This is a genomic window from Halalkalibacterium halodurans, from assembly GCF_005671335.1.
Lineage (GTDB): Bacteria > Bacillota > Bacilli > Bacillales > Bacillaceae_D > Halalkalibacterium > Halalkalibacterium halodurans.
Window position 1 is genome coordinate 2,710,564 of sequence record NZ_CP040441.1, and the last position, 230,686, is coordinate 2,941,249.

General features: G+C 43.5%; 231 protein-coding genes, 2 tRNA genes, 7 pseudogenes and 1 riboswitch (1 of these 241 cut by a window edge). Of the genes and pseudogenes, 67 read left to right on the top strand and 173 right to left on the bottom strand.

The features are described from left to right. Nucleotides 1-173: 173 nt before the first annotated feature. On the top strand, nt 174-1,424 hold the full coding sequence (locus FED51_RS13085) for a nucleotidyltransferase (protein ID WP_010898736.1): 1,251 nt from the start codon (nt 174-176) through the stop codon (nt 1,422-1,424). 103 nt (nt 1,425-1,527) lie between these two features. Here FED51_RS13085 and FED51_RS13090 read toward each other — a convergent pair whose 3' ends face one another. Together FED51_RS13090 and FED51_RS13095 are read right to left on the bottom strand one after the other, a co-directional pair. After that, nucleotides 1,528-2,577 (bottom strand): SepM family pheromone-processing serine protease, encoded by a 1,050-nt coding sequence (locus FED51_RS13090; protein ID WP_010898737.1) that lies wholly within the window; start codon nt 2,575-2,577, stop codon nt 1,528-1,530. Further along, nucleotides 2,555-3,382: a patatin-like phospholipase family protein gene (locus tag FED51_RS13095; RefSeq protein WP_010898738.1), complete on the bottom strand. Its 828-nt coding sequence runs from the start codon at nt 3,380-3,382 to the stop codon at nt 2,555-2,557. The genes FED51_RS13090 and FED51_RS13095 overlap by 23 nt, the downstream gene beginning before the upstream one ends. Nucleotides 3,383-3,498: 116 nt before the next feature. On the opposite strand from FED51_RS13095, the gene ylbJ reads away from it, so the two are divergent. Further along, nucleotides 3,499-4,734: a sporulation integral membrane protein YlbJ gene (gene ylbJ, locus FED51_RS13100; protein WP_053430893.1), complete on the top strand. Its 1,236-nt coding sequence runs from the start codon at nt 3,499-3,501 to the stop codon at nt 4,732-4,734. A gap of 68 nt (nt 4,735-4,802) precedes the next feature. Here ylbJ and coaD read toward each other — a convergent pair whose 3' ends face one another. Together coaD and rsmD are read right to left on the bottom strand one after the other, a co-directional pair. Continuing rightward, complete coding sequence (coaD, locus tag FED51_RS13105; RefSeq protein ID WP_010898740.1) at nt 4,803-5,300, bottom strand: pantetheine-phosphate adenylyltransferase; 498 nt, start codon at nt 5,298-5,300, stop codon at nt 4,803-4,805. Next, entirely contained in the window at nt 5,297-5,866 is a 570-nt protein-coding gene (rsmD, locus tag FED51_RS13110; RefSeq protein WP_053430892.1) for a 16S rRNA (guanine(966)-N(2))-methyltransferase RsmD, read from the bottom strand. The genes coaD and rsmD overlap by 4 nt, the downstream gene beginning before the upstream one ends. A 385-nt stretch (nt 5,867-6,251) precedes the next feature. Between rsmD and FED51_RS13115 the strand changes: the two genes are divergently transcribed. Then, nucleotides 6,252-6,641, top strand: coding sequence for a DUF7147 family protein (locus FED51_RS13115; protein ID WP_010898742.1), 390 nt, complete (start codon nt 6,252-6,254; stop codon nt 6,639-6,641). A gap of 106 nt (nt 6,642-6,747) precedes the next feature. Here FED51_RS13115 and FED51_RS13120 read toward each other — a convergent pair whose 3' ends face one another. The 3 genes and pseudogenes from FED51_RS13120 to FED51_RS13130 form a co-directional block, all read right to left on the bottom strand. Beyond that, nucleotides 6,748-7,977 carry an MFS transporter gene (locus FED51_RS13120; protein WP_010898743.1) on the bottom strand — a complete coding sequence of 410 codons (1,230 nt, stop codon included), beginning with the start codon at nt 7,975-7,977 and terminating at the stop codon, nt 6,748-6,750. A 118-nt stretch (nt 7,978-8,095) separates the two neighbouring features. After that, nucleotides 8,096-8,422 (bottom strand): annotated as a pseudogene (locus FED51_RS13125) (cytochrome C biogenesis protein). Nucleotides 8,423-8,553: 131 nt separating this feature from the next. Further along, a complete protein-coding gene (locus tag FED51_RS13130) occupies nt 8,554-8,832 on the bottom strand; it encodes a YlbG family protein (RefSeq protein ID WP_053430891.1) in 279 nt (92 codons plus the stop codon). Nucleotides 8,833-8,967: 135 nt separating this feature from the next. Between FED51_RS13130 and FED51_RS13135 the strand changes: the two genes are divergently transcribed. Then, on the top strand, nt 8,968-9,282 hold the full coding sequence (locus FED51_RS13135; protein WP_053430890.1) for a hypothetical protein: 315 nt from the start codon (nt 8,968-8,970) through the stop codon (nt 9,280-9,282). Nucleotides 9,283-9,336: 54 nt separating this feature from the next. Here FED51_RS13135 and FED51_RS13140 read toward each other — a convergent pair whose 3' ends face one another. Continuing rightward, on the bottom strand, nt 9,337-9,780 hold the full coding sequence (locus FED51_RS13140) for a YlbF/YmcA family competence regulator (protein ID WP_053430889.1): 444 nt from the start codon (nt 9,778-9,780) through the stop codon (nt 9,337-9,339). 65 nt (nt 9,781-9,845) lie between these two features. Continuing rightward, nucleotides 9,846-10,814: a UV DNA damage repair endonuclease UvsE gene (uvsE, locus tag FED51_RS13145; RefSeq protein ID WP_053430888.1), complete on the bottom strand. Its 969-nt coding sequence runs from the start codon at nt 10,812-10,814 to the stop codon at nt 9,846-9,848. A gap of 99 nt (nt 10,815-10,913) precedes the next feature. On the opposite strand from uvsE, the gene FED51_RS13150 reads away from it, so the two are divergent. Beyond that, complete coding sequence (locus tag FED51_RS13150; RefSeq protein ID WP_053430887.1) at nt 10,914-11,687, top strand: ATP-grasp domain-containing protein; 774 nt, start codon at nt 10,914-10,916, stop codon at nt 11,685-11,687. Here the strand turns inward: FED51_RS13150 and FED51_RS13155 are convergent. The 3 genes from FED51_RS13155 to FED51_RS13165 all read right to left on the bottom strand — a co-directional run bounded on the left by FED51_RS13155 (nt 11,659) and on the right by FED51_RS13165 (nt 12,849). Continuing rightward, nucleotides 11,659-12,084, bottom strand: a complete 426-nt coding sequence (locus FED51_RS13155; protein WP_233443833.1) for a DUF2846 domain-containing protein — start codon at nt 12,082-12,084, stop codon at nt 11,659-11,661. The genes FED51_RS13150 and FED51_RS13155 overlap by 29 nt on opposite strands. 90 nt (nt 12,085-12,174) lie before the next feature. Next, nucleotides 12,175-12,408 carry a YlbE-like family protein gene (locus tag FED51_RS13160; RefSeq protein ID WP_053430885.1) on the bottom strand — a complete coding sequence of 78 codons (234 nt, stop codon included), beginning with the start codon at nt 12,406-12,408 and terminating at the stop codon, nt 12,175-12,177. A gap of 21 nt (nt 12,409-12,429) precedes the next feature. Next, the gene (locus FED51_RS13165) at nt 12,430-12,849 is read right to left on the bottom strand and encodes a YlbD family protein (RefSeq protein WP_053430884.1); all 420 of its coding nucleotides are present in this window, start codon (nt 12,847-12,849) and stop codon (nt 12,430-12,432) included. Between the two features lie 149 nt (nt 12,850-12,998). On the opposite strand from FED51_RS13165, the gene FED51_RS13170 reads away from it, so the two are divergent. Beyond that, nucleotides 12,999-13,505: a PaaI family thioesterase gene (locus FED51_RS13170; protein ID WP_053430883.1), complete on the top strand. Its 507-nt coding sequence runs from the start codon at nt 12,999-13,001 to the stop codon at nt 13,503-13,505. A gap of 37 nt (nt 13,506-13,542) precedes the next feature. Here FED51_RS13170 and FED51_RS13175 read toward each other — a convergent pair whose 3' ends face one another. From FED51_RS13175 to FED51_RS13185, 3 genes are all read right to left on the bottom strand, one after another. Next, on the bottom strand, nt 13,543-14,835 hold the full coding sequence (locus FED51_RS13175) for a homocysteine synthase (protein WP_053430882.1): 1,293 nt from the start codon (nt 14,833-14,835) through the stop codon (nt 13,543-13,545). A gap of 146 nt (nt 14,836-14,981) precedes the next feature. Further along, nucleotides 14,982-16,073: a CAP domain-containing protein gene (locus FED51_RS13180; RefSeq protein ID WP_053430881.1), complete on the bottom strand. Its 1,092-nt coding sequence runs from the start codon at nt 16,071-16,073 to the stop codon at nt 14,982-14,984. Nucleotides 16,074-16,257: 184 nt separating this feature from the next. Beyond that, nucleotides 16,258-16,686, bottom strand: a complete 429-nt coding sequence (locus FED51_RS13185; RefSeq protein ID WP_053430880.1) for a CBS domain-containing protein — start codon at nt 16,684-16,686, stop codon at nt 16,258-16,260. 174 nt (nt 16,687-16,860) lie between these two features. Between FED51_RS13185 and FED51_RS13190 the strand changes: the two genes are divergently transcribed. The 3 genes from FED51_RS13190 (at nt 16,861) to FED51_RS13200 (ending at nt 19,050) form a co-directional block, all read left to right on the top strand. Beyond that, on the top strand, nt 16,861-17,211 hold the full coding sequence (locus FED51_RS13190; RefSeq protein WP_010898757.1) for a YugN family protein: 351 nt from the start codon (nt 16,861-16,863) through the stop codon (nt 17,209-17,211). A 336-nt stretch (nt 17,212-17,547) separates the two neighbouring features. After that, nucleotides 17,548-18,606, top strand: a complete 1,059-nt coding sequence (ytvI, locus tag FED51_RS13195; protein WP_053430879.1) for a sporulation integral membrane protein YtvI — start codon at nt 17,548-17,550, stop codon at nt 18,604-18,606. A 147-nt stretch (nt 18,607-18,753) separates the two neighbouring features. Then, nucleotides 18,754-19,050, top strand: coding sequence for a GNAT family N-acetyltransferase (locus FED51_RS13200; RefSeq protein ID WP_083445503.1), 297 nt, complete (start codon nt 18,754-18,756; stop codon nt 19,048-19,050). A gap of 73 nt (nt 19,051-19,123) precedes the next feature. On the opposite strand, the gene FED51_RS13205 is transcribed toward FED51_RS13200, so the two are convergent. The 6 genes from FED51_RS13205 to cyoE all read right to left on the bottom strand — a co-directional run bounded on the left by FED51_RS13205 (nt 19,124) and on the right by cyoE (nt 24,810). Next, on the bottom strand, nt 19,124-19,681 hold the full coding sequence (locus FED51_RS13205; RefSeq protein ID WP_053430878.1) for a DUF420 domain-containing protein: 558 nt from the start codon (nt 19,679-19,681) through the stop codon (nt 19,124-19,126). Nucleotides 19,682-19,881: 200 nt separating this feature from the next. After that, nucleotides 19,882-20,226: a cytochrome o ubiquinol oxidase subunit IV gene (locus tag FED51_RS13210; RefSeq protein WP_010898763.1), complete on the bottom strand. Its 345-nt coding sequence runs from the start codon at nt 20,224-20,226 to the stop codon at nt 19,882-19,884. 12 nt (nt 20,227-20,238) lie between these two features. After that, nucleotides 20,239-20,859 (bottom strand): cytochrome (ubi)quinol oxidase subunit III, encoded by a 621-nt coding sequence (locus FED51_RS13215; RefSeq protein ID WP_010898764.1) that lies wholly within the window; start codon nt 20,857-20,859, stop codon nt 20,239-20,241. Nucleotide 20,860: 1 nt separating this feature from the next. After that, nucleotides 20,861-22,723 (bottom strand): cytochrome c oxidase subunit I, encoded by a 1,863-nt coding sequence (gene ctaD / locus FED51_RS13220; RefSeq protein ID WP_010898765.1) that lies wholly within the window; start codon nt 22,721-22,723, stop codon nt 20,861-20,863. Between the two features lie 25 nt (nt 22,724-22,748). Then, complete coding sequence (coxB, locus tag FED51_RS13225) at nt 22,749-23,795, bottom strand: cytochrome c oxidase subunit II (protein ID WP_010898766.1); 1,047 nt, start codon at nt 23,793-23,795, stop codon at nt 22,749-22,751. Between the two features lie 76 nt (nt 23,796-23,871). Further along, the gene (cyoE, locus tag FED51_RS13230; protein WP_053430877.1) at nt 23,872-24,810 is read right to left on the bottom strand and encodes a heme o synthase; all 939 of its coding nucleotides are present in this window, start codon (nt 24,808-24,810) and stop codon (nt 23,872-23,874) included. Between the two features lie 274 nt (nt 24,811-25,084). On the opposite strand from cyoE, the gene FED51_RS13235 reads away from it, so the two are divergent. Further along, complete coding sequence (locus FED51_RS13235; protein WP_053430876.1) at nt 25,085-25,981, top strand: COX15/CtaA family protein; 897 nt, start codon at nt 25,085-25,087, stop codon at nt 25,979-25,981. 315 nt (nt 25,982-26,296) lie between these two features. Here FED51_RS13235 and FED51_RS13240 read toward each other — a convergent pair whose 3' ends face one another. The 10 genes from FED51_RS13240 to glsA form a co-directional block, all read right to left on the bottom strand. After that, a complete protein-coding gene (locus tag FED51_RS13240; RefSeq protein ID WP_053431953.1) occupies nt 26,297-28,075 on the bottom strand; it encodes an IucA/IucC family protein in 1,779 nt (592 codons plus the stop codon). 13 nt (nt 28,076-28,088) lie between these two features. Then, nucleotides 28,089-29,294, bottom strand: a complete 1,206-nt coding sequence (locus tag FED51_RS13245) for an MFS transporter (protein WP_053430875.1) — start codon at nt 29,292-29,294, stop codon at nt 28,089-28,091. A gap of 9 nt (nt 29,295-29,303) precedes the next feature. Continuing rightward, on the bottom strand, nt 29,304-30,596 hold the full coding sequence (locus FED51_RS13250) for a lysine N(6)-hydroxylase/L-ornithine N(5)-oxygenase family protein (RefSeq protein WP_053430874.1): 1,293 nt from the start codon (nt 30,594-30,596) through the stop codon (nt 29,304-29,306). Next, entirely contained in the window at nt 30,575-31,168 is a 594-nt protein-coding gene (locus FED51_RS13255; RefSeq protein WP_010898772.1) for a GNAT family N-acetyltransferase, read from the bottom strand. Before FED51_RS13255 ends, FED51_RS13250 begins: the two co-directional genes overlap by 22 nt. Beyond that, complete coding sequence (locus FED51_RS13260; RefSeq protein WP_053430873.1) at nt 31,158-32,954, bottom strand: IucA/IucC family protein; 1,797 nt, start codon at nt 32,952-32,954, stop codon at nt 31,158-31,160. The genes FED51_RS13255 and FED51_RS13260 overlap by 11 nt, the downstream gene beginning before the upstream one ends. Further along, entirely contained in the window at nt 32,932-34,458 is a 1,527-nt protein-coding gene (locus FED51_RS13265) for a pyridoxal phosphate-dependent decarboxylase family protein (RefSeq protein ID WP_053430872.1), read from the bottom strand. Before FED51_RS13265 ends, FED51_RS13260 begins: the two co-directional genes overlap by 23 nt. 6 nt (nt 34,459-34,464) lie before the next feature. Further along, entirely contained in the window at nt 34,465-35,829 is a 1,365-nt protein-coding gene (locus FED51_RS13270) for an aspartate aminotransferase family protein (protein WP_053430871.1), read from the bottom strand. A gap of 521 nt (nt 35,830-36,350) precedes the next feature. Then, complete coding sequence (gene pyc / locus FED51_RS13275) at nt 36,351-39,803, bottom strand: pyruvate carboxylase (RefSeq protein WP_053430870.1); 3,453 nt, start codon at nt 39,801-39,803, stop codon at nt 36,351-36,353. A 363-nt stretch (nt 39,804-40,166) separates the two neighbouring features. Beyond that, the gene (locus tag FED51_RS13280) at nt 40,167-40,448 is read right to left on the bottom strand and encodes an Fpa/YlaN family protein (RefSeq protein WP_010898777.1); all 282 of its coding nucleotides are present in this window, start codon (nt 40,446-40,448) and stop codon (nt 40,167-40,169) included. 103 nt (nt 40,449-40,551) lie between these two features. Beyond that, a complete protein-coding gene (gene glsA, locus FED51_RS13285; protein ID WP_053430869.1) occupies nt 40,552-41,478 on the bottom strand; it encodes a glutaminase A in 927 nt (308 codons plus the stop codon). Between the two features lie 145 nt (nt 41,479-41,623). Between glsA and FED51_RS13290 the strand changes: the two genes are divergently transcribed. After that, on the top strand, nt 41,624-42,133 hold the full coding sequence (locus FED51_RS13290; RefSeq protein ID WP_053430868.1) for a hypothetical protein: 510 nt from the start codon (nt 41,624-41,626) through the stop codon (nt 42,131-42,133). Nucleotides 42,134-42,212: 79 nt separating this feature from the next. Here the strand turns inward: FED51_RS13290 and FED51_RS13295 are convergent, their stop codons facing one another. Further along, nucleotides 42,213-43,541: a PhoH family protein gene (locus FED51_RS13295; protein WP_175414329.1), complete on the bottom strand. Its 1,329-nt coding sequence runs from the start codon at nt 43,539-43,541 to the stop codon at nt 42,213-42,215. Nucleotides 43,542-43,700: 159 nt separating this feature from the next. Then, on the bottom strand, nt 43,701-44,156 hold the full coding sequence (locus FED51_RS13300) for a pyridoxamine 5'-phosphate oxidase family protein (RefSeq protein WP_010898781.1): 456 nt from the start codon (nt 44,154-44,156) through the stop codon (nt 43,701-43,703). Nucleotides 44,157-44,299: 143 nt separating this feature from the next. Between FED51_RS13300 and FED51_RS13305 the strand changes: the two genes are divergently transcribed. After that, nucleotides 44,300-44,476, top strand: a complete 177-nt coding sequence (locus FED51_RS13305) for a YlaI family protein (RefSeq protein ID WP_083445615.1) — start codon at nt 44,300-44,302, stop codon at nt 44,474-44,476. A gap of 85 nt (nt 44,477-44,561) precedes the next feature. On the opposite strand, the gene FED51_RS13310 is transcribed toward FED51_RS13305, so the two are convergent. Then, entirely contained in the window at nt 44,562-44,903 is a 342-nt protein-coding gene (locus FED51_RS13310) for a YlaH-like family protein (protein WP_053430866.1), read from the bottom strand. Nucleotides 44,904-44,924: 21 nt separating this feature from the next. Continuing rightward, nucleotides 44,925-46,769, bottom strand: coding sequence for a translational GTPase TypA (gene typA, locus FED51_RS13315; RefSeq protein WP_010898783.1), 1,845 nt, complete (start codon nt 46,767-46,769; stop codon nt 44,925-44,927). 185 nt (nt 46,770-46,954) lie between these two features. On the opposite strand from typA, the gene FED51_RS13320 reads away from it, so the two are divergent. Beyond that, nucleotides 46,955-47,140, top strand: a complete 186-nt coding sequence (locus tag FED51_RS13320) for a DUF5325 family protein (RefSeq protein ID WP_010898784.1) — start codon at nt 46,955-46,957, stop codon at nt 47,138-47,140. Nucleotides 47,141-47,448: 308 nt separating this feature from the next. After that, the gene (locus FED51_RS13325) at nt 47,449-49,017 is read left to right on the top strand and encodes an IS1182 family transposase (protein ID WP_138090578.1); all 1,569 of its coding nucleotides are present in this window, start codon (nt 47,449-47,451) and stop codon (nt 49,015-49,017) included. A gap of 111 nt (nt 49,018-49,128) precedes the next feature. On the opposite strand, the gene FED51_RS13330 is transcribed toward FED51_RS13325, so the two are convergent. The 3 genes from FED51_RS13330 to FED51_RS13340 form a co-directional block, all read right to left on the bottom strand. Next, complete coding sequence (locus FED51_RS13330; RefSeq protein ID WP_010898785.1) at nt 49,129-50,028, bottom strand: NAD(P)-dependent oxidoreductase; 900 nt, start codon at nt 50,026-50,028, stop codon at nt 49,129-49,131. 2 nt (nt 50,029-50,030) lie between these two features. Further along, entirely contained in the window at nt 50,031-50,834 is an 804-nt protein-coding gene (locus FED51_RS13335; protein ID WP_134229130.1) for an inositol monophosphatase family protein, read from the bottom strand. A 242-nt stretch (nt 50,835-51,076) separates the two neighbouring features. Beyond that, nucleotides 51,077-51,265, bottom strand: coding sequence for a hypothetical protein (locus tag FED51_RS13340; protein WP_010898787.1), 189 nt, complete (start codon nt 51,263-51,265; stop codon nt 51,077-51,079). Nucleotides 51,266-51,546: 281 nt separating this feature from the next. Between FED51_RS13340 and FED51_RS13345 the strand changes: the two genes are divergently transcribed. Beyond that, complete coding sequence (locus tag FED51_RS13345; protein ID WP_053430863.1) at nt 51,547-52,188, top strand: YktB family protein; 642 nt, start codon at nt 51,547-51,549, stop codon at nt 52,186-52,188. Nucleotides 52,189-52,218: 30 nt separating this feature from the next. Here the strand turns inward: FED51_RS13345 and FED51_RS13350 are convergent, their stop codons facing one another. Next, nucleotides 52,219-52,485, bottom strand: a complete 267-nt coding sequence (locus FED51_RS13350) for a UPF0223 family protein (protein ID WP_010898789.1) — start codon at nt 52,483-52,485, stop codon at nt 52,219-52,221. 18 nt (nt 52,486-52,503) lie between these two features. Beyond that, the gene (locus FED51_RS13355) at nt 52,504-53,502 is read right to left on the bottom strand and encodes an NAD(P)H-dependent flavin oxidoreductase (protein WP_053431952.1); all 999 of its coding nucleotides are present in this window, start codon (nt 53,500-53,502) and stop codon (nt 52,504-52,506) included. Nucleotides 53,503-53,631: 129 nt separating this feature from the next. Between FED51_RS13355 and FED51_RS13360 the strand changes: the two genes are divergently transcribed. Beyond that, nucleotides 53,632-55,107, top strand: a complete 1,476-nt coding sequence (locus FED51_RS13360; RefSeq protein ID WP_010898791.1) for an aminotransferase class I/II-fold pyridoxal phosphate-dependent enzyme — start codon at nt 53,632-53,634, stop codon at nt 55,105-55,107. A gap of 50 nt (nt 55,108-55,157) precedes the next feature. On the opposite strand, the gene FED51_RS13365 is transcribed toward FED51_RS13360, so the two are convergent. The 3 genes from FED51_RS13365 to FED51_RS13375 form a co-directional block, all read right to left on the bottom strand. Further along, on the bottom strand, nt 55,158-55,283 hold the full coding sequence (locus FED51_RS13365) for a GapA-binding peptide SR1P (RefSeq protein WP_083445502.1): 126 nt from the start codon (nt 55,281-55,283) through the stop codon (nt 55,158-55,160). A gap of 159 nt (nt 55,284-55,442) precedes the next feature. Continuing rightward, nucleotides 55,443-55,886 carry a hypothetical protein gene (locus FED51_RS13370; RefSeq protein WP_053430862.1) on the bottom strand — a complete coding sequence of 148 codons (444 nt, stop codon included), beginning with the start codon at nt 55,884-55,886 and terminating at the stop codon, nt 55,443-55,445. Between the two features lie 375 nt (nt 55,887-56,261). Further along, entirely contained in the window at nt 56,262-57,350 is a 1,089-nt protein-coding gene (locus tag FED51_RS13375; protein ID WP_053430861.1) for a M23 family metallopeptidase, read from the bottom strand. A gap of 265 nt (nt 57,351-57,615) precedes the next feature. Here FED51_RS13375 and FED51_RS13380 point away from each other — a divergent pair, with 265 nt between their 5' ends. From FED51_RS13380 to FED51_RS13410, 7 genes are all read left to right on the top strand, one after another. Then, entirely contained in the window at nt 57,616-58,662 is a 1,047-nt protein-coding gene (locus tag FED51_RS13380; protein WP_233422054.1) for an FUSC family protein, read from the top strand. A 44-nt stretch (nt 58,663-58,706) separates the two neighbouring features. Further along, on the top strand, nt 58,707-60,221 hold the full coding sequence (locus tag FED51_RS13385; protein WP_053430860.1) for a BCCT family transporter: 1,515 nt from the start codon (nt 58,707-58,709) through the stop codon (nt 60,219-60,221). A gap of 351 nt (nt 60,222-60,572) precedes the next feature. Further along, a complete protein-coding gene (locus FED51_RS13390) occupies nt 60,573-61,028 on the top strand; it encodes a thioredoxin domain-containing protein (protein WP_041820680.1) in 456 nt (151 codons plus the stop codon). Nucleotides 61,029-61,196: 168 nt separating this feature from the next. Then, nucleotides 61,197-61,568, top strand: coding sequence for a GntR family transcriptional regulator (locus FED51_RS13395; protein WP_010898797.1), 372 nt, complete (start codon nt 61,197-61,199; stop codon nt 61,566-61,568). A gap of 11 nt (nt 61,569-61,579) precedes the next feature. Continuing rightward, the gene (locus FED51_RS13400) at nt 61,580-62,269 is read left to right on the top strand and encodes an ABC transporter ATP-binding protein (RefSeq protein WP_010898798.1); all 690 of its coding nucleotides are present in this window, start codon (nt 61,580-61,582) and stop codon (nt 62,267-62,269) included. After that, entirely contained in the window at nt 62,266-63,090 is an 825-nt protein-coding gene (locus FED51_RS13405) for a hypothetical protein (protein ID WP_010898799.1), read from the top strand. Before FED51_RS13400 ends, FED51_RS13405 begins: the two co-directional genes overlap by 4 nt. An 11-nt stretch (nt 63,091-63,101) precedes the next feature. Beyond that, nucleotides 63,102-64,262, top strand: coding sequence for a hypothetical protein (locus tag FED51_RS13410; RefSeq protein ID WP_138090582.1), 1,161 nt, complete (start codon nt 63,102-63,104; stop codon nt 64,260-64,262). 54 nt (nt 64,263-64,316) lie between these two features. Here the strand turns inward: FED51_RS13410 and lpdA (FED51_RS13415) are convergent, their stop codons facing one another. From lpdA (FED51_RS13415) to FED51_RS13435, 5 genes are all read right to left on the bottom strand, one after another. Continuing rightward, nucleotides 64,317-65,726 carry a dihydrolipoyl dehydrogenase gene (gene lpdA, locus FED51_RS13415; protein WP_053430858.1) on the bottom strand — a complete coding sequence of 470 codons (1,410 nt, stop codon included), beginning with the start codon at nt 65,724-65,726 and terminating at the stop codon, nt 64,317-64,319. 3 nt (nt 65,727-65,729) lie between these two features. Continuing rightward, nucleotides 65,730-67,010 (bottom strand): dihydrolipoamide acetyltransferase family protein, encoded by a 1,281-nt coding sequence (locus FED51_RS13420; protein WP_010898802.1) that lies wholly within the window; start codon nt 67,008-67,010, stop codon nt 65,730-65,732. A gap of 87 nt (nt 67,011-67,097) precedes the next feature. Next, nucleotides 67,098-68,075, bottom strand: a complete 978-nt coding sequence (locus FED51_RS13425) for an alpha-ketoacid dehydrogenase subunit beta (protein ID WP_010898803.1) — start codon at nt 68,073-68,075, stop codon at nt 67,098-67,100. A gap of 3 nt (nt 68,076-68,078) precedes the next feature. Beyond that, nucleotides 68,079-69,164, bottom strand: a complete 1,086-nt coding sequence (pdhA, locus tag FED51_RS13430) for a pyruvate dehydrogenase (acetyl-transferring) E1 component subunit alpha (protein WP_010898804.1) — start codon at nt 69,162-69,164, stop codon at nt 68,079-68,081. 391 nt (nt 69,165-69,555) lie between these two features. Then, the gene (locus FED51_RS13435) at nt 69,556-70,212 is read right to left on the bottom strand and encodes a YkyA family protein (protein WP_175414330.1); all 657 of its coding nucleotides are present in this window, start codon (nt 70,210-70,212) and stop codon (nt 69,556-69,558) included. 338 nt (nt 70,213-70,550) lie between these two features. On the opposite strand from FED51_RS13435, the pseudogene FED51_RS21755 reads away from it, so the two are divergent. Next, nucleotides 70,551-70,637 (top strand): annotated as a pseudogene (locus FED51_RS21755) (YjcZ family sporulation protein); the annotation flags it as partial. A 114-nt stretch (nt 70,638-70,751) separates the two neighbouring features. Next, a complete protein-coding gene (def, locus tag FED51_RS13445) occupies nt 70,752-71,300 on the top strand; it encodes a peptide deformylase (protein WP_010898807.1) in 549 nt (182 codons plus the stop codon). Nucleotides 71,301-71,365: 65 nt separating this feature from the next. On the opposite strand, the gene FED51_RS13450 is transcribed toward def, so the two are convergent. Next, on the bottom strand, nt 71,366-72,139 hold the full coding sequence (locus FED51_RS13450; RefSeq protein ID WP_134229145.1) for a Cof-type HAD-IIB family hydrolase: 774 nt from the start codon (nt 72,137-72,139) through the stop codon (nt 71,366-71,368). A 416-nt stretch (nt 72,140-72,555) separates the two neighbouring features. Between FED51_RS13450 and FED51_RS13455 the strand changes: the two genes are divergently transcribed. Beyond that, on the top strand, nt 72,556-72,765 hold the full coding sequence (locus FED51_RS13455; protein ID WP_053430855.1) for a DNA-dependent RNA polymerase subunit epsilon: 210 nt from the start codon (nt 72,556-72,558) through the stop codon (nt 72,763-72,765). Between the two features lie 6 nt (nt 72,766-72,771). Continuing rightward, nucleotides 72,772-74,439 (top strand): ribonuclease J1, encoded by a 1,668-nt coding sequence (gene rnjA / locus FED51_RS13460; RefSeq protein WP_010898811.1) that lies wholly within the window; start codon nt 72,772-72,774, stop codon nt 74,437-74,439. 114 nt (nt 74,440-74,553) lie between these two features. Here the strand turns inward: rnjA and FED51_RS13465 are convergent, their stop codons facing one another. From FED51_RS13465 to FED51_RS13475, 3 genes are all read right to left on the bottom strand, one after another. Then, nucleotides 74,554-75,216 (bottom strand): potassium channel family protein, encoded by a 663-nt coding sequence (locus tag FED51_RS13465; protein WP_138090586.1) that lies wholly within the window; start codon nt 75,214-75,216, stop codon nt 74,554-74,556. A gap of 208 nt (nt 75,217-75,424) precedes the next feature. Beyond that, nucleotides 75,425-75,874 carry a TlpA disulfide reductase family protein gene (locus FED51_RS13470; RefSeq protein ID WP_010898813.1) on the bottom strand — a complete coding sequence of 150 codons (450 nt, stop codon included), beginning with the start codon at nt 75,872-75,874 and terminating at the stop codon, nt 75,425-75,427. A 91-nt stretch (nt 75,875-75,965) separates the two neighbouring features. Continuing rightward, nucleotides 75,966-76,517, bottom strand: a complete 552-nt coding sequence (locus tag FED51_RS13475; RefSeq protein WP_010898814.1) for a peroxiredoxin — start codon at nt 76,515-76,517, stop codon at nt 75,966-75,968. 302 nt (nt 76,518-76,819) lie between these two features. Between FED51_RS13475 and FED51_RS13480 the strand changes: the two genes are divergently transcribed. Both FED51_RS13480 and FED51_RS13485 read left to right on the top strand, forming a co-directional pair. Next, on the top strand, nt 76,820-77,650 hold the full coding sequence (locus tag FED51_RS13480) for a mechanosensitive ion channel family protein (RefSeq protein ID WP_053430853.1): 831 nt from the start codon (nt 76,820-76,822) through the stop codon (nt 77,648-77,650). A gap of 123 nt (nt 77,651-77,773) precedes the next feature. Further along, entirely contained in the window at nt 77,774-78,016 is a 243-nt protein-coding gene (locus FED51_RS13485; RefSeq protein WP_053430852.1) for a hypothetical protein, read from the top strand. 90 nt (nt 78,017-78,106) lie between these two features. Here the strand turns inward: FED51_RS13485 and FED51_RS13490 are convergent, their stop codons facing one another. The 8 genes from FED51_RS13490 to gnd all read right to left on the bottom strand — a co-directional run bounded on the left by FED51_RS13490 (nt 78,107) and on the right by gnd (nt 85,794). Further along, on the bottom strand, nt 78,107-78,355 hold the full coding sequence (locus FED51_RS13490; protein ID WP_010898816.1) for a YkuS family protein: 249 nt from the start codon (nt 78,353-78,355) through the stop codon (nt 78,107-78,109). Nucleotides 78,356-78,437: 82 nt separating this feature from the next. Continuing rightward, nucleotides 78,438-79,553: an N-acetyldiaminopimelate deacetylase gene (locus tag FED51_RS13495; protein ID WP_053430851.1), complete on the bottom strand. Its 1,116-nt coding sequence runs from the start codon at nt 79,551-79,553 to the stop codon at nt 78,438-78,440. Between the two features lie 110 nt (nt 79,554-79,663). Continuing rightward, nucleotides 79,664-80,386 carry a 2,3,4,5-tetrahydropyridine-2,6-dicarboxylate N-acetyltransferase gene (gene dapD, locus FED51_RS13500; RefSeq protein ID WP_053430850.1) on the bottom strand — a complete coding sequence of 241 codons (723 nt, stop codon included), beginning with the start codon at nt 80,384-80,386 and terminating at the stop codon, nt 79,664-79,666. 156 nt (nt 80,387-80,542) lie between these two features. Continuing rightward, the gene (locus FED51_RS13505) at nt 80,543-81,439 is read right to left on the bottom strand and encodes an AEC family transporter (RefSeq protein WP_053430849.1); all 897 of its coding nucleotides are present in this window, start codon (nt 81,437-81,439) and stop codon (nt 80,543-80,545) included. 119 nt (nt 81,440-81,558) lie between these two features. Continuing rightward, a complete protein-coding gene (locus tag FED51_RS13510) occupies nt 81,559-82,839 on the bottom strand; it encodes a TRAP transporter large permease (protein WP_138090588.1) in 1,281 nt (426 codons plus the stop codon). Nucleotides 82,840-82,854: 15 nt separating this feature from the next. Beyond that, nucleotides 82,855-83,406 (bottom strand): TRAP transporter small permease, encoded by a 552-nt coding sequence (locus FED51_RS13515; protein WP_053430848.1) that lies wholly within the window; start codon nt 83,404-83,406, stop codon nt 82,855-82,857. 378 nt (nt 83,407-83,784) lie between these two features. Beyond that, on the bottom strand, nt 83,785-84,831 hold the full coding sequence (locus tag FED51_RS13520; RefSeq protein WP_053430847.1) for a TRAP transporter substrate-binding protein: 1,047 nt from the start codon (nt 84,829-84,831) through the stop codon (nt 83,785-83,787). Nucleotides 84,832-84,897: 66 nt separating this feature from the next. Then, nucleotides 84,898-85,794: a phosphogluconate dehydrogenase (NAD(+)-dependent, decarboxylating) gene (gnd, locus tag FED51_RS13525; RefSeq protein WP_010898823.1), complete on the bottom strand. Its 897-nt coding sequence runs from the start codon at nt 85,792-85,794 to the stop codon at nt 84,898-84,900. 180 nt (nt 85,795-85,974) lie between these two features. Between gnd and FED51_RS13530 the strand changes: the two genes are divergently transcribed. Beyond that, the gene (locus FED51_RS13530) at nt 85,975-86,829 is read left to right on the top strand and encodes a MurR/RpiR family transcriptional regulator (protein ID WP_053430846.1); all 855 of its coding nucleotides are present in this window, start codon (nt 85,975-85,977) and stop codon (nt 86,827-86,829) included. A 17-nt stretch (nt 86,830-86,846) separates the two neighbouring features. Next, nucleotides 86,847-88,349, top strand: coding sequence for a gluconokinase (locus tag FED51_RS13535; RefSeq protein WP_053430845.1), 1,503 nt, complete (start codon nt 86,847-86,849; stop codon nt 88,347-88,349). A gap of 84 nt (nt 88,350-88,433) precedes the next feature. Here the strand turns inward: FED51_RS13535 and aceA are convergent, their stop codons facing one another. Then, nucleotides 88,434-89,717: an isocitrate lyase gene (gene aceA / locus FED51_RS13540; RefSeq protein WP_053430844.1), complete on the bottom strand. Its 1,284-nt coding sequence runs from the start codon at nt 89,715-89,717 to the stop codon at nt 88,434-88,436. A gap of 203 nt (nt 89,718-89,920) precedes the next feature. Next, nucleotides 89,921-90,027, top strand: a riboswitch (TPP riboswitch). A 99-nt stretch (nt 90,028-90,126) separates the two neighbouring features. Between aceA and FED51_RS13545 the strand changes: the two genes are divergently transcribed. The 5 genes from FED51_RS13545 (at nt 90,127) to FED51_RS13565 (ending at nt 94,774) form a co-directional block, all read left to right on the top strand. After that, nucleotides 90,127-91,410 carry an acetylornithine deacetylase gene (locus FED51_RS13545; RefSeq protein ID WP_053430843.1) on the top strand — a complete coding sequence of 428 codons (1,284 nt, stop codon included), beginning with the start codon at nt 90,127-90,129 and terminating at the stop codon, nt 91,408-91,410. 209 nt (nt 91,411-91,619) lie between these two features. Then, nucleotides 91,620-92,294 carry a thiaminase II gene (gene tenA, locus FED51_RS13550; protein WP_053430842.1) on the top strand — a complete coding sequence of 225 codons (675 nt, stop codon included), beginning with the start codon at nt 91,620-91,622 and terminating at the stop codon, nt 92,292-92,294. Further along, complete coding sequence (locus FED51_RS13555) at nt 92,287-93,036, top strand: ATP-binding cassette domain-containing protein (RefSeq protein ID WP_053430841.1); 750 nt, start codon at nt 92,287-92,289, stop codon at nt 93,034-93,036. The genes tenA and FED51_RS13555 overlap by 8 nt, the downstream gene beginning before the upstream one ends. Then, entirely contained in the window at nt 93,033-93,785 is a 753-nt protein-coding gene (locus FED51_RS13560) for an ABC transporter permease (RefSeq protein WP_053430840.1), read from the top strand. Before FED51_RS13555 ends, FED51_RS13560 begins: the two co-directional genes overlap by 4 nt. Then, a complete protein-coding gene (locus FED51_RS13565) occupies nt 93,782-94,774 on the top strand; it encodes an ABC transporter substrate-binding protein (RefSeq protein ID WP_138090590.1) in 993 nt (330 codons plus the stop codon). The genes FED51_RS13560 and FED51_RS13565 overlap by 4 nt, the downstream gene beginning before the upstream one ends. A gap of 65 nt (nt 94,775-94,839) precedes the next feature. On the opposite strand, the gene FED51_RS13570 is transcribed toward FED51_RS13565, so the two are convergent. After that, on the bottom strand, nt 94,840-95,955 hold the full coding sequence (locus tag FED51_RS13570) for a mechanosensitive ion channel family protein (protein ID WP_138090592.1): 1,116 nt from the start codon (nt 95,953-95,955) through the stop codon (nt 94,840-94,842). A gap of 295 nt (nt 95,956-96,250) precedes the next feature. Beyond that, a complete protein-coding gene (locus tag FED51_RS13575; protein WP_010898833.1) occupies nt 96,251-96,583 on the bottom strand; it encodes a YtxH domain-containing protein in 333 nt (110 codons plus the stop codon). Nucleotides 96,584-96,728: 145 nt separating this feature from the next. On the opposite strand from FED51_RS13575, the gene FED51_RS13580 reads away from it, so the two are divergent. After that, nucleotides 96,729-97,184, top strand: a complete 456-nt coding sequence (locus FED51_RS13580) for a hypothetical protein (RefSeq protein WP_010898834.1) — start codon at nt 96,729-96,731, stop codon at nt 97,182-97,184. Between the two features lie 49 nt (nt 97,185-97,233). On the opposite strand, the gene FED51_RS13585 is transcribed toward FED51_RS13580, so the two are convergent. Together FED51_RS13585 and FED51_RS13590 are read right to left on the bottom strand one after the other, a co-directional pair. Continuing rightward, nucleotides 97,234-98,278 (bottom strand): IS630 family transposase gene (locus tag FED51_RS13585; RefSeq protein WP_138090594.1). Its coding sequence is split into 2 segments (ribosomal slippage): nt 97,234-97,779 and nt 97,781-98,278, totalling 1,044 coding nucleotides; the frame shifts between segments, so codons are not numbered across the junction. 115 nt (nt 98,279-98,393) lie between these two features. Further along, nucleotides 98,394-98,552: a YozQ family protein gene (locus FED51_RS13590; protein WP_010898835.1), complete on the bottom strand. Its 159-nt coding sequence runs from the start codon at nt 98,550-98,552 to the stop codon at nt 98,394-98,396. 376 nt (nt 98,553-98,928) lie between these two features. On the opposite strand from FED51_RS13590, the gene FED51_RS13595 reads away from it, so the two are divergent. From FED51_RS13595 to FED51_RS13605, 3 genes are all read left to right on the top strand, one after another. Continuing rightward, nucleotides 98,929-99,471 carry a phosphatase PAP2 family protein gene (locus FED51_RS13595; protein ID WP_138090596.1) on the top strand — a complete coding sequence of 181 codons (543 nt, stop codon included), beginning with the start codon at nt 98,929-98,931 and terminating at the stop codon, nt 99,469-99,471. Nucleotides 99,472-99,497: 26 nt separating this feature from the next. Next, nucleotides 99,498-100,646 (top strand): glycosyltransferase family 4 protein, encoded by a 1,149-nt coding sequence (locus tag FED51_RS13600; protein ID WP_338035664.1) that lies wholly within the window; start codon nt 99,498-99,500, stop codon nt 100,644-100,646. A 240-nt stretch (nt 100,647-100,886) separates the two neighbouring features. Continuing rightward, complete coding sequence (locus FED51_RS13605; protein ID WP_138090598.1) at nt 100,887-102,104, top strand: ISL3-like element IS651 family transposase; 1,218 nt, start codon at nt 100,887-100,889, stop codon at nt 102,102-102,104. 282 nt (nt 102,105-102,386) lie between these two features. On the opposite strand, the gene FED51_RS13610 is transcribed toward FED51_RS13605, so the two are convergent. Together FED51_RS13610 and FED51_RS13615 are read right to left on the bottom strand one after the other, a co-directional pair. After that, a complete protein-coding gene (locus FED51_RS13610) occupies nt 102,387-103,226 on the bottom strand; it encodes a 1,4-dihydroxy-6-naphtoate synthase (RefSeq protein ID WP_138090600.1) in 840 nt (279 codons plus the stop codon). Further along, on the bottom strand, nt 103,223-103,876 hold the full coding sequence (locus FED51_RS13615) for a futalosine hydrolase (RefSeq protein WP_233443834.1): 654 nt from the start codon (nt 103,874-103,876) through the stop codon (nt 103,223-103,225). Before FED51_RS13615 ends, FED51_RS13610 begins: the two co-directional genes overlap by 4 nt. 212 nt (nt 103,877-104,088) lie before the next feature. Between FED51_RS13615 and yjcZ the strand changes: the two genes are divergently transcribed. Then, entirely contained in the window at nt 104,089-104,232 is a 144-nt protein-coding gene (gene yjcZ / locus FED51_RS13620; RefSeq protein ID WP_010898840.1) for a sporulation protein YjcZ, read from the top strand. A 71-nt stretch (nt 104,233-104,303) separates the two neighbouring features. On the opposite strand, the gene FED51_RS13625 is transcribed toward yjcZ, so the two are convergent. Continuing rightward, a complete protein-coding gene (locus tag FED51_RS13625) occupies nt 104,304-105,104 on the bottom strand; it encodes an HAD family hydrolase (RefSeq protein WP_010898841.1) in 801 nt (266 codons plus the stop codon). Between the two features lie 272 nt (nt 105,105-105,376). On the opposite strand from FED51_RS13625, the gene FED51_RS13630 reads away from it, so the two are divergent. Further along, a complete protein-coding gene (locus FED51_RS13630; protein WP_053430833.1) occupies nt 105,377-105,760 on the top strand; it encodes a DoxX family membrane protein in 384 nt (127 codons plus the stop codon). A 3-nt stretch (nt 105,761-105,763) separates the two neighbouring features. On the opposite strand, the gene FED51_RS13635 is transcribed toward FED51_RS13630, so the two are convergent. Beyond that, a complete protein-coding gene (locus FED51_RS13635) occupies nt 105,764-107,020 on the bottom strand; it encodes an MFS transporter (RefSeq protein ID WP_053430832.1) in 1,257 nt (418 codons plus the stop codon). 294 nt (nt 107,021-107,314) lie between these two features. On the opposite strand from FED51_RS13635, the gene pdxR reads away from it, so the two are divergent. Beyond that, on the top strand, nt 107,315-108,703 hold the full coding sequence (gene pdxR, locus FED51_RS13640) for a MocR-like pyridoxine biosynthesis transcription factor PdxR (protein WP_010898844.1): 1,389 nt from the start codon (nt 107,315-107,317) through the stop codon (nt 108,701-108,703). Between the two features lie 348 nt (nt 108,704-109,051). Here pdxR and htpX read toward each other — a convergent pair whose 3' ends face one another. Continuing rightward, entirely contained in the window at nt 109,052-109,966 is a 915-nt protein-coding gene (htpX, locus tag FED51_RS13645; RefSeq protein ID WP_053430831.1) for a protease HtpX, read from the bottom strand. 270 nt (nt 109,967-110,236) lie between these two features. Between htpX and FED51_RS13650 the strand changes: the two genes are divergently transcribed. After that, entirely contained in the window at nt 110,237-111,226 is a 990-nt protein-coding gene (locus FED51_RS13650) for a Gfo/Idh/MocA family protein (protein WP_138090602.1), read from the top strand. Between the two features lie 33 nt (nt 111,227-111,259). On the opposite strand, the gene FED51_RS13655 is transcribed toward FED51_RS13650, so the two are convergent. The 8 genes from FED51_RS13655 to FED51_RS13685 form a co-directional block, all read right to left on the bottom strand. Further along, complete coding sequence (locus FED51_RS13655) at nt 111,260-111,562, bottom strand: hypothetical protein (RefSeq protein WP_138090604.1); 303 nt, start codon at nt 111,560-111,562, stop codon at nt 111,260-111,262. A 32-nt stretch (nt 111,563-111,594) separates the two neighbouring features. Continuing rightward, nucleotides 111,595-112,119: a hypothetical protein gene (locus tag FED51_RS13660; RefSeq protein ID WP_053430829.1), complete on the bottom strand. Its 525-nt coding sequence runs from the start codon at nt 112,117-112,119 to the stop codon at nt 111,595-111,597. Between the two features lie 138 nt (nt 112,120-112,257). Beyond that, a complete protein-coding gene (locus FED51_RS13665; protein ID WP_053431951.1) occupies nt 112,258-113,775 on the bottom strand; it encodes a sodium/proline symporter in 1,518 nt (505 codons plus the stop codon). Nucleotides 113,776-113,780: 5 nt separating this feature from the next. Continuing rightward, on the bottom strand, nt 113,781-113,951 hold the full coding sequence (locus tag FED51_RS21150; protein ID WP_166740032.1) for a hypothetical protein: 171 nt from the start codon (nt 113,949-113,951) through the stop codon (nt 113,781-113,783). Between the two features lie 206 nt (nt 113,952-114,157). Further along, nucleotides 114,158-115,834, bottom strand: a complete 1,677-nt coding sequence (locus FED51_RS13670) for an ABC1 kinase family protein (protein ID WP_053430828.1) — start codon at nt 115,832-115,834, stop codon at nt 114,158-114,160. A 157-nt stretch (nt 115,835-115,991) separates the two neighbouring features. After that, complete coding sequence (locus tag FED51_RS13675; protein ID WP_053430827.1) at nt 115,992-116,294, bottom strand: phasin family protein; 303 nt, start codon at nt 116,292-116,294, stop codon at nt 115,992-115,994. A 227-nt stretch (nt 116,295-116,521) separates the two neighbouring features. Next, nucleotides 116,522-116,956, bottom strand: a complete 435-nt coding sequence (locus FED51_RS13680; RefSeq protein ID WP_053430826.1) for a CBS domain-containing protein — start codon at nt 116,954-116,956, stop codon at nt 116,522-116,524. A gap of 237 nt (nt 116,957-117,193) precedes the next feature. Continuing rightward, the gene (locus FED51_RS13685; protein WP_083445497.1) at nt 117,194-117,910 is read right to left on the bottom strand and encodes a LysR family transcriptional regulator substrate-binding protein; all 717 of its coding nucleotides are present in this window, start codon (nt 117,908-117,910) and stop codon (nt 117,194-117,196) included. A 481-nt stretch (nt 117,911-118,391) separates the two neighbouring features. Here FED51_RS13685 and FED51_RS13690 point away from each other — a divergent pair, with 481 nt between their 5' ends. Next, nucleotides 118,392-119,804 carry an alanine/glycine:cation symporter family protein gene (locus tag FED51_RS13690; RefSeq protein WP_134229160.1) on the top strand — a complete coding sequence of 471 codons (1,413 nt, stop codon included), beginning with the start codon at nt 118,392-118,394 and terminating at the stop codon, nt 119,802-119,804. Between the two features lie 330 nt (nt 119,805-120,134). Here FED51_RS13690 and FED51_RS13695 read toward each other — a convergent pair whose 3' ends face one another. After that, nucleotides 120,135-121,073 (bottom strand): response regulator, encoded by a 939-nt coding sequence (locus FED51_RS13695; RefSeq protein WP_053430824.1) that lies wholly within the window; start codon nt 121,071-121,073, stop codon nt 120,135-120,137. Nucleotides 121,074-121,078: 5 nt separating this feature from the next. Beyond that, the gene (locus FED51_RS13700; protein WP_175414353.1) at nt 121,079-122,344 is read right to left on the bottom strand and encodes a sensor histidine kinase; all 1,266 of its coding nucleotides are present in this window, start codon (nt 122,342-122,344) and stop codon (nt 121,079-121,081) included. Between the two features lie 306 nt (nt 122,345-122,650). On the opposite strand from FED51_RS13700, the gene FED51_RS13705 reads away from it, so the two are divergent. The 6 genes from FED51_RS13705 (at nt 122,651) to FED51_RS13730 (ending at nt 128,175) form a co-directional block, all read left to right on the top strand. Then, complete coding sequence (locus tag FED51_RS13705; RefSeq protein ID WP_138090608.1) at nt 122,651-123,625, top strand: glutaminase; 975 nt, start codon at nt 122,651-122,653, stop codon at nt 123,623-123,625. A gap of 30 nt (nt 123,626-123,655) precedes the next feature. Then, nucleotides 123,656-124,948: a Glu/Leu/Phe/Val family dehydrogenase gene (locus FED51_RS13710; RefSeq protein WP_175414331.1), complete on the top strand. Its 1,293-nt coding sequence runs from the start codon at nt 123,656-123,658 to the stop codon at nt 124,946-124,948. Nucleotides 124,949-125,220: 272 nt separating this feature from the next. Beyond that, nucleotides 125,221-126,003: an alpha/beta fold hydrolase gene (locus FED51_RS13715; RefSeq protein WP_053430821.1), complete on the top strand. Its 783-nt coding sequence runs from the start codon at nt 125,221-125,223 to the stop codon at nt 126,001-126,003. Between the two features lie 160 nt (nt 126,004-126,163). Then, nucleotides 126,164-127,051: a cupin domain-containing protein gene (locus tag FED51_RS13720; protein WP_138090610.1), complete on the top strand. Its 888-nt coding sequence runs from the start codon at nt 126,164-126,166 to the stop codon at nt 127,049-127,051. Nucleotides 127,052-127,157: 106 nt separating this feature from the next. Further along, nucleotides 127,158-127,547 (top strand): hypothetical protein, encoded by a 390-nt coding sequence (locus tag FED51_RS13725; RefSeq protein ID WP_053430819.1) that lies wholly within the window; start codon nt 127,158-127,160, stop codon nt 127,545-127,547. A gap of 55 nt (nt 127,548-127,602) precedes the next feature. After that, the gene (locus FED51_RS13730) at nt 127,603-128,175 is read left to right on the top strand and encodes a DUF7010 family protein (RefSeq protein ID WP_053430818.1); all 573 of its coding nucleotides are present in this window, start codon (nt 127,603-127,605) and stop codon (nt 128,173-128,175) included. A gap of 306 nt (nt 128,176-128,481) precedes the next feature. Here the strand turns inward: FED51_RS13730 and lacZ are convergent, their stop codons facing one another. The 10 genes and pseudogenes from lacZ to FED51_RS13775 form a co-directional block, all read right to left on the bottom strand. Further along, entirely contained in the window at nt 128,482-131,526 is a 3,045-nt protein-coding gene (lacZ, locus tag FED51_RS13735; protein ID WP_138090612.1) for a beta-galactosidase, LacZ type, read from the bottom strand. 55 nt (nt 131,527-131,581) lie between these two features. Beyond that, nucleotides 131,582-132,400: a carbohydrate ABC transporter permease gene (locus tag FED51_RS13740; protein ID WP_010898872.1), complete on the bottom strand. Its 819-nt coding sequence runs from the start codon at nt 132,398-132,400 to the stop codon at nt 131,582-131,584. After that, a complete protein-coding gene (locus FED51_RS13745) occupies nt 132,397-133,269 on the bottom strand; it encodes a carbohydrate ABC transporter permease (RefSeq protein WP_010898873.1) in 873 nt (290 codons plus the stop codon). The genes FED51_RS13740 and FED51_RS13745 overlap by 4 nt, the downstream gene beginning before the upstream one ends. A gap of 125 nt (nt 133,270-133,394) precedes the next feature. Then, nucleotides 133,395-134,672 (bottom strand): ABC transporter substrate-binding protein, encoded by a 1,278-nt coding sequence (locus tag FED51_RS13750; protein WP_138090614.1) that lies wholly within the window; start codon nt 134,670-134,672, stop codon nt 133,395-133,397. A gap of 137 nt (nt 134,673-134,809) precedes the next feature. Beyond that, nucleotides 134,810-136,603, bottom strand: a complete 1,794-nt coding sequence (locus tag FED51_RS13755; protein ID WP_053430815.1) for a cache domain-containing sensor histidine kinase — start codon at nt 136,601-136,603, stop codon at nt 134,810-134,812. Then, nucleotides 136,587-138,128, bottom strand: coding sequence for a response regulator transcription factor (locus FED51_RS13760; protein ID WP_053430814.1), 1,542 nt, complete (start codon nt 138,126-138,128; stop codon nt 136,587-136,589). Before FED51_RS13760 ends, FED51_RS13755 begins: the two co-directional genes overlap by 17 nt. Nucleotides 138,129-138,346: 218 nt before the next feature. After that, nucleotides 138,347-138,478, bottom strand: a pseudogene (locus FED51_RS21400) (gfo/Idh/MocA family oxidoreductase); the annotation flags it as partial. Beyond that, nucleotides 138,450-139,745, bottom strand: coding sequence for a (Fe-S)-binding protein (locus tag FED51_RS13765; protein WP_420810281.1), 1,296 nt, complete (start codon nt 139,743-139,745; stop codon nt 138,450-138,452). The pseudogene FED51_RS21400 and the gene FED51_RS13765, both read right to left, overlap by 29 nt. 47 nt (nt 139,746-139,792) lie before the next feature. Next, nucleotides 139,793-141,205, bottom strand: a complete 1,413-nt coding sequence (gene glcD, locus FED51_RS13770; RefSeq protein ID WP_138090618.1) for a glycolate oxidase subunit GlcD — start codon at nt 141,203-141,205, stop codon at nt 139,793-139,795. A gap of 104 nt (nt 141,206-141,309) precedes the next feature. Then, the gene (locus FED51_RS13775; protein ID WP_053430811.1) at nt 141,310-142,425 is read right to left on the bottom strand and encodes a CdaR family transcriptional regulator; all 1,116 of its coding nucleotides are present in this window, start codon (nt 142,423-142,425) and stop codon (nt 141,310-141,312) included. Nucleotides 142,426-142,478: 53 nt separating this feature from the next. Here FED51_RS13775 and FED51_RS13780 point away from each other — a divergent pair. Then, nucleotides 142,479-142,719, top strand: a pseudogene (locus tag FED51_RS13780) (IS1595 family transposase); the annotation flags it as partial. Between the two features lie 102 nt (nt 142,720-142,821). Here the strand turns inward: FED51_RS13780 and FED51_RS13785 are convergent. Together FED51_RS13785 and FED51_RS13790 are read right to left on the bottom strand one after the other, a co-directional pair. Next, nucleotides 142,822-143,391, bottom strand: coding sequence for a tetratricopeptide repeat protein (locus FED51_RS13785; RefSeq protein WP_233443835.1), 570 nt, complete (start codon nt 143,389-143,391; stop codon nt 142,822-142,824). Between the two features lie 77 nt (nt 143,392-143,468). After that, nucleotides 143,469-143,951, bottom strand: a complete 483-nt coding sequence (locus tag FED51_RS13790) for an SMI1/KNR4 family protein (protein ID WP_053430809.1) — start codon at nt 143,949-143,951, stop codon at nt 143,469-143,471. A 106-nt stretch (nt 143,952-144,057) separates the two neighbouring features. Here FED51_RS13790 and FED51_RS13795 point away from each other — a divergent pair, with 106 nt between their 5' ends. Next, nucleotides 144,058-144,333, top strand: coding sequence for a phosphotransferase (locus FED51_RS13795; protein ID WP_053430808.1), 276 nt, complete (start codon nt 144,058-144,060; stop codon nt 144,331-144,333). Nucleotides 144,334-144,470: 137 nt separating this feature from the next. Here FED51_RS13795 and FED51_RS13800 read toward each other — a convergent pair whose 3' ends face one another. Then, entirely contained in the window at nt 144,471-144,659 is a 189-nt protein-coding gene (locus FED51_RS13800; protein ID WP_138090620.1) for a DUF4017 family protein, read from the bottom strand. A gap of 208 nt (nt 144,660-144,867) precedes the next feature. Beyond that, nucleotides 144,868-144,940 (bottom strand) — tRNA-Val (locus FED51_RS13805). 328 nt (nt 144,941-145,268) lie between these two features. Here FED51_RS13805 and pruA point away from each other — a divergent pair. Beyond that, nucleotides 145,269-146,816 carry an L-glutamate gamma-semialdehyde dehydrogenase gene (gene pruA, locus FED51_RS13810; protein ID WP_138090622.1) on the top strand — a complete coding sequence of 516 codons (1,548 nt, stop codon included), beginning with the start codon at nt 145,269-145,271 and terminating at the stop codon, nt 146,814-146,816. A gap of 76 nt (nt 146,817-146,892) precedes the next feature. On the opposite strand, the gene FED51_RS13815 is transcribed toward pruA, so the two are convergent. After that, complete coding sequence (locus tag FED51_RS13815; RefSeq protein WP_161598565.1) at nt 146,893-147,279, bottom strand: PH domain-containing protein; 387 nt, start codon at nt 147,277-147,279, stop codon at nt 146,893-146,895. 48 nt (nt 147,280-147,327) lie between these two features. Then, entirely contained in the window at nt 147,328-148,908 is a 1,581-nt protein-coding gene (locus tag FED51_RS13820) for a sigma-54 interaction domain-containing protein (RefSeq protein WP_010898887.1), read from the bottom strand. Nucleotides 148,909-149,137: 229 nt separating this feature from the next. Here FED51_RS13820 and FED51_RS13825 point away from each other — a divergent pair, with 229 nt between their 5' ends. The 3 genes from FED51_RS13825 (at nt 149,138) to FED51_RS13835 (ending at nt 152,349) form a co-directional block, all read left to right on the top strand. Then, nucleotides 149,138-150,058 carry a proline dehydrogenase family protein gene (locus FED51_RS13825; protein WP_053430757.1) on the top strand — a complete coding sequence of 307 codons (921 nt, stop codon included), beginning with the start codon at nt 149,138-149,140 and terminating at the stop codon, nt 150,056-150,058. Between the two features lie 227 nt (nt 150,059-150,285). After that, on the top strand, nt 150,286-151,515 hold the full coding sequence (locus tag FED51_RS13830; RefSeq protein WP_138090624.1) for a DNA polymerase IV: 1,230 nt from the start codon (nt 150,286-150,288) through the stop codon (nt 151,513-151,515). 483 nt (nt 151,516-151,998) lie between these two features. After that, nucleotides 151,999-152,349 carry a YolD-like family protein gene (locus tag FED51_RS13835; RefSeq protein WP_041820704.1) on the top strand — a complete coding sequence of 117 codons (351 nt, stop codon included), beginning with the start codon at nt 151,999-152,001 and terminating at the stop codon, nt 152,347-152,349. 249 nt (nt 152,350-152,598) lie between these two features. Here the strand turns inward: FED51_RS13835 and FED51_RS21405 are convergent. From FED51_RS21405 to FED51_RS13850, 3 genes and pseudogenes are all read right to left on the bottom strand, one after another. Beyond that, nucleotides 152,599-152,835, bottom strand: a pseudogene (locus FED51_RS21405) (HIT family protein); the annotation flags it as partial. A 137-nt stretch (nt 152,836-152,972) separates the two neighbouring features. Continuing rightward, entirely contained in the window at nt 152,973-153,299 is a 327-nt protein-coding gene (locus FED51_RS13845; RefSeq protein ID WP_010898892.1) for a YnfA family protein, read from the bottom strand. 67 nt (nt 153,300-153,366) lie between these two features. After that, on the bottom strand, nt 153,367-153,909 hold the full coding sequence (locus tag FED51_RS13850; protein WP_053430756.1) for a DUF3221 domain-containing protein: 543 nt from the start codon (nt 153,907-153,909) through the stop codon (nt 153,367-153,369). Nucleotides 153,910-154,049: 140 nt separating this feature from the next. Between FED51_RS13850 and FED51_RS13855 the strand changes: the two genes are divergently transcribed. Together FED51_RS13855 and FED51_RS13860 are read left to right on the top strand one after the other, a co-directional pair. Beyond that, nucleotides 154,050-154,622, top strand: a complete 573-nt coding sequence (locus tag FED51_RS13855) for an LOG family protein (RefSeq protein ID WP_010898894.1) — start codon at nt 154,050-154,052, stop codon at nt 154,620-154,622. Nucleotides 154,623-154,706: 84 nt separating this feature from the next. Continuing rightward, complete coding sequence (locus FED51_RS13860; protein WP_053430755.1) at nt 154,707-155,615, top strand: DMT family transporter; 909 nt, start codon at nt 154,707-154,709, stop codon at nt 155,613-155,615. A 69-nt stretch (nt 155,616-155,684) separates the two neighbouring features. On the opposite strand, the gene FED51_RS13865 is transcribed toward FED51_RS13860, so the two are convergent. From FED51_RS13865 to FED51_RS13940, 16 genes are all read right to left on the bottom strand, one after another. Continuing rightward, a complete protein-coding gene (locus FED51_RS13865) occupies nt 155,685-156,281 on the bottom strand; it encodes an NAD(P)H-dependent oxidoreductase (protein ID WP_053430754.1) in 597 nt (198 codons plus the stop codon). A gap of 176 nt (nt 156,282-156,457) precedes the next feature. Beyond that, the gene (locus FED51_RS13870; RefSeq protein ID WP_010898897.1) at nt 156,458-157,675 is read right to left on the bottom strand and encodes an MFS transporter; all 1,218 of its coding nucleotides are present in this window, start codon (nt 157,673-157,675) and stop codon (nt 156,458-156,460) included. A 136-nt stretch (nt 157,676-157,811) separates the two neighbouring features. Next, on the bottom strand, nt 157,812-158,858 hold the full coding sequence (locus FED51_RS13875) for a TRAP transporter substrate-binding protein (RefSeq protein ID WP_138090626.1): 1,047 nt from the start codon (nt 158,856-158,858) through the stop codon (nt 157,812-157,814). A gap of 11 nt (nt 158,859-158,869) precedes the next feature. Then, on the bottom strand, nt 158,870-159,562 hold the full coding sequence (locus tag FED51_RS13880) for a response regulator (RefSeq protein WP_083445487.1): 693 nt from the start codon (nt 159,560-159,562) through the stop codon (nt 158,870-158,872). A gap of 2 nt (nt 159,563-159,564) precedes the next feature. Next, nucleotides 159,565-161,163, bottom strand: a complete 1,599-nt coding sequence (locus FED51_RS13885) for an ATP-binding protein (protein WP_138090629.1) — start codon at nt 161,161-161,163, stop codon at nt 159,565-159,567. A gap of 300 nt (nt 161,164-161,463) precedes the next feature. Further along, nucleotides 161,464-162,003 carry a site-specific integrase gene (locus FED51_RS13890; RefSeq protein ID WP_053430751.1) on the bottom strand — a complete coding sequence of 180 codons (540 nt, stop codon included), beginning with the start codon at nt 162,001-162,003 and terminating at the stop codon, nt 161,464-161,466. A 735-nt stretch (nt 162,004-162,738) separates the two neighbouring features. Then, the gene (locus FED51_RS13895) at nt 162,739-165,633 is read right to left on the bottom strand and encodes a phage tail tape measure protein (RefSeq protein WP_053430749.1); all 2,895 of its coding nucleotides are present in this window, start codon (nt 165,631-165,633) and stop codon (nt 162,739-162,741) included. A 264-nt stretch (nt 165,634-165,897) separates the two neighbouring features. After that, nucleotides 165,898-166,602: a hypothetical protein gene (locus FED51_RS13900; protein ID WP_053430747.1), complete on the bottom strand. Its 705-nt coding sequence runs from the start codon at nt 166,600-166,602 to the stop codon at nt 165,898-165,900. Between the two features lie 251 nt (nt 166,603-166,853). Next, entirely contained in the window at nt 166,854-167,237 is a 384-nt protein-coding gene (locus tag FED51_RS13905; RefSeq protein WP_053430746.1) for a hypothetical protein, read from the bottom strand. Between the two features lie 602 nt (nt 167,238-167,839). Next, nucleotides 167,840-168,256 (bottom strand): immunity 70 family protein, encoded by a 417-nt coding sequence (locus FED51_RS13910; RefSeq protein WP_053430744.1) that lies wholly within the window; start codon nt 168,254-168,256, stop codon nt 167,840-167,842. Nucleotides 168,257-168,267: 11 nt separating this feature from the next. Further along, on the bottom strand, nt 168,268-169,725 hold the full coding sequence (locus FED51_RS21410; RefSeq protein WP_233443837.1) for a T7SS effector LXG polymorphic toxin: 1,458 nt from the start codon (nt 169,723-169,725) through the stop codon (nt 168,268-168,270). A gap of 88 nt (nt 169,726-169,813) precedes the next feature. After that, nucleotides 169,814-170,053: a helix-turn-helix domain-containing protein gene (locus FED51_RS21760; protein WP_053430742.1), complete on the bottom strand. Its 240-nt coding sequence runs from the start codon at nt 170,051-170,053 to the stop codon at nt 169,814-169,816. 67 nt (nt 170,054-170,120) lie between these two features. Beyond that, the gene (locus FED51_RS13925) at nt 170,121-171,326 is read right to left on the bottom strand and encodes a hypothetical protein (RefSeq protein WP_053430741.1); all 1,206 of its coding nucleotides are present in this window, start codon (nt 171,324-171,326) and stop codon (nt 170,121-170,123) included. Between the two features lie 636 nt (nt 171,327-171,962). After that, a complete protein-coding gene (locus FED51_RS13930) occupies nt 171,963-172,547 on the bottom strand; it encodes a DUF3102 domain-containing protein (RefSeq protein WP_083445486.1) in 585 nt (194 codons plus the stop codon). A gap of 571 nt (nt 172,548-173,118) precedes the next feature. Then, nucleotides 173,119-173,472: a hypothetical protein gene (locus FED51_RS13935; protein ID WP_053430739.1), complete on the bottom strand. Its 354-nt coding sequence runs from the start codon at nt 173,470-173,472 to the stop codon at nt 173,119-173,121. Then, nucleotides 173,457-173,681 carry a hypothetical protein gene (locus tag FED51_RS13940; RefSeq protein ID WP_053430738.1) on the bottom strand — a complete coding sequence of 75 codons (225 nt, stop codon included), beginning with the start codon at nt 173,679-173,681 and terminating at the stop codon, nt 173,457-173,459. Before FED51_RS13940 ends, FED51_RS13935 begins: the two co-directional genes overlap by 16 nt. 129 nt (nt 173,682-173,810) lie before the next feature. Between FED51_RS13940 and FED51_RS13945 the strand changes: the two genes are divergently transcribed. Next, a complete protein-coding gene (locus FED51_RS13945; protein ID WP_053430737.1) occupies nt 173,811-174,041 on the top strand; it encodes a helix-turn-helix domain-containing protein in 231 nt (76 codons plus the stop codon). A gap of 75 nt (nt 174,042-174,116) precedes the next feature. Here the strand turns inward: FED51_RS13945 and FED51_RS13950 are convergent, their stop codons facing one another. The 5 genes from FED51_RS13950 to FED51_RS13970 all read right to left on the bottom strand — a co-directional run bounded on the left by FED51_RS13950 (nt 174,117) and on the right by FED51_RS13970 (nt 177,305). After that, nucleotides 174,117-174,698, bottom strand: a complete 582-nt coding sequence (locus tag FED51_RS13950; protein WP_053430736.1) for a hypothetical protein — start codon at nt 174,696-174,698, stop codon at nt 174,117-174,119. Nucleotides 174,699-174,791: 93 nt separating this feature from the next. Beyond that, nucleotides 174,792-175,574 (bottom strand): helix-turn-helix domain-containing protein, encoded by a 783-nt coding sequence (locus FED51_RS13955; protein ID WP_053430735.1) that lies wholly within the window; start codon nt 175,572-175,574, stop codon nt 174,792-174,794. 149 nt (nt 175,575-175,723) lie between these two features. After that, nucleotides 175,724-176,686, bottom strand: coding sequence for a tyrosine-type recombinase/integrase (locus tag FED51_RS13960; protein WP_053430734.1), 963 nt, complete (start codon nt 176,684-176,686; stop codon nt 175,724-175,726). Between the two features lie 114 nt (nt 176,687-176,800). After that, nucleotides 176,801-176,875, bottom strand: a tRNA-Arg gene (locus tag FED51_RS13965). Nucleotides 176,876-176,942: 67 nt separating this feature from the next. Beyond that, a complete protein-coding gene (locus tag FED51_RS13970; RefSeq protein WP_053430733.1) occupies nt 176,943-177,305 on the bottom strand; it encodes a hypothetical protein in 363 nt (120 codons plus the stop codon). A gap of 190 nt (nt 177,306-177,495) precedes the next feature. On the opposite strand from FED51_RS13970, the gene FED51_RS13975 reads away from it, so the two are divergent. Next, complete coding sequence (locus tag FED51_RS13975; protein ID WP_083445485.1) at nt 177,496-179,100, top strand: glutathione ABC transporter substrate-binding protein; 1,605 nt, start codon at nt 177,496-177,498, stop codon at nt 179,098-179,100. Nucleotides 179,101-179,164: 64 nt separating this feature from the next. On the opposite strand, the gene FED51_RS13980 is transcribed toward FED51_RS13975, so the two are convergent. The 3 genes from FED51_RS13980 to xylA all read right to left on the bottom strand — a co-directional run bounded on the left by FED51_RS13980 (nt 179,165) and on the right by xylA (nt 183,218). After that, nucleotides 179,165-180,211 (bottom strand): aldose epimerase family protein, encoded by a 1,047-nt coding sequence (locus FED51_RS13980; protein ID WP_053430731.1) that lies wholly within the window; start codon nt 180,209-180,211, stop codon nt 179,165-179,167. A gap of 150 nt (nt 180,212-180,361) precedes the next feature. Continuing rightward, nucleotides 180,362-181,858, bottom strand: a complete 1,497-nt coding sequence (gene xylB, locus FED51_RS13985; protein WP_053430730.1) for a xylulokinase — start codon at nt 181,856-181,858, stop codon at nt 180,362-180,364. Between the two features lie 37 nt (nt 181,859-181,895). After that, complete coding sequence (gene xylA / locus FED51_RS13990) at nt 181,896-183,218, bottom strand: xylose isomerase (protein WP_053430729.1); 1,323 nt, start codon at nt 183,216-183,218, stop codon at nt 181,896-181,898. Between the two features lie 228 nt (nt 183,219-183,446). Between xylA and FED51_RS13995 the strand changes: the two genes are divergently transcribed. Continuing rightward, nucleotides 183,447-184,607 (top strand): ROK family transcriptional regulator, encoded by a 1,161-nt coding sequence (locus tag FED51_RS13995; protein ID WP_053430728.1) that lies wholly within the window; start codon nt 183,447-183,449, stop codon nt 184,605-184,607. A gap of 54 nt (nt 184,608-184,661) precedes the next feature. Here FED51_RS13995 and FED51_RS14000 read toward each other — a convergent pair whose 3' ends face one another. From FED51_RS14000 to FED51_RS14035, 8 genes are all read right to left on the bottom strand, one after another. Then, nucleotides 184,662-185,087 (bottom strand): BrxA/BrxB family bacilliredoxin, encoded by a 426-nt coding sequence (locus FED51_RS14000; RefSeq protein ID WP_053430727.1) that lies wholly within the window; start codon nt 185,085-185,087, stop codon nt 184,662-184,664. A gap of 143 nt (nt 185,088-185,230) precedes the next feature. Continuing rightward, nucleotides 185,231-186,331 (bottom strand): metal ABC transporter solute-binding protein, Zn/Mn family, encoded by a 1,101-nt coding sequence (locus tag FED51_RS14005; protein WP_138090631.1) that lies wholly within the window; start codon nt 186,329-186,331, stop codon nt 185,231-185,233. A gap of 268 nt (nt 186,332-186,599) precedes the next feature. After that, nucleotides 186,600-187,880 (bottom strand): dihydrolipoamide acetyltransferase family protein, encoded by a 1,281-nt coding sequence (locus FED51_RS14010; RefSeq protein ID WP_010898909.1) that lies wholly within the window; start codon nt 187,878-187,880, stop codon nt 186,600-186,602. Between the two features lie 19 nt (nt 187,881-187,899). Then, nucleotides 187,900-188,883: an alpha-ketoacid dehydrogenase subunit beta gene (locus tag FED51_RS14015; RefSeq protein ID WP_010898910.1), complete on the bottom strand. Its 984-nt coding sequence runs from the start codon at nt 188,881-188,883 to the stop codon at nt 187,900-187,902. 16 nt (nt 188,884-188,899) lie between these two features. After that, on the bottom strand, nt 188,900-189,892 hold the full coding sequence (locus FED51_RS14020) for a thiamine pyrophosphate-dependent dehydrogenase E1 component subunit alpha (RefSeq protein WP_010898911.1): 993 nt from the start codon (nt 189,890-189,892) through the stop codon (nt 188,900-188,902). Nucleotides 189,893-189,912: 20 nt separating this feature from the next. Beyond that, entirely contained in the window at nt 189,913-191,337 is a 1,425-nt protein-coding gene (gene lpdA / locus FED51_RS14025) for a dihydrolipoyl dehydrogenase (protein ID WP_053430725.1), read from the bottom strand. Between the two features lie 49 nt (nt 191,338-191,386). Beyond that, on the bottom strand, nt 191,387-192,481 hold the full coding sequence (bcd, locus tag FED51_RS14030) for a branched-chain amino acid dehydrogenase (protein ID WP_053430724.1): 1,095 nt from the start codon (nt 192,479-192,481) through the stop codon (nt 191,387-191,389). A 237-nt stretch (nt 192,482-192,718) separates the two neighbouring features. Beyond that, a complete protein-coding gene (locus FED51_RS14035) occupies nt 192,719-194,764 on the bottom strand; it encodes a sigma-54-dependent Fis family transcriptional regulator (RefSeq protein ID WP_010898914.1) in 2,046 nt (681 codons plus the stop codon). Nucleotides 194,765-194,935: 171 nt separating this feature from the next. On the opposite strand from FED51_RS14035, the gene FED51_RS14040 reads away from it, so the two are divergent. After that, nucleotides 194,936-195,193 carry a DUF2627 domain-containing protein gene (locus FED51_RS14040; RefSeq protein ID WP_010898915.1) on the top strand — a complete coding sequence of 86 codons (258 nt, stop codon included), beginning with the start codon at nt 194,936-194,938 and terminating at the stop codon, nt 195,191-195,193. Nucleotides 195,194-195,211: 18 nt separating this feature from the next. On the opposite strand, the gene FED51_RS14045 is transcribed toward FED51_RS14040, so the two are convergent. The 13 genes from FED51_RS14045 to FED51_RS21160 all read right to left on the bottom strand — a co-directional run bounded on the left by FED51_RS14045 (nt 195,212) and on the right by FED51_RS21160 (nt 207,392). After that, nucleotides 195,212-196,009, bottom strand: coding sequence for a hypothetical protein (locus FED51_RS14045; protein WP_053430723.1), 798 nt, complete (start codon nt 196,007-196,009; stop codon nt 195,212-195,214). Beyond that, the gene (locus FED51_RS14050; protein ID WP_053430722.1) at nt 196,006-196,674 is read right to left on the bottom strand and encodes a glycosyltransferase family 2 protein; all 669 of its coding nucleotides are present in this window, start codon (nt 196,672-196,674) and stop codon (nt 196,006-196,008) included. Before FED51_RS14050 ends, FED51_RS14045 begins: the two co-directional genes overlap by 4 nt. Next, nucleotides 196,667-197,125, bottom strand: coding sequence for a hypothetical protein (locus tag FED51_RS14055; RefSeq protein WP_010898918.1), 459 nt, complete (start codon nt 197,123-197,125; stop codon nt 196,667-196,669). Before FED51_RS14055 ends, FED51_RS14050 begins: the two co-directional genes overlap by 8 nt. Next, nucleotides 197,122-198,261, bottom strand: coding sequence for a putative cytokinetic ring protein SteA (steA, locus tag FED51_RS14060; protein WP_053430721.1), 1,140 nt, complete (start codon nt 198,259-198,261; stop codon nt 197,122-197,124). The genes FED51_RS14055 and steA overlap by 4 nt, the downstream gene beginning before the upstream one ends. 210 nt (nt 198,262-198,471) lie before the next feature. After that, nucleotides 198,472-198,669: a hypothetical protein gene (locus FED51_RS14065; protein ID WP_053430720.1), complete on the bottom strand. Its 198-nt coding sequence runs from the start codon at nt 198,667-198,669 to the stop codon at nt 198,472-198,474. 143 nt (nt 198,670-198,812) lie between these two features. Beyond that, nucleotides 198,813-199,616, bottom strand: coding sequence for a sporulation transcription factor Spo0A (gene spo0A, locus FED51_RS14070; protein WP_010898921.1), 804 nt, complete (start codon nt 199,614-199,616; stop codon nt 198,813-198,815). Between the two features lie 267 nt (nt 199,617-199,883). Further along, nucleotides 199,884-201,197 carry a SpoIVB peptidase gene (gene spoIVB, locus FED51_RS14075; protein ID WP_134229573.1) on the bottom strand — a complete coding sequence of 438 codons (1,314 nt, stop codon included), beginning with the start codon at nt 201,195-201,197 and terminating at the stop codon, nt 199,884-199,886. A 127-nt stretch (nt 201,198-201,324) separates the two neighbouring features. Next, on the bottom strand, nt 201,325-203,022 hold the full coding sequence (gene recN / locus FED51_RS14080; protein WP_053430718.1) for a DNA repair protein RecN: 1,698 nt from the start codon (nt 203,020-203,022) through the stop codon (nt 201,325-201,327). 30 nt (nt 203,023-203,052) lie between these two features. Next, entirely contained in the window at nt 203,053-203,502 is a 450-nt protein-coding gene (ahrC, locus tag FED51_RS14085; RefSeq protein ID WP_010898925.1) for a transcriptional regulator AhrC/ArgR, read from the bottom strand. Nucleotides 203,503-203,701: 199 nt separating this feature from the next. Further along, nucleotides 203,702-204,520 carry a TlyA family RNA methyltransferase gene (locus FED51_RS14090; RefSeq protein WP_010898926.1) on the bottom strand — a complete coding sequence of 273 codons (819 nt, stop codon included), beginning with the start codon at nt 204,518-204,520 and terminating at the stop codon, nt 203,702-203,704. 7 nt (nt 204,521-204,527) lie between these two features. Next, entirely contained in the window at nt 204,528-206,417 is a 1,890-nt protein-coding gene (gene dxs, locus FED51_RS14095; RefSeq protein WP_010898927.1) for a 1-deoxy-D-xylulose-5-phosphate synthase, read from the bottom strand. A 9-nt stretch (nt 206,418-206,426) separates the two neighbouring features. Continuing rightward, the gene (locus FED51_RS14100; RefSeq protein WP_010898928.1) at nt 206,427-207,029 is read right to left on the bottom strand and encodes a CNNM metal transporter family protein; all 603 of its coding nucleotides are present in this window, start codon (nt 207,027-207,029) and stop codon (nt 206,427-206,429) included. A gap of 201 nt (nt 207,030-207,230) precedes the next feature. Then, entirely contained in the window at nt 207,231-207,392 is a 162-nt protein-coding gene (locus tag FED51_RS21160) for a hypothetical protein (RefSeq protein WP_153231708.1), read from the bottom strand. 146 nt (nt 207,393-207,538) lie between these two features. Here FED51_RS21160 and FED51_RS21580 point away from each other — a divergent pair, with 146 nt between their 5' ends. Next, the gene (locus tag FED51_RS21580) at nt 207,539-207,673 is read left to right on the top strand and encodes a hypothetical protein (RefSeq protein WP_276324543.1); all 135 of its coding nucleotides are present in this window, start codon (nt 207,539-207,541) and stop codon (nt 207,671-207,673) included. Between the two features lie 91 nt (nt 207,674-207,764). Here the strand turns inward: FED51_RS21580 and FED51_RS14105 are convergent, their stop codons facing one another. The 22 genes from FED51_RS14105 to FED51_RS14210 all read right to left on the bottom strand — a co-directional run bounded on the left by FED51_RS14105 (nt 207,765) and on the right by FED51_RS14210 (nt 223,777). After that, nucleotides 207,765-208,649 carry a polyprenyl synthetase family protein gene (locus tag FED51_RS14105; protein ID WP_010898929.1) on the bottom strand — a complete coding sequence of 295 codons (885 nt, stop codon included), beginning with the start codon at nt 208,647-208,649 and terminating at the stop codon, nt 207,765-207,767. Continuing rightward, a complete protein-coding gene (gene xseB, locus FED51_RS14110) occupies nt 208,646-208,888 on the bottom strand; it encodes an exodeoxyribonuclease VII small subunit (RefSeq protein WP_010898930.1) in 243 nt (80 codons plus the stop codon). The genes FED51_RS14105 and xseB overlap by 4 nt, the downstream gene beginning before the upstream one ends. After that, nucleotides 208,875-210,251 carry an exodeoxyribonuclease VII large subunit gene (xseA, locus tag FED51_RS14115; protein ID WP_053430717.1) on the bottom strand — a complete coding sequence of 459 codons (1,377 nt, stop codon included), beginning with the start codon at nt 210,249-210,251 and terminating at the stop codon, nt 208,875-208,877. The genes xseB and xseA overlap by 14 nt, the downstream gene beginning before the upstream one ends. Nucleotides 210,252-210,263: 12 nt before the next feature. After that, nucleotides 210,264-211,103, bottom strand: a complete 840-nt coding sequence (gene folD / locus FED51_RS14120) for a bifunctional methylenetetrahydrofolate dehydrogenase/methenyltetrahydrofolate cyclohydrolase FolD (protein WP_053430716.1) — start codon at nt 211,101-211,103, stop codon at nt 210,264-210,266. 21 nt (nt 211,104-211,124) lie between these two features. Then, complete coding sequence (gene nusB / locus FED51_RS14125) at nt 211,125-211,529, bottom strand: transcription antitermination factor NusB (RefSeq protein WP_010898933.1); 405 nt, start codon at nt 211,527-211,529, stop codon at nt 211,125-211,127. A 234-nt stretch (nt 211,530-211,763) separates the two neighbouring features. Beyond that, a complete protein-coding gene (locus FED51_RS14130; RefSeq protein ID WP_010898934.1) occupies nt 211,764-212,162 on the bottom strand; it encodes an Asp23/Gls24 family envelope stress response protein in 399 nt (132 codons plus the stop codon). 29 nt (nt 212,163-212,191) lie between these two features. Next, the gene (gene accC, locus FED51_RS14135) at nt 212,192-213,550 is read right to left on the bottom strand and encodes an acetyl-CoA carboxylase biotin carboxylase subunit (RefSeq protein ID WP_010898935.1); all 1,359 of its coding nucleotides are present in this window, start codon (nt 213,548-213,550) and stop codon (nt 212,192-212,194) included. Between the two features lie 12 nt (nt 213,551-213,562). Beyond that, nucleotides 213,563-214,072, bottom strand: a complete 510-nt coding sequence (gene accB / locus FED51_RS14140; protein ID WP_010898936.1) for an acetyl-CoA carboxylase biotin carboxyl carrier protein — start codon at nt 214,070-214,072, stop codon at nt 213,563-213,565. Nucleotides 214,073-214,196: 124 nt separating this feature from the next. Continuing rightward, complete coding sequence (locus FED51_RS14145; RefSeq protein WP_010898937.1) at nt 214,197-214,550, bottom strand: hypothetical protein; 354 nt, start codon at nt 214,548-214,550, stop codon at nt 214,197-214,199. A 490-nt stretch (nt 214,551-215,040) separates the two neighbouring features. Continuing rightward, the gene (locus tag FED51_RS14150; RefSeq protein ID WP_010898938.1) at nt 215,041-215,676 is read right to left on the bottom strand and encodes a SpoIIIAH-like family protein; all 636 of its coding nucleotides are present in this window, start codon (nt 215,674-215,676) and stop codon (nt 215,041-215,043) included. A 2-nt stretch (nt 215,677-215,678) separates the two neighbouring features. Then, the gene (spoIIIAG, locus tag FED51_RS14155) at nt 215,679-216,344 is read right to left on the bottom strand and encodes a stage III sporulation protein AG (protein ID WP_053430715.1); all 666 of its coding nucleotides are present in this window, start codon (nt 216,342-216,344) and stop codon (nt 215,679-215,681) included. Continuing rightward, the gene (gene spoIIIAF / locus FED51_RS14160; protein ID WP_010898940.1) at nt 216,334-216,984 is read right to left on the bottom strand and encodes a stage III sporulation protein AF; all 651 of its coding nucleotides are present in this window, start codon (nt 216,982-216,984) and stop codon (nt 216,334-216,336) included. The genes spoIIIAG and spoIIIAF overlap by 11 nt, the downstream gene beginning before the upstream one ends. 27 nt (nt 216,985-217,011) lie before the next feature. Further along, nucleotides 217,012-218,205 (bottom strand): stage III sporulation protein AE, encoded by a 1,194-nt coding sequence (gene spoIIIAE / locus FED51_RS14165; protein ID WP_010898941.1) that lies wholly within the window; start codon nt 218,203-218,205, stop codon nt 217,012-217,014. A 13-nt stretch (nt 218,206-218,218) separates the two neighbouring features. Further along, entirely contained in the window at nt 218,219-218,611 is a 393-nt protein-coding gene (gene spoIIIAD, locus FED51_RS14170) for a stage III sporulation protein AD (RefSeq protein WP_041820716.1), read from the bottom strand. Between the two features lie 20 nt (nt 218,612-218,631). Then, the gene (gene spoIIIAC / locus FED51_RS14175) at nt 218,632-218,838 is read right to left on the bottom strand and encodes a stage III sporulation protein AC (RefSeq protein WP_010898943.1); all 207 of its coding nucleotides are present in this window, start codon (nt 218,836-218,838) and stop codon (nt 218,632-218,634) included. Nucleotides 218,839-218,872: 34 nt separating this feature from the next. Then, complete coding sequence (gene spoIIIAB / locus FED51_RS14180) at nt 218,873-219,385, bottom strand: stage III sporulation protein SpoIIIAB (protein ID WP_010898944.1); 513 nt, start codon at nt 219,383-219,385, stop codon at nt 218,873-218,875. Beyond that, on the bottom strand, nt 219,382-220,311 hold the full coding sequence (spoIIIAA, locus tag FED51_RS14185; protein WP_010898945.1) for a stage III sporulation protein AA: 930 nt from the start codon (nt 220,309-220,311) through the stop codon (nt 219,382-219,384). The genes spoIIIAB and spoIIIAA overlap by 4 nt, the downstream gene beginning before the upstream one ends. Nucleotides 220,312-220,325: 14 nt before the next feature. Then, a complete protein-coding gene (locus FED51_RS14190) occupies nt 220,326-220,607 on the bottom strand; it encodes a YqhV family protein (RefSeq protein WP_010898946.1) in 282 nt (93 codons plus the stop codon). 386 nt (nt 220,608-220,993) lie between these two features. Continuing rightward, complete coding sequence (gene efp, locus FED51_RS14195; RefSeq protein WP_010898947.1) at nt 220,994-221,551, bottom strand: elongation factor P; 558 nt, start codon at nt 221,549-221,551, stop codon at nt 220,994-220,996. A gap of 148 nt (nt 221,552-221,699) precedes the next feature. After that, complete coding sequence (locus FED51_RS14200; RefSeq protein ID WP_010898948.1) at nt 221,700-222,767, bottom strand: M24 family metallopeptidase; 1,068 nt, start codon at nt 222,765-222,767, stop codon at nt 221,700-221,702. Further along, nucleotides 222,764-223,201 (bottom strand): type II 3-dehydroquinate dehydratase, encoded by a 438-nt coding sequence (gene aroQ, locus FED51_RS14205; RefSeq protein WP_138090633.1) that lies wholly within the window; start codon nt 223,199-223,201, stop codon nt 222,764-222,766. The genes FED51_RS14200 and aroQ overlap by 4 nt, the downstream gene beginning before the upstream one ends. 96 nt (nt 223,202-223,297) lie before the next feature. Further along, on the bottom strand, nt 223,298-223,777 hold the full coding sequence (locus tag FED51_RS14210) for a YqhR family membrane protein (RefSeq protein WP_053430714.1): 480 nt from the start codon (nt 223,775-223,777) through the stop codon (nt 223,298-223,300). 205 nt (nt 223,778-223,982) lie between these two features. Here FED51_RS14210 and FED51_RS14215 point away from each other — a divergent pair, with 205 nt between their 5' ends. Together FED51_RS14215 and FED51_RS14220 are read left to right on the top strand one after the other, a co-directional pair. Further along, entirely contained in the window at nt 223,983-224,960 is a 978-nt protein-coding gene (locus tag FED51_RS14215) for a DUF1385 domain-containing protein (RefSeq protein ID WP_010898951.1), read from the top strand. 27 nt (nt 224,961-224,987) lie between these two features. Continuing rightward, on the top strand, nt 224,988-225,398 hold the full coding sequence (locus FED51_RS14220; RefSeq protein WP_010898952.1) for an SA1362 family protein: 411 nt from the start codon (nt 224,988-224,990) through the stop codon (nt 225,396-225,398). A 42-nt stretch (nt 225,399-225,440) separates the two neighbouring features. Here the strand turns inward: FED51_RS14220 and FED51_RS14225 are convergent, their stop codons facing one another. Then, nucleotides 225,441-226,331: a patatin-like phospholipase family protein gene (locus tag FED51_RS14225; protein WP_010898953.1), complete on the bottom strand. Its 891-nt coding sequence runs from the start codon at nt 226,329-226,331 to the stop codon at nt 225,441-225,443. A gap of 304 nt (nt 226,332-226,635) precedes the next feature. Between FED51_RS14225 and FED51_RS14230 the strand changes: the two genes are divergently transcribed. After that, nucleotides 226,636-227,601: an alpha/beta hydrolase gene (locus FED51_RS14230; RefSeq protein ID WP_053430713.1), complete on the top strand. Its 966-nt coding sequence runs from the start codon at nt 226,636-226,638 to the stop codon at nt 227,599-227,601. 53 nt (nt 227,602-227,654) lie between these two features. Here FED51_RS14230 and mntR read toward each other — a convergent pair whose 3' ends face one another. The 6 genes and pseudogenes from mntR to FED51_RS14260 form a co-directional block, all read right to left on the bottom strand. Next, nucleotides 227,655-228,074 carry a transcriptional regulator MntR gene (gene mntR / locus FED51_RS14235; protein WP_010898955.1) on the bottom strand — a complete coding sequence of 140 codons (420 nt, stop codon included), beginning with the start codon at nt 228,072-228,074 and terminating at the stop codon, nt 227,655-227,657. A gap of 123 nt (nt 228,075-228,197) precedes the next feature. Then, nucleotides 228,198-229,223, bottom strand: coding sequence for a spore photoproduct lyase (gene splB, locus FED51_RS14240; RefSeq protein ID WP_041821700.1), 1,026 nt, complete (start codon nt 229,221-229,223; stop codon nt 228,198-228,200). Nucleotides 229,224-229,354: 131 nt separating this feature from the next. Next, a pseudogene (locus FED51_RS14245) lies at nt 229,355-229,510 on the bottom strand (IS30 family transposase); the annotation flags it as partial. Between the two features lie 320 nt (nt 229,511-229,830). After that, nucleotides 229,831-230,424, bottom strand: a complete 594-nt coding sequence (locus FED51_RS14250) for a hypothetical protein (RefSeq protein WP_138090635.1) — start codon at nt 230,422-230,424, stop codon at nt 229,831-229,833. Between the two features lie 19 nt (nt 230,425-230,443). Continuing rightward, a pseudogene (locus tag FED51_RS21585) lies at nt 230,444-230,551 on the bottom strand (TnsA endonuclease N-terminal domain-containing protein); the annotation flags it as partial. 89 nt (nt 230,552-230,640) lie between these two features. Then, nucleotides 230,641-230,686, bottom strand: the 3' portion of a protein-coding gene (locus FED51_RS14260; protein WP_053430710.1) for a vitamin B12-dependent ribonucleotide reductase. 2,513 nt of this gene lie beyond the right edge of the window; only the last 46 of its 2,559 coding nucleotides appear in the window; the start codon falls outside the window, past its right edge — the gene reads right to left on this strand; it ends in the stop codon at nt 230,641-230,643.

Consider the following 230,686-nt stretch of genomic DNA (forward strand, 5'->3'; position numbering starts at 1 on the left):
GTAATTATAGTCTTACCTATTTTGTTTGTCAACCTTTTTTCTTTACACTGACTTGTCTATAATGAAAAAGACATCATTGGACAAACGTGATAATTGAAAGTCATTGTAGCACTTTCCTCCCACTGTCGTAAAGGGGGATGCACCAAAATAAAATTGTCAAAAAGGAGGCGCCTATGAAAGCCGTCGGTGTCGTTGTCGAATACAACCCATTTCATAACGGTCATTTGCATCATTTGACGGAAGCCCGCAAACAGGCAAAGGCCGATGTTGTCATTGCGGTTATGAGCGGATATTTTTTACAGCGCGGAGAACCTGCTATTTTGCCGAAATGGGAACGCACCTCCCTTGCGCTACAAGGTGGTGCTGATCTTGTCGTGGAGCTCCCATATGCCTTTTCCACACAAAAGGCCGAATGGTTTGCCACAGGTGCTGTTTCCATTTTAGCGGCGCTTGAGGCAGACGCTCTTTGCTTCGGCAGTGAAGAAGGAACGATCGAACCGTTTCACCGACTCTACCACTTTATGGCCAAGCATCGCTTGGCATGGGATCGAATGATCAAAGAAGAGCTAGATAAAGGAATGAGCTATCCAACTGCCACAAGCCTAGCGTTCAAGCGACTTGAAGGATCTGCTGAACATTTGGATTTAAGCCGACCAAACAACATTCTTGGCTTCCATTATGTGAAAGCGATCTACGACTTACATACTTCCATTAAAGCCATGACCATCCCAAGAATCAAAGCAGGCTACCATGACGATTCACTTAACGAAAGCTCCATCGCTAGTGCAACGAGCATTCGAAAATCGCTTAAAACAAAAGAGGGATGGCAGATGGTTGATCGAGTGGTCCCTTCGTATACGACAGAGATGCTGAAATCGTTTGAAAAAGAAACAACCTTCCTCCCATCCTGGGAGCGACTATTTCCTTTGTTAAAGTATCGGTTGCTCACCGCCACACCTGAACAGCTACATGCTATTTATGAAGGAGAAGAAGGCCTTGAATACCGAGCGCTTAAAACGATTGTCTCGGCTACTTCTTTTCACGACTGGATGACAAAGATGAAAACAAAACGTTACACGTGGACAAGAATCCAGCGGTATGCTACCCACCTTTTTACAAATACAACAAAAGAAGAGATTCACTCGGTTTTACCTCGAGGGACAGAGTCTCTCCCGTACATTCGTTTGCTCGGCATGACGTCTCGTGGGCAAATGTATTTAAACGGGAAAAAAAAGCAGCTGACGACCCCCGTCATTACACGACCTGCAAAAGTTGACGACAGGATGATGAACCTAGATTTGCGCGCGGCATTTAGTTATTATGCCTCGTTTCCACCAAGCTTACAACAAAAACGTCTAAAAGAGGAGTTCCATCGCACGCCGATTCGAATCGATCACAAGCCTGAACCAAAAAAAGAAGCGTAGTCGATCCCTTCAGAAATCTCATCATCTCAACTCGATTGTCAAAGGAAAGAAACCATCCCGAATCCTAACATACGGTGGGATGGTTTTGACTGTTTCCTACGAATTAAACGCGCGGTTCTAAGCTTTGCAAAAACTGAAGCGCTTCCTCAAACGTGTCAATCGGAATGATTTTCATCTCGGTTCCAATATCTTCAGCAGCTTCTAAGGCTTCTTTGTAATTTGATTGTTCTGCGCCATGTTCATTTGGGGCTAGAAAATAATCCGCTCCCGCCTTATGGGCCGCGACGATTTTTTGTTTCACACCGCCAATCCGGCCTACCTCACCTTCTTCATTGATCGAGCCAGTCCCAGCAATGTGATACCCCTTTGTTAAATCCTCTTCCTGTAATTGATTGTATATTTCCAGTGAGAACATGAGCCCGGCAGAAGGACCGCCAATTTCACTAGAATCAATGGTCACTTCTGGATCGAAAATGACATCTCGATCGGTTACAGGATAACTGATTCCTACTCCTACTCGTCCGTCTTCTACTTGCAAGTGCTCAGGGAAAGGTTCAAAGGTGAGGATCACATCGAACGGCTCTCCCTCTTCTCGTTTGACCGTTAGCTTCACCGTCTCCCCTTCCGTTCTTCCTTGGAGTTTTTCGAGAAGTTCATCTGCTTCTAAGACAGGCTCGTCATCAACCGCAATAATATGATCTCCAGCTTTTAGCTTTTCTGCTGCTGGCATCCCGTCAATCACTTGTGTCACAAGGACCCCGTGATATGTATAGTCAACCGGCCGGTTTGCATGTTCATAGGCAACGATTTTCGCCGTTACTTTCGAATGATCCATCAACATCAACTGACGATGGTGATATTCTTCGTCTGTTTCTCCCTCATGGCGAATTTGCTCTTCTGGATACAACTCCCGATACTCACTGAACTGAGCCCAAAAATAAAAAATAGGGTTCGCCTTACCCATTCGCACTGTTGTCAACATAAAGGTGCCATCTTCCTCATGTCCCCCTTCAACATTAATCACTTCGCTGAGCACTTTTCCTTCTCCAGGTTCTGAATAATAATAAGGCAGTTGAAAGAAGTGAATAAAGGCAAGGATCGCAATGAGGATGATCCACCGTTTTTGAAATTTACGCTTTTTCGTCTGTCTCATAATGGGTCTCCTTCCACGTAGCGATTGCATCTTTAATTTCTGGAATTTTCGCTATCGCCGCTCGTTCCCCTAGCAGAATTAAATCGTTTACCGCTTCAAAGTCGATCGAACTCGATAACGAGCGATAGCGATCATTCATCGGCCTAATCATAACAGTGCAATCAATTTCTTGGACGCGAACGAGCTCCTTCGACATCATATCCATCGTTTGCAAAATGACATCGTAAACGGAACGAATCTCTAGCTCCTCGCGAAAAATGGTCAAATCTACTGCAATCGTTAGATCGGCCCCCATCTCCTTGACGACAGAGACAGGTACACGGTCAATAACGCCGCCGTCAATGAGCAGTCGGTCGTTTATGTTTTTCGGAACAAAAATACCGGGAATCGCAATGCTTGCCCGCACAGCTTCTGCAACGTCCCCTTCTTGCAAAATAACCCGCTCGCCTTTAAGCAAATCAGCCGCTACAATTCGCACAGGTGGGTCTAACTCTTCCACTCGCTTCTTTTTTGCAAGGACACGGATAAGCTCCTCCACGCGATGGCCAGCGATAAACCCCATTTTCGGGACCGTAAAATCCAAATAATATTTTCGTTTAAACAGATTGGCAAAACGAATCAGATGTTCCGTTGGATGACCGGCTCCGTACAAAGAGGCCACAAGGGCTCCCATACTACTACCGGCGAGATAGTCTATCGGTATCTTTTCCTGTTCTAATACTTTCAACACACCGATATGTGCATACCCACGAGCTCCACCTGACCCTAAAGCCAATCCAATTTTTGGTCGATGGACTTTTCCCACATTATCAGCTCCTCTTCTGCCAAGGAATCGCATTACGTTCTTCATTGATATGGTCTAAATGAAGCTTGTATACGTATATTTAAGTGAGAATCTTTTTGCTGTCCAAGGAGGATGTTATGACTGAAATCGCCAAAATTCGAACGTTTCTCATCGCTGTCATGATTACTTGCTTAGCAGCCTCCTTAATGATTTTTCCAAAAGAAGCACTCGAAGCCTCAACCAGAGGGCTTACCATGTGGTGGGATGTCGTCTTTCCATCCCTGCTTCCTTTTTTTATTGTGTCCGAGCTGTTGATCGGCTTCGGTGTCGTTAGTTTACTCGGAACCTTTCTTGAGCCACTCATGCGCCCGATCTTTCGCGTTCCTGGTGTAGGAGGCTTTGTCTGGGCCATGGGACTTGCATCTGGATATCCCGCCGGCGCAAAGCTAACGGCAAGGATGCGACAGGAAAAGAAATTGACGAAGATTGAAGCGGAGCGTCTCGTCTCGTTCACCAACTCTTCCAACCCGTTATTTATTTTTGGTGCAATCGCCGTCGGTTTTTTTCAAAATGCAGCCCTCGGTCTTCTGCTGGCCCTCTCCCATTATCTTGGCAATATTTGCGTCGGCATTCTCATGCGTTTTCATGGATCAGAGGAGGAGCGTTTTCTTCGGCAACAGCGTAAACCACAAGACCGGTCACTTAACCATGCAATGTCTATTATTTACGAAGAGCGTAAAAAAGACGGGCGCCCGCTCGGAAAACTTCTTGGAGATGCTGTTCAGTCATCCGTCCGTACGCTGTTAATGGTGGGGGGCTTTATCATTTTGTTTTCTGTGCTGAACCGAATCCTCACGTTGATCGGTTTTACCGACTTTCTGGCGGTGCTATTCTCTATTATACTTTCTTTTTTTCAACTGCCCAACGAATTAAGCATCCCGCTTATTTCTGGCTTGTTTGAAATCACACTCGGCGCCCAGCTTGCGAGCCAAGTAACCGAAGCCACTTTGTTTCAACAAGTGGTTGTGACAAGCTTCTTTTTAGCTTTTTGCGGTTTTTCTGTTCAAGCCCAAGTCGCGAGCATTTTAGCAGAAACCGACATCCGGTTTAAACCGTTTTTTGTCGCTCGCATTTTTCACGGCTTTTTTGCAGCGATTATTTCTGTCATCCTATGGCCGTATGTGTATACTGAAAATTCTTCCGGAGGTAACATTTCTAGTGTCATCCCTGCTTTTTTATCAAATGGTTCATCTGGCCTTGGTACAACGTTGTGGCATTGGCTCCATATGTATGGATCGCTGTTTACCCTCATCATGCTTATCATTTTTATATTTCTTATGGCTAAGAGAGGACTTGAGCGAGCCGAGCCTTAACGAAAGGATTAAGGAAGGTTCGAAAAAATCGCCCACCTCGATGAAAAGGGTGGGCGTCACTCACAAACCTACTTGTTCCGAGGGCTCGAAGAAAATTTCGCTTTCAGTGCCTCCGCAACAACCGGTGGAACGATATCCGACACGTCTGCTTCATATTTTGCTACTTCTTTTACGATACTCGAGCTTAAATAGGAGTATTGATTGCTCGTCATCATAAAAAACGTTTCTACATCAGGCCCTAGCTTTTTATTAATGGATGCGGCTTGCATTTCATATTCAAAATCGGATACGGCTCGAAGTCCACGGATGATCGCCTTTGCTTGTTTTTGTTTTACATAGTCGATCAATAAGCCATTAAATGAATCAATCGTAACATTTGGAATATGTTCCGTCGCCTTTTTTAATAGTTCAAGTCGCTCCTCCACCGAAAAGAGAGGCACTTTGTTTCGATTATGTAATACAGCGACAATGACCTCGTCAAACACATTGGCGCCCCGTTGAATAATATCAAGGTGACCTAATGTGACTGGATCAAAGCTCCCAGGGCATACCGCAATCGATGTCATTCCAGATTCCCACCTTTCTCATACTTATATATTGTAATCATTGTGTCACCATAGGTTTCTTCTTTATGCTTGACCGCATACTCAATTTGATCAGGTAGCATCGTATCCCGGTCATGCTCACAGACGACCACTCCGCCCTCTTCTAAAAGCCCATGGTTTGCAAGAATCGCCAGATCATTTTTGATCGTCTGCTTCGCATAAGGTGGATCTAAAAATACATAGGTAAAGACAATGCCCCGCTTCGTTAGTACTTGCAGCGCACGCTTTGCATCATTGCGGTAAACTTCTGCACGACCTTCTAAACCACAGTGGGAAAGATTCTGTTTGATCGTTTCAATCGCTCGTTTTTGCTGGTCGACAAAAATCATTCGTTCGACTCCGCGACTTAACGCTTCTATCCCTAGTCCCCCGCTACCACCATATAAATCAAGCCCAATCCCACCATCGAAGAAAGGTCCGATCATATTAAAAATGGCTTCTTTTACTTTATCTGTCGTAGGCCTCGTTTTATGCCCAGGCACGGCTTTCAACGTCAATCCTTTTTGCTCACCTGCGATCACTCTCATATGAATAGCTCCTTTATATTCTGTTGCTTAAAAGGCTTATTTAAATGTGTTCGCGCCTTTCTCATCCTACCATAATTTTGCGAAGCTTGTCAGATAATCCAATAAGAAAAAAACAAGAAAAAATGCGTATATCTTCATGGCGAATGGTCATACTAGGACTAGCAGCATTCGATGAATGTTGCACAACCGCGGAGAAGGCTTACGTTTCCCCATAAGTTCTTCCTCCGGTTTCTCCTCTCCCATAGCCTCGTACATACAGAACGTATGATCACGGGCACCCCGTAAGATCAATTTCTTACGGGGATTTTTTTATTGCCACAACTCGACACATACTACGGGACGTGTTACATTTTTAGAGGATGAGAATAGAAAGGGGAAACGTTACATGATTCAACGGTTTATCGAGTTAGGAACGGGCTATTCAGACATATATGAACTACTTGAATTAGCGAAAACAAATGCACATCGCATTCATCGAGTGATTCGTTTCGATACTTCGATTGCTCAACGCCGTGTTGTGTCATTTGGGGTTGTTTTAGATCCAATAGCCGACAGTAAATTCATGCCGATTTACTTTTGCCGTGAAGGAATCCCCCACCCGGAGGAGATTTCCAATAAACGTTGTGAGCTTGTGAATGAATGCCTGAAAGCACTTGATCTAGAGCTCCATATCCTAGAGGTGAAGCCCTCTACTGACTTTCACGAACAAGATCTTTACTACCAATATTTAATTGGCGTGTTGCGAATGAATCGTTTTATCCCCCCACTTTCCTAGTGTACCCTTACTAAATTGAAAATTTAATCTCATATTCGATAAACGGTTAGCTCATCACAAAGTCTACCTAAATTCATATTTTGGAGTACAAAAAGTCGCCTCCTCATCATGAGGAAGCGATTTTTCGTTCGTTTTGTTCATAGCGGAACTGCTTATCAGAAGCAGGCATGACCTTTCCTTTTACGATCCATACCGTCAAGAGTAGTGTGAAAGCCGAAATGAGAAAAAGCCCGCGGATTCCAACAGTGGCCACGACTGCCCCTCCAACCGTCGGTCCTACCATATTCCCTAAATAAAGAGCGCTAGTAGAAAATCCATATGTTCGGCTTTCCATTCCTTTCGGGGCATGCATTCGGACAAGGGCATTCGCAGCCGGCAGTAAACCACCGAGCGACAAGCCAACAAAAAAGCGAAGAACAATCAATTGCCACAATTGTTGAACAAAGGCTTGCGGGATCATAAAGATCACTGTGCCGAGTAAACAGAAAAATAGGACATGGTGCGCCCCTGCCTTATCGCTTAATTTTCCTAATTGCATGGAAGAAAGCATGTTCGCAAACCCTGTGGCTGAAATGGCTAGTCCGGCAAACAGAGCGACATTCACACCAGAAACCAACTCTTCAACAAACAGCGAGATGAGGGGATTAACCCCCATAACAGCAAACTGAATTAAAAACACGACGACATAGAGGGAGAAAATCGGCCGTATCGCCGTAATTTTCTTAAACTCACCCCATGTGTTCGTTTTTTCTTCTTTCGGGTTTGGGGTAAACTGTTCATTGACGAACAGTAAAACAACGAGCGCGGCAATGAAAATGCACAGGCCTGTAAGAAAGAAAATCATCCGATACCCGAAAGCCTGAGCCATAATCCCTCCAATGAGCGGTCCACAAATCCCACCTGAGACAGCGCCCGCTTGAAGAAACCCTAGGGCATACCCAGCCTTTTCCTTCGGCGTGTTTGTGGCAACAAGTCCAATGGAAGCTGGAATAAAGCCGCTAATGACCCCGTTTAATAAACGAAGACAAAGGAGAGAAAGGGGACCTTGAGCAAACCCCGTTAACCCGATAATCAGCGCCATCCCGAAGCCTGACCGTAAAATCATCATTTTCCGTCCATAACGATCAGCAAGCCTGCTCCAAAGGGGGGAAAATAAAAAAGCTGTTAAAAAGTTCGCAGCAAAAATGATCCCCGCCCACAGGCTGACCTCACTCGGATCGGTCACGCCAAGCTCTTGTAAATAAAGAGGTAAAAACGGGATGATCATCGTCATTGCACTTACAACTAAAAATTGACAAACAACTAAAATATATAGGTTACGCTTCCACCCTTTCATATGATCACGTCCTTACTACCTCTTATATTATATATTTCGAAAAACGAAATATTCAAGAGATACGCTTTGTGAAAGAGTGGATCCGTTCTGTCTGGAACAATTAATGCTTTCGAACTTTTTATTCGTTCAATAAAGGGATTACGTTTATAATAGGTTCTTCGTATGGGTGAATGCTATGAATTAAACTTTTTACTTCATTTATCTTACTGTAAGAGCATCTAAATTCCATTTTACATTCAGTGCCAAATGAAATTTTCCCCCTTTCTCCTTGAAAAGGATTAGCTTTTTAAATAGGTCTCCAATACCCTTTTACAGAAGCAAAAGAAACGACATGGTCATAGTCACCAACAGTTAGAATACCTAAGTGATTTAGTTCATCTCTTAAGTTTTCGATATATTCCTCAGGTATTAGCACTTCAATTTTTACAAACGTAAAAAAGGTCATCGGACTCCCTCCCTTTTCTACTGGATGGTGATTGAACTAAAAAATGCACCACATGATGTGATGCATTTTTGTAAAAGTTATTCTGGATGAAGGAAAATCACCGACTGTAAAGGTCATTTTCTCGCAATCCTTTATAAACCCATCTTATAATCGTACTCTTTCGCTTTATCAGGCTTTGCATTTTGAAACTCTGTTTGCACATAAGGGCGCATGGAAAGCTGAACGTCTTTTACAAAATGAAATGATTGAAGCTTCTTCATCGTCGTTTGGACAGCTTCTTCGTTGCAATATAAAACGACATATCTCATTTTTTTCGAAACATAGTGGACGTACCCGAAACGTCTAAGTTGTCGTGCAAATTTTAATGATGTGAGGTAGACAGCCATGCCTTGGCGATTGCTAGTAAGCATGTAGTTAGATCCCCTTTTCTTAATGCTTGCTTCCATTAGTCTATCAGAAACAATCCGTCCCTTCAATCATACAACAATGCTGAATGTTTTTGTATAATGAATGTAAAACTTCTTGCTGTAAAGGATGGACCTTCCATGGACTTAGACCTTGTCTGGACTGACTTTCTTCGCGAACTTCGAAGTCAGGATAAAATTGAAAACCTTTCGAGTCGCACATACAGTGGCTTTCCCTTTCTTTATGTAAAGACACCGCTTTTACGAAATCAGCTAGAGCATTTGTTAAAGGAAGCGGCCGGACTAGTGATGAAAGGAAAACAATTACACGCTGATCTTGTATATGTTCGTACCTTTGCTCAAACCTACGTCTATCGTGTCCGTTTCTATGTTCCATTACGGAAAATGTTTTGTTGTGGTAATGGATGCATCGACTGCATTCGTTTTAGCACTTAATCGCCTTTAAACGTAAAAACACACTGCTTCAGCATGAAACAGCGTGTCCAATCATTAGGCACTACAGCTGCACCCACCACCGGAACCACAACCGCCACCGCAGCCAATTGAATCAAAAAATGGATTCCCTGTTGGCACTTTGATTGATGGGGACACCGCGCGAGCAATCATGACTGACAGCTCATTTAAAAGCGACTCCAATTCCGCTTCTGCTTCTTTAAATGCTACGACGGACGGATGTAAATCTAACGTTCGTTTTAGCATGCGAATCTCACGCGACACACGGTCATAGTCAGGATGGTATTTTCCGAAACGCTGTACCTCTTCGTGCATGTCTTTCATTTTATTAAATTCAGCAATCAGCTGTTGAGCTTCTTTATTTTGTTGCAATGCTCGTTTTGCCTCGATATAGTGATGAAAAGGTTCAGAGTCCTTAATCATAGCGCCAAGCTGATCTGCCTGTTCGATCAACAAGGACGTATCGATGGATGTGAGCATACCATCATCCCCTTTCCCCTTCATTATAACATGGACAAAGCTCTCGCTCTACTGATCGGCAAAACCTATGGGTTAAACTCGACCGCGCTCTTTGATACGACCGTTATTTCATCATATTCTGCTAAATCTTTCATCAATTGAAAGAGGGCCAAATCTTTCTTTTTCGCCTCAATCATGACGTGAAGATGATCGACCGCATCAGCTCCAATTTCATGCAAAAAGGCGATGAATCGATCAGCATTGATGTAATCATGGTGCCTAGGATCATCCTCACCTGATAATGGACTCGATAGATGAATTTTTACGGGGAGCGGACTATCCTCCCATGTGGCGACGATTCGTTGCCATGTCTCCTGTAATGATTTGCTCCGATGCAAAACGTCATGGTGATGGATATCTAAAACAACAGGAATGGCGAGCTTTTCACCTAGATAGAGCACATCATCAATTGTATAGCTTTTATCATCATTTTCTAGCATGATCATAGATAATAACGCCTTTGGGATACTAGCGGTATTTTCGATAAACTGTTCCAGTCCTGCCTCTACCCCTTTTTTCTTTCCCCCCACATGTAGGACGCAGCGATGTCTCGGGTCGATCCCCATCCCTTTTAGTAACTTATAATGGTATAGGAGGGTTTGCAACGATCGCCTTGTGATCTCCTTTGCCTCACTATTGAGCACAACAAAATGATCAGGGTGAAAGTCAATCCGCATCTGGTGCTCGGTGGCAAATTCTCCTACGGCTTGAAGCTCTTCCGCAATGGCTAACTCGTACTTCCATCCTTCTGTTAAAGGGTGATTCACGAGTGGTACAAGCTTTGAAGAAAGGCGGAAAAATGAAATCTGGTAGGCAAGGTTGTGTTTGAGCAACCTAAGGCAATTGTGCAAGTTCGTTTTGGCAATCCGTTCGAGTTTTCGCAAACCTGCCTCGTGATCTTCGATTTTTTCAAACTGAGCAGCTGTCAGCGTTTTTGATGGTGAGGCATTGGCAAGTTCCATACTCATGGCGACATAGCCGAATTGAATGCGCATTCGACCTTCTCCTTCCAATTGACATTTTAAAGTAGGACATCTATAATTTTTTCCGACTTAACTGAATATAGCTTGTCTATCAAGAAAGGGGATAGCTCCTTGAAGTTTGTCACATTTAATCCATTTCGCACGATCGGAATGGCCAACATTCAATATGTAAAGCCTGAACACATGTTTCAGGAAAGGGAAAAAATCATCGCAGCCGACGTTTGTTTGTTCCCTGAAAATTGGCAAGTGAACGCACTCGTATACGGAATGAAGAAGCCTATTTTCCCAAGCATTCAATCCATACAAATGGGCCATAACAAAATAGAAGTTACTCGAGCACTGTGGAGTGTCTGTCCTGAACATGTCCCTTTCACGCTCATCTTAGGACGAAACCCAGAAAACATTGAAAAGGTGCTAAGTACCTTCACGTTTCCTTTTGTGGCAAAAGAATATCGAAGCTCAATGGGTCGAGGCGTTTTTCTCATTCAATCGGCCGAGGAGTTTTATGAATATGCGGAGCAAAACCCTTACTTTTACGTTCAAGAATACTTACCGATCGAACGCGACCTCCGTATTTGTGTCATCGGTGATGATGTGGTAGCCGCTTACTGGCGCCAAAGTGATCATCAATTTAAAAACAATGTGGCTCAAGGTGGGGAGATTTTTTTTAATGACGTGCCAGAGGAAGCGATCACCCTCGTCAAAAAGGTAGCGGCAGACCTAGGAATTGATCATGCAGGATTTGACATTGCCCTAGTCAACGATCACTTTTATTTTCTCGAGTTTAATACATTATTTGGAAATCAAGGCTTGCACATGCTCGATGTCCCAATCGTGAAACGAATCGAAGCGTACGTTAAGAAGCGTTATCATCAGGAATCGTAAACGTGATCGTTTCCTCAAGTCCGTAGGGCGCTTGGTCATTTTGTAAGACTTCAACCGTTAATTCATGCTTCCCGGGGTTCAGTCCCCGGACAACGAATCCTTTATGAAAAAGAGCACCGACAAATTCTCCATCCACATAGACTCGTAAATGCCCTTCGCCCTCGTGGTGAGGGGTGCCTACGTGTTCCTGCGATAGTTTAAACCCATCCAACATGCATTCCACATACACCTCGTCCCCCTTCACTTCATAGCGTACTTCCAATTCATATTCCTCTTGTCCTGATGTGACAGAGATAACGCCAAGACTCTGCATCGGTTCAATTGATATGGTGCTTGTCCCATCAGCTATTCCAGAAAAGGATAAGTATCCAACAAGAAAGAAAAGTAAAACACGCATCCAAATCACTCCCGAAAAATTCCTTTGATTGCCTATAGTATTAGTCTGATTGCGAGAATTATGTATAACGGGCGACGGAAAGGCCTTGAGCTACCCCCTTGTCGCCCGAAGCATTTCGATTAACATCATGATCATACCTAGGTTTTTCTGAACGCGATCAACACGTTGGCCAAAGGTTCGACCAAAAAAGTAGTTAGCTTCTTTTTGTAATTCGGCTAGCTGTTGGGGATCTCTGCTTAATCGCCGATACCAAATCGGATGCTGGCGGCAAAAACGTTTTAACTCAGGGTTTGTTTCCATAACGTGTATTACTTCACGTCTCATACGACACTCTCCTTCATACCGTTAATCCCGGCGAAACGAAAAAGGATGGTCCTGATCTGACGCCCTACCTTGCCCTCCTGGCTGCTGGAACGATTGGATCAGTTTTTGTACATTGCCAATGACTTCGCTAAATTGCGCAAGATGCCCTTGCAATTCATTCATATTGATGTTTTTCACAAGTTGAAGCAGCTGTCCGGTGGATTCTTGTTTTTCACCTGCCTTTTCAGCTGGCTGCTCTTCAACCTCTGAATCGGCAGCAACCTCCTCTTGCTTCTTATACGCCTTCCACTTCTCATGATCTTCTCCGAGAATCATCCACTCCTCATACACTTCTTGTAGCGGCCTGTTTGATTGTTTTATTTCTCGGATAAGCAATGGATGCTCCTGAACAAACTTTTTGAACTCCGCGACACTTGGATGGAGACGAGATTCTTTACTCATAAGACATCTACCTTTCCTTTCCAACCCTCTTATTTATAGAATAGGGAAATGCCTAGTCCAATGTGCGCCCAATTCTCGTTGGTCTGTCCATCAATCCTTGGTAAAATAAAGAGGAAAAATGATCAATAAGGAAAAAATGAGGCGATTTTATGGACAAACGACTGCAGCAAGATCGAATCGAGGACAAAATGGAGCGTTTTTTGTCCACCGCGAATGAAGAGGAAAAGGACGTTTTATCGTCTATCGTTGATGGGCTTCTCGCCAAGCAAGAAAGGCGGTACGCGACATACCTTGCAAGCCTTACGCAGATAGAAAGTCAAGAGCGAGAAGATGGTCGATTTGAAGTGAGGTTACCTATCGGACCGCTCGTAAACAACCCGCTAAATATGGTTCATGGGGGAATCACAGCGACATTATTAGATACGGCGATGGGACAAATGGTCAACAGGCAACTTCCAGACGGCCAATCGGCTGTTACGAGTGAGTTAAACATTCATTACGTGAAACCAGGGATGGGCACCTATTTACGAGCTGTTGCATCGATCGTTCACCAAGGAAAACAGCGAATCGTCGTAGAGGGAAAAGTATACACCGACCAGGGGGAAACCGTCGCCATGGGTACAGGATCTTTTTTTGTTCTGCGGAGCCGTGGATGAGTTATAACGCAAAAAAAAGCGGGATTTCCCGCTTTTTTTACGCTTGACTCGCCTCAATCGCCTGTTCGAGATCGGTGATAATATCATGAATCGATTCGGTTCCTACCGAAAGTCTGATCATCCCAGGTGTCACTCCTGCGTCTCGCTGTTCTGCTTCCGAGAGCTGTTGGTGGGTCGTGCTTGCAGGATGGATGATCAACGATTTTGAATCACCTACGTTGGCAAGGTGGGAGAATAGCTGGACCGAATGAATGAGTTTCTTTCCTGCTTCAACGCCGCCCTTTACCTCGAACGTTAAGATAGCCCCTTGGCCTTTAGGCAAGTATTTTTTCGCTAATGGGTAGGATGGATGGGATGGCAGTCCAGAGTAGCTCACCGATTCGACCGCTTGATGTTGCTCAAGGAACTCTGCTACTTTGTAGGCATTTTCACTATGTCTCTCCATCCGTAAATGCAACGTTTCCAACCCTTGTAACAGTAAAAACGAGTTAAATGGCGATATGGCTGCCCCCATGTCACGCAATAGCTGAACACGCGCTTTAATAATATAAGCAATTGGACCGACCGCATCTGTATATACAACACCGTGGTAACTCGGATCAGGTGTTGTTAGCCCTGGATATCGATCCGTTTTCGCCCAATCAAACGTCCCTCCATCGACAATGATCCCTCCTATCGACGTCCCATGACCGCCGATAAATTTTGTTGCTGAATGCACAACAATGTCTGCGCCGTGCTTTATCGGTTGAAGCAAATATGGGCTTGGAAACGTGTTATCGACAATGAGGGGAAGGTGATGATCGTGTGCAACTTTCGCCACCGCTTCAATATCTAACACGTCTCCCTTAGGGTTTCCAATCGACTCAGCGAAAATGGCTTTCGTCTTTTCAGTAATCGCTGCTTTGAAGTTTTCTGGTTCCGATGGATCAACGAAACGGACGTTTACCCCTAGCTTTGGCAACGTAATCGAAAATAAATTATACGTTCCGCCGTAAAGGCTACTAGCGGACACGATTTCATCTCCAGCCTCCGCAATATTTAAAATCGAATACGTAATGGCCGCCTGCCCTGAGGCCGTCGCTAAAGCTGCCGCTCCTCCCTCTAACGCAGCCACACGTTTTTCAAACACATCTGTCGTTGGGTTCATCAATCGGGTATAGATATTGCCAAATTCACTTAGTGAAAATAAATTCGCCGCATGGTCTGTATCTTTAAATCCGTAGGACGTCGTTTGATACAATGGGACGGCTCGCGACAACGTTGTCGGATCGATCTCCTGTCCTGAATGAACGGCCTTTGTTTCTAACTGCCATTGGTTTTCATGATTCATCAAATTTTCCCCCAAACTGTTAAGATATGCCTCCATCGTAGTCATACAATTCTGACTTGTCAAGAAATCTAACGAACATTATTGACTAAAATCGTCAAAAAGGAAACTCGCCGATCGGCAAGTTTCCTTTTCATGTACTTCTTTTTTTAATGGCGCAAATGTTCATCCCATGGGACTAAAAAATTTTGTGTATAGTATTTTTCAAACACACCGACACCTAGATGGGTAAATTCATCACTTAATAAAGGAACACGGTGTCCTTCACTATTGAGCCATCCCTCTACTGCAGCTGCTCCGTCTACATAATGAGCAGCAATGTTTTCTCCTAACATCCGAAAGAGAATACTTTCGTCCTCAAACCGGTCTCTTAGCTCTCCAGTTGTCGGTGAAGTATGGGAAAAGTACTCATTTTCCGCCATATCACGGCTATGCATGTACGCAACATTCGCAGCAGCCTCATCCCATTCATAGGCTGGTAAATCATGACGATGGCGAATGACATTTGTAATATCAAAGATTTGCTGGGCGTTCCCTTGTTCGATTCTTTCTTGAATCTCTGGTGAGGGCACTTCATACTCTGGGAGCTCGCCGCGATAAATAATTGAATATGGCCGTTCAAGCAAGAGCGTTTCACCATCTAAAAATCGAATACTCGATAATGTATCTTCAAACGTATCGAAATAGAGCACCGCATATCCATTACTATATTCGACCAATGGTCTCATCTTGACATCAGAATCGGATAACTCAAACTGATAAGATTGGCCATTCGCTTCAAAGTTCACGCGGTTTTCAAATGTGAACTGATGGCCTAAATCATCATATGATGCTCCTAACTCCAATTTCTCCAACCCTAAATCAGAGCCCGTTAAAAGCAAGGTGACGACAGCTTCATCCTCCACACCCACTTGCATATATTGACCTTCTTGCATAGGATAAATCCACCAATCATACCCGTATGCCGAAGGGTCTCTTCGCGTTGGCTCTCCAACGAGGTCAACTAACTCTTCACTGGTCATCCCGAGATAAATTCCATCAATCGTTCCTTCAGGCACAAGCATCGGTTCTTCTTCCTCTACTTCATCTGCCTCTCCATCCCATGCAATCGTCTCTTGCGCTTCTGTTTCTTCTTTTGTCTTTTCTTCCAATACTTCGTCTTGTTCCGTGTAAATCATCGCTTCTATATAATAAATAGTCCCTGCTAGTACGATAAATAAAAGAAAGACTAGTTTTTTCATTTTAGTTCCCCCTCTCCCTTTACATTTTCTTGATGTGACTCTCTTTTCCTTTGTAATAGCTTGCCACATTTTTACCCATTCTGTCGATGAAGAACACTTGCCAATCGGCGAGTCCCACCGTTTGATCCCATATAAGATAAAAAAAGCACCTGAACAGTTCAGATGCTTTTATAACAACGTTTTCTTAATGATAGACGTTTGACGGCTCCGAAATTTCAGAAAGGGCAATTCCTGCCTGATGATCAGAAGAATCGCGAACAGCCAAATCACCGAGAGAACAAATGCCGACAAGACGATTGTTTTCAACGACTGGAAGACGGCGAATTTGCTTTGTCGCCATTAGTTTGGCCGCTTCTTGAACAGTCATATCTGGAGTCGCTGTCACGAGGTGCTCACTCATTACCTCTTTGACCGGTGTGGAATTTGGTTTTTTCTTCGCAACACTTCGGATCACAATGTCACGATCCGTAACCATTCCTAAAAGTTGCTCTTCTTCACAAATGGGAACCGCCCCTACGTTATCTCGCTCCATTTTTACCGCAACTTCGAAAATATTGTCATCAGGTGAACAGTAATCAACATCTGTCGTCATGACATCGCGAATATGTTCCATACGATTTCCTCCTTTTGATTGGTTCAATGTTACTGTTTGCACAACGATTGTTTTTCATACATACTTTTTCCTTTGTCCATAAAACATTCATGAATCATCCGTTGCATCTTAAGCGTATTCATACTATCATTAGATGAGGAAATCTGGTCATGTTGTTAAAAAGGAGGACTTTACGTGAAATTTGAACAGTTTCAGTTTGAAGGACGCGAAGTACGATTTGAAAGCTTGCGTCATGCTGCTGAATCAGCGGGCTTTATACATGCTGGTCAATGGGATTATGAACGAGTGACATTTGATTTAAAAATTGTCCATCAAGAGGACATTTATTATCTTCGTGTCCCAGCCTATGCGATCAAAGGAGACATCCCTCATGATGATTGCGTTGTACGAATGCTCACCCCGATTCTCGGCAAACATTATTACCCTCACGGTGTAGAATACGATGGCGAGGACTTTCCTGAACCAATCGTCAATCGCTGTACAAAAAAGCTCGAACAAATCAAAGCGAATCTTGACAGTGAATAGGAACGATACATAGTCCTGTCTAAACGTAAAGAGACGTGTCATCCTCAGGGATGCTCGTCTTTTTTCAATCATCTTCATTTTCGTTGGGATCTCTTTCATCTCCTAGTTCTTTTACCCATGTTATAGTGCATAGGTTCTAGAAATAACGATCTTTAATGGGGGCCATTTCGGACTTTAAATACGGTAACAGGCAATCTACGTTCCACCGCTCACCCCTCACATGAATCGTCTGACAATCCCTTAAGATTCAATGAAAAACGAATCGTCCTACTGTTCAATCAACGTGTCCCATACTATAATAAAAGGTAGTTGTTTTTTTCAGAGAGGAGCTTGAAATTGTCTGCCATCTTTACGAAACGTAATGTGCTTATCGCGTTAACCATTCTCATCCTAGTGATTGCTGCCTACTTCATTTTACCTGTTTCTCTTCCACTTGTTGCAGCATTAATCACAGCTATGATTCTCTCACCTGCAGTTCATTATCTTCATGTGAAGACGAAGCTCAAACGAAATTTCTCTGTCATGGTCGTGTTCACGCTCTTCGTCTGCCTCATTGGTTTATGTGGCTATTATGTTGTCACAACAGTTATTACGCAAGGGGTTACGATTGTTGAAAATATTCCCCAATATATTAATGATATTAACAGAGCTTGGCTCCTGTTTCAGCGAGATTTGGAACACCGGTATGAAGATTTACCACCAGAATTTGTTTATGAAATTAACCTACAAGTGACCGATACGTTAAACAAACTGCGGCAAGACTTATCAGACCGTGATTGGATCGGTGATATCACATCGCTCGTTACAAGTGTCCCAGGCTATCTAGTCACCATTATCGTCTATTTAATCGCGTTATTTTTGTTTATGTTGGAACTGCCACGACTAAAAGAAAAAGTCTATTCCTACCTTTCTGAAAAAACACAGGATAAAGTGTCGTTTATGTCCTCACGTCTATCCTATGTGGTTTCAGGGTTTATCAAGGCGCAGTTTCTCGTGAGTATTATCATTTTTGTCGTTTCGTTAGTCGGCCTGCTTCTTATCGTTCCTGAATATGCACTACTCATGGCATTCGTCATCTGGATCATCGATTTTATTCCGATTATCGGTTCGATTGCGATTTTAGGTCCGTGGGCCTTGTTTCAGCTAATCGCCGGAAATGTCGCAGTCGGAACACAACTTCTTATCTTAGCAGCGATTCTTTTAATCATCCGCCGTACAGTCGAGCCTAAAGTGATGGGGCAGCATATTGGTTTGTCACCCCTTGCGACGCTTATTGCCATGTACATCGGTCTCATGCTGTTTGGCGTTGTCGGTTTTATTGTCGGTCCATTAATTGTCATTGCCTTTCAATCAGCCAAAGAAGCTGGCATCATTAAGTTGAATTTTAAATTATAAGGAGGAAGAATTGGGGATGATTCGCCCTGCCACATTAGAGGATACAGAAAGCCTCATACCCTTAATGAAAGACTTAGGCTATCCGACAAAAAGAGAGCATCTGTATAAGCGACTAGAGAAGCTCCTTTCCCATCGTGATTATCATTTATGGCTCTATGTGAGAAAAGATTCATCTCCTATCGGGTTTTTCGGCTTCATCCATCAGCTCGCCTTCGAAAAAATGAATCATACGTTCGAATCGCAGCCTTGGCGGTCAATGCCAGTGAGCGAGGAAAAGGGAATGGTTCTAAACTTCTTCAAGCGGTAGAAGATTGGGCGATCAAGCATGACATTAGCACCATCGTCCTGAATAGCGGAAATCGCCAGGAACGTCAAATAGCCAATCGGTTTTATGAAGCTGCGGGCTTCGTCCCGAAAGCAACGGGCTTTTATAAGCAGCTTTAATGACTTAAGCGCCGCCCATTACGGAACGGCGCTTATTATCGTATCGTTCTTTTCAGATTCAAAACCTCTTGTTCTAATAGTAAGGAGAGATCATCAAATAAACTAATACACCTGTTAAACTTACGTATAGCCATAAAGGCATGGTCCAGCGGACGATTTTCCGATGTCGCTCATGCTCTTGGTTCCATGCTCGCGCCACGGCAGTTAACGCCAATGGGACAATCAAAGCGGCAAGGACGATGTGCGTAAACAAAATGAAGTAATAAATCCCCGCCATGATTCCTTCCCCACCATATGGGGTGGAAGGAGAAAGGTAATGATAGGTCACATACGTGATTAAAAATAGCGATGTTGTAATAAACGCACTGTAAATGAACCGTTTATGAACAACAGCATTTCCTTTCTTAATGGCAATTAATGCAGCTAGTAAAAAAAGAAACGTAAAACTATTAAAGATAGCATTCATCATTGGTAAAATATGCACATTAAATGCATCGAAATCTTCCACTCCTGGCAGTCCAGCCAATACGGCGACAAGTCCGTTGATCACGATCGTTAAAATAATAATCATCGGCCGGTAATTTCGCTTTTTCACTGGTGCCTCGGACAGAACTTGTCCACTTTGCTTCATGGAGCTTTCCTCCTTTGCTCTCTCGTCATTCTCCACCGTTCATTATACTACAAATGAAGGAATAGAGCTTAGCTGACCGTTTACAATCTAATGAACGAAAAACGGATCTCTCCCCTTTTTTCCTGCTGGTGGGAAACTCCACTGTTTCATAATTAAATACAACCATCCCTTGCAGAGCAAGAGATGGTTGAAACAACAAATTACCATTTCGTTACGCCTAATAAGAGCATGAGCGCAGCAATTGTTGGCACCGTAACAAAAATGCCGGTAATCATAAAGACGTTAGCCCAGCCATGATCTTTATCCTTCATGTGCATGAAGAATAACAATTGCAACGTGAATTGAATCAAAGCTAATAACAAGACGAACGGAATTGCAAATGTTCTTGGAACGACATCAGCGGCAACTGTTAGAAACGCAATGATCGTTAGGAAGATCATTAACGCAAAAACAATGAACTGTCTACGGATTTCCTTGCTCGCTTGACGTTTCTCTTGTTGTGTCATTGCACTTTTCTCAAATGGTTGACTTAGATTATCTGCCATATGATCAACCTCCTAGCCTAGTACTCCCATGAGATAGACGACCGTAAAGATGAATACCCAGACGACGTCGATGAAATGCCAGTACAAGCTTGCTACGTAAAATTTCGGTGCATTGGTTAGTGTAATGCCGGAACGGTTATAACGGATCAACAACGTGATGATCCACGAAAGACCGAACGCAACGTGGGCTCCGTGCAAACCTACAAGAGAGTAGAAAGAAGATGCAAATGCACTTGTAGAGAAGCCAAGCTCATAATGGTGCACATACTCATAGAATTCATAAATCTCAAAGCCAAGGAATCCAAGGCCAAGTAATACTGTAATCCACATCCATAGTTTCATGGCACCGAATTTATTTTTCTTCATGGCAGCCATCGCAATAACACTTGTCAAACTACTTGTTAAAAGTAGCATCGTCATAATGAAGACAAGAGGTAGTGCAAAGATATCCTGTGGTAATGGGCCATCCGCTGTTCCGCTACGAAGACCTAAATAGGTTCCGAAAAACGTGGCAAAAAGGATTGTCTCCCCACCGAGGAAGAACCAAAAGCCGAGAAACTTATTTTTTCCTTCAAGGGTTGCTCGCTCCGGATGAGAAGGTAGTCCTTTGGATGTATCAACATGTCCAGCCATCTTAGTCTACCTCCTTTTTAATGTCTTCAACAGGAATGTAGTAGCCGTGATCTTCTTTCACTGAACGTGCAAGCATACTACCAAACGTAATGATGAAACCACCGATACAGACAATCCACGGATTAATAATCGGGTTTTCCATTTCAAGCATGATCAAACCAAAAGCAGCAAAGAACAATCCGACAGAGATGAGTAACGGTAAAATTGAACCGTTCGGCATATGGATCGGTTGGATTGGTTCTGCTGGCTTCATCTTTCCATCCCCATGCACCTTCTCATAGAACCAAGGATCGAGAGAACGGACTTGCGGTGTTTGGGCAAAGTTGTACTCAGGTACAGGTGTTGGCGTTGCCCACTCAAGGGTACGAGCATCCCATGGATCGGCTACCGTTACACGCTCTCCTTTATACGCAGAGTAGATGACATTAATGACAAGAATAATCACCCCTGCTGCCATTAAGAACGTTCCGAGCGTACTCACAAAGTTAAATTCATTTAAGCCTTGTCCGTCAAGGTATGTGTATACCCGGCGCGGCATTCCCATGAGTCCGAGTAAATGTTGAACGAAGAACGTCAAATGGAATCCGATGTAGAAAAGCCAGAAAAAGATTTTTCCTAAAGTTTCGTTCAGCTTGTGGCCAAACATTTTCGGATACCAATAGAACAGTCCTGCAAATAGGGACAATACGATACCACCGACAATAATGTAGTGGAAGTGGGCCACGACGAAATACGTATCGTGGTACAAATGGTCAACAGGCGCCATCGCAAGCATAACCCCAGTAACCCCACCAAGAACGAACGTTGGGACAAAGGAAGATGCAAACAGCATCGCTGTATTAAACGTAATCTTACCGCCCCACATCGTAAATAACCAGTTAAAGATTTTAATACCTGTCGGAACAGCAATCGTCATCGTTGCAATCGCAAAGATTGAGTTTGCTACCGGACCTAATCCAACCGTAAACATATGGTGGGCCCATACCATAAACCCGAGGAATGCGATAATCATTGTAGCAAAGACCATCGCTGTGTAACCGAACAAACGTTTACGAGAGAATGCCGGAATAACCTCAGAAATAATTCCGAATGCTGGTAATACGAGAATGTATACTTCAGGGTGACCAAAAATCCAGAAAATATGCTGCCACAGTATGACGTTACCGCCCATCTCTGGGATGAAAAACTGTCCATCAAAAAGACGGTCTAACATTAGTAACGCAAGCCCAGCGGCAAGTGGTGTAAACGCGAATAAAATAAGCGTTGACGTAATGAACGACGTCCATACGAATAAAGGCAAGCGCATCATCGTCATACCAGGTGCACGCATGTTGACGATCGTTACCAAAAAGTTAATCGCTGAAATAAGTGTTCCAATCCCGCTCACCTGTAAGCCAAGGACATAGAAGTCTAAGCCAAGTCCAGCATAATCACGACTGGAGAGAGGAACATACGCGGTCCACCCTGCATCAGGTGCTCCGCCAAAAAACCAACTCAAGCTTAAAAGCAGTCCGCCTGAGAAGAAAATCCAAAACCCGAGGGCGTTAACGAACGGAAACGCCACATCACGAGCTCCAATTTGGAGTGGAATGACAAAGTTCATAAACGCAAACAATAACGGTGTGGCCGCTAAAAAGAGCATGATCGTTCCATGCATCGTAATGAATTCGTTAAAGGTTTGACCGCTAATAAAATTCATTTGTGGATACATGAGCTGAATCCGCATAAATAGCGCCATAATCCCAGCTTTAACGAAGAATAGCGCGCCAGCGATCAAATACATGATGCCTAGCTTTTTATGGTCAACGGTTGTTAGCCAATCCCATAATACGCTTTTTTCTTTCTTTTGCGTAGCCGTAGCCAATTAGGTCTACCTCCTTTAGTCCGGTTTACTCATCAAGCTCTCGAACAGATAGTGATCGCAAGTATGCGATTAAAGCTTCCATTTCTTCATCAGTGACATCCGGGAATTCAGGCATGTCATTTCCTTGCTTTAATGCCTTCGGATTACGAATCCATTCCTCTAGATTTTCGTCGTTGTTTTCAAGGAAATTGGCTATCGTTGTTCGATCTCCAAAGTTCGTTAGAGTTGGACCAGCTGCTGTTCCTGACCCGCCAACGGCGTGACAGCCGATACATCCTAGTCCGTCTGCTCCGAATAGCTCATAACCTTGCTGAACAAGGATATCGTCTGTATCCGGCTCTGCATCCGCTTCCATCATTCCCTCTACCCACGCATCGTAGTCATCTCGTTCAAGGGCGATCACTTTAAAATCCATCAATGCGTGAGACGCTCCACAGAGCTCGGCACATTTCCCTTTATAAACGCCTGGTTCTGAAGCTTCCAGCCATAGATGATTTGTAATGCCTGGAATGGTATCGACCTTACCACCTAGAGCCGGTACCCAGAAGGAGTGCATCACATCGGAAGCATGCAATTCGAAAATGACTTTCTCACCGACAGGTATGTACACATCGTTACCTGCAGTAAATCCATCTTCATAATCAAATTGCCACCAGAATTGGTGTCCTGTAACCGTAATCGTCACCGTTTCTTCCTCAACTTCCGGATCTGGTTCTACATCCGCAAGCATGAACGTACCTGTAATCGTCGGTACGGCCAAAATCGTTAATAAAATAATCGGAATTACGGTCCAAGTAATCTCCAAAGCTGTGTTTCCATGCACTTGCTTCGGAAGTTCATCATCCCCTGGTTTGCGACGAAACCTAGCTAAGATGATAAAAAAGATTGCAAAGACAACAATGCTGACAAACGCCATCACATAAAGTGATAGAAGCATGTTATCAAATAGCCATTCTGCCTGCGGTCCTTGTGGATCGAGCGCAGTCAGGTTTGTTTCTCCCATACACCCTGCTAAAAACAGGACCACGAGTGATAAAGGAAGAAAGCGCAACGCTGTTTTCCAAAGTTTCATCTAACCATCAAACCTCACTTTCTCCTTGTAGCTAAGCACTACAATTGTGAAATTTTATATTATAGCCGTCATCCATTTATAAATGGACAACGACCATAAGAACAAAAAGAATCGTTAAATAATTTAACGAATACACGAACATGAGACGTGCCCATTTCACGTCATCCTTCATCTTAAATCCAGCGATACCGAGTGCTAACCAGCCAACCCCTAAGATGGCAGCAACCGTAGTATAAATGATGCCGAATGGATAGAGCATCAATGAAACGATGGTCAGTGCCACGACGTAGATCACCATTTGTCGCTTTGTCATCTCAAAGCCAGCAACAACAGGTAACATCGGGATTCCTGCTCTTCGATATTCCTCCACACGTTTCATGGCAAGCGCTAAAAAATGAGGTGGCTGCCAAAAAAACATAATGAAAAACATCAACCATGCATAGGAATGCAAGCTCCCATCTATGGCTGACCAACCAATTAATGGAGGCACTGCTCCAGAAATACTACCGACAATGGTGTTGAACGTCGTTGTTCGCTTCGTCCACATGGAATAGAGCACAACATAAACGAACAAACCGATGAATCCGATCACAGCAGCGACAGGCGTCGTTAACAGCAAGAAAAAGATCCCAGCTGCCGATTGCACAAATCCCGTCCATAAAATGTGCTGTCCGCTAAACCGTCCTGTTACAGACGGACGATCCTTCGTTCGTTCCATTAAATGATCGATGTCCCGATCAATGTAATTGTTTAACGTACAACCACCAGCCATCACTAGGGCTGCCCCGACCATTGTCCATACGATCGTCAAGAAATAGTCAGATAAGCTGACACCAATGTATGTTGCAGCCAGAAACAATCCAGCAAAGGTTGTGATAAGATTCGATGTCACAATCCCCGTTTTAGCCAATGTCAAATAATCTTTCCAAGACTTTTGCTGCACTACCGTCGATGATGCATTCGCTTCAGCTTCTATTACATCCGCAGCCTCAATGGCCGTATCCGGCTTATTCATCAAACTTTCACCCCCTTTTAACCGTCACCCCAACAAACGAAAAAAGCCAAAACAAGCAGGCGAACTTTTTCCACCTTATTATGACACAAACACATTATATCTCAAAATCTATCTCGTTTCATCAAAATCCTAAGGTTCACAGGATCTTCACATTTAGAAACCTCCATTATTTGTTCACTGTTACGAAATTGACTTTTTTTCTTCTACTCCATAAGATCGTTATAGAGTCATTTACTGTTTTTTCTCTATTTTAACTTTTAGAAAGGTGAGATCCATGCATAGATCATTGAAGATTTTTGGCACGCTCACGTCGATTGGGATGGTGATTGTCCTAATGCAAGGAGCGCTCGTCACAAAGACAGAGTCCGGTGAAGGCTGTGGCGCCACTTGGCCACTCTGTTTTGGTGAAGTGATTCCTACCAATCCTGCAATCGAAACGATTATTGAATATAGTCATCGAATTGTCTCAGGCCTTTTAGGAGCGATGGTCATCATTCTCGCCATTTGGGCATGGCGCAAACTTTCACACATCCGTGAAACGAAAGTCATGGCAATCTTAGCGGTCTTATTTATTATTTTCCAAGGCTTATTAGGGGCCGGAGCCGTCGTTTTCGGACAGTCCCACGCGATTCTAGCGCTTCACTTTGGGATATCTGCCATTTCACTTGCTACCGTTGTCTTACTCACAACCTTAGCGTTCGAGGACGGAAAACCAAATCCACCAGCTCCGATTGTCAAAAAAGGGTACAAAGGCTACATTCTCGCTGTGTTTGCCTATTGTTACGCTGTCATTTACACCGGTGCCTATGTAAAGCATACACAAGCAACGCTTGCCTGCGGGGATTTCCCACTTTGTAACGGACAATGGATTCCCATGCTATCAGGTCCGGTCGGAGCCCATTTCTTCCATCGCGTGGCAGGAACACTTCTTCTCATTTTGCTCGTGGTTGCGCTCATCTGGACATTACGAAAATACAGCCATTATCGCTCGCTCGTCTGGACCCATATTCTCTGTGTCATTCTTGTCCTTACCCAATACGCTACAGGCATCTCGATCGTGCTTACAGGGAACGAGCTCTTCGTCGCCATGATGCACGCTCTCATTGTTTCTATTCTTTTTACAACCCTTTGTTACATCGTCATGATTTTATCAAGGAACAAAGCGGTTTAACCTATTGCGAGAAAAAGTGGCAGCTGCTTAACTGCCACTTTTTATTATGGGAGTTCTACTAGGTCTTTAAACATGCACAGCGTGCTTAACATACTGAAAAGACGAGATGCTCCTCATGACACCCCGCCTTCCCTTAATCTATTTACGTAAGTACACTTTTATCCCAATTAACTAGCGCTAAGACTTCTACTTCAAGACTTTGAGGCAACAAGAAGACGAGGTAAGCGTGAATGAACACAGACTGCATTCGCCACATCGTGTGGGCTTAGGCTAACATTCAACGAGAGGATGAAAGCCTCCACTGAATGAAGCTTCTTATTGTTTGATTGTTGTTGTCACTTGATGAAGCGCATTGGTCACCGTTCCGTGCTCACTCGCATGTGGGCGATCCCCATCATCCTCATATCCGTAATCAAACATCCGATTTCGGTTCAACGTTAGCTTCGTGAATTCCGGTCTCAACAAGTCAAACAACTCAAACCGCTCAGCTAATTGAGGAAATCTCTGTTGATAGGTGAGAATCGTCTCCCGAACAATCTTCCAAAAATCATACTCTGAAAAACCCAACTTGTCTTCTAAAATGTTACTTAAATAGCGGAAGTGACAAATAAACAAGCCGGTCAGAATAAATTGTGTTAATCCTTCGGGCGGCTCGCTCCGCAGCACTTTCTTTAACTCGGGGGAGAGTGCCTGTAACTCCTGAATCGGCTGATCACTAATATTCACATCATCGACAAAATCTTTCATGATGATTCTCTCTGGCTGATAATCTTTCAACACTAAAACGGTATTTTGACCATGAGGAGAAAAGACCGTACCATACTGATATAAATAATGAAGCAATGGATTTAAAATGGCCGACGATAACTTTTTCACCCACTGCTCGACGGTAAGCTCAGATTTTTCAATGTACGTTTGGACGAGTGATGTCCCTTCACTGTCTTCATGGAGCAAGGCAGCTAAAGTAATCGGCTGTTCACCATCTTCCAATTCTTGATAAATACTTTCTCGCCAAATGACACCGAGCATTTCTAAGTATTGATAGGGAGCTCCTTTTAGCTTTGTAAACGTTCGATGATCGACATTCATTGTAGCTACTTCCCCTAGTAAACCGAGACGGCATTCGTCCTTCAAAAAATTATCCTGTTCGTGAATTCCTTTCATAAATGCCGTTACCTCAGGCGCAATCACGGTTCGTTCACTCGGCAATCCCCGGTATACAAGAGTGTTCAAAATGCTCATCGGTAGCTTCACATGATATTTTTTCTTATTAGATACATTCACAAACGTGCGAATCGATTGTTGTGGAAGGTATTGATCATCCCCTTCTCCTAGAGGGATGATCTCTTTTCCCGCTATTTCCGCAGCAAATAGAGAGACGATCACATGATCCCATTGCCACAAGTGAATCGGCAAGAAATAATAATTTGAAGGTTCAACGCCCGCCCGCTCAAGCTCGTTGACAAATTGGGCCCGCGTCTTTTCATTCAATTCTCCTGTGATGACATTATCATAGGAGAGCCCTTCAATGGAGTGAAATGAGCTGATTTGCCGATGCACGGCAATCCAAGATAATTTCACTTTCTTTTGCTGTTCTGGCGCATAGCTAACATAATCATCGTAGCTAAAGCCTATTCGTCCTTTGTTATAGGTGATCCAAGGATGACCGGTCATTTCTCCTTCAAGCTCTGCGTAATCCAATGACGCCAGCTCCCCAGCCCGCTTTGATTTTTCTCGTAAATGAGTGTCAGCGACCAACGTATGTAAATATTCTTTAACTAAATGCCCGGCTGTTGAGCTTGTCATTTGTCCCTCTTGTTGGATGCTTACTAGCAATAACAGCGATTTAGGAATGTCAATCTCACTAGCTGAAACAACTTCAATACGATCAGCTACCACCATATAACTATCAAATAATCGTTTCTTTGCTTCAAATCGGTAAACCGTCCCCTGTTTATCTGTCCATTCATACGTATGAATATCTCCCGATTGATATACCAATGTCGGGGAAATGATGTTTTCATACATAAATTCTTGCAACATTTTCGCGAGCAGCTTTTGATCTACTATTTCCCAATGGTTATTCGTTAACATATGGATTGGTGTGTTACATATTGTCACGCTGTTCCACTCCCTTTTTCAGATGATAAATTTCCGCTTTATTGAATTGAACCGCTAACAGGGCCACGCATAATGCCGAGCTGAACAACAGCATACCGCTTAGAATAAATGGCCCTGCGATTCCTTGACGTTCCACCATTAAAACGGCTGCCATTGGCGCGAAAAGTAAGGCGATATTTTGCACCGACGTGACAAGGCTAAACGACAAGGGAGAGGACCTCCCAATTCTCGTTTGAAAAAAAAGAAGGTCGATCGCCGCGAGGCTAATAAAGAAACAGATACCGTAAAGGATGCGTATGACGGTAAACCACCCGATGCTTTCAACGACCACTTGCAGAAGGAGGAGAATACCCGTAACCGCTGTGAGGCAAAGAAGGCTCATATGAAGACGGGCCTTAAGTGATTCCTTCGGTAAAAAAGGCTGAAGGCCAATCGCCACGAGACTTGGCATCACATAAAGCACACTCATTACTTGTTTCGACGTGTCATAGCTATATTCAACAAAAATGGTGAAGTAGGGGCGAATCATATGGTGGCCAGTATAAAACAGAAAGACGAGCAAGGAATATAGGGCAAAACCCAATTTCCACACACTTTCCTTTCCTCCCATTTCCGTTCGTTCACTTGGAAACTCAGCACCTTTTGTTGAAAAGATGAACCAGCAAATGACGATCAGGATGAGATCCACCAGGCCGAACAAGTAATAGACATGTAACGGGAACGGTTGGGTGATGATATAGCTTCCAGCAATGCCCGACACGATGACACTCCCATGAAACATAAACAAATAGCGAGTTGTCGCCGATATTTTTCCCGCTCCTTGTTTGCTAGCTGCAACGACCATCGGATAAAGGACATACATGCTACTTTGAAACACGAGCAAAGCAAGGGAAATCGTCAAAAACTGTTGAAAGCTAGCACTTGTCGGTAAAAGCATCTTGCCTACCGCCATACCTGATAAACCTACAACAACGAACGTCCGGATGGACCAACGTTTTGCTAATAATGCCCACAGCGGCGTTAATAAAATGACGACGAGACGACAACAGCTAATGAATAAGCTCGTTGCTTGCACCCCGTCCACTTGAAAAAAATGAGAAAACAACTGGGGATAAAAGGGCGATAGCAACATTTCTGATATGAAGGTTAATAGTAGACAGCTATAGATGAACCCTTTTTCCTGCTTGGTCATACCGTTCCTCTATAGGCCAAACTGCTGAAATACGTTGTAAGCTGGCGTCCGATATCGTTCTTCCCCGATCAGCTGATTTACAATCGCTGCATTTCGCTGCGCCCCGAGCCCCAAGTCAGGGGCACCGACACCGTGAGTATGGAGCTCCCCATTTTGGACGAAAAGATGGTGCTCCCCTTCCTTTTGCTGTTTGACTCGATAATGTTCTTCAACTACTAATTGGCCCTCCTCATCCCATATTAGTTGGTCTCTGATGCCGTCTAAACAACTTGGAATCGCTGGACGATAACCAGTCGCCAAAATCACGACCTCACTTTTCACCTGCTTCTCCTTGTCTTGTTCCGTTTGATGTAACAATAGGTCAAAGGCACCGCCCGCTGCTTCCAGCGATACAAGCTCAGTCAATGCCTGCAAATGAACCTTCGGCTTCACGCCTCCGACTGTTCGTTCATACAACAGATCATAAATATCGGCAATCGTTTGAAAGCTAATTCCTTTGTAAAGTAAGTCTTGTTTTTGTAAAACCGCTTTTTTCTTCTCTTTCGGTAACTGATAAAAATAGCGCGTATAGTCTGGTGAAAAATGCTCTAACCCGAGCTTGGAATATTCCATCGGATAAAAGCCTTTAGAGCGTGTGAACCATGACAACTCGTATCCTTGTTCTTGCTGACCCTTCAAGAGGTCATAAAAAATCTCAGCTGCGCTCTGCCCCGAACCAATTACTGTGACGGAGCCGGCATTAAGTACTTCTTCTTTTCTATTTAAATAGTCGCCAGAATGAAAGATTCGCTCACCTAAAATCGGACGAAAATCAGCCGGAACGTACGGTTTCGTTCCAACGCCAAGTACGATATGATTCGCCTCATATGTTGATCGCCTGTTTTGTTCACGCTCAAACACGGTCACAACATAGCGCCCATTTGCTGACTGCTCAATATTTTCCACTTCGGCCCCAAATTGGAGAGTAGGAAGCTGTCCGGCTACCCATTGGCAATAATGATTGTACTCCGTCCGTGGGATATGGAATTTTTCATAAAAATAGAAATGATACAAACGTCTGTGCTCATGTAGATAATTTAAATAAGTATATGGGCTCGTCGGATCTACCATAGTCACTAAATCAGCTAGAAACGGAACTTGTAATGTGGTTCCTTCTAAAAGCATACCTGGATGCCAGTCAAACTGAGATTTTAGATCGAAAAACAGGGACTTACATTTTGTCTGATCGAGTAAGGCTGCCAATCCTAAATTAAAAGGACCAATTCCGACCCCAATCACATCTAAAACTTGTTCATTTTCCAATCGGACCACCTCTTCTCAAATACATTCTGTTCACATTTCATAAGCAGCCCTATTTTGTCAGGAAGCTCTACTTCTTTTACAGGCTGAAAACCACATTTTTTAAAGACATGAATCATTTTTTTATTTCTTCGGTCAGGCTCGGCCACAATTGTGTTCGTATCAGGCTCTTGAAACTTTTGCTGCATAATGGCAAGCAGCAGCGGATAGATCAGGCCTTGTCCTAGATATTCCTGCGGCCCTATGAGCAAATGGATCCCTTGATCGTGTTCTTCAAATGGATAGTAATTGGCAATGATGTCTTCTTTTACCCAATACGACTCCCAATAGCTCATTGGGACACCATTTATTGCCCCAACCATTAATGTTTGGTGGTCATCGTTAAGAAACGTTTGTAAGTGCTTTTTATAGTCGACCAGAGGTATATTTAGCTTCCAGTATGGAATGACGTGTTCTTCGTGCATCCAGCTATGGAGCATGTCCACATCGTCCATGGTCACATGACGAAAGGAAAGCTTCTTATTGACTACATGATCGAACACTTCAAACGGTGCAAGCTTATCGTTACATTTCATGAAGCTCACCGGCCTTAACAACGAGTGGATTCGGCACAGGAACATATACCGATTGGGTAGCCAAAGATCCTTCTAACTCATCCATATCGTGAATTCTTGTGAGCAAATTGGCTTTGCACGGGAGCATTTCTTCGTGCAATAATGAATTCACGAGATTCGTCGGGTCTCCAAACTGCTGGCGTAAGAGGGTAAGCTCCTCTCTCAAGATATGAAGCAGCTGCTCTTCATCGATCAAACGATTCGTACCGAAAGCATTAACCAAACCGAACAAATGGTTAAAGAACACATAGTAACGGAAGCGCTCTTCTGCTACTGCATCGGAACATATCGTATCACTTTGCTCATTTAATGTAGGAACAAATTGTTTCAACGTCTCAGCCTTTGATTGCATAAAGTAGTAGCCTTGATTGTCCCGATAATAGAAAAGAGATGGTAGCCCTTCGGCGTCTAGCTTAATAATGGAATTTTGCTGGTGTGCCTCTAATGCGATACCATGTGTAGCATATAACCAATACAACGGTCGCAAGCTTACGTTTAAATAGCGGGAAAACCACCATTTGCTTGCCTCTGTAACGGAAATCTTCTTCTGCTTCGCTAGCTCTACCATTAGATTCGTTAAGTGGGAATTTCCTTGGATCGAATCTTGACAAAGCGCGGCTAGTAAGGTAGTACGCTCTTCTCCTCCTTGGCGAAAGGGGTTTTCTCTAATGACCGTTTCAAGCCCAGATTCTTCTGAGTCTAGCGACAACGTGATGTACGCAGGATCTTGCACGATGTTGAAGGCTGGGTGCTCAGCTTTAAGCTGATCATACAGTCCATTTTTCAACAGTTCACTTACCTCCACCCCGCGCGCCAACTCTTTTCGCTTGTTCACCCGAAGCGAGTTTGTAATTTTCACAGGGATGGAAAACTTGTACATATACTCAGCCTCTGGATGATAGACAGTTCTTAGAGAAGACGTAGGATAAAACGCCCTTCCTTGTGGACCAAGGTAAGAAAGCTTTCCTGCTTGAATGAGGTCGGCTATCTCTTTTTTCCCTAGCAGCTTTCTTGCTTGTAGCGGATGAACCGGGAGCAAGACATAATCGTCCGCTTGACAATAGGATGCTTTAAATGAATCTTGCACGTTCGGATCATGCAATAGATCGTGTTTAATTAGCTCGGAGGCACTGTCTGCCAAAGCAGACTTCTCATCTACAAGCTCGCAAGCCGCCCGGAAGTAATGTAATTGAAAGCTTCCTTTCCGCTCTGGAGTAAACAACAGTTCTTCATCTTCATCGATCCCTTGCCGGCTTTTCGGCGTCGGATGGAGTTGATGCCCGATAAGCAGCGATTGTTCCGATTGGAGAAACGTTTTTTCCACTTGATAGCACTCTGTCATACTGTTTGTTCGATGAGTGAAAATTCGCTTTAAGGCTTGATTGCTAAGCACCGTTCGAACCAATAATTCATCCCCATCCACCGGGTGTTCAGATGTTTCAGAAAGCTCCTTTTGCATGAACGATAAAAATGTAACGTAATCGAGGGTTTTTACTCTACCATCCACTTGATAAAACATCTCAGACGAAAACAAGTGTCGTCCAGTTGGCGATTGGTAGCGGGCTGGTATGTAAAGCGTAATTCCTTGCTGACGAAAGGAAATAACTAACACTTGCGAGACATCCTTCTCCTTCAAAGGAAACGGGAGGTGATCAATGCCTTTCCACTCCCCTTCCCCCGTTTCCTTCACATAGCAATTGATTAAGTTTTGCAGTGTTACGTGATTAGCTATGGATGACATGTTCATGGCGAATCGCTCCTTGTGTTTTCTCAAATTCGATTCCTGCTTTCTTCACTTTTTGGATCTGCGTCTTCATGTTCTCAATCGTGTTTAACGGATTCAGCATTGTAAATTTTAAGTACACATGGCCTCTCTGTTTCGTTTTCGCCATAATGAGATCTCCCCGCTCATAAAAATGGCGTTGAAGAGTAAGGTTGAGCTGATCAACATAGCTCTGATCGTCACAATGGCACTCTGGTACATAACGAAACACGACAGCATTTAATTCTGGGTCATTTAATACGTCAAATCCGTATCGTCTAAGCAGCTCGCCTGTCTCCTTGGCAAGCTGGATCGTGTAATCGATCATTTGCCCAAACTGTTCGGTCCCCATCCATTTAAAGGTCACCAATAACTTCAAAGCATCGAAGCGTTTCGTCGTTTGCACACTTTTCTCGACCAAATTAATAATGTCCGCTTCTTTGTCCTCTTCCGGATTTAAGTAGTCGGCGTGAAAACGAATCCGTTCAAAATCGTGCCTGTCTTTGACAAAGAAAGCACCACAACTAATCGATTGATAATAAAATTTGTGAAAATCGATCGTAATCGAGTCAGCCAAATGTAGACCGTTTAGCAAGTGGCCATATTGCCGGGAAAACAACAATGCCCCACCATATGCGGCATCCACATGTAGCCAAAGCTCTTGCTCTCTCGCAAGTTCAGAGATCTCTCTAAGCTTATCGATGCTACCAAAATCGGTCGTTCCGGCTGTCGCAACGATCATAAATGGGATAAGCCCTTTCAGCCTCAGCTCATTGATTGTCTGCCTTGTTTCATTCACGCAAAGTTGCTGCCGCTCATTTGTCGCTACTTGGACGACAGCGTTAGCCCCTAAGCCGAGTTGGGCAGCAGATTTTTGTACAGAGAAATGAGCTTCTTGCGAACAAAGAATCCGCAATTTTCGCGCGTCAACTGGGAGTCCTTCCTCTTGCACGTTTGTAGCAAAGGCTGACTCGCATATTTTGTTTCGTGCGAGGAGCATGCCCATGTAGTTGGACTGTGTACCACCACTCGTAAACACGCCATCTCCTAAGTCAGAATAACCGATCGATCTCGTAAAGAAGCGGAGCAATTCTGTTTCCACATAGGTGGCGGATGGACTTTGATCCCAAGAATCCATCGATTGATTTAGCGCATTGATTACGACTTCTGCTACTAGCGATGGTAAGAGCGGTGGACAATGTAAATGCGCCATTGCGGAAGGATGGGAAATCCATAGAGAATGCTTCATGACCCCTTCTTGAATCGCTCGGATCACTCCGTCAATTGGTTCGCCAGAATAGGATATAAATGCAGCGTCCTTCACCGCTTGTTGGATCGAGTGACGATCAGCCCCAGAAAAAGGATTTGCCGCTTCCTTCATATGCTCTACGACTAGTGTGAGTGCTCGTTGCATGACCGTCTCATACATTTGCGCACTTTCTTTACTCGGCTGGAGAAACCATTTTGAAAAGTTCGTATCGATTGTCATCACCTTCTATCTTATTCCGAACTCTATTTCTGCTTGAACCGTAGCATCATAGAAACGCTCCAGGACATCGTCGAGTTGTTCTCTCGTAATGATCAATGGCGGTAAGAAACGAATAACGCTACTAAACCGTCCACCTACTTCTAAAATTAGTCCCCGTTCAAAGCAATGACGCTGGATCGCCTTTGCTAACTCGCCATAAGCAGGATAACTCCCAATTGCATTTGGTTGTTTTCGTGGATCAATGATTTCAACACCGATCATAAGACCTCGCCCTCTCACATCACCAATAGAGCGCATGCTTGATTGGATCGACGAAAGCTGATCCTTCACATATTGCCCCAACTCATGCACATGCTTTGGTACTTGGTTCTCTTTGATATATTGTAGTGTCGCCCGTCCTGTTGCCATTGCCATTTGGTTGCCTCTAAAGGTTCCAATATGGGCACCTGGCTCCCATTGATCAAGCTTGCGATCATAAAGGACCACGGAAAGAGGAAGACTTCCGCCAATGGCTTTCGATAAAACTAAAACATCTGGCTCAATTCCAGCATGTTCAAAGGCAAACATTTTCCCAGTACGGCCGATACCAGTCTGGACTTCATCAATAATAAGTGGAATGTTGCGCTCTGATGTCATCCGGCGTAATTCCTTTAACCATTCAACTGGTGCTGGGATCGATCCCCCTTCCCCTTGTACAACTTCCACAATGATGCCAGCTGGTTTGACCAGTCCACTTTCTGGGTCATCGAGAAGGGATTCGAGATATGTACTGATGACACGATGTCCGTCCTTCCCGATTCCAAACGGGCAGCGGTATTCATATGGATAAGGAAGAAAATGCGTATCTGGAATTAGAGCATGGATGCGCTTTTTCGGATCAGTCGTCCCGGTCAAGCTAAGGGCACCGTGTGTAGAGCCGTGGTAGCCGCCTTGAAATGACAGCATCGCTCTATTCCCTGTCGCTGTCTTTACGAGCTTAACGGCCGCTTCAACAGCGTCTGCCCCCGTTGGTCCACAAAAATGAATCTTTGTTTTTTTCGCAAATGACTCAGGCAACGAAGCGAATACTTCATCAACGAAAGCTTCCTTCACTGGTGTCGTTAGATCAAGTGAATGTAAAGGGACATATGATGCTAACACTCCTTCAATCGCTTGGCGAATCACCGGATGATTATGACCAAGCGCAAGCGTTCCTGCACCTGCTAAGCAATCGATGAATTGCTTGCCGTTCATATCGGTTACGCAAATCCCTTCCGCTTTTTGAATCGCAAGTGGTAACCGTCTTGGATAAGACCTTGCACTTGACTCCCGTTTCTCTTGTTGCGATAAGAATTGTTGATTTGTAGCTGTTACTTGAGCGATTACATCCATTTGCGTACACCCCTTTATATCAGGCTATGTTGATAAACCTAGTGATAATGATTATCATTACCAACTCACATACATACTTTAATTGATAATGATAATCATCGTCAATGATGTTTCCAATAAATATGAAAATAAACCTATATTTCTTTATAGAATAGGGAGCAATAGTTGCAGAAAACCTCCTAGTTATTTGCAACTCTCCCTACTTCGACACTTAAAAAATTCTCAGCATTTGGAGAAAAAACAGATCCCCCTGACAATTGTCACATTTCCTTTCATAATTAGGCTACACGTCAGGACAGTCCCAAATCCGTTTTCCTAGCATGTAAACGCATCAGTTCATCCTAAAGGTGCGAAATACAACCTTTCTTATAAATCGTTTTACCTATCGCTTGCCATCCTTTATCCAAACCTTTATGCGAGAAGCACGTTCTTCTCATTTGTCCCCTTTTAAAGAAAGGGAACACAAACAGCCCCCTTATCCTAACGAATGCCGGGATAAGGGGGCTGTTCTTTTATAAAGCTTATAGCTCTTTCACTTCGATTAGTAAATCACCTGTTTGAATCGCATCTCCGTCTTTCACATGCAAGGCAACAACTTCTCCATCAAATGGGGCTTGTACAGTCGTTTCCATCTTCATAGCTTCCGTGATCATGAGATGATCTCCTTGCTTCACTTTGTCACCCTTTTCAACAAGAGCCTTCACAACCGTTCCTGGCATGGACGCTCCGATATGATTAGGATTTGATTTATCGGCCTTTGGACGAGAAATAATGCTCGTCTTCACGCTTTGGTCTTTAATCAACACTTCCCGTGGTTGACCGTTCAATTCAAAGTAAACGATCCGGTTTCCATCATCCTGTGGCTTGGAAAGGGAAATAAATTTTACAATTAATGTTTTCCCTTGTTCGATTTCCACTTCAATTTCCTCACCTGGACGTAAACCATAGAAGAAGGTAGGTGTATCAAGAACCGAGACATCTCCGAATGTTTGACGGAACCGTTCAAATTCCATAAAGACTTTTGGATAAAGAGCATATGATAGAATGTCATGGCTCGTCACTTGACGATCCAACTTGTTATATAGCTCTTCTTTAATCGCCTCAAATTGGATTGGCTCCATATTTTCACCAGGGCGATTCGTAATTGGTTTCCGTCCTTTCAGGATGATTTCCTGCAATTTCTTTGGAAACCCTTGGTACGGTTGACCTAGCTGTCCTTCAAAAAACTCAACAACTGAATCAGGGAAGTCAAGCTTATGACCATTCTCATAAACCTCTTCCTCGGTCAGGTCGTTTTGCACCATGTACAAGGCCATATCACCGACTACTTTAGATGATGGCGTTACTTTGACGACATCTCCAAACATGTCATTCACCGTCCGGTACATTTTCTTCACTTCGTTCCAACGATGACCGAGACCTACTGCTTTCGCTTGCTGCTGTAGGTTACTATACTGTCCACCTGGCATTTCATGCTCGTATACCTCTGTGTGTGGTGCGTTCATACCACTTTCGAATCCAGCATAAAACTTCCGCGTCTCTTCCCAGAATTCAGCTAATTGCTCTAGTGCGGTAATGTTCACATTCGGTTGACGTTCAGAGTCCGCTAGTGCATAGTATAAGCTATTCGCGCTCGGCTGTGATGTGAGACCTGCCATTGAACTTACAGCCACGTCAACGATATCGACGCCCGCTTCAATGGCCCGAGCATACGTAAAGATACCATTACCGCTCGTATCATGTGTATGAAGGTGAACGGGGATCGTCACCGTATCCTTTAATTCTGCCACTAGTTGGTAAGCAGCTTCTGGCTTTAAGAGTCCTGCCATATCTTTAATTCCAAGAATGTGTGCACCTGCTTCTTCTAGTTCTTTCGCTAATTTTTTATAGTACGCCAAATCGTACTTCGGTCTGCTCGAATCTAAAATGTCACCCGTATAACAAATCGTAGCTTCAGCAATTTTATTTGCTTCCCCAACCGCTTCAATGGCTAACTTCATACCTTCAACCCAGTTTAAACTATCGAAGATACGGAACACATCAATCCCAGCATTCGCTGACTTATCGACAAATTCACGGATCAAATTGTCTGGATAATTTTTGTATCCGACTGCGTTGGAGGCGCGAAGCAACATTTGAAACAAAACATTAGGTGCTTTTTTCCTCAAGATTAACAGACGCTCCCACGGATCTTCATGAAGGAAACGCATGGCCACATCAAACGTCGCGCCTCCCCACATTTCCATGGAAAACAAGTTTGGCAGTAGCCTTGCTGTCGGTTCTGCAATTTGTTTTAAATCATAAGTCCGAACGCGCGTTGCTAAGAGCGACTGATGGGCGTCGCGGAACGTCGTATCCGTCAACAGAACATGCTTTTGTTCCTTGACCCACTTCGCCAATCCTTCTGGCCCGTGCTGATCAAGTATTTGCTTCGTTCCGTCTGGTATCGGTTCAGATAGCTTTAACTTTGGAACCGGAGGCTTGTCAAACACCGGTTTTTTCGTTTTTTCAAGCCCAGGATACCCGTTGACAATCGTCTCACCAATAAATGAAAGCATCTTCGTCCCCCGGTCTTTCCGTTTAGGGAACACAAACAGTTCAGGAGTTTGGTCAATAAAGGACGTATTGTATTCACCGGATAAAAACTGGCGATGCTGAACGACATTTTCAAGAAACGCAATGTTTGTTTTAATTCCACGAATTCGGAACTCGCGAAGGTTTCGCAGCATTTTTGCAGCAGCCCCTTCAAACGTCAGCGCCCATGTTGACACTTTTACGAGCAACGAATCATAGTACGGTGTAATAACAGCTCCTTGGAATCCGTTCCCTGCGTCAAGACGTACACCGAATCCACCACCGGAACGATAGGCGTTAATACGGCCAGTGTCAGGCAAAAACCCGTTGCTTGGATCTTCTGTCGTCACGCGAGATTGAATCGCGTATCCATGGCAAACGATCTCTTCCTGCTTCGGAATCCCAAGCCTGTCCCCATGCAAATGCTCTCCGTCAGCAATAAAGAGCTGGGATTGCACGATATCGATTCCTGTAACCATTTCCGTAATCGTATGCTCTACCTGAATCCGTGGGTTCACTTCGATGAAGTAAAAATTTCCTTCTCGGTCAACAAGAAACTCAACCGTACCAGCATTTACATAATTAACGTTTTCTGCTAGCTGAACGGCCGCTTGACAGATGCGCTCACGGACATCTTCAGATAATGATACACTTGGGGCAACTTCCACAACTTTTTGATGGCGCCGTTGGACAGAGCAATCGCGCTCATACAAGTGCAAGGTGTTGCCGTGTTTATCGGCAAGAATTTGTACTTCAATATGTTTTGGGTTTTCGATAAATTTCTCCACATATACTTCGTCGTTCCCAAAAGCAGCTTTCGCTTCTGACTTTGCCCGCTCATATGATTCCTGAACATCATTTTCAGAACGAACGATTCGCATGCCGCGTCCCCCACCACCAAGAGCAGCTTTAATGATGAACGGATAGCCATGCTTGTCCGCAAAAGCTTTCACATCCTCTAGGCTAGAAACGGGACCATCACTTCCAGGAATGACTGGCAAATTGGCCTTAATCGCTTGCTCACGGGCTTGAACTTTATCCCCAAACATGACCAAGTGTTCAAGCTCAGGTCCGATGAAGATAATGCCTTCCTCATGGCAACGTTTCGCGAATTCGATATTTTCAGATAAAAATCCATAACCAGGGTGAATGGCATCCACATCATGACGTTTGGCAATTTCGATAATGCCTTCGATATCGAGATAAGCCTCGATTGGTTTTTTCCCTTCCCCTACTAAGTAAGCTTCATCTGCCTTATAGCGATGGTAAGCGCCTGTGTCCTCTTTTGAGTAAATAGCTACTGTACGAATATGTAACTCCGTACACGCGCGAAAAATACGGATGGCAATTTCGCCTCGGTTTGCAACTAACACTTTCTTTATGTTCTTTAATCCGTCCATGCTTACCTCCTCCACTACTCTCCATACGTTTTTGTCTATTTTACGTGGAAACTCACACAAATTCAAACATTGACTGTTTGAAATGTAGCAAGTCTATCTTTCTTATTATAAAAAAAAACGAAAGAATAGCAAAACTTTTTTTGATTGTTCAAACAAATCTAAATTTTTATAAATTAAAAACGGAAAAAGTCTTGCGGTTTTCTTCTATTTATTAAGGTGACTTGTTTAGTGTTAGAAACCTCGGCGATTACCGAGCCTTTAAAGGGGAGCAGACCGCAGTTGCGCTTATACCTTAACACTTAAATTTGATACTTTTTTAACGTGTAAAACAAAAACCAAGCTAACAAATTAGCTCGGCTTTTGTTATTTACGAACCGTTGCCTCATGTAAATCTGCCAACTTCCGCTCCAACTCGGAAAGAAGCTGTTTTCCCTGTTCCTCATCAATTAGCTCAAGGCGGATGGCAAAATCGATTTCTCTGGAAAGGCCGAACATCTGTGTATCAAGAACCTCTTCGTAAAGAGGGCATTGAGGCATGGTTAAGTTTTCTAACTGTACTTCTATAAGTTTGCGAATTTTTTCCGCATCGGACTTAAGAAGGGCGTAAGCTTTTTCATTATGTCCTGTAACGGTCTCAGCAGACATGTAGTCCCCTCCTAACAAAAGATCTCCTTACGTTTATACTATCTTTTTAATGTCCAAATTGCAATGATTTTCATTTGCTATCTTCCTATAAGGCAGTCTCTATTCAAAAAATACTCCATTCTTCACGGCAAGAGAGCGTTTCTAGTAATTTAATTCCAGCTAGACTATTTCCTTTTTCGTCTAGTGCAGGACTGTAAACGGCAATTCCATACTTATTCGGGACCAATGCAAGTATTGCACCAGATACTCCGCTTTTTGCTGGAATGCCCACACGGATGGCGAATTCCCCTGAGGCATTGTACATTCCACATGTGACCATGAACGTTTTAATGATTCGGGCGACATGAAGAGGAACAATCCGCTGCCCAGTATCAGGGTCTCTCCCTTCATTGGCAAATACATAGCCTATGCGCGCCAAATCGGAGCAACCCATTTCAATCGCACACTGCTTCGTGTATAAATCCAGAAGCTGTTCCACATCCGCTTGAATCACACCATGCTGTTTCAAAAAATAGCTTAATGAACGGTTTAAAAAAGCCGTATCAAATTCAGATTGAGCCACTTCAAGGTTGTACGTAATCGTTGGATTTTTGGTTAGTTCGTGAATAAACGAGAGCAGCCTGCCTAGCGATTGCTCCGTCGTTTCACCGATGATCATATTGGTAACGGCTAACGCACCCGCGTTGATCATCGGGTTTAACGGTTTTGAGGGGACGCTCGTTTCCAGCTTTGAAATCGAATTAAAAGGGTCCCCTGTTGGTTCCATCCCTACTTTGGAAAATACCGCTTCTTCTCCTACATCCAATAAAGCTAACGCTAAGGCAATGACCTTCGATATGCTTTGCAAAGTAAATTTCTCGTCCGCATCTCCAGCTATTACTTGCTCGTCTCCACCGCGATAAATCGCAATGCCTAATGTTGAGACATCAGCTTTTGCTAGCGCTGGAATATAAGAAGCAACGGTACCCTCTTCCGTATATTTTTTGCATTCTAATACAATTTGCTCCAGCGTCTCATCCTGCTTCCACATGGGCTACACTCCTTTTCGTCGTCCTTTTTCTAGGATGACCGAAACGAGCGCAATCCACTAACAAACGTTCATTTTTCAAAGGACGTCACATGACAAAAAGAAAGAAAGCGCTTATACTAAAAGGCGACAGAAAGGAGACCGATTCATGGAAGAGTTTGTATTTTTTATTGAAGGAAACGTGAACCATCCACTAACCATTGACCCAACCGTTTGGATTTTTGACGAACGAAAAGTCGATTTAACCACTTATTTTCAAGAGCTCGCGACGAAAGAAGACGAAATGACAGCTTACAAAAAAGCGATTTCTAAGCAGTGGGATAAGGAAATTACGGAAGGATCTGAGCCTCCTCGTCCTGATACGAATGGGAATGTCATTAGATACGAAAAACAAAAGCTAATCCACGGCTCGTTCGGTATGCCGTTCATGCCGTTTTTAAAAAATTCGGAGCCTGATTCAGATGCAAAAACGGTTACTGTTGTCTGTGCGGACGGAAATGAACATTCTTTTCCAATTGACGAAGCTGCACAGTTTATTTTAGGCTTTGCTAAGAATGGGAGTCCGCTACGCGAGGATGGCCCTGTCCATGTATATTTCGGCGATGGCTCTAATGAATCCACTCCGATCACAAATGTCATTCGATTTAGCGTAAGTTAAAGATATTTTGATCTTATAGAATCGAAAAACGAAAAGCGAATGCCCCTGACCATTTGTGAGATGTCAGGGGTATTCTTCGCTAGAGAAGATCGGCTGCAAGCTGTGCTAGCCCTGAACGTTCCCCTTTCACGAGCTTGACATGGGCGCTGATGGCCTGAGATTTAAATGATTCGACGACATACGTTAGTCCATTGTTCGATTCGTCCAGATAAGGATGGTCAATTTGCGCTGGATCACCCATTAGCACTATTTTACTTCCTTCCCCCACACGGGTTAAAATTGTTTTGACTTCGTGTTTTGTTAAATTTTGCGCTTCATCAATAATTATGAATTGATCTGGTATGCTTCGACCGCGAATGTACGTGAGCGCCTCCACTTGGATCGAACCCATTCCTGCTAAAATTTGATCGATTTCTCCCGGCTTTTTCGTATTGAATAAATATTCAAGATTGTCATAGATCGGCTGCATCCATGGCCGAAGTTTCTCTTCCTTTTCACCAGGTAAAAACCCGATATCTTTTCCTAATGGGACGACGGGCCGAGCGACAACGAGCTTGTTATAATAGCCGAAATCTTCCGTTTGGAGAAGTCCTGCGGCAAGGGAGAGGAGCGTTTTGCCTGTTCCCGCCTTCCCAATCATTGTCACTAATTTAATGTCTTCATGCAGGAGCATTTCTAACGCCATGCGTTGCTGAACATTTCGCGGGCGAATCCCCCACACCTCTTGTAATTCTGAGACGAAGGGCTTAATTTTTTCTCCGTTTGGCGATACTTTTCCAATCGCTGAACTGGAACCTCCAAGCGCATCTTTCATAATAATAAATTGGTGAGGATAAAACGGGTGATTTGACACATCACGAGTAGCAACTTCCCCTTGATCATAATAATGCTTAATGACGTTGGAATCGACGTATAATTCTGCGTAACCGGTATACCCTCGATCGTACTGGATCACTCGATCATTTAGAAAATCTTCAGCCTTAAGCCTAAGAGCATCTGCTTTCACGCGAACAAGAGCATCCTTGCTTACGAGGATCACTTGATTGCCATTCGGTTTGTCCGTTTCTTCGAGGGACAAATTGAGAGCAACTGCGATGATTCGATTATCATTTGTCATCTCAGCAAAGGAATCCTTCACTTTTTCGTATGATTTATGGTTTAGCTCAATGCGAAGCTTACCTCCATTTTCAAGCGGAACTCCTTCATGGAGCTTACCTAACCCCCTCAACTGATCAATTAACTTTGAGAAATGGCGTGCATTCCTGCCAATTTCGTCCATATAGCGTTTTTTTGAATCAACCTCCTCAAGGACCACTGCAGGTATGACCACTTCATTGTCTTGAAAAGCAAAGATGGCATGAGGATCTTGTAACAACACATTCGTATCAAGGACATAAGTTTTTTTCAACGTTCCGCCTCCTGACTGGAGTATCATTTATGACAACTCTATACTAGTAACATATGCATAGGTCTAAGATGTGGTTAGCTGTTAGTACTAGTTGTATGTGCAAAAACAGCAAGTTAGACGAAAGATCTGAAACCAATAGAAAAAGCCCAGTTTTCTTCACTAGGCTTGTTGTAAAGCAGCCATCACTTGACCATCTAACTTGGCTGCTGCTTCTTCATCATACGTTTTGTCATACATTGGTTCACTTACGATTTTTGCACCATAAAACATCACATCACGCACTTCATGAATGTTCATTTCAATGAGTGCTAATTTTAGCGGAACATTGTCCAAGCTTTCCTCCACAATTGTCGCATGACCAGAAATGGAATAGGCTGAGCCATTCCCTACTAATAACAAGGTAACAGCAGGTGTCTTTTTCACATTAGCTACAATTCTCGAACGGTTATCCACCGCCATGCGTACCCGATCATTTGCTGGCGCAAATACCCAGGAGATGGCACGAACAATGGGGGCTCCCGTTTCCCAGTCAACTGTCGAAAGCGTGACAAAGCGTTCTCCTTTCAATAGTGGTAACAGTTCATCGGTTAAACATCGTTCCACTCGGTTCGCCATGACCCAACCTCCTATCGTTTCAGAAACGCTTTTCATTTATACTATACCCATTTTTTTAAGAAGATGAAATAGATTTTGCTGATGCATTTATTTTTTTTGCAAATGCTCGTACAATAGAAAGAGGAGAATTTGAGGTGATAACCGTGCGTGTCAAATGTGTACTATGTGAACGAATTGATTTACTGGACGACGACCTGCCGTTAGCGAAAAAGCTCCGAAATCGTCCGATTCACACGTATATGTGTGACGAATGTAAAGAGCGTATTACGAAAAAAACGAACAAAAACCGAAAACAAACAACCTATGACTGCGAATCATGAGTAAAAGCCTTGGCTATAGCCAAGGCTTTCATAGTTAGAAGTACATTTTTGCCTGGAGGCTACCGACTAGCACCCTCTGCTGTTCTTACGACGTTCCGTTCGATTGCTCCTTCTTCCGATGCTTGTGCAGCCGAAAACGATATGCACCAAGGACGAGACTTGAGATGATCAGGACGAGCGTCATAGGTGCGGAAAAGAAAAATTCCAAAAACCATAAGACGAAACAGCCAATGATAAGGAGGGTATAAACGATCACCGTTTTTAGGGGTGATAGCTTTCGTGCAAACCCTAAGTTAAACACGAGGATCGCTAGCACGATGATCAACAAATACCCTAAGAACCCAAACCACGGATTCTCCACTGTCGCCCGCATCATCCACGACATTGTTTCCAAGTCTGCTTCCGTAATTCCTCTGTTTTCTGCCATTAAGCGTCAACCTTTCTTCCCCTACGATTGATTTTGAGCTGCCAACTTCCGTCTCTTTTCAGCTCGCTCCCGCTCCGTTTTTACTAAAATCTTCTTGCGAAGGCGGATCGCTTCAGGAGTGATTTCACAATACTCATCGTCATTCAAATATTCCAAAGCTTCCTCAAGCGTCATAATACGCGGCTTTTTCATTGTCACTGTATGTTCTTTTGTAGCCGAACGAACGTTAGTTTGCTGTTTCATTTTCGTAATATTAACGGTAAGGTCGTTCTCACGCGTATGTTCACCAACAATCATTCCTTCATAAATGTCAGTCCCAGGCTCAACAAAAATCGTCCCCCGGTCCTCCACTTGAATGATGCCATACTGGGTCGCTTTTCCTGTCTCCATTGACACGAGAACCCCTTGTCTTCGTCCACCTACTTGACCTGGGGTCACAGGCTGATAACTGTCAAAAGAGTGGTTAATAATCCCATACCCACGCGTTTGCGATAAAAATTCAGTCGTATACCCGATTAACCCACGTGCGGGAACCATGAATTCAAGCCGAACTTGACCAGAGCCCGTGTTTGTCATGTTCAGCATTTCCCCTTTTCGCTCCCCAAGAGATTCCATGACCGCTCCAGTGTATTCCTCAGGCACATCAATCTGCACCCGTTCAACAGGCTCGCATTGGACACCATCGATTTCACGGATAATGACTTCCGGCTTTGATACTTGAAGCTCATAGCCTTCACGGCGCATATTTTCGATAAGTATCGAAAGGTGAAGCTCACCGCGACCTGAAACAACCCACATATCTGGAGAATCTGTGTTTTCTACTCGGAGACTTACATCCGTTTCCAGCTCAGCTCGGAGACGTTCTTCAAGCTTACGGCTCGTCACATGTTTCCCTTCCCTCCCAGCAAACGGACTGTTGTTCACAAGGAATGTCATTTGCAACGTCGGCTCATCAATACGTAAAATTGGGAGCGGGTCTTGATGATCGACAGGGCAGACAGTTTCACCTACGTTGATCTCTTCCATCCCTGAAACAGCGATAAGGTCCCCTGCCTTCGCTTCTTCAATTTCAATACGTTTTAAGCCGATAAATCCAAACATTTTTGTTACCCGGAATTGTTTCACTGAGCCGTCCAGCTTCATTAAAGCGACCTGCTCGCCAACTTTGATCGCACCACGGAATACGCGCCCAATTCCAATACGACCTAAGTAATCGTTGTAATCTAGCATCGTCACTTGGAATTGCAATGGTTCCTCACTGTTATCTACTGGTGCTGGGATGTTGTCAATGATCGCCTTAAATAAACTCGTCATATCCTCATCCTGCTTCTCGGCAGTTGTGCTTGCAGTCCCATTAATAGCCGAGGCATAAATGACTGGGAAATCAAGCTGATCTTCATCCGCACCGAGATCGATAAATAAATCAAGTACTTCGTCAACAACCTCTGCAGGTCGCGCGAAATCTCGATCAATTTTATTGACGACGACTAAAGGGGTAAGCTTTTGCTCCAATGCTTTCTTTAAGACAAAGCGCGTTTGTGGCATACAGCCTTCATAAGCATCAACAACTAGAAGAACGCCATCCACCATTTTCATGATTCGTTCTACTTCACCGCCAAAATCCGCATGTCCAGGAGTATCCAATATATTAATACGCACATCATTGTAATTAATCGCCGTATTTTTCGCTAGTATCGTAATACCACGTTCCTTTTCAAGTGCGTTCGAGTCCATCGCTCGTTCATCCACTTGTTCGTTTTCTCGGAACGTTCCTGATTGTTTTAGCAATTGGTCAACCAATGTCGTTTTTCCATGGTCAACGTGGGCGATGATCGCAATGTTGCGTAAATCGTTACGTACGGTCATGTTCTTCTCTCCTCGTAAAATGGTCATTAACTGTCTCATTATAACATAGTGTTATCCTTTTCGCTTTTTATTCAAAAATCAACAGCAATCTTTAACGTTTTTGTCACATTGACAGGCTTTATTCTCCTGAGAAAAAAAGGTACACTATGGGTAGTGATTGTCGGTATTTTTTGGGGGGATGCTTCATGAAAAAGGAAAATGTACTGTTTTTATTACTTGCCATTATTACAGTTATCGGCATTATGGCCATCGGGATCGCCATCGCAGAGCGGAGCATCCTCATTGCCATCCTAGCGTTTGTAAGTATTTTTGTTGCGACAGGATTAGGATTTACGTTACGCAAAAAGCTTCGAGAATCAGAGGATATGTAAAAAGAGGCTGGGACAAAACCCGGTAAATAAAAAATAGAGAGGCACTCATCCCAATAAGTTTGGGTGGGTGTCTCTCTTTCCTTTTTATGCTCTGCTAAACTTTGTTGTTGATTTTCGCTACAGGATGCTCGCTTGCCTCGGGCATTGCCTCAGCTTCCTCGGGAAAACCGCCCTGCGGGATCTTCGCCGAATGCTTTTCCCGAAGGCGTCTCGCTCCTTTCGCTACAATCAACTAATTTGTTGAAACCTAAAGGACACCTTCTGGTAAAATTAAAGTAACCACACAATAACTTACCGGGGGTGTCCTTATGTTTAAATATTATAACATGGATCAAGTGATTTTGCCGTTAGATTTAGAAGTAAAGCTTCAGGAAAAGGATATTGCCTACACTGTAAATGAACTCGTGGAACAGATTCCTGATGAAGCCTTCGCCAGTTTTTTGCGTGACACGGGCAGCCCTGCTTACCATCCACGAATGATGATGAAAGTGATTTTATGTGCTTACACACAATCTGTTTTCTCCGGAAGAAAAATGGAAGCATTACTCAAGGATAGTATTCGTATGATGTGGCTGGCTCAAGGATACGAACCGAGTTACCGTACCATCAATCGCTTTCGTGTCCACGAAGACGTAAAAGAACTACTACGTCAGTGCTTCGTCCAATTTCGTTGCCAGCTTGTGCAGGAAAAATTGATAGAGGAAGAAGCTATCTTTATTGACGGGACGAAGATCGAAGCGAACGCCAATAAATTTACGTTTGTTTGGCGCAAAGCGACGGAAAAATACAGTGCAGCTTTGGTGGAGAAATCCAATCAAATGTATGATGAATTGCTGGAAAAGGAAATTATTCCGGTAATAGAACGGGAAGATCAGGAAGAACTATCTCCTAAAGAACTCCACGAGGTCGTGCAAAAGCTTGACGAGAAAGTGGAGGAATTTGATAAAAAAATTAAAGAAAGTGCAGAAGTAGAGGAACGTAAACAACTACGTTCGGAACGCAAAAGATCGAAACAGTACCTCAAACAGTTCAAAGATTTTTTGGCCCGCAAACAAAAATACCAAAACGACATGTCCATATTCGGAGAGCGTAACAGTTATTCCAAGACGGATCCGGATGCCACTTTTATGCGAATGAAAGATGATTACATGAAGAACGGCCAGCTAAAAGCAGGATATAATGTGCAAATTGCGACAGAAGGGCAATATACGCTTGCATTTGATGTCTTCGCAAATCCAACAGATACACGCACGCTTATTCCTTTTCTGGATAAGATTGAGGAACACTTCTTTAAGCTGCCCCAGTACATTGTCGCTGATGCAGGGTATGGTAGTGAACAGAATTATGAAGATGTAATGAATCGGGAGTGCACTCCACTTATCACGTATAATATGTACCGTAAGGAGAAGAAAAAAAGATATAAAAATAACGACTTTCACTCTGCCAATTGGGAATATGACGAGGAAACAGATTCTTTTACATGTCCAAACGGGCAAAAGTTGACGTTCCGTTACCTATCGAATCGGAAAGATAAAAGTGGTTTTACACGAGCATTTAAAGTCTACGAGTGTGAGGATTGTTCAGGTTGCCCATTCCGTTCCCAATGCACCAAGGCTAAAGAAGGCCATAATCGAAAAATACACTACAATGAAAAATGGGAACAGCAAAAGGAATCCATCAGACAAAAGCTTTCAGAAGAGAAAACGGGCGAAATCTACGGTAAACGTAAGATTGATGTGGAACCAGTCTTCGGATTTTTGAAGGCTAATTTGGGTTTCACTCGTATGTCAGTGAGAGGAAAAGAGAAGGTAAAAAATGAATTAGGTTTTGCATTCATGGCGGTGAACTTGAGAAAGTACACCGCCATGAGCAGTTAATAGGACAACAGATGACCAAAAATACAACTAAAAAGGGTCCAAACATCTTATTTTGATGGTCGGCCCTTTCTACAATTACTTCTTAGTTAGATTTGTCCCAGCCTCTTTTTTTTAAGATGACGACTTCCTTCTTAACTCTAAGCCCAGCTTCTCTTCAAGTGGACGAATGATCGCTGAAACATCTTCGTGGCCATACTGTTCCTTCGCGGCTCTCACCCGTTCTTCTCCTTTTTCTACCATTTCAAGAGGGATTCCGAGCTGCTCTCCTAATTTAAGGGCCAACCCTATATCTTTATGGAGCAGATTAATGGAAAACCGCGGGTCAAATGCACGATCTAAAATCGCATCAACAGACCATTCCATACTTTTTGAAAATCCTGCACTGCGCTTAATGATCTCATATGCAATGGCTGGATCAACGCCTGCCTTCTCCACAAATAGATAACATTCTCCCAGAACAGCCTGATGGACGCCAATCACCATGTTGTTGGCAAGCTTCACCACCGTGCCACTTCCGATAGGGCCAACATGGACGATATAGTCACCGTAAGCGCCCAGCACTTCCTTACTACGCTCAAACGAATCAGCTTCGCCACCGCACATAATTGTCAGCGTTCCAGCCTTAGCCCCCATCGGACCTCCACTAACTGGGGCATCAAGGAATGCGCCACCTTTTTCTTTAATTTGCTCGGCAACTCGTACGTTTGTTTCTCGGTCAACGGTCGAATGGTCAATCAAGATTTTCCCTTGAGACAGCCCTGCAATGAGCCCGTCCTCCCCTTCATAGACGTCGATGACCGTCTCAGGAAGGGGTAAGCACGTCATAACAATATCAGCAGTCTCCATTAATTCCTTGTAGGACTCTACTTCTATCGCTCCATATTGGATCGCTTCTTCAATCGGACCACGGCTTCGACTTTTCACATACGTTTCAAACCCTTTGTCCACAAGGTGTTTCGTCATTGGTAATCCCATCGTCCCTAAGCCCACAAATCCAACCTTTTGACTCACGTTTATTCCCCCTTAATATACTGATCCACAATGGCACTATGTAAGGATGAATTCGCAGCTAACAAAGTGCTCGGCTCTAATAACGAGAGCTCCTCCCCTTGAAGAGTGGTTATCGTCCCCCCAACTTCTGCTAATAGCACTTTACCGGCCGCATAATCCCATGGTGACAGCTTAAGGCTCACATATCCGTCCAATCGACCAGCGGCTACATACGCCAATTCCAATGCGGCTGAACCGAACGAGCGAACACCCCGCACATCCCTGACAAGACGTTCCAGTTCACCTCTGAAAGGTGCCCTCTGTTCGACAAGCCATCGGGCATTAACTCCAACGACGCTCTCGTTCACCGAGCTAGTTGTGATCGTTTTCAATTTTGTATCACGAACGTAGGCCCCTTCTCCTTGGACGGCATAAAACATTTCATCGTTCATAACATCGTAAATAATTCCGACCTTACCAACTCCGTCATGAAAGACTCCGACTGAGATCGCAAAATGATATTGGGAATGAACAAAGTTCATCGTTCCATCTATCGGATCAATAATCCACACTGTCCCATCTAGACGATCTAACTTCTCCGCTGTCCCCTCTTCCCCTAAAAAATGATGTTTTGGAAAGTGTGAGGTAACCTTTTCGTAAAAAAACCGCTCCGTAGACCGATCCACATCCGTTACTAAGTCATCTGGATTGGACTTCGCTTCCACGTTAAACGTCCCTTCCAATGCTTGTTTAATATGTTGAGCTGCTTCAACAACCCACGCCTTTGCAATCTCTCCAATATCTATCCATTTGTTTTCACGCGTCATGTACCGTTCCCTCCAAGCTCACTATGAAAAGTTAGTTCCATTATGACACAAACGAGCGAAAAAATTAAAGTGCATGCACTTTAATGAGGATATCTAACATACAAGAAAAACTAAGTTGGTGCCGAGCCCAAGGTATTAATAGCAGAAACGGCGGTTTTCTTTTACTTTTATGAAGTGAAACTTTATGAAAGTGAAAACGAAAAAAGCGCAAAATCAATTTGCGCTTTTTCCTAACCTATTTGTTATGCTTCCAGCTGTAACAGTTCAAGTCGAAGCTTTTCAAGGCGACGTTTTGTTTTTCTCATCGCATTAATGTCTTCGGCAAGCATGGCGTCATGTAATGTCATAAGCTCGTAATCAATCTCAAGGCGCAAGACAGGAATTCTCTTTTCTCCGTCTCTTCGTTTAAACGTTTGAATGACCTGTTCCATGATCGTCACACTCCTTCACAAGAGGATGTCAAAAGGTAGGGTTAACCTTTTCATGCACGTTTCGCGACAGAAGCAACTACTAAAACAGGAATATTTGACAAAAAATTCAGATAGTTTTCTTTACTCTATCTTATGAAAAAAACTAAGAAAATGCAACCTTTTTGCTTTTTTTTCTTAGGAATTAATCGCAAAGTCACAATAAGCATATGATTGTGTGAAAAACGCCCCTCTGTGGTACCCTATTTGTACACATGGTCTTTTTTGAAAGGAGTTTTTCGATTATGAGTATACCTGGATTCGTACAAGCTGATTTTGATGTCTTTACAATCGATGGGCTTGAACCTCGAATGGAAAAAATAAAAAATCAAATCCGCCCTAAGTTGGAAGCTTTTGGGACTGAACTGGTCCCTACGCTTTCGAGCTTAACCGGAGATGAAATGTTCGTTCATACAGCCAAACATGCGCGCAGAACGGTAAACCCTCCGAATGACACTTGGGCCGCTTTTGCAAACAGTAAGCGAGGCTACAAAAAGCTTCCTCATTTTCAAGTAGGCTTGTGGGAAAGCCACCTTTTTGTATGGTTCGCTATCATTTACGAATCTCCTGTGAAAGGTGCATTTGCGGAAGAGCTTCTAAAAGCTCCTACCGCGATTCGAGAGAACATTCCCGATTCGTTCAAATGGTCTGTGGACCATACAAAACCTGACACCATTTCCGAAAGCGAACTATCCGATGACGCTTTTACAAAAATGGTTGAGCGACTTCGTGATGTGAAAAAAGCAGAGCTGTTGTGCGGCATTACCCTTGATCGTAAAGATCCACTTGTTCAAGATGGAGACAAGCTTTTGCACACAATTGAAGATACCTTTAAAACGTTAGTTCCATTATATCAACTTGCACAACAGTCAACGGTTCAAATGTAAAAAAGAGAAAGGCACGTGCCTTTCTCTTTTTTACATTTGAATATGCTCTTCCATTTCTTCTCGCGCTTTTTTTATCGTTTGGTAGCAGGACACATCGTTTTCCTGCTCATATGCGCGGAACAATTGTTTCTCTTCACTTTTGGAGGGAACGATTTCTTTAAACCTACGATATTTACCGAGTAAATCCTCTCGGGCAATCCCTTGATCGTATGCTTGTTCGATCGCTTGGAAAAAGTGAACCACATCGATCACTTCCTCGGTTGACCAATCAAGCGATATTGGCAACGTTGTTTTCATGATTCATTTGTCATCCTTTCATTCAGATAGTTCCCAACGTTTTCGAACATCAACGGCTTCCTCAATCATCCGAGTAAACAACTGCTGGACCGTAGGAACGTCACGGATCCTTCCCATGACCTGCCCGGCCCAACCGAATCCTTTATCCTCCTGTCCATCATAGATAAAGTTTTTGTTCGCCTCCCCGCTAATATACTCTTTGAGTGCGTCATAGGAAGGATTCGTTTGTTCAATTGTTAAAATATGCTCCGTCCAATCATTTCGGATCACCCGAGCAGGGCTCCCGAGCGAACGCTTAATGACGACCGTATCCAGTTCACTTCCTTGGACGAGCCTTTCTTTATACTTAGCATGAGCGTGTATACACTCGACTGTGGCAATAAAGCGCGTCCCCATTTCAATTCCTTCAGCACCAAGAGCATGAGCAGCCATCCATGCCCTTCCATCACCGATACCACCAGAAGCAATGACAGGAATCGAAACAGCGTCCACGACTTGCGGGACAAGTACCATCGTTCCGACATCATCACGTCCTAGGTGACCCCCTCCTTCGTGGCCGACTACCATCACGGCATCCGCCCCAAGCTCTTCCGCTTTTACCGCTTGTCTTCGTGATGCAACCAACACAAGCTTTCGGATCGATGTATGTTCCAACATGGTTAAAATGGGAGCTGGGTTCCCCCCTGTCATTGATACGACTGGAACGTCTTCCTCGATGGCAACCTGCACCATATCTTCAAATGGCCGTCCATGTTGACCGATCGCAAAGTTCACACCGAATGGATGCTCTGTTTTCTCTCGCACTCGTTCGATTTCTTTGCGCAATTGCTCAGGACCTTGTAACGACATGGCCGTAATTTGACCGAGTCCCCCAGCATTTGACACGGCAGCAGCAAGCTCAGAATAAGCTAAATAAGCTAAGCCTCCTTGAATGATTGGGTATTGTATGTTTAGTAAACTCGTGACTCTTGTTTCCCACACAGTAAATCCCTCCTTGATTTCCCCCTTATGGCTCATTTTACCACACAAAAAGTTTTCCTAGAGTTTCTTCTTCATTCCTCCACTAGGCATACGGGCTTGAATTTGTTATACTCATTCTTGTTTTGTAAAATCACGTAAAGTTTATCAGCTAAAGAGGTGACTGAGTTGTCTCGTCAAGAACAGACCCCCCTCTTCTCGGGAGTCGTTGCTCACGCTAAACATAACCCTGTACAATTTCATATTCCCGGTCATAAAAAAGGAGCTGGTATGGACCCAGCGTTCCGTTCATTTATCGGTGACAATGCTCTGTCGATCGATTTAATCAATATAGGCCCGCTTGACGATCTACATCACCCCCATGGGATCATTAAAGAAGCACAAGAGTTAGCCGCCGAAGCATTTGGGGCAGATCATACGTTTTTTTCTGTCCAAGGGACAAGCGGTGCCATCATGACGATGATTATGTCCGTTGTCGGGCCTGGTGAAAAGATCATCGTGCCACGAAATGTTCACAAGTCGATCATGTCTGCGATCGTTTTTTCAGGAGCGACACCTGTGTTCATCCATCCAGAAATCGATCCCCTTCTAGGGATTTCCCATGGAATCACGATTGAAGCGGTGGAAAAGGCGCTTGACGCTCACCCTGATGCCAAAGGACTTCTTGTTATTAACCCGACATACTTTGGCATTGCTGCAAACTTAAAAAAAATTGTAGAGCTTTGCCATAGCAGGGACGTTCCTGTTCTTGTCGATGAAGCGCATGGGGTACACATTCATTTCCATGAAGCCCTTCCCTTATCGGCAATGCAGGCCGGAGCTGATATGGCGGCAACGAGTGTTCATAAGCTTGGAGGTTCCTTGACACAGAGCTCCATTTTAAATGTTCGCGAAGGCCTCGTCTCTGCGAAGCGTGTGCAAACGATTATAAGTATGCTAACAACAACCTCCACGTCCTATTTGCTCCTCGCCTCCCTTGATGCGGCGAGAAAGCATTTAGCGACAAACGGTAGAGATCTTATTGGCTATACCATTCAGTTGGCTGATCAGGCAAGAGATCAAATTAACGCCATTGATGGCTTGTACTGTGTCGGCAAGGAGATTCTTGGAACGATTGCTACCTATGATTACGATCCAACGAAACTGATCATTTCTGTGAAGAATCTTGGAATTACTGGCTACGATGCAGAAGTATGGTTAAGGGAACATTATCAGATCGAGGTTGAGCTGTCAGATCTATATAATATTCTTTGCATCGTTTCATTTGGTGACACTGAGCGGGAGATGGATCTGCTTGTCAAAGCTCTCTCTGAGCTGGCTGACCTGCACAAACATGGGATTTGTGAACGGAGTCCAGTCTCTGTCTACGTTCCAAATATCCCTACACTCGCCATGTCTCCGCGAGATGCCTTTTATGCTGAAACTGAGGTCGTTCCATTCGAAGATTCTGTCGGACGTACCATTGCAGAATTTATTATGGTTTACCCCCCAGGAATTCCAATCCTAATTCCTGGTGAAATTATAACCGAAAGCAATCTCGCCTACATTCGTGAAAACAACCGTGCCGGTCTTCCTGTGCAAGGTCCAGAAGACGACACCTTTCGAACGTTGCGTGTCATAAAAGAGCACGAAGCCATCCGTTAATATTTAACATAAAAAAAGACTCATCTCCCCCATAGATGAGTCTTTTTTAGTTATCTCTCGTTTTTTGTTTCTTTTTTATCATTACAACTAGGGCACTTCGCATATAATGTTGTGACTTTTTCAACTTCAAAATGTTCAATGGTCTGGTTGCAGGTCTGACACACGATTGTTCCCATATACTCATCCCCTTTTCAATAGTTGAAAACGCTTAACATTTGATTTATTTACATAATAGTATATATCATTTATCTCGTCAAGACTAAATTGTATGTCATATTTAAATCCATTATATCACACTAAAAAAACCAACCGCTTCACTAATGATGCTGGTTGGTTCAAAACATGGTTTCGTATTTGATATGCTGATTCTCAATAAAACGACTAACCTCCCTCACAAAGATGAGATCTTCTTCTGTCACCTTATAGCGACTGGCCTGGACGACAATCACCAACTGACCAATTAAATGATGGCCGTTATAAAATGGAGAAATAATCGTTTGATCTTGACTTGTAAAGAAGCATTGAAGCTTTCCTCGAATAGCAACGACGCTAAGAAGGGATTCACCGAATCTCACTTGATCAGTGAACGGGACTCCCCCTTCAGACACTATTTTATGAAAAGCGTTAGCGGACGTTAAAAAAATCGCCGCACATAAATCATCAAGTGGATCGGTAAGTACTTGAACAATTCCTGCATAGAAATCAGTTAATGTCGACGCTGAATCAGGAACGCAGCCTATTTGCAATCTCAATTCATCCAATATTTGTGATTTATCCATGAATTGTGTAATACCTCCATTCCCCTTCTATGATACCATAAAATAGACTAAAAACGGATGACGACTTTACACGAATACTGTCGAATACAACTGTAAAACAACTTGTTTAATTGACAGCCAATGGCCTTACCTCGTCTATAAGTTTATCCGAAGTCTTTCTCGCTTCTGTAGATATTTTTTCCCATATTTTAATCGATAAACTTCGTCCCCCACTTTTCTTCAAATACTCAATACATCTATTATTCATACTATATTGGCTTAAACAGCCAAGCCTTAATGGTTGAAACGTCGTTTTCTTCTCCGTTTCATCTCCTTTAATAGCAAGAAAACTAAAAAAAAACGAAAGTCGTCATTAGACTCTCGTTTCTTCTTATATCACGGCCAAATTTTTTGCAAGACTTCTTTTGTTTCTTCAAGGGTTAACGGTTTCCAGAATAGCTCACCGTAAATGAGTAGATCTTGGTGTAAATGAAGATCGTCATCTAAATTTCCATTCACCGCACTGCTTGTCCCAGAATTTCCAACATAACCGATGACCGTTTCTGCATTGACGCGATCACCTACCTGAAGATCTTCTGGAATTCCACTTAAATGGGCAAACCGATTCATGACACCATTTGGATATTGTACCCACACTTGTTGACCGCGAAGACGATCAAAGATATATTCTGGTGTTTCACCTAACTCCGCTGTTAGGGCTAAATCAGCATTTCGCACCTCTGGTGATTCATAGTCTTCGAAATCATGATCTGCTCGTACGACAATTCCTTCAGCCATGGCGTATACCGGGGTTTCTCGTGAAATGTTCCCACCAGTGGCAAAATCATACCAGTCAATGCCTTCATGAAAGCCATTTCGATACTCGCGAGGTGCTCCAGGTAAATGACTATCAATTGTGCTCACTTGCGCCCCTTGAATCGGTCGCTCTAAAAATGACAAATAGTCAACCATCGTGTCAACATCCCACTCATCAAAATCAAACCCTTCTGGCGGTCCACCAACTCGTTCGGCAGGTCCAAACCATTGGAACGCCACTTCTTTTTCTTGGAACGTTACTTCAAGTCCTAAGCCTACCTCTAAAAAGGCGACCGGTAAATAAAGCTCCCCTTCTTCTTCAATTAGATAGATTTCATCAGTAGCTAAGTATTCACCATTTCGTTCAAGTACAGTTACACCATCAATCAACCTATATTGATCCTCATGTATCGTCATTTCCAACGTGCGATGAAGCTCATCGAAAGTTAACTCCCCATCAAGGGTCTGAATAAGCTCGTCCACTGAAACCTTCGCATCATCCTCGCCTACTGTATAAGAGATTGTTCTCATATTTTCTTCTTGTTCGTTTTCAACTGCCTCCTGTTGTGGTTCGGATGGTTGTGGTTCATTGGCAGAGCCATTGCTTTGGCAAGCGCTAAGCACGACTCCCATAGCAAATAAAGAGCAACATAAGTGTCTTTTCTTCACGTTCATGTCCCTTTCTGTTATACTTTTATTTTGTGCATGGGTGCATTTTAACGTATTCGACTTTTTGTGACAAGGCACAAAGGTAGGAAATCATGGCAAGCTCTCATTCACAAAGACTATTTCTAGCATTTGCTTAAAGACAATTACATCGTATCCAAGGATTTTCACAATGAAGGTTTATCTAGATCATGAATAATTTTTGTTTCCTCTCACATACTAAAGACTATTAACTACTTAAGTGTGTGAAATGGAGATCAGCGGATTCATGAAACATCCTTGGATTGGCCGACGTGTGTTGAAAACGGGACTGGCCGTTTGTTTAACAACGGCGATTTGTATGGCATTCAACCTATCCCCTACTTTTGCTGTGATCTCGGCGATTGTTACAACGGAACCCACAGCTGCTGATTCGCTAAAAAAAGGATTGATTCGTTTGCCGGCAGCTGCATTAGGTGCTTTTTTTGCCGTGCTTTCAGCGTATTTCTTTGGACAGACCCCTATTACGTACGCAATTGTATCAATGATCACAATTGCGGTTTGTGCTCGCTTGAGGCTGGATGCTGGAACATTAGTAGCCACATTAACAGCTGTTGCCATGATCCCATCGACAACTGATCATTTATTTGCTGATTATGTTTCTAGAGTAGCTGGCACGTCTTTAGGAATCATGATTTCCACTTTTGTGAATTTCATGATCTTACCACCTAAATTTGGCCCAATTTTAATGAACAAAGTGGAAAAAATGTTTGCCATGTTATCATCTGAGCTTAAACTTGTCACAACGAAGGTGGTCGATTTTGAAAAGGAAGAGACGATGACCTCGTATCGTACGTTGCACCATCACTTATCCGAGACGTATAAGTTAACAACATTTCAACATGATGAATGGAAATATCGGAAATCGTCTTCCTCTGAAAAACGGTCTTTCACTTATTTACATCGAAAGCTAGATTATGTTTACAAAGCCCTTGCTCACTTGGGGAAGATCGGTCAAATTCGGTTGAAGAAACCACTATCTGTAAAGGAGAGGCAGCTCGTTCTTTCGTTTCTTGTTTCGTTGACAAACATTCTTCAAGACCCTTTACACCAAATTCACACGGAACATTATGCACTTGCCAGACAATTGGAGGACGCGATGCACAAAAAGAAAGATGCAACGGAGCCGATCCATCGCCTGCTCTCTGAATTGATCTCGCTCCATGATTTGACCGTTGAGCTTGAACAATGTACGGCTGATGAACGCCGTTTTTCATTGGAAGAACGCGCGTACCCTTCCTATATTTTTTTAGAAAGGCTACGCCCCTCGGATTAATGTGATTAGGAGAACTCAACTTAACAAGCAGAGAGGAGAATGACATGGGTAAATACAAAGTGTTTATTATTTCAGTAGCTATTGCCGCTATTTTTATTGCTTGGGGACTTATTGCTCCTAAAAATTTAGCGGCGGTCACAAAAGTGATCGATTCGTTTATTTTAAATGAACTTGGTTGGTTTTATTTGCTTTCCGCAACAGGGTTTCTCGCGTTCGCGATCTTTTTGATATTTAGTAAGTATGGGAACATTCGCTTAGGGAAGCAAGAGGAAAAACCAGAATACAGCTATCTTACATGGTTTGCTTTCTTATTTACGGCTGGAATGGGGATTGGTCTTGTATTTTGGGGTGTTGCGGAACCTGTATATCATTACTTTGACCCACCGATTGCCGTGCCAGAAACGGCGCAGGCGGCTGGTGAGGCAATGCGCTATTCCTTTTTCCACTGGGGCTTGCACCCTTGGGCAATCTATACGATTGTCGCTTTAGCCATCGCCTATTTCACTTTCCGCAAAGGGGAATCAGGCGTTCTTAGCTCCTCCTTTAGGCCATTGATTGGTGACCGGGTTGATGGCTGGATTGGAACGGTGATCAATGTCATCGTCGTGTTTGCTACCATTTTTGGTGTCGCCACATCCCTCGGATTTGGAGCGGCACAAATTTCCGGTGGGCTCAACCACTTAGTACCTGCTGTCGGAGATTATAGCCCTTATATGGTGCAACTGATCGTCATCTTTGTCGTCACTATTCTATTTATGGTGTCATCACAAACCGGCTTAAACCAAGGGATTCGTCATTTAAGCCGCATCAATATTGTTTTAGCAACCTTACTTATGCTGCTCGTACTAATCTTAGGACCAACAAGTTATTTATTAGGGGTTTTCACACAAACCCTCGGCTCGTATATTCAAAACTTGCCTGGGATGAGCTTTCGTCTTGATGTATACAACCCAGAAACAAACTGGGTGGAAGGCTGGACAATCTTCTATTGGGCTTGGTGGATTTCATGGGCACCATTTGTCGGCTCATTCATTGCTCGTGTTTCAAAAGGACGAACGATTCGTGAATTTGTCATTGGGGTTCTTGCAGTACCTGCTCTCTATGGCGCTCTATGGTTTAGCGTTTTTGGTGGAACGGGCATCTATTTCCAACGAGAGGGCATTGCGGATATTAACGGGTTGATGGCCGATCATGGAATGGAGATTGCTTTGTTTGGCTTATTAGAGCAATTTCCACTCGGAACGTTTTTATCTGTCATTGCGTTATTGTTAATTGCGTCGTTCTTTATTACATCTGCTGATTCAGCAACCGTCGTTCTCGGAATTCAATCAACCGACGGCGATTTAAACCCTTCAAATGTTGTCAAATTCGTATGGGGGCTCATCATCTCTGCAAGTGCGGCGATTTTGCTTTTAAACCAGGAAGGTTTGGGGGCTCTGCAAACCGCAGCGATAATAGCGGCCTTGCCGTTTACAGTTATTATGATTGTTCTCATTTTTTCCATGGTTAAATCATTTAGGCGGGAAATCATCCCTGCACGCCAACCAAAAAAGCGATAAACGTGAGAAAACATGCCCCTGTCATCATCTTTATAAGCTGATGACAGGGTCTTTTTTATCACTATCCTGTAAATAGATGTCTTTTAACGTAGAGAAAATAAAACAGATGTTTCTATTTCATTACAATTATGTTACTGATCACCGAACCTAGCCATCACATGATAAAATGATGACAAGAAGATGATAAAGTGAAATTTTATCAATTTCTTTTCCCTATTATATATTAGGTGTAGCCCACACAGGGCAAGTTACAAGCATTTCCATAGGACATTTATCGGCTTGAAGTGAGAGTTTCTACCAGTTAAATAGATAAAACAGTGGACAGGTTGGAGTGAAGGGGTGATCAATCGTATGAGGTTTCTTTTGTGGGTCGGATGTGTTATTTGTCTCACGGGATGTATCGCAACGAGCGATTCAACCTCTTCGCCACCATTCATCCAAAACGATGTAAAAACAACGATTTTATTTTCAGAGCCAGACCCTGTCGATCAAGAAAAGCCTTATTTAGACGCGCTGCTGGAATTGCAATCCCTTTATCCAAACGAAGTTCCTCACGTTTTAGTCACTTCTGGAGAACATGAGGATGTTATTCGCTATTTTCAAGTCGAACAATTCCCAACGCTTATTGTCGTTCAAGGTGACAAAGTCTTTTTGCGTCTCGAAGGCGAGTACAGTACAGCGCAAATCATAAAAGAAATTGAACGAGTGTATCATCTATCATCAAAATCGCTATCAAAAAAAGAATCGAGTTTTATCTATACGATTATATGTCAAGCTTCCTCTAATTTTCTGAGGAAGCTTTTCTAGTGTCTTCACTCCTCTTCTAAAAATATAATTCCTTTTTTTGTCTGATATCTATTGACAACTTACCTGTATGAACCATATAATACACTAGAGCTGTATTAAAGGATTAATACGCTTCGTGCGCCGATGATGTATTAAGTTGTTAATACACCAATAATAGGAGCTGTTGCCATGAAAATGAATTTTAATAAGCGCGATCCTGTCTACCTACAAGTGATCCGACACTTTAAGGAACGTATTGCTACGGGAGCGCTCTTGCCAGGTGAAGAAATTCCATCACGTCGTGAATTAGCGAACAATTTAAAAATTAATCCAAACACCGCACAGCGCGCGTATAAGGAAATGGAGGAACAAGGATTGATCAAGACGGAAGGAAATTTACCGAGTAAAATTACGAATGATCCGGACATATTAGCTTCTGTCCGCTCAGAGCTCATTCGAGACGCAGTGGATAACTTTATTGCAGCGATTAAACCCATTCATGTGCCGATCGATGAAGTCATTACGCTATTAAAAGAAAAATACGAGAAGGACGAGATTTGAGGGGGACACTTATGATTGAAGTAAAAAACGTGACGAAAAAATATGGACGGAAGCTCGTATTAGATGATGTCTCATTTACAGCGAAAAAAGGGGAAATCACTTGCCTTATTGGCATTAACGGTGTTGGGAAAACGACAATTCTCAAAGCAATGATGGCATTAACCCCGATACAATCAGGGGAAATTTTAATCAACGGTCAACCGATTGACAAACACACTTTTGAACAAGCGACTTTTATTCCAGATGCAATCACGATGATGCCTAATATGACCATCCGGCAGGCCATGGATTTTATGAACGAGTATTACCGCAATTGGAACGTGGAACGCGCCAAGGAATTACTCTCATTTTTTAAATTAAATGAACAAGACCTCATTTCAAGCTTATCGAAAGGCAATGCAGCGAAGGCCAATTTGTTGCTCGGGCTTGCGCTCGATGTTGATTTTTTACTAATGGATGAACCCTTTTCTGGGATCGATATCTTTAGCCGCGAACAAATTGCCGATTGTTTTACAAGCCATCTTATCGAAGATCGTGGCGTCATCATAACAACTCACGAAATCGGTGATATTGAACATTTAATTGATCACGTTGTCGTGCTAAACGATGGAAAAGTCTATAAACAATTTCAAACAGAAGCTCTGAGAGAAAACGAAGGAAAGTCTGTGATCGATGTATTGAGAGAGGTGTACAACCGATGAAAAATTACTTAAAACTAACACACTTTGAAGTCCATCGTTTCGCAAAGTTATATGCCGTTCTCCTAGTTGTCACACTCCTTTCCCAAATCATAGGTGTGTTTGTTATTTCGAAGCGATTTTTAAATCATGCAACAGAAATCATGGTTCAGAATCGAATGAACGAAGCACAGTTCATGGAGGAATATGGACCTATTAGCATGGCCAACATTACAAATAGTATGTGGTTTGTCAGTCCAATTGCATTCGGAGCTGTCACATTACTCCTTTATGTATTTCTTATTTGGTATCGTGATTGGTTCGGAAAAAATACTTTTATTTACCGGCTACTTATGTTACCTACGGAACGGATCAACATTTACTTAGCAAAAGCGACCGCCATCTTTCTAATGGTGCTAGGACTTGTGTCATGGCAACTTATTCTCCTGTCGCTTGAAACGAAGCTGTTGGCATGGCTTACACCTTCTGCTCTTCATGTAGAACTCCCATTGCGAGAAACATTGCAGAGCTTAGACTTTTTACATGTGATCATCCCCTATTCCATTATGGAATTTTTCATTCATTATGGACTGGGGCTCATGTTTGTGTTCGTTGTGTTCACAGCGATTCTTCTCGAAAGAAGCTTTAGGCTTAAAGGCATTATTTTCGGTGGCATCTATGTTGGAATTGTTTGGCTCATTTTTCTTTCACCGGAGCTGTCCTTCTCGAGAAGTTACTTCTTCCCAATCGAAATCTTTCTCATCCACCTGCTGCTCTCCGTTATTATTATAGGTGGCTCGATCTGGCTAAGTTATTACTTATTAAGAAAACGAATCATGGTGTAGGGGTGTGACTTATGGGACGATATTGGAAACTAGTTGTATTAGTAACAGGCATTGTGGTTGTTTTGGGCACTTTTTTTATTCAAACGACGCTAGCAAACCTTGCTTTACCTGAATTCGACATCAAGAAGGTGACTGGCGACCTGGCTGAGATCGATCCAGTCATCATCAATGGATATTACGAAGATCGTATAGTATGGAGTGACATGTGGATAACGAGTAAAGAAACAGTCCACTTAAAGAAGCGTTCTTTTTTCGAGAGAATGAATGATTTACAATTCCACAGTCCACTCGTACAAGATCTATATAAAAATAATCGCTCCTTTCTTCGGGGAAAGAATTTTTATTCAGGCACGTTTATTGAAAATGACGAGCAAATCACTTATGTAAGCCTCCCTTGGGATCAGACCAACGATACTGCAGTACAAGTGGAAATAGCGATTTTAGATAAACAATCAAAGGAAGAAACGCTCTTTCAATTGGACATTCCAAATGGTGAGAAATATTTCTATCTTTACTTGGAGCAAGTGATTGTAAGAGATGATGAACTTCACATCGCAGCAAGCGTTTCACCTCATTTTGATGATGAAGAAATGCACGTTTATAGTATTGATTTAGCGAAGCAGACGGTCACCCACGATACGCTCATTTCGGATCAGGACAGCTATCTGCAAACATACGTAGATGACGATCAACCTACTTTTTTAGTTTTCGAAAAAAATCTGTATCAAGAAGTTGAGGAAAGTCATAGCGAATTTGTAGATAAACAGCTGATGTACATGGACTTAGCGACAAAGGAAGTCGTGAATCTCGACCTCCCGTTTGAACTAGATGAAGATAAAATCGTGCACCTTGAAAACGATACCCTTTACTTGCTCTCTTTAGCAGAGAAGCAATTGATGATCGAAGGATTCAATCTAGTGACAGAGGAGGTATTAGAAAAGACGATTGACATGCCACTTTTATCAAATGTGACGATCAACAATTACGTTATGGCACTCTCTGGCCAAAAGGTATACCTCACTCGGTCCAATCCTAATGAAAATAGAGGGGCTCCGATCACTGTTATCGACTTTTTAACAGAGAATATGCTGTTTGAAGGCACAATCGAGCCAAAGCAAGAGATAGGCAACCACTATAAGCTTACCTTTTACAACATGAATGTTCGAAATTAAAAAGATAAAAAAACACGGTGCTAAAATAGCAACCGTGTTTTTTACCGTTAGCGGTTATTTTACGATGTGAATCGGTGTTCCAAGTGCTACTTCTGCAGCTTCCATCGTAATTTCGCCTAAAGATGGATGGGCATGAATCGTAAGAGCAATATCCTCAGCCGTCATACCAGTTTCAATCGCAAGGCCAAGCTCTGCAATCATATCAGAAGCATTCGGACCGGCAATTTGTGCACCAATGACGAGGCCATCTTCTTTACGAGTAATGAGCTTCATGAAACCATCTGCATCATTTAGAGACAACGCTCTTCCGTTTGCAGCAAACGGGAATTTTGCAGCTGTTACATCATAGCCAGCTTCCCTCGCTTCTGTCTCAGTATAGCCAACCGTAGCGAGCTCTGGGTCAGAGAATACAACGGCTGGAATCGCCAAGTAATCAATTTCTGACTTTTCCCCGGCAATCGCTTCTGCAGCGATTTTCCCTTCGTAGGAAGCTTTATGTGCTAGTGCAGGTCCTGCAATGACGTCGCCGATCGCATAAATGTTGCTTAAGTTCGTACGACATTGTTTGTCAACTTTGATCAAACCGCGCTCTGTAAGCTCGACTCCGATTTGTTCAAGACCAAGCTCATCCGTATTTGGTTTACGACCGACAGTAACCAATACATAATCAGCTTCAAATACTTCTTCTTTGCCTTTAATTTCTGCCGTTACTTTTACGCCATCTTCTGTTTCTTCCACGCCTTTAGCCATCGCTTCTGTATGGAAAGAAACACCGTTCTTTTTCAACTTACGCTCAACAAGCTTTGCCATTTGCTTTTCAAACCCAGGTAAGATTTGTTTGCCACCTTCAAGTACAACTACATCTGAACCTAAGTTTGAATATGCACCTGTAAGCTCGATCCCGATGTAGCCACCGCCGATAACAACAAGTTTTTTCGGAACTTCTTCTAGCGCGAGGGCACCAGTTGAATTGATAATCCGCTTTGAATATTTGAAGTTCGGTAATTCAATTGGACGAGAGCCTGTTGCGATGATGCAGTTTTTAAACTTGTATGTTGTTGCATTTTTCTCATCCATAATGCGCACAGAGTCTTCCGAAGCAAAGTAGGCCTCACCTTTAATGATTTCTACTTTATTCCCTTTAAGTAACCCTTCTACGCCACCTGTTAATTTATTTACGACAGATGCTTTCCACTCTTGAACTTTGCTGAAGTCTAATGTCACGTTTTCTGCCTTAATCCCTAAATCGTCAGAATGTAGAGCGTTGTGATAACGATGACCAGCAGAGATCAACGCCTTGGAAGGGATACAACCAACGTTTAAGCATACTCCCCCAAGAGTACCTTTTTCTACAATTGTTACGCTTTGTCCAAGCTGCGCTGCACGAATCGCGGCAACGTAGCCTCCTGGACCTGAACCAATGACGAGAGTATCAACTTCTTTTGCGAAATCACCTACAACCATTCCTTACCCCTCCATTAACATTAATTGTGGATCGTTCAACAAACGCTTCACATGATTCAGTGCGTTTTGTGCTGTGACCCCGTCGATGAGGCGGTGATCATAGCTGATTGAAAGTGCGAGAACTGGAGCCGCTACAATTTCACCATCTTTAACAACTGGCTTCTCTTCGATTCGGCCAATTCCTAAAATCGCTACTTCTGGGTGGTTGATAATTGGCGTGAACCATTGACCACGAGCAGAACCAAGGTTTGAGATTGTGCAAGAGCCGCCCTTCATTTCAGCAGCGCTCAACTTACCATCACGTGCTTTAATCGCAAGCTCATTAATGTTGTCAGCTAATTCAAAGATCGATTTACGATCTGTGTCTTTAATGACTGGAACGACAAGTCCTTGCTCTGTGTCAGCCGCAATACCAATATTGAAGTAATGCTTGTACACAATCTCCTCGTTCACGTCGTCAATCGACGCATTAAGAACCGGATACTTCTTCAACGCAGACGTTAAAGCCTTCACAACATAAGGTAAGTATGTGAGCTTTGTCCCTTGCTCTGCTGCGATTTCTTTATACTGTTTACGATGTGCAACAAGAGCCGTAACATCCACTTCATCCATGTGGGTGACATGCGGGGCTGTATGTTTCGAGTTGACCATCGCTTTTGCGATCGCTTTACGGATCCCTTTAAGCGGTACGCGCTCTTCCCGTTCACCAACAGGAATTTCAGTCGGCTCCACATTAGATGCTGCCGCAGGTGCCGCTGTTTCGGCTTTTTCTTCCGAAGCCTCTGCTTGAGTATCTCCACTCAAGAAAGCATCAATGTCTTCACGTAAAATGCGACCGTTTTTCCCTGTTCCCTTCACTTTCTTAATGTTTACACCTTTTTCACGAGCGTATTTACGAACAGATGGCATCGCGATGACGCGTTTGTCTTCGTCGCCGTCTTCTTCAGGTGCTGTTTCTTTTGCTGGTGCCGGCTCAGCTGGTGCTGCTTCCTCAGCTTTTTCTTCTGGTGCAGGGGCTTCTTCTGTTTCTTCCGCTCCTACTCCTTCTCCAGCATCGATCGTGACGAGCACATCACCGACAATCGCTACTGTCCCTTCTTCTACTTTAACCTCTAAAATTTTCCCGTCAACCGGTGAAGGAATTTCTACGACTGCTTTATCGTTTTGAACTTCCAAAAGAATATCGTCTTCTTTTACTTCATCACCAGGTTTCACGAACCATTTGACAATCTCACCTTCATGAATGCCTTCCCCGATGTCAGGCAATTTAAATTCGTAAGCCAATCCAAGCGCCTCCTTTTTTAATCCTATTCTTCTTATGAGGAGAGAAGGAAGACCGTAGTCACCCTTCTTCCCTTGACCGTATCTGAATTAAAATTCAATGACTGCTTTTGCTTTTTCAACAATATCTTTGAAATCAGGAAGCCATACATCTTCCGCTGCTGCAAACGGATAAACCGTATCTGGCGCAGAAACACGCATGATCGGTGCTTCCAAATGAAGGATGGCACGTTCTTGGATTTCTGAAGCTACATGCGCACCAATCCCAGCTTGTTTTTGAGCCTCTTGTACAACGATCACTCGGCTTGTCTTTTTCACAGATTCTAAAATCGTATCGATGTCAATAGGACTGATTGTTCTCAGGTCAATGACCTCGGCACTAATGCCTTCTTTTTCAAGCTCTTCTGCCGCTTTTAGAGAAGAGTGAACCATTGCGCCATACGTAATAATAGAAACATCTTTTCCTTCGCGCTTCACATCAGCTTTACCAAGTGGAATTGTGTACTCCTCTTCCGGAACTTCCGCACGGAAAGAGCGGTATAACTTCATATGCTCTAGGTAGATAACTGGATCATTGTCACGAATCGCAGAAATCAATAACCCTTTTGCATCATATGGAGTTGACGGAATCACAACTTTTACACCTGGTGTCTGTGCCATTAAACCTTCTAAGTTATCGGCGTGAAGTTCAGGTGTTTTTACCCCTCCACCAAACGGAGAGCGGACCGTAATTGGCGAATGATACTTGCCACCTGAACGATATCGCATTCTCGCCATTTGTCCAGCAACCGAATCAAATACTTCAAATACAAAACCGAAAAATTGAACTTCCATGACTGGGCGGAAGCCTGTTAATCCTAGACCGATCGCTAGGCCCCCAATTCCAGACTCAGCAAGTGGTGTATCGAATACACGGTCTTCGCCAAATTCCTTTTGAAGCCCTTCAGTAGCACGGAAGACACCACCGTTTTGGCCTACGTCTTCACCAAAAACGAGAACATTCTCGTCACGTTTTAGCTCATTACGCATCGCATCCGTAATCGCTTGGATCATTGTCATTTGCGCCATAGGTTACTTCGACTCCTTTGCTGTATATTCTTCTAATTGCTCACGAAGATGCTGAGGAGCTTCTTCAAACATAAATCCGATCAAATCTGTTACTTTTTGCTTAGGGGCAGCATCAGCTTTCTTAATAGCCGCTTTAATATCTTCTTTCGCTTTTTCTACCACTTCGTTCTCTTGCTCTTCACTCCAAAGTCCTTTTCCTTCTAAGAACTTACGGAAACGAACGAGCGGATCTTTCTTTTCCCATTCATCATCGAGGTCAGAAGAACGATAACGAGTTGGATCATCTCCCGCCATCGTATGCGGCCCATAGCGATAGCAAAGCGTTTCAATTAATGTCGGACCATCCCCAGCGAGCGCTCGCTCACGTGCTTGCTTTGTCGCTGCATAGACTGCTAAGACGTCCATCCCATCTACTTGAATCCCTTCAATTCCTGCAGCAACTGCTTTTTGAGCAATGGTTTTAGCAGCAGATTGTTTTTCGACAGGAACCGAAATCGCAAAACGGTTGTTTTGAACAACGAAAATCGCTGGAGAGTTGTAAGCACCAGCAAAGTTCATTCCTTCATAGAAATCCCCTTGAGACGCACCACCGTCTCCTGTATATGTGATTGCTACATTTTGCTTTCCTTTGCGCTTAAGACCCATCGCAACTCCAGCTGCTTGGACGATCTGAGCTCCGATAATAATCTGCGGCATAAGCACGTTCACACCGTCTGGAATTTGTCCGCCTTCAAAGTGACCACGGGAATATAGGAACGCTTGATAGAGCGGTAAACCATGGAATACGATTTGAGGAATATCGCGATATCCAGGTAAAATCCAATCCTCTTTATCAAGGGCAAATTGCGACCCAAGCATGGATGCCTCTTGGCCTGCAACTGGTGCGTAGAACCCTAAACGCCCTTGGCGGTTTAAGGAGATTGCGCGTTGGTCCCAAATTCTTGTATACACCATGCGCTTCATTAACTCTTGTAATTGTTCATCACTTAGATCAGGCATTGCAGCTTCGTTTACAACTTCGCCTTCTTCGTTCAAAATTTGAAATGTCTCAAACTGACCTTCCACTTTTTCTAACGTCTTTGTACTCACTTGCCTTCACCTCTTCCTTTCAAATGAAAATATCTGACGATTAAAACCATTTATCGATGATTGTCGTTTTTTTAAACTCCTTACATAGAATACCCATTCCCTGTCCCTACATAACCTTAATCATTCGAGGGATAGGTATTGAAGGTGGCTTTAATTGTCAGCTTTGACGCATTAACATGGATATCACGTTAATTAGAAAACTGTATTAGTCATCTTTTCGAGAAAATAATACAATTTATCTTCCGTTGATAAGTCTACATCAACGGATAGAAATTCGTCAATCCTTTTGCATTATCTATCTGAATCCACTTTCATGAAACCATGTTAAAAAACCTTACTGTTATATATCAACTTCACATTAATTATAGTACAGTTCTCATGACGAAAAAGCTCAACGTCCAGTTGAATATTGGACGTTGAGCTTTGTTCCGTTATAAAATTCCCGTTTCTGTTCATTGTATTCTTTTGTTCGTTCATTAAATTCGCTCTTTGCCTCATTGATTTGTTCATATTTAGCATTTATACGTTCAATTTGCTCCTGCAACGACTCGATCGAAGTCGACTCATCCTTTAGCATTTCATAGAGCTGACGGTCCAACTCAATCCCCTCTACATAATCTGCCGCAATCGTTTCATATAGATGAAATCGCTCACTCATCGTCTTCATCATTTCTTCAAGCAATGCTTTCATATCTGGATCTTTATATTTTTCCACATAGCTCTCAATGTTCTTAAACGCTTCGTAACTTGCAGTCATGCTTTCTTTCTCCAAGGCGATGATTTCTTCCCGTCTATAGGTTTGTTCGATTGCCTCAGCAGCTAACGCCTCTATCTCTTCTTTTTCCCCTACATTTTGGGAAATTAACGCTTCATACCGTTCATATTCTTCCTTTTCTGCAAGCCTTAAAGGAGCTTGTTGTTCTAAAAAGCCTTTCTCTAGTTCAACTGCCGCCTCTAAATGTTCGTGAATTTTTTCATCTGTTTTCCCGCAAGCCGTTAAGGCCGTGATAACCAAAATGATGAATGCCCACCGCAAATACGTTTGCAAATGAATGCCCCCTTATACAACTTGTCCCACATAATCACAATTGTTGATCTCATCATGAAGCAAGATGACACACTTAAGATTGATACATGTGTATGAGCAAAAAAGCACAGTTATGATTTCTTTTTCTGGGCATCCGTCCAACCAATCATGTAATTACCGCATATGTTGTAGGGAATCGCCCGAAAGCGATAATCAAAGGAGGTAATGACTCAATGTACGGATATGGTTTTGATGGATGCTTTGATCCTTGCGGTTATGGCGCTGGTGCACCAGTTGCCGGAGTCGGTTACGGCGCTCCTGTTGGAGTAGGCTATTGCCCACCAGTAGCAGGCGTTGGTTACGGGCCAGGAAAAGGCTTTGCTTTAATTGTGGTTCTGTTTATTTTATTGATCATCGTTGGCGCGTCAAAATTTGGCGTATATTAAAACGACGATTTCGCAAAGGAGGCCTCCCCCTAGGTCTCCTTTTTTATGCATTTACTTGAATTCTGATGAATTTGACTCTAAAGTAAGAATGAAGAGAAAAAGGAGTGATACATAGTGTTGACGATGAAGGACATTGTTCGCGAAGGGAACCCCGTACTGCGAGAAGTCGCTAAACCTGTGCCTGTACCGCTTTCTGATGAAGACAAACAAACCGCCAAGCGAATGCTTGAGTTTTTAATAAACAGCCAAAATCCTGAAATCGCGGAGAAATATTCGTTGCGACCAGGAGTTGGGTTAGCCGCGCCTCAAATCGGTTTAAGCAAACAAATGATCGCTGTTCATACAACCGATGAAAATGAAAAGGAATATAGTCTAGTCCTCTTTAACCCGAAAATCATTAGCGAATCGGTGGAAATGACCCACCTTGAAGGAGGAGAGGGCTGCTTATCGGTTGACCGTGAAGTACAAGGGATCGTACCAAGACATGCACGAATTACGGTAAAAGCTATTAATGAGAACAATGAAGAAGTACGTCTGAAATTAAAAGGATTTCCTGCCATCGTGTTTCAACACGAAATTGATCATCTAAACGGGATTATGTTTTACGATCGAATTGAGGGTTGGGTGGATCCTTATAAAAGGGAAATCAATCCGAGCCTATAATTACTGAACCCTATTTTAAATAACGGAAACCCAGTGGACGATTTCCACTGGGTTTCTTGTTTTATTTATAATAAGCCGACTAATTTCAATCCATGATAAATGCCATCTTCTTCTACTCGCTTCGTCACTAGGTTGGCACGAGCTTTTACTTGTTCAAGGCCGTTCCCCATGGCGATTCCCGTGCCTACAAATTGAAGCATTTCTAAATCGTTTAATGCATCACCAAAGGCAAACGCCTGCTCAGGTCCTACTTTCAAATGCTCAAGCAATCGGCCAATACCCACGGCTTTTGAGCCACCTTGAGGAATGACATCAATCGAGTAGCGATGCCACCGAACATAATCAAAGTGTTGGTGATTTTCTTCATAGCGTTTTTCCTCACCGTCCTGACAAAAAAGGAGCGCTTGATAAATGTCACGATCTTTGTAAAACTCCGGTTCGTATTCAGGATACGGTAGCTTTAAACTCGCGATGCTCTCATCAATGTGAGGATGATTCAATTCATTTGACTTTGCTGTTTCATGGTTAAGAAATACCATTGGGTGATTGTTTTCTTTCGCAAATGCATCTAAACGAGTTAATTGTTCCTGCGTCAGCGGTGAAGTAGCCACAACTTCCCCTTCAAATACTACATAAGAACCATTAAAGCTTACAAACGAACGGATGTTGAGCTCTTCTGCAAGCTCCTTAAACATGAATGGTGCTCTGCCAGTGGCAATTGCCACATGCACCCCTTTTTGCTGCAACGAAAAAATAGCCTCTTTCGCGGAGGATGGTAGCTCTTTCTCTTCTGTTAATAGCGTTCCATCAATATCAAAAAAAACAACTTTGTCACTCATTCGCTTTCCCTCCTACACATGTGCACTCCATTAATTACCTTAGTGATCTTCTCCCTATCCACACATACTAAATCTAAAATCAGCGAAAGATCATTCCTTTTTCATCGTACCGAAAAAAGAAGCGGAAGGAAACTGTTAAATCTTAACCTTGGAAAGGAGCGAATGATATGTTAAAAAAACTACGCAAAAAATTACGTGAAGGATGCAAAAACTTATTGCCGAAAAGTCGTCTTATTCACGTTTAAAAACAATGAAGGAGGTAAAGGATGACGTTATTATCTTCTTTACATGTAGTGAATGAAGGGATTTTTTGGGTTGATAGGAAATCCTGTTTACTAGATGTTAAAGAAAAACATGAAAAACAAAAGGGAATCCTTTATAATAAATATATCATTTACGTGTAAGGAGAGGTATGAATGATCTACAAAGTATTTTATCAAAAAGATTTTGACCAAGTTCCAGTTAGAGAGAACACAGACTCTCTATATGTAGAAGCAGAAAGTGAAGCGGATGTACGCAAAAAGCTTTCTGAGAAAAACTATAACCTAGAATTTATCACTCCGATCTCTGGTGAATTTTTAGCGTATGAACAACAAAAAGAACATTTTACCGTGGAGAAGCTCTAACTGATTATGAAGCAACTAAAAAATAACCAAACCGCTGTGTATGCCCTCGGGGGCTTAGGTGAGATCGGAAAAAATACGTATGCGGTGCAGTTCCAAGATGAAATTATCCTTATTGATGCCGGAATAAAATTTCCTGAAGATGAACTTCTTGGAATTGATTATGTCATTCCTGATTATTCGTACCTGGTCAAGAATGAAAACAAGATAAAAGGTCTTTTTATTACACACGGACACGAAGACCATATTGGGGGCATCCCTTATTTACTTAGGGAAGTAAATATTCCAATCTATGGGGGAAAACTTGCCCTCGGACTCCTTCGAGGCAAGCTTGAGGAGCACGGACTCCTTCGTAAAGCGAAACTCCATGACATTCAAGAGGACGATATTATAAAGTTTGCCAAGACGTCGGTTTCATTTTTTCGAACGACCCACAGCATTCCTGATTCATACGGGATCGTCGTAAAAACCCCTCCTGGCAACATCGTCCACACGGGGGATTTTAAATTTGATTTCACGCCAGTTGGTGAACCAGCAAACTTAACAAAAATGGCGAAAATCGGGGAAGAAGGCGTTCTTTGCTTACTATCCGATAGCACCAATAGTGAAATTCCTGAGTTTACAATGTCAGAGCGTAAAGTTGGCGAAAGCATCGATCATATTTTTCGCCGTGTAGAGGGTCGAATTATTTTTGCTACATTCGCCTCGAACATTCACCGATTGCAGCAAGCAGTAGAGTCGGCTGTCCGTTATGGACGAAAAGTTGCCGTCTTTGGCCGCAGCATGGAGTCAGCGATTAATATCGGTCAAGAACTCGGTTATATTAAGGCTCCTAAAAATACGTTTATTGAGCCAAATCAACTCAATAAATTACCTGATAACGAAGTAATGATTTTATGTACAGGCTCTCAAGGAGAACCAATGGCTGCACTCTCAAGGGTTGCCTTTGGAACCCATCGGCAAATTCAAATCATCCCTGGTGATACGGTGATTTTTTCTTCGTCTCCGATTCCAGGTAATACGTTAAGCGTCAGCAAAACCATCAACCAGCTGTACAAAGCTGGAGCGAATGTTATTCATGGTTCACTCAATGACATCCATACGTCTGGACATGGCGGACAGGAAGAACAGAAGCTCATGCTTCGTTTAATAAAACCAAAATACTTTATGCCCATTCACGGAGAATACCGGATGCTCAAAATGCATACGAAACTTGCAGAAGATTGCGGGGTACCTGCAGAAAACTGCTTTATTATGGATAATGGGGATGTTCTTGCCCTCCACCCTGATGAAGCAGGAATCGCCGGAAAAATTCCATCTGGCTCCGTTTACGTAGACGGAAATGGAATCGGTGATATCGGCAACATTGTGCTGCGCGACCGCCGCATTTTGTCAGAAGAAGGACTTGTGGTCGTCGTTGTTAGTCTCAATATGAAGGAGTACAAAGTCACAGCCGGACCTGACCTCATTTCAAGAGGATTCGTGTACATGCGTGAATCAGGGGACTTAATTCAGGAGGCGCAAAGACTTCTCGCCAATCATTTGCAAGAAGTGATGGAGCGTAAAACGAATCAATGGTCTGAAATCAAAAACGAAATTACGGATGTCCTCGGCCCATTCTTATACGATCGAACAAAACGTAAACCGATGATTTTACCGATCATCATGGAAGTCTAATGGGTAACAAAAACGAGCGTTTCGATAAACGCTCGTTTTTAATACCTTTTCAGAGGGTTAAAAGAATTTAGCAGTAAGCTAACAATAGTTCTAAAAGGGACACCTGTGCTTTTGTTACGAATCGATCAAATCCATTTCAAATCGGACAATATCCGCATCAGCACCGATCACCACTAACAAATCATCAGTTTGAATTGTTTCTTCAGCAGCTGGTGATACGATAATTTCACGCCCTCGCTTGATCGCAATAATGCTACAACCGTACGTGGCGCGAATGTTTAGTTCCACCATCGTTTTTCCATTCAACTTCTCTCTAGCAATACACTCGACAATGCTGTAATCATCTGAAAGCTCCAAATAGTCGAGAATATTTTTAGAAATTAGATGGTGAGCGATTCGAACCCCCATATCCCGTTCAGGATGTACGACCTTTTCTGCTCCAACTTTGTTCAAGACTTTAGCATGATAAGCATTGAGTGCTTTTGCTGTTACGTGGGGCACACCAAGCTCTACTAAAATTAAGGTTGTCAAAATACTCGCTTGAATGTCATCACCGATCGCAACGATAACATGATCAAAATTTCGAATACCTAAGCTTTTTAACACCTTCTCATCCGTAGTATCCGCAATAACAGCATGGGTCGCTATGTCACGAAATTGTTCGACCTTCGCCTCATCTCGATCAATTGCTAATACTTCCATGCCATTCTCAATTAATGCACGGCAGACACTTCCGCCAAATCGACCTAATCCAATGACGGCAAACTGTTTTTTCATACGCTCTTCACCTTTTATCCAAATGTACTTTGACTTTTTTCCGCTTGACTTTAGTATATGCTTGAATGTACAGGTTAGCCCTAACTAGGTTGCTCATGGCCCCTCTTTCATTTACCGCCATCATTTAATGAAAAAACGTCTTTCTTATAAATTAAACATGAGAAAGAGCATAAAACAAGTGCGCCCCTCGTGGCGCACTTGTTCAAGCTTATTCCTTAATACCTAGCACTCGGTTAACGCGCTTCGTTAGCATTTTCATCCCGCCGCCACCAGCTTGAAAATGACGAAGCTGTCCTTCTTCATCAAATACATAGTAAGCTGGCACGTATTCATTTTCAAACGCATCCGTTAGCTTATGCTGGCTATCGACAAAAATAGGTTGAGTAATCCCATGCTCCTCTGCGACTTGTTTAATCTGTTCGAGGTCTAAGTCTTTTTCCGAACGTGGCATGTGAACGGCAATCACGTGCAATTGATCTTTATATTTATCACGGAATTCGTTCACATTCGGCATCGCTTCTTTACATAGTCCGCAACTAATCGACCAAAAATGAATAAGTGTCGGTTTATCCTGAAGATCACTCTTTTGTACTTCTCCGTTTAACCATGCAGTTGCGCCTTCTAATTCTGGCATTTGAGAACGTAATTTTAACGCCATTCTCAATTCCCTCCTTCTAATCGAAAATGAAGGGAAGAGGCCTAACATTGCTGCTAGACCTCTCCCCATTGAACCTGTAGCTTGTCCAAAATTAAACGCTTAATGTTTCTTGACCTGGCTTCCAGTTTGCAGGGCAAAGGCCACCAGTTTGGAGCGCTTGAAGAACACGAAGCGTTTCATCCACGTCACGACCAATGTTATTATGGTTGACGACAGAATACATAAGCTCGCCTTCTGGGCTAATGATGAATAGTCCACGAAGTGCAATTCCTTCTTCTTCAATAAGTACACCATATTCACGAGAGACTTCGTGATTCGTGTCTGCAGCTAATGGATACTTAAGGTCTCCTAAGCCGTTGTCATCACGAGACGTGTTAATCCAAGCTTTATGCGTGTGAATGGTGTCGGTTGAAACCCCAATTACTTCCGCATCTAAATCTTCAAACTCGTCATAACGGTCGCTGAGTGATGTAATTTCTGTTGGACATACAAAAGTGAAGTCCATTGGATAGAAGAAAAGAACTGTCCATTTGTCGTTCTTCATATTCTCTTCGAGGCTTACTTTTCCGAACTCCTTGTTCGGCATTACAGCATCCATTTCAAAGCGAGGTGCTTGCTTTGCTACCATACGCTTGTCCGTCATTATGTACCTACCTCCCGAAAAATCTTCAAAAGTGTTGTCTTACAGCCATATTATAAGAGAAGTAAATTTTGGAGTCAATGTCTTTGAAGTAAATGTTTTTTTATAATTGATATTAGTTGATAATAACTGAACTTCTTTCCCCCTTGATATCAGCCCTTTTTAGAATGTGACAATTTTTTACGCTACGATAGTCCAGCAAAGGGTCTACGACCATTGGCCCTTCTCTTCTTTCCATGTTTCGTCCATACTTAATGAGGTTATAGTAAGAGAGGCTAGCCCATCATCCAAGAGGAGTTGATACGATGAACCTATGGTTTGAAAATATAACATCAGGGGCTTTTCTTGCTTCGACTTTCATCATCGCTGGTAAAGTGCTCGTTGCAGTCATTGCCTTTCTTATCGTGCGTGCGATCGGGAAACGGATCATTTCCAATAGTTTTGCGCGGATGGCGAAAAATAACCAGCTTTCATCTGGACGGGTCGTCACACTTGAAAAGCTTTCACTAAATGCTTTTTCTTATACACTCATGTTTATTTTTGCAACGACTTTGCTCACCATTTTCGGTTTAAATCCTTCCGCTTTAATAGCAGGTGCTGGGATCATTGGACTGGCAATTGGTTTTGGGGCACAAGGTTTAGTGAGTGACATTGTGACAGGCTTTTTTATTTTGTTGGAAAAGCAAATCGATGTAGGAGATTACGTGACGGCTGGTGGTGTCGATGGCATCGTTGAAGAAGTCGGCTTGCGTACAGCCTTAATTCGCGGCTTTGATGGAACCCTTCACTACATACCAAATCGAAACATCGCCAACGTTAGCAACCATTCTCGCGGGAATATGCGTGCGCTTGTAGACATCAGCATTTCATATAACGATAACATTGATGAAGCGATTTCCGTCATGCAGAAGGTTTGCGATCAATTGGCTGAACAAGATGAACGGATTATTGAAGGTCCAGATGTTATCGGTGTTCAAAATTTAGGCGATTCTGATGTGGTCATCCGCATCATTGCAAAAACGGAAAATATGGAGCAATGGAGTGTCGAGCGTCTATTACGCAAACAGCTGAAAGAGGCTCTAGAAGCCCATAACATCGAAATTCCGTATCCTCACCAAGTATACGTTCATAAGTAAATGGGATGAATCAATCAGCCATCTCCTTATTATGAGAGATGGCTTTTTCTTATGAATGTTCAATAAAAGTTTTCCATATATGTGATGATAATGAAACATAGCTAAAAGAAGGAGGTTGACATAGTGAACGACTCACAATTGAAACAAACGTTGTATCAATTAAGCGAAACCATCGATTGGCTTGATGGCAAGGTGAACAAACTCGAGAGTACATTTTCGCAAGTGGATACTACCCTTAATGAACTAAGTAACAAAATCCAACAACTTGGAAAAAGTGTAAACTCCCTGCAGGTAAATATAGAATCCTCGCAACAAAGGGGCACCTCTGAACAAACCACGAGCTATCATTGTCACCACGTTCGATAACGAGCACTTAACTTATCTGGGCAAAAGGGGTGGTGACCCTAATATGTGAGAAAAAGCACCCGACAACAGCGAGTGCTTTCTTCTGATCATTTATTGCTGCCGCAAGCGCTGATCTACTTGCTGACAAACCTCTTCTGCTGTTAACCCACTTGCATTAATGACAGCGCCTTGTGTCACAGCATTTTGAATTCCCATTACATTCTGATCTTGGCCTGTGATAACGCAACAGTCACAGCCTTGAGCATCTTGCTCCTGCTTCAACTGAACGACATCATATCCCATCCCACGAAGCTCTTCTGAAATAGCTGTCAATGATTGTTCGACACCGACCTTTGGCATCGCTCACACCTCCAAAATAATCATCTTTCTTCCTTAGTATGAACGACCCTTTTTTTTTCATGCATTTCTATCTATTTCTCTGCTACAATGTTTCGATGTATCCTATTAAATGCTGGACGGCAAATGACAATACATCCTCATTTGGATTCAAACGAGCATCATGCAAACCATAGTTTGTATCGACACCAAGCCAAAACATAAAGCCAGGAATTTCTTCGAGAAAATAACCGAAATCCTCCCCTGTCATGGCTTCGCTGCATTCGATAAACGTGACGCCCTCTCTTCCTTGCGAGTATTCTATAAAACGCGCGACCCGCTCCTCGTCATTCCACACTTGACAGTAATTTGAGCCATAATCAATGGATGCTTGACATGAAAATCCGATTTCGATCCCTGAAACAAGTGCTTCAATTCGTTTTTTCACCTTTTTCATCGACTCAATCGACAACGTTCGGATGGTCCCTTCGATCCGCGCCGTTTCCGCAATAATATTTTGCTTCGTTCCTCCTTTAATCACCCCGATTGTCACAACAGCCGAATCAAGCGGATCCACGTTACGAGAAACAACCGATTGAAGCTGTGTGACGAGGTGACTAGCTGCAACAACCATATCATTGGCTAGATGAGGATAGGCGGCATGGCCTCCCTGACCTTTTAAGTCAATGAAAAGCTCAGACGTGTTTGCAAATAACAGCCCTTTCCGTGTGGCGATTGTCCCTACTGGATATTCCGGGGCAATATGGAGAGCAATAATCTCATCGGGCCACCACATACGGAATTCCTCTGAATCCAGCATCGGTTTCGCGCCACCAGGCCCTTCTTCAGCTGGCTGAAAAATAAACAGCAAGTGAGTCTCAGGTTGGTGATAGGCAAAATGACGAAGCAGACCGAAAGCAATCGTCATATGTAAATCATGACCACAAGCATGCATCCGCCCCTCATGTTGCGAAACAAATGGTAACCCTGTTTCTTCGGTTATTGGTAATCCGTCCATGTCCGCACGGTAAGCAACCGTTTTCTCACCCTTTCGACCTCGGACACGAACGAGGATGCCTGTTTTCCACGTTTTCACTTCTAAAAAATCTTGTGGGAGTGATTGAATGAGTTCTAGCAAATACGTCTGTGTTTTATATTCTTCAAACCCAAGCTCAGGTATGCGATGCAACGCTCTTCGCACATCGATTAATGACGGTTCCATACATTTCCCCCTTTTTGAAGAACTGGTCTTGTCGTAAAATCTTTCCGAAATGATATCTAACTGATCGTGAAAAAAGGGCTTTACCCATTTTGAGTAAAGCCACACGTTGTTTAGTTATCTTCATTCAAACGGCGAAGCTCTTGTTTAATTTCTGTTTTGCCTTTTGTTTTCTCGTCGATCTCTTTAATCACCCGAGCAGGCGTTCCTGCTACGACTGTGTTTGGCGGAACATCTTCCGTTACAACAGCTCCTGCAGCAACAACAGCGCCTTTTCCAACTGTTACCCCTTCAAGAATGACGCAGTTCGCACCGATCACGACATCATCCTCAACGATAACCGGTTTAGCAGAAGGTGGCTCAATGACCCCAGCTAATACGGAGCCCGCTCCAATATGGCAGTTTTTACCTACTGTCGCCCGTCCACCGAGAACAACGTTCATGTCGATCATTGTTCCTTCGCCGATCACAGACCCGATGTTGATGCTTGCACCCATCATAATCACGGCGTTATCGCCAATTTCCACTTGATCACGAATAATTGCACCTGGCTCAATGCGAGCTTTAATGTTTTTCAAATCGAGGAGTGGAATGGCAGAGTTGCGACGATCATTTTCGACGACAACATCTTCAATTTTAGCCTCATTCGCTTTTAGGGCAGCGTCAATCTCACTCCATTCACCGAATAAAACACCTGTCTGGCCGTTGATAAACGATTTTGTATTAGCTCCAAAATCGATACCTTCCAAGTCGCCTTTAATATAGACCTTTACAGGTGTTGTCTTTTGGCTATTAGAAATAAACTGAATAATTTCATTCGCATCCATCATCTTCATATCATTTCCTCCTCGTTATGTATCGTTCAAGTCGTTCAAAGTGTTGGACCATCTCATTGTAGCATAAGTCATCCATCTGTTTTTGAACGGGCACTATTTAATGATAGTGCCCAAGCAAAAAAAATGCAATCACGACCGTAAAATAGATGAATGGAATTAACCTAAGATCGCTAAAAGTACTGTAATGGTCACAACGCTGAACAGTGTTGTAATGAGCGTGATGCTTGTCACGAGGCGCGGTTCTGCCTGAAACTGAACAGCGTACATCACGATCGTTGCAGCAGAAGGCATTGCGGCAGAGACGATCAGCACTTTAGCAAGCAGCGGATCAAACGGGAATACTAGCGTAATACCGAAAGCAATGAGTGGAGACACGATCAATCGTAAAATCGTTCCATATGTAATCTTACTCCAATCGAAATGCTCCCATTTAATCATCGCTAGCTGCATCCCGAGAATAATCATAACGGTCGGAACAGCCGCTTCTGCAATAATATCGACAGTCATTAAAAAGTTTGCAGGTATCTCAACTGGAATCGCTTGAAACGCAAGCGCCACAATAACAGCATACGTTGCTGGCATTTGCATCACCGCACGTATCGCCATACGAACCCCTGCCTTTCCGCGCGCGGCATAGTAAACACCGAAAAAATTCATGATGACCGATTGAAGCACCATAAAGGAGACAGCAAAAGCAAATCCAGTGTTTCCATAGGCAAACAAAATAATCGGTGCCCCGTAATTGCCCGAGTTCATAAAGGCAGTAGAAAGAACTAACCCACTCTCTGTCGCCTGAGAATAACCGCGAAGAACCGCATACACTTTATTGATTGCAATCAAAGCGAACAAAAGCAGCATAGCAAATAGGAACATGTACAAGTATTGCAAGTTCAGCTCTGCCTCATAAAATGTCCGAAACACGAGGGATGGAGTCAAAATGTAGACCGCTACCGTAGAGATCGGTTTAATGTCAACATCCCGCCATTTTTGAACGATGAAACCAATAAAAAACACGAGAATGACGGGAAGGACAACTTGAAAGAAAATCGTCATGTTCTCTCCTCTCCCTTACCCAGCCATCGCAGTAACTTAGAGCGTTTTACCGCACGGTCCACACTGAAGATGAACAAAAGAGCCCGAAGCGGTGAACAACTTCGGGAACGGGCTGTTCATTAGCCTCGTAACTCTACTAAATAAAGCGTTAATCGTGGAACAAATACGAGAATAAAGAGTGTCAGAACCATCACAAGGAAAAACGGGACAATCGCTTTTGATAACGACTCGATGCTTATTCCCGAGATTCCTGACCCGACAAACAAGTTCACTCCTAAAGGCGGTGTGATAAAGCCAATCGCCAGGTTGACAACCATGATCATGCCAAAATGGATCGGATCATACCCTAACGTTACAGCAATGGGAAGTAAGATTGGTGTCAAAATAATAATCGCTGCCAATGTATCCATAAAACAGCCTACCACAAGTAAGAGAATCGTGATCAATAAAATTAATATGATTTTGTTTTCAGATATCGTTAACATCCAATCAGCCACTTGATTCGGAATTTGTTCGATCGTAAGCAATCGACCGAACGCTGTTGCCGAGCCAACGATGATTAGGATTGTCGCTGTTGTGAGAGCAGCATCTGCGAACACACGAGGAAGCTGTTTGATCGTGAGCTCCCTATACAAAATGAAACCTGCAAGGAGACTATAGACAACGGCAACAACGGCCGCCTCCGTCGGGGTAAACACGCCGCCGTAAATCCCACCAAGAATAATGAACGGAATGACTAACGCCCACTTAGCCTCCCAGACCGATTGGAGGATGTGTTTGAACGATGTTTTTTCGGTAGATCCTTTATACCCTTTTTTACGAGAATAATAGTAGGCATAGGCCATTAAAGCGCCCGCAATCATTAAACCGGGAATAATGCCTCCTACGAATAAACCTCCGATCGATGCACTCGCCGATACACCATAAATGACCATTGGAATACTTGGGGGTATGATCACACCTAACGAACCAGCTGCAGCCACTAAAGCAGTAGCAAACCGTTTGTCATATCCATGTTTCACCATAGCTGGAATCATAATTCCTCCGATCGCAGCTACCGTCGCTGGACCGGATCCAGAAATTGCGGCGAAGAACATACACGTAATCACCGTTGCGATCGCAAAACCACCTGTGCGATTGCCGACAAGGGCATTAGCCACATTGAACAGTCGATCTGTCACACCTCCACGCGCCATGATTTCGCCTGCTAATATGAAAAATGGAACTGCCATTAACGGGAAAGAATCAACCGATGTAATCAAGCCCTGAGCTAAAAATTCGAGCGGAATCGTCCCTGAATAAAGAATAGCTAATAATGTCGCTAACCCTAATGCAATCCCGATCGGTACACTTAAAAGTAGTAACAATGCAAAGCTTCCAAATAATACAGCGGCCGTCATCTGTCATCCACCTTCCTAATCCCTTGACCCTTTATCAGAAGACTGCTCTTCCAAAATGATTTCTTGTTCCGTTTTTACTTTAAAAGAACCCTCTCCTGCTAATGCTTTGAATTGCTTCATTATTTGCTGTACGAGACGGAGTGCCGTAAGCCCCATCCCGATCGGTGTAGCTAAATAGACGAGTCCCATCGGAATTTGGAGAGCCGGAGAGGTTTGACCAAATGATAGGAGACGCTGGGCAATGTCTACTCCGTAGAAAATCACAAAGAGAGCAAAGCCTAAAAATAAAAGATTTGCACCTATTTGCAGCACAATCTTCCCCCACTCTTTCAAGAGAAGGAGCGCAACATCTACTTTAATATGCCTTTGCTTTTTAACTCCATAACTGATTCCGAAGTAAACAAGCCAAATAAAACAATAACGTGCGAGTTCCTCAGACCATGACAAGGACGAGGATAAAACATAACGCATAAACACTTGTACCGCAATAACAACGACCATAACGATTGAAAAAAAGACGAGAAAAAATTCTTCAATATGCTCATCAAGCCAACGGATGACCTTCATGAAATCCCACCTTACGTCAAAATCTTTTTTAATATAGAAAGAAGTGCAAAACTATGGACCCTTGCCTGAAGATCCATACTTCTACCATTCCTTCTTCGAAAAGTCTTAAAAGTGTAGTAATTGGCACAAGCAACGAAGGGAAAGATCACGTTGAGCTTGTGAACGCTATCATAAGACGCTGCCGAAAAGTCGCCTCGTTTGACGCTTTGTGGAAGACATCCCGTTTAGCTGTACTTTACATAGTTAAAAAATTTGGATAGTAGCCGCACTCTATAGTGACAGCCGTTGTTTTTCTTATCATTAACCCTTACAAACGTTAAACGTTCTTAACGGGCAAGAAGGATCGGACGCAGATCCTCTCATCTGCGCCCGCACGTATTACTGTGCTGCTTCTATCGCATCATAGACTGCTTGTACAATATCTGTTCCAATTTGCTCAGCGTACTTATCGATGACAGGCTCTACGGCTTCGATCATTCGCATCCGCTCAACTTCGGAAATCTCCGTATACGTCATTCCTGCTTCTTCAAGACTGCTTAAATACGTCTCATTGGCTTCACGGTTCAGTTCTCTTTGATATTGGCCTGCTTCGAGCGCTGCTTCGCGAACAATCTCTTGTTGCTCCTCCGTTAAACCGTCAAAAAATGGTTTACTCATCATGAATACAAATGGGCTGTAAATATGATTTGTATTGGACACATGGTTTTGCACTTCCGCGTACCCTTCTAAATAAATCGTAGCATACGGGTTTTCTTGTCCATCCACCGTCCCTTGCTGCATGGCCGTAAATAGTTCTGTGAATGCCATCGGTGTTGGATTGGCTCCTAAGGCGCGGAAGGCTTCAAGGTGTAGATCGTTTTCCATCGTTCGTAGCGTTAGACCATTGAAGTCTTCCAACGTCTCGATAGGCCTTTTACTGTTTGTCACATTGCGAAATCCATTTTCCCAGAACGCAAGGCCGACTAAATTTTGCTCTTCTAGCTTTTGGAGGAGCGCTTGACCGACGTCTCCGTCGAGCACTTCGTCGGCAACATCACTACTAGGGAATAGGAATGGGAAGTCAAATACGGAAAATTCGGAAACAAAATTGGCCACAGGAGCGGTTGAAGGCACCGTCACTTCTTGTGAGCCTAGTTGTAGCGCTTCCATCATTGAACGATCATCACCAAGTTGGCCACTATGATAGGTTTCTACAACCATTTGTCCACCCGATCGTTCTTCCACGAGTTCTTTAAATTTTTCCAAGCCTTTGTACTGAGGATGCTCACTGTTCAGCCCAATACCCGCACGAATCGTTAACACGTCACCGTTCGCTTCACCATTTGAAGCGCTTTCATTTCCTTGAGACGTTTCATTGCTCGTGCCACAAGCGACTAACATAACAGAAAGTATGCTAACCCAGCCAATGTGAATAAGTTTTTTCATTCTTGTTCCCCCTATATCTATCACATGTTTTTATGTTTCTAGTTGCCAATTGGGCAACCTATATGATCAACTTTTTACAACTGCGTGCCCACCAAATTCATTTCTTAAAGCGGCAACCACTTTCCCTGAAAACGTATCATCACGTAAGGAACGATAGCGCATCATTAATGACAAAGCGATTACAGGCGCTTCGATTTGTAAATCTAGCGCGGTTTCCACCGTCCATTTTCCCTCACCGGACGAATGCATCACACCGCGAATCTTTTCTAAGTTCGCATCCTTTGAAAAGGCTGATTCGGTTAGTTCCATCAGCCATGATCGGATGACCGAACCGTTGTTCCACACTTTTGCTACCGCTTCGTAATCATAGTCAAACGGGCTGTTTTCTAACAGGTCAAACCCTTCTGCAATCGCTTGCATCATGCCGTACTCTATGCCGTTATGAATCATCTTTAAAAAATGTCCACTACCGACAGGGCCTGTATATAAATATCCATCTTCTACTGCGATTTCTTTTAATAGGGGGGCTAAAGATTCAACAACCTCTTTCGTTCCTCCCACCATTAAACAAGCACCTTCACGTGCCCCGTCAATGCCACCGCTTGTTCCTGCATCCACAAAATGAAGCCCCTTCGCCTCATATTGCTTTGCACGGCGTAACGTATCCTTATAATTCGCATTCCCGCCATCAATCACAACATCCCCTTCGTCCAAAAGAGAGCTTAGCTGTGAAACGACATTTTCTGTTATATCCCCGGCTGGAACCATGACCCAAATCTTGCGTGGTGCTGATAGTTTGCTTACGAGCTCTTCTAGCGAATCAGCTTCTTTTGCACCAGCTAAGCCAATTTCTTTTACCGCTTCACGATTCACATCATAAGCGACAAGCTGATGTTCGTGATCAAGGATATTGAGGCCCAAATTGTACCCCATTCGTCCTAAACCGATTAATCCAATCTCCATGCAGACACTCCTCACTCCACAAAGTATGAAAAATTATTTCCTTGTCTCCACATTATATGATAAAAAATTTCTTTTTCAATAGTTTTTTGTGAAAAAATATTTTTTTATTCGCTTTTTTCTTTTATACTATAAGTAAACGGCAGTTGATCTAATCAATGGAAAGAGAGTGTGGTGACGCCTATGTCAAACGAGCAACAGCATTGCCTTCCAAGAATTCGAGCTTCCTATAGTAGCTTTAGTGAAAAAGAAAAGCAAGTGGCCGATTATATATTAGCCAACCCTAACAAGATGATCCATTCCACAATCAATCAAGTGGCTGAGGATTTAGGCGTTGCAGAAGCAACCGTATTTCGCTTTTGTAAGCGCTTAGGTTTCCAAGGTTATCAGGCGATGAAAATTGCGTTAGCCTCTGAAATCGTCACGCCCATCCAAGACATCCATGAAACCATACAAGAAGATGACGATGAAAAAACGGTGGCCGATAAAGTGTTTAAATCGAACATTCGAACGCTTGAAGATACGATGCAAGTGCTGGATGTGGAGTCTTTCAAGCGTGCCGTCGACTACCTTCTCCATGCAAGACGAATTGAATTTTACGGTAATGGTGGATCAGGGGTGATTGCGTTAGATGCCCACCATAAATTTTTGCGGACAGGCATCCCTTCAGCCGCCTATCATGATTCACACTTTCAAGTCATGTCCGCCTCACAATTAACGAAGCAAGATGTGGCTGTTTTCATTTCTCATTCAGGGACGAATCGCGACTTGCTCCAAGCGTTAGAAGTAGCGAAAAGTCATCAGGTGAAAACGATTGGGATCACCACGTATGGAAAAACACCATTAAGCAAAGAAGTGGATATCGCCCTTTATACTGTTTCCCAGGAGACTGAATACCGTTCTGAAGCATTGGCATCTCGCCTGGCACAATTAAGCATCATTGATGCCCTCTATGTCAATGTAAGCATCAGGCGAAAGGATGAAATGAAAAACTCTTTGCATAACATGCGAAAAGCGATTTCACTGAAAAGAATGTAGAAAAAAGGGGTACAACTATGAATGATCGATATGTAATCGGATTAGATATTGGTACAACAAGTACAAAAGCTGTACTGTTTCACTATGATGGTGCTGTGATCGGAGAACTGGAGGTCGAATACCCTATTCTCCGACCTCAGGCAGACTGGGCTGAACAAGATCCAGACGAAATTGTCAACGCTAGTAAACAGGCAATCCGCGTACTCATGGAACGGACATCCGTCTCCCCTAGTGCCGTAACTGCTGTCGGTATTTCGTCGGCAATGCATTCCATCATTTGTTTAAATGAAGACAAACAACCGCTCTCCAACGCCATCATCTGGGCGGATACAAGGAGCAGCGAGCAAGCAGCACAATTAAGATTGTCACTCAGTTCTCAATTCATGAAACGAACGGGAACCCCCTTTCATCCGATGACACCTTTTTGCAAATTAACATGGATGAAACAGAAGAAATACCCGCCTTTTATAGAGGCTTCCTCCTTCGCCTCCATTAAAGAATATTTGTGCCTTTTATGGTTTGACGAGCATGTAGTCGATTATGCAACAGCCTCTTCCTATGGGATGTTCGACATCGACGCATGCGTGTGGGACGTGGAGGCTTTACAGCTTTTACAGCTTTCCTCTGAACAGTTCGGTAAGCCTGTTCCACCAACGTACACCCTTTATGGTATGAGTGCTGCACTTGCAGATGAACTTGGCCTTCTTCCTTCCACTCCTTTTGTTGTGGGAGCCACTGACGGTCCACTTGCTAACTTAGGAGTTGGCGCTACTGGGGAAGGGGATACCGTGATTACGATTGGAACGAGCGGCGCCATTCGTCAACTGTCCTACCGTCCAATGGTCGACGAGCATCAACGCACGTTCTGTTATCGTGTCGATGACCATCTTTTTGTTTCAGGCGGGGCGACAAACAATGGCGGTATCGTATTACATTGGCTACAGAAGCTATTTGCGATAAATGGGCTTGAGAAAAATGCTAGTTTCACACCGAGCTATGATTCGCTGCTTCGGCTTGCCGAACAATCACCAGCTGGGGCGAATGGCGTTCTGTTTCTACCATACTTAAATGGAGAACGTGCCCCTATTTGGGACGGAGCGGCCCGGGCAAGTTTTGTCGGATTAGGAATGTCACATCATCAACCAGACATGATTCGCGCTGCATTAGAGGGGACGATCTTTAGTCTCTATCATGTCGGGCAAACGCTGAAAGAAATGAGCGGTAGACCGACCCGCTTGTTTGCCAATGGTGGTTTTTCACGTTCAAGGTTTTGGCTTCAAATAGCGGCCGACATGTTTAATCAAGAACTACTGTTGCCAAAAAGCCACCAAAGCGCAGCATGGGGAGCGGCGTGGTATAGCTTATATGCTTTAGGAGAAGTTCCTTCCCTAGCAGCCATTAAAAATAGTGTCCCGATGACCAATTCCATTCTTCCTGTAACTGAACATTCTCTCGTCTATGAAAAAAATTTCACGTTTTACGAAAAATTAGCCACCTCTCTTCCGATGCTTCGGAAATAACGAGCTTTTTGTTTTATATCAAACTATCAATAATAATCTTGTATTATAACAGCCACTACAAAAAAATGTAGTGGCTGATTTCCCTTATTTTTGAAATTGCGCTTCCTCGGTCGAACCAGTAAGTGCAGTCGTTGATGATGTTCCCCCTGTGATTGTTTGTGCCACTTGATCAAAATAACCGGTTCCCACTTCACGTTGATGTCTCGTTGCAGTATAACCTTTTACTTCACTGGCAAATTCGGCTTGCTGAAGTTCAGAATAAGCGCCCATCCCCCGTTGTTTATAGCCATATGCAAGCTCAAACATGCTATGGTTCAGTGCATGAAAGCCTGCAAGCGTGACAAATTGGAACTTATACCCCATCTTACCGAGCTCTTGTTGAAATGTTTCGATTGTCGCCCGATCTAGATTTGCCTCCCAGTTAAATGAAGGCGAACAATTGTAGGCAAGTAGTTTTCCAGGGAATTTCTCATGAATCGCGTCGGCAAATTGCTTCGCTTCCTCTAACGAAGGCTTTGATGTTTCACACCAAATGAGGTCCGCATATGGAGCGTACGCTAAGCCTCTAGCAATCGCTTGCTCAATACCTGCATTCGTCCGATAAAACCCTTCCGGCGTTCGTTCTCCCGTAATAAAACGTTGGTCTGCTGGATCAATATCACTCGTAATTAAATCAGCTGCATCTGCATCGGTCCGGGCGACCAAAATCGTCGGCACTCCCATAACATCTGCTGCTAGTCTTGCTGATACTAAATTGCGGATTGCCGTCTGCGTCGGGATGAGAACTTTTCCGCCTAAATGACCACACTTCTTTTCGGAAGCGAGTTGATCCTCAAAGTGAACCCCAGAAGCTCCTGCTTCAATCATCGCTTTCATGAGCTCAAAGACGTTTAATTGACCACCAAAGCCAGCTTCCGCATCAGCTACGATTGGCGCGAAATAATCCACTTCTCCTTCCCCTTCAAGGTGTTGAATTTGATCAGCTCGCTGAAGTGCTTGATTGATCCGCTTTACGACACTTGGAACGCTATTGGCAGGATATAAGCTTTGGTCTGGATACATATGTCCTGCTAGATTGGCGTCTGCTGCTACTTGCCATCCACTTAAATAAACCGCTTTCAAACCCGCCTTTACTTGTTGGATCGCCTGTCCCCCAGTCATCGCACCGAGGGCATTCACGTAATCCTCTTCGTGGAGTAGCTTCCATAGTTTTTCCGCCCCAGTCTTTGCAAGGGTATACTCGATTTTAAGCGAGCCTCGTAGTTTGACTACCTCCTCTCCGCTATATGGACGCTCCACTCCTTGCCACCGCACGTCATTGCTCCAAGACATCTCTAATTTTTCCGCTGTTTCTTGCCATCCACTCATCATACTCTCCCCTTTTTTCATTTTTCGTCAGGATTACCTGACAACAACTGTAATAATACAGTATTTGATTTATGACTTTATAATATAACAGATTGATTGCGATGACAACCACTTTTTTCTAACATTTTTGAACTTTCTTTCGACACAATGAAAAATGATTGTCAAATCTGCTCGAATTATGCTAACCTAAATGTAACTTCATAGGAATCCACTAGGGGTGCAAACCGCTGAGAGAGATGTTTTTTAGCATCTTAACCCTCATTCACCTGATCTAGGTAATACTAGCGAAGGGAAGTGGCCATCGTCATTACTGTTCATTTATGGAACTGATTGAAATTGAACGATGATTACAAGCCACTTCTTTTTTAGACAGTGGCTTTTTATTTTGTCCGTTCAATGAATCTAGGAGGTGTTTAAGCTGTCGGTTATCGAAGAGTTACTAGCTCATGTCGACAAAAACAAGGAGGAGCTACTTGCCCTCGTTCAAACGCTTGTCGCCTATCCAACCCCAAGCCCTCCAGCAAGAAATACGGCTGACGCCCAACAGTATATCCGTACGTATTGTGAGAAGCTTGGCTGTAATGTAGACATGTGGGACGTTTATCCAAACGATCCTAACGTTGTAGCAATCTTAAAAGGTACATATAGCGAATCATATCGAAGCCTGATTTTAAACGGTCATATCGACGTGGCCGCCGTCGATGAATCGGAAGAGTGGAAAACACCGCCGTTTGAAGCAACCGTTAACCAAGGAGTGATTCGTGGTCGTGGAGTGGCAGATATGAAAGGTGGTCTTGCCGCTTGTTTATTTGCGATGAAAACGCTACATGCGTTCAATATTCAGCTTCCAGGAGACCTGATCTTTCAATCTGTCGTCGGTGAAGAGGTTGGCGAGGCGGGGACAAAAAGTTGTTGTGAAAGAGGGTACACAGCTGATCTTGCCATCGTCAGCGATACGAGCCATTGCGAAATTCAAGGCCAAGGTGGTGTGATCACAGGCTGGATTACGGTTAAAAGTCCTGTTACCTTTCACGACGGAACAAGACGGAATTTGATCCATGCTGGTGGAGGAGAATTTGGCGCGAGCGCCATTGAAAAAATGATGAAGCTCATTCAAGGCCTACAAGAGCTTGAGCGTCATTGGGCCGTTACCAAATCGAGCCCAGGTTTTCCGCCAGGGATGAACACCATTAACCCTGCCTTTATCGAAGGCGGCCGTCACCCTGCGTTTATCGCCGATGAATGCAAACTATGGATTACTATCCACTACTACCCGCATGAATCCTATGAAGAGATCGTCCGTGAAGTCGAAGAGCATCTTTTGCACGTAGCCAAAGCAGATCCTTGGATGAGGGAGCACCCGCCATCCTTCTCATGGGGCGGTACTTCCATGATAGAAGACAAAGGAGAGATTTTCCCTGCCTTTCAAATTGATGAACAAAGTGACGCTGTGCAACTACTAAAAAAAATTCATTACCATTTAACAGGTGAAGAGGTAAAAACGAGCATGTCACAGACCGTAACCGACGGAGGATGGTTGGCTGAAGCGGGCATTCCGACCTTGCTCTTTGGGCCTGGGAAACTTGAAGATGCCCATAGTGTCAATGAAGAGCTAGAAATTGCTGAACTAGTTCAATATACGAAAACATTGCTGACGTTCATCTATGAATGGTGCCATCTTAGAAAAGCGTAGGGACTGGACCTAAAGATCGGAGAGAGGAAGTACGAGAATGCCCCCTCGGGAAGGTACCCGCTTTTGGCGCTTGGTGCGAGTCTCTGGTGATCCTTTCTTTACTTATGAGAAAAACTAGCTTACGCCAAGTCTTAATGACTGAAGCGCTCGTATTGCTTAATCTTTAATCACTTTCATACTTATAGTGAAAATAATAAGGAGGTATTCGTATGTCTTTTGCAGCCAGTTTGTATGAAAAAGCTCAGCCTATTTGGAAGGCTGGTTACAACCATCCATTTGTTCAAGGGATTGGTGACGGCACACTAGAGAAGTCGAAATTTCAATTTTTCATGAAGCAAGACTATTTGTATTTGATCGATTACGCGCGCCTTTTCGCCCTTGGGACATTGAAAGGAAACGACCTACAAACAATGTCAACGTTCTCCAAGCTTCTCCACGCAACGTTAAATGTTGAAATGGATTTGCACCGAGCGTATGCAAAACGACTCGGCATTTCGGCAGAGGAACTGGAGGCAACTGAACCAGCCGCGACAACCCTCGCTTATACGAGCTACATGCTTAATGTAGCACAGCGCGGCTCGTTGCTTGACTTAATCGCTGCGGTTCTTCCATGCACATGGAGCTATTACGAAATTGGGGTCAAACTCAAAGGCATCCCTGGTGCTTCTGATCATCCTTTTTATGGCGAATGGATCAAGCTTTATGCTTCTGATGAATTCAAAGAGCTCGCCGATTGGTTAATTCAAATGCTAGATGAGGAGGCAAAAGGGCTATCTTCAAAAGAAAAAGCCAAGCTAGAGACGATCTTCCTAACGACAAGTCGATTGGAAAACGAGTTTTGGGACATGGCGTACAACGAACGTATGTGGAACTACAATGGTTAAAGAGCTGTTAACGTTCGAGGAGGTTTCCTTTGCCTACTCTTCCTCCTCACCTGTCATTGAGCGACTGTCGTTTACTGTGTTTGAAAATGAGATCGTTGCGATTTTAGCAAAAAGCGGTTCAGGGAAAAGCACACTGTTTCGCTTGATCACCGGATTAGAATCACCCGATCAAGGGACGATTGTTTGTCATGCTCAAGGAAAGATCGGTTACATGCCACAGCAAGACTTACTGTTGCCTTGGCTCACGATTTTAGAAAATGTGTCCCTTCCCCTTGAAATTCAAGGAAAAGACAAAAAAGAAGCCAAAATAATTGCAGCTTCTTTTTTCAACCGGTTCGGTTTAGTAGGGACCGAATCTCTTTATCCTGATGCCCTATCTGGAGGAATGCGACAACGGGCGGCTTTTTTACGTGCGACATTAACAAGCGAAACACTCCTACTACTAGATGAACCGTTTGCCTCATTGGATAGTTTGACAAAAACGTCGATGCACCGCTGGTTAGTATCGATGTGGGAAAAGGAAAAACGAACGCTTTTGCTCGTCACCCACGATATTGAAGAGGCCCTCCTGCTATCTGACCGTCTGTTCATTTTTACGAATCAGCCTCTTCATGGCTTTACTGAAGTTCAAGTGCCGCCGGACTTAAGGCGTAAAATGGAAACCACAGAAGAGATGGAGCAACACCGGTCCTCATTAAAAAAAGACATTCGTGCCTTATTGATAGAGGAGTCGTTGCGATGAAAAGATCCTATCAAGCACTCGAACCTACTCTTTTCTTTCTAATGCTCATGGTGATATGGGAGATTAGCGCTCGTATGATCGGTCAACCGTACCTTCTCCCCTCACCGATCCAAATCGTCATGCGTACGATTGATCTTTCGGAATCGTTGTTCTTTACCCATCTACCTGCTACCTTGGCGATCATCTCAATCGGATTGGCCCTGTCAATCGTACTCGGAATCCTCCTTTCCTTGCTTATGTTTTGGAACGAACGGGTCGAACGAGCGGTCTATCCGTTGCTAGTGGCTAGTCAAACGATTCCTGTTATTGCACTAGCGCCGATTTTCGTTTTATGGTTCGGCTACAGCATTTGGAGTAAAGTCGCCGTTACGGTTTTGTTGACCTTTTTCCCGATTACAGTAAATACGTACGATGGATTGAAGAGTACGAACCGCCAGTATGAGGAACTGTTTTACACGATGGGAGCGACGAAAAGGCAGTTGTTTTTTCGACTGTTCGTCCCATCGACGCTGCCTTCCTTTTTAACAGGCCTTCGCATCGCTGTTCCTTTGGCGGTCATTGGTGCTGCTGTTGGTGAATGGTTAGGTGCTAACGAAGGACTCGGTTATTTCAGCAGAAGAATGATGACTCAATTTGACGGACCCGGTGTTTTCGCACCGATTTTCATCTTATCGTTACTCGGGATTTTAGGCTTTGCTGCAATTAAAAAGCTAGAGAACATCTTACTACCTTGGAGGAAAAAACAATGAAATCATTTAAAATCATAAGTCTGCTTTTAGCGATTCTTTTTTTAGCAAGCTGTCAAACGAATACAGCATCTGATGATGAAGCATTAGAGACGGTTGAAGTGATGCTCGACTGGTATCCAAATGCCGTCCACACGTTCTTATATGTTGCGATCGAAAATGGCTATTTTGCAGAGGAAGGATTAGACGTGGACATCGTCTTCCCTACGAATCCAACCGATCCTATTCAACTGACAGCGAGCGGGGCGATTCCCCTTGCGCTTAGCTACCAACCAGATGTGATTTTGGCCCGTTCAAAAGACTTGCCGGTTGTGTCTGTTGCATCCGTCGTTCGTTCCCCGCTCAATCATGTGATGTTTTTGGCTGAACAAGATTTCGATTCACCTGCTGACTTAGTCGGACTTACGGTTGGCTACCCAGGAATCCCAGTCAATGAACCGATTTTAAAAACGATGGTGGAAGCTGCTGGAGGTGATTATGAGCAAGTCCATTTAATGGACGTCGGCTTCGAATTAGGAGCATCGATCGTGAGCGGTCGTGCCGATGCCGTTGTCGGAACATACATCAACCACGAATACCCGGTGTTAAAGCACGAAGGGCACGACATTTCCTACTTCAATCCCGTTGATTATGGTGTGCCTGAGTATGATGAGCTCGTGCTTATTTCAAATGAAGCATACGTTGAAGAGTCTGGGGAAGTGCTTGCGGCCTTTTGGCGTGCAGCATCAAAAGGGTACGAATGGATGGTTGAGAATCCTGATGAAGCGTTGAATGTGCTCCTCACAAACCAAGATGAGGCAAACTTCCCGCTTATTCAAGAAGTAGAAGAGGAAAGCCTCTCCATATTGCTAGAGAAAATGGAAAATCCGAATGGACCGTTTGGTGGACAAGATGCTGAATCTTGGGAAGAAGTGATTAGTTGGCTAGATGCTCATGACTGGCTCGAACAACCTGTTGTTGCAGAAGACGCCTTTTCACCCATTACGGATTGATAAGTAAAAAAGCAGCGTGCCGATCAAGCACGTTGCCTTTTTTTATTGGTCTTTTTCTTTTGATTCTAACGCTCTTGCGGAGGTAAGATCTCATCCTCTGATTCTCGCTTCATATACACGCTGCGGCTCGGGAACGCAACAGATACTCCTTCTTCCTCTAAAATCTCGATGATTTTTAAGTTGATCTCTTCTTTCACCACATACCATTCAGACCAGACGATGGTGTTCGTAAAGAAATAGATAAAAATATCGAGGCTAGAGGAGTTAAATTCACTAAAATGAACCATGATCACCTCTTGATCCACTTGATCGTGCTGACGCAAATAGGCTTCAATTTTCGTTCGCACCGATTGGAGCTGCTCTTTCGTCGTTGCGTATTCAAGTCCAAGGTTAAACGTAATCCGTCGTTTTCGCATCTGGGACCAGTTCGTAATCGGTTCACTTGCAAGCGTTGAGTTCGGAACGGTTACCACCGAATCCGCAAACGTGCGAACTCTCGTGCTACGGAACGTTATATCTTCAACCACACCCTCAACAGTTGGCGTCTGGATCCAATCCCCTTTCGAGAATGGCTTTTCAGTCACGATAATGACCCCGCCGAAAAAATTGCCGATCGTATCTTGTGCGGCCAAGGCAAACGCCAATCCCCCTAAGCCTAGACCTGCGATAAAGCCACCGATCTTAAACTCCCATTCCGCAAGGATGATCAGAATGGTGAGGGCCACGACAATAAACCGTAGCATTTTGGACAAAAACGGGATAACCATACTGTTTTCATCAAGATCCATCCATTTGGCAATTGTTAAAAAGATCGTCGAATGGGCCGCTGTATAATTAAAAAATCCCCATCCTAAAAGTAAAATTAATAGCGAACGGTACAAGTGGTCTACAAAGGCGACAGCTGTCACGGGGAACGGCAAAGCCATAAGAGCTAAGTATGTTCCGAGAATAATCCAAAACGCCCGCAACGGCTTCTCAAAGGAAAGTAACAAGTTTGTAAGGACGTCGGTTTTCGACTTTTTCGCTAGCCGTAAAATAAGCTTAAAAATATACTTCGTAAATACTTTTCGAAATACAAGAAAGATGATAAAAATCGCAACGGGTATAAGATAGTCTTGCCAGTTAAACCGTTCAAACGATTGAACAAAACGTTCCCATTGTCTCGCGTAATATGAATTCATGGTAACACCTACTTTTCTCTCTCGATTGTTAACAAACCGGATGTGCAAGCCATCTAATCTTCTCTCCTCTAATTTACTATTTTAGCACAGATAGAGCTGACGATTGTATTAGAAAAACATAATCCTTTTCTGTTTGAACGAGACAGTTTCAAAAAAGCCCGCTGCAGCAGCAACCGTAGCAACAAAGTTAAACGAATCGCTTGGGCTTAGGATGATTGACGCTTGGCATCTCATTTTAGGCTTTCTTTGTTTTAAAGGACTTGCCACTTTTCACTCCTACAAAAAAAGCTCCTCCTTACTCAGTAGGAGGTAGCTCATTTTCGACAACTTCGCGAATCATTTCACCGATTTGATTGTCCTCTTGATTTTCTCTTTGCCTTCTAGAGTGTCTGCCTTTTTGTCCTTTAAGTGTTTGTGCAAGATCATCGCTCCACTCATTCCCGATTTCCATCATCGTCGCGGTTACTTTCCCTTGTCTAAGACCGTCTAACTGCTTTATCATATTTTTACGAGTGACTTCTCCTCGCTCAGGGGCAAACAACAAGGCACTAGCCGCGCCAACGACTCCTCCTAAAAGAGCACCAACAAACATGCCGTTCATGCTTGAATTTCTTCTTCTTTGAAACATAGGTTGTACTCCTTTCTCATTCTGTCACATATAGTGTTAACAAAAATGGATTGAATATGTGAGTTCCCGTTATAGTTTCATTTTTCGCTGAAAAAGGAATAAATAAAAAGATCGTCTTATTTATGAGAAAAGGATGTGATACGGCATGAGCAAACGTCCGAAAGCACTTCAGAACATTATTGATTTCCGCTACGTTCAAACCGTCGGATTTTGGGAGCGTTTTCAAAAATTTAAACAAGAAGATTTCATTAGTGAAGAGTCAAAATTTTTTATTCTCACTCATTTTGCGGTGATGACGGCAGACGTCGTAAATTCTCTTTCAGGCTTCCACTCTGATGAATGGGAGGAAGAAGATGAGGCCATCTTCCCGTTTTTATCTGAAAGGGGAAAAGAATTTATTGCCCGCCAAGAAGAAATACCAGGACATGAAGAGATCAAAGTAAAAGACTTTCACGAAGTTCTCGTTTTAAAGAATGTCTCGATCCAACCGTTCGTCTCAAAACAAACGATCAAAATGCAGCAAATGCTTTTATTTAGTGATCAAGTCGTCGGTATGACATTTGGCGAAGTCCCTGAACCAACAGACGAAGATGATGAATGAGCCTGAGATCTTCGGAAATTATTTTTACTATATAAGTTGAATTTATCTTTTACAATCGAATGCACAATCGATCAATAACTTTTCTAGGTGAGTCATTTAACTCACGAATAAAAGCTTGCACATTTCTTCGAATCTCTTTAACAGAGGAATAAAAAAGGTTATTAATTACGTCTGATTTGAGCCATTTCCATAACCCTTCAATGAGATTTAACTCAGGGCTGTAAGGTGGTAAAAAAACCAATTCTAAACGATGTTGGTGGTTACGCAAAAAAGGTTCAATCAGCTTCGCATGATGAATACGGGCATTATCTAACACCATGACAATCTTACCGGTCGGATAGTGTTTCAATACCTTTTGAAGAAAACGAAGAAACGCTTCGGCATCGTATCGTTCTTCTTCTACACAAAGCACATCTCCCGTTTCATAATTAAGTGTACCGATGAGTTTGACACCCTGGTGCTTTCCATAAGTCGGAATGATTCGTTGCTTGCCTTTTAAAAACCATGTGTATTGAAGAGCTTGGTAATCCCGAATCATCGACTCATCTTGAAAGAGAAGATGGTCAATCTCCTCATTTAAGAGTTTTTTTATAGGCAGGGAACGTCTCTTCCACAAACTCTTTTTGTTTCAACGGGTCAGCTTTTGCCAGCGTATAAGTCGGTTTGGTATAACTAAGGCCTAAATCGTGTAAAAGTCGAGAGACACCACGAAGAGTATACGGTTGGTTCCATTTTTTCTCGATAAATGAAGCAATGATCTTTAACGTCCAATTATACTTAGCTGGGAAGCCAACATCTACGGGAAGTTTGGTCGCAATCACTTGAGCCAATTCCTGTTCTTGTTCGGGTGTTAATTTGCGTGGCGCTCCAGGTGATTGTCCCATGGTTAAGCCATCTAGTCCCTTTTCTTTGTAGGCATTCACATAGTTATAGATAGTTTTTTCGGAACGCCCAATCATGGTTGTGATTTCTTTTTTAGAATAGCCTTGTAAATAAAAGTAAATCGCTTGATAACGTTCATACATTCGTTTATCTTTGGTCGTTTTCATCGCTGTAAGCAAGGTTTCGATTTCATGTTGACGTGAATGGGTCATCTCGTTCCTCTCCGTTCATTGGTAAGTGTTACCCTTATATTTCAACAGAGAGTAATTGTAATCCTTTAATTCAACTTATATATCATGAAAAAAGAGCCGTGTTGGCTCTTTTTGTTTATTTACGCTCTTCCCCGCCGCGGTCAAGCTTATCTTCAATTGTCCCTTCCATATAGACGTCCTCCACTTGTTCATGTGTGAGGTCATTCCCTGACATTTTTCCATTGGTTTGCTCTTTCATTGAAACTTGCTCATGCTGTTGATCTTCTTTACCCATGATCATTCCTCCATCCATTTTGTTAAAAAATAGTGTGTCACGTATCGGTTGTTCCATTCAATATGAGCAAACGTATATTTTTCCATTTCCTTGGCATCTGTACGACCCTTGGAAGATGTGCCGCATAAGATGGTATTACCTTCATAAGTTTCAACTTATGAGGGACGCCCATAATCATCCAGAGCATGCTGGGTGTTTTACCTCCTTATGAAAAAGAGCACCTCTTAATAAGCGGGTGCTCTTTTTATTGTAGACGCACCCTGAACGGCCTTTACAAAATTCAAAATGACTTTTAACTTTTCTTGACAATTTCTCAATATTTTCTTGATAGGATGATAGTAAAGCAATGTTCTAATTCAATTCAGGGGGGATCGGAGTGGAGCGATCACGTTCATGGATGGTACAAACCGATTGTACATTGTTTCAACTGCTTAATGGGAAACAAGAGGCCATTACGTTCAACCGCTGGATGTCGATGATTACTCATCTTGGTGGCGCGATCAGTACGATTTCTACCGTCGTTATCTTAAGCTTATTTTCAGCCGGGCTTATCCAACAAACAGCCTATGCCGCCGTAGCTTCATTGATTATCAGTCATTGTATTGTCTTTTTTTTAAAGCATATCGTCAGGCGTAATCGCCCATACCTTGTATTGCCGAGCGCCTTTGTGCCAAAAAAACCGTTAAAAGATCCTTCCTTTCCTTCTGGACATACGACGGCTATTTTCTCCGTTACGACACCGTTCATGATCTTATCCCCGCTCTTGATTATGATCTTGTTACCCCTTTCTTTCCTTGTCGGCTGGTCACGAATCCGTTTAGGGCTCCATTACCCTTCCGATGTCCTAATCGGAGCGATCATCGGTTTTATTTGCGGCTTGTTCTCATACCTTTTCTTTTCATCGACCGGAGCTGTGTGAGTAGAAATGAATGAGTGGGGGGATTTATGATGAGAATTGCTTTGTTCACCGATACGTATATACCACAAGTGAACGGTGTAGCACGAACGATGAAACGACTTGTGGATCATTTAGAAAAACGGCAAGTCGAATACGCTCTATACATGCCAGAAACGATCGAGAAGCTTGACCGCTTTGAGTCAAACATTCATACGTTCGCAAGTTTGCCGTTTTTTTTGTATCCAGAATGTCGCATTGCATTGCCGAACGTATTCAAGCTACGTCAGCAACTAACTTCATTCCAGCCTGATTTACTCCACATCGCCACCCCATTTAACGTCGGTCTGTCAGGGTTACAGCATGGAAAGAAATACGGAATTCCGATGGTCGGTTCCTATCACACCCATTTTGATCACTACCTTCATTATTACAAGCTACAGTTTATGAGCGCTTGGCTTTGGAAGTATGTGAAGTGGTTTCACCAACCTTTTGAAAGGACGTTTGTCCCATCAGTTGAAACGATGAGACACTTGCAAAAGCATGGGTTCCAACGGCTAGCCCTTTGGACACGTGGAGTGGATTGCGAACGATTCCACCCTAAGCAGCGACACCGCTCCTACGCCAGCAATTTATTGCCAAAAGACAAAGCAGTGCTCTTATATGTTGGCCGGCTTGCGCCGGAAAAGGATCTCGCTACATTGGTTGCTATCATGGCACAACTCCCACAGGAACTTAATGAAAAAATACAATGGATGATCGTTGGGGATGGGCCATCTTTGCCCGAAATGAAAAAACAATGCCCTACCAATGTGACGTTTACTGGTTATTTGAAAGGTGAGGAACTAGCGGCAGCCTATGCGAGCGCTGATCTGTTTGTCTTCCCGTCGGCAACCGAAACATTCGGCAATGTCGTACTTGAGTCTTTCGCTTCTGGTACCCCGGCTATTGTAGCAGACCGGGGCGGTGTAACCGAGATTGTCGAACATGGGAAGTCAGGAATGATCTGCAAAGCAGGAGACGTCCATTCATTCATTCAAGCAATCGAACATTTGCTCATGAACCGATCGAAGCGAGCGGAAATGGGCTATGAGGCGAGGCAGTATGCCTTGACCCAATCATGGGAGCGGATTTTTGACGATCTACTGGAGCAATATGAACAAGTGATCTTCCATCATAAAAAAAGACATTTGGCTTAAGGAAAGCGCTGACGACATGAAAATGCACGACTTCCGACCATTGGAGAAGCTATCATAACATGCAATAGTGAATAAGAGTGGCACCTACTGAACGACGGTGGGTGCCACTCTTATTTTTCGGCTCTACAATAAATGTTGGGGTTTTTGCACAAAAGAGGGCAAAAAAAATGCACGCAGGCTCCTTTATCCATTATCCTTGAATTGTCGAGAAACAAAGAAAGGATAGGAGCTGCGTGTACGATGAATTTTACCATGGATTTGCCCGGATTAAAAGGTGTGAAGGTCACAAAGATGGAGGAACGAGAGGGCTTTATCGCGCTCCATGTAGAAATGCCGCGAACGCCTCATCGTTGCCCATCCTGCGGGAAGAGAACCGAGAGAATCCATGATTACCGCATCCAAAAAGTTCAACATCTCAAGCTCTTTGAACGGTGGGTGTATCTATTCTATCGAAAGCGCCGGTACGCGTGCAGATGCGGGAAGCGGTTTGCGGAGAAAGCCTGTTTTGTAGAGCGATATCAGCGTCAGACAGTGGAATGGAATCAAGCGTTTCGCTTACGGCTCATTCAAGGGAAGAACTTTACGGACACAGCGAATCAATTCCAAACGTCCGTGACAACTGCCATGCGCCGGTTTGATCAATTGGCGGCACCGCTCGTGAAGAAGGTGGATCACCTTCCTCCTCGGATTGCGATTGATGATTACAAAGGGGATACGAATGCGGGGAAATATCAAGTGATCATTGCGGATGCAGATACACGGAAGCCACTGGATATCTTACCGGATCGTAAAGCCGATACGCTTAAACGATATCTTCAAGAGAAGGGTCATCATGTAAAAACGGTCGTGATGGATCTCAGTTATACCTTCAAGTCGGCTGTTCAAAAGGCCTTAGGCCACCCGCTCATCATTGGTGATCCGTTCCATTTCTGTCGTTACATCTACTGGGCTCTGGAAGGGGTTCGCCGCCGAGTGCAAAAAGCGTTCCATCCGTATCATCGAAAACGATGTAAACGGATCAAACATCTGTTTCAGAAAGAGAGAGAAAGACTGGATGATAAGCAAAAGAAGAAGATGGAGCGGTACTTAGAGCTATCCCCTGATTTAAGGGAAGCGTATGAGCTAAAAGAACATTTTCGTCGGTGGTATCAAGAAGCGAAGATGCAAGGAAGGGAAGGACGAATGAGCGAGGTGAAGCAAGGGCTCTACGCCTTTTACCGAAGAGTGGAGGCGAGCCCGTTAAAGGAGTTCCACCGAGCCATTCAGACGCTGAAGAACTGGCAGACCGAGATCTTGAATAGCTTCGCGTTTGGCTTAAACAACGGTTTTATTGAAGGACTGAATAATCAAACGAAGGTGATTAAGAGAAATGCCTTTGGTTTTCGGCGTTATGATCGCTTGCGAAACCGTATTCTCTTGCATCATCAATTCAAACATCAAACATTCGGGGTAGGATAAGAGGGGCTCGCCCTCCTATGCCACCCCAACATTTGACTAAGAACCTATTTTTCAGGTGTAGATTTTATATTATAGGGGTTGATTGTTTCAAAAAACACTCGCTTGCCGCGAGCAGCAAATGGCATTGTTCGATTATCTGATCCATCCATTTTAAAAGCAAATTTGGTGTAATGATAAAAAATAGAAGGATTGTGTATTATTTTAGAATCGCCTCCCATGAATCAACAGAAAAAGTTCAGTCATCAAAATAAAATGATCCGAATCTTTTTGATTACGTTTGGCTTATTTTTCTCTTAACCATTCTTTTTTAAAGGCAGGGACAAGATCTTCCTCCGCCGCTCGTACTAGTAATGATTCAACGGCTCGATAACCATCTTCCCCTAAGTCCTCGGTAAAAGTATTCACATAGAGATCGATATGTGACTTGGCCACTTCTTCAGCCATCTCTTGTGCATGGCTCATCACATATTCTTTCGAAGCGTCTGGGTGAGCCCAAGCATATTGAACAGATTGCTTAATCCAGCTTTGAATTGCTGAAACATCTAGTCCTCGCTTGGCAATAATCGCACCGAGCGGGATCGGAAGACCTGTATCTTCCTCCCACCAGCTTCCTAAGTCTTGAAGCATCGTCAGCCCGTATGCTTGATATGTAAACCTTGCTTCATGAATAACAAGACCGGCATCGACCGTTCCATTTCGCACAGCAGGCATAATTTCATGAAACGGCATGACGACAATTTTCCCTACTTGGCCGTCGAGCTGCTGCGCTACCCAAAGACGGAATAGCAAGTAGGCTGTCGACCGCTCACTAGGAACGGCAATCGTTTTTCCATTTAGAATGTTTGGATCGTCTCCCGTTTTCCCCTTCGTCAGTAATAAAGGCCCACAGCCTCTTCCTAAGGCTCCACCACATGGAATCAATGCGTAATCCTCTAAAACGTACGGCAAAGCGGCATAGGAGATTTTCATCACTTCCGGCCCTTTGCCTTCAGCAGCCAAATGATTTGTAATATCGATATCAGCGTAGGTGACATGTAGGGGTGGGGCCCCTTGAATATGCCCATGAACCCAAGCGTGAAAAACAAACGTATCGTTCGGGCATGGCGAAAAAGCAATGTTCACGTATAATCCCTCCATAAGACGCTTGAAACTTTTGTTAATAAACTGAGCGATTCTTTTAATTTCCAAGCCTCGCGATTTCTCGGACCTACCTCATTAGAAATCGAGCGAATCTCCAGAAACGGGACGCCGAATGCTTTCGCTGCAGTTCCCACACCAAAGCCCTCCATCGCTTCTGCCACGGCATCAGGATAACGCTTGATTAAACGACTCGCTGTCTGTTCTGTCCCCGTTACTGTTGCACGCGTTAAAATCGCTCCTTGATGTACAAATGGATAGGCAGCAAAAAGGGTACTCACCACTTGCTCCACCATCTCTTGATCGGGTCGTAAATAAATGGAGCCGAATCCGAGATCATCTAAAGGGAGAAAGCCATCGCTTGATTCGGCCCCTAAATCTGCTGCAATGAGCGCATCGGCGACAACGAGGGATTCGACGGCGGCCTTTTCTTTAAAACCACCAGCGATCCCCATACTTATGACAAGATCATAGTCCTTGCTTGCTAACGCTTTTGCTGTATATGCTGCAGCTGACATGGGACCGACCCCAATGGTCATAACATCCACTTGAGCATCACGACCAAGCCCAGCTTGGATAGCCTTTTGCTCGGCAGTCACCGAAGTGGCAATCAGCACCTTTTGTTGATTAAACATGGATATGTGCCAGCTCCTCCTTATGTATGTTGTGCCTTTTCTAGTGTAGCGAAAGTCCATGTTTTTTTCTAGCGACAAACCTTTTCCTCCACTCATACCTAATCCTCAAGACGTACACGTGCATAGACTAGAAATAGATTTAGCGTTACGTTGCCCCCTAACACATCAGAAAGAAGACGTACAGCATTGACCCAATGGAAGGAGGTGCCTTCATGGGATACTACTATGGCTATCCCCCTTTTCCACCCCCATATCGTGGTTATTGTCCTCCCTATGGAGGAGGCGGATTTGCTTTTGCGCTCATCGTTGTTCTCGTCATCCTGCTCATCATTCTTGGATGCGGCTGGTTTAAATAACAAAGAGCGCTCATTGCTGGGCGCTCTTTGTTTTGTTTTTTAGAAAACGGGAATCGTCATTGGTACGATGATTATAAAATACGGGGAACCAAGCCGAGCTTTTTTAGTCCGTTAGACACCCCATCACATTCTACACTAGTCGTCTGGTCATCAGCATAGGCAAGCAAGTCAGGATGAGCATTCCCCATCGCGATACCGACACCGACATACTTAAGCATTTCCTTATCATTCATCCCGTCACCAAAGGCCACTGCTTCTTCCTTTTCTATCCCTAAATAAGAAAGGGTTTGTTGGACAGCTATTCCCTTATTTGTCGTATCTCGAATCACGTCGTATGCATGAGCCTTCAGGTCGCCAACGTTGACTGAAGCTAGATGGATACCATTACATGCTTCATAAGCGGCAACATCCTCTCTGCTCACATTGAGTAAAGTCATCCCTAAAACTGGATCTTGCTTTTTCGGATCGTAAACCCGGTTATGCTTCAAATGAAAGATTCGGATAAATTGTTGCATGCAGCTCGTATCTATTCCTGTGAGCACATTCTCTTCGTTCGTATACATAACCACTTCATGGTTTCTTTCTCGTGAAATCGTCAATAGACGATCTAGCGTTTTCGGTTCAATTGGCTGCATCAAGATGTCCTTCCCATTATAAATCGCATATGCACCATTGTAGCCGATAAAGGAATGAACCTTTAATTGCTCTGCTAATTCAGAAATCTCGTGCAACGGTCTGCCTGTCGCAAGAAACACCTCCATTCCTTGCTCCTGAACATGGCGAATCGCGACCTTTGTTGACTCCTGCACGGTATCATCTGGTAAAAGGATCGTCCCATCGATATCTAAAAACAACACCTTGTATGGTCCCATTTGAAAATTCCACTCCTTTTAACTCAAAGCCTTCTCTCCTCTTTATTACTTTAACACACCTTTTGACAGTTGACGCTCCTTCCCCTGTTAAATCATGATGAAGACTTTGTTTCGTTCCATTTCAACAGTCCCGCACTTGCCTATCGTTCATGTCGGTGGTACGATTTCCATAGATTGCATGTTTATAAGTGTCCAAAGCCCACTAGTTTATTAGGATTTCGGATCAAGTTTTATAACGAAATATACTAAAATTAAAAGGAGGTGTATCAATCGTGTTAAAGTGGCTCCCTTTAGTTGCTAGAATGGTGTTAGGTAGTATTTTTCTCCTTGCAGGGTTCAACGGGCTTTTTGTTATCTTCGGTCTAGAACCGTTTATAGATACGAGCGAGGAAGCGATGGCCTTGTTTCAATTTGCTTATTTACTTGTGACCGTTAAAGCCTTGGAGGTCATTTGTGGTATTTTTCTGCTCATGAACCGATTCGTTCCTCTTTCACTCGCCGCCCTGTCTCCTATCACGGTAAACATTTTCTTACTTCATGTGTTTCTCGATCACTCATTGCTCCCGTTAGCTTTTCTTCTCATCCTTTGTCAAGGCTACCTTCTCTACATTTACAGACGAAATTTTTTCACATTGTTGGAAAAGAAACCGCTTTAAGCTTTAAACCGCCTCTGCCTGCTTGACATCGTTTCGTTGTTTATTCGGTTCAGGGAGAAATAAATTGCAGATAGCGGCTACAATCAAAATGACGATAGACATATACAGGGGTACCGTATAGCTGCCTGTCTGTTCATAAAGCAAGCCTGGCACATAAGCCCCTAATGCCGAACCAACTTGATGGCTAAGAAACAACCATCCGATCATTAGTCCGATGGAGTATCGTTTAAAATACTGTGTCGCAAGAAGCTGTGTCGGAGCAACCGTCGCAAAGTCAACGAGACCGAACAAGATAGCAAAACCTAACAATAGTAACGGGTCATGGCTATGCACTAAGATCACGAGCGATAAAGCACGTGCTACATAAAGGAGAAACAAAAATTTACGACTACTCCAACGATCAGCAATGACACCCGAAAGCAAGATTCCCACTATATTAAAACCAGCTAGTAAGCTAACCGCCGCACTCGTGACACTTGTTGAAAATCCGTGATCGTGTGACAACGGAATGAGATGGGTATCCATTAACCCTGTCGTCGTAAAGCCGCAAATGGCAAAAGGTAACACGAGAAACCAAAAGGGCCTCATACGAAAAACCGACCAATTGGAAAAAGTGGCACTGTTAGGGGAGGTGTTTGTTTCCTCCTCTTCTCGCACGCCTCCAATCGGTTCTACTTGTTTTTCTGATGGATGATTGCGCAACAACAGTAGAACGATCGGAAAAACGATGACCGCCAAAAAGAAGCCAAGTATAACAACGGTAGCCTTCCAATCAAGCCATTGGATCAACATGAGCGACCCAGGCACAAGAATCATTTGGCCGGCACCAAAGCCGGCTTCAATAATCCCGAAAGCAAGGCCTCGCTTTTTATTAAACCAGTTCGTAATCACAACAGTCGCGGCCACATTAGACGCCCCACCGACTCCAATAGAGACGACAACACCGTACAGAATAAATAGATGCCACGGCTGTGTTGCCATTGTCGTCAAAACGAAGCTAACACCAACGAGAAGTGTGCTACAGGACAGGATGAACCGGGCCCCTAACCGATCCACAAGCTTACCGATCAATGGCTGAGAGATCCCATAAACAATAAAGCTAAGTGTGGAAATAAGCGAAATGCTTCCACGATCCATCGAAAATTCAGTTTCCCAAGGCTGAACAAAAGCACCGAACGATAGGCGAACACCTTGGACAGCTAAAAACGTTAAAAAAGTTACCGCGACAATGATCCATCCATAATGTATTTTTCGTTTCATTGCATCTCCTTTTTCGATAACAATATATTTTGTGAAAATAACCCTTATCCTTTGATCTGATCATCAGATGATTACAAATGCACGATTTACCTTTTAAAAAATTCTCTGAACGTTTACTCGTAACCAATTAATAAATTTTCCTCCTCCTTTTACTATGAAACTGCAACCATCCTCTCTCTTTTCTACTTCTCATATGAGCTTTGGCCTCTTTCAGTTTATTCCAAATTATGTACACATTTATATTTACAGTTTATAATTATTTTATATATACAGATTTTCCTAGGGGGAACATCCATGACGTTAACCTACTTCTTAGATAAAGAAACGGATACGCCGATATATAAGCAGCTTTACGAATCGCTACGGAAGGATATATTGTCAGGAAAGCTAAAAACAGGCGCAAAGCTACCGTCGATTCGCCATTTCGCACAAACGTTAAATGTTAGTGTCATCACAGTACAAAATGCTTACCACCAGCTAGAGGCAGAAGGATACATTACGAGTCGAGATCGCAGCGGATATTACGTGGAAAATCTAGCAGGACTCACACTTTTAGAACGTCAAGATGCAAAGATCATCCACGCTCCGCATCATGATCAAGCATCGGAAGATCAGATCATCGATTTTAGCCCGTCCAACATTGATAACGCCCAGTTTCCCTTGTCCATTTGGCGTAAGTGTGTCAATGAGACCCTATTAAACCACGAAACACGCTTTAATCATCACGGAGCCAAATTAGGAGAATTGCCGTTAAGAGCTGCAGTGGCTGATTATGTGACAAAGTCTCGGATTTTGGATTGTACAGAGGAACAAGTTGTCATTTTTGAAGGCATCGAACATAGCATGAATATTCTGTCCCTTTTGTTCAAACAAATGGGAAAAACAGCCATTATGGAACAGCCGAGCTACAAAGTAATTGAAGATATTTTTTCCTTGCATCAATTACCGATTCAGCGGGTTCCATCACCTAAAGGGGTTTTATCATTAGAAGACCTGCAAGAACAAAAAAATGGTGTTCTCTATTTGACACCGTCTCACCAATACCCTTACGGAAGCTTTCTGTCGATTCAAGAGCGGATCAAAATTATTAATTGGGCGCAAAACTCAGAGAGCTATGTCATTGAGGACGATTACGATGGTGAATTCCGTTATGACATCGACCCTGTTCCGTCGTTACAAGGACTATCGAAAAACCATGTCATTTATATCGGAACATTTTCTAAGACGCTCTCTCCTGCAATACGAGTAAGCTATGCGATTTTGCCTCCAGAGTTGATGAAGCGCTATCAAGAGGTATGTTCCATGTTCCCTTCGCCTGTCAGTGTCCATCTTCAGTTGGCATTGGCGAAATTTATGGAGGATGGTCACTATGAGCGGCATATTCGCCGGATGCGTAAGTATTATAAGGAAAAACAGGACTTTCTTATCGCAACCATTCAAGAAGTGATGGGTGATCATGCAGCCCTTCATGGGACAACAGCTGGACTCCATCTCGTATTGGAACTAAAAAATAACTCTCGGCCGTACAAACAGTTGTTAGCAGCAGCAAGGGCTCACGGGGTGAACATTTACCCTGTTAAGGATGTAACGCCTAATCCTTACTTCATTTTAGGATTTAGCGGCCTGCCAAGAGAAAAAATTACGGAGGGAATCCGGCGTTTGCATAAGGCTTGGATAGAATGATTTCTACAAGTGCTGCTGATCAAAGTAAGGAACGAGCGTAATCGTCACTTACCGTTCGCCAAAGAGGGTCTGAAACTCCCAACCACAATAAAATCCCTTACCGTTTTTTGACCACTGTAAGGGATCTTTTAGAATTAGCAGATAATCAGTAAGAAAACAGATTCGCTTTCGATCGGCGAATCTGTTTTTATCATGCTTAACGAGGAGAATCTTCGGTAATGGCGCGAAAAAACTTTCGTCTGGCTAGGCTAAAAAACTCCCTCCATCGTCTTAATTCAAGTCCGAGCGGATCGTTTGTATAGAAAAACAGCTGCCCCGATGTACATAGGGACAGCTGCTCGTTTCCTATTATCGTTGTTCTAATCGAGCAATACGATCATCTAAATCAGGATGGGTGGAAAACAGCTTCATGACGCCACCTCTACCACTAATTTTCATCGTTTGCACCGCTGAGTCATCCGTGCCATCGTTCAGCTTCGTTCGGTCCAAATAAGCTTTTAATGAACGGAGCGCATGAGCCATTTTATCACGCCCAGCTAAATCAGCTCCACCTCGGTCAGCATGATACTCTCGGTAACGAGAGAATGCACTTACGACAATACTTCCGAGAATAGAGAACAAAATTTGGAACACGATGATCGCCGCAAACTGTACGATCCATTGCAACTCGGAACGAACAAAGCGCGACACAATGATGGCAGCAACTCTTGAGAGGAAGACGACAAACGTGTTGACAACTCCTTGGAGCAATGTCATGGTTACCATATCTCCATTGGAAATATGGGCAACCTCGTGGGCAATAACCCCTTCGACCGCGTCATCATCCATTGCATCCAACAATCCAGATGAAACCGCCACAAGCGAACGTTTTTTCGAAGGGCCTGTCGCAAATGCATTCACTTCGGCTGATTGATAGATCCCTACCTCTGGCATGTGCATAAGTCCAGCTGCACGAGACAAGCGATGAACCTTTTCAACGACAAAACGTTCCCGCTCGGTTAACGGGCCATTTGGATCTAGCACTTTGACGTTCATCATTTTCTTTGCCATCCAACGTGACATCGCAAGGGAGATGAAGGCCCCTGTGAAACCAACGATTAAACTAAAGACCATGAGCGACGCATAGTCAATCCCTAAGCCAGGGCCACCAGTTTCAAACGAGCCTCCAAAGTTCGTAAACCTCGAGATGATCGACCAGACAATGACGATCGTTGTCATGACTAGAACGTTCGTTAAAAGAAAAAATAAAATACGCTTCCCCATTCGTAAACCTCCATTTTCATGTTGTCCTAGTATATTTTAACACGATTCAATGAATATACCAGATATTATTTTAGATTATGGGCAGGAACGGTGACGCTAACGATTAACGATACTATATACATAAAAGGATTATTCGTCCTCAAGCGATTTGTTATAAATTCTCCTTTTTTTTGAGCGCTATTTTTTACGATCCCGTGTCTAAAGCATAAAACTGTTATGATAAACTGAACATGTTCGTAAGTATCTTATCACAGGACGGGAGTGTAAAAGATGAAGATTGCAACCGTTGGTACTGGCCCGATTGTTGAAGCGTTCCTATCGGCATTGGATGAGATCGATGGCCCGATGTGTGTCGCCATGTATTCGCGTAAAGAAACGACAGCGAAACCATTAGCAGATCAATATAACATCCCCACCATTTATACCGATTTTGACCACATGCTTGCCGACCCTAATGTGGAGGTTGTCTATGTAGCTTCCCCTAACAGCTTACATTATCAGCATGCCCTCCAAGCATTAGAGCATCGGAAGCATGTGATTTGTGAGAAGCCGTTTACATCAACTGCACGGGAATTAGAGCATTTGATATCCGTTGCAAGGAAAAACGAGTTAATGTTGTTTGAAGCGATCACAACGATTCATTTACCAAACTACCAATTAATCAAAGAAAACATTCATAAGCTTGGCTCAATTAAAATGATTCAATGCAACTATAGCCAATACTCAAGCAGGTACGACCGTTTTCTAAGCGGAGAAACACCGAATGTGTTCAACCCAGCCTTTTCCGGTGGCGCTCTCATGGACATTAACGTATACAATATTCATTTCGTTATGAACTTGTTAGGCCCTCCTGAGGCGGCTCACTATATTGCAAATCAGCATGCCAATGGCATCGATACGTCAGGCGTGCTCGTTTTAAAGTATCCACATTTTATTAGTGAGTGCGTCGGGTGTAAGGACACGCAGAGTATGAATTTTGTCCTCATCCAAGGAGAAAAAGGATATATCCATGTCGAAAACGGGGCGAACGGTTGCCGCAACGTCAAAATCTACCTTGACGATCAAACCTCCGAATTAAACGCTCAAACAAACGACAATCTTTTATACTATGAAACGCGTACATTTTACGAGATGTATCAAGCAAAAAATTTCGAAAAGTGCTATGAACTACTGACATACAGCCATTCTGTCATGCGTGTGATGGAACACGCTAGGAGAGAAGCAGGGATTGAATTTCCAGCAGATTCTCGAGAACGATAACCGTTTAAGCTTGGAAGGGTCCCCCTTCTAAGCTTATTCGGAATAAAACCACGTAATCTCTGGGGGGATATCCCCTTCTGGCAACAAGTAAACAACTATAAAAAAGACACAAATCAACAATCCAAAACAAATCAGCCAGAGCGAAAGAATTGGTTTTTCTGTTTTAATCAATCCATACACTCCGCACGATAGGCTACCAATGCCAAGAAATAGCTCAAAAAAAGCGATGGGATAAACGGAATAGTGATCGATGATAAAAATTCGTACAAAGTTACCAACTGTAAGTAACAGTACAAATAGAAGCTGAAAAACAATCCCTAGTCGTAAAACCTTCAACGCCAATCCTCCTTTGAGTATGTATCCTTAATCTACCATTCTCCGTAAAACATTCGTCTTTCCAATAGGGCAACAATTAAGGTGGTGATCACATTGACGACCACGATGGTAACAAGAAGAGCGCGTGGCCACTTCGCGTGTTTTTTTGAAAAATGATAAACGATCGGCACTTCAACCAACAATGTCAACATTAAGTATCCTAGCAAAACGATGTAATACGGGCCTGATTCAAAGGCACCGTTCCACGCTTCGCCCCACCCGTCGTAAAAGATTTGTAGCTGTAGCGCTCGCGATATGTATGGCAGCAAAAAAGAGGCTAGATTCGCACCTATGATCAATAAGACCATTTTTAGCTTAAGCCCAAGTCCCTTGTTGAGAGTGGCAAACAAGAGAATGCCTGCGATTTCAATACTAAGCGTTAAACTAACCGCAACAGGTAGCCATTCTTTCGGGCTGGACGTCAGCCATTGCCAAGATGAATTGGCAAAAACCGTTGTTGGCAAACACATCATAAACAATACAGAGAAGAATGTAACCTTTAAAAAAATCTTGTTCACACGATTTCCTCCACCTTGGTTTTCTATATTATTCCACACCTACTAACTTTATCATGAACTAATCTTATCACAAACCTGTTTTTAGGGCTTGTCATAAAAAAAGCTCCTACCATACGAGGCAGGAGTCTTCTACTGTTTCTATGCACTTTCATTTAAACGCTCAATGATTTGTTTCGCGTGTTTGGGTCGTTTCGTAAAAAGACTAATCACAACTGTAATTGTTGTTGCCACGATAAATCCAGGAACGGCTTCGTACGTAATCCCGAAAAAATAAGTGTTTAAAAGCTCTTTTACATCTGGTAAAAAAGCATACGTCCATTGCGGCTGCTGCTTCACTAGGATAACCGTTAAAAGCCCTGCAATCATCCCCCATAAAACTCCTTGTCTCGTGACACCTTTCCAGTAAAACGACAGAAGAAGAGCCGGACCAAAGCAGGCACCTAATCCACCGAAAGCAAACAAGACCATCCAGAAGACAAATTCTTGAGCAGTAAATGCGAGAATAAGAGATAGCCCCATGAATACAACCGTTGTTAACCGGCTGAGACGAACGAGTTTTTTCTGGGAAAGTTTTCGATTTCGGCGAAACATTTTTTGATAAATATCACGGACAAAGGCACTAGAGCCTACAAGTAACTGACTATCCGCACTTGACATAATGGCCGCTAATACAGCAACGAGTAAAAACCCAAAGAATAGCGGGTGCAAAATTTCCGATCCTAACGTGAGAAACACTTGCTCCTGATCTCCATTTGGAAGCAGACTAACGTCAGGAAAGTAGGCACGTCCTGCAAGTCCAATCATGACAGCTCCCCACCCCATGAGCACATTCCAAACCGAACTAATCAAAGCCGCTTGTCTCATTTCCTTCACATTTTTAAGTGACATATATCGAACAAGAATATGAGGGTTCCCTGGGCTACCAAACCCAATCCCGAGTAGACCAATCACCGCACCAAAGCCAAAGGCAAACGGACTAGTGAATCCACCACCTTCCGTATGCATCACTTGCAAAAGCGGATCAAACCCACCTAAACCGATGATAGCAACTACAGGAAGTATGACGAGAGAGACAAACATAAAGCCCGCTTGAACGACGTCTGTTTTACTCACCGCATGAAAGCCACCAAGCATCGTATAGGCGAGTAAAATAACGGCTGTCACCCACATTCCGGTAGATGATGATACGCCCATGCTTGTCGCGAACGCTCCGCCACCTGCCACGAGCTGGCTTGCCACATAGGCAATCATAAAAAACATAATAATGAACGCACTGACCCCTCGAAGAATATGAGTTTTATCATTGAATCGGGTTTCTAAAATATCAGGTATCGTAATACTCCCTGTCTGTTCACTATAGGCTCTAAACCTTCTAGCTACATAAAAAAACAAAAATACTTCCACAGCAATGTAACCAGCCACTGCCCAAACGGCATCAAGCCCCGTAGCATAAGCTGTTCCCGTCACCCCAAGAACGAGCCAAGCGCTACGACCGGAACTGACAGCAGATAATGCGACCGTCCATTTATTCAAGTTACGTCCAGCGAGAAAAAAGTCAGTCATTCCTACGGAGCTTTTCTTTGAACTCAGAAGCCCAATCAGTAAAAGAGCGACTAAATATGCGATTAAAATCGCAACAGCGAGCGGTTCTACCATGTTCACTAAGAAACATCCCCTTTTCTGTTGCCATCGTTAGAAAGCGAACGGGCTCGGATCTCCTGTTTCAATGAAGCGATCTCCTCCTTAATTCCTGTGTGCACATAACAAAGAAGTGCGACAGCTAGTATTGACAGTGGCAAACCAATAAGGGCGAAAAAGATATCAACGTTCATCAGCAACCTCCTTTTGCTTTTACTATTTTCGTCTATTCATTACTTTTCAACATCAAAGGAAACATTCCTTGTGACCATTTCTCCGGAGCAGCGATCGAAACATAAAAAAAGCGCAAAGCAGCTGCCCTGCGCTAGACATCTAAATATATACTTTCTTTTTATTTAAAAGCGTATCTCCATTCAAATGCTGAAAAAACGCCTACCGGTTAAAATCTTCCTGAACGCAAGATGGAATATAAGAGCCAAATAAACATAAGGAGCGCCACAACGAACCCAATCTCAACTGCTGGAATGTTCCAAAGGAGAGATGACTGTCCTCCTAGAGCTGAGCCGATGATTAATCCGACCATAATGATACTGAACGACAGGAGGACGATACTAAAGGACAAACGATTACTAATTCGATCTAATTTATTTAGAAATCGTTCGATTTTTGGTAGTGACAGTTCTAGAGGTAGCTTCCCTTTTCTTGTGATCGCTGTTAATTCTTTTAACGTTCGAGGCAACTCTGTAAGAACGTCCCCATATTCATTCCACTGATTATATACGTGTTCGGCAACAGATTTTGGGCTCAAACGCTCCTTAAGCAATTGACGGCCAAAAGGCTCAGCCACCTTTACGATACTAAGCTCCGGATCTAATTTTTCCACCATTTGTTCCATTGTAAGAAGCGTTTTACCTAACAATGTTAAATCGGCTGGAATTTGAATGCGGTGGTGATTGGCGATGGCAAACAAGTCATTAACTGCTTCCCCAAGGCTCACCTGACTTAAAGGGACATCAGCAAATTTTTCCCTTAACTCATCGATATCCCATTGCAGCAGCTGCATGTCCACATCATCGGGTACAATCCCCATTTTCGTAATGGCGTTCAAGACCCCTTCCGAACGTCGGCGCATGATCGCAATCACTAGTGAAGCGAAATGTTGTTTCATCTGTGGGGAAAGGCGCCCGACCATACCGAAATCCATAAACGCTATGGCTTCACCTGGTAACACCGAAATATTTCCTGGGTGGGGATCCCCATGAAAGAAGCCCTCCAGTAAGATTTGTTTTAGTATCGCATGGGTTATCCTCTGGGCCAACATTTTTTCATCATAGCCTCTTTGTTTGAGTTCTTCTCGTTCATTTAACTTCGTCCCTTCCACATACTCCATCGTCAATACCTTTTTCGTGGAATAGTCCCAATATACTCGCGGTATCTGGACGGTGGGATCGTCTTCAAATAGCTTGGCGAGCCGATCAGCATTTCGTCCCTCCACCGTATAGTCCAATTCAGCTAACAGAGCCTTTGAAAATTCCTCAATGATTTCAACTAATTGATAGTTTGCTGCCCACTCCAAGCGGTGTTCAGCTATTTCTGCTAAATGCTGCAAAATTTCTAAGTCCGTTTTGATGATCTCCTCGATGTTCGGTCGCTGAACTTTGACCGCTACCGGTTCACCTGATTGTAAGACCGCAAAGTGAACTTGCCCGATAGAGGCTGCACCAACGGGTATTTCATGAAACTCGCGAAACAATTCGTCTACAGCCATTCCTAGCTCATGCTCCACAATGGCTCTTACTTCTTCATACGAAAATGGGGAGACGCGATCTTGTAGCTTTTCCAGCTCCTCCAATAGTTCAGAAGGGATCAAATCAGGACGTGTGCTTGCCATCTGTCCCATCTTCACAAAGGTTGGGCCTAACTCCTCTAAAAATAGTCGCAAGCGCTCCCCTATTGTTTTCGTCTGTACGTTTTGCTCTTTCACCAACAGTCGTTTCGGTAAGGAAATGATTTTATGCAAACCTAGTTCCTTTACAATGAAACCAAACCCATTATGAGAAAAGGCTGTGACGATTTCACGATAGCGCTTGAGGTGACGAATTCTACGTTCAAAAATGGGAACCCCTCCTCATTTGAAAAACGTGGCGATTGGTGCGGTGATGACTGAGACCTCTCACAAGGCAAGTCGCGCCCAATGTGTGGACGGCGCCCGGCGCTAGACACCCTTTTGCTAATTGGAAGTGCCATTTTCTTAAATGGCTAAATTAAATGGATTACTCTGATTGTTTTCGTTCTTTTTCCAACTGTGCCAGTCGTTTTTCCAACGCTTGAACCTCTTCTTTCGTCGCTACATTTAGCCCACTAAGCATCTCTTTTAGCTTGCTTTGAATTTTGTCATCAAGCTCTTTCTTCGACTCTTCTCCCCTTCGCAACAGCTCACGTAAAAAGTCTTTAGACTCCTGTTGGCTAAGCTCCCCTTTTTTCACGAGCTCATCGATGATTTTTTCTGCTTGTTCTTTGCTAGCAGCTGCTAAACCTAATCCTAATGCCATCCCTTTTCTTACTGCCTCTCGCATAAAGATCCCTCCTTTATTCATAATAGCTCTTCTCATTACTCATACCAATTTCTCGCCCGAATGAAACCTCTAAATGGATTCCCCTCCTACTACGAGTATTCCCTTATCGAGTAGAATATCCAATGATCAGATTTGATTACCACCCAACCTTCATGCGTAATGTCTTAGGAGGAAATACGAACCCCCCCCTCATCTCACAGATTTTATGGAGATGAGGGGGGTCTTTTCTAGGATAATCTTTCTTTTTTATGGAGATTTGTTTTTTCTAACAGCTCTTTGCAATAATTGATAATATCCCTTCTACGAATGATGCCAATAAAAATCCCTTGATCATCAACAACCGGAACAAAGTTTTGTGCGATCGCAAGCGATAGTAGGTCATCAATCTCGGCATCGATGTGTACAGGTAAATTGACCATCTTTTGCTCAATTTCCTTAAGGGATACACTTTCCGTGTTCTCAAACGTAAGGTTCGGCGTATGTTTCATTTTCCACAGTAAGTCACCTTCCGTGATCGTGCCTACATACTTTCCGTCCTTATCTAAAATCGGGATTGCCGTGTAATTATGATATTCCATCCGTTCGATCACTTGCCGCATCGTAGCATCTTCATTCATATAGACAACTTCGGCTTTTGGCAACAGGAAAAACGCAATTTTCATGTCCCGCCCTCCTTATCTCCTCTTTTCATGAACTTGGCGCTGACGTCTTTTCGTTCTTCGTGTAAATGACTAAGTTGACGTATCCCTTTAAAGCGTATCGTGGATCTTATGCTAATCTGTACCTATAGCTCACGACTCACCCCTTTGTACGCCCTTTCTATTATATCATTTTACGATCATTGGTTTAGAAAAACGCTTTTTTTCTCCCTTTCTTGATGCAATCCTTCTATAAACGCTTCAGCAGCTAACGATAACGGCTGCCCCTTTAACAATCCCAATCGTTCTCTGCTCAATTGGTTCCTTCATTTCTAGTGGTATCAGTTCTCCTTTTTTCAGCTCACGTAACACGAAGTCTTTCGTCACAAACGCAACGCCCATGCCCAATTTCACACACTCAATCAACAGTTCTACACTCCCTACTTCAATGTCAGGCTGTACATGAACACCTTGGCGTTCAAATAGACGGTGCAGAAATTGTGTAGAGCTACTCGTTCTTGAAAACGTAATGAGTGGGTAATCCAGCACCTCCTCTAGCAGCAGCGGACGCCCAGCCAACTCGCGGTTCTGCTCTCCTACAACAAATAGGCTTGAAATCGATAAAAACGGTTGAGTCTCGACATGTCGCGCTTGTACTGGTAAATGAACAAAGCCAAAATCGATGGAGCCATTGTCCAGCTTCTCGATGATTTGCGGTGTAGAACCGTGCTGAAGGCGGATATGAATGTTCGGATAGCGGACCTGAAACCGCTGAATGGATGGCAAGACAAAATGTTTGAACGTCGAATCACTGCCGCCGATTGTGACATGCCCTCCTTCGAGCTGTTTCAATTCCTGTAACTGTTGCTCCGCTTTATCAATACAGCCAAGCGCTTGCTGAATGTATGGAAAGATCGTTTCTCCCTCCCTTGTCAGTTCAACTCCTTTCGCATGTCGCGCAAATAATTGCACTTCCATTGTTTCTTCTAATTGCTTGATCGCGTGACTCACACTTGGCTGTGTAAATGTAAAGTTTAGCTGCCGCTTTTGAAAAGCTTTTTTCCGTTGCTGTCACATAAAACACACGGTATAAATCCAAAGGACTCAGGTTAAATGATCCTGGCTGTGTGGCAAAAACATGCCCAAATTATTTTCAGCTGCTAGAGCAACTCGGAGTCCAAGTACAATATCAATAAGTGTTTCTTCACCATACGTCTTTAGGAAGGAGCGTATGGTGAAGCCATCCATTCCCCCTACATTTACTAGCAACTAAAAATATTCCGAATTATTTTTTAGTCTCCTTGTAGCCTTTTGTATCTTTCTGTAGCTTTATTCTTATATTCTATATGTATCCTTTTTGGGTACATATATATTGAAAGCGCTTTCTAAAAGGGGGACCGTTCTGCTGAGATTGATCCTTAGACGACAAATCATCAGAAACTTTGAGAGGTGAATATTTTTGCTCGAAAAAATTATTGAACACGGTAATAATTTCCTATGGTCTTATCTTTTAATTGCATTGCTCGTTGGTTTAGGTGTTTTCTTTACGATTCGAACGAAATTTGCTCAAATCACAAACATAAAAGAAATGTTCCACTTAATGAAGGAGAGCCCTTCAACAAGTGACGGAAAAAAGCGCGTGTCCTCGTTTGGAGCCTTTTGTATTAGCGCGGCCTCACGGATTGGAACAGGTAACTTAGCAGGGGTTGCGATTGCGATTACCCTCGGTGGACCTGGAGCGATTTTCTGGATGTGGGTTGTTGCCATTTTCGGATCGGTTTTAAGCTTTATCGAGAGTACATTAGCTCAAGTGTATAAAGTGAAAGATAAAAATGGCTTTAAAGGTGGACCTGCCTACTATATGGAAAAAGCCCTCGGTCAAAGATGGTTAGGAATCACATTTGCCATCCTTATCACGTTTTGTTTTGGCCTTACGTTTAACTCTGTTCAAGCGAATACAATTTCAGCAGCCTTTGAAGAAGCATTTGGTTTCAATTCGGCTGTTATCGGAGTCGTGCTAGCCGTTGTTGTCGGTTTTGTTATCTTTGGCGGTGTTAAACGTATTGCGAAAGTCTCGCAAGTAGTCGTCCCTGTCATGGCGGGTTTTTATTTACTTCTTGCAGCCTATGTCGTGATTTTTAACATTGGCGAAGTCCCAGCAGTTTTTCAGTTAATCGTCTCAAGCGCGTTTGGACTTGAACAAGCGATCGGAGGCGGAATTGGTGCCGCCATTATGAATGGTGTCAAACGTGGATTGTTTTCCAACGAGGCTGGGATGGGTAGTGCACCTGTCGCAGCCGCTACAGCGGATGTGAGCCACCCAGCGAAACAAGGATTTATTCAAACGCTCGGAGTATTTGTCGATACGCTCCTCATTTGTAGTGCAACCGCATTTATTATTTTGTTAGCTGGAACCCCTGATGAAGGATTAAGCGGAATTCAAATTACTCAAGCGGCGCTAAGCAGTCATGTTGGTTCGTGGGCGACTTATTTTGTTGCATTCGCGATTCTCTTATTCTGCTTCAGCTCGATTATCGGTAACTACTATTACGGTGAATCAAACCTTGAATACATTAAAGAAAATAAGTCCGTCATCTTCCTTTTCCGCTTGGCTGTCTTAGGAATGATCATCTACGGATCCGTTGAAAGCCTAGCGACGGTCTGGGATTTAGCCGACTTGTTTATGGCATTAATGGCACTTGTGAACTTAGTAGCCCTTGCCCTCATCGGGAAAGTCTCCCTTGCCGTTCTGCAAGATTATCTGAAACAGAAAAAAGAAGGGAAAGATCCAGTCTTCTACTCTAGTAACATCGAAGGCTTAAAGCATACAGAATGCTGGGAAAAAGAAGAGGTTAAACGTAAAAACGCATAATGTCAAAAAGAGGCTGGAATAAAACTAGCCAAACGTAATCAAAAGGTTCGGCTCATCAAAATATAATGATCCGAACCTTTTTTCTGTTCATTCATGGGATCGTCTATTGACCATACAATATACACATAACTAGACGGATTTTGCCAAGTTGATTGTTAAAATCACGAGACGCCTACGGCAAGCGAGTGGTTTTTGAAACAACGAATCCCCTATAAAATAACTACCTTAATAACAAGACTAGGACTCACCGACCGTGAGTGCCAATCCTATTAACTGCGTTTTATCCTAGCCCCTTTTTCTTAATTAGGATCCTATATAAAAGTGCGTACATTACCCTTTCTTCTCTTGCATCAATCGTTTCGCTTCGTAATATAACGCTTGGGTAAACTTCTTGACATTGATACGTGCCGACGTATAAGAAGAGCTTGTCTCGTTTTTCAACTCGGTCATTTTGCTGCGCACGACGGAAAAATCAAAGAAGTGGGACGCGTATTCTTCAAATTTCGGATTCGAAAAGTCGATTAACCCTAACGAAGCCACGTGCTCCAATGATTGATATACGGCTCTTCTCACTCGTTGTTTCGCCGCTTTCACTTCCCTACGAACATCTCGTTCATCGGCAGCATCCCCTAGCTTCTCGCTCGCCAATTGTTCAAAAATATCCTTCAAGGCAGGGAACCCTTTTTCAAACGAATATTCCTTCTCATATGTGTATAAAAACATGAGAATGTTCATTAAATCTTTACTTCCACTCTCCCCGGCAATCCCTAACTCCGATAACAAATACTGTCCATAGCTTTTAATCGAATCATCATGAAACACTTGCTCGTTCACTTGTGTCGGTATGCTCCCTTGAAGGACATTGCTCAATGACTTTTGAATGTCATAAAGGGATTGTTCAAGCCTCGTATGGTTGATGACCTTACGAATAACCGACAGCACCTCAATTTTGTTAATTGGTTTCATAATGTAATGCTCAATCCCAAGCAGATAGGCCTCGCTGATTAATTCCTTTGATTCAATTTGTGAGATCATAATGATTTTCCCTTTGAATTCAGGCTTAATCTTTTGAATCGCCTCTAATCCATCACAATTTGGCATGAGCAAATCAATTAATAAAATATCTACTTGCTTTATATTTAATCGTTTTCCATCTAGCTCGCTTCCGTCCTCTGCCTCCCCTACGACTTGGCCTAATTGTTCATCCTCGATGATCTGAGCAAGAATTGAACGAACAGTCACATCATCATCTGTTATAAAAAAGTTCATTCCCTCTACTCCCTTTCAACGACATTTTTCATCGGCAATTGAATCGTAAACACTGATCCTTTTCCTCCTTGGCCTCGTTCATAGACAACCATTCCACCAAGCTTGTCAACCATATCATGTACATAGGTTAAGCCAATACCCGTTGAAGGCTTCCCTGTATGATCAAATTTAGACGTAAAGCCGGGTTTAAAGATAAGCGCTCGGTGCTTATCTGGGATTCCTGGGCCGTCATCTTCAATTCGAAATTCTACTGTCTGCCCTAACGCTTTGACACGGATCGTTAACATCCCTTTTCCGTCTATCGCTTCCACCGCATTGGCAACCAAATTGTTGATAATCGAGAGATGTGTGTAAATGTGGTAGGGTGGGTGCTCACCTTGAATGGAATAATGAAAATCAATCTCTTTTCCTAAGAGCTGAGCGTATTTTTCATTTGTCCGCACAATCATTTTAATAATTTGCCCAATCTCAATATAGTCTACATAGCTTTCATTTGAAATAAGCTTTGACAAGCCCGCAAAAATTCGTTGGTTGTCCTTTTTGATTTCGTGCACTTCCCCTGAGATTTCCAATAGCCTTTTGCTTATTTTCTCTAAATGGGGATTCACTTGATCCATGTGCTCGCTTTGAAGTCGTTTCATTTCACGGTACAACCCAAACACCTTACTCGTTATGTCTTCCGAGTTTTGTAGCGTCTTTTTTAAATGAACCGACTCCTCGTACAAATTAGAAATAAGCAACAGCATATGTTCATTCCGCTTGCGTATTTCCAATTCACGCGACCTTGTTTCATATAGCTTCATCATGCTGAAAACACCTAGCACGATAAAGCTGTGGGAAAAAGCGATTAATAAAATTTGGAAGATGGAATCCTTTGTCACCATGACACCAAATGCGAAATATTGCGCGATGAATTCAGCTGTATCGGCTAAAATCTCAATGATAATTCCAAACAAAAAGATGATCAAAGGCTGCTCATGGAAACGCTGAACCTTTGCTAAAGAAAACAATAATGAGTACGTAAAATAAAAGAAAAAGGTCGGATAATGGATCTCAAACGAATCCACCCAATAAAAATCAGCATGTAGTGTATCTAAAAAAACTCGAAACACAACGACAGCAACCGCTGTAAAAAAACCTGGAACGATTGCAGCCGTATTTCGCAAGAACAATAAAAATAAGAAGAAGATCGGTGGCCCTAAACTGACACGGAACGTTTCATTAACTGGATAAAAATTAATTTCTCCTGCAATTGGTACAAACAACAACATCGAGAGGATAATCATATAATCTTTCGAAAGAAACGGACGAATGTTCAAACGATGTCACTTCCTGTTATGTGAAAAATTCAGCATAACGCAATCCTTATGGCGGATACGTTTAGTTTTTATATTCCTGTAGTAACAGTGTAAAATCTCGTGAGTCCCTTGCTCTTTTCCTTTCTATATTGCCATTACTTCTGTATAAAGTATATGAAAATTTTTGGTTCGAGCTGTAGTCTTCTGTTTCTTTCTGTAGCCTCCATCATAGACTAGACTTACCAATATGTAAACGCTTTCATTAATAGGGGGTCAGCTATGCTTCAACAAAAACAATCGCTTCTTGAGCACAAGCCAGTCTTAAGTAAGGAGCTTGAAAAATTAGTCAACCATTATCGCACTTTAAGCCTTAACGGTCAATGTGCCCAATACATTCCTGCTCTACGAGAAGCCAATCAAACAGACCTCGGCCTTTACGTCGTTCATTCGAACGGAATCGAAATCAAATCCGGTGATTGGCAAGTCCCTTTCACATTGCAAAGTATCTCAAAAATAATCAATTTTATCGCAGCTTGTCTCGATCGCGGGATCACTTATGTGTTAGATCGAGTTGATGTGGAGCCTACTGGGGATCCGTTCAATTCCATGGTTCGTCTTGAAATGCGCAAAACAGGAAAACCATTCAACCCGATGATCAATGCCGGTGCCATTACTGTCGCCTCTCTCCTTTCAGGGAAATCGCCAACGGAAAAGCTCGAATCAGTTTATTCGCTAGTTGAAAAAATGCTCGGAAGGCGAGCATCAGCCAATGAAGCCGTGTTCCACTCCGAATGGCAGACAGCTCATCGAAACCGCTCACTAGCGTATTATTTAAAGGATACAGGCTACTTAGAATCTGAAGTGGACGACGCCTTGCACGTGTATTTCACCCTATGTGCAATCGAAGTGGCGACAAAGGACATTGCCAAAATTGGACTCATTCTTGCAAACAATGGGTATGATCCTCTCAGTCATCAACAAATCTTTCCGAAGGAAGTCGCGAAATTAACGAAAGCGTTAATGCTCACATGCGGGATGTACAACGCATCTGGAACGTTTGCTGCCCATATTGGCGTCCCCGCAAAAAGCGGCGTCTCTGGTGGAATCATGGCAGCTGTCCCAGCAAGAGGACGAAGGGACGAGGCGATGGGCATCGGCATCTATGGGCCAGCTATCGATGACTTTGGCAACAGCGTCGCCGGAGTCGCCTTACTAAAACATCTTTCTCACATGTGGGATTTAAGCATTTTTTAGTTTACTAAACGAAAAAAGGTGGAATGACGTATGACCATTTTGACAGAGCCACAGCGGACGCAAGTAGATGAAACGAAAGAGATCACCGAATTAAGCTTATTACAGTCAACCCAATCCGTCATCAAAGAAGCGCTTGATCTCCTCGGTTATTCTGAGGCAACATATGAGCTTTTAAAAGAGCCGATTCGAATGCTAACGGTCCGCATTCCTGTACGGATGGATGATGGAAACGTCAATATATTCACCGGCTACCGAGCCCAACACAATGATGCAGTAGGTCCGACAAAAGGCGGTGTTCGCTTCCATCCCGACGTGAATGAAAATGAAGTAAAAGCCCTCTCCCTATGGATGAGTTTAAAATGCGGGATCGCTGACCTTCCATATGGCGGCGGGAAAGGCGGGATTATTTGTGATCCGCGTACGATGTCGCTCGGTGAATTGGAACGATTAAGCCGTGGCTATGTACGGGCGATTAGTCAAATCGTCGGGCCTACGAAAGACATTCCGGCACCTGACGTTTTCACGAACTCACAGGTGATGGCGTGGATGATGGACGAATATAGCCGCATTCGGGAATTTGATTCCCCTGGCTTTATTACGGGAAAACCGATTGTCCTCGGTGGCTCCCTCGGACGGGAAAGCGCAACAGCAAAAGGAGTCATCATTTGCATTGAAGAAGCGGCGAAGAGAAACCAGCTTGACCTCAAAGGGGCCCGTGTCATCATTCAAGGGTTTGGGAATGCTGGCAGCTTCCTAGCCAAATTTCTTCACGACGCTGGTGCTCTCATTGTCGGGATTTCCGATGCGTACGGCGCACTTTATGATCAGGCTGGCCTTGATATCGAATACTTGTTAGATAAACGTGATAGTTTTGGAACGGTCACCAACTTATTTAAGAAGACGATTAGCAATCAAGAGCTTTTGATTTCCGATTGTGACATTCTTGTCCCCGCTGCGATTTCAAATCAAATTACAAAGGAAAACGCTCATGACATTAAAGCAAAAGTAGTCGTTGAGGCTGCGAACGGACCAACGACGCTAGAAGCGACTCGGATTTTAACCGAGCGGGGCATTTTTTTAGTCCCCGATGTGTTGGCTAGTTCAGGAGGGGTTACGGTCTCTTACTTTGAATGGGTACAAAACAATCAAGGTTACTACTGGAGTGAAGAAGAAATCGATCAAAAGTTCCGCAACATGATCGTAGATTCATTTGAGAAGATATGCACCTTCTCAAAACAGCACCAAGTCGACATGCGTCTCGCCGCCTATACGGTCGGCGTTAAGCGAATGGCTGAGGCTTCTCACTTTAGAGGCTGGGTATAAGAAAGGGTGTGTGAGGCTCCTACCGTTTTGGGGAGGGGCCTCATTTCATTAGTAAGCATAGCAAAATTCAGCCCTTTCAATCAACAATCCACTTACTCTGGAGGTCCATGTTCCTTCCTTTTTCCAGTTCACGTTTAATCTATCGTTTGTCGTTCACTAACCTGTGGCGAAACATTCATCAGTTGGCTGCGCCCTGTTTTTTCACTCTTTTTTTGGGGATAGTATAAAAAGGAATCTGTTTTTACTTTCTGTTAAGGAGATGAGGCAAAACTATGCCGTTTGCGAAAGAAAAAGGGCAACCAGCGATTTACTATGAAACGATCGGAAAAGGGACACCGATTATTTTTATTCCTCCTCCAGGTGTAGGGCATCTTACCTTCCGTTATCAAGTCCCATTAATGGATCAATGTAAGCTGATTACGTTTGACGTGAGAGGCGATTGCCAAAGTGAACGGAGCACTGAGCCGATGACAATGACACAGCTTGCCTACGATGTGAAACGGGTACTCGATGCAAATTGCGTAAGAAAAGCGATTGTTTGTGGGTACTCGAACGGAGCTGCGATCGCGCAGGAATTTGCCCTCACCTATCCGGAACGAACAGCCGGTGTTATTTTGATTGGCGGCTATTTTGCCGTGAAAAACTTTTTGCTCGAGAAAGAATACAAACTAGGCATATGGGCGGCACGCAACGAACTGATGCCCCTTCTAGCCTCAGGCCTCGCAAAAAATCATTTTACCGACAAACAAGCGGCAAATGAACTTTATGCCGAGATCATGAAGACAGATCCACAAATGCTCGCCGATCAATATACTACTGGATTGCATTATAGTAGTGAAGACCGCCTTCATCAATTACGCGTTCCATTGTTGTTAATTTACGGGGCAAACGATCACTATCTCCAGCCTTACCAAACGCGTTTCCGTGAGCTCGTCCACGACGTAGAGATCGTCTACATTCAAGGCGTAAAACATCAAGTTCCTTCAAAGGCTCCTCATGAATGCAATGCCGTCCTCCGTGAGTGGATGCGACGGAAGCAATTTATTCCCTCTTAACGAGAGAAGGTGTTATAAGATCGTTGTAAATACTAACGTCTTCCCCTTTTTCTACAGGATATTTATTGTTACTTTTCGTAGATATCTTACAGGATAAGCCACATTCTCTAGGCATACGCATATGCTAAATCGGACCAATCTCTTGAAGGGAATGAGCAGCATGAATAATCTGTATCCTTATGGCGCGCCCGATTCTAATCTGTACGCTAGAAAGCAAGAAGAATACGATCAACAGATTGCAGAAGCCATCTTAGCTGGAATTAAACGAGAAGCTACTGCCATCGAGCTTTATCGGAGATTAGCGGATGAAGCACCAAGTGAACAGCATCAGCATGACATCCGCCAAGCGCTAGAAAACAAACAAGCTTCTTTGACTCAATTTACGAATGCTTATAGGATCCTCACAGGTCAACAGCCTCAAATGGAGGTCGATGACGTTTCTTTTTATCGTTTCCACGAAGGGTTGCAAAAAGCGTATGAAATAGAAGTGGAGGGGTATGAGGAATATGAAAGAAGCAGTGCCCTTACCGAGAACCCACACGTACAGCATGCCTTTTGGACCGCTTTAAATACGGAACACGAAAACACCACTCGGCTTTATCGCTCGCTACATGAAGAAGCTGATCACCGTGTAACGGACCATGGACCGAGACCGTTTGTCGTGAACATTGAGGATGAGACGAAGCGAAACCAAGCCTTCCGCCGTGCGTTATGGACTGGGGACCATTTGCAAGTCACCTTGATGAGTATTCAAGTGGGTGAAGATATCGGCCTTGAAATCCACCCGCATCTTGATCAATTTTTACGTGTAGAAGAAGGTCGTGGCCTCGTGCAAATGGGTCACCGCCAAGACAATTTGCATTTTCAAGAGGAAGTCTTTGACGACTATGCGATCCTCATCCCTGCCGGAACGTGGCACAACGTAAGAAACACTGGCAATCGGCCACTTAAACTTTACTCCATCTATGCTCCCCCTGAGCACCCACACGGTACCGTGCATGAAACGAAGGCGATCGCGATGGCAGCTGAAGAACACCATCATTTGTAAAAGACTTTCCAACAACCTAGGCACACTTTTCACAATGCAAAGTGTGCCTTTTTTGATTCTTCCTAAACAAACCTATTGATGATGATTGGAAAGGCCATTTTAAGAGGTGGGGGACCGTGTAGAGCAAGAAGCAGCAAATAGCCAAGATATGTGGCAGCAGTTAGTTAATGGGTGCCGTGCATTTCTTACAGCGGCAGTAGAGTCTCAAAATCATCGTATTTTATTAATTGATGGTCCTGCTGTCCTAGGTTGGGATACGTTTCGAATGATGGATCAGAAATATTCAATGAACTCCTTGAGAGAACAGTTACAACTTATGCAAGAGCATGGACAATTACTCCCTGTCTCAATCGATGCGTTGACCCATTGTCTTTCAGGGGCTATGAATGAAGCAGCCCTCTGGCTGGCAGAAAATCCACAAAAGCCCGTAACTGAACTCATGACAACCTTGGAAATTTTGCTTGAAGGATTTAGACAGCATCCGACGAATATGTAAAGCTGCTTCACATTAAAAATTATAAGTGTGCACACTTTAGAGAGGGGCTTAAACGTTGACTATTCATGAGTTAAGAGATGATGCATCGATTAAAGCAAAAAATGGCCTCGGCTTTATCCTTTCAGGTACAGTCGTTTGGTTCTTGATCACGTTCATTTTTCTTCTACCATTCACACTTCAAACGAAGAACATCTTCATGCTAGCGATGACAGGGCTGTTGTTCCCGTTAGCTGTTGGCATCTCATCCATCATGAAAGCTGATTGGAAATTAGAAAAGAACCCTTTAAACAAGCTAGGCTTGACCTTAAACGTTGCCCAATTTATCTATTTTCCTATCGTTTTCTGGGCTTTTATCGAAAGCCCAAAAGAAATGATCATTTTCTTCGCTGTAATAACAGGAGCCCATTTTTTCCCTTATGGTTGGTTTTATCGAGCGAGAGCCTACTCTGCTATGGCCCCTGTTATCTCCATCGTGATCGTAATTATTGGCTGGACCGTTGACCTGACGAAACTATGGCTCATCCCACTGATAATGACGTTGCTTTTACTCCTTTTAAGTGTTTGGTTATTCGCAGATTACAAGAAAAAATCGTCAACCACTACCTTTGGGACAAGTCAAGGAATGTAAATAAACCAAAAAAGGGCTGTCCCATAAGTCAAAATGATTGACTTATGGGCAGCCCCTTTCCGCTAAGAAATTAAGTTGGTTCCCCGATGACGTATGCTCAGACTTTGCTGTCCCAAGATTCAACATCTTCCCTTCTAATACTGTACTCGTACAGCCAAATAATACGAGTAGCACCGGGAGTAAAAAAGACATTCGTTGTTTTCATCGTCATTACCAACTTTTTTGGTGCATCATTTAGTAAATGATGATTACCGCATAGTTACACAACAAGTTCAGCTTTGACAACCCCCCCTACCATTTGCACGGTTACACTCGATTGATATCAAACACGAATTCTTGATCTTGATCTGCTTTCAGCACATATTCATCGTGAACGGGTGCCCCCCAGCTATCATCTCCTCCAACACCCATTTGTTTACCTGCCACATTCACAACCGTATAATGAACGTTTGGCAGCTCATATGGATGGCTTGCCTGTTCAAGCTCAAATGCGGTGTAAGGGGAGATTTGGCATTCAATTGGCTCCTCCACCGAACGGACCTCGATCCCTTGCCCGTTTGCATCGAGGATTTTCACGGAGCGGACCCCTGTTCGGTTTCCAGATTCTTGCGGGGTCACGTATTGTGAGAGATTGTTTTCCACTTTGTTTTTGAATGTGCAAAGCCTTGCCCCTGTTGCGCGATCTGCATAATTTTCTTCCGGACCTAACGAGTACCATTGTAATTGCTCATAATCGGCTGGTAGTTTAAAGGATAAGGCAAAGATCGGTAGCTGTGGTAAGGTTTCGTCTCCTTTGCTGGCTTCATACGCGGAGCGAATCCGGAGGCTGCCGTCTGGAAACACCGTATAACCGACCTTTACTTCGATTCGATCACTTATGGAAAAATGATAGGTGAAAAGAACCGATACATATTCATCTTTCCCTTCGACCTCCACGTTCACGCATTTTCTCGCTAAACTTGCCGCATACCAAATGCCCGAATGATAAAGCTGGGAACATCCTTTATCGTTGTCCGTCGTTGTTCGCCAGAAAAGTGGCATCGGTGGCTGCTCAATCATTTCTTTGCCCGCATAGTGAAGCGACACGAGACTCCCAACCGCTTTGGAAAAGAGGACGGAAAAGTCTTCCCCATGGATGCCGATGTTTACATCACCATGCACAACCTTAAGTGCTCCTCTTGCGTTCCTTTCTTTTTCGATCGCTCCCATCCGGTATACATGCTGACCAAACGCAACCTCATGTCCTTTCTCAGCCCACAGTTGGTCCTGCTTTAAAGTAAGCATTGTGTGGATGCAATACTCTCCAGGTTCATTCATCCCCTGTTCAGGCCAAGCAAACGAAAAGTACATTTCTTCCTGCGGGGCTACAGATACATCTTGCTTTTTCCGATAGAGCTCTGTCCCTTCCCTATATAATGCATACTCTAATTGATAAGCTGATGTATCGGTGAACAGATTTTCATTTTTCACGAGCACTCCCTCGCGATCTGGCATTAGCTTGATGTTTTGATATAAAAACTTCACTTCTTGCATTTTTGGTGACGGCTTCCGGTCAGCATATACAATGCCGTTTGCACAAAAGTGATAGTCTGTTGGCCTATCGCCAAAATCTCCGCCGTATGCAAAGTAGTCCTTCCCGAAGCGATCTTTCTTCAAAAGCGCTTGGTCAATATAATCCCAAATGAAGCCTCCTTGATACATCGGGTATTTCTGTTCCAACTCTGTATACTTGTGCATGCCACCTAAAGAGTTCCCCATCGCATGCATATATTCACAGCTAATGTACGGCTTTTTCGGATCGTTCGTTAAATAGTCCTCAATGTCTTTTGGTTTTGCATACATTCGGCTTTCCATATCGCTCGTGTCGTCATAAGCTCTCGCATGAAAGACACCTTCATAATGTACGAGACGGCTTGGATCGACCGATTTAAAATAGCGACTCACATTCAGAATAACCTCGCCTGCATACGATTCATTTCCGCACGACCAGATAAGGATCGATGGGTGATTTTTATCTCTTTCAAACATGGAGACGGCTCGGTCCATCACGATCGGTTCCCACTCTGGATGATTCCCAGGAATGTTCCAGGATGGCTCTATCTTCCCTAACTTTTGCCACGAGCCGTGGGTTTCTAAATTCATCTCATCAATAACGTAGAGACCATACTCGTCGCACAATTGATACCACTCACTATTGTTCGGATAATGAGAAGTACGAACGGCGTTAATGTTATGCTTTTTCATCGTCTTTATGTCTTCAAGCATGTCTTCTTTTGTCACGACACGCCCTGTTCGCCCATTAAACTCATGGCGGTTCACGCCTTTAAAGACAATCCGCTTGCCATTCAAAGTCATGATGTTATTTACGAGTTCAAATCTTCTAAATCCAACCTTTTGTGGGACGACCTCTATTAATGTCCCCTTTTCATTAAATAGTTTCAAAAACAGCTTGTATAAATAAGGATCCTCCGCACTCCATGATGCTGGCGAATCTACGCTCATGGACACAGTCGCTTGATCATGATTCGTTTTTATATCCGTCGTTGCAATGACCGCTCCTTCAGCATCGTATAATTCAGCAACGATCATCACCTCTTTCTCTTGGGATCGTTTTAGTTCAAGTGTTGTTTCAAGGATACCTGTTTGCAACGAACGGTCTAGCTCGGCGCGAACGTGCATGTCATATACGTGGATGTTCGGAATCGTGTATAAGTAGACGTCGCGAAAAATACCAGAAAATCTCCAGAAATCTTGATCCTCTAACCAGCTACCAGTCGAACGTTGATACACTTCAACACATAGTTTGTTTTCCCCCTCCACAGCATACGGGGTCAGGTCAAATTCTGCCGGCGTAAAACTATCCTCACTATAGCCAACAAACTCCCCATTGAGCCAAACGTAAAACGCTGTTTCCACCCCTTGAAAGGAGATAAAGAGAGGGTGGTTCGACATGTTATTCGGAATATCAAAATACTTGACATAGCTGCCAACTGGATTATCATCTTCCGGAATTTCCGGCGGGCGAAGGTGGTGGTGACCGTCCCATGGATACATCGTGTTCACATATTGGGGCTTCCCGTATCCTTGTAGCTGAATATGCCCAGGTACGAGAATATCGTCCCAACATTTACAATCAAAACCGAGCTGGTAAAACTCCTTTGGCCGAGTATTCGGATTGATCGCATAATGGAACTTCCAATGGCCATTTAACGAATGGCGCATGGACATTGGCGGTTCTTTTTTCGCTTCTTCCACCGTTTCATAATATACATGATCAGAATGGGCCGGAAGCCGATTGACGGCAAATACATTCACATCGCGAAGCCAGCTTACGTTTGAGTGCGTTTTCAAAAGAGATCACTTCCTTCATCATTTACTAGTTCTATATATTTTCTATTACTATCAATTATCCTTTCACCGAGCCCATCATTCCGGCAACAAAATGTTTTTGCATGAGGAAAAAGACGAGCGCTGTCGGTAAAGTGGCGATGACAATAGCCGTCATGATCACCCCATAATCTGGCGCGTAACCCGCTCCTAAGTTCGATATCAACAAAGGGATCGTCTTTTTATCGGGTGACTGCAAAATGACTAGTGGCCATAAAAAATTATTCCAGCTCGTCATAAACGCAATGATCGCAGCAGCTGCATATGTCGTTTTCATGGACGGAACATAAATTCGCAAGAAAATGCCAAGTTCACTTAGGCCATCGATTCGTCCCGCCTCAATGAGCTCCTTCTGAAACATTTTTGTGTTTTGCCGAAAAAAGAAAATGAAAAAGGCTGTCGTAATAGTTGGTAAAATTACGGCCGCGAGCGTATCGATCCCGATCATAGGAAGCGTATTCGTCACACTGCCAAAGAGACGGTACAGCGGAATCATAATCGATGCAAACGGGATCATCATTGATAACAATAAAATGGTAAACACCCGATCTTTTCCCGGACTACGATAGATTTCAAATCCATACCCAGCAATGGAGGAAATCAGCAAGGTTAAAAATGTTGTAACCAAAGCGATGATGGTTGAATTAAGTAACGCTGATACGATATCAACGGTTTCAAACAACGTGCGGATGTTTTCAAACAAGTGGCTACCAGGTAAAAGTCGTCCTCTTGTAACATCAATCGATTTGTTGGTCATGCTAACGACCATCCATAGGAATGGGAAAATACATATGAACGAAGATACACTTAAAAATAAATAGATAAACGCTCGCTTCATTTTTTCTCACCTGCCACTTTAAATTGAACAATCGACAAGACAATAACTAGCATGACAATCACATAGGAGACTGTAGAGGCATAGCCGAAATCTGGGGTATATTCAAACGATAGGTTATAAATATACTGTGAAATTGATAGAGTAGCATTTCCCGGACCCCCATTCGTAATGTTCACGACCTCATCAAAAATTTGCAACGTTCCAATCGTCGATGTGATAGATGTAAACAAAATGATCGGCTTCAACATAGGAATCGTAATTTTCGTGAATTGCTGAAAGGGTGTAGCTCCATCGATTTTCGCTGCTTCATAAATAGATTGGTCTACATTTTGCAGAGAGGATAAATAGAAAATCATATTGTACCCTGTCCATCTCCATGTTATCGCAACAATGATCGTCACTTTCGCCCAAAAAGGGTCAGATAACCATTGAATCGGCGCTGAGATAAGCGAAACATTAAGCAAAAATTGATTGACAAGTCCGTCCATGCCAAATAAATATTTGAATATGACGGAGTATGCGACGAGAGACGTCACACACGGAAGGAAAATGGCGATTCTAAAAAAACTCCGAAACTTTAGTGTCGCATCATTCAGTAGAACCGAAAAGATCAGCGCCAAAACGATCATTAGCGGAACTTGAATGAGTAAATAGAGCAACGTATTTTTTAACGCCGTCAAAAACGTAGGGTCATTGAATAAACGTATATAATTAGCCAATCCTACATATTCGAGATTGGCCCCCATTCCTGATTGAAACGATAATAGCAGCGCCTGAAGCATTGGGTAAAAATAAAAGATCGTAATCGCAGCTACTGCTAGACTGATAAAGAGCCAGCCCGTGTTTTGTCTGTTCATGCCTCTCCCCATTGTTTCACTCCTCCCAATTTGAATCGTGACGTTCCACTTCTTTAAGTGCAAAAATAAGCCAGAGTCGCGCCAGCAAAGGAATGACAAAACGTAATGGCGACGACTCATGGCTTCTATAGGCGTTCCTATTTCAGTTGGGCTTCCGCTTGCGATTGGGCTTGATTTAATACGTCTTCAAGCTCTTTACCGTTTAAATAATCTTGCATGGCAGCAACTAAAATGTCTTCTATTGAGTATGTGTGCATTCCATAATTGACGCCCTTAATGTCGTCCGTCCATTTTGAAAACGCTTGGATGATGTTTTGACCACCGAAGTATTCATCCTCACTTGAAAAATCGTCTTCTACTAGTGCCGGGAGATACGTACCGATTGCACCGATCTCTTTTACGAGTTGCTTATAAAAATCGGTATTCGCACCAAACGTATCGGCAAGAAATGCAGCTGCCTGTTCCTTGCCGTCCACATTTAAGACATACCACGAGCTTCCACCTAGGTTTGAGGCGTTGACAGCCCCCTCCATGTCTAATCGCGGAATCGGGACAACCGCCCAGTCCCCAGCCTGAGACTCTTCCGCTTTAACGCTCGCCGTGATCCAGTTCCCGGTCGGAACGGTCGCGACCTCTCCGTTATTAAAGGCGGCCACAAACTGACTCCAATCGGAATTGATTTTCACAATGTTTTCTTCCATCATCTGTTTATAGAGTTCAAATGCTTTGGCTAGCCCTTCATTGTTGGCGATATCAGGCGTAGTACCATCCTCTTCCACATACCAAGATCCAACCGTTTGAATCATGACACGAACGATCCCTAGATCATTTGGATCAAGAGTAATCATGTCAACTCCTGTTTTTTCTTTCACTGCTTTTCCGATTTCCACATACTCTTCCCATGTAATGTTCGTCACATCGTCTACTGTGTAGCCGGCTTCTTCTAAATAATCGGTTCGAACGTAAAGGCCTGTGACACCCGAATCAAACGGCACGCCGTATTGTTTCCCGTCAAGACTCGTGGTTGCCACTTTGTAGCTTGCAAACTCATCAGGATTGATATAATCATCTAACGGATAAAAAGCGTCCGGATAGGCTTGTAAAAAGCTTTGTGCCCTATAATCTTCAATTAAAACAATGTTCGGCATCCCTTTCATTGTTCCGGAACTAAGGCCCGTGTTTAATTTTTGAATGATGTCATCTTGGGCATTTTCAATCGTTTCCAGCTCAGTCTCTCCGGCAAAATAGTCCTCCGCCATATCCAATGCGGCAATGTTGAACCTAGGGTCCCACGCCCACGCGGTGATTTTATCTACCTCTGTTATCTCCCCTTCGCCCCTTGACTCGGTACCTGAACAGGCAGACATCGTGAGAAGGGTACCTAGCAACAAGATGAGCCACTTCCATGTTTTCATTTAAATCCCCCTTTTTCTTGAAAGCGCTTACTAACTTGATTTAAATGATACCTCACGACCATAACAGACCGATAGAAACATTTTTAGATCGTGGTTTCACTATTTTTAGAACATGATCAGCAGCATTTGTACGATCTTTAGAAAATTGTACTTTTCTTAGATAACTCATTTGTAAGAAGGGGTAAAATGACATGGACGACGGTACCATTCCCAATGTTACTAGTCATCTCAACACCGTAATCTTTTCCGTAAAGCAATTGAATCCGCTCATGGACGTTACGCACTCCGATCCCGTGAAACAACTGGCGCTTTCCATGATAGCGACTTGACAAGCTCACCTTCTCCAAATCCATCCCATCCCCATTATCAACAATTTCAAACAGAAGCTTTTCGTCCTTCACAGCCGCCATCACCTGAATAAAGCCTTCTTTCTTTTTATTAAACGCATGGAAAAATGCATTTTCGATAAATGGTTGGAGGACAAGCTTTGGCATCTGATAAGGCAAGCATTCTGGCGATACGAAATAATGGACTTTAATACGCTCCCCGTATCTTGCTTGATTGATCAAGACGTATTTTTTAATGATCGTTAGCTCCTGTTCAACGGTGATCGTTTCATTAATATGGCCTAGCGCATTTTGCAGTAGCGTAATTAACGCAAGGATCGTTTCTGCTGCTTTTTCTTTATCCCCTTGCTGAACCATAAACTTTACAGACGTTAACGTATTGTATAAAAAGTGAGGATTGATCTGATGCTGTAATGCTTTGAGCTCCGCTTTTCTTTGCTTTTGTTCCGTTTCAACGACAAGGTCCACATATTCTTGTAGTTCACGGAGCATGTCGTTAAAGGCGTTTGCGATTTGTTCTGTTTCATAACCACCGGAAGCTACTAACGGGCGTTTAAAATGATACTTGGCCATATTTGAAATTTGCTCAACGACGTTCGTTAACGATTTGGTCATTCTTCTTAAAAGAATAAAAATGATAAAGACCGACAAGACGATGATTCCGATAATAATGAAATAGATTTCCTTTTTACTTAGCAAATTTTCAGAGATCATTCTTTTATCGACTAAATTGATAAGGTACATATTAAACGTCGGAAGGTATTCCGATAGAATCATATAATCTTTATCAAATACATGGACATCCGTGTACTCTAGTCCCAGCTCACTCATCTCACGCGACACGTGTAATAACGCTTGATCTGTCACGCCGATCATCGTTTGGTCATTACTTGAAATAATCTGTCCTTCATCATTTACGATTAAAATTTTATTTCCTTCTGTCGTGTACCCTTCGTAAAACTCTCGCAATTGCCTCTCACGTATCGAAATGTAAACAATTCCGTACCGATTTTCTGTCGACCGTTCCAACAACACTTTGGCGGCAACAATCATCGGTTCCCCGTTCTCACTTGTAGATTGGATCAGCAGCTGGTTGGGGGATTGCAACGCTTCCGTTGTCACAGCATGATGTTGTAGTTCTTCCCAAGTAACCGGCCAATTAGAGTAATTCATATTAAACAGCCTGCTGTTTTTTCCAATGACAATCATATTGGCCCCATAAGAGGCTACCTCCGTATAAACTGACTCCATTTGCTTCGTCATTTCATAGTATAATTTAGCCGTCTCAATAGAGTTTAATTGCTCCTCCATTAACACTCGTTTGATCGTTCCGTTCGTCTGCATACTGTTGACCGTGTTCACTACAGCATAGCTGTAAGCCTCCAGCCTTGACTTCATTTGATTTAATACTTTTGTATTCGTAATCGTAAACGTATCCATAAACAGATTTTGCGATACTTGAATCGTGCTATACGAAATGACGATCGACACCGAGATAATGCTAACGACCATAACGAGAAACACTTTAAAAAACAAATCATTCGTTTGAATGATTCTATAAAATTTTCTAATGAGGGGTCTCATGATGTTCAGCATTCTCCCTTCGGTAGCGACTTGGAGGCATTCCAGTTCGCTTTTTAAACACCTTGCAAAAATAGCTATGATCCGAGTAACCGACCAACGCATAGATTTCTGATATTGGAATCGTGCTCGATTTCAGCCACTCTTGCGCCTTTCGAATTCTGACTTTATTTAAATATTCACTAAAACCCTCATCGTGATGTTGACGAAAATAAGCCGAGAGATAAGAAGGATTAAAATGAAAATAGTTGGCCAATTGTGATAGACTCAAAGGCTCCGAATGATGTTCTTCGATGTACGCTAACATTTTTTGAATATTGGAAGAACCTTCATTTGAGTAGACTGAAATAATCTGTTTCGTTACCTCTAAAAACTGATAAAAGCAATCGGTTGCTTCCCGCACATTTTTGGCAGCATTAATCGTCGCAAAATAGTGATATTTTTCTCGTTCTAGTTCTTTCACGTCATATTTTAAATTGCCCATGAGCACGATCATGTTAAAGATAATATTTCCTAGAAACGCTTTACATTCAGTGCTCGATTGGGTGTACCTCGTCGACATATACTCAACATAGTCTAGTAAATATTGAAAGCCTATCACAAACTTTCGCCCTTTACACAACTCAATAAAATGATTTAAATCAAACGTTTTGACCCCCTCGTTCGTCTTGGGCAACTCATCGTAAATAAGTAGTGGGGTGTCCGGCAAATAAAACGAATACTGTTTCAACAACGGTATATCACGCTCATACACTTCTTTCGCTCCGTAAATGGATGAAAAAGGAGAACTTACTAATAAGGCATGGCCATCTCGTCCTTTTAGGAAATCGTCCAGAGCTTGCTTCATGGAAGATGACACGTCTCCTTCTAATGGAAGCAAAAGAACAGCATCACCTTCTTTTTCTATACTACAAACAACATCAATTCCTGTAATTGTTTGCTCTCGTTCATCCAAACGTTGTTTCCTCCTGTGAACGTCTTGTTCTTCTATAGGGGTTATGACAGCTAAACGATATGGACCTTTAGGGAAGCGTCCCTCTCCCGTATCATCTTGACTTAATGGTGCATGTCCATTGAGTATTTTCTCGAATTGGTCCGAAATGGAAGAGGCTGCCCTACTAGGAGAATCTACTTTCACAAGTGCCGGGATCTTCCCTCTAACCTCACTCAACGTTTTTAATAGATCTTTCTCATTTAGTCGGGGCTTTAAAATATAATCTGCCACACCGCTATGAAAGGTGGACCGCACATACTCGAATTCTTCAAAGCTACTTAATACAATGATCTCAACTTCCGGAAAATCACGTTTAACCCTTTTGACCAAACCGATCCCGTCCATGACAGGCATGACAATATCGGTCATGACGATATGCGGCTCGTTCTTAGAAATGAGTTCAAGTGCTTCCTTTCCATTAGCCGCTTCGCCAACGATTTGAAACCCTTCTTTCTCCCAATCGAAAAAATTAATGATTCCCTGTCGAATGAGTTTTTCGTCATCTACTATTAATACGTTGCACAATTCTTTCATCCCATTTCCCCCTTTTTACAAATAAGAACAACTAGGTTACAGTCACTATATTTTAGCTGTATCCCCATAACATTATGTTTTCAGAAATGTAGGACGATTTTTATCTTTATCTTATCACATGCCTTTTTTGGATAACTGCTTTTGCAAAGGTACTTCTAGTCATAAAATCAAAAAATACTAACGATTTTACCCGTTAGTATTTTTCGCCTGATCTTATGTTATTTCTCTGGTACCTCTTGATAATCAATCCAAACGCCTCCTTGATCCGCTGAACGCACACAATGTTCGACCCAGCGAACGCCTTCGAGACCAGCATGAATATCAGGATAAACAAGCTGATTTAACGTCTTTCACTGCCTCGAGCAGTAAATCAACAATATGCACGGCCCGTACGTGATCCGCTATTCCTTCCCGCTCTATGCCTAGCTTCATTTGTAGTAAACAGCCTGGATTCGCAGTTACAATCGTCGTGGCTCCTGTTCCCTTCACTTCTTTCATTTTGGAATCAAGTATGTTCATCGACATTTCCGACTCAACAATGTTATAAATCCCGGCAGAACCACAGCAGCTATCTGCATTGTTCATTTCACGGTATTCGGTATTCTTAATCGCTTGAAGTAGCGTTCGAGGTTCAGAAGATGTGTTCATCACATTTCGCAAATGGCAGGAATCTTGATAAGAAATTACTTGATACGGTAAAGTGAGCTCATATTTTTGATGAAATGCTAATTCGACCAAAACGCTTGAAATGTCTTTTAGCTTATCAGACAATCGACGGGCTCGGCCGACCCACTCAGGCTCATCTTGCAAAAGGTGACCATAATCCATTAAGAAAGCGCCACAGCCTCCCGCATTCGTAATAATATAATCAGCGTCTAGTTCCTCAAAAGCAAGGATGTTGCGCTTAGCCAGCTCCTTTGCTCCACCCTTTTCCCCGCTATGACCATGGAGAGCACCACAACAAGCTTGTTCTGGGGGAATGACAATGTCACAGCCTGCTAACTGCAATAATTTCATCGATGCGTCATTCGTTTTCATAAACATGGTATCCATTAAACAACCTGAAAAAAACGCTACCCGCTTTTTGGCTGTTTCGTTCGCCGCAAGAAAAGTAGGCCGTTTTTTCATTTCTCGCAGCCGCGGAACAGGTGGCAACACCTTTTCCATTGTGGAAAGAGTATTTGGCAATACCTTCAGCATGCCACTTTTGCGCGCGATCTTTTGTAGACCAGATCGTTGATACAGACCTAACATCCCGGTTAAGAGCTGCATTCGATGTTGGTGAGGAAATAGCCCACTAAATACAGCCTTGCGAACGGTTCGCACAGGGAGGGACTGTGTTTTGTTTTGTTGAATAATATCGCGGGCTTCCTCAAGCAAATGGCCGTAATTGACACCAGATGGACAAACAGGCTCACAAGCCCGACAGCCAAGACACAAATTCAGTGAACGCTCTACGTCCTCATCTGGTTCAATGACACCATCGACGACGGCTTTCATGACCGCAAGTCTTCCTCTTGGCGAGTGTGATTCCTTAAAGCCTGATTCGATATACGTTGGACAGCTTGGGAGACAAAACCCACAGCGCATACAATTTAATAATTCATCCTGACTCATCCGTTCTTGAAATTGCCGCTGAATGGTTTCTCTTTCTCGTACAGTCTTCACCGTGGAACCACCACCCGTTTTCTACAATCCTTCGCAAACACTTTTCCAGGATTCATAATGTGATTTGGGTCCAGCGCTTCTTTAATAGCCTTCATCGCTGCCATTCCAGCCTCACCAAGCTTTAGTTCGAGATAAGGCGCCTTCATCACCCCTACCCCATGTTCGCCAGTAATGGTTCCGCCAAGCGCAATCGCCTTTTCGAAAATTTCCGCGAACGCTTTTTCTACTCGCTCTATTTCTTCATGATTGCGAATATCAGTTAAACAAGTAGGATGGAGATTACCGTCCCCAGCATGACCGAACGTGCAAATTGTAAGCTCGTACTTTTCTGCAATTTCGTTAATCGCTTTTACCATGTTCGCAATCTCAGAACGCGGCACTGTCGCATCCTCTAAAATCGTTGTTGGCTTTAACCGAGCGAGAGCCGAAAGGGCGCTTCGTCTCGCGGTTCTCAAGGCCTCTGCCTCGTCCTCAGACTCAGCGATCTGAACTGAAATCGCTTGCCCTTGTTCACATAATGCATGCATTTTCTCCATCTCTCGTTTTACGACTTCACATGGGCCATCCTGCTCAATGAGAAGTACCGCTTGAACATCGGTCGGCAGCCCGATTTGAGCGTGTGCTTCCACCACTTTTAACGTCGGTTGATCTAAAAACTCAAGTGTCGTAGGAATCACTTTGCTTGCAATAATACTGGAGACTGTTTGTGCTGCCGCTTCAATATCTTGATAGAGCGCAAGCATGGTCTGCTTAGACTCTGGTTTTGGAATTAGCTTACACATTGCTTCTGTTACAATCCCTAGCGTTCCTTCCGATCCAACCATCAACCGTGTGAGATCATAACCTGCAACATCCTTCGCAAGCTTTCCTCCTGTGCGGATCACCTCGCCATTGGCTAAAACGACTTCTAAGGCAAGGACATAGTCTCCAGTTACTCCATATTTCAATCCACGTAAACCACCAGAATTTTCGTTGATATTTCCGCCCATGGTTGAAATTTTGAGAGAGCTTGGATCTGGTGGATAAAACAGACCTTTTTCCTCCACAGCTCGAATCATGTCTAACGTGATAACCCCAGGTTGAACCGTTACGGTTAAATTCTCTTCATCAATTTCTAAAATAGAGTTCATATGTTTAAAAAGAAGGACGATCCCTCCCTCCGTCGGGCAAGTGCCCGCACAAAGGTTTGTGCCTGATCCTCGAGGGACAATGGGGATGTTGTAATCGTTACAAATCTTTACGATTTCAGCCACTTCCTTCGTATTTCTTGGGGAAACGACCGCATCAGGCAACGCTTGAAACTGCGGGGTCGCATCGTAAGAATAGACGAGCCTCTCCACATGAGAATCTTCCACGTTTTCTAATCCGACGATCTTGATCAGTTTTTCCTTGACTTCATTTGCTAACAAATAAATCCTCCTCCTATCGCCTTAGTCGTAGGCTTACTCTCCATTATTAAGGAACAGGAGAAGATATACTATGGATACATCACCAAAAATAATCCGCTTCCACTTTAATTTTTTAGATTATCTTCTAAAAAGAATAAGCTTAGATACAGGGTCGTTAAGTCGTGAAAATCACGAGGGTTTAACCCCGTCTTGTCTTCCACTTTTTTCAGTCGATAGTGAAGCGTATTAATATGGATATGAAGGGTTTCGGCTGTCTCTTTGAACGATTGATTACGCGCAATAAATGTTTTTAACGTTTCAAGTAAATCCTCATCTTTCATGATCGGTTCAAGGGTTCGTTGGACGAAATCTACCCGAGTTTGTTTTTTGACATCTTGTAAACACATGTCTAGGCGAAGGTCTTCTTCAAAGACAATGGATTGAGTACGCACCGCCACCGCCAAGGCACGTTCAGCCTGCTCAAAAGAACGATACAGCTCTTGTGGACAAACGCTTTGACCCACTCCAAAAGAAAGGGAGTGTCTGTACTTATTTTGAATGTATTTTTGGATTTGTTGAATCGAATGGACCGCACGTTCTTTTCCCTCCGCTTTGTTCGCTAGCAGCATCACAAACCGATCATTTCCCCAACGGACGAGAAGGTCATCCTTTTGCCGAGTGAACGTTTGGCTAACATCTATCCACCACTCCCGTTGAATCCGTTCCCTATTGTGTTGACCATAATAGCCAATGATCACTTGCCTAGAAACCGTTAAATCAATATGTAACATCTTCGCTTGATTGATAAAGCTACGTGTCCATTCCTTTTGCTGCACCCAATCAAAAACGAAGGCTTCCAGCGTGCGCGCATGCCATTCTAGCTGCTCTGCATAATATTTCTCCTTAATGAGCAATTCGGTCATTTTCCTCAATAGCTCTCCGTAGGCAGAAACTTTCGAAGGGTCGCCCGTGATTCCGATTACGCCTACCACTTGATCCTGAAAGAAAATAGGGAGATTGATCCCTGCTTTCACACCAGTTAATTTGCTTTCATCATCTTGTGTAATAATCAATCGGCGTCGCTCGTTGTACGAAATGAGAGCTCCCTCGTGAAAGGAGCCCATTCGCTCTTTGTCCGTGCTTGCAATAATCGTTCCACTTGGATCAACCACGATCAAATCTTCATCAAGCAGCTTTCGCACCTCTGAAATAATCGTATGCGCTAATGAAGGTCGAATCATTATGGATACGCCCCCTTTCTCTTCCCATGCCGTTTTTCCTATTGTAACGTGAAAAGCAATTGTCCATCAGCCCTTCAATAAAATTTGAATGGTTCATGTCAAATGAAAGACATAAAATCTTGAACGCCTTGGGAAGTCTTGGCTTTCATCAACTTTAAGAAATCGTTGGGAGTCACGAAATCCTCTTTCGTGAGTCTATGAAAACCCAAAAAACGTGGAGAAAAAGATGAACAAAGAGGGATTATTTCTAACCTTAAAATTGCAGTTGTCGTAACACAAGGCCGTAACTTGAATTAGGGCAAAGCTTGCATTTGAAAAACGAGTTGAGCACATGCTTATTTCTGCGTCTCAAAAATCTGTAAAAACGTCTGTTCACGACCTGAGGCAATAGCTTAATTACTCTTTTATCTGCTTTATCTTTTCATTGCAAATATTGATTGCATATTCCGTTGAGTCGATAAGTTCTTTATTCCCTTTTTCCACTCTGATTCTTAATGCCTTTTTAACGTATTTTAAAGCCAATTGATATTCACTTTGGTCAAATAGGTTTTTTCCGTAATGCTGATATACGAAGTCCAAATAATTACTATGTTCGGTATCGCTTTCTGACTGTTCCTTAAGTTTCTTAAATAATTTATTGGATTTATGATAGTTGGTTTCCCATTGATATGTGTGTGCAAGGCGTAACTCATTGACAAACAGGCTCTTATGATTCCCTGATTGTATATTCATTTCAATTGCTAAACTAAGATATTTTTTACTATCTTCTATTTTGTTGACAATTCTTGAATATACACCAATGAGACCATATGTTTTAGCCAATTCTTCCTCATTATCTTGGGGGCTATGACTCTGTTTTTTTTTAAATTCAATGCCTTTAATCATATCAATTGTTGAAACTGGAACTTCCCTTAAATTATCATCAAAGTAAAAATCCAAATTGGATGGAATATTAGACAAATCCAAGCAATACCCCTCCTTTTTAATATCCAAATGATATTAATTAAAACCATTACGAAAACAGCCTTTTAAAACAAGGTCTTTTAATACCATTCCCAAAACTTTGATCCCTGAGCAATACAGAAATAATTAAACCATTCATCAAATTTTAAATTCCCAATATAATTGGGCTCTTCGAACGAGTCACCCGTTTCCATCCAGCACATATACCCTTGTCTATCTTTGTTAGGAGCTATTATCAATAAATCACCGTCAAACCCTGCGCCAATAGGAAACCAACCCTTTGGCCAATCATTATAATAACTATAGTGTAAGAGAATTTCATCTACACTAAAGAGTTCAAAACCATCACCACAATCTTCTAGATCTTCATACAATTGAGCTCCATTATGTACAAGTAAAAACTCCTTGTATTCATTTGGAAGATCACACGGTAATTTTTTTAGTTCTTTTTCTGTAGCTGGCTGGTTAAATTTAAATTTAACCCGAGTGGTTGTTCCATCATCAAGTAAAATAGTTAATGCAGATTCTTTTTTTAAGTAATTAAGAGTATTTTGGAGAAGCATTTTAACTCTCACCTTTCTACATTATTGATTAAAATGGACGACTATCAGAGGAATAGCTATACTAGTTTAGTTTAATGGAATTAAATTACGAAAAGGAGACCAACTCATGTTCGATATTAAAAACTACGCAACATTTGAAAAAATCAAACCAATAAATAAAGGCTGGTCGAGCGACAAAAAATATTATATTGAAACCGTGACGAACGAAAAGATGCTGCTTCGGATAGCCGATATTTCAGAGTATGACAAGAAGAAATGCGAATTTAAAACAATGAAACGGTTAGCCGAATGCGGTATACCGATGTCGTTTCCTATAGATTTTGGGATCTGCAACAACGGTCAGAACACGAGTGGAACAAGGCGTGTCTTAAATAAACTTTAGAAAGATTCACCAACCGGAATTGTGCTTTTATATTTTTATACCTCTATTGTTTGAGTCCGTAAAACGGATATACTCGAGGATTCGGTTGCGCGGCAGAAAAGCCATATCAATTTAGATATGACCGTAATATTATTTGCTTAATTAGGTGAAGTTTTCCTGTTAACATAAAACGAAATTAAAGCCACAACTATTAAAATAGGTACTGCATAAATTTGTCCAACTAACAATTTCCAAGCTACTGTGTTATATCCCTCTGATGCAGGAAGGATAATGGCAACGATGCATACAATCAAATATGCTAATAATGGTGGAACTACTTTTTTCATCTTCTTTCCCCCTCTCTTCTAAGAGTTTAATAGTGATTCCATTTATATTATACGACAACCGTTAAATATTTCCCTATTTTTCAATTGTTATTTAAAAGCAACAACCTTTACGAAAAGAGCTGAACATTGAACACGGCAAAAACAAAATTTAAACAAAAGAAGAACACCTTTCAATCAACGAAAGGTGTTCTCTATCAATGTTTTTGAATGACCCGTACTGGGCTCGAACCAGTGACCTCTACCCTGTCAAGGTAGCGCTCTCCCAACTGAGCTAACGGATCATGTATGCTGTTAATGAAGACAAGTATTATATTACCTAAAAAATTCGAAATGGTCAATGCTTTTTTATAAAGAAATTTCTCCTCTATTCTATTCCCCGCTATTTCACACGAAGAGTGACCGACTATCTAAAACATCGTCTAATCTATCGTCTATTTATACACTATTGTTTATTCACTAACCATAATCTTTTTACAATTTACACTTTTGTCTATTTTATTTTTTTGTTATAAACCTTTTTTCCGTTCATTCTCCGTTTTTAAAAGTTGGCATGGAAGTTGCATGTATATATGGGTGAAACGATTAAAAAGTTAATGGAGGGGATTTTTGATGTTGCAACCATATAAGCATGAGCCATTTACAGATTTTACGGTGGAAGCGAATCGAAAAGCGTTTGAAGAAGCACTTGGACTTGTAGAAAAAGAGTTAGGCAAAGAGTATCCATTAATTATCAATGGTGAGCGGGTTACAACAGAGGACAAGATCCAATCTTGGAACCCTGCTCGTAAAGATCAATTGGTTGGTTCTGTTTCTAAAGCGAATCAGGACCTTGCAGAGAAAGCTATTCAATCAGCAGATGAAGCGTTCCAAACTTGGCGCAACGTCAACCCTGAGGAGCGTGCGAACATTTTAGTGAAGGCTGCTGCGATCATCCGTCGCCGCAAGCATGAGTTTTCTGCATGGCTTGTACATGAAGCTGGGAAGCCGTGGAAGGAAGCGGATGCGGATACGGCGGAAGCGATCGACTTCCTTGAATATTATGCTCGGCAAATGATTGAGCTTAATAGGGGAAAAGAGATTCTTAGCCGTCCAGGCGAGCAAAACCGTTACTTCTATACACCAATGGGCGTGACAGTTACGATTTCTCCATGGAACTTCGCCCTTGCGATCATGGTCGGTTCGGCAGTAGCTCCGATTGTGACAGGAAACACAGTTGTCCTTAAGCCTGCCAGTACGACACCTGTCGTTGCTGCTAAATTTGTTGAAGTTCTTGAGGATGCAGGGTTACCAAAAGGCGTTATCAACTATGTACCAGGAAGCGGCGCTGAAGTCGGTGACTACCTTGTTGATCATCCGAAAACGAGTCTTATTACGTTTACGGGCTCAAAAGATGTCGGTGTTCGTTTATATGAGCGGGCAGCTGTTGTTCGACCAGGACAAAACCACTTGAAGCGCGTCATTGTAGAAATGGGTGGAAAGGATACCGTTGTCGTCGATCGCGATGCTGATCTTGATTTGGCTGCAGAATCCATCCTCGTCTCCGCCTTCGGGTTCTCGGGACAAAAATGTTCTGCTGGGTCACGGGCTGTTATCCACAAGGATGTCTACGATGAAGTGTTAGAAAAAACGGTCGCCCTTGCGAAAAACTTAACGGTTGGCGATCCTACGAACCGCGACAACTACATGGGACCAGTAATTGATGAAAAAGCGTTTGAAAAAATTATGTCATACATTGAAATTGGTAAAAAAGAAGGCCGTCTCATGACGGGCGGAGAAGGAGACAGCTCTACAGGCTTCTTCATCCAACCGACGATTATTGCTGACCTTGATCCAGAAGCGGTGATCATGCAAGAAGAAATATTTGGACCGGTGGTTGCTTTCAGCAAAGCGAACGATTTTGATCATGCACTCGAAATTGCCAACAACACAGAGTATGGCTTAACAGGAGCGGTGATTACGAGAAATCGCGCCCACATCGAGCAAGCAAAGCGAGAGTTCCATGTCGGAAACTTGTATTTCAACCGTAATTGCACAGGAGCAATCGTTGGCTATCATCCATTTGGCGGCTTTAAAATGTCTGGTACCGATTCAAAAGCAGGTGGTCCTGACTATTTAGCGCTTCATATGCAAGCGAAGACAGTATCAGAAATGTATTAATCACAGCAAGGTATGGGCTCAGGCTCATACCTTTTTCGTTTAAAAATGCAAAAACAGGACGCCTCGTAGCGCCCTGCTAATGGTCAAGATTTTCGGGAACCCCCTTAAGTTCGATGTTTGGATTTTTGTCCAGCAACAATTGAAGAAACACATCTTCCTTTTCAGGTGAGATGACGATGATGTCATAGCCTACCCCATATAGAATCGTCAACCGATCGAGTGACAAGCTTGGCCCTGAAAGCAAGTTTTTCCGCTTTTCAATGCTCCGAATGTCTTGAATTGGGATGCTCCATCGAAATGGACCACTGATCGCGAATAGTCTGTCCCCATCGATTCGGTCATACGTTCGAAACCAAATCGATAAAAGGAAGATGACGATCGAGAGGAGGACAATCAAAAGAATGACACTTTGTTCTACGATCGGAGGAATGAAAAGAACTCCTGCCGATCCGTAACAGCACAAGACCAATCCAAAAATCTTTTTTTGATGGAAATGTCATCGTGCTCCTCCCTACTCTAATTCGTATCGTTTCATTTTATTGTAGAGGGTTGCTCTTGAGATACCGAGCAGCTTTGCGGCTGCCGATTTATTTCCGTACGTCCGCGTCAAGGCTGCTTTGATTTGCGCAACCTCGTCCGCTTTCTCAGGTTGAGCGGCCGGGATTTCGTTTTCCACGTTCAATGTTTCCACTTTCCCGTTCTTTCCTTGCAATGCTTCTGGGAGATGGTGGAGCTTGATCACATCGTGCTCATCGCCGCTCAAAATGACAAGTCGCTCGATCAAATTTCGCAGCTGGCGAATGTTTCCTGGCCACTTATATTTCAGTAACGTGTAAATGACTTCAGGGTCGATCGTCGGGATCGCCTTTGCGTATTTCAGCGAAAACTCTTTTAAAAACAGCTGGATCAACTCTGGGATATCCTCTGGTCGTTCGCGAAGAGGAGGAATTGGGATCGAGATGACGTTGATCCGATAAAATAAATCCTCGCGAAACTCGCCTTTTTCCACCATCTCTTCTAAATGACGGTTCGTCGCTGCGACAATACGCAAATCGATCGGAATCGCTTCCGTTCCGCCGACACGGTAGAACATTTTTTCCTGAAGGACGCGCAACAGCTTCACTTGCAATTCAAGCGGGAGCTCCCCGATTTCGTCAAGGAATAGAGTCCCCCCTTTGGCTGCATCCACCTTCCCTTTTTTCCCACCCTTTACCGCACCTGTAAAGGCGCCTGGTTCATAACCGAACAGTTCGCTTTCAAATAGCGCCGCAGGAATTGCCCCACAGTTAATGGCAATGAACGGCTTATCTGCCCTCTGGCTAGCAAGATGGATGCCCTCAGCAAACAGTTCCTTTCCGACTCCGCTCTCTCCTGTAATGAGAACGGACGCATCGGTTGTGGCGACCTTTTTCGCTAACCGGACGGCGCGCTGAAGGGCATCACTTCGCCCTTTGATCTTTTGAAATGGTGCGAGATTGTTTTGCTGGATCACATTGGACTCAAGGTCGTGTAAATACGCGGTCGTTGTCGCCAGCTCATTGTTCAACTTGACGAGGTCACTAATGTCTCTTTCAACAGAAATTCCGCCGATTAAGGCACCGTTGCGATAGACGGGCATAGAGTTGATTAATACATGGATGTCATGCTTCGGCTGATTGTATTTTTTCTCTACTTTCATTTCTTGCTGTATTGTTGAAATAACCATTAATGCGTTGCTATCGAAAAAGGTGTTGATTGGCTGGTCCACCACTTCTTCGTAAGGGAGACCGTACATGTCTTCCGAGCGTTTGCTCCAACCTTTGACGATTCCGTCTTTATCGACAATCGTCACTGCGTCATCGGCAGAGGCGAGAAACGCTTGAAAGAAAGCATGATGCATTTGGTAAGCGTCCAGCAATTGTTTTATGAACGCTTCCTTTGAAATCCATCCAACAGGCTGTCCTTGATCGTCAACAAGGATCATGTCCTTTAGTTCGGACAGACTCACCTCAGATAGTTTCGTAGATTCATGAACCTTCAGTGCGTCATTCTCTTTTGGCTGTTCTTCTCCTAACGGGCTTGCCATCTCCCGCAAACGAACATCTTTAATCAACGGAAACACCTCCACGCCAACGATGTAAGGGTTTACAATAATGTCTAATGTACATTTATTTTATACGATTTTGTCTAAATATTCTACACTTTTTTTCGTTGTGACACCTTCCTCCACCAAAACTTTGGTCGTTTTTCACGAAAGGTTGATCCTCTGTAGTGTAACTAATCAATTGGCACGATCCTTGCATGAATATAAAGTAAAAAAGCCTATTAAAGGAGGTTTTTCTATGATGGCGCTTGAGCAGCCTTTGAAATCATTTTTTACTAGCTTATCTCAAAGCAAATCAATGAATAAATTAGCCAAAAAGTGGGGGTTAAAATTAGGTGCCTCTCAAGTGGTCGCTGGTGTGACGATTAGCGAAGCGATCGAAAAAGTAAAAGAGTTGAATGAAAAAGGACTTTCCGCCACACTTGATCATCTCGGTGAATTTGTTGAAGAACGAACAGAAGCCATTGAAGCGACAGACCATTGTATTCAGACACTCGAACAGATTGCTTCCTCCGGGGTGAACTGTAACTTGTCATTGAAATTAACTCAGCTTGGTCTTGACATCGATCAAAGCTTCTGTCTTGAAAACATGGAGCGCATTATGAAAAAGGCAGCAGAGCTAGGGATTTTCGTCCGCATTGACATGGAGGATTATGGACATTGTCAGCAAACGTTAGACATTTTAGCGGAACTTCGGAAAACTTATGACAATGTGGGAACTGTTATTCAAGCGTATTTGTTCCGCGCATTGGATGACGTACGGGCATTGGAAGGAATTCCTCTTCGACTCGTTAAAGGGGCTTACAAAGAATCGCCAGAAGTAGCCTATCAAGAAAAAGAAAAAATCGATGAAAACTACTTCAACATGATCAAGCTCCATTTGGATAGTGGAACGTACACTGCCATTGCGAGCCATGATCATCAAATCATTGATCGAGTGAAAGCTTACGTAAAAGAAAAGGGCATCTCCCATTCTCAATTTGAGTTCCAGATGTTGTACGGCTTCCGCACCAACTTGCAGGAAGAGCTCGTAAAAGAAGGCTATAACGTCCGCATTTACGTTCCATTTGGTATTGATTGGTTCGGCTATTTTATGCGTCGCCTTGCAGAGCGTCCACAAAATGTCGCCTTCGCCTTGCGTGGCTTTTTCTCAAAATAAACCGTTCGGATCTTTCCGAACGGTTTTTTCTTACCTTTTAAGAAAGTGCTATGAAAGATAAACCAAGTCTTCCTAGTGAAAGCTCAGATTCCCCTGATGATCGACAATTATGGATGATCGTGTAATGACTGGAACCACCCGTTAACAGAAGAACAAATTACTACTATTAAACGAACAAATATTCACATATACTGTACCAGAACAAATGTTCTTACGAGGTGTTGACAGTGGATAAAGTCATCTTTATGGTCGATATGGAATCGTTTTTCGCTTCTGTTGAGCGGGCGAACCATCCAGAACTCTCTGGACGCCCCTTGCTCGTCTCCGGTGATCCCGAGCGGCGCTCCGGTGTGATTTTGGCTGCGTGCCCTGTTGCCAAAGCTCGCGGGGTTACAAACGGGGAACGGCTATGGGAAGCTCAGCAAAAATGCCCAGAAGCAGTCGTCGTCCGTCCCCACATGCAGCAATATGTAACGGTTTCTGTGCAGATTACAGAGATTTTGGAACGTTTTACCGACTTGATTGAACCGTTTTCGATCGATGAACAGTTTATGGACGTCACCCATAGCCAGCGCCTATTCGGTGCTCCTCGCGAGATCGCACAAAAGGTGCAGCAAGCGATTTGGCATGAAACAGGTGTGCGAGCACGAATCGGGATGGGTGAAAGTAAAGTGCTAGCGAAAATGGCGTGCGACAATTTTGCGAAAAAGATGCCCTCCGGAGTTTTCCATTTAACCAAAGAACGAATGGAGCGGCTGCTGTGGCCCCTTCCGATTGAATGTCTATACGGGGTAGGTAGGCAAATGACGAAACATTTTCGCAACCAAGGCATTCGCACGATCGGTCAGCTAGCAAACACGTCATTGGAACGAATCAAAGGCAAATGGGGTGTGAACGGTCACGTTTTATGGCTTACCGCTCACGGCATCGACCCTTCCCCGGTCACGCCCCATTCCCATGACAAACAAAAAGGAATTGGTCACGGCATGACCCTCCCTCATGATTACGTCAAAGCCGAAGATATTCATGTCGTGCTCCTTGAGCTATGTGAGGAAGTATGTAAGCGCGCGCGGCGGGCCCATTTGATGGGACGAACGGTCGCCATCGGTGTGAGCGGAGCAAACATGGAGACCCCTACCGGCTTTCATCGGCAAATGAAGCTGACGAACCATACGAATATTACGATGGAAGTGTACGAGGGTGCTGCCACGTTGTTTGAACGTTTTTGGGACGGAAAGCCCATTCGTCGCTTACATGTGAATCTTTCCAACTTAACGAGTGATGAGGCATGGCAGCTAAGTTTTTTTGGCAACCGCGACCGGGTCCACCAGCTTGGCTATACGATGGATACGATTAAAGAAAAATTCGGAGACACCGCGATTCGGCGAGCGGTTTCTTTCCTCTCTGCTAGTCAAGCCGAGGAACGAGCGAAAAAGATTGGTGGTCATTATAAATAATGAGCAAAAAAGAGTGTTCTGAGGATCTGGATCGACCTCAGACACACTCTATCTAATAGCCTTAATCTAAAAACGTCACTTCGTACACAAATTCATTTGTCATAATATTCGCTTCTTGCTAGTATTTCGTCATTTGGGTGGTTAAGAGCAACGACACAATCCTTTCAAATTCGCTGGAACCCCTCTGTATTTTTTTAATCCTGTACCGTTTTATCATGAGTAAGTGCAATAGACATTTAAAACTATTGATCAAAGGATCGAACTAGGTTCAATTTGCTATATATGTTTATCAAACAGTAAAAAACAATTCTCCTATTAACCAAGGAGGGGCATTTGAACAGTTCATTCTAGTTCTTTATGAATTAAAGAACGTCTTCGATCCCTTTAAAACACTTCCATATGAATAAATTACCAATTGTAATCACGGTGTCTACTCGGTACTATAATAGAGAACATACGTTCTTTGGTACAGGGGTGAACTTTATGAAAATCAACAAGCTAACGCCAGGATATAACCTCAGATGGGAGTCGAGTCGGATGATGCTGCCTGAACATGTAGAGGCACTGCATACTTATCGCCGACAATCACAGAAACAAGCGAAGCCGGAGATGGATCAGCAAACATTAGACGAACTATCTTCTGTCATCCAAGCCTCTTATCATAAAAGAAAACCTGTGAGATTAACGGTTTTTGACACGTACGAAAATAAACAAATCGTCGGGGTGGTGACTTCTATCGACCGCGTGCTTGAGAAATTGAAATTCGAACACGATCAAGAATTTGAATGGATTCATTTTAACGTAATCATGGATGTTTCCTACGCAGATGAATGATTTCCTAAAAAGCTACTGTAACATTGGGATCATATGTCCTGAGTCCCCAAATAAATCCAAACACGATCAAACAGTCCCTTTTAAACGCTCGATTTTTGCCGCTAGTGCCACTCTTGTTTCAGGTAACTTCTTTTTTAACGCTTCATTGTTTAATAAAGCTTCAGAGTAGAAGTCAGCAAATGATGGTTCCCGCTCTCTTGTGATGACATGGATATGATAATGATCGAGGTCATTGAATTCTCCACCATTTTAACAAGTCGTGATACCCGCAGGATTGTATAATACCTTGATCGCCTTTACTACGATAGTCACTCCTTTCATGATCGCATTGGCTGTCTTTTGGTTAACGTCTTCTATCTCTATCACATGGGCTTTAGGAATGAGTAACGTATGCCCTTCGTGAAAAGGATCATGATCCAAGATGCCACAAACGAGCTGATCCTCGTAGACGACATGGACCGGTAGTTGCTTGTTTGCGAGCATACAGCCGGTACATTTTTTCTTTTTCTCTCATTTGGTCTGTCACCTTCTCCTGCTCTATTGACATCCGCTTATGAAATCGGTTCATTACGTTCATGACGATATTCACTCATTTGTTTCGATTTCACTATAGCCCTCGCCTTCTACGGCCTCGGCGCCCACAGCATAATCCCTACGCCCACTAAGCAAATAACGGCACCGATCCAATCATATGTATCAGGGGCTTTTCCATCTATCCACCAGCCCCATAAAACAGCAAGGAAAATAAAGACTCCACCGTAAGCTGCATAGACACGTCCGAATGACGGAAATGCTTGAAACGTAGCGATCACACCATAGAGGGCAAGAGCGACCGCGCCAAATAATCCAAGATAGACAGGCTTTCCATCCCGAAGCCAAAGCCATATTAAATATCCACCGCCAATTTCCGCTAACCCAGCTAGCAAGAAAAGCGTTGTGGCCATCACCATTCGATCCCCACCTCCCTTTTAGCTTCTTCTATGATGATACATGAAGGTAGGCAACGATTCATTCATTTTAATCAAGTTTATTTTCATCAATGATCCGTTCATGCTTTTGACCGAAGAGATTTTGTAAGTGCACATTCCAATGAGACGACTCTTTGTCGAAGGTAATGGATGTTAATAGGGCGCTTTCCTCCTGTTCTGACAACACTCGTTGAATGACTTCCTTCTCGGACAATTTTGCTCCCTCTGGCTTTTTTTCTTCCAAGACAACCACATCAGCTACCTCCGCTTGTGCTGGATAAGAATAAGCGATCGCCCCCTCAGCCCAAACAGCAATCCGTTCACCAATTTCAACTTCGATAGGCATATGATAAAAGCGAATCGCATTGTGAAATTCTTCTTTCCCTCCACTGTCGTCAAATCGTTCAGCTTCTATGCTCACAACGAGCGTCGTCTCTTCATTTACGTCCACAACGTAACCAATAATAGAGGCAGATTCCACGTCCACATCCTCAGCGGCTCCTTCTGCGTCTACCTCATGATTGCCTGTACCACAGCCACTGATGCCAACAAGAACGATAAAAAACGTAACGCTATAAAATAAGTGCTTCATCTTAAAATCCCTCCTGTCCCTCTATTAGTAATACGAAATAAAAAGCATCAGGGTTGCAGCTCGTCAAAAGATTTCGAATACATCTTTTACTTTCAAAACAAATACGATTAAACTAATAGATGGAAAGGTAGTGATGTAAGATGAAAATTTGTTTATTTTCCGGTTCCTCCCTTGGTCAACACCCGATCTATGCGGAGCAAGTCCGGGCGCTTGGTGAACAGATCGGTAAACAAGGATGGGAAGTGATCTACGGAGGAGGCAATGCAGGGTTAATGGGTGTCTTAGCTCAATCGGTTTTAGATAACGGCGGGCGCGTCACCGGAATCATCCCGAAAAAGATTGCCGAAAACGTCCCATCGATCGAATTAAGTGAACTTCTAATCGTAGAGACAATGCATGAACGTAAACAATTAATGTATGAGCGGAGCGATGCGTTTGTTACTCTTCCAGGAGGGATCGGGACTTTAGAGGAGCTATTTGAAATTTTTACATGGCAGCAAATTGGCTACCATGAAAAGCCTGTTGCTGTTTTTAACATCAATAGGTTCTTCCAGCCATTACTGCAAATGTTAGACCATACAGTAAACGAAGGATTTCTCTCATCTACCTGCCTCGAGCAGCTTATTGTTGAGGAAGATATGAACACCCTCTTCGATCGTCTTCAATCATTTGAATATCAAACGGTCAACAAGTGGGCCCATACAAAATCATAACATTGTATTAGCTCCAGCTTTTAAGGAGCGAAGAATCAAAGATCAATATGAAGCACGATTTCGTTGTCGCAAGGAGAAATGTAAGTGAATAATGAACAAACCAACCCATCGATCATCGTCCCACTTGTCCTTTCGATTATCGCCATCTCCTTTGCTGCGATCTTTGTCAAATGGTCTGAGGCACCCGCGACAATTTTAAGTATGTATCGCATGTATTTTGCCTGCTTTCTGCTAGTACCGATTGTCTGGGGCAAACGAGATGAGTTCAAGCGGTTAACGAAAAATGATTGGCTGCTCTTTTTCGGTGCTGGCCTGTTTCTCGCCCTTCACTTTGCCCTATGGTTCGGTTCGTTGAAGCTTACAACCGTAGCAAGCTCTACGATTATTTTAGCTCTTCAGCCTATCGTTGCCCTTTCACTAGGTTTTATCTTCTTTAAAGAGCGAGCAAGCCGGCACATTCTCGTGACGATGGCCGTCGCTGTTCTTGGTGCCATCATGGTTGGATGGGGAGATATCGGATTAAGCCAGCAAGCAATTATCGGCGACCTTCTTTCCTTTTTAAGCGTCATAGCCGTTGTCTGCTATTTAATCATCGGTCAATCCGTCGTTAAAAAAGTCTCCCATTGGATTTATAGCTTTTCGGTGTTTGCCTTTGCAGCTCTCCTATTAACGATCTATAATTTGATCACAAGCGTTCCGTTCACTGGCTACGACCTACAAGAATGGGGCATTTTTCTGTTACTTGCGATCGTACCGACCATCGCCCATGTCATTCATAATTGGCTCTTGAACTATGTGAATGCAACGACGATCTCCATGAGCATTTTGGGTGAGCCGGTAGGAGCGACGGCGCTCGCCATTGTTTTTCTCGGCGAAAGACTCAACGTCTGGCAAGTGATCGGAAGCCTGTTCGTTTTAAGCGGTGTGTTTTTCTTCCTGCTTCAGCAACAACATCGCTTGAAGTATGGACAAGACGAAGAGCGAGTTTCATAAGAATAGAGAGGCTATCTTGGAAGGACATGTGAAGAGACCTTTCAAGATAGCCAAAGAATTTAACCGTTTCTAAATGGATGCCGGAAATAAACTATGAACTCTCTCTTCAACTTCCTTTAACATTCCTTTATAGGCTTCTTCATTTAGCGAACCTACACTCCCAAATAGTAAATGGTCTGTTGGTTCAACTCCAACAAATTCAAAAATCCCCGTATCAGATGTGATTTTCAAACCGTTTGTCATCCCAATTTCATCATAATATTCCTTTGGATGACCAAATGTGTTGATAATCAGCCCTTTCTTCCCTGTCAACATTCTTATGACCTCTCCATTTTCACCTATTTCATAAGCGAAACCGTAAGAAAACACTCGGTCAATATACCCTTTAAGGATGGCAGGTAATCCAGTCCACCAAATAGGATAGATGAAGGTTATGACGTCGGCCTGAGTAATATACTCCTGTTCCGTTTTAATATCTTGCGGAATTTCTCCAGCATTCATCACAGATATATCCTCCGGTGTAAGTACAGGCTGAAAATGAAGGGCATATAAATCTCGCACAATGACCTCGTGACCATTTTTCTTCAATGCATGCACCGCTGTATCCAAGATCGCGTGATTTAAGCTTTCTGGGTGTGGATGAGCGTAAATAATAAGATGGTTCATTTAACAACCTCCCGAGAGATTATTTTTTAGCTGAATGGGAACCTACCAATCAATTAATATATATTCTATCCACAAGTGATAAAACCTTCCTCTTCCCATCATGAACAGGAGGTTACAGTCTCACTATATAGATCGCAGCAAGGATTTCTCCACTAGATTCTTTTACGAGAGGCGTCTCAAGTATGTTTTGTCTTGTTTGTTCGACTAGATGGAAGCCCAGAAAAAACGGATGGCCTGCGATAGAGGAACACGAGCATACTTGAGATCACATATCCTATACCAGAGATAAAATAGACGGTAGCTGGCCCAAATGTATCGGCAAGAAATCCCATCAGCAGGATCGAGAGGCAGAACGCGACATAGGAGAGGTTTCCTTTGGCTGCGTATGTTTTCTCAAGCTCGCCAGCCGGTACAACCTCTTGAAAAATGGTTTCTTCTGTTGTCAATCGCATCACATAAAATGGTCCGATCAAGATGACAAGGATGAGAGCCAAAAGCGGGATCGTATTTAGCCCATACAACAGTGTAAGCACTCCTACGCCAAACGAGCCAATAGCAAGGGACGTTAATTTGGATTGATTAACGTAACGACTCAAGAGAGCGATTAGAACTCCGCCGCCTATCGTACCAAGAAAATAGGCACTGTTAATATATCCCCACCACGTCTCGCCGAGTTCTAAGATTTCCACAACGAATGCGAGTGTAATCCCGCCGATCCAAACGGCGCTCCCTATGCTCTCGAGCACGTCGATCACCGTAAGAAAACGAATGTCCCGGTGCTTTATTAAGTTTATCCATCCACTAAAAAATCCTTTTAATCCTGAAGTGTTCATCCCGATTCGTAAATCGAGATTGATGAGTAGACTAAGAACTGCAGCCACACTTAAAAGAAATCCGCATATTACGAGTAGCAGCAAATTTCCAAAGAATGCGATAAGGACACCGCCTGCAATCCAGCCGAGGAAGGAAATGATTTCGCCAACTGTTGCAAAGAGACTGTTCATTCGCAACCTCTGTTGTTCCTTAGTGATTGCAGGTAGAATCGCTCGTTTACTCGGTCCAATCATTCCAGAGAGAAGCCCAATGACAAAGACAGAACTAAGAATCCCCCATTGCTGCTCCCATCCAAAGAAAAGGAAAACCGAAACGATAAAAACGGTAGCTGCTTGAGTTAACTGTCCAATGAAGAGGATGACGGTTGTTTTTCCGAGTGTGGATGTCACTGGTACAAGAAAAGAGCCTAGTGTCATCGCTATAAGGCTCACCAATGTAACCAAAGTCGATAACGTGACCGACCGAGTCGCTTCATACAAATAAAACGTAAAAATCATCGTATAAAAAATCGAACTAAACTTTTCAAACCCATTGGAAAGAAGCAATAAGCTACCTTTCATAATCTACACCTGCAATCATTTGGAATCTTCTTCTAGATTATCATCAACCAATCTAGTTAGTAAACTAAATTGTATAGTAAGTATAAAAATAACCTAAAAAACACATGTCTTCAACTGACATGTGCTTTTTAACTGTTCATTCCGATTGCAATTGGCGGACTTTTTCAAACAGATCCTCTCCGATTTGTCGTTCATAGTACTCATAGATCGGGAGAACGGCTTCTTTCCACTGCTGTTTTTCTTCTGGCGTCAACTCGTATACTTCAATTTGATCACTTTCTTTTAATAATTCATAAATCCCTTCATTCAATTCGTTAACATGGTCCCTAAGCCACATAGTTGTTTCAGCCATCGCTTCTTCAATGGCCGTTTGATACTCAATCGGGAGCTTATCCCAGACCGTTTGATCCATAAGAATCGCATAGCCTAAATAATTATGATTACTCTTTGTCATATACGCTTGTTGACGGTAAAATTTCTTTGAATAAATGTTAGTAAGCGAGTTTTCCGTTCCATCAATGGCACCTTCACTCAGCCGTTCATATACTTCATTAAAAGCAAAAGGCTTAGGGATGCCGCCGAAATGGTCAAATGTTTTCATCAAGGCTTCGCTTGGCATGACACGCATGCTTAACCCTTCTAAATCTTCCGGTGTCCGGATCGGACGGACATTGTTTGTAAATTGCTTGAACCCATTTTCCCAAAAGCTAAGCCCATGGTAGCCTTGTTCTGACAAGCTAGCAAATAACGCTTCACCTACTTCTCCATCAAAAACGGCTCGAAGCATCTCTTCATCCTCAAAAAGATACGGCATGTCCATTATGAGCCACTTCGGATCATGAAGGCTGATTTCAGAAAAAGCAGGAGCGATGATATGCACTTCTTGTTCTTTTAACGCGACAAATTCCTCTTGCGCTGTAAAGAGGATTCCATTCGGAAACACTTGAATGTCGACCCAGCCATCGGTTTTCTCTCGCACAAGCTGAGCAAAGTGGGTGACCGCTAGACCTTTGGGCGTGTTTTCGGCTGTAATATGGCTAAAATGAAGAACGACTTTTTCATTAAGACCGTCTAATTCATCTTCAATGGCATACCCTTCGGACTCTCGTTCAGCCCCGAAGCCAATGTAAAGAGCGGTAACAATCCCCAACAGGATAAAGGAAACTGTCCAAATATGCTTCATCCTTCCCCTCCTTAGCCCTGCTTTAATTTATACGTTTGGATCGGTCGACCAATCGAGCCATAGGTTAGATCCATTTCCACCTGACCAACGGACTCTAAATAATTTAAGTAACGACGAACCGTTACGCGAGCCAGCCCTACATCTCGACCGATTTCTTCGGCTGATTTCGGCTCATCTAGTTCCTCAAGACGTTCGATTACTTGTTGAAGGGTGTGCGCATGCAACCCTTTCGGTAAATCATCCATATTGGCTTGTGCTTGCTTTTGTTTAATCATCTCATCAAGGCTATCTTGAGAAAGCTCTGCCTCTTTTTGCATTTTACGAAACATTTCTTCATATTGAGTGAGCGCTGCTTTTAACCGTTCGAATGTAAATGGCTTGACGAGGTAATCCATCACACCATATCGAAGCAAAGTTTTAATTGTTTTCGTATCATTCGCAGCTGTGACTGCAATTATGTCTACATCTATATACTGTTCACGAATTTGCTTGATGAAGGAAAGGCCATCTTGCTTCGGCATGAAAATGTCTAGCAAAATTAAATCCGGTTGTAACTCCCTTGTTTTTACCATTCCTTCTTCTCCAGTTGCCGCCGTGCCAACAATCGTAAACCCAGACAGCTTTTCAACGAACATCCGATTCACTTCTTGTACCATGGGGTCATCTTCAATTAATAACACGCGGATTAACGGTTCTTTTGCCACATTCATCCCCTCTTTTTCGGTAAATAAATCGAAAAGGTGGCTCCAATATTAAGTTCACTTTCTACTTCAATCTTCCCTTCTACTCTCTCGACAATGGCTTGAATTAAAAAGAGGCCAATTCCCCGACCAGATGTCGACTTCGTTGAAAAGCCACGAACAAACATTTTCTCCCTGACTTCCTCCCTTATTCCTTCCCCATTGTCACGAACTCTGATTTTCAAAAAATCATTTTCCTCGCCAATGAACACATGAACGGTTTTATTCTGATCTTGAGTGGAGGAGAACGCATCGAGACTATTGTCAATTAAGTTCCCGACTATGACAACTAAATCATGTGTCGTAACACCTTCGGGATGATCGATAAACTCGCTATCCTTTTCAATGATCACCTGAACACCTAACTCTTTTCCTCTGCTTACTTTCCCTAACAAAAGCCCGGCTAAGCTGTCATTATGAATTTTTTGCATGACGACACCGGAAAACTCCTCTTGTTCCTCCTCCAAATCGAAGATGTATTGAAGCGCTTTCTTCCCTTCATCTAATTGAATCAAGCCAGCGATCGTATGCAGCTTATTTGAATATTCATGATTTTGTACGCGTAGGGCATCGACGAATGCTTGAACGCCTGTTAACTCCTCGGCTAAGCGGTCAACGTCTGACTTATCTTGAAAAATCGCAATCGCACCAACCGTCTCGCCGTCAATCTGAATCGGAATACGGTTGCTAAAAACGAGTCGACCTTGGACGTAAAACTCCCGCTGGTATAGTGGCTTTCCAATCGAAAGAATTTCCGGCAACTTCGTATCAGGAATGATTTCATGAATGTTACGCCCAATCGCCTTCTCTTCCACCCCTAACATTCGTCTCGCTGCTTCGTTCATAATCGTAATTTTCTCGTGCTTGTTAATGGCGACAACCCCTTCATGAATTGCGTTGAAGGACGCGTCCCGTTCCACAAGCAAGTGGGCCAATTCATCAGGTTCCATATTAAAGGTTTGGCGTTTAATATGACTAGCGAGCAGCCAGGATCCCCAAAAACCGAAGAGAGCGGTAATCAGCCCAATCAACAAGGCCGGTTGCCAAAACTCTTGGATCATATCGGCATAGGAAGGCAACACACTGCCAACAACAGCCACTCCAACTTGCTCTCTTTGCTGATTCAAGATCGGCATAAAGGCGCGAACCGTAACGACACCTTCTGTCTTTGCTTTCGACAAATAAATATGTTCGGCAAACGCCGGATCTTCATCCCCGCCAACAAAAGGTGTCTGCAAACGTTCAGGAATCGGATGAGTGATCCGAATCCGATCCATATTTAGCAAAACAATGTAATCATGATCATTGATGACCCGGATTCGTTCCACAATCGGCTGCAACGTTCTAGAAGCTTCCTCTGGTTTAGCATCTACCCACTGTTGCACCGTATGGTTTTGTGCAACTAGCTGCGCGGTAATCATCGTGCGATTGGAGAGCTCGTCTTCCTTTATAGAGGTTACATATCCAAGGAGGCTTATACTAACCATCATTAACGCAAAGGCGACAATCCCAAAAGATAGGATGGTTATTTTCCACTGGATCGATAATTGTCGAAACAGACGCACGTCGGCTCTCTCCCTACTGTATCGCTTTCTTATTACTATACCATAAAGAATGATTCTTTTATCCTACGGCTGCACACTAAAGTAAAAAAGCCTTGAGCTTGAGCTCAAAGCTTAACAATTCATTATGTATGGCGCGCCTAGCAGGATTCGAACCCACAACGCGAGAACCGGAATCTCTATCACGGTTCATACCCGTATACGTCACGAACTTTTTACGATAGTCTTAACGGTAAACTAACGTCCACTCTTTCCGTTGTACGTAGTGTAGCACAAGACACGCACCTAAACAAGGAATTTCCGCTAAACCTCAATCGCCTCGTACGCCGCGTCAATCTCGTCCTTAGTCACGCCAATATATTTTAGCGTCATGGCCGGCGTACTATGGTTTAATATCGCCATAATCCGCGTTATATCCAGCCCCTGCGCGTACAATTGGTACCCGAACGTCTTGCGCAGCGTGTGCGTACCAATTGGCCCGACGTTAATTCCCGCTCTTTCCGCCGCGTCATTTAAAATCCGGTAAGCCTGCACACGGCTAATCGGCTTGTTTCCACCTTGGCGCGACCGGAAGATATACTCGTCATCTGCCCCTTCGAGCGCCTTGACCTCGGCCATGACCGTTTTGCTCAATTTAATACGCCGGGGCTTTTGCGTCTTTTGCTCGCGTATGATTAGTTCGTCCTTGCCGCGGACGTCGCCGATCTTGAGCGCGAGTAGGTCGGAAATACGGAGGCCGAGCGATACGCCCATAATCAGCATGAGACGGTTGCGCCCGTGAAGAGCCGCTTTTAATCGGTTGAGGTCGCGCGTTGACTTGATCGGATTTACTTCGTTCGACATCGGGATCACCTCCGCTAGTGTAACGTTACAAAGAATTTGTTACGCTCATTTTAGCGGATAGGAAAACGTTGGTCAAGAAAATATTTCCGAGGACGCCCCGAGTTCGAAAAATTGTGCGCAAGCTTTGTCTGTCAGACGCGGGAAATATTTACCATACCGTTGGGGGGCGGGCGATTTTCAGTCGGATTGGGACGCTTGACCTCGCGCATATTCATTCAATTTTCCGTTTATCAACCGTAACAGAACGTCCTTTTGTTACGCTGATCAATCGCTTCAAACCGTTGACTTTACAGTCTTTTTTCCGTTCCTATCGCGGACAAAAAGCGCAACAAGTTTTATGCACGCTGAAACACGCGTCAAATCAACGTTCACGATTCGGAAAAGCCGCGCCAAAACTGCATAAAATACCGCATACTCTCCGTATATATGTATACCCGTAACCCCCTGAGTTATGGCGCCCTGTCCGCTTGGTCGTCTCCGTGCGGGTGAAATGTTAACGTTAGACGCACGCACTATCGCCACATAGCGCCGCCCCTCCGTCTTTCCGTTTAACTCGCGGACTCTCGCGCAAATATACGGAATAACTCCGTATACGTATCGCGGTGTATCCGACCCCATGCCGCCTATCTACCTATTATATGGGCGTATGGTAAAGCGGTAATACATTATAGGTAGCGCCCTATAAGAAAGCACGGCGCCCGTCGGTCAACGCCGCGAACGCCAGTCCGAATAAAGTTAACGTCTTAGTCTCTCATCACGCTTTTCCCCAAGATATTGGTCCATGATACGCCCTACTTCTCGATGATTCATATACATCTTAATTTCCCTGCCGTGTTCAAGCGCACTTATTACTTCTTCAAGTAACTTATTGTTTCTCCGCAGAAGAGTCTCGGACGATTTATCCGGAACATCTTGCTGCACGGGCGCCGTATCTAACATACGGAACAAATTCGCCTGCTGTGCTTCCGTTAAAACCATCTCATTACGGAGCAGACGGACGTCAATTTCGTTAAACATCGGACGATCTACCAACTGCGACGCCAATCCTCCGGTATGAAGTTTCGGCAATTCACCGAGCGTTCCGGATCGTTTTCCGACTAATCCGCCTTGGTGGTACGCAGGCTTCGCGGCACGTTGCATTACCTCGCGGAGATTGATTGTCTTGGTGACCGGATTGGACGCTCGTTTATCGATGTCCGCAATGGTTCCGTCATCGGATACGTCGACAAATTTGCTGTAATTGCCTTCGCTTAGCGATTCGTGTAGTTGTTCCGCTACTGATAGCGATTCACCGATCTCGGACGTCGTTTCCTGTTGTGCGCCGGTAACCTCATTAATTGTACTCTTGACGCGCTCTAGTGCCGCGATTTCGTCCTTAAGTTCTTGAATCGCTTCTTGATATAGCTGGTTGTTGGCGTCTTTTTTCTTTCCCTGTTGTTCTAGTTCTTTGAGTGCTTCTTTATGTTTCGCGATCTCCTTGTCTATGGCCTCTACACCTTCGCCTATCTCCGCGTTAATTCCTTCCTGTTTCAGTATCTGATCTACCATCATATTAGTAATCTCATCTGCTAGGCCAAGCTCCGCCTCTTTTTGCTCGATCGTTTCCCTTATTTCGTCATTTTTCTCCATTTGCAGGATGAGATCTTCGCGGTACGACTTCAACAAACCTTCTAATTTATATTTTTCGGCCTCAAGCGCGTAATTCTTACGGCCTTGCGCTTCCTCCGACTGGAGCTGTAAGTTAACCTCCTCTAAGCGCTTTTCGTGCGCGACCTCGTCAAAGTCATTGAATCGTTGGCGTAACTCTTCCTCTCTTTCGAGTCCTTCATTTAGTTCATCCTGTAATTTATTTAACTCGGCACGGATCTCACGCTCGTTACCCTCCGCTATTAGCTTTTGTCTTTCCAACTCGCGCAGCGTGGCGTCAGACAGTTGATCGACGTAATCGCGCATAGCATCGGTCGTATCGATAATGGCGTTACCCTGGTCGGTAATGACGCGCTCCGCCTCAGGTACGGCCTCCAATAGATCGCCGTTGAGGTCGACCATGCGGTCAAGCTCGTCGTTGGACAGGCCGCTTTTTTCGCGGAGTTCATCCTGCTCTTTCGTCAATTCCTCGATCTTGCTTTCGTCTACCGCACGTCTCAACTCCGACTGAATATCCACGAACCGAGCAAACTCCTCATTAGTTAGTCCGCTACGTCTACGCAACTCTTCGTAATCGTCGAGATTGGCGCGGATGCTATCGCCTGTTTCCGTCATCGCCTTGGCGGTATCTAGGTTGACCTCTTTTAATTTGGACGTCTGATCCGCAGTTGCTACCGCCAAGCCGCCTAGGACGGACAAGCCGAGAATTAACCAACCCGCTGGCCCCATTGCCGCAAAAAGACCGCGGATCGCGGTACCTAATTTGACGATAGTTGTTCCGGCAAGAGCGATGCCGGACGAAGCCGCCGCAAACTTAAGCCCAAGCGCCACCACCGCGGGGTCAAGATCGCCGAACACCCGCGTTAGGTCCGTTGCACGCTCGACCATTGTCCGGACGACAGGCAAGAACTCACGGCCGATAGAGATTCCGACGCCCTCTAACGCGGACTGGAACGCCTTAAACGCGCCGTTAACCGTGTCGCTTTGGATACGTGCTACATCTTCGGCGGTTCCTGCGCTGTCCTCTAATGCGCTCGTGTAGCTGGCGAGATCGTCCTCGCCTTTCGCGAGCAACGCTAGGAATCCGGAAGCGGCTTCGGTTCCGACCAATTGCGCGATTGCTTGCGTCCGCTGTACATCGTCTAGGTGGCTCGTCTTATCCGCGATATGGCCGATTAACTCCGGTAACGGCTTCATTTTTCCGTCGGCGGTCTCTACGTTGATTCCGAGGTCTTTCAGCGCCTTGGCCGTCTGTCCGGTCGGATTCGCGAGCGATAATAGCGCAGCTCGTAACGTTGTACCAGCAGCGGAACCTTTGATGCCGTTGTCGTGTAGGACTCCGAGAGCCCCAGCCGTCTCCTCGATAGTAAAGCCGAGCTCTTTCGCGATTGGTCCGGCCATTTTAAAGGCTTCCGCGAGTTCCGGTACGGTCGAATTGGACGTCGTTGCCGTTTTAGTCAGGACGTCCACGGCTAGCGCGGTGTCCTCCGCGGTCAATCCGAAGCCCGACATAATATTCGTCACGTAATCGGCGGCGCGCGCTAAGTCGATCTGGGCCGATGCGGCTAAATTTAGTACGTTTGGTAGCGCGGCAATCATTTGTTCCGCGTCCATGCCCGACATCGCTAAAAACTCTAGCGCAGACGCGCTTTCTGACGCGCTGAAAACGGTCGTCTGACCCATGTCGCGAGCCAAGTCCTCGAGGCGTTTAAAATCGTCGCCGGTCGCTCCGGAAACAGCCGCAACGCGTGCCATCGCTTGTTCGAAATCGGCCGCCACTTTTACCGATGAGCCAATTCCGGCAAGTGCGGCGCCTCCGACGGCTAGTGCGCCTTTTTCGATTATGTCGAGCGATTTTTTGAAGTTCTGAGATGACTTCGTAGCCTGCTCCATTTCAGATCGGGCTTGCTCCATTCCGCGCTTAAAGTCCTCTGATTGGAGGGTTAATCTTGCTTTTATCTCTCCTGCGTTTGCCCCTGCCATATTAATAACTCCTTTCAATAAAAAAAGACCGCCCGTCAAAGGCGATCTCTTACTCGGTTATTTAGGTTAAATTGCTTGATTGGTTGACATGGTCGACAATTAGATTAAGTACTTTATCTTCTCCGTGAGTTTCTATCCAACTCTCTAATTCTCCATTTCTGGAGGATTGAGATAATAAGTACCAAAACATCATTAATTTATTGGGATTACTTAAAATCTCGTTTGGAACTTTGACGTTCTTGATCTGCTTCACAATTATCCCTCTCAATCTAAAATTTCTAATTTAGATTCAGCGTCATTTAAATGTCGTGAAAACTCTACTCCCGCACGCGATGCAACAACATCCTCGTGAAGCTGATTGTATAATTTACGCCCAAAGGCATTTTCTACGCTTGAAAGTAGAGCTTTCGCCTCTTTCTTTTCCTCCGTCAGCGCACGGTCTTGGAGTTGGTGATAAGCAGATTTCAACTTAGCCATTTCGGCGGACTCAAGTGGACCTAATCGATCCATTAGTGTCGGCAATTTCCCCAACAATTGTTCGGCAAAGTAAGGGTTATCTATTTTGTCCGCATAATCTGAGATTGATCTGACCACTTCCGACTTCCGCGAAAAGAGTGCATCTAATTCGATTTTTTGTATTGTTTGATCGTTTATTGCAATATCCAGGTCGTGAGGCTTTTTAAGAGGGTTTGCTAGCTCTCTTTTTGCGTTATTTTCGGCTTCAACAACCGCTTGTCGATATTCATTTTTTTCTTTCGCGAGCATTTCCAAAAGCTGTCGTCCCATCGTTTTGTTGAGTTCTTCGATTTTTTGATGTTTGCCCGATTCGGAAAGCATTTTATCCATCAAGATTTCACGTTTAGCATCGTCATAAAGGTCCTTCCAGGCACCAATATTGCTAGTGCTTCTATTTTCGATCTCCATCATTTTTTCTTTTGCTTGTTTCGCTTTTTCGACAAAATTCATCATAGTAAATTCCCCCATATTATTAGTTTTTGATAATACTTGACTACTTTCCTTAGTCGTTTCTCACATTCACGGTCCAAGTCTTCCCATGCTTTTTGATTAATCCGTATTTAACTTTCATCCCCTCTTCGACCGTTTTACTTGCGTCTTGCGCGGCGAAGAAAAGCCGGTGCTTTCAAGGTATTCTAGTTCATCGCCCGTCCCTTTACCGCCCCTCCACACAAACGGCTCATAGCGCCTCTCTTGAAAGCTCTTTAATCTTGGCTTAAACTCGTCTGCCACTCGTCATACTCCCTTTCTAGTTTTTTGATTACGTTCTCCGCCAACTCACCGCCGACAAAGCACCGCACTCTATCGTCATAAGCGCACGCAGCACTCACCGCCGCTTTTAACGCTTCTATTTTCGCGGTCAGTTCCGTCTGCTCCCGGCTCGCCCACCGTTTTAGTGCGACAACTTCGCCCGTTTGCGTGCTAACCTCGAATCCGAGAAAGTAGCAACCGTCCGGCATCGGCTGAGCGCGGTAATTGATGAATGCGGCGCCGTCGGGGTAAAACGGCCGGTAGCCGTCACGCTCAAAGTAGGTCCGGTCAGAACCGTAAGCTCCGTAATGGTCGCGTACTTTATAGATACAATCCAAGGGCGTTCCTCCTTTAATACGACGCAATAGAACGTCAAAAAGCCGTTACTCTACCAAATACACTCGGTAATAAGTAACGTTCTAATATCGCGTGATTTTTCCGTCAAAATTAACTGATTTCCTCTCGAATGCGTAATTCTTGCGGAGACTCACCCTGCGCCCCCTTCCCGTCTCTGACGTTCTCTGTACTTCTTATTCCGTTTACTTGCCTGCTCCAGTCGAACTCTCGGCGCACACTTACGGCAATATTTTTGCGCGTTACTTCTCCGCTCATAAGGATCGCCGCATGAAGCGCAGTAGACGGGCTGGGCATTGCCTGTGATCGCGTTCCAATATCGCGTTTGTAGCGCTTCTTCTGCCGGAAGTACGGCCGTTTCTAAGTAGGAGCACCGTCCTTTTTCGTTGAAATATCGGCACGGTCCGTCGTAATAGAGGCAATCCGTTTCTGTGGCGGCGTTAAAGTTGGCGCAGTGTAGGCGGGCGAGTTTGCGGATTTCTTTTTCTAGGGTCACGTAGTCACCTCCTTTTGAAAATAGAAAAAGCAGCCTCCTTTAGAGAAGCTGCATGACTTGTTTAGCGAAAAGATGCGCCTTTGTCTTTAGTTATAGTGCTTGAATTTTCATATCGCATTCGTCTTCTTGTGCCACATCCATTGCTGATCGTATTACCTCAAAAAACGTTTTTCCGTCGGTTGTTGCAAAATAATTGGATAAATCAGTTACTTTAGGGCTTATATTGTTCCCCCAAGGAGGAGTTTTTGATAAGTCCTCAATATCCCATATCACCTTTTCAGGTGGGAGTTTTGATAGCTCTGCTTCAATCTCTTTTAAATTTTCACGTGCCTCCGGAACATCGCTCCACTTCAACTTACCATGATATAAATCATTCATTAGTAAAGGATATTTCGTCGCCCACCCATCCTTTTCTAAATGATATGAAATTGTCGAAAAAAACGAATGAACAAAATCACCGTGTCCAGCCTCAAAAAAGAAACAATCTACCATAAAACCTACTGTCATATCCGTCACCTCTAATCCATTTTAAAGATAATTTCTCCAACACCGTTTGATCTTTCATTTATTTTGTGTTTAATTTCCCTCAAAACATCCCTCGAGACATTTTGTCCCCTAACATCAATAACTACTGATTGTTTAGTTGTTTGAGGTAAATCATCTACCCGCTTATTTATTTGTTTTGAGACATTTCTTATTAAATTACTTCTACCCGAAGGGGTAGTTACATTATAATTTTTAACTTCTATGCTGTGACCATTGGTATAAAAATCTGGTCGCGAACTATTTCTAGTGCCATGACTTACTTCAAGACCATCCTTAAATGATACCTGATCACGATAGCCGGGATAATCTTTTCCTACATCAATTTCACTCTGTCTCCACGATGGTCTAGTATTCTCTATCCCTCTAGCAACATCATGAGCGTTATCGATATTATTAACTAACCTTGCTCCCCTAGAAGCTCCTTTTACTACCGGTCCACCGATAATTGCAGCACCAGCAAGGGCTCGTTCCCAATCTTCTAGTTCGCGACCAGTAATGAGGTCTTTTCCTATGATCGCTTCAACTCCAGCCTTAATATTACCGACGACTGGGATAAAATCAAGTACAGCAGATCCGGCTTCTTGTCCTATCGAAGCGCTCGAGGTATTTTCTGTTTCATAAATTAGCTCGTAATCCTCACGTAATTCCGGATTGGCCCAGTCGTTGAAAGAACACGCCTGATAGCTTATCATATACGCAGGATTACCTGCTAGCGCCGGATCATGCACACCCGCACTCACCTTACTCGTATCGACTGCTGGCGCTTTCTCATGTAAGGTCGCATTGTTCGCGAAATACCCGCCTACCTCCATGATGCTGACACCCTTCATCGTCACGCCACCAGTAACAGTCCAGTTTAGCACCTGTCGGATCGTCGTTTTTAACTCTTCCATCTTCGTTCGTACTTGGGCCATTAATTCGACACCGGCTTGGTCGAGGTCATATAAGCCTTCTAGCACCGTATCTGCGTGTTTGCGTGCACTATCGACGCTGTTGTATACATCGCCTGTCTGAAGCTTTCCGAGGTGCAAGATGTGGCTGACTTCGGCTGTCGCCTGATTAATCGCTGCCTCTCGTTCCTCTAACGTCTCTTCGTAACGATCGTATGCTTTTGGGAGTTGGTTTTTCCAAAAGACCTCTGACACAGAGCCATTGGAGGCGGGCTCATACTCAGTGATGTTCGCTTTCATCTTTTCGAGTGTCTCGGCATAAGAAATCAGAAAGGCGCGAATGGAGCGGATCGTTGGCAGCTGCACATGGGCATGATTATAGATGACCCCTTGGGCACCTTCACCTTTAAATGCTCCATCCATATTGATGACACGTGTAATTCTTGCTTCTACTTCTTCGAAAACATCTCCATATGATTTTAACACTTTGATGTGCTCATCGAGTTCCGAGAGATGTTGGTTCACATCTAAGAATTTCATGTCTCCCCTCCTTGATAAAGGAAATCTTATCCATATTATCTATCATAAAGTATGGTAAAGAGAGGAGAAATAGGACTTTGATCCTTTATTAGTAGTTGTGTGGAGTAACACGGAACTCGTCGTTAATTTCCCGAATTCGTGCTAACTTGTCCGGAGTTAGGTCGAATTTCCGGACTAACCGTTTGACAATAGGGTCCGTTAGGTTACGCTTGCCATTCTCGATCAGGCTGGCGAGAGACGTTGAAATGTCCAAAAGTAGAGCGTACTCCTCTAAACTGAGCCTGTATACTCGTCGAATGATCTTGAAGTCTTTCGCGGTAATGTGCATTTTAATCCCTCCCCTAAACTAAAAAAGAACCAAACCTATCAGCCTGATTACTTTTTTAACTTTATAGTTAAATCTCATAATTCCCCCACGATTTCAACAGGATTCGCATGCGTGACGAAGGTAAATATAAATGAATTGACTCTCCGTTACGTATACGTGAGCGGTACACCCATTGTAACAAGTCAGACACTGCGAGTAAGTCTTGGTCGACTGTTACCCCGTTATCCTCAAAAAAAGATCTTTCATATGGGTCCATGAATCGATTAAACAAATAAGCCAACGCCCGGCGGTCTGAATAGTCGTTAGTAGCTCGCATATTCAGAGGGATAAACGATTTTTTGTATCCATCGCCACCCAAACGCGACTCTTTCTCTTTTAAGGTGGTCCATAAATTTTCTTTAGCTCTAGATTTAACATGAGTCTTAAAAAAGTTGTATGTGCTTCTCTTTATTTTATCTTGGAGACTACTCGATGCGTTTCTTAACCAACTCGCCCCGAATGCGTTATTGCGATCACCGACATCGTTGAGCCTCCCCTCATACAGGTCAATAAGTTCCATAATTTTCTCGCGCTGTTCATTAAGGGGCTCATATTCAGTTAATTCGAATCGCTCCCCAACTTTTTTGACAGCTTTGTACTCATATTCGATCCCGTGCAAATCATAGTAATAACGCTGAATTTGCGCACTAAATAAATACGTCATTACCGTCACTCTCTCAAATGCTCTAAACACTCGCGGAGGGAAAGCCCACAACAAAAATTTACCGCGAAATTGAAATAAATTACCCGCGAGACAGTATAGGCGAATGTCCTCGAATCTCCCTCCGTCAGTTCCAACGCTCTTCCAAATAACGCGGTTAGTCGTCTCATCAATCTCGATTAAACCCGATTTTAACATCGTCTGGATGTCGATTTCCTTTACTTTGGCCTTTTCGATGACGTTCATTACCTCGTCCAATATCAAAGTATAGCCGGACCCCTCTAATAGATCGATAAGCTCATCGTCCGCCGATTGAAACAGCGAATGAGTAGCCGCAATGTCATAACCGTCCGCAATTAATTCCTTCAGACTACGTAGCTTACGGCCTTCCTCGTTCGCGTTGTTTGGCTCGATAAATTTGCGGGTTTTAACCGTAGTCTTAACGCGTTCAATCTCGGAAAGAAACGGAGTTATATAGATAAACTTCTCGTCGGCTGGCGCCTCTTCAATATGTTGTAAAGCCCATGACGTTTTTCCGCTTCCCATAATCGAGTCAATAATGTTCACTTTCATATTGTACCGTCTCCTCTCATCGTTTACTTTAGCGTAGCGAAGCAATGCTACTCAATACCGTTTTTTTTCGTTTTTTCCTTCTAAGGAACGGAGCTTGAAACCCTTGATATATCAACGTTTTTTTGAAAATCTTACGAATTACTTTCGTAACTTATACGCGAAGTTCCGGGAATGTTTAACATTCACGTTAACTTCTCAAAAGGGCTATCGCCCTGCATTTCGGGGGAAAACCACTCCCTCATGCGAACTATCCTTCTACCGCGGTCATTAATTATGGTTAAAACATTCGCGGCAGTAAGATATGATGACAAGGGAACGTTAGTGACCGCAGTCTGAGGGGCGGTCTTTGCCCCGATATATCACTCTACTCCCTCACCATAATCTCCTCGTAATCCGCGATAATCTTTTCTACTTTTTGGTGTAGAATTTTATTGACAATCAATCCAAAAAAATAATGATTCCCTTATCACTTATATAGCAGACAATTAGAGGAAAAAACAATATTGCCGAAAAAAATCTCTCATATATAAGGGTAACATTTGGACGAAAAAACAATATCCAATTAAAATTTTTTTCATCCACTCCCACACCTATATAGGTAACAATTCGGGAAAAATATAGTACTATCTTGACTATTTATTGTCGTCGGAGCCTCGATAATAACCGGTACATATCGTTAATCGCGTCTCCGTTAGTTACGCGCGTGACGTTCGTGTCATATATCGCGGCGTCTCCGAATACGGATTCGTACTGGCCCGCCTTTGCGGCCTGTTTTCGGAGTGAGTCCGCTTCTCTTTCCGCCTCTTTTAGCGCGCGCTTGACTTCGCGGAGTTCGCGGACGGTCATTTCGTCGACCGTCTTGGTGGCGCCGGTGGACGGAATTGTGTGCGGCTCCGTTACGAATTGTTCGCGGTCGATTTCGGGTGGTAACTGTATTAATTCAAATATTTTCGATGAGCCAATTCGGACGACGTCGTCCGTTTTAAACTCTTCCGCAACCTGCATAAGACGCCGCGCCTGTCTATCCGTGAAACTAACTTTTTCTTCGAGCCACTTTCCGAACTCTCCGTGAGCAAGATCGTTCTCCTTAACGTGCTTCAACCGCCTCCCAATCTCAAAGATAGCGTTGCCCGCGATCTGTTTGTACGAGTTGATTTCGGCGGTGATGATGGTGAGGTCGGTCGATAGTTCGGTGGGCGGTGCGTTTGTTACCTGATTCATCTCATCTCCTCCTCTGCGAATAATCTTTTATTATTAAAATCTTTCGCGGCTAATGAATAGATGACGAGTGAGTGTAAACGAACGAAGTCTGAGGGAAGCGTTAGCGACCGAATAATGTTTCTTTAGTTAAAGATAGTTTAGTTAATAAAGAGTTTAGTTCCCCTTACTCTCCTGATAGGGTCACCCTTATTCATTTGAGAGGGGTGCCCTTACTCATTTGATACCCTCTCTCCCTTAAATAATTTAAAAAACTTGTTGACTTACAGAACGTATGTTCGTATAATAAGTTCAGAGGCACACCAAATAGCCCGACCAAGTCAGGTTTTTTTTGAGCGGAGCCAGCGGACACGCCCGCCAATGCGCGTCCTGCTCCGTTTGATCCCCCGGTGTTTGCAGCCACCGGGTTGTTGTCGGGTACCGCAGCCAAATCCCGTCGTAACGGTACGGTACACCGACAAAGGTTGCGCCAACAACCTTGGCAATGGTTCTTTTGGGTATGCGTTGAGACCGCCATCGTCTCCGTACTCCCTCCTCGGCCACCCACGGCCAATTCATCGGGGGGTGATTCCGCCTATAACAGTCGATCGACGCGCAAAACTTCGTCGCTTTCAGGGGGATAGGCCTTTTTAAGGAAGTCGAACATGGTAACGTCGTGCAAAAGTTCATGGACGCGCTGGATAAAGTCAGCCGTAAACACGGACTTGTCAGCGGATCGCGCCAAGTAGATCGCGCCGCGGTTAGACACGTCGTATACGTCACCGTGATGGGTATAAATATACTCGGAAACCATAAGCGTATCATTGTCGGGATAGTAAACCATTTTGCCGCGAGGATCTAAATAACCCGGGAACCGGTAAACAGAATATGAGCCGTCGCACTCCGGCAAAACGTGCTGGACCGTAACCTTAATTAGCTTGCTACACATGGCGCAACCTCCTCCGTTAAATCAAACTCGGACAAAATTTCGAGGTCGACGTACACGCCGCCCATTAATGCATTAGGCGCGACAAAGCCGGTTGAGACGAAGAATGCGTTAAAATCTTCCGTTAAGATGAAACGTTGCTGGCCGGTTAGGACGGCGGTGACGATGTAGCCGCCTGTTACTGCGCGGTATCCAATAAATTCACTTTTCATTTTTGATTGCCTCCTTGATAATGATAACGTATTGAGTTATTAACTTTATGAGTTAATATTAACCCCTTTAGTTATTAACGTCAAGAGTTAATATGATAAAATTTAAAAAAATATATTTTGGAGGTAATTATGATTGTTATAAAGCTTGGTGAATTATTAGACAAGCGGGGCATCACTATGTACCAGTTAGGTAAAATGACCGGAGTTCGTCCAAATACAATAAGTCAATGGGTCAATGACGCAGAGCTTCAAAGAGAAGGTAAAGGAGTCCGTTCTATAACACGAGAAACTTTAGAGGCTTTTTGTGAGGCATTAGAATGTGATGTTAGCGATTTAATTGAATATAGAGATAAATCTTAAAGACACGGCCCGAATCCCACATACGGGAATTTAACGACACGAAAAAACGCCCCACCGAAGCAGAGCAAATAAAACTTAATCAGCAATCGTGAAAGTATAATTGAAATTTTCATAGTCTCTATGGTCCGAATCAGGGTTGAGGTGATGCGACCAATCCAAACTAATTTCTTTAATATCGTCTACATCACTAAAACTGCGTTTCCATACAAAAAATCCGGAGAATGTATCACCTTTCCTTTCTAATTCGTGACTACCATCCTCAAAAGAATATACACTATCTAAGGCACTGATTTCTTCACCGGTACTTAATGTTATTCTTGCTAGGTCGGGGTATACCGTAAATTTGTTATGTGATTTATTTAAGTAATTCACTTTAATAGCAATATACGGGTCGGAATCGGAAGAAAGATATATTTTATCTAAATTAACGTCCAATCCTTCAAAATTATACTCCACATCCGCGTCAATACTGTAAATCCAAATCTCACTATCCTCATTGAATCTTCTTTCCATTTCTTCCGAGTCTTTGGAATATGTATCATCAGTTGATTCATCATTCGTAGACTCTTCCTTGGTTGATGTTGTTTCTTGTTGACATCCCGTAAGAATAATCGAGGTCAAAAATACACCCGTTAGTAACTTTTTAACAAAATCCACTTTTATCCCCCTTTGTATATGTATAGCAAAATTGTAACCTTATTTACCGTACTTTTCCACAAAAAAGACCACTAGCTCGATTCGGGCGCTAAATCATCCGATTTTTTCGACCTTTAACCAATCGTAAAACGGTCCGCCCGACAATACTTCCCTACGCCTTTGAGCGGTCAGTACGCGATGCAAACCCGCATAAAAGTAGCCGTTAAAAGAGCCACGTATCTTACGCCGCTTTAACGCAAAGACAGACGTTTTAAACGTTTGTATGACGATCGCCAAAACGTCCTCTAATGGGCTTTCTAGCGCGCTATTTTTGTACGCTAATAGGACACGCCCCCATAGTGTATAAATATCGTTAGCCGCAGGAAAAAATGGACATACAGTACGTTTAAATTCATCCGGTATGTAATCAGGACAATAGGAGGCGTCGAGCTGGTCGCCATCCTTTACGTAAGTATTTTGATTATATTTTAAGGTTTCTTCTTTTTCATTTTCTGGTGAAGCCGTTGACTCCGTTGGATTTCCCGCTTCCGATCGACTGGACATTTCCGCCTGGACATCTTTTATCACGCATATATCGTAACCGCGTCCCCCTTTATCGCGAATCGTCGGTATTCGTTCAATGATGCCGCATTCTTGCAACGTTTTAAGCGCACGGCGGACGGTCTTTTCCGACTTTTCGACCGCTGACGCTATAGTGGCGCATTTAAGCCAACTAACGCCCGGTATGACGCATGAGTAGCGCGAGATTAACTTCAAGACTGCAACGGCCGTCCCGTTTAGTTTGTCCGCATTATAATAAAGTGCATAACGTACAGCTTCGTTTAAATCGTCAATCGACGCAAACGAGCGGTAACGACGATAATCATCGTAATACATGCGATTGCCTCCCCTCGAAAAGAAAGACACGCGTCCCGCCCACTTAACCTTGTCACCGCGCAGATAACACGGTATAATAAAGTTACTGAATTGTTTGTTTGGGCGGGCTATTCATCTGTTGGCGCAGATGGGTGGCCTTCTTCACGTTTTTATAGGTTTTTTAGTGGACTGTACTTTCGATGCTTGTCCAAAATATCTGTACTAAAGAGTCTTACGTATTTTTTAGTCATATCTAAAGTGGAATGGCCCATAATTTGCATTAGACTAAATGCGTCGCCACCATTCAGAATGTAAAACTTCGCGAATGTGTGTCTTAATGTGTGCGGAGAACACCGAACACCCTTAACTCCCGCCTTTTTACCCAACTCGCTTAATATATAGCGGAAGCTGCTTCTTCCTAACGGTTGGCCGTATAGATTACAAAAAATAAATTCACTCATGCCACCATGTATCCGTATAAACTGTTTTAATTCGTTTTTAAGACGTTCTGACATCGGTACATAACGATTCAGATTGCTTTTGGTATTCCGCAGATATATTCTACTTTCCGCAAATAAAATATCGTCCGGCGTCACTCCAAGAGCTTCACTTATCCTTGCGCCCGTGTCCAACAGGAATAGTATTAGGACATAATCTCGCAAGCCCGTGAAATTCCTCCTGTCAATTATCTTCAAAATGCTTGTAATTTGACTCGCAGTAAACGTGTGTATCTCAGGCTCCTTACCGCTAATTTGCTTCCAATCCGTAGCTGGATTATTCGCAATATACTTTACATCCGCGCAATAAAACATAAACGCACGGATCGCCCGTATTTTTGCGTTTATCCCGCCTACCTTATTACCTCTTTGTTCGCGGAGATAGACGATAAACTCGTCAAGCAACTTACGGTCAATCTCGGCGACTTTTTTAATCCCGTCTTTCTGCGCGATCATGAACCGTCTAAACACTCCGAGTTCCTTGCGATAGTATTCAATCGTGCTTTCCCGCGTACCCGTCCGCAACCGATCGTTGCAGAAATCGTCTACTGCATCGTCAAAACTAACGTCTTTCATTCCGTCGTAAGACGTAATCGACTGAAACACATCCGCATCTAGCCTATTTTTACGCAACAAAAAAACGCCCCCCTTCCGTTAGAAAGAGAGACGTTTCGTCCCGTGAGACTTTTTCCGCTTAGTCTTGCGTTAAACTATCGTAAAAACGGCCGTAACCGTTGGTATATATGTAGATGGCGCGCCTAGCAGGATTCGAACCCACAACGCGAGAACCGGAATCTCGTGTGATATCCCTTTCACCATAGGCGCGCGTATTGAACGACATATATTAATATAAAGGATAAGGGAGAACTTGTCAAGATTTCTCCCTTAATTATTATCCTTTCTGTGCAGGCGTTCCTTCTTCAAACATTTGATTGAAACGTTCGTTCACATCTTCTTCATTATAACCGAGTGCTCCAAGACGTCCGCCTAAATTTTTTGCCCAAAGTTGAAGTCGTTGAACAATTTTCCGATATTTTTTTGCTTCACTTCCCTTTGATTCTTTCGCCCGTTCATCGGCGTTGGACATGATGTTTTCCACGATAAACAACGCTTTCCAAAGCATACCTTCATCAAAGGATTCATGTGAGTCACCGAGTTCTTTTACCACTTTTTTATAGAAATCATCAAATTCTTTAAACGAAATTTCTTCATCCATGTTTAAATATACTTGCAGTTGATCATATAACGCTTGCATGGAACACGCTCCTTTACTAAATTCTTCGTTATTATAACACAAATACAGACAAGGTTCATTTTCTCTTTATTATGGTCGAAAAGAAGCATTTTGTTGAGAGATTGATAGAAAATCTCCGATGTTTCTATGATTCCGTCGCAACATCTTGTATAATTCGATTATAGAAATAACTGGTTTTGGAGGGATGATTATGAACAAAAGGGGATGCTTATTGTTTTTATTGCTCATACTTATGACGGCTCTCTTAACTGCATGTAGCAACTCTACTGAACCGTCTAGTAGTAAAGAAGAGGAGACGGGTGAAAACTTGCAGGAAACAGGTGGAAACTTACAGATTGGCGTCATGAACGACCCGGTTTCGCTCGACCCTCACGGCGCAAATGAGAATGTTTCAAACTCAATCAATTCGAACATGTACGACAGACTCGTCTACTTAGACAAAAACTTAGAAATTGCCCCTGGATTAGCAGAAAGCCTTGTGCAAATCGGAGAGACAACGTGGGAAGCATCAATACGAAAAGACGTTCAATTCCATGACGGTTCTCAATTAAATGCTGAGGTTGTAAAGGCAAACTTCGATCGGATTCGTGATCCAGAAATCGGTTCCCCTGTCGCCTTTTTATTTAACATGATTACCGAAGTGAAAGTCATTGACGACTATACTGTTCATTTTGAGACCGAATTCCCTTTTGCCCCTCTACCGTCTCATCTCGCCCATCCTGGTGGTAGCATTATTAGTATGGGTTCCATTGAAGCGTCCTACGAAGCGCTAGAGAAAGGTGAAGATGCCTTTACGCCCACAAATGAGCGCCCTATTGGGACAGGCTATTTTAAGTTTGAAGACCGAACTCCAGGGCAGTCGGTGACCTTAAGCCGCCATGAGAACTATTGGGGAGATGAACTGGCAAAGGTAGATACGGTTACATTTCAAGTGATTCCTGAAGATTTGACCCGGATTGCAGAACTCGAAACAGGTGGGATTCATCTTACCTACCCTGTAAACCCTAGCGACGCTGAACGTATCGAAAATGGACCTGATACCTATTTAGAGCAAGCGAATAGTACACGTATGGTTTATTTAGGATTTAACACGGAAGTAGAACCTTTCGATGATCCGAAGGTACGTCAAGCGATCCATATGGCCATCGATAAGGATGGGATTCTCGATGGGGTTGTGAGCGGAATTGGGATTCGCGCAGATGGCCCTATCGCCCCCGACGTGTTTGGATTCAGTGAGCAAATCGACAAAATCACCTTTGATCGAGAAATGGCTAAAGATTTATTAGCTGAAGCCGGATATCCTGATGGCTTCTCCACTACGTTATTAACCGATGATGACAGAGAACGCCAAGATTTAGCGGAGATGATTCAATACCAACTATCTGAGATAGGCATCGACGTCTCCATCGATATGTTTGAATTTGGAACGTATCTTGAACGGGCTGGAAACGGGGAGTCTGAACTGTTTCTCGGCAGCTGGGGAACTGTGACAATGGACGGAGATTATGGCTTATATCCCGTCTTCCACTCCTCAAACAAAGGATCTGCCGGCAATCGTTCGTTCATTGAACACGATGAGCTTGATCAACTACTTGATAATGCGCGTCAAGCAACCGACGAAGAGGAGCGCTTAGAGCTCTATCGAAAAGCGCAAAATGTACTTGTGGAGCAATCACCTTATGCCTATCTCTACTACCCTGATTCCATTGCCGGAGTACGAAACGAAGTAGAAGGATTTTTCCAATACCCGAGCGGCTTTTACTTTTTACGTGATGTTACGCTAAAGAAAGAGTAAAGGCTTGTTCGATCATACAACATTGAAGCACATCTCCTATGTTAGGGGATGTGCTTTCCCTAAATCACACCGTTCGGAATCGGTAAGTTGTCGTCGACAGGTACTCCTCACCTTCTTCCAGCACAATTGACGGCAAGTCGGGATGATGGATGGCATCAGGAAACCCTTGTGTTTCCAAGCAAAGAGCTAAATATTTTCGCGATCTGACCCCACGAATCGGAACCCCTTCTTGAAGCGCATTCCCAGTATAAAGGACCACACACGGCTCGGTCGTTTCCATTTCCAAGCAACGCCCACTTTCTTCATCTACCAAACGGATTTCTTGCTGCAGGTTTGTATCAAGCTTAAATGGATGGTCGTATCCATTACCGACAATGACATTTTGCTCATATGTCGCTTTCGTCCCATCGATAATTTTTCGACCGTTACGAAAATCAAATGGGGTGTCTACTACGTCTAGCACCGTTCCCGTCGGTAGCAACTGATCATTAAGCTGCAAAAATTGGGAACTTTTCAGCGTCAATTCATGCTCTAAAATGTCTCGTTTGAGATTCCCACTTAAATTAAAGTACGAATGATTGGTGACGTTTACTAACGTTTTTTGATCCGCTTTTCCGCTGTACATCACTTTTAACTCATTGTCGTTATTGAGCATATAACGCACGCTCATGGAAAGAGTGCCCGGGTATCCTTCTTCTCCATCACGGCTAATATAGGAAAATTCGACGCCAACTTCGTCCTGTGAGTCGATCGTCTCCCCTTTCCAAACAACTTTATCAAATCCTTTTTCTCCGCCATGAAGGTGGTTTTCTCCTTCATTGTTAGCGAGTGTATAGGATTGGTTGTCTAACATAAATTCACCGTTGGCAATTCGACCTGCGACTCGGCCAATGACCGCTCCGAAATATTGAGAGTGCTTTTCATAATCATCCATACGGTCAAATCCAAGGACGATGTTCTCTAGATTCCCATGACGATCGGGGGTTTTAAGCTCTGTAATGATACAACCATATTCGATGCATGTAACTTCCATCCCGTGGTCGTTTGTCATCGTAAATGCGCGAACGCTTTCACCGTTTGTTTCGGCAAAAATTCGTGTTGTTATTTGCATGTCTCCACCTCATAAATTAAAAATATCCCTCTTACATTTCCACACTGGAACACTGAAACCCTTTTCATTTGCTGAAAACGCCATTATTTTTGTCGTAAATGGTCGAAGCAGGCACCGTCACAGGCACCTGCTTTTTCTCAATCTTGCTTTCTATTCTCTAAATTTACTTAAACCGTGATTTAATTCATATGTTTGCTCATATACGTGGCGATAAAGGGTGAATAGCTCTTCATATGCTTTCCCTTTTTCAGCGTTTGGCTCATATGATTCTTGTTCTTTGACCCAAGCTTCAGCACAATCAGCTAAGGAATCGTACCATCCAAGTCCATAGGCTGCTAACATAGCCGCACCGAGCCCTGGCCCCTGTTCACTGGATTGTTTAATTACTTTCGCTTGAAAGATGTCTGCTTGCAGTTGAAGCCAAGCAGGGCTTTTAGCCCCTCCACCGATTGAGACAACGGTAGAAATATCTTTTCCATTTTTCCGGAAAATCTCGATAGATTCGTTTAGCGAAAACGTAATCCCTTCAATGACGGCTCGTGTAAAATCATGCCGCTTGTGACCCGCGTGTACACCGATAAAGCTACCGCGAATCGTTGCGTCAGCATGGGGCGTCCGTTCCCCTACAATATAAGGGGTAAACAAAAGTCCGTTTGCTCCGGGTGGACTTTTTTCGATTTCCTTTACTATGTTTTCAAATGGCTCTTCTGGGGCAAATGTCTCCTTAAACCAACTCAAGCTATAACCAGCTGCTAGCGTCACACCCATCGTGTAATAGGCCGTTGCCTCTCCATGGTTAAAATAATGCACTTTGCCTGCGAAGTCTTGATCAGCTGCTTGCTCATAGGAAAGGACCACACCCGATGTACCGATGCTACAAAGAGTGGCGCCATCTTTTAAAATTCCTGCACCAATTGCTCCACAAGCATTATCTGCTCCGCCTGCAAACACGCGCACATCTTTTTTCAGTCCCGTCTTCGCAGCAATCTCTGGTAACAGTTCACCGACTTCCCCGCTTGAAGGGACGACTGGAGGACACAGGCTGATGGGCAATTCAAAGCAAGAACAAATGTCCTTACTCCATTCTTTCTTAGCAACATCGAACAGTAAAGTTCCGGCAGCGTCTGAATACTCACTATGAATCTTTCCTGTTAAACGAAACCGGACATAATCTTTTGGAAGCATAAAAACGTTGGCGCGAGCAAAAACATCTGGCTCGTACTTTTTTACCCATAATAGCTTCGGCAGTGTAAACCCTTCTAGGGCAGGGTTTTTCGCAATCGATAGTAGGGGTTCTTTTCCTAGAGTTTGCTCAATTTCCCGACATTCGTTCGTTGTACGTGTATCATTCCATAAAATAGCTGGACGCAGAACGCGTTGCTCCTGATCTAGTAGAACGAGGCCGTGCATTTGCCCAGAGAAGCTAATACCATCGATCGCCTCTGGATCACTTGCTTCGCTTGTCACTTGAGATATCGCTTCAATCGTTTGATTTAGCCAATCTTCTGGGTCTTGCTCACTGTAACCGGGCTTGTCTTGATACAACGGATACGATTTTGTGACTTGCTTGCACACTTCCCCTCGTTCATTGACAAGTAACACTTTAACCGCGCTCGTTCCTAGATCAACGCCTAGTACATATCTCAAACTAGCTACCTCCCTTCTTTTCCAGCACTTTCGCTGATTAATATTCGTTTACCCTTAGCAAATATTGATTTAACGTTGCTTTGATTCGTTCTTGTTGTCCAGAAGAATGTTTGATTTCCCCAAGAGATAGAGCGTATGCCTCTAGCTCTTTCAAGTTCGTATCATTGTTTGCAATCTTTTGGCCGATGCCAGATTGATAGGATTTGTATCGATTGTCAATCACATCTTCAAGGACGCGATCTTCAAGCAATTGATTAGCCACTTTTAATCCAATCGCAAAGCTGTCCATCCCAGCAATATGGGCATGGAAAAGGTCGTTTGCTTCAAAGGAGCCCCGTCTTACTTTTGCATCGAAATTCAAACCGCCCTTCCCTAAGCCACCATTTTTTAAAATTTCGTACATGGCAAGTGTCGTTGTGTAAAGGTCTGTCGGGAATTCATCGGTATCCCAGCCAAGCAATGTATCCCCTTGGTTTGCATCCACCGATCCCAACATGTCGTGAATACGGGCAAGATGTAACTCATGTTCAAACGTATGACCTGCAAGCGTCGCATGGTTCGCTTCAATGTTGAATTTGAAATGTTCATCGAGTCCATACGTTTTTAGGAATGCGATCCCGGTTGCCACATCGAAGTCGTATTGATGTTTTGTTGGCTCTTTCGGTTTTGGTTCGATTAAAAATTGGGCGTCGAATCCAATCTCCTTCGCATAATCAACAGCCATATGGAAAAAGCGGGCAAGGTTATCTAACTCTAGCTTCATGTTCGTGTTTAGTAGCGTTTCATATCCTTCGCGTCCGCCCCAAAATACGTAGTTTTCTGCGCCAAGCTCTTTCCCGATCTCCAACCCTTTTTTCACTTTCGCTGCTGCATACGCGTACACATCAGCATTTGGTGACGTCGCAGCACCATGGATCCAACGCGGATGGGTAAACATGTTTGCCGTATTCCATAGCAATTTCGTCTTACTCGTTTTCATATAATCCTTGATCATTAACACGATTTCGTCTAGGTTTTTATAAGTGTCTGCCAACGTCTCCCCTTCAGGTGCCACATCTACATCATGAAAGCAGAAGTACGGAACGTTTAACTTCTCAAAAAATTCAAAAGCTGCTTCCACTCGAGCTTTCGCTAAGTCCATACCCGAATATTGATCCCATGGACGCTGCATCGTTCCAACACCAAATGGGTCTGAGCCATCACCGACAAACGTATGCCAATAAGCGATGGAAAAGCGAAGGTGTTCGGCCATTGTTTTGCCTGCGACAATCTCCTCAGGGTTGTAATATTTGAATGCATATGGATTGGTCGATCTTGGTCCTTCATATTGTACCTTTTCTACATCATTAAAAAATGTCATTAAGAATCCCTCCTAGAAAGTAAGCGTTATCAACCTTGTAAATAAAACTGTTGCGCTAATGAGAGTATATCACTTATACTTAGTTCATTCAATAGACAAACTAAGTTTTTATTTTATCCATCAGTCTAAGAAACATCCTGTGACAACGTCTTTATGCATTGAGCGGCAAACCCATGTATAATAGTACGTAAAGTGTAATGTCTAATATTAATCAAAGTGGTGTGATGTATGTCGGTAACTGGTGATCAACGTTTCATTAAACAAATGAATAAGCAAATTGTTTTACAGACGATTCGTAAAGAGGCGCCTCTCTCAAGAGCACAAGTTTCCTTGACGACTGGATTGAACAAAGGGACTGTTTCTAGCCTCGTAGCCGAATTAATCGCCGATAACCTTGTGTATGAAGTCGGGCCTGGTGAATCAAGTGGTGGACGCCGCCCTGTCATGCTTATGTTTCAAAACAAAGCGGCGTTTGCGATTGGCATTAACATTGCGGTTAATTACCTTTCGGGTGTGTTGACCGATTTAGTTGGCAATGTGCTCGAAAAAGTGGAATGGTCTCTCCATGTAAAGGAATTTGACCATGTGAATCAGCAAATGGTTCAACTGATCGAGCAGTTAATGAAGGCGGCGCCTCCATCTACATATGGGATTATTGGAATCGGAGTCGCTGTTCCAGGAATTGTGAATGAGGAGGGCGATGTTCTCTTTGCCCCGAATTTAAATTGGCGAGAGATCCCTCTAAAAAAACAATTAGAGGAGCATTTCCAGCTTCCCATTGCTGTTGAAAACGAAGCAAATGCCGGTGCATTAGGGGAGAAAGTGTTTGGTAAAGGCAAGGAGTCAGAGAACATGATCTTTTTCAGTATTGGCATCGGGATCGGAAGTGGGATTATTTTCGGAAACTCTCTGTACCGCGGTAAGGGTGGATATTCGGGTGAAGTTGGCCATATGAGTATCGAAACAAATGGGCCGCTATGTACGTGTGGGAACAAAGGGTGCTGGGAGCTCTTTGCCTCAGAAAAAGCTGTTCTCCAGCAAGGTGAAGCCCTTTATGAGGAAGTGCTAACATTGGATGATCTGTTCGAAAAAGCACGCAAGGGTGAACAGACAGCGATTGACCTCTTTCAGAAGATTGGAGTGTATCTTGGAACAGGGATCGCCAACATGATCAATGCGTTAAATCCGGAACTGGTCGTTGTAGGGAACCGCATGGTCAAGGGACGTCCATGGCTTGAACACTCTCTTAAACAAACCGTTGCCGATCGGGCGTTATCATTTCACGCGGAGCAAGTATCAGTTGAATTTTCCGATTTAAATGAAAACGGCATTTCCCTAGGTGTATCTTATCTGTTGATTGATTCGTTTTTAGAGAAAAAACATGAATAGTCGTAATGAAATGAGGCCCTCTTCCATTATGTATGTGAAGAGAGCCTCATTCCATTATGAACAATATTGATCAAATGCTTTTTCTAGTTTTTGCACGACTTGAATCGGTTCATGCCCTTCAATTTCATGACGCTCGACCATCATTTGAATCTCTCCATCCTTCAACAAGGCAAAAGACGGAGAAGATGGAGCATAGCCTTTAAAGTATTCACGCGCTCGTGCCGTTGCTTCTTTATCTTGCCCAGCAAACACGGTCACAAAGCGATCGGGTTTTTTGTCGTAATTTTTCATGTAGGCAGCGGCAGGTCTAGCAATTCCTCCAGCACAGCCACAGACAGAATTGACCATGACAAGCACAGTCCCTTTTTCCTTGAGTACCTCATCGACTTCCTCAGGAGTCGTCAGTTGATCATAGCCGGCTTCTACCATCTCTTTCCTTGCCATTTGTACGACATCATTCATGAAAAAATTAAACTCCATGATACAATACACCTCCCCTTCGTTCTTTACATTACCATTCTACCTTAGAACCTCATGCAAAACCAACAATCTGAGCACGTGTCCAAGTAAAAGCTTTTCCTAGACGAAAACATGCAAGCCTAGGATCTCTCCTAGGCTTAAGGCTATTGCAATCCCTCTTTTAATGCTTCAATGTTTCGTCTCATGAGGCTAAAGTAATCATCTCCGTTGTCCACATCTTCATCAACTAACGCTTCCAAGTTATGCAAGTATAGAACGTCTGCGTTCACTTCATTGCGGACTGTTTCTGCAACATTTGGCGTCATGTTTTGCTCGAAGAAAATATGATTAATTCCATTTTCTTCAGCTAATTCGATAATGTCTTGAAGCTGACGTTGGGATGGTTCGTTGGTTGGTGAAAGTCCAGCGATCCCAATTTGCTCAAGCCCATAACGCTCCTCCCAATATCCATATCCTGCATGGGAGACGATAAACGTGTTTAGACTAGCCTCTTCCATCATGCTCGTAAATTCTTGATCGATCGCTTCTAATTCAGCCTTTACTTCTTCAAAGTTTGCTTCAAATTGGTCGGCTGAATCGGGACGTAATTCGACTAAGGCATCTTTAATATTTTCCGCTAACGTGATCGCAAGGACAGGATCTAGCCATACGTGCGGGTCCTCATCATGATGATGGTGATGATCATCTTCCTCGTGACCATGCTCCTCATGGCTATGGTCGTGATCATCTTCCTCGTGACCGTGCTCCTCATGGCTATGGTCGTGATCATCTTCCTCGTGACCGTGCTCCTCATGGCTATGGTCGTGATCATCTTCCTCGTGACCGTGCTCCCCATGGCTATGGTCATCTCCTGGTATTAACTCAATACCGTCTGAGGCTTTAACGATTAAAACATTTTCTCCATCCAACGCTTCAATCACTTTATCAGCAAAACCTTCAAGCCCTGCACCATTGTAAATGAAAGCATCCCCTTCAGCCACTTCGATCATCGCGCGAGCCGTCGGTTCATACGTATGAGCATCTGCTCCAACAGGAACGAGGTTTGCTACTTCTACTTCCTCGCCTCCAATTTTCTTTGCAAAGTCTTCAAGTGGGAAAATCGTCGTATATAGCTGTAGTGGATCTACCGCTTGTTTTGTTTCTTCAGGTTCTACTGCTTCCTTTTCCTCTGCTGTTTCTTGTCCTCCGCAAGCTGTAAGAATCATAGGTACAGCTAGAAGAAGGCCCAACCATTTCTTTTTCATCGCTCTCCCCTTCCGTAACCGTTCCGATTTATCACACGTTGAATTATATCGGAATAGTTACGATTTGTAAACAAGTTTGAACGAATTTCTTTCTAGCAACGAGCCAATAACAAGCTACAAAAGTCATAGACGAGACTTCTGACCTCCAAAATGAATCTGATTCCAAGCCTCCCGCCAAGTCTTACTAGCGGAGGCGATCGTTTCTCTTATATGAACTTTTTTAAAAAAGGAAAAAAGAAGACCTACTTGTTGGCCTTCTTTTCATTCCTTAATAGATAGACGTATTTTCAATGGTCATGTTTTCTAAAATGTTTTTAACTTTTGCTAGGAAGCGCCCGCATATAAGCCCATCTAGTACGCGATGGTCAAGTGAGAGGCAGAGGTTGACCATGCTGCGAATCGCGATCATGTCCCCTGCTTCTGATTCAATGACAACTGGTCGTTTCACAATCGACTCTACCGATAAAATCGCAGCTTGCGGATGGTTTATGATTGGAGTGGAAAGGACAGATCCGAAAGAGCCTGTATTGTTAACCGTAAAGGTGCCGCCCTGCATATCACTACTTGTCACTTTTCCTGTACGAACTTTATGTGCGAGTTCATTCACTTCCCGAGCAAGACCTTTGATTGTTTTCTCATCGGCATGCTTGATCACCGGCACGAATAACGCATCATCTGTGGCAACAGCCAGGGATATGTTTATGTCTTTCTTTTGTATGATTTTATCCCCTGCCCACATGGAATTTAGCTGAGGGTACGCCTTCAATGCTTCAACGACGGCTTTGATAAAGAATGGTAAAAAGGTTAAATTGAAGCCTTCTTTTTTCTTAAAGCCTTCCTTCAATTGATTCCGCAGCTGGACGAGGTTCGTTACATCCACTTCCACCATCGTCCATGCATGAGGGGCTTCGTGCTTGCTTTTCACCATGTTTTGCGCTATTGCTTTTCGTACACCGGAAACAGGGATTTCAACATCCCCTGACACAGTTGGCACTTGGACAGGTTCCTGTACCTTTTCTGTCAATGGCATAGTCTCATGTACAGGAGCTGTTTTCTGTTCCGTCATCGGCGCCGCTTTTGGTATGTCGCCACCCTCGATAATCGCTTGTAGATCTTTCCGTGTAATCCGTCCGCCTTTCCCTGATCCAGTCACATGGGTCAGATCAATATCATGCTCTTCTGCCAAACGGAGAACAGCTGGCGAGTAGCGCTTTTTAGCTGAAGTCGATTGTTCCTGAGTCTCGGTTGGGCTCTCAGTGGTTTCGGCAGAAGACACGCTGGTATCATTCGTTTCAGCCTCAACCGCCTCCCCTTCCACATTCATCGTACAAATCACGTGACCGACCGCTACCGTTTCATCCTCTTCTACGAGTAGTTCCTGAATGGTACCTGAAAAGGAGGAAGGAATTTCAGCATTTACTTTATCTGTTAACACTTCAGCTAACGGATCGTATTTATTGACTTTATCTCCAGGTTTGACGAGCCAACGGCTAATCGTCCCTTCAGTTACACTTTCACCTAGTTGGGGCATCGTAATTTCAGTCGCCATATTTTAACCTCCCCTTCTACTAAAACTCTGCTAATTCACGGATTGCCTTCTCTACTTTATCTGGATTGATCATAAAATGTTTTTCCATCGTCGGTGCATATGGCATCGCTGGTACATCTGGACCTGCTAACCGTTGAATCGGGGCATCTAGATCGAATAAACAATGTTCGGCAATGATCGCTGCTACCTCACTCATGATGCTGCCTTCTTTATTATCCTCTGTCACTAAAAGGATTTTTCCTGTTTTTGAAGCGGCTTCGATAATCGCATCTTTGTCTAACGGATAGACTGTGCGTAAATCTAAAATATGGGTCGAGATCCCATCTTTTTCAAGACGCTCAGCTGCTTGCAACGCGAAGTGGACCGCCAGACCATATGTAATGACAGTAACGTCGTCCCCTTCCCGTTTGACATCTGCCTTGCCGATTGGTAGGGTATAATCGTTTTCAGGCACTTCACCCTTAATGAGCCGATAAGCCCGTTTATGTTCGAAAAAGAGAACTGGGTCATCAGAACGAATGGCCGCCTTTAACAGCCCTTTTACATCGTACGGTGTAGAAGGCATGACTATTTTCAATCCTGGAGTATTCGCAAACATTGCTTCCACCGATTGAGAGTGGTATAACGCCCCGTGAATCCCTCCGCCGTAAGGTGCGCGAATCGTAATTGGGCATTGCCAATCATTGTTGGAACGGTATCGGATTTTAGCAGCCTCAGACACAATTTGATTCACAGCTGGCATAATAAAATCGGCAAACTGAATTTCCGCCACTGGGCGCATCCCATACATTGCCGCGCCAATCCCAACACCTGCAATTGCTGATTCAGCAAGCGGGGTGTCTAATACGCGCGCTTCACCAAATTGCTCATAGAGTCCGTTTGTTGCCCGGAATACACCACCGCGTGCCCCTACATCTTCCCCGAGAACAAATACATTTTCATCCCGCTCCATCTCTTCTTTTAATGCGAGCGTCACTGCTTCTATATAAGACATTACAGCCATTGTTCGCCCCCCTTTTCTATTCCGCGTATACGTGGCCCAACGCTTGCTCTGGATCAGCGTACGGTGCACGTTCTGCATACTCTGTTGCTTCGTTCACCATGTCACTAACTCTCTTATCCATCGCTTCTTTTCCTTCTTCCGTAAGCGCTCCCGTTTCGAGTAAGTATTCAGCAAACGTAATCAGGGCATCGTATTTTTTCGCTTCCTCCACTTCCTCACGAGAGCGGTAGGCGCGATCATCGTCATCGCTAGAATGCGGAGTTAATCTGTACGAAACCGTCTCGATCAACGACGGGCCTTCGCCACGACGTGCACGATCTGCAGCCTGCTTCACCGCTTCATATACAGCAAGAGGATCGTTTCCATCAACCGTTACCCCTGGCATTCCATAGCCGATAGCCCGATCTGATACTTTTTCGCATGCAAGCTGTTTTTCAATCGGAACTGAGATCGCATATTTATTGTTTTCACACATAAAAATAACCGGAAGCTTATGAACGCCAGCAAAGTTGGCACCTTCATGAAAGTCTCCTTGGTTGGAGGAACCTTCCCCAAACGTCGTAAAGGTAATAAAGTCTTCCCCTTTCATTTTTCCCGCTAGGGCGATCCCTACAGCGTGAGGAACTTGCGTGGTGACAGGAGATGATCCGGTTACAATGCGAAGTTTTTTCGATCCGAAATGTCCTGGCATTTGCCGGCCTCCTGAGTTCGGATCTTCCGCTTTTGCAAAACCGGAGAGCATTAAATCCTTTGCTGTCATCCCAAACGTTAAGACGACACCCATGTCACGATAGTATGGAAGAATGTAATCTTTCGTCCGATCAAGGGCAAAAGCTGCACCTACTTGGGCTGCTTCTTGTCCTTGACACGAAATCACAAATGGAATTTTCCCAGCTCGATTTAAAAGCCACATCCGCTCATCGATTTTTCGTGCGAGGAGCATCGTCTCATACATATGTACGACTGTTTCATCAGACAACCCTAGCTGCTTATGGCGTGGTTCTGTCATAGAACTACCTCCTTCAGTCTTTAAAAATGAATCGCCTTTCCGTCAACGGCTAATGCCGCTTCACCAACAACCTCGGATAACGTTGGGTGGGGATGAATCGTTTGGGCCACTTCCCAATGGGCTGCATCGAGAACCTTTGCTAGTGCAGCTTCAGAAATCATATCGGTCACATGGGGCCCAATCATATGAACACCGAGTAGATCATCTGTTTTCTTATCAGATAGGATCTTTACAAATCCATCAGATTCGCCATAGACAAGTGCTTTGCCGATCGCTTGAAACGGAAACGTTCCGACTTTTACTTCGTAGCCTTTCTCTTTTGCCTCCGCTTCTGATAGTCCGATGCTTGCCATTTCTGGATGGCTATATACACACCGGGCAACCGTTAAGTAATTAAGTGGTTCAGGCTTGTGATCCGTCATATGCTCGACTGCAAGGATTCCTTCGTGAGACGCCACATGGGCAAGCTGCATCCCGCCGATCACATCACCGATCGCATAAATATGCGACTCTTTCGTTTGATACCACTCGTTTACCGCAATGGCGCCATCAATGACTTCAATATCTGTATTTTCAAGTCCGATGTCATTCACGTTCGGTGTTCGTCCAACGGAAACGAGCATTTTTTCTGCGGTGAAACGCTCGCTCACACCGCCAACCTCCGCCTCAATTACGACCGAGTTATCTCCTTTTTCCAACGTTTCCGCTAACACTTTTGCGTTTGTTTTGAATGTAACGCCTCTCTTTTTTAAAAGACGCTCAGCTTCCTTTGCAATATCCGCATCTTCGGTCGGTAAAATTCGTGGACCGTATTCAATGACTGTCACGTCAACGCCAAAGTCATTGAGCATCGAAGCCCACTCGATTCCGATCACGCCGCCACCAACAATGAGCATCGACTTCGGCAACTGCTCCATTTTCAGCGCCTCGTCAGACGTTAAGACAGCCTCACCGTCAACCTCCATCCCTGGTAAGACGCGAGGTGAGGAACCTGTTGCAATAATGACGTTTCGCGGAATGAGCATCATATTGTCTTCTCCGTTGTTCATTTCAACCGAGATCGTACCAGGCGTAGGGGAGAAAATCGATGGACCTAAAATGCGTCCATGGCCTTCATAGACATCGATTTTTCCTTTTTTCATCAGCATTTCGATCCCGCGATGGAGCTGCGTGACAATTTGTTCTTTTCGATTTTGTACACTCGTAAAGTCTAACGTGGCTCCGTCAATCTTCACGCCAAACTGATCGGCTTTCTGAACCGTCGAAAATACTTCTGCCGACCGAAGCAACGCTTTACTCGGTATGCATCCCTTATGTAAGCACGTGCCACCTAATTTTCCTTTTTCGACTAATGCCACTTTTAGACCGAGTTGTGTGGCGCGGATGGCGGCTACGTAGCCACCAGTCCCTCCACCTAAAATGACGAGATCGTACTCTTCCGCCATGTAAAATCCTCTCCTTTTAAATACGTGCTAGTCTAACTGCCAGAAGAAGTTAGCGACGAGACAAAATATGTTGACCGTTTTGCAAGAATTGTCGACGGGAACGTCTCATCCGTTCAATTCGCTCTTCTGCCATCCGATCTGCTGCTTTGTATGTCGGAATACCATCGCGTTTCGCAATCTCAAATACTTTCGCCAAATTATCATAAATGCCTTCTACTTTTTTCAACGCACGCTCACGGTTATAGCCGCTTAATTCGTCCGCTACATTAATAACGCCACCCGCATTAATAACATAGTCTGGTGCATAGACGATCCCCATTTCGTGGATCATATCACCGTGGGCTTGTTCTTTCAACTGATTATTCGCCGCACCTGCAATCACCTTTGCTTTTAATTGCGGGATCGTATCGTCATTAATAATCGCTCCGAGGGCACACGGGGCAAAAATGTCGCAATCAACACCATAAATGTCGCCAACGTCGACAGCTTTTGCGCCAAAATCGCGAATCGCCCGTTCAACCGATTCTTTATGAATATCGGTCACTATCAAGTCTGCCCCAGCTTCATGCAGATGTTTACATAAATTGTACGAAACATTTCCTACTCCTTGAACAGCAACTGTCTTTCCTGCCAAATCATCTGTTCCGAACGCCTCTTTCGCTGCTGCTTTCATACCGACGAACACGCCGAATGCCGTAACAGGCGAAGGGTTCCCAGAAGAGCCGAAAGCCGGAGAGATTCCCGTCACATAGTCCGTTTCTTGATGAATGATGTCCATATCATCCACCGTAGTCCCTACATCTTCTGCTGTAATGTAGCGCCCATTTAACCCTTGAATGTAACGGCCGAACGCGCGAAACATTTCTTCGTTTTTGTCTTTACGAGGGTCGCCAATGATAACCGTTTTACCACCACCGAGATTAAGACCTGCTGCGGCATTTTTGTAGGTCATCCCTTTGGCTAAACGCAGGGCATCTTCAAACGCCGCATTTTCATTTTCATACATCCACATTCTCGTCCCACCGAGGGCAGGTCCAAGGGTCGTATCATGTATCGCAATAATCGCCTTTAAGCCTGATGTTTTATCTTGACAAACGACCACTTGTTCATAGTCATACGTTTCCATATAAGAAAATAGTTCCATTAATAGATCCTCCTTAGAAGTCGCACTTCATCCTAGTCACACATCTTAAGTTGCAAGTTTTATGCCAACTTCAATCGGTAGCTATGCGGCTTTCTGTCTAGAAAACCATAATCTGTCGTCAAATCTATAAGCGTGCGTCTTCGTTTTTCCTTAATCACTGTCAAAACTGTGCAAACAATCCGTCGCTCGAGTCTGCAAAATTCATCATACCATGCAAATTATTGCATGTCATTTTTTTCAGTCGATCCCATGTTTCTCAAGTTTGTAGTACAAATTACGAACGGAAATGTCTAGTTGCTTGGCAGCCAGCGTTTTGTTCCCACCAGTCTTCGCGAGCGTTTCGAGAATCACTTGCTTTTCATACTCGTTGACACGCTCCTGTAAAGACCCTTCGCTTTCCTTCGTTTCGGGCGTTTTAAGCATCGATTTTTCTCGCACGCCAAGGCTCGGTAGATGTTCTGCTGTTATGTAAAGAGAATGGTACGGCATGTAGATCATCGCTCGAGCCAATATGTTTTCTAGCTCGCGCACATTTCCAGGCCAATGGTAAGACATGAGCAAGTTCAATGCTTCCACAGTGACCCCTTCCACATTTCGACCATAATCAGCATTTAGTTTAGACAAAAGATAATCAACTAAATCAGGAATGTCATCAAGTCGTTCTTTTAATGCTGGTATGTAAATCGGCATTTTATTTAATCGGTAAAACAAGTCTTCTCTAAACGTTTTATCCTGGATGCTTTTTTCAAGATTTACATTGGTTGCTGCAATCACACGGACATCAATGGGGATCGCTTTCGTTCCCCCGACACGGACGATTTCCTTTTCCTGCAACACCCGAAGAAATTTCGCCTGCGTGCTGCTCGATAGCTCCCCAATCTCATCTAAAAAGATACTGCCGTGGTTCGCTTCTTCAAAAAGACCACGTTTTCCGCCCCGCTTAGCTCCTGAAAACGCTCCTTCCTCATAGCCGAACAGTTCACTCTCTAACAAGGTTTCTGACAGTGCAGCACAATTCACACGAATAAATTTGTTATATTTTCGACTGCTTGCATTATGTATCGCATGGGCGAAGAGCTCTTTTCCTGTCCCAGATTCCCCTCGCAACAAGATCGTCGCAGGAGTGGAGGCGGCCAACTTTGCCTGCTTGACGGCTACTTGAAATTCGGCGGATGAACCGATAATGTCTTCAAATGTATATTTTGCTTCAAGGTTTCGAATCAGCTGTTTTGCTTTTTCTAACTCATCTGTTAGCTTCTTAATTTCCGACATGTCATGAATGACGGCGACGCTTCCTTTTAATGCTCCATCTACAATCACTGGTGCCACATTCACAACAACTTCCCGCTTTTTCGGTCCTACTTTCATTCTCGCTCCTCGTACAGGTCTTCTCGTACGAAGAACTTGCATATGCATGCTTTCCCCTTCCGAAATATCAGTAGTGGCTGGTTGTCCAATGATTTGTTCTGGAGTTAACCCGGTGAGCCTCGTATAAGCTGGATTGATCATAATACCCTTTCCGAGTTCGTCAACGACTGATATGGCATCCTCACTTGACTTAATGATCGCTTCCAACATCGTTTGCACACTTTTTAAATTCGTCACGTGCTCTGCTAGTTCGACGACTTCCGTGATGTCTTTGAATACGGCGAGCGCTCCGATGCAGCGATCTTGATCCATGAGCGGTACGCGAGTCGTGACGATTTTCACACCATTATCGAGCACAAGGCGGTGGTTGATTTCTTTCTTCTTCGTTCGAACGACCCGTTCTAGCTGACTCGAAGGCAAAATTTCTCGAATCGGACGACCAATGGCAGCCTCTGCCTTCACCTCGGACATTCGTTCTGCTGCATGGTTAAACAGAAGAATGCTTCCATGCTCATCGATGGCAATCATCCCATCATGGGTGGACTGCAAAATCGTCTCTTGGAGAGAGGCATGCTTCCTCGTTTGTTCAACAAGCAGTTGCTTTTCCTCCATCAAGGAGAACATAAAATAAGCAATATGACTTGGGATGACTGCGATCCGTGGGCCAGCTTTCGTTCGGACCGTTTCTGCCATTTGCGGCAAACCGGTCGCCTCAATAATGACATCAATTTGTTCGAACGGAAGCTTTGTCCAATCGTCATACGTTCTTATACCAAGCATTAGAGCTTTATTTATGCCTGGTGCTTTTTGATTTACGTCAACGATCCCTTGCACCTGAAATCGCTTCGCTGCTACAAGCATCTCAAGTAAAGCCGATCCTCCCTTTCCTGCTCCAAGAATGGCTACACGCTTCACGTTCTAACCTCCCCTTGATCAAAAAGTCCCCAAGATAACTATTACGTAAATGTCACAAAGTTGCAACTGAGAACTTCGACAAGCCCGACTTTTTTCGTTAAAATAAGGATCGTAAGGGCTCCAATGGGCGCCCAGAATATCTAAATTATTTAACCTACTAAAGGAGTCATTATGTTACGTTTTATTGCTTTAATGTTACTCGTCCTTCCTTGTGTCATCGCCGGTTACGGCATTAAACTAATGAGAGATACAATCATGCAAGAGCTGCTATTTCCTTGGCCATCGTTAGCGATCCAGTTTTTGGCAGGCTTCATTTTATTCGTAGCTGGCTTTAGTTTCATTGGTGGCTTTATTTTTCACCGCGACCGAAAAAATGGAAAAGTAGCTCCTCGCTTCCAAAAACGACCAAAACAGGACAATCCTCACTAATCGTCCGGTTTCGGTCGTTTATTCTTGTGTGGATACTCCAATTTGATCGAGCAAACGGAGCAAAGAATGCCTTTCAATAATCGAAGTAAAGGAGGTTCGCTCAGCGAGAAATGTTACCGCCGTAAACAACAGCGCAATGATCCATTGCTGAGTGACACCTGTATGGAATATTACGACTAACGCGATGATGGCTCCTACAGTTGTTGCTCCATTGTCCCCTAACATCGCTTTTTTATGCCCTTCCATCACAAAAACAATGTAAAAAACCGTCACAAAATACAACAACACATCAAACGGTAAATAAAATAGCACCGGTAAAAAGGCTACAATAAAAAGAAAGGCAAGCTTCCAAACCCGCAAAGGCCGAGTATCAAATAAATTCATCCCATGAGGAATGAGTAGTAGTAACAAAATATAGCGTACAAACTCTTGAAGCGAGGTGGGCTGAAAGGCGAAGACGACAGCCAATGTAATGATAAAAGTTCCTCCGGCTTTTAAAACACCTGTCGTCGGTTTTTTCGTGACAAACGCTTGTTTAAAATGACCTTTCAACCCTTTAGGATAGGTGGTTCCGAAAATATCGTCTAGGATGCCTAACACCCAAATGGCCGTGACATAAAGGAGTGGCATAAAGGAAAGTAAAGGAGTTTGAACAGGAGAGAAAAATACATAAGCGATAAAAGCATAAAAGATAAATGCACCTAGACTATAAGGGATCGGATCTCCTTTAAAATTCGTCACCGTCCATTGAAGCTTTTCAAACAGGGTATAGCTCCCGTACGCAACAAAGCCTAAGGTAAAAAGAACAATGATCACGTGTTACTCCCCCTTAACGCCCGTTCGATATCAATCCATTGCTGAAAACGATGAATAAACCCAGAGATCGTTTTTCCTGTGTATCGATGAGCCATCAATGTCGGTATTTCTTTTACGACCGCTCCTCGCAGCAAGAAGTGAAGCAACATCTGCGTTTCAACACCAAAGCCTTGAACGTTTTCTTCAAGTAATGAGGGAAGCCAGCGGCGATGAAATGCTCGCTGTCCAGAAAGAGGCGCGGTGAGAAAAGCACCAGTTCGCTTGGCAATATATTGTTGTGCCCGTTTTTTGACGAGCCCGAACCCTTTCTTCGATGAATGGGTCGGAAGCATGCCAATGACGAGATCAGCCTCATTCGTTAGGAGAGGTGGAAGGAGGTGAGCCATTTCTGAAGAAGTTCTCCCAAGGTCCGCATCGAGCATCACAATGTGCGTGCCCTCTGCTCGTTTCCAGCCTTCCATGAGAGCTTGACCTTTTCCTTGATTAACAGGAAGTGCTACCGTGATATCTGCCAAACGTTCTGCAATTTTTTTCGTGTCATCTGCGCTCCCATCATCAACGACGATCACTTCACAATCAAGGGACAAATCACGAATCCCTTGTATCGTTTGCGGAAGATCGCTTGCTTCGTTGTAAGCTGGGATCACCACAGAAATCCTACTCACTCTCCACCACCTCCTTCATGCGAAGCAACGAAATATAAAACTTAAAATAATCCTCCCGCGTCGTTGGAACTTCCTCAAGGGCAAGAAGGGGTACATCTTCCTCAAGCTCATACTCTCCTAGGGCGATGAGAATGCCTTTCCGCTCTAACAGCTGCTGCTCTGACAAGAGAGGCTTCGCTTCAACACCCATCTGGCTCAGCATTTCACCTACCGATTGGAGCTCGTGTGATTCTTCACTCATAAATACGGCAAGTGATGACAACTCTTGGCGCAAAAAATCTTCCCATACTCTCTTTTCAGCCACGAGTGTACCGTTCTCTTGTCTCAAAGCTTGTACGTGTTGATACATATCGTCTGCCAGCCATGACTTATCCATGCTGATGCCAAGAATCATTCCAATCATAATGGATAAAAGGGTTGTGACGATTCCTTTAAGTCGCTCTTTTCTCATAAAAAGCCTCCCATTACCCAACTCCATAACAAACTGATGACGAAGGCCACGCGTGGGTGTAATAACAATACACTGCAGGCGCCAACAGGAGCTAACCGCCATATCCATTCACTTCCCATTTCCTGCTGGTGGTGCCGATATAATCGATGAATCCCTTTTAAATCTGTAATCCGCTCACCGGCCTGCATGCGGCAGAGCAAGCTCCCCGCCATTCCACTCCTGCCTTTTTCCAGAAACTCTTTATAGCCGAAACGGCACCCAACTAGATAAAGGTGTTCCGCACCGCTCCAGTACGCCAAATAAACCGCCACATCCTCACTCGTTCCGATGAACGGAAATGTTTCGGCTGTGAGACCTAACGCTTGTAAACGTTTAAGTCCGGGAGCTCCACCATTGATATATTGATGAACTAATCGCTTTGGAATCGCTCGCAGTGTTTGCTCTGTCACTGAATCCATATCACCGATGATCATGTCCGGCTTCAAGCCTTGTCTGATCATGCCATCGGCAGCACCGTCGACTGCAATTTTTATTATTTTTCTTTTCGATAATTCCTTTTTAAAAACAGCTAAATCTTGTTCAAAACCGGCATACCTAGCAACAATTAATACTTGCCTGCCTTTGCAAACGTTAAACAGGTCCGGGATCATTGGCTTTTCTGTGAAATAAGCGACCTCGTTTTTTGCATAGTCCCATGTATTTTCAAAAAAAGAGGTAAAACGCTCAGCAAAGTCGGCATCTGCTTTCTGATTAATCTGGGCAATGGTTGCAGCATCGTATTTTTGCAGACGGGCTACTTTTCTATATCCTTTCTCACAAGCGACAAATAATGAACGTTCCCGCAGCAACACTTTTTTCCCGTTTAATTCGAGCTCATTATTTGGAGTAAGGACTTCCGCCACATCATAAACCGCAATGCCCTCCTGCAAGAGTTGATAAATAAAATCATGCCGGAACGCCCCATTCATCGTGGAGCACAAATTGACGATGGCTTTCACTTGTCTCGTCAATAATCCTTCCACCGCAAGGGAATCGAGATTTTCGTGTGAAATCACAGCAATCGATCGTTCAGGAAGCGTTTCCAATAGCTTTTTTGTCTTTCGATGCTGATAAGCTGTCCCTTCAATTCGCCCCATGTCTTTCCCTACTTTCTTCTGTATGCACCAGTCATAGTATGATTCGAAACGAATCGTTTTAGCAGCTTCACTTTTAGGAAAACATATCCATCACTTTCTTAAGTCATCATGACGAATGCAATCAAATAGGCCAAGAGCTTAAAAAGACTCTTGGCCGGATAATGGGCACGGTTAGACAGGAAAAAATTTTTTTCGATGGAACCGGGGCGGTTAATAGCCGACAAAACCAACAGAGTCAGCTTCCTCTTCTGTGTCCCACGCCTGGTTTTTCTTTTTCTTATTGTCTGCCTGAAGATTGAGATAGATGGACTCTAAATCTACATGTTTTTCATAGTGCCACTGCAAAGCAACTGAAGTGTAGAGTTCATTAAGCTGAGCATATGAAAACCCTTTTGTCCACTCAACCAATGTTTTTACTTCGTCTTCTTTTTCAAATCTATATTTCAGAACGAAACAAACCCAACAAATCTAAAGATAAGATTTATTGGGTTCATTATGCTGATTTGAAAGTAGGTTTTTTTCTAACATGAAAAAACCTACCTCTTTCCCTTTCAGCTTACTTTGTGCTCAATTCGCAGCTTATCGGCTACCATGGCGATAAACTCTGAGTTTGTTGGCTTGGCTTTAGAGACGCTGACTGTGTAGCCGAACAAATTGGAGATGGAATCAATGTTCCCACGACTCCATGCTACTTCAATCGCGTGACGGATGGCGCGCTCCACGCGGCTTGATGTCGTGTTAAATTTCTTGGCGATGTCAGGGTATAGTACCTTTGTAATCGATCCGAGCAATTCAATGTCATTATACACCATCGTAATCGCTTCACGGAGATACATGTAACCTTTAATGTGAGCTGGGACCCCAATTTCGTGAATGATGTTCGTAATGCTCGCATCTAAATTAAAGACGTTTGCTTCAGGCTTCTTCGGTTGTGCAAATGAAGAGTGGTTAGATGCAGTATTTTGCACAAACGAACGTTTTTGACCGCTAACTTCACGGATGTTATTAATTAAAATCTCCATATCAAAAGGCTTTAATACGTAGTAAGAGGCTCCTAAATCAACCGCTTTTTTCGTGACATCTTCTTGACCAAAGGCTGTTAGCATAATGATGTTCGGCTTCGTTTGCAAGTTCATGTACGGGAGTTTTTCAAGTACAGCCAAACCGTCCAAATGAGGCATAATAATGTCCAAAATTAAAACATCTGGCTGTCTTTCCTCCACAATCGATAAACATTCTTGACCGTTAAAAGCAACGCCTACCACTTCCATATCGTCCTGGGCAGACACATAGTCATTCAGTAAGTTCACAAGTTCGCGATTATCGTCAGCAATACATACTTTCACCTTTTGCACGAGAACAACCCTCCAGTTACTAAGATACTTCCTTGTCATAAACTTTTCGACATTCGGCCTAGAATCCCTCTTCTAATTTTAAAAAAATTAAAAAATCCCATAATTTCTTTTATTTCCTTTGTTTTACTCTTGTTTTCGATATGATTCGCCATTTGACTACAAAGAATTTATTCCTTTTGTCGAATTTTCTTTATCCTTATCATAGCACACTTTCTCTTCTTCGTTCATCCTTTTCTTTTTGCAGAAATGGGAAAAAGCCAAAGGAGGTCAACTCGCTTTGGCCTTTGATTGATCGAAGGTAATACCTGCCTCTTCAAGCATCCAACTTATATGACATCCGTAACCGCTAGTGGGATCGTTTACAAACACATGGGTCACTGCACCAACAAGCTTTCCGTCTTGAATAATCGGACTTCCACTCATCCCCTGAACAATTCCACCTGTTGTATTTAGCAATTTTGGATCTGTCACTTTGATGACAAGTCCTTTTGTTGCCGGTTGCTTTTGTGGAACCGAGCTGACAATCTCAATATCAAATTCCTCAACTTTTTCTCCTTCAACAACGGTTAAAATTTTGGCGGGGCCTTCCTTCACATGGTTTGATAATGTCACCGGAAGTGCTTCATCTGACACATGATTTTTTAAATCCTTTTCGGTTAGCGTTCCAAAAATTCCGAATGAACTATTTTTCTCAATTGTCCCTAATGTGTTACGTTGGTTTGAAAAACTCGCTAACTTTTCACCTGGGTCTCCATTGCTCCCTTTGTCAATAGACGTAACAGATGAGCGAATAATTTGACCGTCGTGAACAACGATCGGCTTTTTTGTATCCACATCAGATATCACATGCCCGAGAGCACCATATTTTTTCGATACTGGGTCATAGAACGTTAGTGTGCCAACACCTGCAGCTGAATCTCGAATGTACAATCCCATGCGAAAGGTGGATTCTCCTTTATTTTTCAAAGGTGACAACTCACGTACAAGGGTTTGATCCCCTCGACGAATTTCCACTTTTAATGGCTTCTTGCCTTCTCCCGCTGCTTGGACCACATCTCCCACTTCATCCATGTGCTGAATTTCTTTATCATTCAGTTTGGTAATTCTGTCACCTACACGGATACCTGCCAGTTCCCCAGGTGATTTCTCACCGTTTTCTGAATGGATGAGATGATGACCAACAACAAGGACACCATCTGTATTCACTTTTACACCGATCGACTGTCCGCCAGGAACGACTTTCATTTTCGGAAGCGTATCAATGCTCAGCTTTTTGATTGGAATGCCTGCTACTTCTATTGTGGCTTCATCTGTACCTTCTTCTACTCCTGTAACGGTTTGCTTCGTGTAACCATCATCTGTTGGCATAGCTTCAAATGCCACTTTCGATTCTTTCGTAGACACTGTTATTGCTTGACTTAACATGCTGGAGGTTTCCAGCCATTCGAGTTGTTCTCCCTCAAAGATCGTTAATGATGTTGGTGACATCAGTAAGTCTTTCACGGACGGAGAAAAACCGATCATCATCATCGTGACAAGGAGACAGCCTCCTACCACCATTCGAATCGTTTCGCCTCTCACTTCCTTCACTCTCCTAGCTCCTAGCCCACACACCCGATTGGTTTGGCTCTATATCTAATGTTGCCTTTCGAGCTCACGTTTATAACTGTTTCGGGATGAAAAAAGCTAACCTTTATTGGTTAGCTTTTCAATGGTTACATTTGATGCTTGTCGCTAGGTCCAGAAGCTCCTTTGCGTGCTCCTTTGTCAGCTCTGTCATTTCAACGCCAGCGATCATTCGCGCGATCTCTTCCACCTTTTCTTCATCCTTAAGTGCTCGCACTTCGGTCGTCACCCTACCCCCTACTTCCTTTTTTGAAATGTAGAGGTGCGTATCTGCCATGGCAGCCACTTGCGGTAAATGAGAAATGCATAAAACTTGCGAGCCGACGGAAATGTGGCGAATTTTTTCCGCTATTGCTTGCGCCACACGTCCGCTTACTCCTGTATCCACTTCATCGAAAATAACGGACGTGACGCCTTGATGATTGGAGAAGATTGTCTTTAATGCGAGCATAATCCGTGAAATCTCGCCACCTGAAGCGACTTTGGCTAACGGCTTGACTGGTTCCCCTGGATTGGTGGATAAATAAAATTCTACATCATCTACGCCATTTTCACGAAAGGGCTTCTTCCCTTCTGCTGTTTCATGAAATTTTACTTCGAAGGACGTTTTCTCCATGTAGAGAGCGCGCAACTGCTCATGAATTGACTCGGTTAGCTCCATTGCTTTCTGCTTACGAATGTTTGTTAAGGCAGCACTTTCCACTTCTAAATCGAGTCGCATCGTTTCCAATGACTGCTCTAATTGTTTGATGCGGTCATCTTTATGTAAAATCGAATCAAGCTGTTCCTCAATGGTTGATGCGTATTCCACGATTGCGTCGACTGAATCACCATATTTACGTTTCAGCTTCTGCAGTTCATGAAGTCTGCTTTCAATCATTTCAAGTCGTGTAGGATCAAACTCAAGCTTGTCCAAATAGTCACGGAGTGTGAACATCGCCTCTTCAAGTAAATAATACTGCTCCTGTACGTGTTGTTGAAGCTTACCTAATTCTGGGTCGTAGCTCGAAGCGTCTTCAATATGAGTGAGGGCATTGTTGATCCATTCAAGTCCTCGCCCTTCTCCATATAAATTATTGTATGCATCATGTACAGACTTAAACAGCTTCTCTGCATTTGCCAGCTTTAATCGTTCAGCTTCAAGTCGTTTATCTTCACCTGGTTCAAGTTTTGCGGCTTCAATTTCTTTTAACTGGTATTGAAATAAATCTGTTTTTTGCGCCATCTCTTTTTCATTTTCCGTCAATTGAGCGAGTTGTCTTTCCAGCGCTAAGTATTGCTTGTACAATTCCTTATACTCATCCAACACAGTCTCTAATGGATGGCCCGCAAAATGATCGAGTAGTGAGAGATGCTGCTCTTTATGAAGCAATGTTTGATGCTCATGTTGTCCATGGATATCCACAAGGCTTTGACCAATTTCTCTCAAGATTCCGAGCGTGACCAACTTTCCATTAATCCGGCAAATGCTCTTTCCTTGATTTGTCACATCTCTTCTTAAAACGATCATCCCATCATCCGCTTGTATTCCGAGGGCCTCCGCTTTCGCAAAAGCAGGATGCTTCGGCTCCAATATAAAAAGGCCTTCAATCTCTGCTCGTTTTTCGCCATAGCGGACATACTCCGCTGATCCTCGGCCTCCTAGCAGCAGACCAATCGCATCAATGATAATTGATTTTCCAGCACCCGTTTCCCCTGTCAATACGGTTAAACCTTTATCAAAAGAGACTGTTAATTGTTCAATGATCGCAAATTGTTTGATGGATAACTCAACGAGCATCGCTCATTCACACCTTTACTATAGGTTAACCTATAACATGTTTAAAAATCGCTCGGTCACTACAGGTCCATCTTGCTTGTCTTTACATATGATCAGGATCGTATCATCACCACAAATGGTTCCCATAATTTCAGTCCAATCAAGGTTATCAATGAGCGCACCAATGGCATGGGCATTCCCTGGCAATGTTTTCATCACAATTAAATTATCCGTTCGGTCGATGCTAACAAAAGAGTCCACAAGACCACGTTTGAGCTTTTGTAACGGATTAAAACGTTGGTCAGCTGGTAAACTATATTTATATCGCCCATCCATCATTGGTACTTTGACAAGATGCAGCTCTTTTATGTCACGAGAAACTGTTGCTTGGGTGACATTGTAACCAGCCGCCTTTAACTGTTCTACAAGCTCATCTTGCGTTTCAACATCGTTATTTGCAATGATCTCTCTAATTTTAATATGTCGCTGTCCTTTATTCATGATTACCACCTGTTTTCTAGAGTCAATACCTTTATTATCTACATAATTTGTTAGGAAAACAACCGATGATGACTGACTGTAGGCGTACTCGGAAAGTCGCCTCGTGTTTGACGCTTTGCGCTAGACATCTCTGTTTCTATATTTATAGAAAAACTTGGCATAGTGGCCAAGCTTCCTTGTTGCTTTTTTCTCGATCGTTTTACCCTTTTTTCAACTCTAAATGGGCCCGTTCAACAGTGTCTCGAATCATTTCTTGGGAAATAAAGGATTCTTTATCCTTTCGCCACATCAGGTGAAGAAGAAACTCAATATTTCCTTCTCCTCCCGTTATCGGTGAAAAGTCAAGTCCTCCTACGGCATAACCTTCTTTTAAAGCAAATTCAACGATTGTGCTTAACACTTTTTGATGAACGCTTTTATCACGGACGATCCCCTTTTTCCCCACTTCCTCTCGGCCTGCTTCAAATTGTGGCTTCACTAAAGCTACAACGTCGCTATTCTCAAGAAGCATCGTTTTTAAAACAGGTAAAATGAGTTTAAGCGAAATAAAGGATACATCAATGGTCGCCATATTTGGCAGTCCACGTTCTAATACCTCTGGCTTCAAATAACGAAAATTCGTCCGTTCCATTACAACGACTCGCTCGTCTTGGCGAAGCTTCCATGCTAATTGATTGTAGCCTACATCGACCGCATACACGAAGGTCGCCCCATTTTGCAAGGCGCAATCTGTAAACCCTCCTGTAGAAGCGCCGATATCTAAGACAACTCTGTCGGTTAAATGGAGGTCAAATGCACGGATGGCTTTTTCTAGTTTTAAACCGCCTCTGCTGACATAAGGAAGCACCTCTCCCTTGACGGAAAGAGGTGTATCACGATCCACCTTTAACCCAGGTTTATCGACTCGTTCATGTCCTGAGAAAACGAGACCAGCCATAATCGACCGTTTGGCTTTTTCCCTCGTTTCCATCAGGCCACGCTCCACGAGCAATACATCTACACGTTCTTTTTTACTCATCTTAGCCTTACGCCCTTTTTTGCTTTCTCGGAAGCAATTTGCTTAATTGGTTCGCCACTTGGCTTGAGGTGAGGCCAATTTCTTCAAGCAATTCGCTTACGCTTCCGTGTTCAATAAATCGATCAGGTATTCCCATCCGCTGGGTGACGACATTGTGATACCCATGGTCATGGAAAAATTCCAGTACCGCACTACCAAAACTTCCTTGCACCGCTGTCTCTTCAAGCGTTAATACTGGTCGCCCGCTTTTCGCAATCTCGTGAAGCATCGCCTCATCAAGAGGCTTAACCGACCTAGCATTGATTAACCGGATGGAATAACCTTGTTGTGAAAGCTCTTTACTCGCTTGCTCTGCAACTGGGATCATCGTTCCGAAGGTAAGAATACAGGCATCCGTTCCTTCTTGTAGCACTTCCCACGATCCAATCGGGATTTCCTTTAACACCTCGTCCATTTTGATTCCATACCCGTTCCCTCTTGGATAACGGACAGCTATTGGTCCACCCTCATATTGTATGGCTGTATAAACCATGTGCTGCAATTCATTTTCGTCCTTTGGCATAAGGATCTTCATGTTTGGTAAATGGCGTAAATAGGCGATATCGAAAACCCCTTGATGTGTTTCGCCATCTGCCCCAACAAGTCCTGCTCGGTCAATTGCAAAAAACACGTTTAAGTTTTGCCTGCAAATGTCGTGCACGACTTGGTCATATCCCCTTTGCAAAAAGGTTGAATACACAGCGAATACGGGCTTTAACCCTTGTGTTGCAAGTCCCCCGGCCATTGTGGTCGCATGCTGCTCTGCAATCCCTACATCAAACATACGATCTGGAAATTCCTTTGCGAATTGGTCAAGCTTCGTCCCACCAGGCATGGCTGCAGTGAGGGCCACAATTCGAGGGTCGTTGCGAGCAATTTTCTTTAATGTTTCTGCAAACACACCGCTATAACTTGGCGGAGCCGGTTTTTTTACAAGCTCACCTGATTCAATTTTGTAATGACCGACCCCATGCCATGTACCCTTCTCATCATTTTCTGCGGGGGCGTAGCCTTTTCCTTTTTTCGTCAGAACGTGAATGAGGACAGGACCTTTTGTTTTCTTCGCGTATTTCAAGTTTTCCATCAAATCGTCAAGGTCATGGCCGTCGACTGGTCCTAAATACGTAAAGCCCATTTCTTCAAAGAAAATGCCAGATACGAGCAAGTACTTTAAGCTGTCTTTCACACGCTCAGCCGCTTGAGCCAACTTACCACCGAAAGCTGGAATCTTTTTGATCAGCATTTCCAGATCTTCTTTTGCCTTTTGATATTTACCTGCTGTCCGCAAGCGCCCAAGAACATTGTGAAGAGCACCGACATTTGGAGCGATCGACATTTCATTATCGTTTAATACGACAATTAAATCCTTCTGCTCATGTCCGATATGGTTTAACGCTTCGAGGGCCATGCCACCTGTCAACGCTCCATCACCAATGATGGCGATAACGTTTTCATCTGTCCCCTTTAAATCACGGGCTGTAGCCATTCCCATCGCTGCAGATAGAGAAGTGGAACTGTGTCCCGTTTCCCAAACATCATGCTCACTCTCGTCGCGTTTCGGAAATCCACAAAGCCCTTTATATTGTCTAAGTTGATCGAATTGTCCTGCTCGTCCAGTCAAAATTTTATGTACGTAAGCTTGATGACCTACGTCCCAAATCAACTTGTCTTTCGGACTGTCAAACAGTGAATGTAATGCCAACGTCAATTCGACAACCCCAAGGTTTGGCCCGAGATGGCCGCCCGTAATGGATAGCTTTTCAATTAAAAATTGACGAATCTCTTCCGCTAATTGCTCCAATTCTTGCTTTGTCATTGATTTGATCAAGGAAGGATCGTGCAGCTTCTCTAAGTCCATGAAGTGACCTCACTTTCGAGAATTTTTCTCTTTCTTCTTTTTTCCATTTGGTAGAAAGTTTATGTTCATTTTTTCTTCAAGAAAATAAAACACTTTTCCTACTTGGTAAATAATTGCGGTGGAATGCTCAATCGCCAATGTCTTCCCAATCGCTTTACCGCCCACCGTTAGCGCGGCTACCACACTCGTAAATAAAACCGACAACGCAAATTGCTGGCCTGAGTTTTCACCATACCCGAGCTGTAAAGCCAACTGAATGACAACATAGGTGGCTGCTGTTCCACTCACAATACCTGATATATCTCCAATTACATCGTTGCAAAAATTCGCAAACCGATCCGCATTGCGAGTAATGGCGACAGCTTGTTTTGCCCCTTTTAACCGCTCTGAAGCCATCGCATGAAATGGCTTTTCATCTGCTGCAGTTGCTGCCACCCCAATTGTATCAAAAAGAATCCCAACAAGCACAATAAGCAAAACGATTCCCATGCCAACTGCCCAGGAAACACCGCTTAACATGAATGTGGAGACAATTGAAAAAATCGCCGCTAACACAAGCGTGATAACGGCAATAGCTAAAGTCCAATTTATTGATTTTCCTAGAGATTTCATAGCGCCTCGCATACACCTTTTTAAATAAAATACACTAAATTCGTTCCGACTGCGTATGTATGAGAGTGGTCATTTAAAGAGTAAACTCTGTGGCTTAGGTCCAGTAGGATTTCCCAATTCAACACCAGTGCGTCGCCGCGCTGGCGGTTTCCCTTTATGTTGAACTTGGCGCTGTCACCAAACGCCAGACTGGATTACCACTTAGTCCACACTGTAATCCTCTTTAAATGTCCCCATGGAACAGTCTAGGAGTTTTCCTCGGCAATCCCTTGCCATTCTCTTATCCTCTTTTGCAGAGCAGATTTCATATGGTACTAGAGAGGCAATGGCTGTTGGCCGACAGCGGATTGCTTCAAAACCCATAATCCCCTCTACTCCACTCAAGGCAGGCTACGCTGCTGACAAGCTCCCTAGCTTGCCTTCGCAGGTTCATACCCTTTGCTCTTGCCCTATGTCCATACATAAGCAGCAGAGAAAAAGGCCTCCACAGTAGGAGGGTCATCGCCCACATGCCTTTGTGGATCGCCCTACTACCTTTTCTCCCAGCAATGACCCAAGGCTGGGCGCCTCAAGCCATCACAAGGAGCTTCATCGATGTGCCCTTTGGCGGATTTTTAGCCCCGCCTTCAAGAATGGAGGATTGACTAGAATACTGCACCACTCTTATTCTAAAAGACATTATACCATGAAATCAATCGAAGCTCAATTACATTAATTCCCTTCTTTGATCAGCAACTAATGGTTACGATTCACGACATAATCCGTTAATTCCTCTAATAAGCGATGGTTCATTTGAACACTATATAAATATTCCTTTGCCAGCAAAGTATGCAAGTGAAGCTTCTCTTTTGCCCCTTCGAGGGTTAATAGGCTTGGATAGGTGCTTTTTTGATTTCCATCATCGCTTCCAACTGGTTTACCAATGGCAGCTTGATCCCCTTCAACATCTAAAATATCATCTTTTATTTGAAAGAGTAAGCCTAATTCTCTTGAAAATCTACGTATGTTCTCAATATCTTGTTCAGATGCATCCGCAAGCCTTGCCCCTGCAACAATGGCGAACGAGAGAAGCGCCCCTGTTTTATGATGGTGGATATATTCAAGTCCCTCGACCGTTAGTTTTTGATTTTCTCCTTCGATATCAGCTACTTGTCCGCCTACCATTCCTTCTGGTCCAGCAGCCCTTGCAAGCTCTTCTATCAAGCAGAGTGTTTTGGCCGGGTCAACACCTTTCATTTTGGCCACAATCTCAAAGCTGTACGTTAATAATGCATCCCCTGCAAGAATGGCATGAGCTTCTCCGAACACTTTATGGTTCGTCGGTTTTCCCCGGCGAATATCATCATCATCCATCGATGGGAGGTCATCATGAATGAGCGAGTACGTATGAATCATCTCAATCGCACAGGCAAGGTCAATCCCCTGTGAAATATCCTTTTGAAAACTTTTCATCGTTGCCAATAGCAGCGCTGGTCGAATTCGTTTTCCTCCTGCCTTCAAGGAGTAAAGCATAGAATTTTTCAGCATGTCAGGAGAATTTAGTCGTTCAATATGTGCAGGCATCCGCTCTTCGATGATGTCTTTAATTTCATCTAAAAATTGTAACAGTTGTACACTCACTCTTGTTCCTCCTGCAATACTGTTTCCTCAAAATTCCCATCTTCTTTCAATATCTGATCCATCTGCTTCTCTACAGTTGCCAGCTTTTCATGACAAACCTTCGAGAGGTTCATCCCTTTTTGGAACATCGAAATGGCTTCCTCTAGCGGCACGTCCCCTTGTTCAAGCTGTTCTACCACTTCTTCAAGCTGCTCCATCGCCTCTTCAAAACTGAGTGGCGGTTGTTCATTTTTGATCATATCCTTCTCCCCCGCTTTCGCTCTCTATTTCTTTCACATCACAGATGAGCTGCCCATCAGTAACCCGAAGGTGCAAGCGGTCATTCATCCTTACTTGCTTCACCGATTTTATCAGCTCTTGAGTTTTCGCTTTATATGGTAACGCGTAACCCCTCTCCATGACTCGCAGTGGACTGAGGAGGTTCAAACTAGAAATGGCTTGTTGGAATTGCTGCTCTTTCCGCTCCATCATTTGTTGGAATTCTTTCTTCAATAAAACTTCTAGCTTTACTCTTGCTTGCTCCGCTTGCCTGAGGCGCCCTTCTGGATGGATTCGTTTTAAGCGGTATTCAAGCTGACTCAGTCGATCCTTAGCATCGCTAACCATTCGCCGTTGATGCTTCGTCAATCGCTCAAGCTGTTGATCAAGCTCTAATTCCTTTTGTTTAACCAATTGTGCTGGATAACGAAAGGCATACGATTTTTGCAGGCGTTGAAGGTGTTCTTTTTGCCTTTTGAGTAGTTCATGCTGGGCACGTTTTAGCCTTTGGGTATATTGGTTGACACGAGAGATGAGCTCTTTCAAGTCTGGAACGGCTAGCTCAGCGGCTCCTGTCGGTGTAGCTGCTCGTACATCGGCGACAAAGTCAGCGATTGTATAATCTGTTTCATGACCGACAGCTGAAATGATCGGAATGACCGACTGATAAATCGCTCGGGCAACAAGCTCTTCATTAAATGCCCATAATTCTTCAATCGAACCCCCACCTCGACCAACAATGAGAAGATCGAATCCACCTACCTCATTGGCTTGCCTAATCGCTTTTGCGATCGAATGAGGTGCTTCCTCCCCTTGCACGAGTACAGGGAGAAGCGTCAATTGAGCGATAGGAAAACGCCGTTTAATGGTTGAGGCGATGTCACGAATCGCTGCTCCTGTTGGCGATGTTACGATCGCAATTTGTCTTGCAACAGGAGGCAATGGCTTTTTGTTTTCTTCCTTAAACAGTCCTTCTTGTTCAAGTCGTTCTTTTAGTTGTTCATAGGCAAGATATAAGTTTCCGATCCCATCCGGCTGCATTTCAAGCGCATAAAGTTGATATTGACCAAACGGTTCATACACGTTCACTTCTCCGCGAACAATGACCTTCATTCCATTTTCAGGTTTGAAATTTAAAAAACGATTATTACCTGCAAACATCACAGCAGACATTTTAGCATGCTCATCCTTTAGTGTGAAGTACATATGCCCTCTACTATGATGCTTAAAGTTAGAGATCTCTCCTCGCATCCAAACGTCTTGCAATAACGGGTCATCTTCAATGGTTCGCTTCAAATGTCGTGTCACTTCTGAAACCGTCAAGATTGGCTGCTGACCTGCCATTTCACACACGCCCTATTCTTTCGCTGCTTGAATCGTATTGGCTAATAGCATCGTGATCGTCATTGGTCCGACGCCTCCAGGAACAGGGGTAAGATGGGACGCTACCTCTCGAACACTTTCAAAGTCCACATCTCCGCAAAGCTTTCCATCGACACGGTTAATGCCGACATCGATCACAACAGCGCCTTCTTTGACGTGACTTGCGTCAATAAAACGAGCTCTCCCAACCGCAACAATTAGAATGTCAGCCTGTTTTGTGATCTCAGTTAAATATTTTGTACGCGAATGACAATATGTAACGGTAGCATGTTCATTTAACATTAATTGTCCGACTGGTTTACCAACGATATTGCTCCGTCCAACGACAACAACGTGCTTTCCGGCAATCTCCACATTTGCTTCTTGCAGCATGACAAGCACACCAAAAGGCGTACAAGGAAGGAACGTGTCTTCACCGATCATCATTCGCCCTACACTGATCGGATGGAACCCGTCCACGTCTTTGGCAGGAGAAATCCGTTCAATAACCGCCTGTTCCGAAATTTGTTCTGGCAATGGCAGTTGCACGAGGATACCATGGATCGTAGGATCGTTGTTCAAACGGTCAATTTCTGTTAACAGCTCCTCTTCCGAAGTGGATGCTGGAAGCTCTTTTAATACAGAATAAATTCCAATTTGCTCACACGCTTTTTGTTTTGAGCGAACATATACTGTGGATGCAGGATCATTACCAACAAGAATCACAGCTAAGCCTGGGGTGATTCCACGTTCTTTTAACTTGGTTACCTCTGATTTTAATTCGTCACGCTTTTTTGCTGCTAATGCTTTTCCATCTAATAATACTGCACTCATCGTCTCCACTCCCTTTAAAAATTATTTGTCTTTTGGTTTATAGGCTTCCATTGTTTTTGATAGAACACCATTTATAAATCGACCAGCATCTTCCCCGCCAAAGGCTTTTGCGAGCTCAATTGCTTCATTAAAAGAGACATTTTTAGGAATATCGTCCACGTAATATAGTTCATATAAAGCCATGCGAAGAATCGCTCGATCTACATTGCCGATCCGGTCCACGGTCCAGCCTTGAAGGTGATCTGCATATAGCCGGTCCAACTCCTCTTGGTGGGTAACGGTTCCGCTAACAAGGTCGCTCATGAACGAACTTGCCTCTTCCCCTTCGTCGAGAACACTTTCAATGGCTTTTTCCATTGATGTGTCGATAACATCCATTTGATAAAGAGCTTGTACAGCTCGAAGTCGTGATAAACGTCGATTCATGCTCATACTCCTTCTAATTGAAAACTTAAAGATAGGTTAAGTTTCCCCATTAATATGTTTGATCATAGCATAACATTTTTCGTAAAAACAGAACAATTGCAGAAAAGAGTCGGAACAACTTTCGTTTTCTGAATATTTTTGACCCTTTGTTTATCTATCAACGTTTAACTGATTGCTGAATCCTGTTTGATGAGTGCAAAAAAGCGACCCAAAATTGAGCCGCTTTTTGAGCCATTATTTAGTTTCTTCTTCTCCATCGACTGCTTCAAAATGCACGCCGACAATATGAACGTTTATGGATTGTAGCTCAATGGCAGTCATAGTTTGCAAAGCTTGTTTGATGTTTTGTTGAATTTTCTTCGCCACTTCTGGAACGGATACTCCGTAAAGAATAATGACGGAAACATCAACGATAATCCCCTCGTCATTCAAATCAACCTTTACACCTTTGCCATGATTTTTATAACCTAATTTCTCTGCCACTCCTGCTGCAAAATTGCCCCTCATGGTGGCGACCCCTTCAACTTCTGAGGCTGCAATCCCAGCGATTACTTCAATGACCTCTGGTGAAATTTCCACCCTGCCTAAATCTGTTTTTTGCTCTTCTAGGTCTAACAGATGGTTCTCGTTCATCCTTTACACCTCCATTGGAATGGACCTTACTATTTGCTCTCCTCCATGATGTTATAAATCTCTAAAAATTTCGTGTTGAAATCTCCAGATACAAACGTTTCATGGTTTAGCAAGCGCAAGTGAAACGGAATGGTCGTCTCAATTCCCTCTACCTCAAACTCTGCAAGTGCTCGCTTCATTTTTGCAATCGCCTCGTCCCTTGTCGCTCCGTGTGTGATCACCTTAGCAATCATGGAATCGTAAAAAGGAGGAATTGTATAGCCTGGGTATGCAGCAGAATCGACCCGAACTCCTAGTCCACCAGGTGCTAAGTAACTTTTTAATTTACCTGGAGATGGCATAAAATTTTTCTCTGGGCTTTCTGCGTTAATCCGACACTCTATCGACCAACCATTAAATGTAACGTCTTCTTGTTTGTAGGACAACGGCTTCCCTGAAGCTACTTTGATTTGCTCTTTAATCAAGTCAATTCCCGTCACCATTTCTGTCACTGGATGCTCAACTTGGATTCTCGTGTTCATTTCCATAAAGTAGAAATCACCATTATTATGGTCATAAATAAACTCAACGGTTCCTGCCCCCGAATAGTTGACGGCTTTCGCTGCAGCAACAGCGGCTTCCCCCATCTCCTTACGCTTCTTCTCTGTAATTGCAGGAGACGGTGTTTCCTCTAATAGCTTTTGCAATCTTCGCTGAATCGAGCAGTCCCGTTCCCCTAGATGAATTACGTGACCGTGGTTGTCGGCAAGCACTTGAATTTCAACATGACGGAAATCTTCAATGTATTTTTCAAGGTAGACACCAGGATTCCCGAACGCTGTTGCGGCTTCTTGTTGGGTAATGTTAATACCTTTTCGCAATTCCTCTTCATTACGAGCAACGCGAATTCCCTTACCCCCACCGCCTGCTGTAGCTTTAATGATGACTGGATAACCGATTTGTTCCGCTACTGCTAAGCCGTCTTCCACACTCTCGATGATTCCTTCTGAGCCTGGGACGATTGGAACGCCGGCACGTTTCATTGTTTCTCTTGCCACGTCTTTCGTTCCCATTTTGCTAATCGCATCCGCACTAGGACCTACAAAAGTAATGTTGCATTCCCCACATATTTCAGCAAAATCGGCGTTCTCTGCTAAAAATCCATATCCAGGGTGAATCGCATCCACTTCAGTTAAAGTCGCCACACTCATGATATTCGTGAAGTTTAAATAGCTTTTTGCAGATGGCGTCGGTCCAATGCAATAAGCTTCATCCGCCATTCGTACGTGAAGGGCATCGCGATCAGCTTCTGAAAAAACAGCCACGGTTTCAATTCCTAACTCGCGACAAGCGCGAATAATTCGAACGGCAATTTCCCCGCGATTGGCAACTAGCAGTTTCTTTATCATCCAAATCTCTCCCTACTTTTGCGGCTCTACTACAAATAGAGGTTGACCGTATTCCACTAATTCGCCGTTCTCCGCTAAAACTTCGACGATCTTCCCTTTCACTTCCGCTTCAATTTCGTTCATTAATTTCATTGCTTCCACGATACAAACAACAGTATTTTCGCTAACATTATCACCGACCTTTACATACGGATCAGAATCTGGCGATGGTGCAACATAGAAAGTCCCTACCATCGGAGACGTAATTTTATGTAAGTTGTCAGTTGCTTTCGTTTCAGCCTCTTCCTTCACAGGCTCTGAAGCAGGGGCTGCTTGAACGGCTTGTCCCTTAGGTGGCTCTTGAACGGCCTGAACAACAGGGGCTGGAACTGGAGCGCTCTGAACAGGCTGTTGGTAAGCAACAGTCTCTCCCTGAGATTTTTTCAATACGAGCTTTAATCCTTCTTGCTCAAGCTTAAACTCGTCTAAATCGGATTGATCAACCGCACGGATCAACTCGCGAATTTCTTGTACTTTTAACATTAATCAGCTCTCCTCCATTTCTCGTTAGCCAACGTAATACGTTGTAAACTAAATGATCACATGATTCATTATAGCATATCCACAATAAAGAAAGCGCTTTCTTACCAAGTGATTCACCAAACGTTTATTCTTCTTGCTCCTCGCCTTCTTCTTTCGTGATGGCGTCAAATTTGTATTGGCGGAACACAGGGAACTCTGATAAATTATCAGGAATTTTTCCGTTTTCCAAAAGAATAATTTTCACAATATTTTTATTTCGTGCCATATGGTACTTTTCACCATACTCATTTTCAAGTGTATACCTTTTTAAGCTTTGATAATCTTCCTCTTGAATGGATACGGTGTAAGTCCCACCTTCTGTTTCATACTCATGTTGAAAGCCTACCTCAAACTCAACAATTTGAATATGGTCGTTTTTTAAATTTCGGGTTTGTTCCAATACGGCTTTTGCACCTTCGGTTAGTTCAGACCATTCCATGTCAATCTCTCCTTAGCTATAGGAATTACGCTGACCTATTATACCATGATGAAAAACGGAATGCATCCTCGCTTCGAACATCTCGTATTTTTATGCGTATTCTTCCTTTTTGATTGAGCTCAAAAGGCAGAAGCTAGGAGGGCGCCCCTCTTATACATATAACATTTGCCAGCAACTCACGTTTTCCTCCTTGTTGTCAATTGATCTTTTTACGTCAAACGAGCAAAACGCAATGCACTCGCTAAAAACTGGGGCCAAACAACAGAGAGCAAGAAATCGGTGAACCTACGTGACTGATCGTAGGATGTTCTCGGGAAATCGCTTTATGTTTGAGGCTTTGACTAAACCTCTCTAGTTATTCTTTCTTTAGGAAAGCTGGTTGGGCGCCTAATCGTTTGCTTTTTTTATACTTTTAATTCTTTACAAAAAATTTACTCTTTCTTATAAGTGAAAAAAGGGAGACGTTAGTACGCCCCCCCTTTTGTAACCATTACTTAGAATCATTATGATGTCCTACCGTTACAAGACGATCGGAACCTAGCTGTTTGCTCGCCATCACCATAATTTCGTTGGCTTGCTCAGCTGTAAGTTCTTCAGCTTGCACGATGATACGTACTTGCTCTTCTTCGGCAAGAACGAGCACATCATCGTACCCTTGTGCTTTGATCAACGTTTCCAATGTAGCTTCTTGCTGGGAAAGCCGTTGCAGTTCTTGACTCTTTGTGAACGCCTCGCTCTTCATTTCAGCGGTAGCATCTGGAGAGCCCATAATGTTCGTGTAGTTTTCAGCCATTTCTTCACGAGAGGCGATCATTTGGTTACGAATCGTCGCAAACACTTCATTGCTTGCCACATTTGAAATCGAGCCAACGTCTGAATCTGTCTCAGCCTCTGCTCCCATCTCCTCGTCCTCTTCTACCGTCACCTCTTCGCCTTCACCTTCAGCATCCAGATCGATGTCCATCTCCTCTAGCTGCCTTTCCATTTCTTCCTGCATATCGTTTAGCTCCTCATCCGAGACAAATGCAACATCTTCGCCTCCAGGGGACATCATGTAGTAAGCAGAAAGAACGACAATTAAGCTAAGCATTGTTAACAACCACACCGTTTGTTTTTTCAACACCATTACTATTCCTCCTTCGATTTCTTAGGCATAACAGACACCCGATGAGCTGGAACATCCAACACTCGACTGACCGCTTCAACGACCATCCCTTTGACTTGGGCATTTTCAACGCCTTCCGCTACAATCAATACCCCGCGGACTTGCGGTTTTTCCTTTTGTACAAGAAGAGGCTTCTCTTGATCCCCTTCTCTGACGATCACGACCTCCTCGTCTCGCGATACATCATCCACCTTCCGTGTTCCCCCTTCGCGATCGGTCTCATCGGTCTTTTGTTGCTTCGTGCTCGAATTTTTCTCATAAACCATTCGTTCCGTCTCTGCAAGGTTAATCATGACCGTTACATCTGAAATTCCTACAATTTGCTCCAAGCTCTCTTTGAGCTGATTTTCGTACTGAATTTCATATTGCTCCATTTCACTAGACTGACTGGAGGAGCGCTGACCGAATGTCTCCTGATCTTCTTGGCGATCGGTATCATCTTCTTGAAAAACAGGTGCTGTGTCTCCTTGATCATCATTAGGTGACAGCAAATTACCAACAATCATGAGCATTAACCCTATACAAAGAATGACGATCACATATTGAAAAGAGAACTTCCCCTTTTCTGCCCCTTTTTTATGAAATAATTTTTTCAACCACTGGCGATCTTGTTGTTCATCATGACCCATTCCCTTGCTCCCCTCCTTCCCATACCAACGAAATCATTTCCTCAGGGATTTGCCATACTTCGGCAAGATAATGAATGTACTTCTGATTCATTCGATCCTCCGTTGACACTGACTGAATGTCTTCGGTCTTTGATGCCAGATCGATCTGAACCGGGGAAACGACTTCGATGCTAACGGATTCATCATCGGCCTCCTCTGTTAATAAAACGGTAACCGATTGAACTTGATCGGGATGAAACCCCGATTCATAAGCGGTAGGTTCGATAACAACATCCACTGATTGAATTTGAACACCATACGTTTCACGGAACTCCTCCTCCACTTGTCTTTTTAATTGGACAGCCATCTGTTCAGAAATATATGCACGCATGTCGGATTCTATATCATCTTTTTTTGAATTCCAGTCCGATTCTACGGAAAGTTCTGATGTGCTCGTCGCTAAGGAAAGCTCTGCAAACCAAGTGTCTAAATCTTCCGTTACAATCGCTAAGACCGGTTGTAGCATCACAACTAGCAACAGCAAACCGACGACCATGCGCACATATCGTTGGAACATAGAGTTTGGAAGTAGCAGTTCCAAAATCGTTGCTAGCAAAATGAGTAAGATTAAATTCGTTAACCAGTCGGTTAGAAAACCCACGTCGGTTCCTCCCCTTTGTAAGATTCATTATCGAATCATCACCGATGCATTACCGGCCACAATCATTATCGTAATCGCGAGAAAAAACATTAAACAAACGACGGCCAGAGAAGCAAAAATGAAAATAATCGCCTTTCCGATAATCGATAAACAGTCCGTTATCGGACCTGCACCTAACGGCTGTAAGATAGCGGCTGAAATATGAAAAATCACCGCTAGAGACAGAACTTTAATTGCTGGAAAAGCACAGAGCATAAGCAGGATTGCCAGCCCAGCAACACCGACGGTATTTTTTAAAAGAAGCGACGCACTCATGACCGTATCGGCAGCATCTGTAAACATCCGGCCAACAACAGGGACAAAGTTGCCGGCAATGTATTTGGCCGTTCGAACCGTAATGCCATCTGTCACGGCAGTTGTTGCCCCTTGAACGGAGATAATCCCTAAAAACACCGTTAAAAAGACACCAAGAACTCCGACTGCGATCGTGCGTAAAAAGTTAGCCAATTTCGTTACTTTATAGTGATCGGTCATCGTGCTCACAATGCTTAAAACCGTAGAGATAAACAGCAAAGGTAAGACAAAATGGTGAATGACCATTCCACTCGTATTAACCATAAATACAATCAACGGATGAAACAAAGCCGCAGAGGTAATATTTCCGATTGCCGCCATCAGGGCAAGAAGAAGCGGTAAAAGGGCCACCATAAAATGGACCATGCTGGATATGGCTTCTTTCGTATAATCCATTGCCACGTGAAAGCTATTTAACGCAATAAGCATCAAGACCATATACGTAATGGCATACGCCACTTTGCTAATCGTCTTTTGTTCAAATGCGTTTTGTAATGACTGGAGCATCACCGAAAAAACAGAAAGCAAGATGATCGACCCGAGCAGCTTGCCGTTTACAAGCAATTCATGAAGCAAGTATTTTACAAGTCCCATTCCCCATTCATCTATGCGGAATTGCTTGTCCCCTCGTAGAAACTCCATCAATGATCCTTTTTGGCTTTCTGGTAAAAATCCGCCATATTCAGTCGCAATTTCATGCCAAAATTGTTGGATCTCCTCAATTTCTAAGCTTTCTATTTGCCTTTCAATAAAGGAGTCATTCAATGAATCAAGCTCATCGGCTCCAGAGGCGGCATTGGGAATGGTGAAGATAAAGAAGATTAGAATGGCAGTCATCGCCCAAAAATGTTTCGTCCTTCGCTTCATGACCCTCACCTCCTTAAGTTCCCGCCGATGGTAATAACGAAAGGATCATTTCAATGACTGCGGTTAAAATCGGAATCGCCATCACCAAGATCATAACTTTTCCGGCAAGCTCAATTTTGGAAGCGATAGCAGCTTGTCCTGCGTCCTTTGCAATTTGTGCGCCAAACTCAGCAATGTACGCAATGCCGATAATTTTTAGCAACGTCTGAACGTACATCATGTTGATGTTAGCGTCCTTCGCAATTTGCTCCAACAAGGCAATGACTCGTCCAATATGATCAATTAAAAATAAGAAGATAAAAGCACCGACAAAAACGACAAGAAGAAAAGCGATCATTGGCTTTTGCTCTTTTACAACGAGGGCAAGGAAGGTTGCGATTAAACCTACGCCCACAATTTGTATGATGTCAATCGCAACTCCCCCCTTTAACCTTGAAATAGAAAGACGCCTCGAATTTTTTGAAAGAGATCATCTACAATCGTCGCAACCATATAAAGGACGACGACAAACCCAATCAAGGTCACCCAATGGGCCCAATCCTCTTTTCCCATTTGCTTTAACACTGTATGAATCATGGCAACTACAATACCAATACCAGCAATTTGGAAAATGGTATTTACGTCATAAGCCACGAACATTCCCCTCCTTACACAGGCATGCCTTCTGTTACAGCATCATTAAAATGATGAGCAATCCTGCGAGCACCCCGAGACTTTTCATCATCCGTTCATAGCGGTATTGCTTATCCCTCGCCTCTCCTTCTTCCCTCTCCAAATGGGCGAGGGTTAGGCGCACTTGCTTTTGTTGTTGCTCACGATCATGCTGTCCAAGAGTGGCACCGAATTGAAGAATGACCTCTCGTTCACTCGCTAGCAAAGCAGTGTACTTCCACGTCTCATTGATCGCTGCTTCCCATGCATCATAAACCGTTTCTTCCTTTTCCTTAAGCCTGTAGGAAAAGTGCTCGAATAAATAAGAGACAGGCTTCGGCATTTGTGCTGCAATATGTCCTGTTGCTTCTGCCAACGGTGTTAATCCGTAGACCATTTCTGCTTCTAACGATTGTAAAGCGACCTTCAGTTGCCGTAATTGACGAGGCCTTTCATGAAGGCGCCTTGCCAATTCAAACCCTGCCCATGTCGTTGCCATTAATATGAAAATTGCACCGAGAAGCTTCAACTGACATAACCTACATCTTTCGCTTTAGCATTGCGAATCCTGCGAACGACTCCAGGCTTAGCTCGCCTTTCTAATTCAATGCAACGATCAAATGCTTCAATCTCGAGGAGCTCTCGGATCGCTGGTCGTTTACTGACCTCTTCTAGCTCATATCCATGGGCAGTTGTCATCACCTTCACTCCTGCATGTAGGGCTTCTTGAATGGCAACACAATCTTCTTTTCGGCCAATTTCATCCACGATGAGCACATCGGGACTCATCGAACGGATCATCATCATCATCCCTTCTGCTTTCGGGCAGCCATCCAAAACGTCTACGCGCATACCAAGTTCATGTTGTGGAACTCCTTTGACAGCTGCTGCTATCTCTGAACGCTCATCGACGATCCCCACCTTTAATGGTGGAATGCCTTTGCGTGACCATCCGACACTGACAAGCCGTGCAAGGTCTCGTAACAATGTTGTTTTTCCTGACTGAGGTGGGCCAATAAGCAACGTATTCAACCATCCTTTTTGATAAACGTGGGAAATGAGCGGCTCTGCAGTACCAATTTTTTGCTTCGCAACACGAATGTTGAAGGAACTTATGTCACGAACTGTTTTGACATATCCTTTTTCTAGCGTGACCTTACCAGCAAGTCCGACACGATGACCGCCAGCCATTGTAATAAAGCCACGCTTCAGTTCCTCTTCAAATGCATAAATCGAATAAGCACTTAATTGATTTAATAAAAATTGCGCATCTTTTGTCGTTACAACATATTCACACCCCTGATGTTCTGGATAATGAGGGAGATGGTTTACAATCACTTCCAATGGACGGTGCACACGAATGCGAATTTCTTCCACATCTTTTTGGATGGACGGTGGTAGCTTCTTTAACAGTTGACGTATGGTTTCTGGCAACACAGCGAAAATCTCTTGCACCTTGATTCGCCCCTTTACTTTCGAATGCCGATTAAAATCAAGCAAACGCCCGTACCGATAAACAACAACCGCGTCGGTGACATACGGTCCGCCATACTTAGCAAACCGATCGTGATGGAAGAAAGAAAAATGACCGGCCCAACAATGGCAAGCATGGCGTTAATAGCAACCGCTTTTTCTACACTGTTAAGCTTTAACATTAACCCCGCTGCCGTTAATTCAATGAGACCTGATATGATTCTCAGGCCGACCATCACTAATAAAGCTGTTTCAAACACAAAAAGCCATGATTTCACAGACTGTCACCTCGAACTTGTACGCTCGTTCTTGTAAACTCTATGATCCACTGGACAAGTTGATGACAACCTTTTTATTGTCCAGATCATAAGAAAAAGGCTAGGAATGACTCCTAACCTTGAACGAACGATATTTCGTAGTAAAAACAGAGAAAAAGCGTTCCATCTCTCATAAACAATGACCCTCTATGGAGTGCTACGTTCGGATGGTTAATTACTAAGACTGCTTAAAAGGACGTGCCAGCCTCCACTTTATATTTAAAAAACTTTGGCTTGTCGTCACATCCTACTGCAAAAGCGTTGACCTTTACTCCTTTACAAAAGTTGAATTCTGAAAGTAAAAAACCGGTCATTTTCTCAATGGACCGGTTTTTTTACCCTATTTTTTATGCACGAGAGACATAATCACCGCTACGTGTATCGATGACTAGCACATCCCCTTCATTTACGAAAAACGGAACTTGAACGGTTAGTCCTGTTTCAAGGGTCGCAGGCTTTGTACCACCAGAAGCTGTATCACCTTTAATACCAGGCTCTGTTTCCGTAACCGTTAATTCCACGGTATTTGGTACTTCAACGCCAAGTGTTTCCCCTTGGTAGCTAATTACGTGCACTTCCATGTTTTCTTTTAAGAACTTTAATTCATGCTCAATCTGCGCAGTCGACAGTTCTAATTGTTCAAAAGTTTCATTATCCATGAATGTATGAACATCACCGCTTGCATATAAATATTGCATACGACGGTTTTCAATATGAGCTTTTGAAACTTTTTCACCGGCACGAAACGTTTTTTCTTGTACCGCACCAGTGCGTAAATTACGAAGTTTGGAACGAACAAAAGCTGCACCTTTTCCAGGCTTTACGTGTTGAAACTCCATCACTTGCCAAATTCCATTATCCACTTCAATCGTTAAACCCGTTTTAAAATCGTTAACAGAAATCATACGTTATTCCTCCATCTTCGGTTATAAGCATTTACCCATATGCTACTATACCACAGCTTTTCTCATCTGTTGATGAAAAATTGCAATCGCTTATAAGAAAACTTGTGAGTGATTTTCCTAACCTCTCGCGTTCTTAAGAAAAAAGTGATCACTCTCCTACGAACAATAGTTCTTTCGGCGACTTTGTGAGCGAACGGTTCCCTGACTCTGTAATCACCGTATCATCTTCAATTCGTGTGCCGCCTACACCCGAGATATAAATACCCGGTTCAACTGTTACGACCATTCCCGGCTTCAACACGGCCTTTGATTTCATCGATAGTCCCGGCCCTTCATGAACTTCTAATCCTAGCCCGTGTCCGGTCGAATGACCGAAATATTCACCATATCCCTTGGCTGTAATGTGATCTCTCGTTAGGGCATCAGCTTCTTTCCCTGTTATTCCTGGCTTGATACCTTCCATCCCTTTTAATTGGGCTTCAAGAACCGTATCGTAGATTTTTCGCAATTCATCGTTAATGTCACCGACGGCCACAGTCCGAGTAATATCGGAGCAATATCCTTTATAGTAAGCACCGAAATCCAAGGTAACAAGCTCCCCTTTCTCGATGACCTTGTCACTAGCAACACCATGGGGCAATGCAGAGCGATAACCAGATGCGACGATAATGTCGAACGATGAACTCTCCGCTCCTTGTTTTCGCATAAAAAATTCAAGCTCATTCGCTACTTCACGTTCTGTTACTCCCGCTCGTATGTATGATGTAATATGGGCAAATGCAGCGTCAGCAATATTCGCAGCCTCCTGCATTATCTGAAGCTCCGTTTCATCTTTAATCAAACGAATGTTTTCAACAAGTCCAGCAACCGGAACTAGTTCGCTATCTACAAGTTTATTGAGCAGCTCGTATGTTTCAAATGTGACATGACTTTTTTCAAATCCTAGCTTTTGAATACCGAGCTTCTTCGCTTGGTTAGCTATTTCTTCAAAAATAGTTCCCGTATGTTTTACAATATCAAACCCTCGTGCTTGTTCCTCAGCCTGCTCCACGTAGCGGAAGTCGGTAATGAAAATGGCCGCTCCTCCCGTTACGATCGCCGCACCGGCCGTCCCCGTAAATTCGGTGACATATCGTCGATTATACGGACTCATAATTAAAAGACCGTCAAAATCATGTTCATGAATAGCTGCACGAATACGCTCTAAACGATTCATTTTTTTTCCCCCTCCAATAGAGCAAGCATTGCCAATTCATAGCCGATAACCCCTAAGCCAACAATTTGTCCTTTTGTCACTGGAGCTGTGACAGATGTATGACGAAACGACTCCCGCGCATGGACATTGGATAAGTGAACTTCTATGACAGGAACTGATATGCTCACAATTGCATCACGAATAGCATAGCTATAATGGGTAAACGCACCTGGATTAAGAATAACTCCACTTGACCGCCCTTCAGCCTCATGAATCCAATCAATGATGTCACCTTCATGATTGGATTGCCGACAGTCAGCCTTATACCCTCGTGCTTCTGCAAACTTGATAAGGCGTTCATGCAAATCTGACAAGGTTTCACGGCCGTAAATGTCAGGCTCTCGCTTCCCTAAACGATTTAAGTTCGGTCCATTAATGACCATAATCGTCTCCACTCTTTTGCCCTCCTTTTTCTACGTATCATCACAGACATATAGAGTCATTGTACCATAGGAGGGAAAAGTTGGCGAAAGGGAAGAAATGCCCACAACTTATTGTTGCTGCTCTGCATATTCATAAGAGATGGAGAATCCGATAAAAGCACCGTAAAGAGCATAAAGGCATAATGTCGTAATAATCGTATTGAAATCTAAATGCTGGACCGTTTTTAAACCTGGAAAAATCGGATTGAGCACGTAAAAAACAATCAACCAAAGAATGAGCCCAAACCCTACTCCTGCCCATATAGAAAGAACTTTTGCTAAAATCGCCCGATACAAAAAAGCAACAGCAATGGATAGGAGTCCAATCGCAATTACCCCAATAAGCTGACCGATGTACGTCTCCTTCCAGTCACCTAACGCCCAAGGCATTAAGATTAATGCTGGACCGATTCGTACGAAGTTAAAGTAAAATGCCAAGTATCCGAGCAGGGACCAAAAAACTCCGCCTACAAAGCCGATGATCACTACCTTCGTTCCGTACGTCATTTGTTGCTCTCGTTTGCTTTGCTCCAATCGCTCTTCACTCATAGGAAGCACCTCCCGTTCGTAGTATATCCAAGAGGGAATCACTCCACTCGTTTGGAATAAAAGGGCATTTTTTTGTTTAGTCTATAAATAGTCATCCATCCTTTTTATTCCCTAACATAGAGGTTTTTGTGTGTTTGATGTAAAATAAAAGAGGGAATATATTTTTCGAAGCAAATGATTTGCTGCAGATAGGTTGGTGACACATATGGCACAACAGGAAAAGCCAGCGTACGGTGGTCAAGCCGTTATTGAAGGCGTCATGTTTGGTGGGAAACATACGACGTTAACGACCATCCGACGCATCGATGGATCATATGATTATTTAGAAGTAAAGAAAGAAACGAAACCTTGGATACAATCACTAAAAAAAATTCCGTTCATCCGTGGGGTTGTTGGGATTTTGGAAGCAAGTAGCTACGGGACAAAGCATTTAAACTTCTCGACAGATCGCTATGAAGTCGATCCAAAAGAGGATGATCAAATTGTCCCTGAAGAGAAAAAATCTAAACTCGCCATGATTTTTGGAGTCGCTGCGATTGGAATTTTATCGTTTCTTTTCGGGAAATTCATTTTCACACTCGTTCCAGTATTTCTCGCAGAAACGTTAAGTTTTCTTTTCCCTGGTCATGTTGCGCAAAACTTGCTTGAAGGCCTGTTTAAACTCATTTTATTGCTCACATATATTTATGCTATCTCCTTTACTCCGCTCATTCGAAAAGTTTTCCAATACCATGGGGCCGAGCATAAAGTGATCAATGCGTATGAGCGGGGCCTGCCGTTAACAGTTGAAAATGTGCAACAGCAATCACGCTTGCATTATCGCTGTGGAAGTAGCTTTATTCTCTTTACCGTGATCGTCGGTGTTTTTGTTTACTTGCTCGTCCCATTCGATAACTTATGGGAACGGGTCATTCATCGACTCGCATTGCTTCCCGTTGTATTAGGTACCTCATATGAAGTATTGCAATTAACGAATAAAGTTCGCCACGTTCCTGTTCTCCGTTTCCTTGGCTACCCTGGGCTCTGGCTTCAATTGTTAACAACAAAGGAGCCGAAGGATGACCAGGTTGAAGTTGCGATTCATTCGTTTGAAGAGATGCTGAAACGAGAACAATCGTATGAAGCAAGCCTGTCTGCCCCATCGTCCGACAGGCAAGCAATGAACGCATTAGAATCAAGTTAGTTAATTTACGGTTGGAGGTGATTAGCCTTGCATCGTACGTTCCATCCCCTCGTACTTCTCGTTATAGGGTTAGCGATTGTTGGGTTTGTCACGATGTTATTTACGAATCCATTAGGGCTCTTGCGTCAACTCATCATGGTTGCCGTCATTGCGGCCATCATCTATTTCGTCTTTCGTTGGATCGTATCAAGGCGGTATGGTAGCCCCGTAAAAGGCCAGGGGGCTAACCGCCCAACGGCCGCACAAATTCGCAAAGCGAAACGAACAAGCACGGTGCAAAAACAAAAAGAGGGTAAGTCCTTCGGAATGTTTTCTGACCGGACCCCATCCTCAACCAAAAGAAAGAAATCCCCTGCTCTAAAGCGCCGGGATGAGAATCCGCACCTCACCGTCATCGAAGGTAAGAAAAGCAAAAAGAAAAACCGGGCCCTTTTTTAACCGTTAAAGGAGGCTAAATCCTACGGGGATCGCCTCCTTTCTTCATGACCATGTTGACAAAAATTGCAATGTTTCTTCTCTACCTAATTGGACTAGGGCCTTCTTTTGAGCTTCGTCCAAATCGAAGTCAGTTGCTTTGACGGATTGGACAGGAATAAAGACAATGTTCTTCGCATGATCCTTGGCAATATAGCGAAGATCATGAGCCCGAATCATCGTATCGAACAATGATTGATACAAATCCACCGCATTGTTGATTAAATGGGGCGCCATTTCTTCAAGCCCTGGTGTTAGTTGAAAGCCAATGACAGGTCGCTTTAACGGCTGTTTTTTCCGATTGTGAAACAACCAAATCGGGAAGTTACTTAAAATTCCACCATCCACAACATAAGAACGCTCACCTCTCCGCTTACGATTGTACAACTTCACCGGCTGAAAAAAGTATGGAATTCCACAGCTCATCCTCACAGCACGCGCCACAGAGAAACGTTCAGGGATAAGACCATAATCCTTTAAATCGTCGGGGAGAACGATCAACCTCCCACGGGAAATATCAGAAGCGACAATTTTCAAAGCCCCCTTCGGTAAATCGGCGAACGTTGATACTCCTTTATGGCCTAGTACTTGAATTAACCACTTTTCTAGTTGGTCCCCTTTGTACATGCCGAGCTTAAAATAAAGGCGCAACCATTTTGCAAACGGGAAAGGCATGACTTTTCCGCCGTCTTTAAACATTTTTCCGTCTAGCTGTTCCATAATGGAAAAAAGCTCGTCACTTCGATAACCTGAGCATACGAGGGAAGCGAAAATCGCCCCTGCACTCGTTCCTGCCACCCGGGTAAATGAAAACCCATTCTCCTCTAAGACTTGCAATGCACCGATAAAAGCGAATGCTTTAACGCCACCACCAGCAAAAACACCATCCACATTCATCGTTCACGCCCCCTCCCCTATCATCATATGACAGAGGACGACAGCACTTTCAAAAAATACAGTGTAAACAATAGAGTAGCTCGGCCTTTTCTCAACTCCCTTCATCAACCATTGATAGCCAAAACGTTTCAAAACCCGATATCATGTTTAACCTTATGTTAAAGTAGAATTCTGATATGAGCCAATGCATAGTAGTCGTGAACGATTCCCTTGACATCATTAAAAGCTTTCATATACATTCATTTCAATTACTACTATTGAAAACTCTCTAAATGCTTTACTTAGTAAGAAAGGAGTGATTACGATGGACCGTCAGACAATTGCCCAAAAGTTTCAAGAACGTATTCTCGGTCTCTTATTTTACCCTTATCACTCACGAATACTTCAAACATTTACCCAAAAATGGCGGGACCGAATCGACCGTGACAGAAGCAATGCACTCGAACCGAGCACCATCCCTTTTGTCCAACGAGAAGAAAAAATTCTCCCTACCTCGTATGGTGGAACTCGCGTGCTCATCTACCGCCCTGATAAAACATTAAATAGCTCAATACCAGTATATGTAAACATGCACGGTGGCGGTTTCGTCATGGGAAATGCGGAGATGGATGACGTTTGGTGTAGGGTCATAGCTGATCGTGCCAATTGTGTAGTGGTCAATATTGATTACAGGCTCGCACCACAGCATAAATTTCCAACTGCTGTTTATGAATGTTATGAGGTGGTCAAATGGCTTGTCGACCATCCTGAGCAATTCTCCATCACCCCTCAGAAAGTAGCCATTGGCGGTCATAGTGCTGGAGGTAACTTAGCTACGGCTGTCTGTCTGTTAAATTTAGAACGAGGAAATGAACTTCCAATCATCTACCAAATAATCGACTATGCACCGCTTGACTTACATACAGACCCAGCTCTGAAGCCATCATTCAAGGAAGCGATCCCAGTAAAGATGGCAAGGCTATTTAATGCTTCTTATGTAGAGACTGAAGAAGATGCCCGCAACCCATTAGCGTCTCCTCTTTTTGCTGAGTCGCTTCAAGGATTGCCAGATGCGCTAGTGATTACTGCTGAGCGTGATTCGCTTGCGGCCGAGGGGGAGCAATATGCGGAAAGATTAAAACAAGCTGGTGTGAAGGTGACATACAAGGACTATAAAGGAATGCCCCATGGGTTTACTCATGCCGGTGACCTAGCGGTAGCAGAACACGCTTGGCATCTCATGTGCGACAAGTTAAAGGAAGCGTTTTCAGAGTCTTGCGGGCCTATGTAAACATGCTCTACTTCCTTTGCTTACAGAAAAAGCTGCTGAGTTCAACTCAGCAGCTATTCTTCGTTTTTTTTCTGAACTTCCCGCAAGTCATTCAACCTGGATGGATCTTCTTGAAAATACTGGACAAGATCACCGATCCGATCAATGGCATCCCAGCTAAGATGATGCTCGATTCCTTCCACATCTTCGTATATATGGTCACTGTCGACACCAATCATTTTTAGAAAGTCTTCCAACAAATCATGGCGATACACGAGTCGTTTGCCAATTTTCTTTCCTTTTGCCGTTAAAATTAGGCCTCGATAGCGTTCATAAACTAAATAATCGCTTTTATCCAGCTTCTGAACCATTTTTGTAACAGATGAAGGGTGCACCTCCAATGCCTCGGCAATATCGGATACACGAGCATACCCTTTTTCTTCAATTAGTAAATAAATTCGTTCCAAATAATCTTCCATGCTTGGCGTTGGCATGTGGTCCCCTCCAATTTCAAACAACAGCTACACTCTGTCTTCTAAAATCCTTTGCTTTGCTACACTCGAGAAATTATTGCAACAATATAATTTTACTATAGATAACCAAATAGAACAATCATCTTACGTAAAGTATTCGATGGTCGCTTGGGGGAACATTTGATGGATATAGCCTTCTATCGCCTCTTTTAATGCCTCAGCTTCCTCGTCCTTATATACATATTTGCCAATGCCATAGCGACCCCATTTGTATTTTCGTTCTTCTTCTTCCATTTGTAACTTCGTTTTCGGATATCGCTTCATAATGACGCGCTTTGCCGGCTTCGTGAAGCGATGTTGGATCAATTCAAATGTTAAATCGTTACGGCAGCTTCTTGGCAGCGTTGCCTCTAATCGTTCAAACAGCTCTCGGTACCCCCTCTGCCAACCGTCATGTAAAATAATCGGAGCAACGATAAAACCAAGAGGATAGCCAGCCTCTGCCACCTTTTTCGCCGCTTCCAGCCGTTCTGAAAGACTGGATGTCCCTGGCTCGAAATGACGCACAACATAATCTGCATTCACGCTAAAACGGAACCTCGTTTTCCCATTATGGTTGGCATCAAGTAAATGATTGACATGATGATACTTCGTGACAAAGCGCAAACGACCATATTCTGTTTGTCCTATGTGCTCAATCGTCTTTTTTAACGAGTGGGTTAGGTGGTCAATGCCGACGATATCTGAAGTACAAGCCGCTTCAAACCGAGTAATCTCAGGCTCCCGCTCGTGGATGTATTGATCCGCTGCTGCAAAGATCTCCTCTAAATTCACGTATGTGCGGATATACGGCTTACTACCTAACGTTGTCTGCAAATAACAGTAATGGCAATGCCCCATACACCCTGTAGCCAGAGGGATCGCATACTCAGCAGACGGCTTCGACGTATCGAACGTCAGGGTTTTTCTTACCCCGATCACAAGGGTTGATTTTGCATTCCGGTATTGTTGTAGTTCATTTTTTCCGGGGATGTTTCGCACTTGGTTGTGGGAAGTCGTTTCCCTAAGCTCGACATCCATGTGTTTAAATTTTTCCACGAGGGTTCGTCCGAGCTCATACTCAAGTGCCCTTGGCTCATAATAGACGAGCTGTGGTAGAAATGGCTCCATCTTCATTCGTGCACATCCTTTTTTACTTAGTGTGCACGTCACACCCCTTTTTCACATATCCACATAATGTTAGAACCGTTAGCCAGCAAAAAAGAGTGTAGCTTTGAAATAAAATATCCCACAAACCCGTATGAAGAACTGCGATTGTCCATTTTTACTGCAAGATACATCCGTGTTTTTCGCTCTGAAACCATTGTATCAAGCTCCCAGTGACCAAATGTTGTTCTTTTCTTTACTTCTTTTGAACTCTGATCAATCGAAGTACCAATGTTAAAACGTCCTCTAGTGGGAGTAGCTCATGATAAACCTCCGTGTAAGGGTTGTGTGGTAACTTCATTTTACGCGAAGGATCATGGGCTTTTTGTGTTTATTTTTAGGTGTCGCACTTAATATTACAATTCGTCATATAAAAACACCCCAAAAGATAGATTTTCTACTATAACTTTTGGGGTGCAGCACCCAGAAGAGCTGATTACTATTATAAATTACACTTTTGCAACGTTAATTTACTTACGAACCGTGGTTACTTTCCTAGTTATCGAATGTAACACATTGACATTAATCTTAGAATTTGAAACCTTCACTTTATAAAAATCTTTCTTGCGGTTTAATCAAGGTATGTGTTATTTGATTTTTCAGCGTCATATTGATTATAACCGTATAGATCAATAAATTGAGCAATGATATCCTTTTCACTATCTGCTATTAATAAATTAAAACCAGAGATATTATCTTCAATCTTTGCTAGTTCAGCTTCTGTCAGCTCTATTTCTTCAATAAATGTAACTTGATACTTTGTATTATAATCTGACGGTTTTTCAGCAATGAGCACATCACTATGTGATTGGTTCAGTATATCTATTATGCTTTCAGGATATTCAAGAATAAAATGAATATCTTGATTACCATCTGTTAATATATCATATATCTCCGAGTCAAATTCATAATTCATATTAAATAAAAGTTGATTCTTATCTTTTAAATACGTCATTTCAAAATGTGTAATAGAAAATTTGGGTGGAAATAACTTGTCCTCTAATGATACTATTTTTTGTTCCTTTGATTCGCTCATCGGTTCTTCTGCTTCCGCTGATACATTGTTTGTACTTGAGGTTTGGCCTAACTTCTTATTTTCGATATCTGTTTGGCATGCTGTTAAAACAAATAGGAATAAAATAGTTACCGAGATATACTTAAACATTAAAAACTCCTTTTTTTAAAGAGACATCTTGAATATTCAACCACGGTTTATAATCTGAGCCACTTCCAGATCCACGACCTTCTTTAATCCATTTGTCGATTTTAGAGGTTCTTGTTCTTTTAGACATAAAAAAACACCCCTTTAGACAATATTATCCAAAGAGGTATTTCTTCGCAACTTTATTTCAAAGCAAAAAAGAGCGGAGACCCGCTCTTTCTATAAACCGCATTTTAATTGCGCACCGCAATTTGTACACGTATTA

Excerpts from the sequence above, each read along its gene's own strand:
- lpdA (WP_053430858.1), bottom strand. The coding sequence starts at position 65,726 with ATGGTTGTAGGTGATTTCGCAAAAGAAGTTGATACTCTCGTCATTGGT.
- FED51_RS13090 (WP_010898737.1), bottom strand. The coding sequence starts at position 2,577 with ATGAGACAGACGAAAAAGCGTAAATTTCAAAAACGGTGGATCATCCTC.
- FED51_RS13600 (WP_338035664.1), top strand. The coding sequence starts at position 99,498 with ATGATGAGAATTGCTTTGTTCACCGATACGTATATACCACAAGTGAAC.
- FED51_RS13475 (WP_010898814.1), bottom strand. The coding sequence starts at position 76,517 with ATGACGGACAAGCGTATGGTAGCAAAGCAAGCACCTCGCTTTGAAATG.
- FED51_RS13695 (WP_053430824.1), bottom strand. The coding sequence starts at position 121,073 with ATGAACTTTTTTATAACAGATGATGATGTGACTGTTCGTTCAATTCTT.
- FED51_RS14000 (WP_053430727.1), bottom strand. The coding sequence starts at position 185,087 with ATGGAGTTTAATTTTTTCATGAATGATGTCGTACAAATGGCAAGGAAA.
- uvsE (WP_053430888.1), bottom strand. The coding sequence starts at position 10,814 with ATGCGCATTCAATTCGGCTATGTCGCCATGAGTATGGAACTTGCCAAT.
- FED51_RS13520 (WP_053430847.1), bottom strand. The coding sequence starts at position 84,831 with ATGAAAAAACTTATTCACATTGGCTGGGTTAGCATACTTTCTGTTATG.
- FED51_RS13490 (WP_010898816.1), bottom strand. The coding sequence starts at position 78,355 with ATGCCAAAGGTCGGTGTCGAACAATCATTGACAGCTATTTCAGAAGAG.
- FED51_RS13865 (WP_053430754.1), bottom strand. The coding sequence starts at position 156,281 with ATGAACCATCTTATTATTTACGCTCATCCACACCCAGAAAGCTTAAAT.
- FED51_RS13515 (WP_053430848.1), bottom strand. The coding sequence starts at position 83,406 with ATGAAGGTCATCCGTTGGCTTGATGAGCATATTGAAGAATTTTTTCTC.
- bcd (WP_053430724.1), bottom strand. The coding sequence starts at position 192,481 with ATGGAACTATTTTCTTATATGGAAACGTATGACTATGAACAAGTGGTC.
- FED51_RS13590 (WP_010898835.1), bottom strand. The coding sequence starts at position 98,552 with ATGGGTAAAGAAGATCAACAGCATGAGCAAGTTTCAATGAAAGAGCAA.
- FED51_RS13940 (WP_053430738.1), bottom strand. The coding sequence starts at position 173,681 with ATGAAAAGTGAATTTATTGGATACCGCGCAGTAACAGGCGGCTACATC.
- FED51_RS13565 (WP_138090590.1), top strand. The coding sequence starts at position 93,782 with ATGAAATCATTTAAAATCATAAGTCTGCTTTTAGCGATTCTTTTTTTA.
- FED51_RS13935 (WP_053430739.1), bottom strand. The coding sequence starts at position 173,472 with ATGTGTAGCAAGCTAATTAAGGTTACGGTCCAGCACGTTTTGCCGGAG.
- FED51_RS13425 (WP_010898803.1), bottom strand. The coding sequence starts at position 68,075 with ATGGCGCAAATGACAATGATCCAAGCGATTACGGATGCGATGCGTAAT.
- FED51_RS14145 (WP_010898937.1), bottom strand. The coding sequence starts at position 214,550 with ATGGAATGGTCTGAACTAACCGAAGGTGCAAAAGCCGTATTGGAACAA.
- FED51_RS14215 (WP_010898951.1), top strand. The coding sequence starts at position 223,983 with ATGGCACAACAGGAAAAGCCAGCGTACGGTGGTCAAGCCGTTATTGAA.
- htpX (WP_053430831.1), bottom strand. The coding sequence starts at position 109,966 with ATGGGGAAGCGTATTTTATTTTTTCTTTTAACGAACGTTCTAGTCATG.
- FED51_RS13665 (WP_053431951.1), bottom strand. The coding sequence starts at position 113,775 with ATGGTAGAACCGCTCGCTGTTGCGATTTTAATCGCATATTTAGTCGCT.
- FED51_RS13290 (WP_053430868.1), top strand. The coding sequence starts at position 41,624 with ATGGAAGAGTTTGTATTTTTTATTGAAGGAAACGTGAACCATCCACTA.
- FED51_RS13365 (WP_083445502.1), bottom strand. The coding sequence starts at position 55,283 with ATGGGAACAATCGTGTGTCAGACCTGCAACCAGACCATTGAACATTTT.
- FED51_RS13850 (WP_053430756.1), bottom strand. The coding sequence starts at position 153,909 with ATGAAGCACTTATTTTATAGCGTTACGTTTTTTATCGTTCTTGTTGGC.
- ahrC (WP_010898925.1), bottom strand. The coding sequence starts at position 203,502 with ATGAATAAAGGACAGCGACATATTAAAATTAGAGAGATCATTGCAAAT.
- FED51_RS13705 (WP_138090608.1), top strand. The coding sequence starts at position 122,651 with ATGCTTCAACAAAAACAATCGCTTCTTGAGCACAAGCCAGTCTTAAGT.
- gnd (WP_010898823.1), bottom strand. The coding sequence starts at position 85,794 with ATGGAGATTGGATTAATCGGTTTAGGACGAATGGGGTACAATTTGGGC.
- FED51_RS13700 (WP_175414353.1), bottom strand. The coding sequence starts at position 122,344 with ATGTTGTTGTTTGTACCAATTGCAGGAGAAATTAATTTTTATCCAGTT.
- FED51_RS13650 (WP_138090602.1), top strand. The coding sequence starts at position 110,237 with ATGAAGATTGCAACCGTTGGTACTGGCCCGATTGTTGAAGCGTTCCTA.
- FED51_RS13240 (WP_053431953.1), bottom strand. The coding sequence starts at position 28,075 with ATGTTAACGAATAACCATTGGGAAATAGTAGATCAAAAGCTGCTCGCG.
- FED51_RS13835 (WP_041820704.1), top strand. The coding sequence starts at position 151,999 with ATGAAAATCAACAAGCTAACGCCAGGATATAACCTCAGATGGGAGTCG.
- FED51_RS13380 (WP_233422054.1), top strand. The coding sequence starts at position 57,616 with ATGAAACATCCTTGGATTGGCCGACGTGTGTTGAAAACGGGACTGGCC.
- efp (WP_010898947.1), bottom strand. The coding sequence starts at position 221,551 with ATGATTTCTGTTAACGATTTTAAAACGGGTTTAACGATTGAAGTGGAT.
- FED51_RS13710 (WP_175414331.1), top strand. The coding sequence starts at position 123,656 with ATGACCATTTTGACAGAGCCACAGCGGACGCAAGTAGATGAAACGAAA.
- FED51_RS13945 (WP_053430737.1), top strand. The coding sequence starts at position 173,811 with ATGATTGTTATAAAGCTTGGTGAATTATTAGACAAGCGGGGCATCACT.
- FED51_RS14250 (WP_138090635.1), bottom strand. The coding sequence starts at position 230,424 with ATGTTTAAGTATATCTCGGTAACTATTTTATTCCTATTTGTTTTAACA.
- accC (WP_010898935.1), bottom strand. The coding sequence starts at position 213,550 with ATGATAAAGAAACTGCTAGTTGCCAATCGCGGGGAAATTGCCGTTCGA.
- FED51_RS13760 (WP_053430814.1), bottom strand. The coding sequence starts at position 138,128 with ATGAAAGAATTGTGCAACGTATTAATAGTAGATGACGAAAAACTCATT.
- spoIIIAG (WP_053430715.1), bottom strand. The coding sequence starts at position 216,344 with ATGGGTCATGATGAACAACAAGATCGCCAGTGGTTGAAAAAATTATTT.
- FED51_RS13370 (WP_053430862.1), bottom strand. The coding sequence starts at position 55,886 with ATGGATAAATCACAAATATTGGATGAATTGAGATTGCAAATAGGCTGC.
- FED51_RS13480 (WP_053430853.1), top strand. The coding sequence starts at position 76,820 with ATGAACCTATGGTTTGAAAATATAACATCAGGGGCTTTTCTTGCTTCG.
- FED51_RS13245 (WP_053430875.1), bottom strand. The coding sequence starts at position 29,294 with ATGACCAAGCAGGAAAAAGGGTTCATCTATAGCTGTCTACTATTAACC.
- FED51_RS13875 (WP_138090626.1), bottom strand. The coding sequence starts at position 158,858 with ATGAAGCATATTTGGACAGTTTCCTTTATCCTGTTGGGGATTGTTACC.
- ylbJ (WP_053430893.1), top strand. The coding sequence starts at position 3,499 with ATGACTGAAATCGCCAAAATTCGAACGTTTCTCATCGCTGTCATGATT.
- FED51_RS13895 (WP_053430749.1), bottom strand. The coding sequence starts at position 165,633 with ATGGCAGGGGCAAACGCAGGAGAGATAAAAGCAAGATTAACCCTCCAA.
- FED51_RS21760 (WP_053430742.1), bottom strand. The coding sequence starts at position 170,053 with ATGCACATTACCGCGAAAGACTTCAAGATCATTCGACGAGTATACAGG.
- cyoE (WP_053430877.1), bottom strand. The coding sequence starts at position 24,810 with ATGAATAAGCCGGATACGGCCATTGAGGCTGCGGATGTAATAGAAGCT.
- FED51_RS13115 (WP_010898742.1), top strand. The coding sequence starts at position 6,252 with ATGATTCAACGGTTTATCGAGTTAGGAACGGGCTATTCAGACATATAT.
- FED51_RS13325 (WP_138090578.1), top strand. The coding sequence starts at position 47,449 with ATGTTTAAATATTATAACATGGATCAAGTGATTTTGCCGTTAGATTTA.
- FED51_RS13910 (WP_053430744.1), bottom strand. The coding sequence starts at position 168,256 with ATGACAGTAGGTTTTATGGTAGATTGTTTCTTTTTTGAGGCTGGACAC.
- FED51_RS13175 (WP_053430882.1), bottom strand. The coding sequence starts at position 14,835 with ATGAATCATGAAAACCAATGGCAGTTAGAAACAAAGGCCGTTCATTCA.
- FED51_RS13955 (WP_053430735.1), bottom strand. The coding sequence starts at position 175,574 with ATGTATTACGATGATTATCGTCGTTACCGCTCGTTTGCGTCGATTGAC.
- FED51_RS13530 (WP_053430846.1), top strand. The coding sequence starts at position 85,975 with ATGTCAAACGAGCAACAGCATTGCCTTCCAAGAATTCGAGCTTCCTAT.
- FED51_RS13680 (WP_053430826.1), bottom strand. The coding sequence starts at position 116,956 with ATGAAAATTGCGTTTTTCCTGTTGCCAAAAGCCGAAGTTGTCTATATG.
- steA (WP_053430721.1), bottom strand. The coding sequence starts at position 198,261 with ATGGGGCGAATTGAAGGGACAGCTTATCAGCATCGAAAGACAAAAAAG.
- FED51_RS13775 (WP_053430811.1), bottom strand. The coding sequence starts at position 142,425 with ATGATTCGACCTTCATTAGCGCATACGATTATTTCAGAGGTGCGAAAG.
- folD (WP_053430716.1), bottom strand. The coding sequence starts at position 211,103 with ATGAGTGCAGTATTATTAGATGGAAAAGCATTAGCAGCAAAAAAGCGT.
- FED51_RS14020 (WP_010898911.1), bottom strand. The coding sequence starts at position 189,892 with ATGACAGAACCACGCCATAAGCAGCTAGGGTTGTCTGATGAAACAGTC.
- FED51_RS13210 (WP_010898763.1), bottom strand. The coding sequence starts at position 20,226 with ATGGCAGATAATCTAAGTCAACCATTTGAGAAAAGTGCAATGACACAA.
- FED51_RS13340 (WP_010898787.1), bottom strand. The coding sequence starts at position 51,265 with ATGGAACAGGTCATTCAAACGTTTAAACGAAGAGACGGAGAAAAGAGA.
- FED51_RS13320 (WP_010898784.1), top strand. The coding sequence starts at position 46,955 with ATGAAAAAGGAAAATGTACTGTTTTTATTACTTGCCATTATTACAGTT.
- FED51_RS13170 (WP_053430883.1), top strand. The coding sequence starts at position 12,999 with ATGGACAAACGACTGCAGCAAGATCGAATCGAGGACAAAATGGAGCGT.
- dapD (WP_053430850.1), bottom strand. The coding sequence starts at position 80,386 with ATGAAGATGATGGATGCGAATGAAATTATTCAGTTTATTTCTAATAGC.
- FED51_RS13355 (WP_053431952.1), bottom strand. The coding sequence starts at position 53,502 with ATGAGCCATAAGGGGGAAATCAAGGAGGGATTTACTGTGTGGGAAACA.
- FED51_RS13605 (WP_138090598.1), top strand. The coding sequence starts at position 100,887 with ATGAATTTTACCATGGATTTGCCCGGATTAAAAGGTGTGAAGGTCACA.
- FED51_RS13185 (WP_053430880.1), bottom strand. The coding sequence starts at position 16,686 with ATGGAACATATTCGCGATGTCATGACGACAGATGTTGATTACTGTTCA.
- FED51_RS13755 (WP_053430815.1), bottom strand. The coding sequence starts at position 136,603 with ATGAGACCCCTCATTAGAAAATTTTATAGAATCATTCAAACGAATGAT.
- FED51_RS14225 (WP_010898953.1), bottom strand. The coding sequence starts at position 226,331 with ATGAATGTGGATGGTGTTTTTGCTGGTGGTGGCGTTAAAGCATTCGCT.
- FED51_RS13570 (WP_138090592.1), bottom strand. The coding sequence starts at position 95,955 with ATGAATTCATATTACGCGAGACAATGGGAACGTTTTGTTCAATCGTTT.
- FED51_RS13900 (WP_053430747.1), bottom strand. The coding sequence starts at position 166,602 with ATGATGAATTTTGTCGAAAAAGCGAAACAAGCAAAAGAAAAAATGATG.
- FED51_RS14090 (WP_010898926.1), bottom strand. The coding sequence starts at position 204,520 with ATGAGTAAAAAAGAACGTGTAGATGTATTGCTCGTGGAGCGTGGCCTG.
- FED51_RS14210 (WP_053430714.1), bottom strand. The coding sequence starts at position 223,777 with ATGAGTGAAGAGCGATTGGAGCAAAGCAAACGAGAGCAACAAATGACG.
- FED51_RS13580 (WP_010898834.1), top strand. The coding sequence starts at position 96,729 with ATGAGCAAACGTCCGAAAGCACTTCAGAACATTATTGATTTCCGCTAC.
- FED51_RS13345 (WP_053430863.1), top strand. The coding sequence starts at position 51,547 with ATGAGTATACCTGGATTCGTACAAGCTGATTTTGATGTCTTTACAATC.
- FED51_RS13390 (WP_041820680.1), top strand. The coding sequence starts at position 60,573 with ATGAGGTTTCTTTTGTGGGTCGGATGTGTTATTTGTCTCACGGGATGT.
- nusB (WP_010898933.1), bottom strand. The coding sequence starts at position 211,529 with ATGAATCGACGTTTATCACGACTTCGAGCTGTACAAGCTCTTTATCAA.
- FED51_RS13255 (WP_010898772.1), bottom strand. The coding sequence starts at position 31,168 with ATGAAATGTAACGATAAGCTTGCACCGTTTGAAGTGTTCGATCATGTA.
- tenA (WP_053430842.1), top strand. The coding sequence starts at position 91,620 with ATGTCTTTTGCAGCCAGTTTGTATGAAAAAGCTCAGCCTATTTGGAAG.
- FED51_RS13135 (WP_053430890.1), top strand. The coding sequence starts at position 8,968 with ATGGACTTAGACCTTGTCTGGACTGACTTTCTTCGCGAACTTCGAAGT.
- FED51_RS13890 (WP_053430751.1), bottom strand. The coding sequence starts at position 162,003 with ATGTCGAACGAAGTAAATCCGATCAAGTCAACGCGCGACCTCAACCGA.
- recN (WP_053430718.1), bottom strand. The coding sequence starts at position 203,022 with ATGCTCGTTGAGTTATCCATCAAACAATTTGCGATCATTGAACAATTA.
- FED51_RS13215 (WP_010898764.1), bottom strand. The coding sequence starts at position 20,859 with ATGGCTGGACATGTTGATACATCCAAAGGACTACCTTCTCATCCGGAG.
- FED51_RS14005 (WP_138090631.1), bottom strand. The coding sequence starts at position 186,331 with ATGAAAAAGAAATGGTTGGGCCTTCTTCTAGCTGTACCTATGATTCTT.
- FED51_RS13800 (WP_138090620.1), bottom strand. The coding sequence starts at position 144,659 with ATGAAAAAAGTAGTTCCACCATTATTAGCATATTTGATTGTATGCATC.
- FED51_RS13155 (WP_233443833.1), bottom strand. The coding sequence starts at position 12,084 with ATGCGTGTTTTACTTTTCTTTCTTGTTGGATACTTATCCTTTTCTGGA.
- FED51_RS13400 (WP_010898798.1), top strand. The coding sequence starts at position 61,580 with ATGATTGAAGTAAAAAACGTGACGAAAAAATATGGACGGAAGCTCGTA.
- FED51_RS14100 (WP_010898928.1), bottom strand. The coding sequence starts at position 207,029 with ATGAAATCTCTAGGAAAATCAATAAATTGGACTTTAGCTATTGCCGTT.
- FED51_RS13495 (WP_053430851.1), bottom strand. The coding sequence starts at position 79,553 with ATGGAACCGTCATTAATCGATGTGCGAAGAGCGTTGCATCGCATACCT.
- FED51_RS13970 (WP_053430733.1), bottom strand. The coding sequence starts at position 177,305 with ATGCAAGCGTTATATGATCAACTGCAAGTATATTTAAACATGGATGAA.
- FED51_RS13085 (WP_010898736.1), top strand. The coding sequence starts at position 174 with ATGAAAGCCGTCGGTGTCGTTGTCGAATACAACCCATTTCATAACGGT.
- pdxR (WP_010898844.1), top strand. The coding sequence starts at position 107,315 with ATGACGTTAACCTACTTCTTAGATAAAGAAACGGATACGCCGATATAT.
- FED51_RS13685 (WP_083445497.1), bottom strand. The coding sequence starts at position 117,910 with ATGGAAGTGCAATTATTTGCGCGACATGCGAAAGGAGTTGAACTGACA.
- FED51_RS13555 (WP_053430841.1), top strand. The coding sequence starts at position 92,287 with ATGGTTAAAGAGCTGTTAACGTTCGAGGAGGTTTCCTTTGCCTACTCT.
- splB (WP_041821700.1), bottom strand. The coding sequence starts at position 229,223 with ATGGAGCCATTTCTACCACAGCTCGTCTATTATGAGCCAAGGGCACTT.
- FED51_RS13385 (WP_053430860.1), top strand. The coding sequence starts at position 58,707 with ATGGGTAAATACAAAGTGTTTATTATTTCAGTAGCTATTGCCGCTATT.
- FED51_RS13265 (WP_053430872.1), bottom strand. The coding sequence starts at position 34,458 with ATGACAATCGATACGAACTTTTCAAAATGGTTTCTCCAGCCGAGTAAA.
- spoIIIAE (WP_010898941.1), bottom strand. The coding sequence starts at position 218,205 with ATGAAGCGAAGGACGAAACATTTTTGGGCGATGACTGCCATTCTAATC.
- FED51_RS13930 (WP_083445486.1), bottom strand. The coding sequence starts at position 172,547 with ATGAATCAGGTAACAAACGCACCGCCCACCGAACTATCGACCGACCTC.
- FED51_RS13160 (WP_053430885.1), bottom strand. The coding sequence starts at position 12,408 with ATGAGACGTGAAGTAATACACGTTATGGAAACAAACCCTGAGTTAAAA.
- FED51_RS13270 (WP_053430871.1), bottom strand. The coding sequence starts at position 35,829 with ATGGATGTAATCGCTCAAGTAACAGCTACAAATCAACAATTCTTATCG.
- aceA (WP_053430844.1), bottom strand. The coding sequence starts at position 89,717 with ATGAGTGGATGGCAAGAAACAGCGGAAAAATTAGAGATGTCTTGGAGC.
- FED51_RS13465 (WP_138090586.1), bottom strand. The coding sequence starts at position 75,216 with ATGAAAAAACAGTTTGCCGTCATTGGATTAGGTCGATTTGGCGGAAGT.
- coaD (WP_010898740.1), bottom strand. The coding sequence starts at position 5,300 with ATGACATCGATTGCGGTATGCCCTGGGAGCTTTGATCCAGTCACATTA.
- rnjA (WP_010898811.1), top strand. The coding sequence starts at position 72,772 with ATGAAGCAACTAAAAAATAACCAAACCGCTGTGTATGCCCTCGGGGGC.
- FED51_RS13790 (WP_053430809.1), bottom strand. The coding sequence starts at position 143,951 with ATGCTTCTCCAAAATACTCTTAATTACTTAAAAAAAGAATCTGCATTA.
- FED51_RS13180 (WP_053430881.1), bottom strand. The coding sequence starts at position 16,073 with ATGAAAAAACTAGTCTTTCTTTTATTTATCGTACTAGCAGGGACTATT.
- FED51_RS13740 (WP_010898872.1), bottom strand. The coding sequence starts at position 132,400 with ATGAAGCGAGCGTTTATCTATTTATTTTTAAGTGTATCTTCGTTCATA.
- FED51_RS13405 (WP_010898799.1), top strand. The coding sequence starts at position 62,266 with ATGAAAAATTACTTAAAACTAACACACTTTGAAGTCCATCGTTTCGCA.
- FED51_RS13395 (WP_010898797.1), top strand. The coding sequence starts at position 61,197 with ATGAAAATGAATTTTAATAAGCGCGATCCTGTCTACCTACAAGTGATC.
- FED51_RS13765 (WP_420810281.1), bottom strand. The coding sequence starts at position 139,745 with ATGAGTCAGGATGAATTATTAAATTGTATGCGCTGTGGGTTTTGTCTC.
- FED51_RS14230 (WP_053430713.1), top strand. The coding sequence starts at position 226,636 with ATGGACCGTCAGACAATTGCCCAAAAGTTTCAAGAACGTATTCTCGGT.
- FED51_RS13980 (WP_053430731.1), bottom strand. The coding sequence starts at position 180,211 with ATGCAAATAACAACACGAATTTTTGCCGAAACAAACGGTGAAAGCGTT.
- FED51_RS13625 (WP_010898841.1), bottom strand. The coding sequence starts at position 105,104 with ATGGGACCATACAAGGTGTTGTTTTTAGATATCGATGGGACGATCCTT.
- FED51_RS21410 (WP_233443837.1), bottom strand. The coding sequence starts at position 169,725 with ATGAAATTCTTAGATGTGAACCAACATCTCTCGGAACTCGATGAGCAC.
- FED51_RS13825 (WP_053430757.1), top strand. The coding sequence starts at position 149,138 with ATGATGGCGCTTGAGCAGCCTTTGAAATCATTTTTTACTAGCTTATCT.
- FED51_RS13975 (WP_083445485.1), top strand. The coding sequence starts at position 177,496 with ATGAACAAAAGGGGATGCTTATTGTTTTTATTGCTCATACTTATGACG.
- accB (WP_010898936.1), bottom strand. The coding sequence starts at position 214,072 with ATGTTAAAAGTACAAGAAATTCGCGAGTTGATCCGTGCGGTTGATCAA.
- FED51_RS13720 (WP_138090610.1), top strand. The coding sequence starts at position 126,164 with ATGAATAATCTGTATCCTTATGGCGCGCCCGATTCTAATCTGTACGCT.
- FED51_RS14055 (WP_010898918.1), bottom strand. The coding sequence starts at position 197,125 with ATGAGAAAAGAGCGACTTAAAGGAATCGTCACAACCCTTTTATCCATT.
- FED51_RS14130 (WP_010898934.1), bottom strand. The coding sequence starts at position 212,162 with ATGAACGAGAACCATCTGTTAGACCTAGAAGAGCAAAAAACAGATTTA.
- FED51_RS13510 (WP_138090588.1), bottom strand. The coding sequence starts at position 82,839 with ATGACGGCCGCTGTATTATTTGGAAGCTTTGCATTGTTACTACTTTTA.
- dxs (WP_010898927.1), bottom strand. The coding sequence starts at position 206,417 with ATGGACTTAGAGAAGCTGCACGATCCTTCCTTGATCAAATCAATGACA.
- FED51_RS13280 (WP_010898777.1), bottom strand. The coding sequence starts at position 40,448 with ATGTCTGCTGAGACCGTTACAGGACATAATGAAAAAGCTTACGCCCTT.
- FED51_RS13675 (WP_053430827.1), bottom strand. The coding sequence starts at position 116,294 with ATGCGAGAGGCAGTAAGAAAAGGGATGGCATTAGGATTAGGTTTAGCA.
- FED51_RS13205 (WP_053430878.1), bottom strand. The coding sequence starts at position 19,681 with ATGAAGCAAAGTGGACAAGTTCTGTCCGAGGCACCAGTGAAAAAGCGA.
- xseB (WP_010898930.1), bottom strand. The coding sequence starts at position 208,888 with ATGATCAAAAATGAACAACCGCCACTCAGTTTTGAAGAGGCGATGGAG.
- FED51_RS13535 (WP_053430845.1), top strand. The coding sequence starts at position 86,847 with ATGAATGATCGATATGTAATCGGATTAGATATTGGTACAACAAGTACA.
- FED51_RS13120 (WP_010898743.1), bottom strand. The coding sequence starts at position 7,977 with ATGAAAGGGTGGAAGCGTAACCTATATATTTTAGTTGTTTGTCAATTT.
- typA (WP_010898783.1), bottom strand. The coding sequence starts at position 46,769 with ATGACCGTACGTAACGATTTACGCAACATTGCGATCATCGCCCACGTT.
- FED51_RS13870 (WP_010898897.1), bottom strand. The coding sequence starts at position 157,675 with ATGAAAGGTAGCTTATTGCTTCTTTCCAATGGGTTTGAAAAGTTTAGT.
- FED51_RS13635 (WP_053430832.1), bottom strand. The coding sequence starts at position 107,020 with ATGAAACGAAAAATACATTATGGATGGATCATTGTCGCGGTAACTTTT.
- FED51_RS13130 (WP_053430891.1), bottom strand. The coding sequence starts at position 8,832 with ATGCTTACTAGCAATCGCCAAGGCATGGCTGTCTACCTCACATCATTA.
- rsmD (WP_053430892.1), bottom strand. The coding sequence starts at position 5,866 with ATGAGAGTGATCGCAGGTGAGCAAAAAGGATTGACGTTGAAAGCCGTG.
- FED51_RS14010 (WP_010898909.1), bottom strand. The coding sequence starts at position 187,880 with ATGGCGACTGAAATTACGATGCCCCAACTAGGTGAAAGTGTAACTGAA.
- FED51_RS13745 (WP_010898873.1), bottom strand. The coding sequence starts at position 133,269 with ATGGGGAGAGGCATGAACAGACAAAACACGGGCTGGCTCTTTATCAGT.
- glsA (WP_053430869.1), bottom strand. The coding sequence starts at position 41,478 with ATGTGGAAGCAGGATGAGACGCTGGAGCAAATTGTATTAGAATGCAAA.
- FED51_RS13855 (WP_010898894.1), top strand. The coding sequence starts at position 154,050 with ATGAAAATTTGTTTATTTTCCGGTTCCTCCCTTGGTCAACACCCGATC.
- FED51_RS13300 (WP_010898781.1), bottom strand. The coding sequence starts at position 44,156 with ATGGCGAACCGAGTGGAACGATGTTTAACCGATGAACTGTTACCACTA.
- xseA (WP_053430717.1), bottom strand. The coding sequence starts at position 210,251 with ATGGCAGGTCAGCAGCCAATCTTGACGGTTTCAGAAGTGACACGACAT.
- pruA (WP_138090622.1), top strand. The coding sequence starts at position 145,269 with ATGTTGCAACCATATAAGCATGAGCCATTTACAGATTTTACGGTGGAA.
- FED51_RS13845 (WP_010898892.1), bottom strand. The coding sequence starts at position 153,299 with ATGGTGATGGCCACAACGCTTTTCTTGCTAGCTGGGTTAGCGGAAATT.
- FED51_RS14200 (WP_010898948.1), bottom strand. The coding sequence starts at position 222,767 with ATGAATCGTTTAGAGCGTATTCGTGCAGCTATTCATGAACATGATTTT.
- yjcZ (WP_010898840.1), top strand. The coding sequence starts at position 104,089 with ATGGGATACTACTATGGCTATCCCCCTTTTCCACCCCCATATCGTGGT.
- FED51_RS13505 (WP_053430849.1), bottom strand. The coding sequence starts at position 81,439 with ATGACGATTTTCTTTCAAGTTGTCCTTCCCGTCATTCTCGTGTTTTTT.
- coxB (WP_010898766.1), bottom strand. The coding sequence starts at position 23,795 with ATGAAACTTTGGAAAACAGCGTTGCGCTTTCTTCCTTTATCACTCGTG.
- FED51_RS13140 (WP_053430889.1), bottom strand. The coding sequence starts at position 9,780 with ATGCTCACATCCATCGATACGTCCTTGTTGATCGAACAGGCAGATCAG.
- FED51_RS13925 (WP_053430741.1), bottom strand. The coding sequence starts at position 171,326 with ATGAAAGTGAACATTATTGACTCGATTATGGGAAGCGGAAAAACGTCA.
- FED51_RS13615 (WP_233443834.1), bottom strand. The coding sequence starts at position 103,876 with ATGTTTAATCAACAAAAGGTGCTGATTGCCACTTCGGTGACTGCCGAG.
- FED51_RS13470 (WP_010898813.1), bottom strand. The coding sequence starts at position 75,874 with ATGGCGTTAAAATTACGTTCTCAAATGCCAGAATTAGAAGGCGCAACT.
- FED51_RS13575 (WP_010898833.1), bottom strand. The coding sequence starts at position 96,583 with ATGTTTCAAAGAAGAAGAAATTCAAGCATGAACGGCATGTTTGTTGGT.
- FED51_RS14040 (WP_010898915.1), top strand. The coding sequence starts at position 194,936 with ATGTTACGTTTTATTGCTTTAATGTTACTCGTCCTTCCTTGTGTCATC.
- FED51_RS13260 (WP_053430873.1), bottom strand. The coding sequence starts at position 32,954 with ATGAACATGTCATCCATAGCTAATCACGTAACACTGCAAAACTTAATC.
- FED51_RS13310 (WP_053430866.1), bottom strand. The coding sequence starts at position 44,903 with ATGGCAGAAAACAGAGGAATTACGGAAGCAGACTTGGAAACAATGTCG.
- FED51_RS13335 (WP_134229130.1), bottom strand. The coding sequence starts at position 50,834 with ATGACGCGTGAAAACAAATGGATAGATATTGGAGAGATTGCAAAGGCG.
- FED51_RS21160 (WP_153231708.1), bottom strand. The coding sequence starts at position 207,392 with ATGGGTTTTGAAGCAATCCGCTGTCGGCCAACAGCCATTGCCTCTCTA.
- FED51_RS13795 (WP_053430808.1), top strand. The coding sequence starts at position 144,058 with ATGTTCGATATTAAAAACTACGCAACATTTGAAAAAATCAAACCAATA.
- FED51_RS21580 (WP_276324543.1), top strand. The coding sequence starts at position 207,539 with ATGCCTTTGTGGATCGCCCTACTACCTTTTCTCCCAGCAATGACCCAA.
- FED51_RS13750 (WP_138090614.1), bottom strand. The coding sequence starts at position 134,672 with ATGAAAACATGGAAGTGGCTCATCTTGTTGCTAGGTACCCTTCTCACG.
- mntR (WP_010898955.1), bottom strand. The coding sequence starts at position 228,074 with ATGCCAACGCCAAGCATGGAAGATTATTTGGAACGAATTTATTTACTA.
- FED51_RS14015 (WP_010898910.1), bottom strand. The coding sequence starts at position 188,883 with ATGGCTGTAATGTCTTATATAGAAGCAGTGACGCTCGCATTAAAAGAA.
- pyc (WP_053430870.1), bottom strand. The coding sequence starts at position 39,803 with ATGGACGGATTAAAGAACATAAAGAAAGTGTTAGTTGCAAACCGAGGC.
- FED51_RS13450 (WP_134229145.1), bottom strand. The coding sequence starts at position 72,139 with ATGAGTGACAAAGTTGTTTTTTTTGATATTGATGGAACGCTATTAACA.
- FED51_RS13410 (WP_138090582.1), top strand. The coding sequence starts at position 63,102 with ATGGGACGATATTGGAAACTAGTTGTATTAGTAACAGGCATTGTGGTT.
- FED51_RS13455 (WP_053430855.1), top strand. The coding sequence starts at position 72,556 with ATGATCTACAAAGTATTTTATCAAAAAGATTTTGACCAAGTTCCAGTT.
- FED51_RS13165 (WP_053430884.1), bottom strand. The coding sequence starts at position 12,849 with ATGAGTAAAGAATCTCGTCTCCATCCAAGTGTCGCGGAGTTCAAAAAG.
- lpdA (WP_053430725.1), bottom strand. The coding sequence starts at position 191,337 with ATGGCGGAAGAGTACGATCTCGTCATTTTAGGTGGAGGGACTGGTGGC.
- FED51_RS13995 (WP_053430728.1), top strand. The coding sequence starts at position 183,447 with ATGTCGGTAACTGGTGATCAACGTTTCATTAAACAAATGAATAAGCAA.
- FED51_RS21150 (WP_166740032.1), bottom strand. The coding sequence starts at position 113,951 with ATGAACGTTGATATCTTTTTCGCCCTTATTGGTTTGCCACTGTCAATA.
- FED51_RS14150 (WP_010898938.1), bottom strand. The coding sequence starts at position 215,676 with ATGGTGTTGAAAAAACAAACGGTGTGGTTGTTAACAATGCTTAGCTTA.
- FED51_RS13200 (WP_083445503.1), top strand. The coding sequence starts at position 18,754 with ATGGCTCTATGTGAGAAAAGATTCATCTCCTATCGGGTTTTTCGGCTT.
- FED51_RS13350 (WP_010898789.1), bottom strand. The coding sequence starts at position 52,485 with ATGAAAACAACGTTGCCAATATCGCTTGATTGGTCAACCGAGGAAGTG.
- FED51_RS13715 (WP_053430821.1), top strand. The coding sequence starts at position 125,221 with ATGCCGTTTGCGAAAGAAAAAGGGCAACCAGCGATTTACTATGAAACG.
- xylA (WP_053430729.1), bottom strand. The coding sequence starts at position 183,218 with ATGACATTTTTTAATGATGTAGAAAAGGTACAATATGAAGGACCAAGA.
- FED51_RS13560 (WP_053430840.1), top strand. The coding sequence starts at position 93,033 with ATGAAAAGATCCTATCAAGCACTCGAACCTACTCTTTTCTTTCTAATG.
- FED51_RS13235 (WP_053430876.1), top strand. The coding sequence starts at position 25,085 with ATGCATAGATCATTGAAGATTTTTGGCACGCTCACGTCGATTGGGATG.